Raw genomic sequence first — 191,127 nt, 5'->3', positions numbered from 1 at the left:
CAGTGGGTATGCAGTGAATGCGGTGCTGTTCATGATCGCGATGTGAACGCTGCGCTAAATATCCTTGCCCGATCGGGACATCGATCGCCTGTAGAGGGAATCTCCTCCCTTTAGGGAGGGGAGGATGTCAACTGCAGTCTCCGTTTTCGTTGTTGTTGTGATCGCAGCCAGGCGGCCGGCGCTCAGCCTGCGGCGCTGTCCAGAGGCCACTTGGGCCGTTGGATCTTGCGATAGGGCAGGGTCGTGAGGTCAAGCGTGACGGCACCCGGGGCGCCTGCGTAGATCACGTGCCTTGCCACTTTCGAGAAGGCGGCGTAGAAGTGCTGCGAGGACTTGACCACGATGATCTGCTTGCGCGCCAGGTCACAGCCCAGCTGGGTGAACATGTCCGTGCCCATGGCCTGGTTGCGCAGCGTGATCAGCACGATGTCGATGCCGTTGGCTTCCACCAGCGCGCAGTCGCCCATCGGCACCGGCGCGTCGGACAGCCCGGTCATCACCATGTCGGGCAGCAGAGCCTTGACCGTGCAGTCCAGGTCCAGCGGGTCGCCGGATAGCGGACTGATCTTGCCGCCGATGCGCATCGACAGGCGTGCGCCCACGCCGGCATCGAAGGCGATGCGCACCGCGATCGGGTCCCACACCGGGCCGACCGCCGCATTGCCGATGCCGCGCTCGATCATGCGGCGCAGGAGAAAGGTGGAGTCGCTCGCTGCGCCGCCGCCGGGATTGTCGGCGCCGTCGGCCAGCACCACTGGCCCGCCGTCGAAGGCCAGCGCCTCGTCGAGCGAGGTGTCGATGTCCGGGTAGCGCACCGTGAGCCCATCGCGCATGGCGATCAGTTCGTCGGCCAGTTGCCGTGCCAGCGCATCGGCCCTGGCCTGGTCGCCATCGGCGTAGACCAGCACCTTGGTGCCCATCCCCGGCACATCGCCCCATGAAAATCCATGCGCCACCGAGATCGACAGCACGCCGTCGCGCCCTTCCAGCGACTGGATGCGCTCGATGAAGCCGCGCGCCGGCTCGCGCGAGGTGTGGACCGTGACGATCATCCTGCAATCGACCACTGCCGCCACCGGGCGAACCTTGCCTTCCACCGTGGCCGCGCACAGGTCGACCAGTTCCAGCGCGCGTTCCAGCACGTCGGTATGCGGGTATTCCTTGAAGGCGACCAGCACGTCGGCGTAGGCCGTCATCTCGGGCGTCAGGTGGCAGTGCGGGTCCAGCTCCGCGCCGATCACCACCTCGGGGCCGACGATGGCGCGCACACGCTGCAGCAGGTCGCCCTCGCAGTCGTCATAGCCATCGGCCACCATCGCGCCGTGCAGGCCGAGCAGCACCATGTCCACCGGCAGCGCCGCGCGCAGGTCGGCCAACAGTTCCTCGCGCAGGGTTTCGTAGGCATGGCGGGTGGTGGTGCCGCTGGGCTGCGCGCCGGCCACCATGCCTTCGCACAGCTGCCAGCCGCGCTCCTTGCCGCGTATCCGTGCTGCCCACAGCGGGCCCGAGAAAAACGTCATCTGGTCAGGATGCTGGCCGGCCGCGAAGTAGCCGCGATCCCTGAAGGACGACAGGCCGGTGGGCATCGGCGCAAAGGTGTTGGTTTCGGTAGCGAGGGAGGCACTGAAGACACGCACGATGGTTGGCTCCTGGTCAGTTGGGGACTAGCGGTTTGGGGGAAGGCGCGATTCAGGCCGAAGCGGCCAGGCGGCGCAGGCGCGCCGGCCCAAGCATCTCGGCGCTCAGGCCGAACGACGCGGGAGGCGCCGGCACCGGCAGGCCGCGCGCCAGCGCGGCACAGGTCTCGCCCATGGCCGCCGAGGTCTGGATGCCGTAGCCGCCCTGGCCCGCCACCCAGAAGAAGCCCGGCACGGCGTCGTCGAACCCGCCCACCAGGTCGCCGTCGGCGACGAAGGAGCGCAGCCCGGCCCAGGTGCGCGCAGGACGGCGGATCCTGAGCGAGGTCGCGGTCTCGATGCGGTCGATGGCGAGCGCGATATCGATTTCCTCGGGCTGGACGTCCTGTGGCTCGACCGGGTCGGCATTGGCCGGAGAGCCCAGCAACATGCCGGCATCGGGCTTGATGTACCAGTCCTCGTCGGCGCCGAAGACCATGGGCCAGCCGCTGGTGTCCATCTCCACGGGCGGCGCGAAGACGAAGGCAGAGCGGCGGCGCGGTTCAATCCCCAGCGGCTGCACGCCGGCCAGCCGCGCGATGACGTCGGCCCAGGCGCCGGCGGCGTTGAGTACCACCGGTGCCGCATATACCGCCCCGCCAGCCTCCACGTGCCAGTGGTCCCGCACGCGTGCCATGGCCGTGACTTCGGCATCGCACACCAGCTTGCCGCCGGCCTGGCGCATGCCGCGCAGGTAGCCCTGGTGGATCGCGTCCACATCCATGTCTGCGGCGCCGGGCTCATAAACGCCGCCGGCCAGTTGCTCCGCGCGCAGCGCCGGTACGCGCTCGCACGCTTGCGCGGCACTCAGCAGGCGGGCGTCGGGATCGACGGCGCGCACCACTTCCCAGTGCGCGTCAAGCAAATGCTGTTGCCCGGGGCCGGCGACCATCAGCGCGCCGCGCGGCGTGAGCAGCGGGTGCGAGGCAAAACCCGGCGGCGGATCCTGCAGGAAAGCGCGGCTTGCCATCGTCAGCGCGCGGACCTGCGTGGTGCCGTAGCTTTCCATGAACAACGCCGCCGAGCGGCCGGTCGAGTGGTAGCCAGGCTGGGCTTCGCGTTCGAGCAGGATGACGCGGCCATGGGGCGCGAGCCAGTACGCGACGGAAGCACCGGCAATGCCGCCTCCGATGATGAGATAGTCGGCTGGAATCGGTGAGGCAGCGTGAGTCGGGCGCATGGATCAGGTGGCAGGAGAGCGCCTGCGGGGCGCTCGTGCATTCGGAATGGGAGTGAGTGTAGGCAAGAATTTGCGTATATGCAAATTGCGGATACGCAAATCTTGCGCTAAGGTGGGCGCCAGGGATGAGCCTTGGCGCGGTCTGCTCTGTTAGCATTCCGTCCAACGGAAAAAAGGACGCAGGCTTGAAACCACACACCGCCCAGGGGCGCGGCAGCGGCATCGGGACCGATGACGACGAGTCGCGCACGCTCGACCGCGAAACCTTTGGCAAGCGCCTGCGCTCGGCGCGCAAGGCCTTCGGCTGGACGCTGGCGCACCTCGCCGAACTGTCGGGCGTCTCGATCACCACCATCTCGCGTGCGGAGCGCGGGCAACTGGCGCTGGGCTACGAGAATTTTGCTGCGCTGGGCCAGGCGCTGCAGATGGACATGGGCTCGATGTTCGCGGGTGCCGGCACGAAGACGTCACCGTTCCAGGGGCCGGTCGTGACCCGGGCCGGCGCGGGCGTGATCTACCGGGGATCGTCGCTGACCTATGAATTTCTTGGCGCAGAGGCCGTCGGCAAGCAGATGAGCCCGGTGGTCGGCACCGTGCATGCGCGCCGCATCGAGGGCCCCGCTGACTTCTCGCGCCATCCCGGCGAGGAGTTTGTCTATGTGCTCAGCGGCGAGATCGAAATACACTTCGACAACGGCGAGAAGCTGCACCTGGCGCGGGGCGACGCGCTGTATTTCGATGCCCGCATGGGCCACGCCTACATCAGCGTAAGCCGGCAGCTCGCCCGGATCGTGGGCGTGACCACCAGCGAAAGCAACTTCATGAAGTCGGCCCAGGCGGCGAAGCCGGAAGCGGTGCCAAAACGGACCGCAGGGCGCTCGCAGGGGAAAGCCGCCGCGACCAGGGGCAAGGGCAAAGGCTGAAGGGGCCGGAACCCGCGCTTTTCCGCTTGGACCAGCAGCTTCACCGTGGACGCCAATGTCAACGGGCAGTGGCAGGTGGTCGCCAGCGGCACCGACATCGGGCAAAACCGCTTCCTGTCGCTGCCCGGCCCGGTAGTGGCCTCGGCGCTGCGCATCAATGTCGTGTCGCGCGACCAGCGGCCGCCGAGCCTGTATTCGTTCGTGGCTTACGCGAAGGGAGGTTGAGGCTGGCACCGAGGCAGCGCAGGCTACGCCCGCGCTGCCTCGGTTGCCGCCGCCGCGCGTGTCCGGCTGACCATCAGCGCCAGCAACGCCGCGACCATACAGGCCGCACCGGCCGCATACAGCGCCGGCGTATAGGTCAGCAGCAGCGTACGGCTCATCCCCGCGCCGAACGCCGCCACGGCCGCGCCGATCTGGTGGGCCGCGAAAATCCAGCCGAACACCATCGGTGCGCGCTCGCGCCCGAAAGCGGTTGCCGCCAGCTTGACCGTGGGCGGCACCGTGGCGATCCAGTCCAGGCCATAGAACATCGCAAAGATCGACAGGCCGTACAGCGTGAAGGTCGAATGCGGCAGCCAGAACAACGACAGGCCACGCAGCGCGTAGTACCAGAACAGCAGCTTGCGGCTGTCGTAGCGGTCCGACAGCCAGCCCGACAGGATGGTGCCGACGAAATCGAACGCACCCATCATCGCCAGCGCCGAGGCGGCCGGCACCGGGCCCATGCCGAAGTCGCCGCACAGCGCGATGAAATGGGTCTGGATCAGCCCGTTGGTGCTCAGGCCGCAGATGAAGAAGGTGCCGGCCAGTACCCAGAAGGTCTGGGTACGGGCGGCATCGCGCAGCACCAGGAACGGCCCGCGCAGCGTGAACGGCGTGACGGGTTGTGCGGCGGGCGGCGTGGCTGGATGGGCCGGGACTTCGCCGAACGCCGCCAGGCCGACATCGGCGGGGCGGTTGCGCATCAGCCCGAATACCAGCAGCGCCAGCGCCGCGCAGGCAGCCAGTACCGGCAGCACGGCCACGCGCCAGCCCATATGCTCGATCAGCCAGGCGGCCACCGGCAGGAAGGCCAGTTGCCCCGTCGCCGCGCTGGCCGTCAGGATGCCGATCACCAGCCCGCGCCGCGCGCTGAACCAGCGGTTGGCGACCACGGCCGCCAGTACCAGCGCAGTCAGCCCGGAGCCAACGCCCAGCATCACGCCCCAGGCGACAAAGAGCTGCCACAACTCGGTCGACACGGTGGCCAGCGCCATGCCGCCGGCAATTAGCGCCAGCGCGGCGCAGACCACGTTGCGCACCCCGAAGCGATCCATCAGCAGCGCCGAGAACGGCGCCATCAGTCCGAACAGCGCAAAGCGGAAGGCCAGGATCGATGAGATCTGGTCGGTGTTCCAGCCCATCTCCGTGGTCAGCGGCTTTAGGAAGGCACCGGGCAGGCCAAGCGCGGCCGAGGTGGTGAGCATCACCAGGAAGGTCAGGGCGGCGACCAGCCACGCGTAGTGGATGCCGCGCCGGTCGAGCCGGCTGGAAAGGGCTTGCGCGAACATGGGGGTCTCGTTGTCAGGGTCTGGGAGGCGTTGGCAAAGGGCACGGCGAAGCCATCCCCGCCGCGTCTGGCGGCGGGGTGTTTCAGGCTGGGGGAAAACGGGGTTTAGGCGGTGCTGCTCAGCAATTGGCTCCGCACGGCGTTCAGCATCTCGTCGGAGAGCGGATCGCCGTCGGTGGCACGCGCCAGCGTGAGGGAGCCGACCAGCAGCGCCATGCGCACCAGCGCTTCGTCGTGGCGCACCTGCGGGTCATCGGATTCAACGGTCTGCGCCATGTTGTCCACCATCCCGCGCAAGCCTTCCACGTAGGCGTGGCGCACGGGCTTGCCGGCGGGCTCACGGGCCACGTCCACGGCCAGCGCCGACGCGGCACAGCCCATGCCCGGGTTGGCGCAATGCGCGGCGGTCAGGTACGGCTCCACCAGGTTGGCCAGCATGGCCTTGCGGTCGCCGTCGGCGCGGGCCAGGCGGCGTTCCCAGCGGGCGTTCGATTCTTCAAACGCGCGCTTGCAGGCCTGCGCGGCCAGCGCGTCCTTGGAGGCGAAGTGGCCATAGAAGCCACCATGGGTCAGGCCCGCGTCGGCCATCAACTCGGCCACGCTGACGCCATTCAGGCCGCGTTCGCGGAACAGGCGCGACGACGCCTGTTCGATCGCCTCGCGGTTCTTGTCGGTTTGTTCGCGTGATGCGCGTGCCATCTGAAGACCTCTTCGAGATTTCTACCTTGACCGGAGTTTAGATGATGGCCATACTTTATTCAATAGATGACAAGCATCATCTATGTGCAGTCTCCCTTTCGCCGCATTTGTGCCGATGTGCTGTCCAGGCGCCGGCTCCCAATCCTCACAGGAGTGATCAGTCATGCAGAATCTATTCGACCTTGGCGGCCGCGTTGCCGTCATTACCGGCTCCACGCGCGGCATGGGCCTGGAAATGGCGCGCGCGCTTGGCGCGGCCGGCGCCGCCGTGGTGGTGTCCGGGCGCGATGCAGGCGCGGCGCGCAATGCCGCCAGTCAGCTGGAGGCCGAGGGCATCCGCGCCACCGGCATCGCCTGCGATATCGCCGACGTTGACAGCGTGCGCGCCTTCGCGGAGCAGGCGCTGGCCGCGTACGGGCGCGTCGATGCACTGGTGCTCAATGCCGCCGCGAGCGGCCAGCCCGGGTCGATGCTGAGCCAGGGACCCGAGGTGTTCGATGCTGCCATGGCGGGCAATGTGCGCGGCAACCTGGTGCTGGTGAACGCCCTGGCGCCGCAGATGATCGATCGCCGTGACGGATCCATCATCTTCATGTCGAGCATTGCCGCCAAGCGTGGCTCTGCCTTCCTGGGGATGTACAGCGTGACAAAGGCCGCCATCGACCAGGCGGTACGCAGCCTGGCGCTGGAGCTGGGGCCGTCCGGCATCAACGTCAACGCGATCAATCCCGGCCCGGTGCGCACGGAGTTCTCGCGCGAGGCGCTGTGGGGCGATCCGGAGCGCGAGGCGCGGCTGGCTGCCGGCGTGCCGATGCGGCGCATCGGCGAGGCCAGTGATGTCGCGGGGCTTGCCGTCCTGCTGGCGGCACCGTCCGGGCGCTTTATCAACGGGCAGAGCATCGGCGTGGATGGCGGGCTGTCGGTGCAGTAACCCCGGGGAGCGTGGCACCGGCCAGTGCTCAGTGTCATTGGCCGGGCAGGGGGGCGACAATGTACATACATATGAACGCGTCTTCAGCACGTTGAAGGGTTTTCCCGTATCGTCTTGCCTGATGATCGCCATGCCAGCGTGCAGCCCCTGCACCCACTGATCCCGGCATGGCGGCAACCGGTAAAGACAGTGTCCAGCACAGCCCCCCTCCAGCCCGCCTCCACCGCGGACGCCGCCATGACTTCGCGCGAGCGCCGCGGCATGGCAGCCATCCTCATCGCCGTTGCCCTTGCCACCCTGGATACCGCGATCGCCAATACGGCGCTGCCGTCGATCGCGGCAGACCTGCGCGCCACGCCCGCGGCCTCGGTGTGGGTAATCAATGCCTACCAGCTGGCGATGGTGTCGACGCTGTTGCCGTTCGCGGCGCTGGGCGGCGTGGTGGGCCACCGGCGCATCTACCTTGGCGGCGTGGTGCTGTTCACCGCCGCCTCCGTGGTGTGCGCGCTGGCATGGTCGCTGCCGACACTGGCGGCGGCGCGGGTGCTGCAGGGCATCGGCGCGGCGGCCATCATGAGCGTCAACACGGCGCTGATCAGCGCGATCTTCCCCACGCACCGGCTCGGGCGCGGGCTGGGGCTCAATGCGCTGGTGGTGGGCGTGTCGTTCGCGGTGGGCCCCACCGTGGCCTCGGTGATCCTCTCGTTCGGCACGTGGCCGTGGCTGTTCGCCGTCAACCTGCCGATCGGCCTGCTGGCGCTGGCGATCGGACGCGGCTCGCTGCCGCAGACGCCGCGCAGCACGCACGGCTTCGACCGCGTCGCGGCGGGGCTCAGCGTGGTTGCCTTTGCCGCGCTGGTCCTCGCGCTGGGCGAGGGCGCACAGCGCGCGCCGCTGCATCTGTCGCTGGCCGCGGCGGGCATCTTCGTGGTGACGTTCGGCCTGCTGCTGTGGCGCGAGCGCGGCCATCCGGCACCGATGCTGCCGGTGGACCTGTTCCGGCGGCCCATGTTCGCGCTGTCGACGCTGACCGCGGTGTGCTCGTTCGCCGCGCAGGGCCTGGCCTTCGTCTCGCTGCCGTTTTACTTCCAGCACGTGCTCGGGCGCGGGCAGGTCGAGACCGGCTTCCTGCTGACCCCGTGGTCCGTCGTGGTGGCGCTGATCGGTCCGCTTGCCGGGCGCCTGTCTGACCGCTATCCGCCGGCCGTGCTCGGCGGCGTAGGGCTGGCGGTGCTCAGCGTCGGCATGCTGTCGCTGGCCATGCTGCCGGCCGACCCCAGCGCGCTCGATATCGGCATCCGCATGTGCATCTGCGGCGCGGGTTTCGGCTTCTTCCAGTCCCCCAACCTCAAGGCGTTGATGACGAGCGCCCCGCGCGAGCGCAGCGGCGGCGCCAGCGGCGTGGTGGCCACGGCGCGGCTGCTGGGGCAGGCCACCGGTGCGGCGCTGGTGGCGCTGTGCTTTGGCATCGCCGGCGACCACGGGCCGGGGTTGGCCCTGGCGCTGGGCGCGGGCTTCGCCGGGCTGGCCGCGATCGCAAGCTGGCTGCGGCTGGCAGCGCGCGATCCGTTGGCGGCGGCGTAGCGGCGTGGCCGGGCCGGCAGCAATTCCGGCGCCGGCCTAGAATCGATACTTCCTGTCCGATCCCAGCAAGGAGCAGCACGCATGAGCCTTCTGTTCGAACCGCTCGCCATCGGCGATCTCACCCTCGCCAACCGCATCATCATTGCCCCGATGTGCCAGTATTCCGCGCAGGACGGCAATGCGGGCGACTGGCACATGATCCACCTCGGTTCGCTCGCGCTGTCCGGCGCCGGCATGCTGATCGTGGAGGCCACGGCAGTCTCGCCCGAAGGGCGCATCACACCGCAGGACCTGGGCCTGTACTCGGACGAAAACGAGGCGGCGCTTGGCCGCGTGATCAAGGCGATGCGCGCGCATTCGCCGATCGCCATCGCGATCCAGCTGGGGCACGCCGGCCGCAAGGCGTCGAGCCAGGCGCCGTGGGATGGCGGGCAGCAGATCGCGCCGGATGCGCCCGGTGGGTGGCATGCCGTGGCGCCCTCTGCGGTACCGCATGGCGCGGAAGAAGTCCCGCCTGTCGCGCTGGACCGTGCCGGCATGGACAAGGTGCGCGATGACTTTGTCGCGGCGGCAAGGCGTGCGGCACGGCTGGGGCTGGATGGGATCGAGATCCATGCCGCGCACGGCTACCTGCTGCATCAGTTCCTGTCGCCGCTGGCCAACCATCGTGACGACGAATACGGCGGCAGCCTGGAGAACCGCATGCGGTTCCCGATCGAGGTGTTCGACGCGGTGCGTGAGGTGTTCCCGGCGGAGCGTCCGGTGTGGATGCGTATTTCCGCAACCGACTGGGTGCCGGGCGGATGGGATATCGAAGGAACGGTGGCTTTGTCGAAGGCCCTCAAGGCACGCGGTTGCGCGGCAATCCACGTGACCACCGGCGGGGTGTCGCCGCAGCAGGCAATCAAGCTCGGGCCCGGCTACCAGGTGCCCTACGCACAGCGCGTGAAGGCCGAGGTTGGCCTGCCGACCATTGCGGTGGGTCTGATCACGGAGCCGGAGCAGGCCGAGGCCATCATCGCCAACCATGAAGCCGACGCCGTGTCGCTGGCCCGTGCCATGCTGTATGACCCGCGCTGGCCCTGGCATGCGGCCGCGCGGCTGGGCGCAAGCGTGCAGGCGCCGAAGCAATACTGGCGGTCGCAGCCGCGCGAACTGAAGGACTTGTTCGCCGATGCGGCTTTCGGGCAGCGCTAGGCTGCCGGTCGACACAGGAGATATCCGCCATGAAACCCCGGATTACGCTGATCACGCTGGGTGTCGATGACCTGCAGCGTGCGGTGCGCTTTTATCGCGACTGCCTGGGCCTGCCCACCGCCGGCATCGTCGGCGAGCAGTTCGAGCACGGCGCGGTGGCCTTCTTCGACTTGCAGGCCGGGTTGAAGCTGGCAGTCTGGCCGCGCACCAGCCTTGCGCATGACACCGGACTGCCGGTGACGCCGCGCGCGCAGACGGATTTCTCGCTGGCGCACAACGTCGGCGACAAGGCGGAAGTGGATGCGGTGATGGCCCAGGCGCTGGCCGCAGGCGCCAGCGTGGTCAAGCCGGCGCAGGACACGTTCTGGGGCGGGTACGCTGGCTATTTCCAGGATCCCGACGGGCATCTGTGGGAAATCGCCTGGAACCCGGAGATGCTGCCCGCGGATTAAGACCGGCCGGTGCGCGCCGTTGCGTGCGCACGGATTCCTTGTATCAAGACATTGCTTTGCGGCGCTGCATCATGACTGGTGCGGTGCCGCAAAGGGATTTCCATGATTGCCACGCTCCGTCGAAGTGGTGACTATCATTTCAACAGACAGCCATAGCATGCTGGCGACGGAGCGCCCCCCACGCATTCCCGCAAGACCCCCGCATCACGCCCCGTCGGCAGCCCACCGAAGTAAAGCAATAAGAACAATGGCAAGGGAGACATCCATGCAAGTCTATGACAGCCTGCTGTATGTGACTGCGATGGTGCTGGTGTGTTTGTATGTGTATCTGGGCGTGCTGACCCGCAGCACCGCGATCCGGCTGGGTTCCCCGGCGATCGTTGCGGGGCTGGTGCTCGCCTATTCGCTGTCCCCGCTGCACTCGGGCGGCTGACGCCGCCGGCCCCCGGCTGAGCGGGGGTGCTGCTTACTTTGCCACGGCCGCCGCCTGACGGTCGTGCTCGCCTTCGCCCTGCGTGGGCGAGTCGCGCAGCAGCGTATCGATCGCTGCCTGCAATTCCTGCGGTACCACCGGCTTGTGCAGCAGCGCGGTGCCGGACGCGTGCGCGGTGCGCAGCCGGTCTGCCGCCGTATCCCCTGTGATGATGATTGCCGGCACGTGTCGGCCCAGCCGCTGGCGGATCGCGTCCAGTGCTTCCTGGCCGGTGCGGTGGCCGCGCAGGCGGTAGTCCGCCAGGATCAGCGCCGGGGTGAAGGATGACAGCAGCGCGAGCGCTTCTTCCTCGGATTCGGCCGTGCGGCACTCACATTGCCACGCCGCCAGCAGTTCGGACATGGCGGTGCGGATGGCGTCGTCGTCGTCGATCACCAGCACGCGCAGCCCGTCCAGGCCGTGCGGCGCCGGCGGGCGTGGCGCTTCTTCCGGCGTGCCCCATGCCAGCGGCATGCCGAAGCGGAACACCGAGCCGCACCCGGGCCGTGAGCCCAGCGTCACGCGCGTGCGCATGGTGCGTGCCAGGCCGTCGACAATGGCCAGGCCCAGGCCCAGCCCCTTGCGCTGGTCGCGCTCCGGATTGCCCAGCTGGTGGAATTCCCGAAAGATGTCCCGGTGCTGCGCGGCGGGTATGCCGATGCCGGTGTCCCAGACCTCGACCACGGCGTGCAGCCGGCGCATGCGGCAGGCCACCAGCACGCCGCCTTGCCGGGTATAGCGGATGGCATTGGCGATCAGGTTGCGCAGCACCAGCTCGACCAGCGTGGGGTCGCCGTAGAGCATGGCGGTGGTATCGCGCGTGCGGTACACCAGCCCGCGCGCGTCGGCCTGTGGCGCGAACTCGTTTTCCAGCTTGTGCAGCAGCGGCTGCAGGCGGAAGGCGCGCGCCCGGGGCGTGATCACGCCTGCCTCCAGCTTGGAGAAATCCAGCAGCGAGTTCAGCATCTCGCGCGCCGCGCCGGACGAGGCTTCAATATGCGCCACCAGCTGGCGCTGGCGTTCATCCAGCCCGGTGCGCCCGAGCGATACCAGGAACAGTCCCATTGCATGCAGCGGCTGGCGCAGGTCATGGCTGGCGGAGGCCAGGAACACCGACTTGGCCCGGCTGGCTTCTTCGGCCGCATGCTGTGCGGCCTCGGCGCGCGCGGTCTGCTCGCGCAGCTGCGAGATCAGCTCCACGTTCTCGAAGCGCAGCGCAATCGCATGCCGCGCCACGCGCGCGTAGTTGCGCGCAAAGACCAGCAGCATGCACAGGTACAGCGGCGTGCCGAGGAACATCGGCAGGTATTCGATATCGCCGGTGGCAAGGAATGCGATCCAGACCGGCACGATCGCCGGGAGGAAGAAACCGATCGCCACCGGCAGGCAGGCCGAGAACACGGCCAGCGCCGCCGCGCTCATGCCGGCGATCAGCGACAACACGCAGATCACCACCGCTGGCTGGCGCACGTCCAGGTACAGCCATGCCACCAGGCCCCACAGCGCGCCGATCAGCGTCAGCATCGCGGTCATGCCGCGCGCATAGCGCCCCGCGCCGGCTTCGGACAGCCGTCCCGGCAGCCGCAGCCGGCCGAAATACGCAATCGCGCAGGCCAGGGCCATCGCGCACGCCCAGGGCAGGGCGCCGGGCCGGTTGCCGGTCAGGGTCAGGCCCGTCGCCAGGATAAAGGCCGCCAGCGAGCAGCCCAGCATGGCACTGCTGAAGCTCTGGTCGATCAGGGTCATCTGCGCGGCCAGTAGCCGCGGCTCGTCGTAGCGGGGCAGCCACGGAAGCCGGATGCGTGACGATGCAGCAAGGTCCGCCATCACCGCGCCGCCTGCACCAGGCCGCGGCGCTGGGCTTCAAGGATGGCTTCCACGCGGCTGACCACCCCAAGATGATTGAGGATGGCCGCGACATGGACGCGCACGGTGTTTTCGGACAGGCCCATATGGTAGGCAATGACCTTGTTCGAGCGGCCGAGCGTGAGCTGGTGCAGCACCTCCAGCTGGCGCGGCGTCAGCGCGCTGGCGGCGTAGGGCGCCGGGGGCGGTTGGATGCCGGCATCGGCATCGCCGGAAAAATGGGTGCCGCCTGCCAGGCAACAGGCGATCGCTTCCTCGATCTCGCGGGCATCGGCGGACTTGGGCAGGAAGCCCGCGATTTCGCGCCGCACCTCGGCCGGGATGATCTCCAGGCTCGATGTGCCTGACACGATCAGGATGCGCGCGGCGGGGAAATGCCGGCGCAGCACCTTGACGCCTTCGATGCCGTTCAGTCCCGGCATCTGGATATCGAGCAGCAGGATATCGACTGCCGCGCCGCCATGGTCCTGCACCGCCTGCATGACCGAGCCGGCCTCGATGATATGCGCCACGCTGGGGCTGTCGGCCAGCACCAGGCGCAGGCCGGTGCGGAACAAGGTATGGTCGTCGATCAGCAGCAGTCGGGCGCGGGACATTGGCGAGGGGCGGGCAGCGGGCGAAAGCCATTGGACAAGAATCCCGGGCGCTTGTCCATGCACAAGATGCGTGAGTGCGACTAGTCCGGAAAGATTATTTGCCGCGCGGCGTGGCGATGCGAAGATTCTAGCCGTGGGCAGTTCCGCGACGTGCCTACACCACTTTTCGTTACCCACTACCACCCGGCTGTGGGTATTTTTTTGCTTGCGGTCGGAGCGGGAAAGAAAAAAGCCGGCGCCGCAGGACGGCACCGGCTTGAATCGTTGTCCGGACGTAGCTGTCCGGATTACGACTTGCAGCGGAGTTACGGACGGTTGACCGAGATGCTGAAGAAGCGGCGAGCCGTATTCACGCCGATCGCCACATTCAGGCCCGTGCTGCCAATCGACATGCCAATGGTTTCGCTACCACCGCTGTTGTTGGGGGTCGGGGCGCGGTAGCGCAGGCCGTCGAGCGGGGTGTTCACCTTCCAGGTGTCCACCCGTCCGTCGTCGCGCTCGCGCGTGTACGTGTTTGCCTGGGCATCCACCGCGGTGAACTTGACTGTGGAGGCCGTCGTCGTGCTGATGCCATCGGCCGTAGCGGAGTTGCTGTCCACCGGGAGAATGTTCGTGTCCCAGAACGAATTGGTCGCGCCCACGGTAGGCAGCGCACGGGCGATCCGCTTGGTGGCCATCGTGAATCCGTCACCGTGGGTGAAGACGATGACCAGTTGCCCGTCGGTGCCCTTGAACGCATAGGCCCGCTCCGTACCACCGCCCTGGTCGGTGACGTTCAGGCCGCCATCGGGATTGAGCGTGATGGTGGGAAACTCATCCGGCAGCCATGCCGCGCACGAATCCAGGCCCGAGCAGTCTGCGCCGGCGGTCACCTTGCCCGCGGCATCCAGGCTGAACTTCACGCGCGTCGCTGCGAACGGCATCGAGCCGTCGCGCTCATAGCCAAAACCATTCCAGTCGCCGGCCAGGTCGGCCAGGGTCAGTGCCTGGGCCGGAATCAGCAGGGCAGGCAGACGGTTGACCGTGCCAGCCGGAGGCAGCACCACGCTCAGGCCCGACTTGGATACCAGCACGGTGTCGGTGCCTGCGCCACTGGGCACCGTGAAGCGGCAGGCCTCCGATGCGTCGGCGGTGAGGGCGGTTACGTCAGTGCCCAGCTTGAACTGCAGCGTGGCGGCGTCCATTTCGCCGGTTTCGCCACTCGGCGTGCCCAGTTCGACGACATGGTACTTTCCGGTCTTCAACCCGGCGCAGCTGGCCGCTGCCGGTTGCAGTGCGGTCTGGACCGCCGCCGCGCCGGCATTGGAAGCGACTGCCGAAGAAAGCTCGGCCAGCGTTGTCTTGGACGCCTCCAGGCGATCGCCCAGCTGGTCCAGCAACTGGTCCTGTGCATTGCCGGCGTTGGCGCCGTTGGCGGCCACTAGCGGGTCCTTGACCGGGTCGACGCTGGAAAGGTCGACCACACCCGTCAGCACCAGGCGCACCGCGCCGACGGCGCTGCTTACGTTGTCGGAGGTGAGCCTGGCTTGCGCGTTTGCATCAAACTGCTCGAAGAAGGCGTCGGTATTGCCCTGTGCCAGCGAAGCGGTGACCAGTTCGGTCAGCGGCGTGATGTTGGCCGTCGCGGTGGTGCCGGTGCCGGCTTCGACCACGGAATGCAGCGTGGTGCCGTCAGGCGCCTTGACGCTGAGCACGCAGGGGCGCGTCGCGCCTTCGATGCTGATGGTGAAGCTGCCGTCCGCCGCGGTGGTGGCGGTGCCGCTGCCCGATGCGCACTTGGCTTGCACGGGGGCATTGCCCAGTGCGGCGCCAACTGCGGCCGTGCCGCTGATCTTGGTCGCGGCAGGCGCCGCCGTGGTGGTGGTCGGCGCGGTCGAACCGCCATCGCCGCCTCCGCATGCAGACAGGACCGCCGTCGCCAGACCCGTCAAGAACAGTTGTTTTGTTTTCATCCCGTTTCGCCCTGTATGGTTTTTGTTCTGGTGGAGTCCTGCGGTGGTCGATATCCGGCTCATGCAGGCCCCGCCCACAGGGTGGTTGACCCGCCCCGCGAGGCGAGTCTGCGGGATAGGGGGGATGCGGCCAACCCGTGTTCAGGCGATTGACAAATTGTCGGGAGTGTGTGACGCGGAGGCCGCTGCGTCAGGCAGCTGTCGGCACAAGGCCGGGCCAGGTGGGGGCAGGCACTGTGGTGCGGCTGCCTGCCCGGCAATCTTCCACCAGGCGCGCCGCATCGATGCCGAACCAGTTCTGCCAGCTGCGCGCCAGCGCGCTGCCGGAGCGCAGGCCGGCATGCGCCGCCAGTGCGTCCAGCGAAGACACCGGGCCGGCGGCGGCCAGCGCGTGCAGGGCATGGGCGGCGCGTTGCTCGCGCAGCAGCGGGTGCAGCGCCTCGCCTTCGGCGAAGAGCCGGGCGCGCACCTGGCGTGCCGGCACCTGCCATTGCGCGGCCAGGCGCTCGACATTCCAGTCGGTATCGGGGCGGGAAAAGACCAGGCCGGCAAAGCGGCGCGACCAGGGCCTGTCGCCGGGCTTGCCGGCCAGGCGGGGACATTCACTGTCCGGGACGGCGGTCAGGACGATGGCGCAGGGGTGCTGCCACGTGCCGGGCAAGTCGCAGTCGAAGTGGGCAAAGGCGTGGACCACGAACGGGTCGCCGGGCCGCACCTCGCGCCGCGCATTGGCGTCGCGCAGGCTGGCCGTGCCGTGCAGGGCTTGTACGTGCACGGCAAAGGGGAAGCGCAGGCGGGCAAAGCGGACGTGGTGACGGCTGACAAGCGGCATGCGGAAGACAACCCGGAAGCTGAGCGGAGGGGGGCGGCCGGTAACTGTCGCAGGATTCCACGGGCCGCGCAAGGCCGCGGACATCGTCGGTTTGATCGTTCACGGCGCCCGGTGGCGGCGGCGTTACAGCTCGGACAACCCGAAGTGGCGCAGCCGGGGCAGGTCGGTCACGCGGATGCTCTGGTAGGACAGGTGGACCATGCCGGCATCGGCCAGCCGGCGCAGCGCCTGGTTGACCCGCTGGCGCGACAGCCCGGTCAGCAGGCCGATCTCTTCCTGCGACAGCTCCAGCACGGGGCTGGTGCGCGGATACAGGTCCGGGTGGAACAGTTGCGCGATGGCCTGCGCCACGCGCGCATCGGCGCCCAGCAGGCGGTCGTTCTGCACGGTGGCGATGAACTGGCCCATGCGCTCGTTGAGTTGGCGCACGACAAAGCTGGCGAACGGCAGGCTCTGCGCCAGCAGCATGTTGAACACCGGCTCTGGCACCAGCAGCACCTGCGAGTCGCGGATCGCGATCACGTCATAGCGGCGGTCTTCGCGCTTGATCACGCTGCCTTCGCCGCACCAGCCACCTGCGGGCACGCCGGAGAAGGTGCAGCCGCGTCCGTCGGGGGTGTACACCGCCAGCTTGATCAGGCCGCTGTCCACGCCGATCCAGTGGCGCGACGGCTCGCCGCGCCGGGCGATTAAGGTGCCCGCGGCAAAGGACTGCAGCAGCGTTTCGCGCGCGGCCAGCGCCTGGTGTTCCGGCGCCAGTGCGCCGAACCATGCATGGCCGGCAAGGACTACGGCAGGGGCGGAAATCGGGTCTGCGGGTTCGCTCATGGCATGGACACGCGGGTCGGGCCGGGTCCCTGTAAGAATCGTGTAAGCCTTGCCTGGCGCGGGTTTGCGGCAGGTTTGTCGTCTGGGCGACAGTGCGCCAGCGTGTGCGATGATAGCCTTGTGCCAGAAAAAGTGACAGCGCCGGATGGCGCGGACAATGGTCACCTCGCCCCGGACATCGCTGCACCCCTGCAGCGCATTGACAGCATCACGCGGCCTGTTGCGCGGCCACGCCGCCAACGCCGCCAGATACGCGGAGACACAAGTAATGCCCACCGATTTCGACAGCGGCCTGGCCCGCAACACGGCCAACTTCGTGCCGCTTACGCCCATCGACTTCCTGGTCCGCGCCGCCGAGGTGTACGGCGAGCGCCTGGCCATCGTGCACGGCCCGCTGCGCCAGAACTGGCGCGACACCTACGCGCGCGCACGCCGCCTGGCCAGCGCGCTGGCGCGGGCCGGCATCGGCAAGGGCGATACCGTGGCCGCGCTGCTGCCCAATACGCCGGCCATGGTGGAGGCGCATTTCGGTGTGCCGATGGCGGGTGCCGTGCTCAATGCGCTGAATATCCGCCTCGACGCCGCCAACCTGGTCTTCATGCTGCGCCATGGCGAGGCGCGTGTGCTGCTGGCCGATACCGAGTTTGCCGACCTGGCGCGCCAGATGGCGCTGGAGATCCCCGGCCTGAAGGTCATTGCCGTGCATGACGTGCTGGGCCCGCAACAGGCGCCATTCGGCGACACCGATTACGAAGCGTTCCTCGCCTCGGGCGACCCGGACTACGCGTGGCACATGCCGGCCGACGAGTGGGAAGCCATCGCGCTGAACTACACCTCGGGCACCACCGGCGACCCCAAGGGCGTGGTCTACCACCACCGCGGCGCGGCCATCAATGCCGTGTCCAATATCCTTGAGTGGGATTTGCCCAAGCACCCGGTCTACCTGTGGACGCTGCCGATGTTCCACTGCAATGGCTGGTGCTTCCCGTGGACCGTGGCGGCGCGCGCGGGCGTCAACGTGTGCCTGCGCAAGTTCGAGCCCAGGCTGGTGTTCGACCTGATGCGCGAAGAGGGCGTGACGCACTACTGCGCTGCGCCGATCGTGCATACCGCGCTGGTCAATGCGCCCGCCGCGTGGCGCGAGGGCGTGCGCGGTCCGGTGCGCGGCATGGTGGCCGGCGCACCGCCGCCGGCCGCGGTGCTGGCGCAGATGGAGGCGATGGGGTTCGAGCTGACCCATGTCTATGGCCTGACCGAGGTCTACGGCCCGGCCGCCGTCTGCGCCGAGCAGGATGACTGGAGCACGCTGTCCGAGCAGGACCGCGCGGTCAGGAAGGCGCGCCAGGGCGTGCGCTATCACCTGCAGTCGCAGGTGGCGGTGCTCGATCCCGATTCAATGCAGCCCGTGCCGGCCGATGGCGAGACCATTGGCGAGATCATGTTCCGCGGCAATATCTGCATGAAGGGCTACCTCAAGAACGAGAAGGCCACGCGCGAGGCCTTTGCCGGCGGCTGGTTCCATACCGGCGACCTGGGCGTGTGCATGCCCGACGGCTATATCAAGATCAAGGACCGCAGCAAGGACATCATTATTTCCGGCGGCGAGAATATCTCCAGCGTGGAGGTGGAGGACGCGCTCTACCGGCATCCCGCGGTGCTGGCTGCCGCGGTGGTGGCGCAGCCCGATGCCAAGTGGGGCGAGACCCCATGCGCGTTTGTCGAACTGAAGGACGGCGCCAGCGTCAGCGCGGAAGAACTGATCGCGCATTGCCGCACGCTGCTGGCGGGCTTCAAGGTGCCCAAAGCGGTCTACTTCGGGCCGCTGCCCAAGACCTCGACCGGCAAGATCCAGAAGTTCGAGCTGCGCCGCAAGGTGAAGTCGGATTCGGCGATCGACGTTTGATGGGCTAAAGCGGCGCTATTGCAGCGCCGCGTCCTCGGCATCGTGCTGGCCGGCGATGTGCGTGTCGATGGCCTCGCGCCCCCAGGCAATGCCGGCGCGCGTGGCGTCGGTGGCGCAGCCAAAGCGCGTCTGCGCGGCCGGGCAGGGCAGCGCCAGCTTGTTGCCGTGATGCCAGATCTCCGCGCGCAGCGTCCACCACCCGTCATGCTGGCCGCCATAGCGCAGCGCCGCGACATGGATGCGGTGGCCGCGGTACGTCACGTTCTGGTCATGCCATCCGCTGGGCATAGGCGTCGGGCACGCCGGGGCAACTCAGCGCGCCCGCATCTCGGCGGGGGTGCCGGGTTTGGGCGGGCGGTGCCAGTCCTGATCGATGTCGGGGAACACTTCACATTCACCCCGCACGATGTTTTCAATGGTGGCGCATACGCATTCGGTGCCGCGCGGCCCCACGCAGACCAGGCTGCGCGGATGGTCGGTGTGCTGCGGGATGGCATAGACGCGCATGCCCTCGCGGAAGAGGGGATGCTTGGTGAGGCGCTCGTTCATCAGCTCAACGAAGCGCTGCGGCGTGACGACCGGCTTATCCATTGCATGCTCCTGCGGCCTTGCCCACCGTGCCCGTTTCTAGGGGCGGCATGGCGACCAGGTCAGTTAAGGCCAGGAATATGACAGGCAGGTGGCAGGAAGCGCCCCGGGCAGCATACGTCGCCCGGGCGTGGCCGGAACGGAAAACCGCGGGTAATGCATACCCCGCGTTGCCACTGCCACGCTTTCAGACTAGGACACGTGGCACGTAGTGCAAGTGTTGCGCGATGCCGCGGACACTTCAGGTGGCGCGCAGTTCGCCTGCGGCGCGCGGACCGTTCAGTATGCCGTTGCCGGCGGCCCAGCAGGCCGCCTCGGCCTCTGCACGGGAGCCATAGGTGGATGGCGCTGCGACGGTGCAATCCTCGTCGGCGGCGCCGCAGCGTTCTTGCATGACGATGCGCCAGGTGAACTGGCCGGGTGCATCTTCCAGGACGTGAAGCACCAATGTGCGGTGATCGTCAGTCAGCGTGAGGGGCAAAGTCGACATGGGTGTCTCCCATTCGCGGGTGGGCGCCATTGATGCTAGCAACTGGGAGCCGCAAATGCCATGACTGTCTTTCGGCTGCGGCATGGCAAGATACGGCCTTTGCGGCCTCCGCCGCGCCTGTACTTCCTCGCCAGATCATGCCCATATCGCCTGAGCTCAGCCAACGGGTCGCCGCCCTGACGGCACACTACGATGCCACCGTGCTGCCGCTGTGGACCGCCAGCGGCTGGAATACCGACCTGCTGTTACCCTACGAGGCACTCGACGGCGCCAGTGCCGCGCCGTTGCCGCCGGCCCGCTATCGCGCCATGGCGTGCGCCCGCCAGCTCTATGTGTTCTCGCTGGCCGGCAACCATGCGCATGCCGATACGCTCTTCGGCTCGCTGCAGGCCTACTTCGGCAATGGCGAGGGCGCGTGGATCTACAGCGTCGACCCGGCCGGCACGCCGCTCGATGCCACGCGCGACCTCTACACCCATGCCTTCGTGATCTTTGCCTGCGCCACTTACCACGCGCGGCGCGGCAACCCTGACGCGCTCGACGTGCTCGATGAAACCGTCGACATCGTCGAGGACCGCTTCGCCGACGGCGCGGGCCTGTACCAGGCCGCGCTCACCGAGCATTTCCGGCCCAAGGGCGCCGGCGTGCTGCAGAACCCCATCATGCACCTGACCGAGGCCTACCTGGCCGCGCTGGATGCGACCGGGGACGAGTGGTATGCGGAGCGCCTGCGCGAGATCGCGATGGCCGTGCATGAGCGCTTTGTCGATCCGGCCAGCGGCTGCATTGCTGAACTGCCGCAAGGCAGCGCCGGCAACCGCATCGAGCCGGGCCATCAGTTCGAGTGGTTCTCGCTGGTGGCCGGCAGGCCGGCGCTGTTCGGGGACCTGCCGCTGGCCGATACGCTGCACCAGGCCTTTGCCTTTGCCCGGCGTCACGGCGTGGTGCCGTCGACGCAGGGCGTCAGCGCGGCACTGAACGCCGATGGCTCCATGCTTGACGATACCCAGCGCATCTGGGCGCAGACCGAGTACGCGCGCGCGCTTGCCGTGCATGGCGCGCCGGAGTCGATGGCGGCGCTGGAAGCCTGGACGCAGCAGTTCCGCAACCGCTTCCTGCAGGAAAAAGGCTGGCATGAATGCGTGGCGCGCTCGGGGGAGGTGGTGCGCGCGGAGATGCCGTCGACTTCGCCCTATCACCTGGCCACGTCATACAGTGCGCTGGCCGCGCTGACCGGCGCGGTGTGGCCGGCCCCGCCAGCGGTCTAGGTCGTCCTGCGCGGGTCTCCTGCGCTCACTTTCCTCATGCGCTGCCTGCTGCGCAGGCAGCGCATGCCAACACGTCTTCCAACCGGGCCATGCCATGCCTGCAGTGGAAGGCGACAAGCCTCCCTTTGCCTGCATCTATCGGCAGACATGAACGTCTTAATGCGCAGGTTTTCCGATTTTCGATCCTGATTTCGCGAATGTGGTGGGCTGCGGTGATAATCAGCGGGGATTCAGTAGAATTGTTTTGGGTTTTCGGACTTATTTGAAGCGGCCGTTTTCCGGCAGGAAGAAATGCCAACCGTGAGTGCGCTAAAAAGGTGCATTAATTCTCTGGGCGGGGCATGTTGATTACCGTTTAATACATTCGAGGGGAGATCCTGGAAATGTAAATTTTCATAAAGATAACGGCTCATTAATATGCGGTCGGGTATTGTGTTGTCGTTTTCAACGTAATACTTTTAAGCGACTGCCGTGGAAATCGAGGGCTTAAAGAGGGTTGCATTGGTCGACCACAATGCCGAGCGCCGGCACACGCTGGCCACGCGCATCCGGGCCTGGATCGCAGTCGCCGCCGAGGGTCACGGCGACCTCGAACACTGTGTCCGCATCATGCGCGACGCGCCGTACCAGCTGCTGGTGATCTGTGTGAATGGCTTTGCCCGGCCGTCGCTGGAGGCATCGCTGGCGCACCTGCACCGCTTCCATCCCCTGACCGCGGTGCTGTTTGCGCTCGATACCGACATGGAGACCTTTATTGCCGCGCATGCCCGTCTGGGCCAGGACGACTTTATCGTGGGCTGCCACCGGCAGGTGGACCTGATTTACCGGATTGCAGCCATGCTGGCGTGCGCGCCCACGCGTGACCGGTGGCGCGTGCGGGTCGGGGAATACCAGATCGACTGCGCCGGCAATCGCGCCACGGTAAACGGGGCGGAGATCCGGCTCACCGCCATGGAGGCGGAAATTGCCCACCTGTTATTTTCCCGGACCGGCGAGATCGTGCCGCGTGCCTATATCGCGCAGGCGATCTGGGGCCATCCGGAGCGCCAGTACTCGCGCGCGCTCGACGTGCACATGAGCCAGTTGCGCAAGAAGCTCGGGCTGAACGACGCTGCCTGCACCTTGCAGCTGACCGGCATCTACAGCAAAGGCTACCGCCTGGAAAGCAAGCGTGAAAGCCCAGCCGACGAATCTTCCCCGCAATCGGCCGCAGGCTTGCTCCCCGGCCCCTTCCTGACCGGACTCGCCTGATCCGTCTCTCCATTCCCGGCGCCGTGCAGGCGCGGGAATGCAAAACAATGTCTGCATGCTGCCTGCCACGCCTTGCGTCGTGGAAGACTGGCGCCATTACGCTGGTGTCCAGCGCGGCACGTCGTGCCACGGCATGCCAGCGTCCGGCACCTGGAGAATGCACGGGTAGGTCTGCGGCATTGTGTTGGGCCGGCCCTGGCAACGCTGGAGGCTGCAGTGGGCACCACCGAACCAAAATCTGTCGCGCTGCTGGATGCGGATGCGCAGCGGCAACGCGAGCTGGCCTCATGGCTGCGTCATGCCGGCCATGAGGTCAGTTGCTTTTCCAAATGCGGCGCCCTGGCCGGCGCGCTGCAGCGGCGCGTATATGACGCTGTCATGCTGGACTGGGATCTTGCCTGCGCCGCGGGCCATGGCGCCGCACCGCCGCTACGGCAATGCCGCCATGCGGCAGTCCTGGTCCTCGCCGGCGATGCCAGTGGAGACGCCGCCGCCGCGGCCTTGCTTGCCGGTGCCGATGCCTTCCTGCGACGCCCGCTGTGCCGCGAAGAGACCCTGGCGCGCTTGCGCGCCGTGCTGCGCCGTTGCACGCGCCAGTTGGCAGGGCCGATCTGCGTGGGTGTCATCCGCCTGGATCGCACGCATGGCCGTGCCTGGTCTGGCGGCGCTGAAGTGCGGTTGAGCGCGACCCAGTTTGCGCTGGCCGCGCGTCTGCTCGAGAACGCCGGTCATGTGGTTTCCGCGCGGTGGCTATGCACATGGGTGTGGGGAGAGCCGGACGCGGTGGCGGCGGCGACCATCGCCAGGCATGTGCGCGCGCTGCGGCGCAAGCTGGGCATTCATCCCGCCAACGGCCTGCGCCTGGCGCGGGTCAACCGCCATGGCTATCGCCTGGATGTTGTCGGCGACAGCCGGTGACACCACATGCTGCACCGCAAGGGCCGGCGTGTGGGCGCCGGCGAGCCGGCCTGCAACTGTAAAGTTTCTATAAGAATTCAAAGGAAATCGTCGTGCATGTCGCAATACTCCTGCCGACAAGGGGGCGCGCTATTGGCCCCGGGTCACCGCTCGAACAACTCTGGGTAGAGGCATGAGGATTGCCGTGTTGGAGGACGACGAGGTGCAACTGACGCTCCTCGTCTCATGGCTGACGGCTGCCGGACACGAGGTATGCAGCGCACGCAACGGCATGGAGTTCATCCGCCTGTTGCAGAAAGAGCCATTCGACCTGCTGGTTCTCGACTGGGAGGTGCCGGCCTACAGCGGCCTGGAAGTGCTGATCTGGGTGCGCCTGCGGCATTGCCGGAATACGCCAGCCATCGTGCTGACGCAGAGAACCGCCGAAGACGACGTGGTCACGGCGCTCAATGCCGGGGCGGACGACTATATCCGCAAGCCGCCGCTGCGTACCGAGGTACTGGCCCGCATTGAATCGCTGACGCGGCGCACGCGCGGCGCCGCGCAGCGCGTGGTGACGCTGGGCGCGTTCCGCCTGGACCGCTTCGCCGGGCAGGTGTGGCGCGGGGACGAGGAGGTGCGCCTCACTGCGACCCAGTTCGCGCTGGCGCTGCAGTTCTTCGACCACCCCGGCGAGATCCTGTCGCGCGAACGCCTGTATCTCGCGATATGGGGCAGGGCATTACTGGTCGAATCGCGCACGCTCGATGCACACGTCAGCAACCTGCGCGCCAAGCTGGGCATGCGGGTAGAAAACGGTGTCAGGCTCTCCACGATCTATGGCTATGGATACAGGCTTGAGGCAGTTCATGGCCCGGATGCGCCAGCGCGCTAAGGACTTGTCGCGCTTGCGGCGCGCCTACTGGATCGTCGGCGCCGCGCTGCTGGTGCTGGTGTTCGTGCCGGTGTGCCGCTCGGTAGAGCTTGAGTTCATGGCCTACCGGAATGCCGGGGCGGCCATGCAGATGCTGGGGCTGCTGCGTGCGACCCTGCAGGCCTTTGAGGCGGTTTCGGCCGAACGTGGGCCGGCCAATGCGCTGCTGCAGGATGACGAACGGAAGTCCGTGGTGCGTATCCAGGCGTTGCGCGCCGCGCGCAGGGTTTCCGACCAGTTGTTGGCGAGGCTCGCGGCCGAAGCCGCGGCGCTGCCATGCAAGCGTTGCCCGCTGATCGCCCGTGCCACTGCCGATGTGCGCACGCAACTGGAGCGGGGGCGCCAGGCCATGGATGGCATCATCGCTGACGAGCGCGCCACCCGCGAGCCGGGCGCCATCGATGCCGCCGTGGCCGAGATGATCGCCGCCGCCACGCGTTTCACGCCGGCGCTGAGCAGCGCCACCGCAGAGCTGGTCGAGCATGCCCCCGCGGTCACGGACCCGGTCGTGCTGGCGCGCAACGCGGGCGAACTCAGGGAATATGCAGGCCGGGAGGGATCACTGATCACCGAGCTGCTGGTGACCGGGCGCCCGATGTCGAGGGGCGATGTCAAGCGCCTGGCCATGACGCAAGGACGCGTGATCCAGTTGCTCGACGCGATCGAGGCACGCCTGGTCGGGCTGCGCGCGAGTCCGGCCCTGGCGCAGGCGCTCGATGACCTGCATCGCAACTACCTGGCGGACGCCTCGATGCTGGTGAGCGCCCTGATTCTCGAGATCGAACGCAAAGGCAGATCGCATCTTGGCGCCGCGGAGTTTGCCGACCGTTACACGCCAGGGCTGAAATCGATCATCCAGGTGCGGGACCAATGCCTGGTTGAAGTGGAAAGCCGCCTGCGCGCGGCCCGCAACCAGAGGCTGCTGCGAGTGCTGCTGGTGCTCGCCGCCGGCGTGCTGATCATGGCGGCCACTGGCTACGGTGTGTTCTACCTGGCGCGGCGCTATGCCTCGCCGCTGGACGGCTTTGTCGATGCGTTGTCAGCCGGCCGGCAACGCCAGGATGCGCTGCTCTCTGAACTGTCCCACGACATCCGTTCGCCGCAGGCGGGGATCATCGCGCTGCTTGAGATGGCGCGGTCCACGGACGCCTACCAGGCCGAGCCGGAACTGTTCTACCGGATCGAGCGCTATGCCCGGCGCACGCTGGGCATGGTCGACGATTTTGTCAGGCTGATCCAGCTGCAGTCGGTGGAGCGCAAGGCTGAAGTGGCGGACTTGCGCGGCATCGTGATGGATGCTTGCGACAGCGTTGCCGCGGCGGCCATGGCAAAAGGCATCCGAGTGGACGTGGACATGCCAGAAGCGCCGATGATGGTGCGCACGAGCCGTGAGCTGCTGACGCGGGCGCTGGTCAACCTGCTGGACAACGCGATCAAGTTCAGCCCGGACGGGAAGACCGTCCATTGCCGGGTGCACGCGCGCGGCAGGCGCATTGTCAGCGTGATCCGCGACCAGGGCTATGGTATCGACAAGAATGACCTGCCGTTCCTGTTCCAGCGCTTCCGCAGGTTTTCGGTGCCGGGCCAGCCGTCGGCGGAGGGCACGGGCCTTGGGCTGGCATTCGTCAAGAGCGTGATCGCGCAGATGCGCGGGCGCATCGTGTGCGAATCGAATGTCGGTATGGGCACTACCTTCACGCTGGAATTTCCGGGAGTCCGCTGATGGCAGCCGCCGCCGGGGAAGCCGGTCATGGGAGTCCTGCCGCCGCGGTCGTGGACGATGATGACGTGGCGGCCATGCATGCCGTATTCCTGCTGCGACACCTGGGCATCGGCAGCGTCTGCGTGCATCACAGCGTTGCCGCGGCGATTGCGGCGATCCGTGCCAGCGTGCCGCCACTGGTGATCTGCGATATCGAGATGCCCGGCGGCGGCGGGGTGTCGGTGCTGCGCGTGCTTGCCGAGCGTGCCTGCCCATGCCGCGTCCTGCTTTGCAGCGGGCATGACGACCGCTGGCAGGCGCGGGTGATCCGCGCCGCGCGGCTGACGAGGTTGCCGGACATCAGCTTTGCGCAGAAGCCGCTGCAGGCCCGCGTGCTGCGTGACTGGCTGGCAGGGGCGGGGCCGCTGGGGCCGCGTGATCTGGGATGTTGACGAGGATATCCCTCTATGCCCGCATGGGCAGCCGCCTCGCGAGGCTTCCTTTTCTTGCGCACGCGAACGTGGCAAGCGCCCCTTCGTAAAGCTTGGTTAAGAAAACATGATGGCCGGTGCCGTGGCTCCTATGCTTCGCGTCGCCATCGGACTCGATCGCCTGGTTGCCACTTGCTGGCCGGTGCGGCGATGAAGGTGGCAGGCACCCGATTCCGGCGCGACACCTCGCCTGCGGAAAGGGCAGTTGCTTAGCTACTTTCTGGATTTACCGTGAACAGAATTTATTGTGTTGTCTGGAGCCGCGTTCGCGGATGTTTGGTGGTGGCATCGGAACACGCCACGCTTCAAGGCAAGACGCCAGGCACCGGCCGGGTTGGCCGCGCTGGCCGCAGCCTGGGTCTTTCCGCCTCGCTGGCGGTGATTGGCCTGTCCTTCAGCCAAACTGCACTGGCGGGCTATATCGCCAATTGCCTCGGCAACGGCACGCAGACGGTCTACGGCTCGCGAGCCTCAGGCGGCGGAACTTGGAGCACTTTTACCGGCAGCGGTGGCGAAGCAGCCTGTGCATCGTCCGTGACCAATGGCGATGGCGGTGTGGTGATCTCCGAGGATGCCAATGGGGCCGGCGGCCTGACCGGTCCCAATGCCTACATGCTGATTGGCGCCACGGCCAATAATGGCACGGGCCAGACGACGATCTACTCGCCCAGTGGATTGTTCCTGAAAGGCAATACGACCAACACGGGGACGTTCCTGTCTCAGGGTGCCGCTACGTTCCAGTCCGGCTTGAACATGAGCGGGACCAAGATCACTAACCTGGCGCCGGGTACGGCGGGAACCGACGCGGTCAATGTGAGCCAGCTGTCGACCGTTGCGCAGGCTGCCAGCTCCAGTGTGGCGAGCCTCGATACCCGTGTCAGCGGCGTGGATAGTACCGCGCAGGCTGCGAGCTCCGGCGTCGGCAGCCTCAATACGCGCGTCAGCAGCGTGGAGAGCACGACCACGGCGTTGAGCTCGGGCGTTGCCAGCCTCAATACGCGGGTGAGCTCGGTCGACAGCACGGCACAGGCTGCGATGTCGACCGCGCGGGTCGCAAGCTCGGGCGTTGGCAGCCTGGATACGCGTGTCAGCAGCGTGCAAAGCACCGCGGTGGCGGCGAGTTCGGGTGTCGTCAGCCTCGATGCACGCGTCAGCAACGTGCAGAGCACGGCGGTGGCAGCAAGTTCGGGCGTTGCCAGCCTCAATACGCGGGTGAGCTCGGTGGACAGCACGGCGCAGGCGGCCAGTTCTGCCGCGCAGGTGGCGAACTCCACGGCCCAGGTGGCCAACTCTACCGCCCAGGTTGCAAGCTCTACGGCGCAGGTGGCGAACTCCACCGCGCAGGCTGCGAGCTCGGGGGTGGTCAGCCTGGATACCCGTGTGAGCAGTGTGCAAAGCACGGCGGTTGCGGCAAGCTCGGGCGTGGCCAGCCTCGACACGCGCGTCAGCTCGGTGGACAGCACCGCGCAGGCGGCGAATTCGACTGCTCAGGTCGCGAACTCCACGGCACAGGTTGCTAACTCTACCGCTCAGGTTGCAAGCTCTACTGCGCAGGTGGCGAACTCCACTGCGCAAGCCGCGAGTTCTGGCGTGGTCAGTCTCGATAGCCGTGTGAGCTCGGTCGATAGCACGGCTCAGGCGGCGAACTCGACTGCTCAGGTGGCGAACTCGACTGCGCAGGTAGCCAACTCTACGGCGCAGGCCGCGAGTTCGGGCGTGGTGAGCCTCGATACGCGGGTCAGCTCTGTCGACAGCACGGCGCAGGCGGCGAACTCGACTGCGCAGGTAGCCAACTCGACGGCGCAGGCCGCGAGTTCGGGCGTGGTGAGCCTCGATACGCGGGTCAGCTCTGTCGACAGCACGGCGCAAGCAGCCAACTCGACGGCGCAGGCCGCGAGCTCTGGCGTGACCAGCCTCGATACCCGCGTCAGCTCGGTGGATAGCACGGCGACGGCAGCCAACTCGACGGCCCAGGCCGCGAGTTCCGGCGTGACCAGCCTCGATACCCGCGTCAGCTCGGTGGACAGCACCGCGACGGCAGCCAACTCGACGGCCCAGGCCGCGAGTTCCGGCGTGAACAGCCTTGATACGCGCGTCAGCTCGGTGGATAGCACCGCGCAGGCAGCCAACTCGACGGCCCAGGCCGCGAGTTCCGGCGTGACCAGCCTCGATACGCGCGTCAGCTCGGTGGATAGCACCGCGCAGGCAGCGAACTCGACTGCTCAGGTAGCTAACTCGACGGCGCAGGCCGCCAGCTCCGGCGTGACCAGCGTTGACACCCGTGTCAGCTCGGTGGACAGCACGGCACAGGCAGCAAACTCGACTGCTCAGGTAGCCAACTCGACGGCGCAAGCCGCCAGCTCCGGCGTGACCAGCCTCGACACCCGCGTCAGCTCGGTGGACAGCACCGCGCAGGCGGCCAACTCGACGGCGCAGGCCGCCAGTTCCGGCGTGACCAGCCTCGATACCCGTGTCAGCTCGGTCGACAGTACGGCGCAGGCGGCGAGTTCGACCGCTCAGGTAGCTAACTCGACGGCGCAGGCCGCGAGCTCCGGCGTGAACAGCCTTGATACGCGCGTCAGCTCGGTGGATAGCACCGCGCAGGCGGCGAGCTCGACGGCGCAGGCCGCGAGCTCCGGCGTGACCAGCCTCGATACCCGCGTCAGCTCGGTGGATAGCACCGCGCAGGCGGCGAACTCGACGGCACAGGCTGCGAGCTCTGGCGTGACCAGCCTTGACACCCGCGTCAGCTCGGTGGATAGCACGGCGACGGCGGCCAACTCGACGGCACAGGCCGCGAGCTCTGGCGTGACCAGCCTCGATACCCGCGTCAGCTCGGTGGACAGCACCGCGCAAGCGGCGAGCTCGACCGCTCAGGTAGCGAACTCGACGGCGCAGGCCGCGAGCTCCGGCGTGACCAGCCTCGATACCCGCGTCAGTTCGGTCGACAGTACGGCTCAGGCGGCGAGCTCGACCGCTCAGGTAGCGAACTCGACGGCGCAGGCCGCCAGTTCGGGCGTGACCAGCCTCGATACCCGTGTGAGCTCGGTCGACAGCACGGCTCAGGCGGCGAGCTCGGCCGCTCAGGTAGCCAACTCGATGGCGCAGGCCGCCAGCTCGGGCGTGACCAGCCTCGACACCCGCGTCAGCTCGGTGGACAGCACGGCGACGGCAGCCAACTCGACCGCGCAGGCCGCCAGTTCCAGCGTGACCAGCCTCGATACGCGGGTCAGCTCCGTGCAAAGCACCGCAGTGGCAGCAAGCTCTGGCGTGATGAGCCTGGACACCCGCGTGAGCTCGGTCGACAGCACGGCCCAGGCCGCTAATTCGACGGCAAAGGCGGCGAGCTCCGGCGTAACCAGCCTGGATACGCGCGTGAGCACCGTCGACAGCACCGCGCAGGCGGCCAATTCGACCGCGCAGGCGGCAAGCTCGGGCGTGACCAGCCTCGATACACGCGTCAGCACCGTGCAGAGCACCGTCACCGCGGTCAGCACGGTAACGACCGACCTGACCGAGCGGCTGCAGACCATTGAGGCAGTTGGCGGCCTGCGGCCGAGCAGCGACGGCAGCATCGCCATCGGCTCGCAGGCAACGGCCAGCGGCGACGGCGCGACCGCAATGGGTGCGGGCGCCAGCGCGCAGGGCAGCGGTGCCACGGCGATCGGCAAGGACGCTTCGGCCGGGTCCGACGGCACGGCGATCGGTGCCGGCGCAGTGGCCCGGGAGAGCGGCTCCGTGGCGATTGGCGCGGGATCGGTCGCGGACCGGCCCAACTCGGTCTCGTTCGGTTCCGCGGGCAATGAGCGCGTGCTGACCAATGTTGCCGATGGCACCGCGCCGACCGACGCCGTGAACCGGCGCCAGCTCGACCAGGTGAACACCCGCGTGGATCGCGTCAACCGCGATGCCTCCCGTGGCATCGCCGCGGCATCGGCGCTGGCGATGCTGCCTGACGTCGATCTCGGCAAGAAGGGGCTCCTGGGCGCGGGCATTGCCAACTACAACGGCGAGACCGCACTGGCGATCGGCGCAAAGATGCGCATCACCGAGAACATCAAGGCGTCGGTGGCGATTGGCATCGCAGGGTCGAAGGCGACGGTCGGCGTAGGGGCTGGTTACCAGTGGTAAGGCATGGCGCCGCGGGAGGCGATATGCGCATCGGCATCACCGTCGGTCTGGCGTCGGAGGACGAGGGACTGTGGGTCAACGGCATCAAGCTGAATGCGCTGTACCTGGCTGAACTGCTAAGCAGCAGCCGGGGCCTGCGGGTCTCGCTGGTCAATACCACGGGCGTGGCGACGGGCAGGTTTGCCCGTCATGCCCCGCCCGGGGTGGAGGTGCGTCAGTTGGATGCGCTCTTCGACTCCGCCGCGCATGTGGATGCTGATCGTGCTCGGCGGCGCCATCTCGCAGTGGCAGCAGGACCGGTTGCAGCAACGTGGCACCCGGGTGGTCTGGTACCGCTGCGGCTCGGAATATATCGCTTCGATCGAAGCCGCGATCTTCGGGCGGCCGATCGGGGGCAGGGCGGCGTATCCGGAGGGCGCCGATGCGCTGTGGATGATCCCGCAGGTGGCAGACGGCAACCGGGCGTTCTATGAAACGCTGTTCCGGCGCCCGGCCGCGGTGGTCCCGTTCGTGTGGAGCCCGACCTGGCTGGAACGCCAGTGCGCCGGCCTGCTCAACGATGGCCGCCATGTGCCCGGGCGGCGTGCGCAGCGGCTGTCGATCTTCGAGCCCAATGTCGATGTCATCAAGTTCTGCTATTTCCCGCTGTTTGCCGCGGAACAGCTGTTCCGGCGCCGGCCGGAGGCGATCGAGGTGGTGTCGGTGACCAATAGCGGCGGCATCCGCCGCAACGAAGAATTCATCAGCGTGGTCTCGCACCTGGACCTGGTGCGCCAGCGCAAATGCTTCTTCGAAGACCGCTTCGAGTTGCCGTGGTTCCTCGCGCACCACACCGACGTGGTGGTATGCCACCAGATGCTGAACCCGCTGAACTACCTGTACCTGGATGCCGCGTGGCTCGGTTATCCGGTGGTCCACAACGCCGAGTTGTGCCAGTCGGTCGGCTTCTATTTCCGCGGCAATTCACTCGTCGAGGCGGTGCAGGCGCTTGAGGCCGCCGTCTGCTTGCCGGAGCCGGACTACGCCAGCTTTTATGCGCGGCAGCGGGAAGCCGTGCAGGCATTCAGCGCGCGCAATCCGGCATTGCTGCAGACCTACGAAGCGATGTTGCACGACGTCATGGAGGCACGCTGAATGCTGTCGAGACCTTTGCGCGTGGGCATTTCCTACTTTGGCCGGCGCGAGCCGCAGTCGATCTGGGCCAATGGCGCGGTGCAGAACTGCTTCTTCCTCTACTGGCTGTTCCAGCGCTGCCCCGGTGTGGGCGAGGTGTGGATGGTCAACGCCGGCGACGGTGAGGCCGGCCCGGGCGGCGTGGACATGGCAGCCGCGGGCGTCAGCGTGATCGGCCTGGAGGCGGCGATGGGCAAGCTCGACCTGCTGATTGAGATGGGTGCGCAGCTTGGGCCGGAGACAGTCGAGCGGGCACGCGCCCAGGGCGCGCGCGTGATCGCTTATCGGGTCGGCAACGACTATGTGATGGAGATCGAGCGGGTGGTCGCCGGCAAGAACGGCACCGGCATCTTCAACGGCGTGCGCTTTGATGAAATCTGGACCAACCCACAGCATGCGCGGACTTGCCGCAGCTTTTTCGAGACCGTCTACCGCTGCCCGGTCCGCATCGTGCCGCATATCTGGGATTCATTCTTTATCGACAAGCTGATCGGAGAACTGCCGTCCGGGCTGCGCTTCGGCTATGCGCCGGGCGCGCAGGACAAGCGCATTGCGATCTTCGAGCCCAATATCAATGTCGTGAAGACCGCCCACTATCCGATGCTGGTATGCGAAGCGGCCTATCGGCAGAATCCGTCCGGCATTGGCGACATCTTTGTCACCAATGCCATCGACCTGAAGCGGCATGAAGCCTTTGAACGGTTTGCGCTGGGGCTGGACATCGTGCAGGCCGGCAAGGCCTCGTTCGAGGCGCGCTTCAGCACGCCGTATTTTCTTGCGCGCTTCACCGACGTCGTCGTCACGCACCAATGGGAAAACGGGCTCAACTACCTCTACTACGATGCCGCCTATGGCCGCTATCCGCTGGTCCACAACTCGGATCTGCTGGCCGGCTTTGGCTACCAGTACGCGTCCTTCGACGCCCGGGACGGGGCCAGGGCCCTGCGCGAGGCGGTGCGGCAGCACGATGCGCGGCTGGAGGAATACGAGCAGGCGTGCCAGGCGTTGCTGGATGGGGTGAGCATCCGCAATGCCGGCAATGTGACGGCCTATGATGCGCTGCTGCGCGGCGTTTGTGGCGGTGCAGGCCTTGCGCCGGCAGTGGCGTAGCTGCTACGGCGCTCTTATCAATTCTTTGCAGTCATCGGCGGGCACCGCGCCTACACTCAAGCCCGCGCTCCGGCCCGTGCTGTTGTTCTTCTTAACCACTGGTCGTCGTTCTGAAGTTACGGGCCGGGGCGCACCTGGCAACGGCAGGCGCGCCGGTCCTGGTACGCGTTCTGGTGGGCGCCGGATTCAGTGCTGCGTGGCCGCGGCATGCGACAGTTGCTGCCGCGATGGCGTTGTCCGGGACATGGCACTTGCCGGAAGCACGGATGGGTCCGCCGGCCTCACGCGGGTCGCCATCTGTTCGACGCGCCGCACGGCCTGGACCTCGGCGTGGTCGTTCAGGATCAGGCACAGCAGCGTCAGCAAGGCTGCCGCGATCATGCTCAGTGCGATCCAGCCCAGGCAGTGCTTGCGTTCCATGATTGGCGGGTAGGGGCGTTATCAGAGCGCGAAGTTTACGCGCCCGCGCGCAATGCAACTGTCAATCTTTGCAAACGCCGCCGCCGCCCGGCCCGCTATTCCGTCACGCCGTTTTCATGCAGCAGCCGTTCGCATTCTTCCAGCATGTCGTACGCAAACGCAGACTGGTAGTTGGGATCGAGGGCTTCCATCATCTCGTGCGCGGCATACAGGCCGGCCTCGCGTGACAGCGATTCAGCCAGTTGGCGCGCGAACTGGTCGCTCAGTTCGGACAACAGGCGCCGCTCGGACAGCGGCAGCTGCAGCTTCGAGCGCGACAGCCATTCGCCGGCCAGCGTCGCACCCTGGGCGTCGGTCATCCATTGGCGGTGTTCGTAGTAGGCCGACAGCCGTTCGGCGGCCAGCGCGAACAGCAGCGCCTTGCGGGTATTGAAATCGATCCTGGGCGGTGGGGCGAGGGTCATGCTTGCGGGGTGGTGCGATGCGCGGCGCAGCGGCCGGCAATCATCTTGTCAGGGAGCGGATCAGGACTGCGCGGTGGCTGCCTGCGCAAAGCACGATGTCAGCCATGCGCCGATGGCGGCGATCTCTTCCAGGCAGACCGAATGGCCCATCGGATAGGTGTGCCATGTCACCGGGTGCTGCCGCGCCTGCACGAAATCGCGGGCGGCGACGCCCAGCCGCAGCGGCACCACGTCGTCCTGCGTGCCATGGGCGGCAAACACGGGCGTGGTGGCGTTGGCGGCGTTGGCCTCGGCCGCCAGCGCTGCCGGCGCAGGGATGTACGTGGACAGCGCGACGATGCCGGCCAGCGTCTCGGCATGGCTCAGCCCGGCGGTGTAGGCAATCGCGCCACCTTGCGAGAAGCCTGCCAGCACGATGCGGTGCGTGGGGATGCCACGGGCGTTTTCGCGCGCAATCAGCGCACGAATGGCTTCGCATGAGGCACGGATGCCGGCTTCATCGGCGCGTCGGCCGGCTTCATCGAGGGAATAAATGTCATACCAGGCCGGCATGACATAACCACCGTTGCAGGTCACGGGGAGAGCCGGCGCGTGCGGGAAGATAAAGCGCACGCCGGGCGATGCGGGCAGGCGCAGCTCAGGCACGACCGGGGCGAAATCGCTGCCGTCGGCGCCCAGCCCATGCATCCAGATGACGGCGCAGGCGGGATTGGGCGCGGTTTCGATTTCGATCGCGGGCAGCAGTTCGCTCATGGGGCTGGTTCCTGTGGACAGTGCGCCTGCGCGCCGCACGGGCGGCAGGCAGCGCGAGTATCGCACAGGTCGGGGCCAGCCCCGGCTGCGTCAGGCCGCGGACGGAACGATCGGGACCGTGGTGAGGCCGGGCGTGCGTGCCGGCAGCTCCGGCATGGCATGCGGCGTGGCGCGGCGCTTGTCGACCACGTCTTCCACGCCCTTGGCCGCGACGTCTTCCAGGAAGGCCACCATGTCGCGGTAGTAGGCCACCTGCATCTGCGCTTCGAGCAAGCGCCGTTCAGCCTGGAATAGCGTCAGCCTCATGTCTTGCAGTTCCCTTTCGGCAATCTTTTCCGGGGTCGGCGGACTGAACAAGTTTGCAAGCCAACGCATGGCAGTACCTCCAGTGCTGTCACAGCGAAAATGCGATGCTTTTGCCATGAGGTCCAATATAGACAAGAATTCGGCGAAAAGTCTCTCGGGCACCTCGCCGTGGCGCCTCGCCCACAAGGATGATTGCCGGTAGCGGAAGTCTGCGGTAGATTGTCCGGCCAGGGCCCGGCCGTCCCGCGACCCTACTGCCTGCGCTTGCCGCTTGCTGTCGCCAACGTGCCTGTGCGACCGCTCAGTGTGCCTGCCTGATCCGTGCTTCCAGGCGGATCGCCTTCATATTTCGCGTCGTTTCCTGCCAACAGTGCCTGCATGGCATCGCCGTCCTGCGCGCGCACGAAGCGCAGGATCGGCGGCCAGAATGCTTCGATATGTTCCGGCAGGATGGCTGCGTCATGCGGCATGGCTTCCAGCATCACCAGCGCATGCAGATGCCTGGCCGCACGGGCCACGCGTTCCGCGTGGGGTGGGACGATCACCGCGTCGTCACGGCTGTGCACCACCAGCAGCGGCCGCTCCAGCCGGCTGGCACGCGCAGCGTTGTTCCACGGATCCGGCAGCAGCCACGCGGCCCATGCGGGTATGCGCCCGGTCTGCACCGCAGCCAGGCGCGCCGAACTGAAGCCCGCCGCAATGACATAGCCATCGGGCTGCGGATCGAAACGCTGCGCCACCTCCAGCAGGATGCCCGATCCCAGCGAATGCCCCAGCACCACGCGCCGTTTTGCCTGCGGCGTGGCTGCCAGGAATTGCCGGTAGGCCGCCAGCGCATCCTCGCGCAGGCGGCGCACGCTTGGCCGCCCGCTGCTGCGGCCGTAGCCGCTGTAGTCGAAGACGTAGGAGGCGATGCCCGCGCCGGCCAGCATGGCCTGGACCGGCGCCCAGTCGGGCAGGCTCTCATTGTCGCCGTGGCACACCATCAGCGCCGGCGCTTCGGGGTCCGCGGCCGGCATGAAGGCGGCGTGCAGGATGCGGTTGCCACTGGCGAACGTGGCATGGCGCACCGTCAGGGCTGAAATGTCGGGTGCTGCCGCATCCCTTGTTTCATCCGTCGGCGTGACAAAGGCTTTGCGTTCCACCGCACGAAACAGTAGATGCCGCGCAACACCGGCGGCCACGGCGAGTGCCGCGGCGGTGGCGAGCCAGCGATGGCGGGATGCCGGCTGAGCGGGGCGGGGGCCTTCAGGCATGGCGAAGTTTCAGGAGGGCGTTCCCTTCAGGCTAGCAGGCGATCGGTGTCCGGGTGAAGAAAAGTTCATTCGCACGCGTGCCTCAAGTGGATTTCCGTCCATACCATGCAGCGTCGGCAGGCGGCTATCGGTCCGATAGAAAACTTTTGCCTTGACTATCTACCTAGTAGTAGATAGCATTCAGTCCATGGCACCGCTGCACCGCCGGAAGCAAGCAAGAACGGGCGGAAAAGTGGCGATCCCATCGCAAGACCGGCACGGTCATTTTTTTAGCACCTGGCATCTATCTACCGGTAGATGCGGCATAAAAGAGCGACCTGCCACAGCCACTGATACCGAATTGACGCGATCCCGAAACATCGCACCCAGGAGCCCATCATGAATGCCAAGTTCGCCAAGACCCTGATCACCGCCGCCACCCTTGCTGCCGCACTGGCTGGTGGCGTGGCGCAAGCCGCCGGCGTGCAAGACAACACCTCGGCTGGCGACAAGTACGGCTACACCTTCCGCACCGGCAAGTTCGACACCTTCACGGAAGGCGCCCGCACCGGCAAGTTCGACCCGTTCACCGAAGGCGCCCGCGCCGGCAAGTTTGACCCGTTCACCGACGGCGCACGCGTCGGCAAGACCGATCCCTACACGGACGGCTACCGCACCGTGGCTGGCCTGGACCGTAGTGGCGTGTCGGCCGAGCCGGCCCGCAGCCTCGACCCGTACACGGACGGTGCGCGCGTCGGCAAGTTTGACCCGTACACCGACGGCGCCCGCGCCTGATTGCTGCCGGCTGTGAGGCCGGCGGCCAACAACTTTACGGCGGCGGTCCCGCTGACTGCCGTCCGATGGAGTCCATCATGAGTTTGCGTGACAGTATCCTGCTGCTTGGCGGATGGCTGGTGCTTTGCGTGACGAGTGGCTCGATGATCACCTTCGCCGCGCAGGTCCTGCCTGGCTAAAGCATCCTGAGAACATGCCCCGAGGCTAGGGAATTACCCCAGCCCCGGGGCATTTCAACTTGAGCGCCTATCTTCGCGTAGATACACTGCTTTCATGAAAACGCATTCGGTACGCGAGCAACTGCTCGAGCACACCCTCGTCCTGATCCGCCGCCGCGGCTTCAACGGCTTCAGCTACCGCGACCTGGCGGAACTGGTGGGGGTCAAGACCTCCAGCATCCACTATTACTTCCCGGCCAAAGAGGACCTGGTCCAGGAGGCGGTGAAGGAATACAGCGCCCGCCTGGCCGAGCGCATCCGCTCCATCGACACCAGCCTGCCGGTCACCGAGCAAGCGGCCATCTACCTGGCGCCGTTCCGCGCCAGCTGCGGCTCGGACCAGATCTGCCTGTGCGGCATGTTGTCGACCGAGACGCTGTGCCTGCCGGAGTCCGTGCACAAGATGTTGCAGGGCTTCTTCCTGATGAACGAACAATGGCTGGCCGGCCTGCTGGAGCGCGCACAGCCGCAGCGCAGCACGCCGTTCCCGGTGCCGCCGGCGCGGCTGGCGCAGGTGGTGTTCGGCTCGCTGCAGAGCGGGCTGATTGCGGCGCGCCTGTTCGGGACCTCCGACCGGGTGGAAGCCGCCGCCGATACGCTGATGGCCGCCGTCGCCGGCTAAGGTTTTCGCGCAATATCAGTGGCGCGCCTAAAGCCGCCATGTGGCGTAAGCTGCATGGCGGTTTTTTTATTTGCAGCCAGCCGGTTCGCCGCAGGCGCTTGGGCTCGGTGATAAGCGCTTTTAAAACAATGACATAGAGCCAGGAAGACGTAGGCTATCGGGCCGATAGAAATGTTTTTCCTTGACTCTCTACCTAGTAGTAGATAGTATCTGACTCATGGAAGCGCTGCACCGCCGGCAACAAGCAAGACAAGGCGAAAACGTGGCGGTCCCATTGCATGACCGGAGGCGGTCATTTTTTCGAGACTGCGAATCTATCTACTAGTAGATTCGGATCGAAAGAACAACTTGCCACAGCCACTGATACCGAACTGACGCGATCCCGAAACTTCGCACCCTGGAGCTCATCATGACCAAGATCACCAAGACCCTGATTACCGCCGCCACCCTTGCCGCCGCGCTTGCGGGCGGTGTCGCGCAAGCGGCCAGCGTGCAGGACAGCACCTTCGCCGGCGACAAGTACGGCTACACCTTCCGCACCGGCAAGTTCGATACCTTCACCGAAGGCGCCCGCACCGGCAAGTTTGATCCGTTCACCGAAGGCGCCCGCGTTGGCAAGGCCGATCCGTACACCGACGGTGCCCGCGTTGGCAAGGCTGATCCCTACACCGACGGTGCCCGCACGGTAGCCGGCCTGGATCGTAGTGGCGTCTCGGCCGAGCCGGCCCGCAGCTTCGACCCGTACACCGACGGCGCGCGCGTTGGCAAGGCTGATCCCTACACCGACGGTGCCCGCACGGTAGCCGGCCTGGATCGTAGTGGCGTGTCGGCCGAGCCGGCCCGCAGCTTCGACCCGTACACCGACGGTGCGCGCGTTGGCAAGGCTGATCCCTACACGGACGGTGCCCGCACCGTAGCCGGCCTGGACCGCAGCGGCGTGTCGGCCCAACCGTCGCGCAGCTTCGACCCGTACACCGACGGTGCCCGTGTTGGCAAGGCTGACCCCTATACCGACGGCGCCATCGCCTGAGAGCCGGCCGGCGTGATGCCGGCCATTGAAACCCGCCGGGCCGCCTGGGTGCGGCCCGTCTTCAGGAGTTGATCATGCGTTGGCGTGACACTGCGCTGATCCTTGGCGGATGGGTAGGGCTTTGCTTTGCAAGCGGGTCCCTCATCACGCTGATCGCACAAACGCTGCCGGCCTGAACGGCGCGGCAGCAAAACGAGGAGTTGATGCCATGAACACCCGATCCGTACGCGAGCAACTGGTCGAACATGCGCTGGTGCTGATCCGCCGCAGGGGGTTCAACGGCTTCAGCTACCGCGACCTGGCCGACCTGGTCGGGGTCAAGACCTCGAGCATCCACTATTACTTCCCGTCCAAGGACGACCTGGTGCTGGAAGCGGTGCGCGAATACGGCGTCCGCAGGCGGGCGCGCCTGCATGCGATCGACGCCAGTCTGCCGCCTGCCGAGCAGGCGCGGCAATACCTTGCGCCTTTGCTCGCGGGTGCCGGCACTGACCAGGCCTGTCTGGTGGGCATGTTGTCGGCCGACGTGCTGATGCTGCCAGACGCGGTGCGCGCCGCGATGCAGGACTTTATCCGCCTTAATGAGCAATGGCTGGCCCGCTTGTTCGAGCGCGCCGCCGCGCAGCGCAAGGCACCCTATCCGGTGCCGCCGCAGCAGCTGGCGCAGGTGGTGTTCGGGGCGTTGCAGAACGGCTTGATCAGTGCGCGGCTGTTTGGCACGCCGGACCGGCTGGATGCCGCGGCGGCGCTGCTGACCAGTGCCATGCCGGCGGAGCAGGCCTTAGAACCCGTTTCACCATGAAAAAGGGGCGCGAAGGCTGCTGCCGGGCCGCAGGGCTAGGCGTGGCCGACGCCGCGTGGTCATTCCACGCAAGGAGGCCACAACAACGCCATGCGGCCCGGCAGCAGCCTTCCCTGCGGGTTCAAGCCAGGCGCGGCGCATGCGTTGTTGCGGGCCTTGACCTTGGAATAACCAAGGCCGGCGGCCCGCGCCTAGCCTGCGCCGCGCCTGGCTTGAACGCGTCCCCTTTTTCATGGTGAAACGGGTTCTTAGCCGCGGCCTAGCACCACCGAGCCGGCGACGGCATTGCACAGCCACTGCGGGTCATCGTGGGGCAGGTCATGCCCGGCCCAGTGGTGCGTCAGCAACTGCGCGTCCCAGGCTTGCGCGATGCGCGCCGAGCACACCGGGTTGACCAGGCGGTCTGCCGCCGAGGCAAGCAGCAGCGCCGGGCAGCGCGGCGCACTGGCAGGGGCACGATAGCGGGCCGCAGCCAGCAACTGTGCCAGCGCGGATTGGCGGCTCACCGGCGCGTCGGCGGCAATGGCCTGCCAGGTCTCGATGTCGCGCGCCAGCGTATCGGTGCGCGCACACGTGATGGCATGGATGGTCCGCTCGCAGTACGCGCGGTCCTGCCAGCGCTGCGCCACGCGCAGCAGCTTGCCCCAGTTGCGCGGCCGCAGGCGCTGCACCGGCGTGCAGAACGGCCGCATGCTGGTATTGACCAGCACCAGACCGCCGACTTCCTCCGGATATGCGCTGGCCCACTCGGTCGCGGCCATTGCGCCCAGCGACATCGCCAGCACGCGGTATGGTCCGTGCGCGCCGGCGGCCGACAACTGGCGGCGCACCGCGGTGACCATCTCAGGCACGCTCCACGGCGCCGGCTGCGCGGACAGCGCGCCGTTGCCGGGCAGGTCGGGCAGCAGCGGCCGCCCCAGCCCGGCCGCTTCCCAGCGCGCCGGCAAGCTTCCCCAGTGGCGCGATTCCCGCGTCAGTCCCCGCAAGAATACCCATCGGCTCATGGCGGCGGCTCCGTCTGCCAGTGTGCGCGTGCCTGCAGCAGCAGGTCGTCGCGCTGCGCGCCGCGCGGCAGCCAGCGATCCGGCGCAAAGGCCACGCGGCCCAGGAAGTCGAACAGGCTCACGTGCCGGCGCAGCACGCGCGCGGTGCGGTGCGCCTTGATCGGGTTGAAGATGCCCTCGCGCGAGAACAGCTGGCGCGGGTTTTTCTTGATCCACAGCCACGAGCCCAGTTCCAGCGTCATCGGCAGGAACAGGTTGCCGTGCGGCGTCAGGTCATAGGCATGGTCCCACAAGTCGCCGTGCAGCAGGTACTGGTGGCTTTGCGGCTCGAAGGTGTAGCCGTGGTGCGGGTGGGCCTGCTCGAACAGCGTCTTGAGCAGGTACATCTCCGGCAGGTGCGCCATCGGCCGGCGCGTGCCCGCGTACGGAAACCAGATGCTGTCGCGCCAGCCGTAGCCCGAATGGCAGTCCACCGCAAAGCTGAGCGGGCGTGGCAGCAGTTCTTCCTGCACCACGCGCAGCAGCGCGCGGCTTTCCGCTTCCATCGGCGCGCCCGCCGGGCCGCGGTACCAGGGCAGCCAGGCGCCGATGCGCTGGCCGCCGGCCAGGAAGGGTACGCGCGCATCGGCATCCTGCGGGCCGTTGCGCATCAGGTCGACGCCGTTGGGGTTGGCGCGGGTGCCGGCCCACATGCCGCCGGGGTTGATGATCGGCATGAACACCAGCCGCACCGACTGCAGCTCGCGGTGCAGCAGCTCGTCCCATGCCAGCCGGCTCAGCACCGAGCGCAGGTAGTCCAGCACCAGTTGCGTGCCGATGCGTTCCAGCCCGTGGATGCCGCCGAAGATGCCGATCGCCGGCGCGCCCGGATCGCGGCTGCCGAGCGTGGCGACATGGACGCCGAAGCGATGGCCCTGCACCATGGTTTCGCAGACCACCCGCGTATCCAGCACGTGGCTGCCCGTATCCAGCAAGGCCAGCAGCTGGTCGTACTCGGGGAAGCCGGCGCGCGGGTGCATGGACTCAGGCGGTCGGCACGCCGGCCGTGCCGAACAGGTGCAAGACCGGCCACCCGCGTGCCTCGGCCGTGTCCCGCAGCGTTGAATCCGGATTGACGGCGACCGGGTGGCCAACGCTTTCGAGCAGCGGCAGGTCGTTGCGGGAGTCGCTGTAGAAGGTGGCCTGCGCCAGCGCCGTGCGCGCAATGCCCAGCGTCTCGAGCCACGCCAGCACCCGCAGCACCTTGCCGGGGCCGAAGGCCGGCACGCCGGCCAGCGCCCCGGTGAATTCGCCATGCGCGTCGTGTTCGGCCTCTACCGCCAGCAGGTGCGGCACGCCCAGCTGGCGCGCGATCGGTTCGGTGACAAAGCGGCAGGTGGCGGTGACGATGCAGCACAGGTCGCCGGCGGTGAGGTGGCGGGACAGCAGGTCCAGCGCGGCCGGCTGGATGGCGGGCACGATCACCTCGCGCATGAAGTCCGCGCGCCATTGCGTGAGGCGTTGGCGCGGGTGGCGTGCCAGCAGGCCCAGGGCAAAGCGGGCATGGGCGGCAAATTCCAGGCGCCCGGCCTGGTAGGCGGCCAGCCAGCGCGCATTGTGCGCATCGATCTCGGCGGCCTCGGCGCCGCCCACGGCGACGAGGTAGCGGGCCCATTCATACTCGCTGTCCAGCGGCAGCAGGGTGTGGTCGAGGTCAAACAGGGCAAGGCGGGGGGCAGCGGGCATGCGGGATAGCTCAGTTGGCGAAACCGGCAAGCTTGGCGCGGCGTGGTGACCGCGCGGTGATGAAGGACCCAAGTTTTCCGATACCGGCATTGGCGCTTTATCTGGCGCTGCAAGCATGCGGGTTTCAGGCGGCGTGGGTGGCGGCGGTCGGCTCGTCCAGCGCCACGCAGTCCAGGAAGGCGCCGACCAGCCGCGTCTCGCGCCGGCTCTGCAGGCAGTATAGGTATTCATGCAGCACCGGCGCGCCTTGTGCGAACGGCACCACGCGCAGCAGCGGGTCGCGCGGCACCTCGCCCAGCGGCACCACGCTGGCGCCCAGGCCCTGGCGGATGGCCTCGTAGATGGCCTCGCGGCTGCCGATCACGGTGTGCGGCGGCAGCTCCAGCCCGCACGCGGCCAGCGCCGTCTCGGTGGCCTTGCGCGTCATCGAGCCGTGCTCGCGCACCAGCAGGTGGCAGCCGCGCAGTTGCGGCAGCTCTACCTGCGGCAGCCGCGCCAGCGCATGGTCCGGATGGACCACCAGCACCATCGCGTCCGACGCCAGCCGGATGCAGGCAAGCCGGTCATCGTCCACCGGGTGCGACGACACCGCCGCGTCGATGCGGTACTCGAACAGCGCCTCCAGCATCTGCTGCGAATTGCCGATGTCCAGGCTGACGTCGATCGCCGGGTAGCGCTGCCGGAACGCCGCCACCGCGCGCAGGATGTAGTAGGGGCCGGTGGCGCCGATGCGCAGGTTGCCGAAGCGCAGGTTGCCGGCGTTGCGCAGCAGGTAGTCGGCATTGCCTTCCTGCTGCATCAGCTGCTCGACCACCGGCATCAGCGCCACGCCCACGTCGCTCAGGTCGACACGGCTGGCGCGGCGGTGGAACAGCTCCACGCCGTAGGTCTCTTCCAGCTGGCGGATGCGGCCGGTGACGGTGGGCTGGCTGATGCGCAACTGGCGGGCCGCCATGGTGATGCTGCCCTGGCGTGCCACTTCGAAAAAGGTCATCAGCAGGTCGCCGAGCATGGTCATCCGCAGGTAAGTTGGGGGGGCGGCCCGGACAGGTCCGGACGACCGCGCAGTCTAGCGGGCCAATATGACAAAACGGCTACGCCCGCCCGCGGCCGGATCGGCCGGGGGCGGGCGTAGCGCTGCCCGTCAGGCGACTTGGGCGTCAGCCGTTGAGGCCCATCGCCGGATCGGACACGCTGTCCTTGCCGGTTTCGATGCGCCCGGCGAAGCGGCGCGTGAAGCCGCCTTGCGCGGTGGTGACGGTGAAGTCGTACCAGTTGCCCTGGCGGGCCACGGGCCAGTGCTGCTGCAGCTGCATGCCGGCCGGCACCTCGTAGGTCCAGGGACCGTCGGTGCGGTAGGCGTTGGGCTGCACGGTGAAGGTGCAGGGGGCGCTGCCGGTGTTGATCATGTCCACGTACACCGCGGCATTGGCGATGTCATAGCAGACGCGGATCTCCGGCGCGCTGGCACCCGCCGCGGTGACGGCCCCCACGTTGCCGCGGAAGGCGCGGTGGAAGCCGTTGGGGCCAAGCACCCACAGGTCGTACTTGCCGTCGTCGCTGGCAAAGACGTCCCAGCTGCCATGCAGTTCCTTGCCCGGCTCGACCATGTAGCGGCGCGGCACGCGGTCCAGGTGCAGGCGGTCGTAGACGTGGAACACTGCCGACGCCGTGCCGGTGTTGCTGAACAGCAGCCACACCGCGCGCTGGTCGCGGGCGTCTTCGCGGGCGCTCACGTGCAGCTCATAGGGCAGGGCGCGCGACGGGCGCGTGCCGGTGTCCTGCTGCGGCATCTGCTGGCTGCTGGCCGATGGCAGCGGTACTTGCGGCAGCACGCCTTGCGCGGTGCGGATGGCATCGGCGCTGGCCTTGTCGCGGTTGGGCAGCGTGGGCAGCGGGTTGGTGTTCGGGCTGACGAAGTTGAAAGCCGAGGTCAGGTCGCCCGCCACCGCGCGGCGGAAGCTGCTGATATTGGTCTCGGCCACGCCAAAGCGGGCTTCCAGGAAGCGCAGCACCGAGGTGTGGTCGGACACCTGCGAGTTGACCCAGCCGCCGCGGCTCCATGGCGAGACCACGTACATCGGCACGCGCGGGCCGGGGCCGTAGGGGTGCTTGTCGACGTGGTATTCCGGCCTGACCTGTAGTGGGTCGAGCGTGGTGCCGCCGGCCAGCGTGTCGCCGTCGTAGGCGGGCGCGCACGGCGGCGGCACGTGGTCGAAGTAGCCGTCGTTCTCGTCGAAGTTGATCAGCAGCACGGTCTTGCTCCACACCGCCGGGTTGGCGGTCAGGGCATTCAGCACCTCTTGCGTATACCAGGCGCCCTGCACCGGGCTGGAAGGCCCGGGGTGCTCCGAGTACGTCGCCGGCGCCACGATCCACGACACCTGCGGCAGCTTGCCCGCGGCAACGTCGTCGCGCAGCGCCTGCAGGAAGCCGCCGTCAGGCATGGTGTTGGCCACGCCCTTGAGCAGCGGGCTGATGGCGTCATCGGCGCTGGTGTATGCCGGGTAGGGGCTGCCGTTGGCCTGGTTGCCGCGCGCGGCGTTGGCGTCGCGGTATTGTTTGAATCCCGCAAGCGGGTTGTCGGTGAAGTTGTCCGGCATGTTCTGGTAGACCTTCCAGCTCACGCCCGCGGCTTCCAGGCGCTCCGGGTAGGTCTTCCAGGTGTAGGGTGGGGCCGATCCCGTGAACGAGTCGCCGCTGTTGTCGATCACCGGCCCGCCGTTGTCGCCGCCGGGGTCGTTGGTGCCGGTCCAGTGGAACAGGCGGTTGGAGTTGGTGCCGCCATGGAAGCTGCAATGGTAGGCGTCGCAGAGGGTGAACGCATTGGCCAGGGCCACCTGGAAGTCCAGCTCGGCCTCGGTGTAGTAGCCCATCGACTGGGTCTGCTTGTAGGTGGGCCACTTGTTCATGCGGCCCAGGTCCCAGGCGTTCTGCGCATCCGGGTACGAGTGCGGCGTGCCGCTGACGCGCTGTGCATTGCCGGCGCTGCTGTCGAGGTGGTAGGGCAGCACGGTGCGGGTGGTGCTGCCGTTGGTATAGGTCTGCTGCCAGACGTTCAGGCCGCCTGCCAGCGGGATCGGGAAGCGGTCGCCAAAACCGCGCACGCCGCGCAGCGTGCCGAAGTAGTTGTCGAACGAGCGGTTTTCCTGCATCAGGATGACCACGTGCTCAACGTCGCGGATGGTGCCGGTGGCGTTGTTGGCCGGGATCGCCAGCGCGCGGCGGATGGACGGCGGGAAGGCCGCCAGCGCGGCGGTCGCGGCGGCGCTGCCGCCGGCGAGCTTGAGGAAGTTGCGTCTGCTTTGTGGGTTCATGGATTCTGTGCCGGGTGATTTCGGGAGGGGAGACGGGCCAGGCCCGGCTTCAGGGCGCGCAGCGCAGCTGCGGCTTCACGGCGGGCGTCTCGCCAGGCCGGTCGCTGCCATTCCCCTGGCCGGGGTTGCCGCCGGTGCCCGGGGCACCCGGCGTGGTTGGTGCTGCGTTGGGCGAGCCGGTGGGGCTTTCGCCGGAGTCGCCGCCGCAGGCGGCGAGCGCTGCACACATCAGCAGGGCGGCGAGCCAGTGCGGCCGCGCCAGGGTGGAAGGTCGGAAAGTCATGGTGTCAATCTCCTGCAGGGGATCGGGCGGGGGAAGGTAAGGGTCGGTGAGGAACCCGTTCCATGACGAAACGGGTTCCGGCCGGATTTATGGATTCAGCGTGGACAGCGGCTGGCGTGCGCCGGTGATGGCCTTCAGCTCGTCCAGCGACAGCACGCGCGTCCACATCGCCAGGTCGTTGAAGCCCATCACGCCCTTGAGCGCGCCAGGGTTGTTGCCCACGTAGTTGTGCGTGGCATCGTCGTTCACGCCCCAGCCGGTGCCGAGCCCGGCCAGCTTGGTAACGTCGGTGTTGGCGATCGCCTTGTTCTCGGTCTTCTGCACGCCCAGCACCGGATCGATGACATAGGCGCTGAAGCGCTTGGCTGCCGCATCGACAGACAGCGCCAGGTAGGCCCACTGGTTGGCCGACACCTTCATGCCGTTGATGTCGTCGCGCTTGCCGCCGCTGCCCAGGTTGAAGCGGATCTCGCAGCTGCCGAACAGCGCGACGGCAATGCCGGGGTTGGCGCCCGAAATGTAGTTCTTGTTGGACAGGATGGGCTCGCCGGTGCCGTTGCCCTGGGTGCAGTCGGTGCGGAACCAGAAGCCGATGGTGAACTGCGGGCTTTGCGTGATATCGGCAGCGTTGTACGCCAGCTTGTAGCTGTCGACACGCGAGTCCAGCTGCAGCGACTGGCCGCTGAAGTTGTCGGCAGCCAGCGTGCCGCCGTCAAGGCTTGCCACCCACGGGCCGAGCGTGGCGGCGTTCTTCGCGTCGGCGAACGGCTTGCTGTCGAGGCTGAAGTACGTGGCCAGGCCATTGAGCAGCGTCGGCACCAGCGTGACCGGCTTGACGTAGTGGATCTGCGCCAGGTACGACACCGGCACGTCATTGCGCACCAGCGTGTAGTTGAACTGGTACAGGCCCGTGGCCATGTTGAAGGCCTTGTCGGTGAACTGCCCCACCTCCGGTCCCAGCGAGGCGATCTGCACGCCGTCGCGCAGCACGCGGGTGACGCCGAAGGCTTCGGTCGGGTTCTGCCAGCTCAGCGTGATGGCATCGTTGTACTGGCTGATGCTGGCGCCGATGGCTCGCACGCCTGCGGTGGCGGTGATCAGCGCGGAACCGTCCAGCCGCGTGGTGGCTGGGTCAAGCGCCACGCCGGCATGGGCCAGCACGGTGGGGACGATATCGGCTTCGGTCGGCAGCGCGGACAGGTCCGCCGGGGTGTCCGGCGCCGCTGCGCCAGGTTTGGCCAGCGCGCCGTTGAGCGACTTGTTGGTGGCGAGGAAGGCGGTGCGGTTCTCCACCGTCGGCACCGTGGTGGTGGCACCGGTGGCATCCAGGCCGTGGCTGGTGGTGACCATCACCAGCCAGTCTTCGCCCGGCTGCCCCTGGCGGCGCGCGGCGACGGCGCCGAGCAGCTCGCCCAGGGCCTTGTCGATGCCGGCGAGGGCCGTGGCATAGGCGCCGTTGCCGAAGCCGCCGGCTTCTGCCGCCTGTGCCGGCGCGCTGTATTGCGCAAACACCACGCCATAGCCGGACTGCACCTGCCGCACGGCGTTCTGCGTGACGCAGCTGTCGACCCCGGCGCAGTCAACCAGCGTATCGAGCATGCCCGCTTCCTGCTCGGCCTTGAGCAGGCCCGGCAGCGCCCCCGAACTGGTGGATGCGCCTTGCTGCAGGCCGGGTTTGCCGGCCGCGCGCAGGTAGCGGAATACGGTAGGGGCCTGCAGTGCGGTGCTGCCGGTGTCGTCTTCGATGCCGTGGCGGTTGGCCCAGGCGCCGGTCAGCACCGTGGCCCAGCTGGGCGCGTCCAGCGGCGGCTGCGCGGTGATGGTGCCGGGCATGCCGCCGGTGGCGGTGGGCACCAGGTTCAGCTGGGCCAGGTTGGGCAGCTCACGCCGCAAGAGCGCGCCTTGCACCTGGGCATAGGTGGCGCCGTCCACGCCGACCAGCAGCACGCGCGGGCCGCCCGCACCGGCAGTCGGCGGGGTCTTGATGGTGGTGTCGTTCGGTGCGGTTGTCGGCGCGGCGTCATCGCCGCCGCCGCAGCCGGCCAGTGTTGCTGCCAGTGCGGCGATCACGGTGCCGGCCAGCACACGGCCGCGCGTCATCCCCGCCAGCCTGCCCGGTGCAAGGTTCCCTGCCATCTTTCATTCCCCTGTTCATCTGCGTTGTTTTGTGCCGGCGGCAGATGCCGCGTGGCCGATTGCGTTTGCCGCAATGCGCTCGCAGAGTAAGAACCGGGGTTGTCACCGTGGTGACAGCGGGGCAAAGAATGCTGATGGGGCTATTCGGATTCTTGGGGTAAGGGTGGCGCCAGCGTGCTAAGAACCCGTTTCAGAATGAAAAAGGGGACGCGTTCAAGCCAGGCGCGGCGCAGGCTAGGCGCGGGCCGCCGGCCTTGGTCATTCCAAGGTCAAGGCCCGTAACGACGCATGCGCCGCGCCTGGCTTGAACCCGAAGGGAAGGCTGCTGCCGGGCCGCATGGCGTTGTTGCGGCCTCCTTGCGTGGAATAACCACGCCGCGTCGGCCACGCCTAGCCCTGCGGCCCGGCAGCAGCCTTCGCGCCCCTTTTTCATTCTGAAACGGGTTCTAAGCCTGCGGCGTGCCGCCGGCATCGCCTGCCTGGATCAGCAGCACCGCATCGCGCTTGTCCAGCAGGTGCTGGCGCAGGATTGCGGCAAGCCGCTTGCCATCGCGCGCTTCAAGTGCCTGCAGCATCTCTTCGTGGTCGTGGATGGCGCTGTCCCACTTCGGCTTCTGATAGTTGGAGCGGAAGCGCAGCGCCTGCAGCCGCCGGTTCACCGACAGATAGGTCTGGCGCAGCGCCGTATTGCGGGCCGCCAGGTTGATGCGGTCATGGATCTCGTGGTTGATCCGGTAATAGCCGGGCAGGTCGTCATTTGCCCGGCAGGCCAGCATCGCATAGTGCAGGGCCTTGATCTCGGCCAGTTCGACGGCCGTGATGCGTTCGCAGGCCAGCTCGCCGGAAAAGGCTTCCAGGCCGCTCATCAGCTCAAACGTGTCCTGGATCTCCGCTCCGGACAGGCGCGATACGGTCGCCCCGCGGTTGGGCGAGATATCGATCAGCCCCTCTGCCGCCAGCACCTTCAGGGCCTCGCGCAGCGGCGTGCGGGAGATGCCCAGGGTCTCGCACAGTTCGCGCTCATTGAGCTTCCTGCCCGGTTCCAGGGTGCCCTCGACAATGAACGTGCGCAGGTGGGCCACCACGGTGTCGTGCAAGCGTTGCCGTTCGAGCCTGGGCAGTACCGGAGCCGGCGAATCCGTGCCGGAAGTGGCGACAATTTGCATTCAAAATTCCTATCACGTGATTGTGTTCAATTTTAGCAGACTCTTAACTGGAACTCAAAAACGCAGGTAAACCCTTATTTTGTGGGGTAAACGCTAAAGAATTTCCGCACAATCTCCCCTGTTTTTCCGTCACTCCTCTGATAAAGTATTTTGCATTCAAAACTCAACAGGAGGAGTCAAATGCTGAATCTCAACTTCCATCCCGCCGGCCGCCACTTCCTGCAGATCCCCGGACCGAGCCCGGTTCCCGATCGCATCCTGCGCGCCATCAGCTATCCGACTATCGACCATCGCGGCCCGGAATTCGGCGCGCTGGGCCTCAAGGTGCTGGACGGCATCAAGAAGATCTTCAAGACCGAGCAGCCGGTGGTGATCTATCCGGCTTCGGGCACGGGGGCCTGGGAAGCGGCGCTGTCGAACACGCTGAGCCCTGGCGACACGGTGCTGATGTTCGAGACCGGCCACTTCGCCACGCTGTGGAAGAAGATGGCCGAGAACCTGGGCATCCGGCCCGAGTTCCTCGGCCTGCCGGGCGTGGAGGGCTGGCGCCACGGGGTGCAGGCCGGCATGATCGAGGCCCGCCTGCGTGCGGACACCGCGCATGCGATCAAGGCAGTGTGCGTGGTGCACAACGAGACCTCGACCGGAGTGACCTCGGATATCGCCGCCGTGCGCCGTGCCATCGATGCGGCCGGACACCCGGCGCTGCTGCTGGTCGACACCATCTCCGGGCTGGCGTCCGCCGATTACCGGCATGACGAGTGGGGCGTGGATGTGACCGTGTCCGGCTCGCAGAAGGGCCTGATGCTGCCGCCTGGCATCAGCTTCAATGCGGTGTCGCCCAAGGCCATCGAAGCCTCCCGCACGGCCCGGCTGCCGCGCAGCTTCTGGGGCTGGGATGAAATCATCGAGATGAACCGGACCGGCTACTGGCCCTATACCCCCAGCACGAACCTGCTCTATGGCCTGTCCGAAGCCCTCGACATGATCCTTGAGGAAGGGCTGGACAACGTCTTCGCCCGCCACCAGCGCCTGGCCGAAGCCTGCCGCCGCGCGGTCAAGGCCTGGGGCCTGGAGATCCAGTGCGCGGACCCCGCCGTCTACAGCCCGGTGCTGACCGGCGTGATGATGCCCGAGGGGATCGACGCGGACGTGGTGCGCAGGAACATCTATGACCGCTTCAACATGTCGCTCGGCGCCGGCCTGGGCAAGGTCAAGGGCCGCATGTTCCGCATCGGCCATCTGGGCGACTGCAACGACCTCACGCTGATGGCCACGCTGGCCGGCTGCGAGATGGGCCTGAAGATCTCGGGCGTTCCGCTCGCGGGCAGCGGCACCGTTGCCGCCATGGACTATCTCGCCGCGCACGCCACGCCGCTGTCGCTCAAGGCTGCCGCCTGACGCAGTCACTGCCATCCGAGACGGGGGCGGGCGCCGCGCGTGCGCAACGCCCCCGCCGGACTGATCGCAACGGATCAGCGCAGCACTGCCGTACCTGACAAAAAACAGAGGAGACGCTGTGGAAACAACCCTGCAGGCGGGAACAAAGATCAGGACGTTCGAGGATGCGACCTATCGCAAGGTGAGCTGGAGGCTGGTGCCATTCCTGATGGTCTGCTTCCTGATCGCTTATCTCGATCGTGTCAACGTAGGTTTTGCCAAGCTCCAGATGTCGCAGCAACTGGGCTTCAGCGAGACGGTCTACGGGCTGGGCGCCGGGATTTTCTTTATCGGCTACTTCCTGTTCGAGGTGCCGAGCAACCTGGCACTGCACAAGTTCGGCGCCAAGGTGTGGATCGGCCGGATCATGATCACGTGGGGGATACTCTCCGCGTGCTTTGCGTACGTGGAGACGCCAACCCAGTTCTACACGCTGCGCTTCCTGCTGGGCCTTGCGGAAGCCGGCTTCACGCCAGGCATTGTGTACTACCTGTCGTGCTGGTACCCGTCGCACCGGCGCGCCAAGATCATGGCGATCTACTGCATGGGCTCGCCGCTGTCCGGCATCATCGGCAACCCGCTGTCCGGCTTCCTGATGGGCAGCATGGCCGGCGTGTCTGGCTGGGGCGGCTGGCAATGGATGTTCATTATCGAGGCGGTGCCGGCGGTGCTGCTGGGTTGCTTCTGCTTCTACTACCTGGACAACTCCATTGCCAAGGCCAAGTGGCTGACCAGCGCGGAGAAGCAGGTCCTTGAACTGGCCAAGTCGGAAGACGTCAAGGCGGTGGACCCGCAGGCACGCGTCGGCAAGGTGTTTACCGATCCGCGCGTCTGGCTGATCAGCCTGATCTGCTTCTGCTATGTCACGGGCCAGTACGGCATCACGCTCTGGCTGCCCACGTTCATCAAGTCGACCGGTGTCAGCGACCCGCTCCATATCGGCTTGCTGAGCGCGATACCGTATATGGCGGCCATTGTCGCGATGTACTTCTTCGGCCGCAGTGCCGACAAGCATCGCGAGCGGCGCTGGCACCTGATCATCCCGTGCATGATGGGCGCGATCGGCTTCCTGGCGTTGCCCTGGGTCATGCACAGCACCGCGCTGTCCCTGGTGTTCCTGTCGATCGCCGCAGCCGGCATCCTGACCTGCACGCCGCTGTTCTGGTCCCTGCCGACGGCTTTCCTCAGCGGCGCGGCGTTGGCCACGGCCATCGCCATGAGCAACTCGATTGGCAACCTTGCCGGCTTTACCAGCGGCTACATGATCGGCTACCTGCGCGACGTGACCCAGAGCGGCAACAGTGCTTACTACATGATTGCCGGGATGCTGATGCTGGGTGCGTTCTGCATCTGGACAATACCTGCCCGCCTGGTCAACCGATAGCGAGACAAAGCGGGGTGCGGCACCGTGCCGCTGCCCCGCCTGCCCATCACCTCGCAAACACTTCGCGCCCTTGCCGGCGCATGGAAGGCTCTCATGACAAACTCGTACCAACCGGTGCCGGACGGCCCGGGCCATCACGCGCCGTTCAGCGTGGTGGAAGCTACCGTTGCCGGCGCGCATGCCGCGATGCGCGGCGGCGGGCTGACGGCGCGCCAGTTGGCCAGCGCATGCCTGGACCGCATCTCGGCCTATGACCAGGGCGGTCCCGCCCTGCGTAGCATCCTGCAGCTCAACCCGCAGGTGCTGGAAGAGGCCGCCCGCATCGATGACATGGCTGAGCGCAACCCGGCGCAGGCGCTGGCGCCGCTGCATGGCATCCCGGTGCTGGTCAAGGACAACATCGAATGCGGCGGCATGGAAACCACCGCCGGCGCCGCCTGCCTGCGCGGCAACCTGTCCGCCGACGATGCCTTCGTCATCCGCCGGCTGCGCGAGGCGGGCGCCATCGTCCTGGCCAAGACCAACCTGCACGAGCTTGCCTCCGGCGGCGAGACGGTCAGCACCTTGTCTGGCCAGACCCTCAATCCTTATGACCTGACCCGCACGCCCGGCGGTTCCAGCGGCGGGACCGGCGCCGGTATCGCAGCCAGCTTCGGCCTGCTTGGCATCGGCACCGATGGGGTCAATTCCATCCGCTCGCCGGCCTCGGCCAACAACCTGGTCGGCCTGCGCCCGACCATGGGCCTGATCAGCCGGGCCGGGCTGGTCCCTTGCGGGCTGACGCAGGACACCATCGGCCCGATCACCCGTACTGTTGCCGATACGGCGCTGCTGCTCGATGTCATCGCCGGCTATGACCCGGCCGACCCGGTCACCAGCCAGGGCGCGCCCCACATCCCGGCGAGCTATGCCGCCAGCCTTGACCGCGACGGACTCAGGGGCGCGCGCATCGGCGTGCTGCGCCATTTCTTCGGCGACCAGGATGTGCACCGTCCCGTCAACACCGTGATGCAGGCAGCGCTGGCCGTCATCGCTACACAAGGCGCCGAGCTGGTCGCCCTTGACGACGCCATCAGCCCGGATGAGCTGCTGGCCTCCACGCTTGTACACCACTACGAGATGGAGCGCGATCTCGATGCCTACCTGGCGGGGCTGCCCCCCGGCGTCCCGGTGCGATCGATGCAGGACATCATCGCTGCCGGTTCTGTCCATCCAAGCGTGGCGGGAACCCTCGCCACCGCAGCAGCGCTGAGCGAGCGGGAAGGGGAGTACCGCGAACGCCTGCAGCGCCAGCAGGCATTGCGCCAGCGGCTGCAGGACCTGATGGCGCGGCATCGGTTTGACGCCCTGGCATTTCCGCACCAGCGGCGCCTGGTGGTGCCGGTCGGCGAGACCCAGGCAGAGCGCAACGGCGTGCTTGCGTCGGCCACCGGCTTTCCGGCCATCGTGATTCCGGCCGGATTCTCAGCGCCGGACGGCAACGCACCCCAGGGTGTGCCGGTCGGGCTGGAGTTCTTTGGCCTGCCTTTCACCGAACCCGTGCTGATACGGCTGGCCTATGCGGCCGAGCAGGCCTTGCGCGCCCGCCGGCCGCCGCACTCGACGCCCGCGCTGGAATAGGCCCGCGCCGGAACGAAGTTTTATCGCTGCTCTACAAACGCCAGCCGGACACGGCGGCGACAAGGTCGCGGACATAGCGCGACAACCTCGAAACGAGGAGGAGACAAAGATGGGCGCAGAAACTGTAGTTCAATCGCCGAATTCCCCACAGCAGCATGAGCTCGACCGGGCCATGGATGGCATCGGGGTGACGGCATCGCACAAGAAGATCATCTTCATGATCATGCTCGGGGTGATGTTCGATGTCTTCGAACAGAACGCCGTCGGCCTGATCGGCCCCATGCTGCGCGAGCAGTGGGGCATCTCGGTGGCGGAGATCGGCTTTCTCAATACGCTGACCTTCAGCGCCGCCGCGCTGGGACGCATCGGCTCCGGCTATATCGCGGACCGCTACGGCAGGCGCACGATGCTGAGCGCCAACCTGCTGCTGTTCACGCTGGGCGCCATCATCTGCGCGCTGGCGCCGAACTATGGCGCGCTGGCGGCGGGCCGCTTTATCGTCGGCATCGGCCTGGGCGGGGAGATCTCGATTGCCGTGACCATGCTGGCCGAACTGTGCTCGACGCGCTTCCGCGGTACCGCGGTAGGCCTGGTCAGCGTGGGCAGCGGCGGCCTGGGCAATATGCTGGCGCCGGCCTTCGGCCTGGCGGTCTTCGCCATGTTCCCGGGTCCGGACAGCTGGCGCTGGCTGTTTGCCTGCCTGGTGCTGCCGGCATTCTTCGTCGTGTTCTACCGGCGCTTTATTCCGGAGACGCCGCGCTTCCTGCTGTCCAAGGGGCGCGTGGACGAGGCCAACCGGGTGCTGTCGGTGCTCGCATCCGGCCGCCTGGGCAAGCTCGACGGCGAGCCGACGCCCTATATCAAGGCCGCGATCCAGGACGACGCGCCGCGCACCAAGGTGCGCCTGAGCGATATCTTCAAGGGCCGCCTGGGACGGCGCACGATCGCGCTGGGGATTGCGGTGTCCATGACGTATGGCGCGCAGATCTCGGTGCTGACGCTGATGCCGACCATCCTGATGTCGCAGGGCTACACCATCTCCAAGAGCTTTCTCTTCACCATGGTGATGCAGAGCGGCAGCCTGTTCGGCGCGCTCGCGGCCTCGTACTGCGGCTATCACTTTCCGCGCAAGCGGGTGCTGACGGTAGGCGCGGGCCTGGCCTGCGCGGCCGGGTTGTGCTTCGGCTTCCTGACGTATAACGTGGGCCTGGTGCTGCTGTTTGGCGCGGCCTTCACCTTCTGCGTGGTGTTGCTGAACACGTCGATCTGGATCTTCGCGCCGGAGCAGTATCCCACCCACGTCCGCGCGTTCGGCACCTCGCTGATCCTGGCGCTCGGCACCCTGGCCGGGGCGCTGACGCCGCTGATCAGCGGGCGCGTGTTCGAAACCTACGGCGTTGGCGGCATGTTCAGCATGCTGGCGGCGATGTACGCAGTGTTTGCGCTGGCCGTGCAGTTCGCGCCGGAAACCTTCGGCCGCGCCATGGGCGACACCGCCGCCGACGACGAAGCCGAGTCTGCCGTCAGTGGCACCGCGGCCAGCGCCAGCGGTTCCTGAGACCGGCCCGCTGCCGGCAGCGTGCTGCGCGCGCTTGCCGGGAGCGGGATACCGGGCGATATTCATCCCTCCTTCAAGGAAATACCCAAGGCATGACATCTTCCAATATCGATCGGGTCGCGCAGGCCCTGCTCAGCGCGCGTAGCGAACAGGGTTGCGCCGATGCAGAGCAATTTGCCACCGTGCTTGAGAATGCGGAACAGGCCTACGCCGTCCAGTCGGCCGTGGCCCGCTCGCTAGGCTGGCAAGCGACAGGCGCCGGCTACTGGAAATCCGGCGGAGCCTCGCGCGAGGCGGTGCTGACGCATGCCCAACTGCCGCCGGCCGGGGTCTGGACCAGCCCCGCGCATGCCGGCGACTGGCCTTTCACATGGCGCGGCATTGAGGCGGAGATTGCGTTGCGACTGGGGCAGGGCGTTGACACCGCGCAGGCTGCCGCCCTCGACTACGCCGGCGCGGCCGGGCTGATCGATGCGATGGCGGTGTCGATTGAAGTCGTCGATTCGCGCTGGCGGCAGTATCTCGCCGCGCCCGCGCTGCTGAAGCTGGCCGACCTGCAGTCCCACGGCGCCCTGGTGCTCGGCGAGTGGTGTGACTATGCCGCGCGGGACTGGGCGGCACAGCATTGCCGGGTGCAGATCGGCACGCAAACGACCGAGCGCCGCGGCACCCACGCGCTGGGCGATCCGGCCTATGGACTGGTCGCCTGGCTGCGCCACGCCACGCGCGACGGGCGACGCGTAGAGGCCGGCACGGTCGTTACCACCGGCACCTGGGTCGGCATCCTGGACGCATCGGCAGGCGACCTGGTGACTGCGGAATTCGACGGCATCGGCCAGGCCTCGGTCCAGCTCTGAGGACGGCGTTGCCCTTGGCGGGGCGTCAGCTGCGCAAGCCGACGCCCTGCATGATGATCCGCAGCACCCACGCGGCCACGCCCAGTGCTGCCACGCTGGCGGCCCAGATCAGCACCAGCCAGCCGACGCGGCGCAGCCAGGTGCCGCTGCCCGTCCCTGTCCTCGAGCGCTGTGTATCCATATCCATCAGTGGTAGCCCTCGCCGTGGCGCACCTTGCCGCGGAACACGTAGTAGGCCCACACCGTGTACATCAGGATGAAGGGGATGATGAACAGCGCCCCCACCAGCGCAAAGCCCTGGCTTTGCGGCGGTGCGGCGGCATCCCAGATCGAGATTCCAGGCGGGATGATATTGGGCCAGACACTGATCGCCAGCCCGCTGTAGCCCAGGAACACCAGCCCCAGCGCGTACATGAACGGCGAGATATCCGGCTCGTGCCGCAGCGCGCGCATCAGCATGAACATGCACAGCGCCACCAGGATCGGCACCGGCGAGAACCAGAACAGGTTGGGCAGGCTGAACCAGCGCTCGGCAATCTCGGGATGCGTCAGCGGCGTCCACAGGCTGATCACGGCGATCACCGCCAGCAGCAGCCACGCCAGCGTGCCGGTCAGCTTGATCATGCGCTGCTGCAGCTCGCCCTCGGTCTTCATGATCAGCCAGGTGCTGCCCAGCACCGTGTAGGCCACCATCAGCCCCACGCCGCAGAACAGCGGGAAGGGCGTGAGCCAGTCCAGCGGGCCGCCGACAAAGCGGTGGCCTTCCAGCTTGATGCCGTCGATATAGGCGCCCAGCGCCACGCCCTGGAAGAAACTGGCCGTGGCCGAGCCCAGGATGAAGGAGGCGTCCCACACCGGGCGCTCGCGGTCGTTGGCCTTGAAGCGGAACTCGAACGCCACGCCGCGGAAAATCAGGCCCAGCAACATCAGCATCAGCGGCAGGTAGAGCGCGCTCAGCACCACCGAATACGCCAGCGGGAATGCCGCCAGCAGCCCGGCGCCGCCCAGCACCAGCCAGGTCTCGTTGCCGTCCCAGACCGGCGCCACCGTGTTCATCATGACATCGCGGTCATGCCGGTCCGGCACGAACGGGTAAAGCATGCCGATGCCCAGGTCGAAGCCGTCCATCACCACGTACATCATCACGCCGAAGAAGATGATGACGATCCAGAGAAGCGAAAGGTCGATGCCCATGGTGTCAGCTCCGGGTGCGTGCAGTGGTGGCGGGGGCGAGCGCTTCGTCGTCATCCACCGCTGACAATGGCCGTGCCGGCGTATGCTCGCGTCCGGGGCCGCCTTCCGGCTTGGTTTCTTCCTGCGCCGGACCCTTGCGCACCAGCCGCATCATGTAGGCGATGCCCACGCCGAACACGAAGAAGTACGCCACCACGAAGATCGCCAGCGTCACCGCCAGCTCGGGCACGCCGTGCGGCGACACCGCGTCGGCAGTGCGCTGCAGCCCGTAGACCACCCACGGCTGGCGCCCGACCTCGGTGGTGAACCAGCCGGCCAGGATGGCGATCAGGCCGGTGGGCCCCATCCACAGCGCCATATGCAGGAAGCCGCGCGAGCGGTACATGCGCTCGCCCCTGCGCAGCAGCAGGCTCCACACGCCCAGCAGGATCATCAGCAGCCCCAGCCCCACCATCACGCGGAACGACCAGAACAGGATGGTGGAATTGGGCCGGTCCTGCGGCGCGAACTCCTTCAGGCCCTTGATCTGCCCGTCCCAGGTATGGGTCAGGATCAGGCTGCCCAGGCGCGGCACCTCGATCGCGAAACGCGTCTCTTCGCGCGCCATGTCGGGCCAGCCGAACAGCAGCAGCGGCAGGCCTTCATTGCCCTTGTTCTCCCAGTGGCCTTCCAGTGCGGCGATCTTGGCGGGCTGGTGCTTGAGCGTGTTCAGGCCGTGCATGTCGCCGATCACGGCCTGGATCGGCGCGACGATCAGCAGCATCCACATCGCCATCGACAGCATCTTGCGGATGGCGGGGTTGTCGCGCCCGCGCAGCAGGTGCCAGGCGGCGGAGGCGCCGACGAACAGCGCCGTGGCCAGGAACGCCGCCACGCTCATATGCACCAGGCGGTAGGGGAACGACGGGTTGAAGATGACTTCGAACCAGTTGGTCGGCACCACGCGGCCGTTGATGATCTCGAAGCCCGCCGGCGTCTGCATCCAGCTGTTGGAGGCCAGGATCCAGGTGGCGGAGATCAGCGTGCCGAGCGCCACCATCACCGTGGCAAAGAAATGCAGCCCCGGCCCGACGCGGTTCCAGCCGAACAGCATCACGCCCAGGAAGCCCGCTTCCAGGAAGAAGGCGGTCAGCACCTCATAGGTCAGCAATGGCCCGGTGATGCTGCCCGCGAACTCGGAGAAGAAGCTCCAGTTGGTGCCGAACTGGTAGGCCATCACCAGCCCGGACACCACCCCCATGCCGAAGTTGACGGCAAAGATCTTGGACCAGAAGTGGTAGAGGTCGCGGTAATGCGTGCGCTGCGTGCGCAGCCAGCAGCCTTCCAGCACCGCCAGGTAGGCGGCCAGGCCGATGGTGATCGCCGGAAAAATAATGTGGAAAGAAATCGTGAAGGCAAACTGGGTGCGGGCGAGGTCGAGCGCGGTCAAACCAAACATGTTGTTCTCCGTGGCGCTGGCCTGGCGCACGCCTGGGACGGGCGCGGCACTGCCGTCTGGCAGGCCGGGGCCGGTCGGCAGGGCGCGCCGGGGCGCGGGCCGTAGGCGCGTGCGGTAAAGCGTAGTGTACGCCGCGCGCGCAGCAAAGGGCACTGTTGCTGCCGGTGGCGTACGGGTGACATATCGCCGCACCCGGTGCCGTCGGCGCCGCTTCACGCGGCCCGGTGCCCTTGTTGATGGCGACCATGCTAACGGAGCCGGGATGAACAGAACAGCATCACCTCATTGAAAAAATACCGTATCAGTTTTGCGCGGCGCAGCAGAGGCAGCGGCTGACAAGCAGGGCAAAGAAGTGCATAGTCATGCGCTTCCGAGAAGCCTTGAACATCGCGTCCGCCACTGCCTGACGCGGCCCCGCCCGCCATGGATTCCACCTTGCTGATCGTGATCGCCGGCGCCGCCGTGGCCGGTTTTGTCCAGGGGCTGTCGGGCTTTGCCTTCGGCATGGTGGCGATGTCGTTCTGGGCCTGGGCGATCGAGCCGCGGCTGGCCTCGGCCATGACCGTGTTCGGCGCGCTTACCGGCCAGCTGCTGGCGGCGGCGTCGGTGCGGCGCGGGCTGTCGTGGCGGCGACTGTGGCCGTTCGTGGCCGGCGGCGTGGCCGGCATCCCCCTGGGCGTTGCGATCCTGCCGATGCTTGACGCGCTGTGGTTCAAGGTCGTGCTGGGTGGCTTCCTGACCCTGTGGTGCCCGGTGATGCTGATGGTGCGCAAGCTGCCGCATATCGGCGTGGGCGGGCGCGTCGCCGATGGCGTGGCCGGTGCGGCCGGCGGCGTGATGGGCGGTATCGGCGGCTTTACCGGCGTGATCCCCACGCTGTGGTGCACGCTGCGCGGCTTCGACAAGGACGAGCAGCGCGCGGTGATCCAGAACTTCAACCTCGCCACGCTGGCCATGACCATGGCCGCGTATGTGGGCAAGGGCATCGTCACGCGCGAGATGCTGCCGATGTTCCTGGTGGTGGCGCCCGCGATGCTGGTGCCCACGCTGCTGGGCACGCGGCTCTATCTGGGGATCAGCGAGGCCACCTTCCGCAAGGTCGTGCTGACGCTGCTGACTGTATCCGGCGTGGCGCTGCTGGCCACGTCGGTGCCGGTGTTGATGGCGCGTGCGGGGTAGACGGCCCTGATGCGGGCTAGACCGCCCTGATCTGCGCCGCAGCCTCGCGCAGGCATTCCACCAGCTGGTCGGTGCTGAGCGACGGCGCCCGCTCGCGCAGCGTGATGATGCCGACCGGGGGCAGGTCGACCGGCACGGCCATCTTCAGCACGTGCAACTGGCCTTCCTCCTGCAACGACAGCGCCACCGACTCAGCCATGAAGCCGGCCGCACCGCGCTGGCCGACAAAGGTGGCCTGCGCCAGGTAGGACGAGGTCTCGATGACATCCTGCGGCGGGTGCAGCCCGTGGCGATAGAAGGCCTGCTCGATCTTCACGCGCAGCGACGCCCACGGCGGCGGCAGCACGCAGGGCATCGCCGCCAGGTCGGCCCAACTGGGGCGGGCCTTGCGCGCCAGCTTGTGGCCGCGCCGGACCACGACCACCATCGGTTCTTCATAGAGGGCTTCGGTCAACAGGTCCGGCGCCGCATAGCCCGGCTCCAGCCGGCCCACGATCAGGTCCAGCTCGCGCAGCCGCAGCTTGGGCAGCAGGTGGGTCAGGTCGCCTTCCTCCACCAGCACGGTGGCGCGCGCGTGGCGGTCCTTGAGCGTGCCCACTGCCTGCGCCAGCAGCACCGGCAGCGCCGCCCCCATCGAGCCCACGCGGATGCGGCCGGAGGCGCCGCTCTGCACCGCGGCGATCTCGTCGCGGGTCTGCTCGTACTGGGCCAGCACCGAGCGCGCAAAGCGCACCAGCGATTCGCCGGCGGGGGTGGGCTCGGTGCCGCGGGTGGAGCGCGTAAACAGCGACAGACCCAGCATCTTTTCGACCTCGGTCAGCACCTTCGACACCGCCGGCTGGCTCACGGACAGGAACTCCGCGGTGCGGCCGAGGTGGCGGAACTCATCCAGCGCCACCAGCAGTTGCAGGTGACGCAGCTTGATATTGGAGCGCAGCGCGCGATCGATCTGTACCATGCCCGGCAGTCTACCTAACCTAAAGGTTATGAAGCAATGCCGTTCTTTGATTGGATTGTTATGTTGAGGCGCGACAGAATGCGGGCATGACGAGGCTGGCTGCGCCGGTCCCGCCGATAATGAAAACATCGGAGACTCCCGCAAATGACCCAAGGTTTCCCCATCGATTCCAAGCGCCGCCGCCTGCTCATCGGAGCCGCAGCGGGTGCTGCCGCGGGCGCCGCCGGCGTGCTGCTGCCTGCTGCACGGGCGCTGGCCGCCGAGTATCCCGAGCGTCCCATCACCTTTATCTGCCCATGGCCGGTCGGCGGCACCGCTGACCAGTCGATGCGCGCGCTGTGCCAGGTGGCCAGCGGCATCCTCAAGCAGTCGATCGTGGTCGAGAACCGCGCCGGCGCCTCCGGCATGATCGGCACCAAGGCCCTGGCGCGCGCCAATCCGGACGGATACACCATCGGCCAGATCCCGATCTCGGTGACGCGCTTCGCGCAGCTCGGCATGCTGCAGCTGGACCCGCGCACCGAGCTGACCTACCTGGCGCGCACCTCGGGCCAGACCTTCGGCATCGCCGTGCCGGCCAGCTCGCGCTACAAGACGCTGCAGGACGTGGTGGCCGCCGCCAAGGCCAGCCCCGGCAAGATCACCTATGCGCACGCCGGCATCGGCGGCGCCACCCACGTCGGCATGGAGCAGTTCGCGCTGGCCGCGGGCATCCAGTTCAATGCCATCGCCTACAAGGGCGGCGCCGCCGCGCTGCAGGACGTGCTGGCCGGGCAGGTGGACCTGCTGGCCGACTCCAGCTCGTGGGCGCCGCACGTGGAAGCCGGCAAGCTGCGCCTGCTGGCCACCTGGGGCGAACAGCGCGCGACCCGCTTCAAGGACACGCCGACGCTGAAGGAACTGGGCTACAACGTGGTGGTGGAAGCGCCCAACGGCATCGGCGCCCCGAAGGGCCTGCCGCCCGCCGTGGAAAAGAAGCTGCGCGACGCCTTCCGCGCCGCGGTGGCCAGCAACGAGTTCAAGCAGGTGGCGGCGCGCCTGGATGCGCCCGTGATGTACCTGGACGGCCCCGACTACAAGAAGTACGTGGCCAGCGTCTATGACCAGGAAACCCAGCTGATCCAGCGCCTCAAGCTGAAAGAACTGCTGCAGCAAAGCTGATTGCCGTCAAAGGCCAAGTCCAAGTGAATCCCAATCCCGTCATCCGCCTGCACGCCAACGACAACGTGCTGGTCGCCCGCAGCGACCTCAGCCTTGGCCAGCAGCTGGCCGACCCCGCCGTGCGCGTGCGCGCACAGGTGCCGGCTGGCCACAAGATCGCGGCCTGCGCCATCGCGGCCGGCACGCCGGTGCGCAAGTTCGACACCGTCATCGGCGTGGCCGCGCGCGATATCGCCCAGGGCGACCACGTGCATTCGCACAACCTGACCCTGGTCGATTTCTACCGCGACCCGGCGTTCTGCCAGGACGTGCGGCCGGTCGACTACGTGCCCGAGGCCCGGCGCGCCACCTTCAACGGCTTTGTGCGACCGGACGGGCGCGTGGGCACGCGCAATTTCATCGGCATCCTGTCGTCGGTCAATTGCTCGTCGACCGTGATCCGCCAGATTGCCGCGCATTTCACAGCGGAGCGGCTGGCGGCCTTTCCGAACGTCGATGGCGTGGTGGCCTTCGCGCAGACCAGCGGCTGCGGCATGTCATCGCCGAGCGAGCACTTCGACGTGTTGCGCCGCACGCTGGCGGGCTACGCGCGCCATCCCAACCTGGCCGGCGTGCTGATCGTCGGCCTGGGCTGCGAGCGCAACCAGGTGGCCTCACTTGTCGAATCGCAGGGCCTGGAGCCGGGCCCCGCGGTGCATACGCTGGTGATGCAGGATAGCGGCGGCACGCGTGCCACCATTGCCGCAGGCATTCGCGCGATCGAATCGATGCTGCCCGCGGCCAATGCCGCGGTGCGCCAGCCGGTATCGGCCAGCCACCTGAAGATCGGGCTGGAATGCGGCGGCTCGGACGGCTTTTCCGGTATCAGCGCCAACCCGGCGCTGGGCGCGGCGATGGATATCCTGGTGCGCCACGGCGGCACCGCCATCCTCTCTGAAACGCCGGAAATCCACGGTGTGGAATTCATGCTCACGCGCCGCGCGGTGACGCCCGAGGTCGGCCAGAAGCTGCTGGACCGCCTCGCCTGGTGGGAGCGCTACACCGCCGGCCACAACGCCCAGTTCAACGGCGTGGTCGGCCACGGCAACCAGCAGGGCGGCCTGGCCAATATCTTCGAGAAATCGCTGGGCTCGGCCATGAAGGGCGGCACCACGCCGCTGCAGGCGGTCTACGAATACGCCGAGCCGATCGACCAGGCCGGCTTTGTGTTCATGGACTCGCCCGGCTATGACCCGGTGGCCGTCACCGGCCAGATCGCCAGCGGCGCCAACCTGATCTGCTTTACCACGGGCCGCGGTTCGATGTTCGGCTCCAAGCCCGCGCCGACGATCAAGCTCGCATCCAACTCGGCGATGTACCACCGTCTGGAAGAAGACATGGACATCAACTGCGGGCTGGTGCTCGACGGCGAGCTGACCGTGCCGCAGATGGGCCAGCGGATCTTCGAACATATCCTGCGCGCGGCCTCCGGCGAGCCGACCAAGAGCGAAGTGCTGGGCCTGGGCGACAACGAGTTCGTGCCCTGGCACCTCGGCATCGTCAGCTAAGCCGCCTCCCGCCAATCTCTCTTCCTCCACACTTATGCTGACGCTTTCCGAGCAAGCGCTGCTGCGCAGCCAGAACCTGATTGACGACCGGTGGTGCGATGCCGGCCTTGGCGCCCGCCTGCCGGTCGCAGACCCGGCCACCGGCGAGACCTTTGCCAACGTGCCAGACAGCGATGCCGGCGATGCCCGCCTTGCCGTCGATGCCGCCGCCGCCGCTTTCCCGGCCTGGAGCCGCCGGCCCGCGCGCGAACGCGCCCAGTTGCTCAAGCGCTGGCATGCGCTGATCCTCGCGCACCAGGAAGACCTGGCGCGCATCATCTCGACGGAGCAGGGCAAGCCCCTGAAAGAGGCACGCGGCGAGGTGCAGTACGGCGCGTCGTATGTCGAGTGGTTTGCCGAAGAGGCCACGCGCATCTGCGGCGATATCGTCGCCGAAGCCGTGCCGGGCCGCAAACTGCTGGTGCTGAAGGAGCCGGTGGGCGTGGTCGCGGCGATCACGCCGTGGAACTTCCCGCTGGCGATGATTGCCCGCAAGATCGCCCCCGCGTTGGCCGCCGGCTGCACGGTGGTGGCCAAGCCCGCCGAGGACACGCCGCTGACCGCGCTGGCGCTGGTGTGGCTGGCGCAGCAGGCCGGCATGCCCGCGGGCGTGCTCAACATCGTCACCGCATCGCGCGAGCACACGCCGGGTGTGGTCGACGCCTGGCTGGCCGACAGCCGCGTGCGCAAGATCACCTTTACCGGCTCCACGCCCGTGGGCAAGCACCTCGCGCGCGAATCGGCGGCCACGCTGAAGAAGCTGTCGCTGGAGCTGGGCGGCAACGCGCCCTTTATCGTCTTTGAGGACGCCGATCTCGATGCCGCGGTCGATGGCCTGATGGCGTCCAAGTTCCGCAACGGTGGCCAGACCTGCGTGTGCCCGAACCGGGTCTATGTGCACGACACAGTGCACGACGCCTTTGTCGAGCGCCTGGCGCAGCGCGTTGGCGCGCTCCATGTCGGTCCGGCCACGGAAGAGGCCGCGCAGATCGGTCCCATGATCAATGCCCGCGCCGTCGACAAGATCGCACGCCATGTGGAAGACGCCGTCGCCCGGGGCGCGCGCGTGGTCACCGGCGGCAAGCGCGTGCGCACCGCCGATGGCCCGCACTACTATGCACCGACGGTGCTGGCCGATGCGACCCCCGCGATGGAGCTGTCGTGCGAGGAGACCTTCGGCCCGGTCGCGCCGATCTTCCGCTTCCGCGATGAAGCCGAGGTGATCCGCGACGCCAACGACACCCCGTTCGGCCTCGCTGCTTACTTCTACTCCAACGACATCCGCCGCATCTGGCGCGTGGCGCAGGCGCTGGAAACCGGCATGGTCGGCATCAACGAGGGCGCGATCGCGGCCGAGGCGGCGCCGTTCGGCGGCGTCAAGGAATCCGGCTACGGGCGCGAGGGCTCGCGCCACGGGCTGGACGACTATATGCATACCAAGTACCTTTGCCAGGGCCAGCTCGGTTGAAGCGCCGGGCCCATCGATCATCGATCCGGAACACACCATGCCCGCAAACAATCCCTTCAAGACCGCGCTGGCCGCCCGCCAGGCGCAGATCGGCCTGTGGCTGTCGATGGCAACGCCGTACCTGGCCGAAGTGTCGGCCACCGCAGGCTTTGACTGGCTGCTGATCGACGGCGAACACGCCCCCAACGACCTGCGCTCGACGCTGCACGCGCTGCAGGCCGTGGCGCCATACCCGGTCCAGCCCGTGGTGCGTGCCGTGGCCGGCGAAGTGCCGCTGATCAAGCAACTGCTCGACATCGGCGCGCGCAGCCTGCTGGTGCCGATGGTGGATACCGCGGAACAGGCCCGCGCGCTGGTCAGCGCCACGCGCTACCCGCCGCAAGGCATCCGCGGCGTGGGCAGCGCCATTGCGCGAGCCTCGCAGTGGAGCGCCCGCACCGACTACCTCGATGTGGCCGGCGATGAGATCTGCCTGCTGGTGCAGGCCGAAACCGTCACCGCATTGCAGAACCTGGAAGCGATCTGCGCGGTGGACGGCGTCGACGGCGTCTTTATCGGCCCGGCCGACCTCGCTGCGTCGATGGGCCACCGCGGCCGCCCCGGACACCCGGAGGTGCAGGCCGCCATCGAAGGCGCGATGCGTACCATCATCGCCAGCGGCAAGGCTGCCGGCACGCTGACGTCGGACCCGGCACTGGCACGCCGCTACCTCGACCTGGGCTGCACCTTCGTGGCCACGGGCGTGGACGTGATGCTGTACGCCAACGCCGCGCGAAAGCTTGCCGCATCGTTCCGTGCGCAGCCCGCGGATGCTCCCGCCGCACACAAGCCCTCCGCCGCGTACTGATCCGTATCTCCTTCGCCTTACACACATGCCAGCCGAAACCCCGACCCCAGACACCACCTTGCGCGCGATGCAGGCCATCGTCGGCGCCAACGCCTGCCGCAGCGGCGATGCCGATACGCAGGCATACGTCACCGACTACCGCGGCATCTACCGCGGCCAGGCCCAGGTAGTGGTGCTGCCGTCATCGACGGAAGAGGTCAGCCAGGTGCTGCAGTGGTGCCATGCCCAGCGCGTGCCGGTAGTGCCGCAGGGCGGCAATACCTCGCTGATGGGCGGCGCCGTGCCGGACGACAGCGGCACCGCCGTGGTCGTCAACCTGAGCCGCATGAACCGCGTGCTGGGCATCGACACCATCAACGACACCATGACCGTGCAGGCCGGCGTCACGCTGAGCGCGGCACGCGGCGCCGCCGAGGCCGAGCAACGCCTGTTCCCGCTGCGCATCGGCTCCGAAGGTTCGTGCCAGATCGGCGGCAACCTGTCGACCAATGCCGGCGGCACTGCGGTGCTGCGCTACGGCAATATGCGCGACCTGGTGCTCGGCATCGAAGTAGTGCTGCCCGATGGCCGCATCTACTCGTCGCTGCGTGGCCTGCGCAAGGACAACACCGGCTACGACCTCAAGCACCTGTTCGTCGGCGCGGAAGGCACGCTTGGCATCATCACCGGCGCCGTGCTCAAGCTGATGCCGCAACCGCGCAGCAGCGCCGTGGCCTTTGTCGCCGTGCAGAACCCCGCCGCGGCGGTTGCCTTACTGGGCGAAGCCAAGCGCCTGTCCGGCCAGGCCGTGACCGCGTTCGAGCTGATCTCGCGGCCCGCGCTGGAACTGGTGCTTGAATATCTTGGCAACGTCGCTTCCCCGCTGCAGGACAAGCACGACTGGATGGTGCTGATCGAGCTGACCTCCGGCACCGATGCGGAAAGCCTGAACGCCACGCTGATGGAAATCCTCGAATCCGGCTTCAGCCAGGGTCTGGTGCAGGACGCCGCCGTGGCCGCCAGCCTGTCCGATGCCCAGACCTTCTGGCGCATCCGCGAAGAGATCTCCGACGCCCAGACCCGCACCGGCGGCAGCATCAAGTGCGATGTCTCGGTGCCGCTGTCGCGCATCGCCGCGTTTGTCGAGGAAGCCTCGGCCAAGGTGCTGGAACTGGTGCCGGACGTGCGCATGGTGATCTACGGCCATATGGGCGACGGCAATGTGCACTTCAACCCGCTGCGCCCCAGGGATCAGCCAGGTAAAGAGTTCCTGGCGCAATGGTATGAGCGGGTCTCGGTACTGGTCGATGGCATGGCCCATGCGGAAAACGGCTCGATCTCGGCCGAGCACGGCATCGGCGTGGCCAAGCGCGATGACCTGACGCGCTACAAGTCCCAGGTGGAACTGGAGCTGATGTGGCAGGTGAAGCAGGCGCTTGATCCGTTGAACCTGCTTAATCCGGGCAAGGTGCTGCCGGCGCCGGCCCGATAGCTCACTGCCATTCCACACCACGGAACGCGGGCAGGGCGCGCGTAGCACGAATCGCCCATCTGGGCTAAGGTGTCAGCTATCCAGAACGCGCGGAGCCGGGGCATTGCCGCACCGGCCACTGCGCACAGCACGGCCGGCCCACCGGCCCAGATACCGATGAGCGCCCAATCCCCCGACATCGCCCTCGCAGCTGCCCCCATCTCCCTCGAAAAGCCCGAGCTCGACTACCCCTGTGGCGACGCCCCCGAACCCGGCCGCGCCCGTGAGGTAGCCCCCGGTGTACTGTGGCTGCGCATGCCGATGCCGCTGGGCCTGAACCACATCAACCTGTGGGCCATCCACGATGGCAATGGCTGGGCCGCCGTAGACGCCGGCCTGCAGACGCCGGAAACCGCCCAGGCTTGGCGTGCGCTGTTCGCCGAAAGCGGCCCGCTCGCCGGCGGCCTGACGCGCCTGTTCGTGACCCATATGCACCCCGACCACATCGGCATGGCCGGGTGGCTGACCGGCAAGTTCGACTGCCAGCTGTGGATGACGCGGCTGGAATACCTGATGTGCCGCGTGCTGGCGGCGGATACGGGGCGCGCGGCGCCGGATGACGCGATCGAGTTCTATCGCCGCGCAGGCTGGGATGACGAAGCGATCGAGGTGTACCGCACCCGCTTCGGCGGCTTCGGCAAATATGTGCACGCTTTGCCCGAGAGCTTCCACCGCCTGTCCGATGGCGACACCGTCCGCATCGGCGCGCACGACTGGCAGATCATCGTCGGCACCGGCCATTCGCCCGAACATGCCTGCCTGTACTGCCCGGCGCTGAAGCTGCTGGTGTCCGGCGACCAGGTGCTGCCGCGCATTTCTTCTAATGTGTCTGTGTTTCCGACCGAGCCGGATGCCGATCCGATGCAGGACTGGCTGGCTTCACTGGACAAGGTGCGCGCTGCCGTGCCCGACGATGTGCTGGTGCTGCCGGCGCACAACGAACCGTTCCGTGGGCTGCATGCGCGCATCGACTATCTGCGGGCGAGCCAGATGCAGGCGCTGGATCGGTTGCGTGGGGCGTTGGGGACGCCGAAGCGGGCGGTGGATGTGTTTGGGGAGTTGTTCTCGCGGCCCATCACCGGAAGCGGCGGGCTGTTGGGGATGGCTACCGGCGAAAGCATTGCGCACCTGAACTACCTGCTGGAGCGGGAAGAGGCGGCGCGCGAGACCGGTCCCGATGGCTGCCACTGGTACCGCATGAGGTAATCCCGGGCGGCGGGACTTGCCGCGTCGCCTTGACTTCCGCTCTTACGATATATATCGTAAGATATGTTTTACGACATATCGGAGTAGTCATGCGCCATCATTCCCACCCATTTGGCTTCTCAGGCCACGGCCGCCACCTGTTGATGCGCCTTGCGCCGCACTTTGAGCATCACTTCGCCCACCACGCCATGGGTCGCCACGGCGGCGGTTTCTGGGGCGGCGGCCATGACGACGGCTTCGGCCCTGGCGGCCCCGATGGTCCCGGCAGCTTCGACGGCGAAGGCTGGCGCCGGGGCCGCAAGTTCAGCGCCGATGACCTGCAGTTGCTGCTTCTGGCCATGCTCGAAGAGAAGCCGAGCCACGGCTACGAACTGATCAAGGCGATCGAGACCCGTACCAACGGCTTCTACAAGCCGAGTCCCGGCGTGGTCTATCCGGCCCTGACTTACCTGGAGGAAGTCGGGTACGCCACCGTCGATACGGAAGGCAACAAGAAGCGCTACCAGCTGTCCGAGACCGGCAAGGCCCACCTGGCGACCAACCGCGAGCGGGTCGAGGTGATGATCGCCAAGCTGCGCCACGTGGCGCGCAAGGTGGAATGGATGCGGCGCGCCATGAGCGGCGAGCCGCAGCCTGAGCCCGAGCAGGGCGGCTGGCTGCCCGAGCTGATGCAGGCCCGTGCCGCGATCAAGCGTGCCATTGCGCTGCGCAGTGATGCGGGCGCCGACGAGCAGCGCCGCATCGCTGAGATCCTGCTGCGCGCCGCGGCTGAGATTGAAGCGGTCCGCAAGGCCTGACGCGTGGCACTGACGCTGGCTGCGGCCATCGGCAACCTGACCCGGCAAGCGCCGGGTTTGATCCAAAGGAATTTGAATATGAGTGAAAACAACCAAGCCTCCGCACGCGACCTGAATGTGCAGCGCGTGCGCCATCCGCTCAAGATGCGCCTGCTGCAAGTGGTGCGCACCACGCAAGTGTCACCGCAGCTGCTGCGCGTCACGCTGGGCGGCGCTGACCTGCAGGACTTTGTCTCGGCGTCGTTCGACGACCACGTCAAGGTCTTCTTCCCGGTGGATGGCGCAGACAAGCCGGTGCTGCCGCAGGTCTCCGCTGACGGCATCACCTTCCCCGAAGGCCAGCCGCGGCCGGCCGCGCGCGACTACACGCCGCGCCGCTACGACGCAGCGAAGCAGGAGCTGGATATCGAGTTCGTGCTGCATGGCGATGGTCCCGCGTCGACCTGGGCCGCGCAGGCGCAGCCGGGCCAGTACCTGGGCGTGGGCGGGCCGCGCGGCTCGTTCGTGGTGCCCACGGCGTTCGACTGGCACTTGCTGATCGGCGACGATACCGCGCTGCCGGCAGTCGCCCGGCGCCTGGAAGAGCTCGGGGCCGATACGCGCGCCATCGTGGTGGTGGAAGTGGGCGATGCCGCGGGGCAGATTTCGCTGTCGACGCAGGCGCAATGCGATGTGCATTGGCTGCATCGTGGCGATGCGCTGGAGGGCAGCCTGCTGGAAGGGGCGCTGCGCAAGCTCACGCTGCCGCGCGGCGAGGGCTACGTGTGGGCCGCTGGTGAAGCGGCGGCGATGAAAGCGGTGCGCCAGTACCTGGTCAGCGAGCGCGGCATTGACAAGCGCCGCATCCGTGCGTCGGCCTACTGGAAGCGCGGCGATTCTGCCGTGCATGAGACGCTGGACGACTGAAGCGGGCAGGGTGCCGGTAAGATAGCGCCATCGCCATCCGCCAGGGAGACCCTGCCGTGCAGCCTTCGTCCATCTTTCGCCGCTTCACGATCAGCCGGCGCTTCGCGCTGGCCTCCGCCTGCGTAGCGTTGCTGGTGGCTTGTGCTCCGGACTCCGTGCGCAATATCCAGGCCAAGGGCTTTAATGCCTATCTTGATTCGCTGCAGACCGCTTGCCCCAACATGATCGTTGGCTCCAGCAATATCAGCGACTGGCTGCGCACCAGTGGCAGCAGGGGCGACGACAACTACGTCTACTGGCTGGACCAGACCTCGCGGCTCTACTACCAGCGCATCTCGCCGGCACAGTATCGCGATTCGGTCAGCGCGGCGCTTGGCGGCAAGTCCGATTCGCGCGCGCTGGACTGCATCGTGCGCAACCTGCCGGCGGAGCGGCCGACGCGACCGCCGGGCGGCAAGCTGCTTTGATCTGTTGCATGCGGGTTTACATGGTCGTTGTGCATTCGCCGCATCCCCGCTAACATGAGTCCCGGCAGCTGAGACAACGGCTGCCGACGTCGCTCGGACGGTTCCGGGCGCTTACGTAAAGGACTCCCTACATGACTGCCGCCTCTGGCAAGCGCCGCTTTGCGCGCATCGATCGCCTTCCCCCGTACGTTTTCAATATCACCGCCGAGCTGAAGATGGCCGCCCGCCGCCGTGGCGAGGACATCATCGACATGAGCATGGGCAACCCCGATGGCGCCACGCCGGCGCATATCGTGGCCAAGCTCACGGAAGCGGCGCAGCGGCCTGATACGCACGGCTACTCGGCCTCCAAGGGCATCCCGCGGCTGCGCCGCGCGATCGCGCACTGGTACCGCGAACGCTATGACGTCGAGATCGATCCGGATACCGAGGCCATCGTCACCATCGGTTCCAAGGAAGGCCTGGCGCACCTGATGCTGGCCACGCTGGACCGCGGCGACACGGTGCTGGTGCCCGATCCCAGCTACCCCATCCATATCTACGGCGCGGTCATTGCCGGCGCGGATATCCGCTCAGTGCCGCTGGTGCCGGGCATCGATTTCTTTGCCGAGCTGGAGCGCGCCATCCGCGGCAGCTATCCCAAGCCGAAGATGATCGTGCTGGGCTTTCCGTCCAACCCCACCGCGCAATGCGTGGAGCTGGACTTCTTCGAGCGCGTCATTGCGCTGGCACGCAAGCACGATATCTTCGTGGTGCACGACCTGGCCTATGCCGATATCGTCTTCGATGGCTGGAAGGCGCCGTCGATCATGCAGGTGCCGGGCGCCAAGGACATCGCGGTGGAGTTCTTCACGTTGTCCAAGAGCTACAACATGGCGGGCTGGCGCGTGGGCTTCATGGTGGGCAACCCGGACCTGGTGGCGGCGCTGACGCGCATCAAGAGCTATCACGACTACGGCACCTTCACGCCGCTGCAGATCGCGGCCATTGCCGCGCTGGAGGGCGACCAGCAATGCGTCAGCGAGATCGCCGCGCAGTACCAGTCGCGCCGCGACGTGCTGGCGCGCGGGCTGATCGAAGCGGGCTGGCCGGTGGAGATCCCGAAGGCGTCGATGTATATCTGGGCGCGGATTCCCGAGCCGTACCGCGCGCTGGGCTCGCTGGAATTCTCCAAGCAGCTGTTGGCCAAGGCCAAGGTATCGGTCTCGCCGGGCATCGGCTTTGGCGACTATGGCGACGACTATGTGCGCTTTGCCCTGATCGAGAACGAATCGCGCATCCGGCAGGCGGTGCGGGGCATCAAGGCGATGTTCCGGGCGGACGGGCTGGTCAAGCCGCAGTCGGCCGCGCAGGCATGAACGTGCGCTGCGCTCAGTAGCGGCGCAGCGCCTCCAGGTCGAGCACATGTACCACGCCGTGCTCGACCGCCAGCAAGCCTTCACCCTCCAGCACCCCTAGTGCAGCATTGGCGCGCTGGCGCGAGATGCCGGCCAGCAGGCCGACTTCTTCCTGCGTCAGGTGCAGGCTCACGTTCTCGCTGTCCAGCGGACACAGCACTGGATGGAACAGCGTAGCCAGCGCCCGCGCCACGCGTCCTTCGATGCCGTGCAGCCGCTCATGCTCCACGGTAGCGATAAACAAGCCCAGCCGTTCATTGAGCTGGTCGAGCAGATAGCGGTTGAAGGGCAGGCTGGTCTCCTGCAGCCAGCGGAAGGTCGCCGCCGGCATGCAGGCGATGCGTGAATCGCGCAGGGCCACCACGTCATAGCGCAGCGCTTCGCGCTTGAGCAGGGAGCCTTCGCCAAGCCAGCCCCCTGCCGGTACACCGGTCAGGGTGGCGCGCTTGCCCGAGGGCGAGGCGGAATGCACCTTGACCAGGCCTTGTGCGATGCCAAGCCAGCTGTCGGCCAGATCGCCCTTGCGGCTGACATAAGCGCCTTGTGGCACCGCACGTTCACGCAGTTCGGCGCGCACGCGCTGGCGTTGCTCCGGGGTCAGTGCTGCCGCCCAGGGGCTGCGCGCCAGCAGCGCGTCGAGGCTCACAATGGCGCATCCGCTCAGGCGGGCAGGACGAGGGGCAGCGGCTGTTCGCCCGGTGCCCACCACGGCCGGAACAGCGCCTGCACGGCGGTGTCATCGACGGCGTCATAGCTGGTGATGCGCCAGTTCGGCGTGTTGTCCTTGTCGACGATCAGCGCGCGCACGCCTTCGATGAAATCCCCCTGCGAGAATGTGTTGACCACCACCGCCAGTTCCATGCGGAAGCAGTCGGCCAGGTCCATGCGGCGGCCGCGCAGCAGCAGTTCGCGCGTGGCGCAGGTGGACAGCGGCGAACGGGTGCGCAGCACGTCGATGGTGCGGGTGGCCCAGGCGGTGTAGGCCGGGCCGTCCTGGCAAGCCAGTCCGGCCAGGATCTCGGGCAGCGTTGCATGCGCGGGGAAATGCCGCAGCAAGGCTGGCAGCACTTGCAGCAGCGGCGCGTCGGCGGCGCTGGCGACGTGCTCGCGCACCAGCGCATGGCGCAGGTCTGACAGCGCGTCATCGCCCCAGGCGATGCCGGCGAGGGTCTGCTCCAGGCCGGCCAGCGTGGCGCTGTCGACCGCGGCATCGGCCAGCCCGCACAGCAGGGCATCGGCCGCGCCGATGGTGACCCCGGTCAGCCCCAGATACAGGGCCAGCTGCACCGGCAGCTTCGACAGGAAATGGCTGGCGCCTACGTCCGGCACCAGGCCAATGCCGGTCTCCGGCATGGCCACGCGCGAGCGCTCGGTGACGATGCGCAGGTGCGCGGCTTGCGCCAGGCCCATGCCGCCGCCCATGACAATGCCGTCCATCAGCGCCACCAGCGGCTTGGGATAGCGGTGCAGGCGGTAGTCCAGCGTGTATTCGTCGATAAAGAAGCGCTGGTGCAGCGGGGTGCCGTCGCGGTAGCTGTCGGTCAGCGCGCGGATATCGCCGCCGGCGCAGAAGGCCTTGGGGCCGGCGCCGCGCAGCACCACTGCACGGATGGAGTCATCCTGCGCCCAGGCTTCCATCTGCGCACCGAGCGCGACGATCATCGGGTACGACAGGGCATTGAGCTGGCGCGGCCGGTTCAGCGTGGCAATGCCGACACCGTTGACGACCTGGAACAGCACCTCCGGTTCGGCGGCATCCAGGTTGGCGGCCTTGGTCTCTTCAGTCAGGCGCATGGCGGGCTCCTAGGCGTTGCGCCATTGCGGCGTTCGTTTCTCGAGGAAGGCGTTGACACCTTCGCGCTGGTCGGCATCGTCGAAGAGGTCGACAAAGCGCTCACGCTCCAGCGCCAGCGCAGCCTGGCGCGGCACGCCCTGGCGCGCCAGGTGCACCAGCCGCTTGCTGTGGGCGGCGGCGCGCGGGCTGACATTGCCGGCGCGCTGCGCCATCGCCAGCGCCGTGGCTAGCGCCTGGCCGCGCGGCACGACTTCTTCCACCAGCCCGATGCGCAGCGCCGTGGCGGCATCCACGCGCTCGTTGGTCAGGATCATGCGCTTGGCCCAGCCTTCGCCTACCAGCCACGGCAGCGTCTGCGTGCCGCAACCGCACGGCAGCAGGCCGACGGCGGCTTCGGGCAGGGCCATCTGCGCCTGTTCCTCGGCGATGCGGATATCGCACGCCAGGGCGCATTCCAGCCCGCCGCCCATGGCATAGCCGTTGATCGCGGCGATCACCACGGGCCGCGCGTTCTGCAGGGCTTCAAAGGCGCTGCCGAACTGCTGCGCCATCACGCGGGCATGGGCGCGGTCGCCCTCGGCAAAGCCGTTCAGGTCGGCGCCGGCGCTGAAGAACTTCTCGCCGGCACCGGTGACCACCACGGCGCGCACTTCGGGGTTCGCGTCGATCCTTGCCACCAGCTCGCGCAGCTGCTGCAAGCCTTCTGCAGTGAAGGCGTTGGCGGGCGGGCGGCTCAGCGTCAGCGTGGCGACGTGGCCTTGCAGGGCGAACTCGATCATTGCTTGCCCTCCTTGTCGGCGGCGGCCAGGTACTGGCGGATCACGCCGGAGAAGTCGAGCTGGCCGTCGCCGGCATGGCTCACGGCCTGGTAGACCTGTTGCGCCAGCGCGCCCAGGAACAGCGGCTGCTTCACGCTGCGCGCGGCGTCGTTGGCCAGGCCCAGGTCCTTGAGCATCAGGTCGGCGCCAAAGCCGCCGGTGTAGCCGCGCCCGGCCGGCGCGGTCTCGATCACGCCGGGCCAGGGGTTGCAGGTGTCCGAGGCCCAGCAGCGGCCGGTGGAGGTATTGACGATGCCGGCCAGCACGTTGGCGTCGATGCCGAGCTTGACGCCCAGCGCCATCGCCTCGGATACGCCGATCATGGAGATGCCGAGGATCAGGTTGTTGCAGATCTTGGCAACCTGGCCGGTGCCGGTGCCGCCGCAGTGGACCAGGTTGCGCCCCATGCCGGCCAGCACCGGGCGCACCTGGCCGAACAGCGCTTCGGTGGCGCCGACCATGAAAGTCAGCGTGCCGGCCTGCGCGCCGACAGTGCCGCCGGAGACCGGTGCATCGGCCAGCGCATTGCCGTGCGCCTCGGCGGCAGCGGCCAGTTCGCGCACGGTGGCGGGGTCGATGGTGCTGGAGTCCACCAGCGGCACGCCCGGGCGCACGCCGGCCAGCACGCCTTCCGGGCCCAGGTAGGCGCTGCGCACATGGGCGGCGGCGGGCAGCATGGTGATGACAAAGTCCGCTTCGGCCACCGCCTTGCGGGCGGAATCCGCGGTGGCCGCGCCCTCGGCGCACAGTGACGCCACCGCCGCGGCGTTGAGGTCGAATACGGTCAGCGTATGGCCGGCCTTGAGCAGGTTGCGCGCCATGGGCGCGCCCATGTTGCCGAGGCCGATGAAGGCGATATGCATGGGGTCTCCTTCCGTGTCGTTCTTGAATGCCGCCCGATTACTTCAGGCTGATGGTGGTGTTCACCCCATCGTTGACCGTCGCGTCGTCAAACCACCGCGCCGTCACCGTCTTGGTCTGCGTATAGAACTGCACCACCTGCTTGCCATACGGACCCAGGTCGCCCAGCTTGGAGCCACGCGATCCGGTGAAGCTGAAGTAGGGCACGGGCACCGGGATGGGGATGTTGATGCCGACCTGGCCCACGTCGATCTCGCTCTGGAACTTGCGCGCCGCGGCGCCGCTCTGCGTGAACACGCCGGTGCCGTTGCCGAACGGGTTGCGGTTGACGAGGGCGATGGCCTCGTCCAGCGTATCGACGCCGATCACCACCAGCACCGGCCCGAAGATCTCCTCGGTGTAGATCGACATGTCGGTCCGGACATCGGTAAAGATGGTCGGGCCGATGAAGTTGCCCTGCGGGTAGCCCGGCACTTCCACGCCGCGGCCATCCAGCACCAGCGTCGCGCCTTCGCGCTCGCCGGCGGCGATGAGGCCGAGGACCCGTTCCTTTGCCGCCACCGATACCACGGGGCCGACATCGGTGCCAGCCTCGGCGCCGGCGCCGACTTTCAGGGTCTTGGCGCGTTCGACCAGGTCGGGCCCCCAGTCGCGTGCCGCCCCCACCAGCACGACCACCGAGGTGGCCATGCAACGCTGGCCGGCCGCGCCGAAGCCTGCACCGGCCAGCGCGTTCAGCGTCTGGTCCTTGTGCGCATCAGGCAGTACGACAGCATGGTTCTTGGCGCCCATCATCGACTGCACGCGCTTGCCGTGCGCGCCGGCGAGGTTATAGACGTGGGTGCCCACGGCGGTCGAGCCCACGAACGACACGGCCTTGATGTCCGGGTGCGTGCACAGCGCGTCGACCACGTCCTTGGCGCCGTGCACCACGTTCAGCACGCCTGGCGGCACGCCGGCTTCCAGCGCCAGCTTGACCAGCTCCACGGTGGACAGCGGGTCCTGCTCCGACGGCTTGAGCACGAAGGTATTGCCGCACACGATCGCCATCGGGAACATCCACAGCGGGATCATCGCCGGGAAGTTGAACGGCGTGATACCCGCGCAGACGCCGATCGGCTGCTGCAGCGTGTAGGTGTCGACGGTGGCGGCCACGTTCTCGGCAAAACCGCCTTGCTGCAGGGTGCCGATCGAACAGGCGTGTTCCACCACCTCCAGGCCGCGGAAGATGTCGCCCTCGGCATCGGCCAGGGTCTTGCCCTGCTCGGCGGTCAGGATGGCGGCGATACGCTTGCTGTGCTCGCGGATCAGTGCCTGGAAGCGCAGCATGACGCGCAGCCGTGCGCCGATGGGCGTGTGGCGCCACGTGGCAAAGGCGCGGTGCGCGGCGCCCACGGCAGCGGCGACCTCGCTTGCGGTGGCCAGCGGCACGCGTGCCAGCACCTCCTGCGTGGCGGGATTGACCACGTTGCGGAATTCGGTGGCGGATGAATCCACCCATTCGCCGTTGATCAGCAGCGGCACGGTCGGCACGGCAATGTCGGTCTTGGGCACGGCACTCATGGTTGTCTCCGGAAGGTCTGGTTCTGTTGGCAAGGGATGGTGGGACTACAGGCTGCGCGCGATCAGCATGCGCTGGATCTCGCTGGTGCCTTCGTAGATCTGGGTGATGCGGGCGTCGCGGTAGTGGCGCTCGACCGGGTAGTCTTCGAGATAGCCGTAGCCGCCGTGGATCTGCAGCGCCTTGGAGCACACGCGCTCGGCCAGTTCCGACGCATACAGCTTGGCCTGCGAGGCTTCGGACAGGCACGGCACGCCTTCGCTGCGCATGCGCGCGGCGCGGTGCACCAGCAGGCGCGCGGCGTTCAGCTCGGTGGCCATGTCGGCCAGCATGTTGGCGATGGGCGGGTGTTCGCGCAGGGCGCGGCCGAACTGTATGCGTTCCGATGCATAGCGACGTGCGGCCTCGAAGGCCGAGCGCGCAATGCCGATTGCCTGCGCGGCGATGCCGATGCGTCCGCCTTCCAGGTTGGACAGCGCGATGCGCAGGCCCTCGCCTGGCTCGCCGAGCAGTGCATCGTGCGGTACCGTGCAGTCTTCCAGCGTGATCGCGCAGGTGTCCGAGGCGCGGATGCCGAGCTTCTTCTCCGGAGCGTGGACGATAAAGCCAGGCGTGTCAGTCGGCACCAGGAAGGCCGAGATACCTTTCTTGCCACGCTCGGGCTCGGTCGAGGCGAACACCACCGCCACACCGGCGCGCTGGCCGTTGGTGACGAACTGCTTGCTGCCGTTGAGCACCCAGCCGTTATCGGTGAAGCGCGCGCGCGTGCGCAGGTTGTGCGCCTCGGAGCCGGCCTGCGGCTCGGTCAGGCAGAACGCGCCGATCAGCTCGCCGCTGGCCAGCCGCGCCAGGTAGCGTTCTTTCTGCGCATCGGTGCCATAGTGCAGGACCGGCCCGCAGCCGACCGAGTTGTGCACGCTCATCATGGTGGCGCAGGCGGCGCAGCCGGCGGCGATTTCTTCGATGGCCAGCGCATAGGCAACGTAGTCGGTATAGGTGCCGCCCCATTCCTCGGGCACGATCATGCCCAATAGCCCCAGCGCGCCCATTTCGGCGACGACCTCGTCGGGCAGGCGGCCGTCGCGGTCCCATTGCGCGGCGCCCACGGCCAGCCGTTCGCTGGCAAAGGCGCGCGCGCTGTCGCGGATCATGGTTTGCTCTTCGGTGTAGTCGCTGTGCATGGCAGGTAGGGGTGGGCGTTTGGAGCCGCGCTGCAAGTCAGGCAGAATGCGCGTCGGCGTTTGACCTGCGAGCAGTGTAGGAACGCCGGGGGCGGGCTCCTATGCCAAAATCCGCCAATCTTCGTGAACTCGTTTGCCACCCGCCAGCGCCATGGAAAAAGGCAGTGTCGCCATCTGTTTCGTCCACCACGCCATTGGGGGGCTGCGCGCGCGCGGCGTCGACCCCGATCCGGTGCTGCGCGGCGCCGGCATTGCGCCGGCGCTGCTGGCGGTGCCGCAGTCACGCGTCTCGGCCGCCAGCTACAGCGAGCTGTGGATGGCCGTGGCGGCGGCGCTGGACGATGAATTCTTCGGGCAGGATTCGCGCAGCATGAAATGCGGCAGCTTTGCCATGCTGTGCCACGCGGTGGCCGGCAGCCGCACCCTGGGGCAGGGGCTGGAGCGCATCACGCGGTACTTCCGGCTGCTGCTGGACGACATCGGCGTGCGGCTGGAGCGCCACGGCGATGAGGCCGCGCTGGTGCTGACCGCGCCCTGCGCGCACCTGGGGCGGCAGCCCGGCGTGTTTGCCAAGGAAACCATGCTGATCATGCTGCATGGCCTGATGAGCTGGCTGCTGCGGCGGCGCGTGCCGGTGCGGCTGGCGGCCTTCGACTACGACGAGCCGCCGTACAGTGCGGAATACCGCGTCATGTATTCGCGCCAGCTGGCGTTCGGGCAGCCGGCCACGGCGCTGGTCTTCGACGCGGCACTGCTGGAGCAGCCGGTGCGCCAGGACGAGCGCAGCCTGAAGGCCTTCCTGCGCGATGCGCCGCACAACGTGGTGGTGAAGTACTCCGACCGCGCCAGCGTGGGCGCGCGCGTGCGCAGGCTGCTGCGCAACCAGCGTCCGGATCAATGGCCCACCTTTGAAGACCTGGCGATCAGCCTGAACCTGTCCGCATCATCGCTGCGGCGCCGGCTGATGGAGGAGGGTGTCAGCTACCAGGACCTGAAGGATGCGCTGCGGCGCGATCTTGCCATCGAGGCGCTCAGCCATTCCGGCCGCCCGGTGGCGGATATCGCGGCTGAGCTCGGCTTTGCCGAGCCGGGCGCATTCCACCGGGCGTTCCGGCGCTGGACCGGATCGCGCCCGGGGGCTTACCGCCGGGTGGCGGAAGGTTGATGGGGCGCGTCTACAGCTGCGCCGCGTGGTGGCGGATGTGATCGGCGATAAAGCTGGTGATGAAGTAGTAGCCGTGGTCGTAGCCGCTATGCCGGCGCAGCGTCAGCGGCTGGCCGACGGCCTGGCAGGCTGCCACGAATGCTTCCGGATGCAGCTGGCTTTGCAGGAACTGGTCGTCCAGACCCTGGTCGACCAGGATGCCAGCCGGGAAGGGCGCGCCCTGCTGGCGTGCCATCAGCTCGCTGGCGTCATATTCGGCCCACACGGCGCGGTCGCTGCCCAGGTAGCCGGTAAAAGCCTTCTCACCCCACGGGCAGCGCGACGGCGCGGCGATCGGCGCAAACGCCGACACCGAGCGGAAGCGCTGCGGATGGCGCTGTGCCAGCACCAGCGCGCCGTGCCCGCCCATGGAATGCCCGAAGATGCCGACGCGGCTGGCATCGCCCGGCAACGCGGTGGTGACCAGCCCGAACAGCTCGTCGGCCACGTAGCTTTCCATGCGCCAGTACTCCTGCCACGGCGCCTCGGTGGCATCGACATAGAACCCGGCACCCACGCCGAAGTCCCAGGCATCGGCCTCGCCCGGCAGGCCCGCGCCGCGCGGGCTGGTATCGGGCGCCACCAGCATCAGGCCGTGCTCGGCGGCAAAGCGCTGCGCACCGGCCTTGACCATGAAGGTTTCCTCGGTGCAGGTCAGGCCGGCCAGGTAGAACAGCACCGGCACCCTGCCGCCTGCCTGCGCCTGCGGCGGCAGGTAGACCGAGAAACGCATCGGCAGCCCGATGGCCGCCGAGTCATGGCGATAGAAGCGCTGCACGCCGCCGTGGCAGCCGTGGTGCGAGATCAGTTCCATGTCGGCGCCGTCCTCAGTACAGCACCACGGAGCGGATCGACTCGCCGCGCTTCATCAGGTCGAAGCCCTCGTTGATGCGCTCCAGCGGCAGCGTGTGCGTGATCAGGTCGTCGATATTGAGCTTGCCTTCCATGTACCAGTCGACGATCCTGGGCACATCGGTGCGCCCGCGCGCGCCGCCGAAGGCCGAGCCCTTCCACTCACGCCCGGTCACCAGCTGGAACGGGCGCGTGGAGATCTCCGCGCCGGCCTCGGCCACGCCGATGATGATCGACTTGCCCCAGCCCTTGTGGCAGCACTCCAGCGCCTGGCGCATGACCTGCGTGTTGCCGATGCATTCGAACGAGTAGTCGGCACCGCCGTCGGTCAGCTGGATGATGTGGTCGACCACGTTCTCCACGTCCTTCGGGTTGATGAAGTGGGTCATGCCGAACTTGCGCGCCATGGCTTCGCGGCCAGGGTTCAGGTCCACGCCGATGATCTTGTCGGCGCCCACCATCTTGGCCGCCTGGATCACGTTCAGGCCGATGCCGCCCAGGCCAAACACCACCACATTGGCGCCGGCTTCCACCTTGGCGGTGAACAGCACCGCGCCCACGCCGGTGGTGACGCCGCAGCCGATGTAGCAGACCTTGTCGAACGGCGCATCCGGGCGGATCTTGGCCAGCGCGATCTCCGGCACCACGATGTGGTTGGCAAAGGTCGAGGTGCCCATGTAGTGGAAGATCGGCTTGCCATCGATCGAGAAGCGCGAGGTGCCGTCCGGCATCAGGCCCTTGCCCTGGGTGGCGCGGATCGCCTGGCACAGGTTGGTCTTGCGCGACAGGCAGAACTTGCACTGGCGGCATTCCGGCGTGTACAGGGGGATCACGTGGTCGCCAGGCTTGAGCGAGGTCACGCCCGGGCCGACGTCGGTGACGATGCCCGCGCCCTCATGGCCCAGGATTGCCGGGAAGATGCCTTCCGGGTCGGCGCCCGACAGGGTGTAGTAGTCGGTATGGCAGATGCCGGTGGCCTTGACTTCCACCAGCACTTCCCCGGCGCGCGGGCCGTCCAGGTCCACGTCTTCAATGGTCAGCGGGGCGCCGGCTTTCCAGGCGATGGCGGCTTTGGTTTTCATGGGGGAGTCCTCCGGGATCAGGAATGTGGGGGGGGCTTGCGGGCTGCGCGGCGAAGGCCGGCGCGGCGCGGGGGCAAGCCAGGTCCGAGGACGTGACTATACGATTTTCCTGTGGCAGAAGGCCAGCTTTGGCCGATCAGCGGTCAGCGTCTGAGGGGAGAAGGTTCAGCCGCATGGTTGGCGGCACGGCCGAGTCCGGCATCCGGCGGGCCAAGCTGCCCCTCATGCCGCCGCCCCAGCCACCACCCCAGTCCCGCCCATGCCAGCGCCAGCACAGCGCCTGCCAGTGCCACCGTAGCGGGATGGCCCGACAGCGCATCGATCCCCGTCTTGACCCACGCACTGACCGCATCGCCCGCACGGTAGACGGCGGTGTCGATCACGTTCTTGGCCTTGTACTTGGTCTCCGGATCGACCACGGTGAACAGCATCTCGCGCCCGGGGCGCAGCAGCGCGTATTCGCCCACGCGCCGCAGGATCATCACGCCGGCCAGCACGCCGAAGGTCGGCAGCATTGCCAGTACGAGGAAGCCGCAGGTCACCGCCAGCGGCACCGCGGTCAACAGCACCGTGACGCCATAGCGGCGCGCCATGCGGCCGGTGAAGAAGAGCTGGACCAGGATGGTCAGCGCCTGCACGGTAGCGTCCAGCGCGCTGAAGACCTGGGTCTGGCGGGTGCGTTCCGGGAAGGCCTCGGCCACCAGCCGTGCCTGCTCGAAATACAGGAAGGTGCTGGCCGTCGCCAGCAGGATCACGAACAGGCCGATGCCAAGTAGGTAGCGCGAACGCAGCAGCAGCGACAGCCCGGCCAGCAGCCCGCCGCCGATGGGGTTGGCCGGATCCTGTGCCGCGCCGGCCGGGGCTTCGCCCGGCTGCACCACGCCCGCGCCGGCGCGGCGGCGCCAGCCGAACAGCCAGCCCACGCCGGGCAGCGTTGCGGCCAGCAGCGCGGCCGACAGCAGCATCAGCCCGGTCAGGCCGATCTGCGGCACCAGCCAGCCGCCCAGCACGGGGCCGGTCAGCCCGCCCGCGCTGGCGCCGGCGGCCAGCAGTGCGAACAGACGGCGCGCCTGCTCGGGGCGGAACACATCTGCCATCAGGCTCCATGCCACCGATACCACAAACAGGTTGAACACCGACAGCCAGACATAGAACACGCGCGCCAGCCAGACGTTGTCAGGCAGGACACGCGTGGCCAGCGCAAAGCCCAGCAGGTTGGCGATAAAGAAGGCGTACACCCAGGGCACGAAGCGGCGCCGCGGCAGCCACGCGCAGACCGCACCGTACAGCGGAATCGCGGCCAGCATCACGACAAAGGTGGCGGTGAACAGCCACTGCAGGTTCTTCACGCCGCCGGCAATGCCCATGGTCTCGCGCACGGGCCGCAGCATGAAATAGCTGGCGAACAGGCAGAAGAAGAACAGGAAGCCGGCCACCACGGCGCCGCCCTCGCCAGGGCGGATGCCGAACCCGCGCCGCAGCCGGGCCAGGCTGCCGCTGGCTGGTGGGTCGCGGGCGGGATCGTCCACGATCGATACGGCTCAGCGCAGCAGCGCGGCGATGCGCTCGCGCTGGCCGGGATCGGGCATGCGGCCCAGTCCGGCGCCGAGGTTGTCGGCCATGTTGCGCGGCTTGGAGGTGGCCGGGATCGCCGCGGTCACGGCGGGATGGCTGACGATGAACTTCAGGAACAGCTGGGCCCACGAGCCGCAGTCGATATCGCCAGCCCACGGCGGCAGCGGGCGGTCCTTGACGACGCGGAACAGGCGCCCGTCCTGGAATGGCCGGTTGACCAGCACCGCCACCCCACGCGCTTCGCACAGCGGCAGCAGCGTACGCTCGGCATTGCGCTCGGCCACTGAGTAGTTGATCTGGACAAAGTCCACGCGCTCGCTGCGCACGATCTTCTCCAGTGCCTCGTGCGCGTCCTCGCGGTAGTGGGTGATGCCCAGGTAGCGGATGCGGCCTTGTTCCTTCAGCTCGCGCAGCCAGCGCAGGTTGGCCTGCCAGTCGATCAGGTTGTGTATCTGCAGCAGGTCGATCTTGTCCACGTGCAGGTCGGCCAGCGAACGCGCCCATTGCGCCTGCGCGGGCGCGCCGGACTGGGCCGAGATCTTGGTGGCCAGGAACACCCGGCTGCGCGCATTGGCCGCGCGCAGCAGGTCGCCGGTCACGGCTTCGGCGCTGCCGTAGCTGGGCGCGGTGTCGACGACCGAGCCTTCGCTCTGCAGCAGCAGGCCCATCACCTCCGCCAGCGGCTTGCGTTCGTCAGCACCGGTGCCGACGTTGAAGGTGTCGGCGGTGCCCATACCGACCACGGGCAGGGCTTCGGTCGTGCCCGGGATATTGCGGCGCAATGGGGCGGCGACGGTGGCGGCATGGGCCGGCAGCACAGGGCCGAGGCCGGTAGCGGCCAGCCCGGCGGCCAGGCTGAGGAAGGAGCGGCGGTCGATCGACATGGGGTGGTTCCCGGCAAGTCACTGACTGGTTGACCTTAGGAGGTGGGCGGACCCTTGTAAACCGTTGCGTTGATCAGTTGCGCGGCCGGTGGTGCATACATCGGACAGCGCTGAGTTGCTGGCAGACAAGGCGCGGCTGGATGCGCTGGTGAGTGTGGGCGGGGTGTGACGTGGCCAAAAACCGTCGCGAACCTGGCGCAGATTAACCTGCCGGTCGCTTTCAGCGGCCAGTGCCTCGTTGCTGAATAGAGTCGCGGCGCTTCACGTGACCTAGTGAAGCCTGGGGCGATGCGCCACACGAAAACGCACTGACAAGTCGTTGAGACGCTGGTCCAGTGTCCATAGCCGTGCGCCTGGCGTGATCAAAGTGGAAGCCAGCAATGAGACATCCACCAGGCCGCAACCCAGTCCATGCAATTTCTCGTGCTCGATGAACGCCATTACCTCTGCCAGGCTCGCCTGCCTTGCGGGCTGCAACAGCCCGATGTCACCGAGTGTCCGCGCACGCGGTGCCGGGGGCGTCCCGCAGGCTAGTTCAACCAGGACCATGGGGTGGGTCAGTGCTTGATCCGACACGATCAAACTGACCAGTGCGTCATTGCGGTTCTTGAAATGATCCACCCACACAGAGGTGTCGACGAGCACGCTCATTTCGATTCGGGTTCCATGCGGCTACGTGGCACATCTTCCATGTCGGGAGCGGTGCCACCCAGCGCCGCGAGGCGCTTGGCTGCTTGCACCCGCACGAAAGTCTTGATTGCCTCACGAAAAAGATCAGATTTGTCCATGCCAGGGTCGGCTATCTCTAGTGCTTGTTCATAAAGGGCGTCGTCGATAGTGACGGTCGTGCGCACAGCATGCTCCTTGCCTCAGATTTGATGTCATAGTGCATCAAAAAAAGCATCTAGGCAAGGTTGCCCGCAGGATAGTGTGACGGTGACTGCCCCGTCACATCAACGAGCCGCTACAGCATCCGCTCCCGTTCGGACAGCAGTCCATCAAGCTGCGCCTTCACCATGCCAAGCAGGCAAAGCGCGCTGAAGCAGCCTTCCGAGCGTTCGCTTTCGTGATCCAGAAGTACGAGAACTCCGTCAATACCAGCGCGAACCTGCTGCAGGCATTCGTTAGTCATTTCATCGATCGTCGTCATTGATTCCTCACAAGTGAGTGCGCGCCACTCCTTTCCACGTGAGGGCGGCGGGCCAGTCAACGAGGGTGGAAAGACCGGTCTGACGAGGGGAACCGGCCAGCCTTGCGGCTGCCTCGCTTGGCCCGCCATGGAACCATGCGAGCGCACAGGCGTTGCATGCTGCAAGCGCAACGCCTGTCCTCGTCAGACATCCGGGCTTTCCACACCCGATCATCGGTGATCCGATGACGCGACCAGTATTTGCTGTCGGTGCCGGGGAATCGATGAGAGATGTCGCATTTCCAGGGGCGGGCGAAGTTTGAATCCATGCAGTGGATCCAGAAATCGCTGACTCTTGAAAATGCGCGTGCAGCTTTCGTAGACCGCGCCCATGCCGTCGAAGGCAGCCACGGCCATGAAGCTGGGACGGCCGGCGCAGGCAAGCCAATCCCGGTTGATACCGGGGCCTGCCGGGGCCGCCCGGCGCGCCCCCGGGGCGGGGGCGCGGGGGGTAACGCTCAGATCAGCGTGGCCAGGCCCAGCGTCAGCAGCAGTGCCACGACGGAGATGATGGTTTCGCAGACCGACCAGGTCTGGAAGGTCTGGGTCACGGTCATGTTGAAGTACTCCTTGACCAGCCAGAAGCCGCCGTCGTTCACGTGCGACAGGATCAGCGAGCCGGCGCCGGTGGTCAGCACCAGCAGCTCCGGGCGGGTGCCCGGCACGCTGGCGGCGATCGGCGCGACGATGCCCGCGGCGGTGGTCATGGCCACCGTGGCCGAGCCCGTGGCGATGCGGATCATCACCGCCACCAGCCAGCCCAGCACCAGCACCGACACGTTGGCGCCGGTGGCAACATCGACGATGGCGTTGGAGATGCCCGAGTCGCGCAGGATGCGGCCAAAGCCGCCGCCGGCACCGACCACTAGCGTGATGATGGCGGTGGGCGCCACGCACTCGTTGGTGAACTTGAGGATGGACTCGCGGTTGAAGCCGCGCGCCTTGCCGAAGGTGTAGAAGCTCACCAGCGCGGCAATCAGCAGCGCCATCACCGAGTTGCCGATCAGCTTCAGGAAGTCGTTGGCAAAGGTCTTGGGCGTGGTGAACACGTCGGCCCAGCTGCCGATCAGCATCAGGATCACGGGCAGCAGGATGGTGAACACCGTGATGCCGAAGCCCGGCAACTCATGCGATGCCTTGACGCGCTCATCCTCTTCGGTGAACTGGTCCGCCAGCGGGTTGACCTCGGGCAGCTTGACGTAGCGGTCCATCAGCTTGGCGAACAGCGGGCCAGCGAGGGCTGCCGTGGGAATGCCAACGATCAGCGCGTACATGATGGTCTTGCCGATGTCGGCGCCATAGGCGGTCACCGCCAGCAGCGCGGCCGGGTGCGGCGGGATCAGGCCGTGCACCACGGACAGGCCGGCCACCATCGGGATGCCAACCAGCACCATCGACGTGCCGGTGCGCTTGGCCACGTTGAAGGCGATCGGCACCAGCAGCACGAAGCCCACCTCAAAGAACACCGGCAGGCCGACGATAAAGGCGATGGTGGCCATCGCCCAATGCACGTTCTTCGCGCCGAAGAAATCGATCAGTGTGTTCGCGATGCGCTCGGCGCCGCCGGATTCGGCCATCATCTTGCCGAGCATGGTGCCGAGACCGACCACCAGCGCGATATGGCCCAGCGTGCCGCCGACACCGGCTTCAAAGGACTTGACGATGTCGCCCATCGGCATGCCCACGGCAAAACCGAGCAGCACCGAAACGACCACCAGGGTAATGAAGGGGTTGAGCTTGAAGCGCGCGATCAGCACCACCAGTGCGATCACTGCGATCAGCGCATACACCAAGAGCGTGGTTCCGGTGACGGCACCCATATTGTCTCCTTGTGTGAAAAAAAGGCCGCTTGTGGCGGCAGGGGTTAGTTTTTTGGTTTTCTCCCCTCTCCCGCTTGCGGGAGAGGGGTTGGGGGAGAGGGCGGGCGGTTCGTCTGGCGCTGTCGCACCCGGATGCTCCGGCCCTCTCCCCCGGCCCCTCTCCCATTTCATGGGAGAGGGGAGAACACAGTCAGCAGGCGATCGGCTCAGGCCGCCGGCTTCTTGTAGGCGATGCAGTCCACTTCGACCTTGCAGTCCACCACCATGCTCGACTGCACGCAGGCGCGTGCGGGCGGGTTGGCGCCGAAGTATTCCTTGAAGATCTTGTTGAACGAGGCGAAGTCGCGGGTGTCGTCCAGCCATACGCCGCAGCGCACGACGTGCTCGGGGCCGTAGCCGGCCTCGGCCAGGATGGCCAGCACGTTCTTGATGGCCTGGTGGGTCTGGGGCACGATGCCGCCGTCGATGACCTCGCCGTTGACCATCGGCACCTGGCCGGAGACGTAGAGCCAGCCGTCGGCCGCGACCGCGCGGGCAAAGGGCATGTGTTGGCCGCCGGTACCGGTGCCGCCTTCGACGCCGAATCGTTTGATGTCCATGGGTACTCCTGGGATGTGTTGGATATGGGAAGGAAGAGGGCAGCGCGCCGGTCAGGCGGCGCCGAACTCAGGCCGCGAGCCTCGCGGCAGGAACCGGCCGGCGCGCACGCCGGTGGTCTGGCGCTGCTGCCATGACAGCTCGCCGTTGACCCAGACCGAGGCAATGCCCTCGGCCGGTTGCATGGGATCGGTAAAGCTGGCCGCATCGCGGATGGTGGCGGCGTCGAACAGCACCAGGTCGGCCCAGTAGCCTTCGCGCACGAAGCCGCGCTCCTGCAGCCCGAATCGCTCGGCGGACATGCCGGTCATCTTGTTGACGGCCACCGTCAGCGGGAACAGCTCGCGGTCGCGGGCGTAGTGGCCCAGCACGCGCGGGAAGGCGCCCCACAGGCGTGGATGCGGCAGCGGGTCGTTGGGCAGCCCGTCCGAGCCGACCACCGTGGCCGGATGGCTCAGGATGCGGTCGACGTCGGCGTCTTCCATGCAGTGGTAGACCGCGCCCGCGGGCATCAGCCGGCGCGCGGCTTCGTGCAGGTCGACCTGCCATTCGGCGGCGATATCGGCCAGCAGGCGGCCGCTCATTTCGGGCGCGCCTTCGGACCAGGTCACCATGATGTCGAAGTCGCTGGTGACCTGCTTCAGGTCCAGCGTGGACGAGCTGGCGGTGTAGGGGTAGCAGTCGCAGCACACCGGCTGCCAGCGCTGCGCGCCGTCGAGCGCGTCCAGCACCTCGGTGCTGCGGCCCCAGTTGGCCACGCCCGCGCATTTCAGGTGCGAGATCACCACCGGCACGCGCGCATGGCGGCCGATGCGGAAGGCCTCGTCCATGGCGTCGAGGATCTCGGCGAACTCGCTGCGCAGGTGGGTGGCGTAGAGCGCGCCGGCCTTGGCCAGCGGCTCGGCCAGCGCCAGCACCTCATCGGTCGGCGCGCTGAAGGCGTTGGCGTAGGCCAGGCCCGTGGACAGGCCCAGCGCGCCGTGCTGCAGCGCTTCTTCCAGCTGTGCGCGCATTGCCGCGATTTCTTCCGGTGTGGCAGCGCGGTCGAAGCGGTCCATATGGTTGCTGCGCAGCGCGGTATGGCCGACCAGCGCGGCAACGTTGACCGCGGGCTGCGCGGCTTCCACCGCATCGACGTAGGACTTGAAATCCGGGTAGCGGAAGGCGTCGGCATGGCCGAGCAGGTTCATCGGGTCGGGCGGCTCGCCCGCCAGCGTCACCGGCGCGGCGCTGATGCCGCAGTTGCCGACCACCACCGTGGTCACGCCCTGCGACAGCTTGGGCGTCATCTCGGGCTGGCGCACCACGTTGGTATCGTCGTGCGTATGCACGTCGATAAAGCCCGGTGCAAGGACCAGGCCGTCGCCTTCGACCACATGCGAGGCGGCGTCGGGATCGATCGCGCCGGCTTCATCGATGCGCGCGATGCGGCCGTCGCGCAGGGCCACGTCGGCCAGGCGCGCGGCGGCGCCGGAGCCGTCGATCAGGGTGACGCAGCGGATCAGGGTATCGAACAGGTGTGGCATGGTCAGTCTCCCAGCGGCTGGCGGCTGTCGGGGCCCTTGGTGGGGCCGCTTTCACCGCGGTGGGTGTCCAGCACGTACTTGAGCCGGCGCAGTCGCTCCTTGCTCTGGTCCGGCTGCAACAGCGCACATTGCGTGGCGAGCACGTCCAGCACCATCAGCATGGCGTAGCGTGATGCCGACGGCTTGAAAATGAAATCCGTCTCCAGCGTGCGCACCGGCAGCAGCACGTCGGCGCGTGCGGCCAGCGGCGAGCCCAGCGCGGTCACGGCCACCAGGCGGGCACCGTACTCGCGCGCGATATCGCAGCTGGCCAGCATCTCCGGCACGCGGCCGCTGGCCGAGAAGGCCAGCACCACGTCGTCGCGGCCCAGCGTGGCCGCCACCATCTTCTGCAGCAGGGCGTCCTGGTAGCTCGCCACCGGCTGGCCCAGGCGTGCCAGCCGGTGGCGCGCCTCGTCGGCCATGAACGACGAGCCGCCGCCCATGCCAAAAGCGTAGACCATGCGTGCGCCGAGCAACAGGCGCGCGGCCTGCTCGATGCGCTGCGCATCAATCAGGCCACGGTTGGCTTCGAGCGCGTTGATGATCTCGGCATGAATGCTGTCGGCCAGCGTGGCCGGGGCTTGTTCACCGCCGGGCACGCCGCCCGGCTGCAGGAAACGCGCGCCCACCGCGGTGGCCTGCGCCAGCCGCAGCTTCAGGTCGCGCACGTCGCGGCAGCCGATCGCCTTGGCAAAGCGCGTCACGCTGGCCTCGCTGACGCCGGCCTTGCGCGCCAGCTCATTGATGCTGGCGGCCGCCGCGCCGGCCAGGTCTTCCAGCACCACCTGCGCCACCTTCTGCTCGGCCAGGCGCAGCGCGGGGCCGCGCTCGGCGATGCGGGTCAGGATGTCGAAGGGCGCGGTCATGGGTGGCAGGTCTGGTCGGAAGACGGGTCGGATTGAAATGTGACGGAAGCTGCAGTGCCCGCGGGCAGGGGCTATAACTGTGATTGGCGCACGTGGCGGGTGCCAATCGCGTTGTCCCGGCTAGCCCTTCCGGGCATCTGCGTGTTACTTTATAACAAGGATGAAATATCTTATTTTCAGGGCTATCATTACGTCAATCAGATTTTTTCAGGGTGATGACAAGCATGCGTGAAATAAAGTATCAGGCCGGCGTGATCGATCCGCTCAACAAGGCGCTGGGCCGGATGGAAGCCCCCATCGCCCCGGATGCGGCCGGACAGACCGGCTGGAACCTGTTGCAGGAAGAGCTGAGCCTGCCGGCCGCGGTGCTCTATGAAGACCGGCTTGCGCACAACCTGGAATGGATGCGCCGCTTCATGAACGAATACGGCGTGCAGCTTGCGCCGCATGGCAAGACCACCATGGCGCCCAAGCTGTTTGCGCGCCAGCTCGGCGCTGGCGCGTGGGGCATCACGCTGGCCACCGCGCACCAGACCGCGGCCGCGCATGCGCACGGCGTCAAGCGCGTGCTGATGGCCAACCAGCTGGTGGGCCGGCGCAATATGGAAATCATCGCGGACCTGCTGCGCGATCCGGATTTCGAATTCTTCGCACTGGTGGACTCGGCTGCGCTGGTCGACCAGCTCGGCAAGTTCTTCCAGGAGCGCGGCCAGAAGCTGCAAGTGCTGCTGGAGCTGGGCGTGGAAGGCGGGCGCACCGGCGTGCGCGACGACGCGCAGCAGCAGGCCGTGCTGGACGCGCTGGCGCGCTGGCCGCAGGCGCTGTCGCTGGCCGGCGTCGAGATTTATGAAGGTGTGCTCAAGGAAGAAGCCGATATCCGCAAGTTCCTGCAGCGCACCGTGGCGGTGACGCGGCAACTGGCACAGGAAGGCCGTTTCGGCCGCAGCCCGGTGGTGATGTCGGGCGCGGGCTCGGCCTGGTACGACGTGGTGGCCGAGGAATTCGCGCGCACCGAGATCGGCGCGCCGATCGACATCGTGCTGCGTCCGGGCTGCTACCTGACGCACGACGTGGGCATCTACCGCGCCGCGCAGCAGCGCATCCTGGCCAGCAACCCGGTCGCGCAGAAGATGCGCGAGGGCCTGCTGCCGGCGCTGCAGTTGTGGGCCTATGTGCAGTCGATCCCTGAGCCGGACCGCGTCATCATCGGCATGGGCAAACGCGATGCGGCCTTCGACGCCGGCATGCCGATCCCGGCGCGGCTGTACCGCCCCGGCACCGAGGCGCCGGTGGACGTGCCCGCGCACTGGGAAGTCACCGGCATGATGGACCAGCACGCCTACCTGCAGGTCAAGCCGGGCGACGACGTGCAGGTTGGCGACATGATCGCCTTCGATATCTCGCACCCGTGCCTGACCTTCGACAAGTGGCGCCATATCCCGGTGCTGGACCGCGACATGCGCGTGATCGACATCGTGCAAACCTTCTTCTGAGGCAGGCGGCACCATGAGCATCGACATCCTGGCCTACGGCGAACCGCTGGTGGAGTTCAACCAGCAGCCCGACGATCCGTCGCGCTACCTGCAAGGCTTTGGCGGCGACACTTCCAACTTCTGCATTGCCGCTGCGCGCCAGGGCGCCAGCACCGGCTATATCTGCGCGGTCGGCGCCGACACCTTCGGCGAGCGCCTGCGCGCGCTGTGGACGCAGGAGCGGGTCGATACCCGCCACGTGCGCGTCGACCCGAGCGCGCCTACCGGGGTCTACTTTGTCTCGCACGACAACCACGGCCACCGCTTCGACTACCTGCGCGAAGGCTCTGCCGCCAGCCGCTACCAGCATGAGCATCTGCCGCTGGGCGCGATTGCGGCGGCGCGCTACCTGCACCTGTCGGGCATCAGCCTGGCCATCAGCACCAGCGCCTGCGATGCCGGGCTGGACGCGATGGAGCATGCACGCAAGGCCGGCACCAAGGTCACGCTGGACACCAACCTGCGGCTGCGGCTGTGGTCGCTGGCGCGCGCGCGCGGCATCATGCGCGAGGCCCTCACGATGACCGACGTGTGCCTGCCCAGCTGGGATGACATCACCGTGCTGACCGGGCTGGACGACCGCGACGCCATCGTCGACTACCTGCTGGGCTGCGGCATCGGCCTGGTCGCGCTGAAGCTGGGCGAAGAGGGCTCCTATGTGGCCACGCCCGAGTCGCGCGCGCTGGTGCCGCCTTATCCGGTCAAGCCGATCGATGCCACCGGCGCCGGCGACTGCTTCGGCGGCAGCTTTGTCGCGCGCCTGGCCGCGGGTGCCGATCCGTTCGAGGCGGCGCGCTATGCCAACGTCGCGGCCGCGCTGTCGACCACCGGTTATGGCGCGGTGGCGCCGATCCCCGACGCCCAGACCGTGCTGGGCCGGCTGGCGCAGTCGGTGTCGGTGATCGCGTGACCCGGTTGGCCTGAACTCCTGCTTCCCTGAAACCCCGCTTCTGCACTCCTTATTCCGAGACAGCCATGCAAAACCAGACTTCCCCGCTGCTTCAACGCCTTGCCGACGTGCCGGTGATCCCGGTGCTGGAATTCCACTCGGTCGACGAAGCCCTGCACGTCAGCGAGGCACTGGTCACCGGCGGCTTGCCGCTGCTTGAAATCACGCTGCGTACGCCGGTGGCACTGGAAGCGATCAAGGCGGTGGCGGCAGCCTTGCCGCAGGCCTGCGTCGGTGCCGGCACGGTGCTGAACGTCGAGCAACTGCACGCCGTGCGCGATGCGGGCGCGCAGTTTGCCGTCTCGCCCGGCCTGACCCCGGCGCTGGCCGAGGGCGCGCAGGGCGCGGGCATCTCGCTGCTGCCGGGCGTGGCCACTGCCAGTGAGGCGATGGCGGCGCTGGAAGCCGGCTTCACCTTCCTCAAGTTCTTCCCGGCGCAGGCCGCGGGCGGGGTGCCGATGCTGAAGTCGCTGGGCGGGCCGCTGCCGCAACTGCGCTTCTGCCCGACCGGCGGCATCGACGCCGCGCTGGCGCCGACCTACCTGGCGCTGCCCAACGTGGTGTGCGTGGGCGGTTCATGGGTGGTGCCCAAGGACGCCGTCGCCAGTGGCGACTGGGGCCGCATCCGCACGCTGGCCGAGCAGGCCAAGGCACTGCGCAACAAGGGCTGAGCACCGGCAGCGCAAAAAGGAAACGGCACGCCATGCGGCGTGCCGTTTTCATATCGACGCGGTCCGGGCCGCATCAGACTTGGGGGGCTGGCGGCTTACTTGTGACGGTCCGCCGAGCTTTCGAGCTTCTGGCCACCGCGCTGAATGTCCTGGCCGAGCCCCGCCATCGTGTTGCAGCCAGCCAACAGGGTGGCAAACAAAACGCACCAGATCCAACCTTTCTTCACGCCGGGCTCCTTTTGAGGACTTTAAGAATCGAGAGATTCAGGGATTGAGGGATTGAGGGATTTGCGCCGATTTTACCGCTGCTGTGAGCGGGTTTGCCATCTGGTATGTGCCAATTTGTAAATCGTGCAACGGCCGCAACGCCAGCCGGTTCTCAGGCGTGGGGCGCCAGCAGCTCCCGGGCGCGCTGCTGGATTGCCGCATGGGTCTGGAGCAGCCAGGTCGCGGGGAATGGCTGCGCCAGCAGGTAGCCCTGCACGCTGTGGCAGCCCCAGGCACGTACCGCCTCGAGCTGCTGGCGGGTCTCGATCCCCTTGGCACAGACCGACACGCCGGCGCCCCGGGCCAGCCGGCAGGCGGCGCGCAGGCTGTCGGCACGGTTGGCGGAATCGCCGGGCCGGGGTGCATGGCCCAGCCGGCGCGCGTCCAGCGTGACGCGGTCCGGGTGCAGCGCCGCCAGCAACTGGCGGCAGCCCGGGCTGTCGTCGAAATCGGCCAGCGTCAGTTGCAGCCCGCGCCGGCGCAGGGCGGCAAAGCGGGCAATGATGTCGGCGTCGGCCGGCACCGCGCTGGCCGACACTTCGATGCACAGGCGGTCCGGTGCGATGCCGCCCGCGTCGATGGCGTGGGCCAGTGCCTCCACCATCTGCGGGCGGTGCAGCTGCGCGCTGGAGGCCAGCAGGGTGAATTGCAGCGGGGCCACGTTTTCGGCGGCGCGTACCAACGGCAGCACGCTTTCCAGCAGCCAGCTGCCAATCCGGCCGACCAGCCCCAGCGACTCCACCGCCGGCAGGAAATCCTGCGGCGCCACGCGCCCGAGCGCCGGATGGTGCCAGCGCAGCCGCACGGTGTAGCCGCTGACAACGGCGCTGGCGAAGTCGGCGCGCGGCTGCAGCTGCAGGCTCAGCTCGCCGCGCTCCAGTGCGTCGGGCAGGGCTGCCAGCAGGGGCGCGGTCGGCGGCGCGGCGGGCTTGTCGGCGCGCGCCAGGCCGTCGCCCCCCCGTCGATCGACCCGCAGCATGGCGTCCAGGGCCTGCTGCAGGCTGCGTTCAGCCGGGATATCCGGATGGTCGGTGGCCACGCCGATGCTGCACGAAATAAACAGCTCGAAGCCCTCCAGCGCGAACGGCCTGGACAGGTCGTCGGCCAGCCGGCTGGCCACCGGGCCGGGGTCGGGCACGCCGTCCGGCAGCGCGGTAATGACCACCAGGTCTGCCGGCGCCATCCAGTGCATGATGGCGCCGGGCGGCAGCAGGCAGGCGATGCGTGCCTGCACGATGGCCTGCAGCCTGGCCGCGCGCCGGGGGCCCAGGGTTTCGCAGGCGCTGGCAAACCGGTCCAGGCGGATCGAGAGGATGGTCGCCGGCTGCCCGGTGCCGGAGCGGCGTGCAGCAAGCGCGGACACCAGGGCGGAAGGCTGTATCGCGCCAAGCGCGCCCGCGGCCGCTGGCGCGGCGATGTCATCGGCATCAGGATGCATGGATGGTCTTGCGGACAGCCGGTTGATGGCCTTGCGATGCCCGCGTCTCCCCGGTAGCAGATTTGGTCGACCGGCTGGCCGCTGGGGCGGCTGCCGGCGCTTGTCGTCAGGCCTGGGTGATTCATGCCTGCCACGGCCGCATGCGGGCCGCACAGGCCGATCATAAGCGAAGGGGAGGGGCGGAACATTGCAAATTGCGCCAAGGTGACTTGGTCGCAACTTGCAACTTGATATGGATCAAGATGGCCTTAATCGGCTGTGATCCTGGATTGACGCCGCCGCCGGAATCCGGCAGCGGCGGATTGGCTGGCCTGATCAGCCGGTGGTCTCGTCCTCAGGTCCTTCCTGCGGGGGCAGGCGCGCGGCCAGCACCTTGTCGATGCGTTTGCCGTCCATGTCGACGATCTCGAAGCGCCAGTCGCCCCATTGCACGCTGTCGGTGATCTGCGGCAGGCGGCCCAGCAGCAGGAGCAGCATGCCGGACAGGGTGTGGTAGCGCTCTTTTTCTTCCTCCGGCACCTGGCGCAGGCCGATGCGGTCCTTCAGTTCCGGGATCGGGATCAGGCCGTCGAGCAGCCACGAGCCGTCGTCGCGCTGCACCGCCCATTCCTCGCCGGCGGCGTCGGCCTTGAATTCGCCGGTGATGGCCTCGATCAGGTCCTGCAGCGTGACCAGGCCCAGCACTTCGCCGTATTCGTCGATGACAAAGGCCATCTGGCCGCCGGAGCCGCGGAAATTCTCCAGCAGTTCCATGCCGGTCACGCTCTCGGGCACGAACACCGCCGGCTGCGCCGCGGCCTTCAGGTCGGCTTCCTCGCCGCGCAGCCGGCGCGCCAGCAGCTGGCGCGCGCTGACCACGCCGATGATGTCGTGCATGCCGCCGCGCACGACCGGAAAGCGCGAGTGGTCGGATTCTTCGATGCGGAGCAGGTTTTCATCCAGCGTCTCTTCCACGTCCAGGTACACGACATCGCCGCGCGGCACCATCAGCGATGCCAGCTGGCGGTCGTCCAGCCGGAACACGTTGCGCACCATGGTGTGCTCGTGCTGCTCGATCACGCCGGCCTCGGAGCCCTCGACCAGCAGTGCGTGGATTTCTTCCTCGGTCACGCCCGGGCCGCGGTCGACCTTGGTGCCGAGCAGCCGCAGCACCAGCCGCGTGGAGCTGGACAGCAGCTTGACGAACGGGGTGGAGGCCACGGCCAGCCAGCCGATCGGGCGCGCCACCATGCGGGCGATGGCTTCCGGGGCCATCTGGCCCAGGCGCTTGGGCACCAGTTCACCCAGCACGATGGAAAAATAGGTCAGACCGGCCACCACGATGGCGGTCGCCACATAGCCGGACGTCGTTTCTGAGATGCCGAAGCCCTGGAGCCAGATGCCCAGCGGTTGGGCCAGCGTGGACTCGCCGACCACGCCGTTGAGCACGCCGATCGACGTGATGCCGATCTGCACCGTGGACAGGAAGCGGGTGGGGTCCTCACCCAGCTTGACCGCCGCAATGGCGCCGCGGTCGCCGTTCTCGATCTGGCGCTGCAGACGTGCCTTGCGGGCCGTGACCAGTGCGATTTCGGACATCGCGAACAGGCCGTTGAGCAGAATCAGCGCCAGTAGTATGGCAATTTCCATCAGGGTACGCGCCCTTCGCGTGTAAGTTGAAAGCACCAAGCATACCATCCGCGCATGACGACTCGGCGCCGGGCAGCCTGGCGATGGTGGCGGTTGCTCCGGTCGCGGAGCGATAACCAGCGGAGATAGCTCGATGCCAAATATTCAATAGATAGTTATCGTTGGCCGCGCCAAACTTCTGTCCGTGGCAGTACCTGTGCCCCCTGACGAAAAGCCTGGAGCCCACAGGCGTGCGAATCACAAGGAGACAGAATGGACAACCGATGGACGGCCGTGCTGGTGGAGAAATTCGGCCATAGCTTCAGCGCCTACGAACTGGCTAGCGGTGAGCGCCGCTTCAGCGTGCAGTTGCCGGACTATCCCCATGAATTCGTGGTGGACCGCGAGCGCCTGTGCGGCTACGTCGGCCACTATGGTGTGCAGACCTTCGCACATGCCGGCGACGGTGGCGCCGCGGTGATCGCTGTCGACCTCATGCGCGGCGCGGTCGGGGCACGGCTGGATTGCTCGCCCTATCACCGCATCCATGGCCTGCAGATCGACCGGCAAGGGCGCGTCTATGCGCTGAGCGAGCGCGACAATATGCTGCTGGTGTTCGAGGCGCCCCTGGAGCGCCCGGTGCCGGACCGCGCCGTGCCGGCGGGCGGGGTGAAAAGCCATCTGTTCGTGTTGTCGGCCGATGGCGAGCGTGCCTACGTGACCAACCTGCTGTCGCATACCGTGACACTGGTGCACCCCTACGATGCCACCCGCGCACCGCGCGCGGCCAACGCCGGCAGGCGCCCCGAAGGCTGCTACCTGAGTCGCGACGAAGCTGCGCTCTACGTCGCCAGCCGCGACGATCACAGTCTCACCCGGCTGGACGCGCGCACGATGGAAGCGGTGCGCACGGTGCCGACCGGCGAGGACCCCACCCGCATCTACTGGTCGCCGGACGACCGCCTGTTCGTGCTCAACTATGGCGAGCGCAGCATCCGCATTTTCGACCCCGACACGCTCGCCGAGACCGGCCGGGTCGACACCGGCGCCAAGCCGATCGCGCTCGCCTTTCATCCGGCCGACCCGAGCCGCGCCTATGTCGCGCTCAACGACCACACCGTCGGCCAGCTTGACTTGCCTGGCCTGACCCTGCGCCATGCCTTCACTACCGGCAAGGAACCGGACGGCCTTGCCATCCTGGCTTTGCCGCCGCGGTAGCAACCGGGCGCTTCAACCGACAAGGCCGCGAAGGCAGCGCAGACGCCGGCGGCCGATACCCAGAAATCACGGAGACAGAGTATGAAAGGCTTGGATCAAGCCGGCGCCGGCACGTCCGTCGCTATCGACGCGGCACCCGTCACCGGTGCCGCCAGCATTCCCGCCCAGCGCTGGTGGCGCATCATCCCGCCGATCCTGATGGTCTGCATCGTCTCGTACATGGATCGCGTCAATATTGCCTTCGCGATGCCGGGCGGGATGGGCGACGCGCTTGGTATCGGCGCCAGCATGGCCGGCCTGGCCGGCGGCATTTTCTTTGTCGGCTATCTGTTCCTGCAGATTCCCGGCGGCAAGCTGGCCGTGCGCGGCAGCGGGCGCAAGTTCATCGCCTGGTCGATGCTGGCCTGGGCCGTCATTTCCGTGCTGACCGGACTGGTGCGCAACGAGACCGAACTGCTGATTCTGCGCTTTGCACTGGGGGTGGCCGAGGGCGGCATGCTGCCGGTGGTGCTGACCATGGTCGGCAACTGGTTTCCCGACCACGAACGCGGACGCGCCAATGCCCTGGTGATCCTGTTCGTGCCGATCGCCGGCATCATCACCGCGCCGTTGTCGGGCCTGGTGATCGCGGCGCTCGACTGGCGCTGGCTGTTTATCGTGGAAGGCCTGATTTCGCTGGCCTGCCTCGGGGTGTGGTGGATGCTGGCCTGTGACCGGCCGGAGCAGGCGCGCTGGATTTCGGCCGAAGAGAAGGCTTATCTGCTGGCGCGATTGCGCGAGGAAGAGCAACAGGCAGCCGCCGCTGGCGTGGGCGCGGGGCAGGGCGCGGGCGGCACGCGGGCGGTGTTGGCGCACATCCTGTCGCAGGACGTGATCTGGCGCCTGATCGCCGTCAACTTTCTCTACCAGATGGGGATCTACGGCTACACGCTGTGGCTGCCCACCATCCTGAAGGGCCTGACCGGAGGCGGCATGGGGCAGGTAGGCATGCTGGCCGTGCTGCCGTATCTGGGCACCATGGCCGGCATCCTCGCGATCTCCTCGCTGTCCGACCGCACCGGCCGGCGCAAGGTCTTCGTGGTCTGGCCGCTGCTGGGTTTCGCGGCCTGCCTGGCCGGTTCCGTGTGGTGGCACGACAATACCTGGCTGTCCTATGGCCTGCTGGTCGGCAGCGGCTTCTTCCTGCAATCCGCCGCGGGGGTATTCTGGACCCTGCCGCCGCGGCTGCTGGCCGCCGAGCACGCGGGTGTGGCGCGTGGCGTGATCAACGCGCTCGGCAACCTGGGCGGATTCTGCGGCCCCTATGCGGCGGGCGTGCTGATCGAGCGTGTCGGCGCGGGCGCCGGTGTCTACCTGCTGGTCGCCGCGCTGGTGCTGGCCGGCGCCCTGGCCGCCACGCTGCCGAGGCGGTGCCGATGAACCGGGTAACAGCTGGCGCGCTGCCCACAGGCCTGGCCATCGTCGACGCCCACCACCACCTGTGGCAACTCGGGCACGGCCGCTATCCCTGGCTGCAAGACGAATACCGGCCGCAGAGCTTCTTTCTCGGCGATTACCAGGCCCTGCGCCGCGATTACCTGGAGGCGCAGTACGCGCATGACACCAGCGCCGTCACCGTGCTGGCCACCGTGCATGTGGAGGCCGAACGCGACCGCCGCGAAGCCGTCGACGAGACCGCGTGGCTGCACCGCCAGGCCTGGCGCCCCGGCATGGCTGCGGCGGTGGTGGCCTACGCGCCGTTCGGCACCCCCGGATGCGCCGAACTGCTGGCTCGCCAGGCTGGGTTCGCGCGGGTCAGGGGAATCCGGTGCAAACCGCTGACGGCGTCGGCGCCGGGCGAGTCGGTGGCAGGGCGGCCCGGGTCGATGCAGGACCAGGCCTGGCTGGATGACCTGGCGCGGCTGGAACGCCATGGCCTGTCGTGGGACCTGCGGGTACCGTTCTGGCACTTGCGCGAGGCGGCCCAGGTGGCGGCCGCCTTGCCGGGCGTGCACATCGCGCTGAATCACGCGGGCCTGCCGCTGGACCGCTCGGAGGAGGGCCTGGCTTGCTGGCGCGCCGGCATGGAGGCGTTGGCTGCCTGCGCCAATGTGTCGGTCAAGCTGTCGGAGTTCGGGCTGGCCGGCGGGCACTGGGATGCGCAGGGCAACCGCCGCATCGTGCGCGAGGTGCTGGCGATCTTCGGGCATGAGCGGGCGATGTTCGGCAGCAACCTGCCGGTCTCGGGCCTGAGCGCGGACTTCGGCACGATCCTGGGCACGGTGTGTGAGGGGCTGCCGGATCCCGTGGCCAGGCAGCGCGTGCTGGCTGGAAATGCGGCCAGGTTCTATCGGATCAGTGTTCCAAAGCCGCCCGAGCTGGCTTAAGACCAGCGGCAATCACAAGCATGCTATAAGTCCCAATCTTCGCCGAAGCCGCGGCCACCATGCCAGACCTCCCAGCCACCCTCTCCAGCGCCGCCACCCTGCGCAAACGCCTGCATATGCGGCATCTGCGCCTGGCCCTGGCCCTGGCCGAGCACCGCTCGCTGCGGCGCGCCGCCGCACAGATGGCGCTGTCCCAGCCAGCCGTTACCAAGGCATTGCACGAGCTCGAGAGCGTGGTCGGCACGCTGCTGTTCACGCGGCATGCGCGCGGCATCGAGCCGACGGTATTCGGCGAGGCGCTGATCCGCTACGCGCGCGTGGTGCTGGCCGACCTGGATGCCCTGCATGATGAATTTGCCGCCATCGCGGCGGGAGAGGTGGGCAAGGTGCGGCTCGGCTCGATCCTGGCCCCGGTGCCTTCGGTGCTGTCCGGCGTCATCAACGCGCTCAAGGCGCGCTATCCGCATTTGCATATCGTGATGCAGGTCGATACCAGCGACGTGCTGGTACAGGCGCTGCGGCAGGATGCGCTGGACGTGGTGATCGGACGCATCCCCGAGGGTACGGTGGCCGACGATCTCGATTTCGAACCACTGTTCGAAGAGTCGCTGTCCATCGTGGCGCGCGCCGGCCATCCGCAGGCAGGCAAGCGTAGCGTCAAACTGGCTTCCCTGGCTGGCTATCCCTGGATCATCCCGCCGGCGGCCGTGCCGATGTGGCAGATCATCGACCAGACCTTCCGCGACAACCGCGTGTCGCTGCCGGAAGACATCATCGAGACCTCGTCGATCATGGGCACGCTGCCGCTGCTGGCGGACAGCGACCGCATTGCTGTCGTGCCGGGTGCCATCGCGGACTACTTCGGCTCGCTGGGCGCGCTGGCGGTGCTGCCGGTACCGATGCGCGGGCGGATGGTGCCCTATGGGATCGTGGTGCGCCGGCGCCGTGCCGCCACGCCGGCCATGCGCCTGCTGATCGACGCGGTGCGTGCGGCGCGGCCAGGCGCTCCGCAGGCGGTGACTGAATTGGAGCCATTACCTCCAAGGTAATGGTCATACGCCGCGGTGCATGCTGTAATGCATGCCATGGACACGCTGACCCCAGCCTCCGAGGCCACCCTCGACTTCCCCGGCCTGCTGCGCTACTGGCGCGGCAAGCGCGGCTACAGCCAGCTGGCGTTGTCGCTGGCGGCCGGGGTGTCGCAGCGCCACATCTCCTTCCTGGAATCCGGCCGCGCCCGCCCCAGCCGTGAAATGGTGCTGGCGCTGGCCGAGCGCCTGGGCGTGCCGCTGCGCCAGCGCAACCGGCTGCTGCTGGCCGGCGGCTTTGCCCCGGCCTACAGCGAACACGCGCTGGCTTCGCCGCCGCTGCAGATGGTGCAGCAGGCGATCGCGCTGATCTTGGCCAAGCAGGAGCCGTACCCGGCCGTGGTGCTGGACCGCTTCTGGAACCTGGTGGATGCGAACCCGGCCTACCGGCGCATGCTCGAGACCCTGCTGGGCGGGCGCGCGCCTGCATCGCTCACGGTAGGCAGCCACAGGATCAACCTGATGCTGACCGTGTTTGATCCGGAGGGCCTGTGGCCGGTGATCGAGAACGCGCGCCAGGTCGGGCGCTACCTGTTGCGGCGCGTGTGGCAGGAGCTGCAGGTGCAGGCCCACGACCAGACCGCGCGTGAGATCTTCGGGCGCATCGCCGCCTGGCATCCTGACATGGTCGGGCCGGGCGGCATGCTGCTGCGCGAGGACGACGGCACCGATGGCCCGCCGGCGCCATTGCTGCCGGTGGTGCTGCATGCGGGCGCGTTCCGCGCGTCGCTGTTCTCGACGCTGACCACGCTCGGCATTCCACAGGACATCACGCTGCAGGAGCTGCGCATCGAATGCTTCTTCCCGGCCGACGATGCCACCCGCACCCTGTTTGAAACGCAGGGCGCGCTGCAGCGGCCGGCGCTCAGAAGTGGTAGCGCAGGTAAATGACGTGGAAGGTGGTGCCGGGATTGGGCTGCTTGATGCCAGCATTGGACAGGTGCTGGAAGCGGTAGCCCGCGGTAAAGCGCCGGTCCTTGCCCACCGTCACGCCGATCCCGGCGTACTCCGAGAACTGGAAGGCAGTGGAGATGTCGTGGTCGCCCGAGGTGTGCGTGCTGGTCAGCAAGCGCGGCCCGACCGACAGCTCAAGGAAGGGCACCCAGGTGTGGCGCCACCATGCGATCCGCACCACCGGCGAGGCACCAAACTCCCATAGGTCGTTGGGTTGGTTGTCGCTGCTGCTGTGCCAGCGCGCAACGTTGACCTCCCATTGCAGGTCGACCTGCCAGCCTTGCGGATTGCCCCACGCAAAGCCCGAATCCCACAACATGGCGACCTCCGCCTTCTGCACGTCGTGGGTATCGTCGAAGCCGTAGCCAAGCTGCACGGCAGGCGCGGCGCGCGCCGTCGCTCCCAGGCACAAGGGCAGGGCAAGCAGGCCCGCGGCGACGGTGCGGCGTGCCCGCTGTTGCCACGCACGCCGGCAGGGCGGGGGCGGATGGAAGGAGGAACAACTCACACGGTGGTCTTGTCTGGCTTCTTGTTCGTGTCGGCGCATGGGAAGCACGGATGAAGAGGTGCTGCGTTGTTGTCCGGCAAGGCATGAGGCGGCCGCCACTGCGGGCACCGCTTGCACATGCGCTGCCTCCCTCCCTTATTTGTAGTACACGGGAAGGCACCTTGCGATGGTGGGACATGGCCAAACGTGGGCGAGCGCCCGCGCAAAGAAAAAAATAACAATCGTGCTAACATTCGCGGGCCGGCGCCGGCTACATGGCCGCACCGGTTCGTTACGTCTTCAGGGCGGGGTGAAAGTCCCCACCGGCGGTATGCCGCGGCGCGCAGTGCGTGTCCGGCGAGCCCGCGAGCGCTCGCATTCCCGTGCGAGGTCAGCAGACCTGGTGAGAGGCCAGGGCCGACGGTCATAGTCCGGATGAAAGAAGATGGACGGAGCTTGCCCGCGCGGCCTGGCGCCTTGCCCGGCCTTGCGGTTTGCTGTTGCCTTGCGCCGCGCGCAGGGCGCGGCTGTTCGTGCGTGCGCTTCAGGCGCGGCGTGCGGCGCTGCAACTCCGTTGATCCTTCCCCTGGAACGCCCATTGATGCTGAACAAGGAGCGTTTCATGTCTAGCCTTTCCACCGAAGCTGTTGCACCCGAGGTGTCTGCGGATCTTGCCGCCGATGCCGACCCCCGTTCCCTGGCCGCGCGCATCGCGCAGGCGCTGGACGCCATGCGCGAAGGCCGTCCGGTCGTGCTGCTCGACGATGACGACCGCGAGAACGAGGCCGACCTGATCCTGGCCGCGGAACGCCTGACCAACGCCAACATGGCGATGATGATCCGCGAATGCAGCGGCATCGTCTGCCTGTGCCTGACCGAGGACAAGGTGCGCAGCCTCGGCCTGCGGCCGATGGTCGAGCACAACCGCAGCCAGTACGGCACCGCCTTCACGGTATCGATCGAAGCCCGCGAAGGCGTCAGCACGGGTGTCAGCGCCGCCGATCGCATCACCACCATCCGCGCTGCCATTGCCGGGGATGCGGGCACCGATGCGGTGGTCAGCCCGGGCCATGTGTTTCCGCTGGTGGCGCGCGACGGCGGCGTGCTGGTGCGCCGCGGCCATACCGAGGGCTCGGTCGACCTGGCCCGCATGGCAGGCCTGTCGCCGGCCGCGGTGCTGTGCGAGCTGATGAACCCGGATGGCACCATGGCACGCCGGCCGGAGGCGCTGGTCTTTGCCGAGATGTACCAGTTGCCAGTGCTGACCATCGAGGACCTGGTGGCCTGGCGGCGCCTGCACGACTAAAAAGTCGCCGCCTGCACGCATTTTCGGCATGCAGACGCGCCGGGATGCGTGCTTCCTGTGCGACAATGCGGATCGTTTTTTCCCGTCTATATGAGGGCAATTCCATGATGTTCCGCATTTTTAGGCACGCAGCCGCGTTTGCTGGCTGCCTGCTCGGACTGGCCGCACCGCTGGCGCATGCCGAAGGCAGCGCCACGCCGGCCCAGTCCCCCGTTCCTCCCAGCACGAGCCGCCCGGCTGCAGCCGCTGGCCTGTACGAGTGCCAGATCGCCGGCACCGGCACTGTGTTCCGGTCCACGCCCAGGGAAGGCTGCCGGCTGGTCGCGGCACCCGATCCGGCCGCCCCCGATCCGCAACGATGGCTTCCCCTGATGGGCGCCAATGGCGTGATTTCCTATTTCGACCAGTCCGCGGTGCGTCGCCAGGGCACCGAAGTCGGCGTGGTGGTGATGCGCAATTCGCCGTCGGGCGTGATCCGCACTGCCAGCGGCGAGCCGATCCGCTCGTCGCTCAAGCGCATGGTGCTGAACTGCGCCACGTCGATGTTCGCCGTGGTCGAGCAGACGCTCTACAGCAAGCGCTTTGCGCGCGGCGACTCGCTCTATACGATCCGCGCGCCGCAGTACGGCACCTTCCAGGTCGCCGGCCCTGGCACGATTGCCGGAGAGTTGCTGCGCAAGCTGTGCAGGTAAGCCTGGCAGCGACCCGCGATCCACAGCTCCCTATCAGGGTTTGTCCCGGTCAACGGCGCGCAAGCCTTCCTCGTTGATGCTGGTGACAGGGCGCGAGCCAAAAGCGCCAGTCATGGCAGGCATCCCTGCCATACCTATCCGCAGGGCAAACGAGGAGACGGAAATGAAGAAATGGATCGTCATGCTGTCGATGGCAATGTTTGGTGCGGGCGCGATGGCGCAGACGCCGGCTACTCCGGCCACGCCGGCGGCAGCGTCGACTGACAAGGCCGCGCCGGCCAAGGCGGACAGCAGCAAGGCCAAGGCCAAGAAGACCAGCACCAAGAAGAAGAGCCACGCGCCTGCGGCCAAGGATCCGATGAAGAACAAAGGCGCCTGAGCGCGCTGACGATGGCGGCGGGCGCACGGCTCCCCGGCAAGCGGGGATGCAGGCTGTGTCCGTGACTGCTATGCCGCCACGCAAATAATGGCCGGCCGCGCCTGCATGGCGCGGACCCGCCGCGCACAGGACAGCCCTGCGGCACGCGTTGCGTGCTTCCGGGGGGATAAAGCAAGGCATGTCCGGGCGGATCGCAACAGGAGGCTTCGGCCTCCTTTTTTTCGTCCACTGCCGCAGGCGGCCGCCGCCTCGCCGGCTTTGCGCCTGCGCCGCCGCACGCTATGCTTGCGGGCATCGTGCCGGGCAGGGCGTGGAGCCCTCGCGCCGGCGCAGGCGAACTCGGACGGGAGCGGTCTTATGGCAGCGCTAGCAGTGTGGCGGCGGTGGCGGCGATTGGCGGCATTCTGGACGGCGGGACTGGGCTGGGTGATAGGCGCGCTGTGGATGCAAGCCAGCCTGGCCGCGCCGGCGTCCGCGGCCGTGCAGGCTCCGATTGCCGTGCGCAGCGGGGCTGCGGTCGAGCTGCGCCTGATGGACCGGCCCATCGCCACCATGCGCGCCGAGATCGCGGGTGCCACCCCGGCCATGCGCGTCGCGCGCGCGCAGCTGGTGTTCGACGACCTGACGGAAGGCGAACTGGCACTGCCGCTCGGACAGGTCAGCGGCACGTTCGGCGACGCGCCGATGATCGCCTTCCGGCTGGGCGACCGGTTCTTGTTCGCGCTGACCTCGCAAGACCTTTCCCCGGAGGACCACCTTACGCTTGAGGCTGCCGCAACGCGCACCGCGGCGGGCCTGCGCCAGGCCATTGCCGCGCGGCGCGCGCACCTGCACTGGCCCAACCTGCTGCGCGGTGCCGCGCTGAGCCTGCTTGGCCTGGCCGTGCTGGCCGCGCTGACATGGGGCGTGGCGCGAGCCGGCGTGGCCCTGCGCGCCCGCCTGCAGGTGGCACTGGAGCGGCACCTGGCGCAGCGCGTCGGCGGCCAGTTCGACTGGACCGGCGCGCTCTACCAGCTGGTTGCCCGCATCGTGCAGATCCTGGCGATCGGGCTGATGCTGGTGCTGGCCTTTGCCTGGCTGGAGTTTGCGCTCGAGCAGTTTCCGCTGACCCAGCCCATGGGCGACCGCATGGGCGCCTTTATCGTCGGCTTGCTGTCGCAGATCGCGCTGTCGATGGTGTCGTCGGTGCCGGGCCTGGTCACCGTGGCGGTGATCCTGCTGATTACCCGCGCGGTGCAGCGGCTGGTGTCGAATATCTTCAAGGCTGTGCAGAAGGGCCAGATCACGGTGCCCGGCATGCATCCGGAGACGGCAGGCGCCACGCGGCGGCTGGCGGCGGTGGTGATCTGGGCGCTGGGCTTTACCTTTGCCTACCCCTATATCCCGGGCTCGGAGAGCGATGTCTTCAAGGGGCTGTCGGTGCTGCTCGGCTTCATGGTGACGCTGGGATCGGCCAATGTGGTCAACCAGCTGATGAGCGGCATGGTGGTGGTGTATTCGCGTGCGCTGCGGCGCGGCGACATGGTGTGCATCGGCGATACGGTGGGCACCGTGGCTTCGCTGGATGCGCTGTCGGTGAAGGTGATCAACCTGCGCAATGAAGAGGTGACGCTGCCCAATGCGGTGGTGGTCGGCAGTGCCATCCATAACTACACCCGCCATGGCAGCGTGCGTGATCCCCATGCGCGGGAAGGCTGGCAGGCTGCACTGATCTCGACTTCAGTCACGATCGGCTACGACACGCCCTGGCGGCAGGTCCATGCGATGCTGCTGGCAGCCGCCGCCGAGGCGGCGCATATTGCGCCGTCGCCGACGTCATTCGTGCTGCAGCGGGGGCTGTCCGACTTCTACGTCGAGTACGAACTGTTCTGCGCGCTGGACCATCCGCGCAATCGCTTCTACGCGCTGTCGGCCCTGCACGCGGCGATCCAGGACCAGTTCAACACCCACGGCGTGCAGATCATGTCGCCGCATTTCATGGCGCAGCCGGACAAGACCGTCTACGTGCCCGGGACCAGGTGGTACGAGGCGCCCGGATCGCCGCAGGTCGATCCGGCAGCGCGGCCGCATCGCGCGCCGTCGCGCGCGGCATGAGCACCGGCGGCGCGAGCGCTCAGCGCTGCTTACTCAGCCACGTGGCGCGACTTCCATTGTCCGTTGGACTGCTTGCAGAACCAGCCGCTCCAGTGCTCTTCAGCGCTGCCGCGCTTGAGGTCGGATTTCAGGCGCCGGCAGGGCTGGCCCTTGTCGGTCTTGCTTTCGATCGGCGTGATGGTGCCGTCGATCTGCTGGCGCCGCCCCGCTGCGGGGAACGTCCATTCAACGGTCTTGCCGTCGGCCGTATCGTTCAGTGCCGTGCGCACTGACTTGGCCAGCGACGCGCCTTCCTTGTCGTTGAGCGTGCCGATGATGGTGCCGCTCAGGTAATTGTCGAAGTACGCCTGCGCCGGTGCCGCAGCGGCAAACAGCAGGGCGGCACCAAGCGCGCCAGTGACGGCGGCGCGCAGGGCAGGGCGGACAGGGCTGACGGTAGGGTCGGATGGCCGAGGCAGCATGACGATTCCTTGTGGCTTCGTGGTGGCGTTTGGGTGGCATTGTAAGCGCAATGCAGCGCCGCAGCAGCGCGCGGTGCGGTTGACACCTGCCAGTCGCTGACCTAGCGTTGATTGTTGCCCCCGCGCTTCGCGTCGGCCGGCAGCGGCGCCTGCTGTGCGCTTTGCAAGGCAAGCGCCTTTCCCCCTGCGAGAGGAGATCCCATGAAGCTGAGCTATCTGACCATCGGCCTGGCCTTTGCCTGCGCATTCGGCACGCTGCACGCCCAGACCACGGGCAAGGCCGACAAATTCAATCCCTACACCGACGGCGCCAAGCAAGACCAGTTCAGTCCCTACTCCGATGGTGCCAAGCAGGACAAATTCAGCCCGTACTCGGATGGCGCAAAAAGCGACAACGTGACTTCGCTGAACCCGGGTGCCCGCCCTGACCAGATGGAGCCGATCCAGGGCGGCGCGCAGAAGTCCTTCGACTCATATAGCCAAGGTGGCATGAAGAGCGGGAAGTTCGATCCGTATTCCGAAGGCGCCAAGAGCGGCAAGTTCGATCCGTACAGCGAAGGCGCTAAAAAGTAACACCGTATTAAAAGGGCCGGCTGCCGGCTGGCCCCGATCTGCACCAAATTCTCGCAGCCGGCAGGCGTTGGCCTCGCCGGGGCTTGCGGCCGTGTGACCCCGGCGCCCGCAAAGCCTTGTCCGGAGCGGCTTTCGGGCAACCTGGCCAACATTTTGTTTCAAACCTTGCGTGATCGAAACGTGACTTTTGCGTCTCGAATTGTTATGGTTTATTGCGCATCGCAACAAACCGGACACAGTGCCCCGCGGGCCGTCTGCCTCGTGTCCGGGCCTCGCCACTCGGCGCCGGGCCCGTCTCTTGCTGTGTCGTCCTTCGTTCCGACCGCCGATGCCGGTCACCCCGATTCAACCGCTCACCCTGGCATACATGTCACAGATCGCCACGCCACGCCTGTCCGTTACCCATACCTTGCCCGCCGCCGGGCCGGTGGCCCGCCGCCGCGCGGCGCGGGCGGGTGTGCGGATCGCAGCCTGGCTTGGTGGCAGTGCGCTGGCGCTGTGTGCCATGGCAGCCCATGCGTTCGATTTCGACACCGTGGCGGCGCGCGCGCGCCAGCTGGCGGCCTCGCCCTACAAGGCGCCGCCGCAGGACCTGCCGCGCGAGCTGCGCGAGCTCTCGTACGAGCGCTACCGCGAGATCGAATACAAGCCCGAGCGCTTTGCCTGGCGCGGCACGCGCTCGCCGTTCGAGCTGTCGTTCTTCCACGAGGGCATGGTGTTCGACCAGCCCGTGCGCATCCATGAAGTGGTGGGCAACAGCGTGCGTGAATTCCGCTTCGACCCGTCCGCGTTCAACTACGGCCCGCACAAGGTCGATGCCGGCAAGCTCAAGGGCCTGGGCTATGCAGGCTTCCGCATCCTGTATCCGTTGAACCAGGGCAAGCGCAAGGATGAGCTGGCGTCGTTCCTGGGCGCGAGCTATTTCCGCGCGCTGGGCAAGGACCAGTGGTACGGGTTGTCGGCACGCGGACTGGCGGTCGACACCGCGCTCAATTCGGGCGAGGAGTTCCCGCGCTTTGTCGAATACTGGATCGAGCGTCCCGGCCCCAATGCCAAGGAGATCACGATCTACGCGCTGATGGATTCGCGCCGCATGAGCGGCGCGTACCGTTTCACCATCAAGCCCGGCGCCGAGACCGCGATGGAGGTCAAGTCGCGCCTCTACCTACGCGAGAACGTGACCAAGCTGGGCCTGGCGCCGCTGACCAGCATGTTCCTGTTCGGCGAGAACCAGCCGTCGGCCGCGCAGGATTTCCGGCCCGAGGTGCATGACTCTGACGGCCTGTCGATCCACCTGGGCACCGGCGAATGGGTCTGGCGCCCGCTGGTCAATCCCAAGCGCTTGCTGGTCACTTCGTTCGCGGCGACCAATCCGCAGGGCTTCGGGCTGATGCAGCGCGACCGCACCTTCAACAGCTACCAGGAGATCGGCTCATGGTATGAGCGCCGGCCCAGTGGCTGGGTGCAGCCGCGCGGCAACTGGGGCTCGGGCCGGGTAGAGCTGGTGCTGATCCCGACGCCGGACGAGACCAACGACAACATCGTCGCGTACTGGGTGCCGGACAACCCGCCCAAGCCGAAGCAACCCTTCGACTATGAGTACCGGCTGCTGTGGCAGAAGGACGGCGAACAACAGCCGCCGCTGTCGTGGGTGACCCAGACCCGGTTGGGGCAGGGCCAGACCCGCAACAAGGAAGACACGAGCTTTTCGCTGGTGGTGGACTTCGAAGGCCCGGCCTTCGGCAAGCTGCCGGCGAACGTGCGCATCGACCCGGTGGTTTCGGCCGATGCCAACGGTGAGCTGCTGAAAACGTCGGTGCAGCGCAATGAGGCGACCGGCGGCTGGCGCATGACCATGGTGATGCGCCGCAAGGACGAAACCAAGCCGGTTGAGTTGCGCGGCTATCTTCGCAACGGCAATACAACCCTATCCGAGACATGGAGCTACATCTTACCCCCAGGCTAAAGCAGCGACCGGCCCAGGCGGCGGCATGCGAGCGCTATGTCGACCGCCTGCCGGTATCGCCTGAAGTGCGCAGCGAACTGCTGGCGGACGGCGCGGCCGCGACGCCGGTCGCACCGGTCACGCCCGTGGCATCCGTTGCCCCCGTGATCTCCGTTACCGCCGACGGCCGCGATGCGCAGGACGCGATCACGCGCCTGCAGTCGCGCCTGGCTGCCAAGGACACGCCGCCCGCGCAAGGCGGCAGTGCCTACGGCTCTGTCGGCCGGCGTTTCACGATGGCATACGGCAATCCCCAGGTGGATGGTGCGCCGCTGCTGCAGCGGCGCGAAGACGGCACCGTGAAGGTCGACACCGGCCCCGAGCCCGAGCGCAGCTCGATGGTGCCGCGCCAGTGGCCGCCGCATATCGTCACCGGCTGGCTGCGCAATACCTGGCGCCGCATGCTGGGCCGTCCGCCCGTGCCCGAGACCTGGGACACGCTGCACGACGGTCCCGATGCCGAAGGCAAATGGCACCCGGCCGGCTCGCACCGCCGCTGGTTCCTGCTGGGCCTGGTCGTGATCCAGACCGTGCTGGCCACGTACTTCATGACCAACGTGCTGCCGTACCACGGCGCCGATCCGCTCGAGATTGCCATCCTGGTGCTGTTCGCCGTCCTGTTCTCATGGGTGTCGGCCGGCTTCTGGACGGCAATGATGGGCTTCCTGGTGCTGGCCAAGGGCGGCGACCGCCACCTGATCTCGCGCTCGGCTGCGCCAGATGGCCCGATAGCGCCCGAGGCGCGCACCGCGATCATCATGCCGATCTGCAATGAGGACGTGACGCGCGTGTTCGCGGGGTTGCGCGCCACCTATGAATCGCTGGCGCGCACCAGTCACCTGTCCAACTTCGATTTCATCGTGCTGTCGGACAGCGGCAACCCGGACCTGCGCACCGCCGAGCATGACGCGTGGATGGAGCTGTGCCGCGCCGTCGGCGGCTTCGGCCGCATCTTCTACCGCTGGCGCCGCCACCGCGTGAAGCGCAAGACCGGCAACGTGGCCGACTTCTGCCGCCGCTGGGGCAGCAAGTACCGCTACATGGTGGTGCTCGATGCCGACAGCGTGATGAGCGGCGACTGCCTGGCCACGCTGGTGCGGCTGATGGAAGCCAACCCCGGCGCGGGCATCATCCAGTCCGCACCCCTGGCAGTGGGCCGCGAGACCCTCTACGCGCGCGTGCAGCAGTTCGCCACGCGCGTGTACGGGCCGCTGTTCACGGCCGGCCTGCATTACTGGCAGCTGGGTGAATCGCACTACTGGGGCCATAACGCCATTATCCGCGTGCATCCGTTCATCGAGCACTGCGCGCTGGCGCCGCTGCCTGGCCGCGGCCCGCTGTCGGGCGAAATCCTGTCGCACGACTTTGTCGAAGCCGCGCTGATGCGCCGTGCCGGCTGGGGCGTGTGGATTGCCTACGACCTGGAAGGCTCGTACGAGGAACTGCCGCCCAACCTGCTGGACGAGGTCAAGCGCGACCGCCGCTGGTGCCAGGGCAACCTGATGAATTTCCGGCTGTGGCTCAAGCAGGGCTTCCACGTGGTGCACCGCGCGGTGTTCCTGACCGGCATCATGGCCTACCTGTCGGCGCCGCTGTGGCTGCTGTTCCTGCTGCTGTCCACGGCCATGCTGGCCAAGCATGCGCTGGTGCCGCCGGAGTACTTCACGCAGCAATACCAGCTGTTCCCGACCTGGCCCGAATGGCATCCGGAAAAAGCGCTGGCCTTGTTCTCCGCCACGGCCACGCTGCTGTTCCTGCCCAAGCTGGCCAGCGTGGTGCTGCTGATGAAGCAGGCGCGGCGTTATGGTGGGGCGGTGCAGCTGATTGCCAGCATGCTGATCGAGGTGCTGCTGTCCGCGCTGCTGGCGCCCACGCGCATGCTGTTCCACACCAAGTTCGTGATCGCCGCTTACAGCGGGTGGGGCATCTCGTGGAAGTCGCCCCCGCGCGAAGACACCGAGACCACCTGGGGCGAAGCGTTCCGCCGCCACGGCTGGCACACCGCGCTGGGCCTGGCATGGGGTGGTTTGGTGTACTGGCTGAACCCGTCCTACGTGCTGTGGCTGTTGCCGATCGTGGGCTCGCTGGCGCTGTCGATCCCGTTGTCGGTGATGCTGTCGCGCGTGTCGTTCGGGCGTGCCTCGCGCAATGCGGGCCTCTTCATGATCCCCGAGGAGACGCGGGTACCGCGGGAGATCGTCGAGACGCAGCAGCATGTCGAAGCCGCGGCCGAAACGCCTGACTTTGTCGACGCCGTGGTGGACCCGGTTACCAATGCGCTGATGTGCGCGACCGCCACGCCGCGCGTGGTGCAGCCGGAATCGGCACGCAGGCGCCATGAGGCCCTGGTCGAGCATGCGCTCACGCATGGCCCGCGCGCGCTGACCCCCGCGCAGAAGCATGTGCTGCTGGGCAATCCGTTTGCACTGGCACGCCTGCATGAACTGGTGTGGGGCTCGCCGCTGGCCGATGCTGGCTGGAAGGACACGCGCATCCTGGTGCGGCGCGCGGCCAACGTGCTGCCGCTGCGCCCGCGCGCTGCCTGAGCGGGACTGTCCCAAACGAGAACGGCCCGCATCTGCGGGCCGTCTTTCTTTTGCGCGGGCGGCATGCCGTCCCGCGTCAATTGCAATCGATTCTTGTTTGTGTTGGCTAGCGCAGCGCCGCCGTGCAGATGGGCGCGTTGATGTAGACATCGCCGATGCGGCGCTCGCCACGGTCCTTGCGCGTCATGTAGCGGAACATCAGGCTGATGCCAAGCTTGGTCAGGATCTCGACGTCGCGGTTGGCGCAGATGTTGCGCTGCAGGGGCGCGGCGTAGTTGACCTCGAAGCTGGCCAGGTCCAGCATCGGCCCGCGGTAGTTGGTGAGCTCCAGCTGGAACAGCACATGCTTGCCGGGGATCGACTGGCAGCGGCGCAGCCGCGTTTCGCCGTCGATTTCGATCGGCAGGGCGTCGTTGAGCTGGCGGCAGGCGCGTGCCAGCACGTTGTCGGGCCGCGTGGTGTTGCGCAGCAATTCAGGCACGCCGGCGGCGCCGGTGTTCTGGCCAGTGGCAGCGCCCTTGAGCATGCGTGACAGCGGGTCGGCCTCATCGATAGCAGGGGCCGGCGCCGAGGCGGCGACATTGCGCGCCTGCACCGGCGCGGCGTTGCCGGGCAGGGGCAGCGGCAACAGCAGCGCAGCCGCGAGTGCGGCCGGGCCAAGCGAAGCGGGAAGCGGCGTGTGTCGTATTCTCATGCAGGCTAACGTTGCCGGGACCGATACTGTCGTCCGTCTCTGCGTGGCCGACGGTGTGGCTTGCGCCGACAGGCTGGCATTGTACCCTCCACCTTGCCGCAGGTGAAAGCCGCGCCACCCGGCAAGGGCATCTGCAGCGCCGGATTCGCACTGCCGTGATTGCAAATGACCTGACACCACTATTCACCAATAGCGCCAACTTCGCCAGCACCATCGAACCCGTGGCAGGGCAGTTTTTCTGAACGACTGTTTCAAAACCCTATACGCCAGTGCCGTACTGCCTTCGTTATGCTGTGCAACAATTGCGCCTTTTCACGGGTTGCAGGCGCGGGCCGCGGCGCAAGCAGGCTGGCCGTGCGTGACAACGCCGTTCCCCGGATACTTTCCATGCCCCGTTCCACCAGCGCGGCTTCGCCCGCGCGCTTTCCTGCCTGGCTGCTGATCTGCGGTTCGCTGATGGCGATCGCGCCGTTGTCGATCGACATGTACCTGCCGAGTTTTCCGTCGCTGGCTGGCGATCTCGGCGTGGACATCGGCCAGGTGCAGCTGACCCTCGGCACATTCCTGGTGGGGCTGGCGCTGGGGCAGGCTTTCTATGGCCCGTTCAGCGACCGCTTCGGGCGCAAGCCGCCGCTCTATGTCGGCCTGTGCCTCTACGTGGCCGCCGCGGTGGGATGCGCGCTGGCACGCAGCGTGGAGTCGCTGATGCTGTGGCGCTTCCTGCAGGCGCTGGGCGGCTGCGCCGGCATGGTGATGGCACGCGCGGTGATCCGCGACCGGCTTGAGGCGCATGAGTCGGCGCGTGCCTTCTCGTCGCTGATGCTGGTGATGGGGGTTGCGCCGATCCTGGCACCGATCGTCGGCGGCGCCATTCTCTCGGTGTCGGGCTGGCGCGCGATCTTCTGGGTGCTGGCGGTGGCAGGGATGCTGATCCTGCTGCTGGTCCACCTGCGCATGGAAGAATCGCTGGACCGGCGCCATGCGGCGCCGCTGCGGCTCGGCACGGTGGCGAAAAGCTACGCCGAGCTGCTGCGGGATCGCGAATTCCTCGGCTACTCGCTGTCTGCGGGTTTCGGCTCGGCGGGCATGTTCGCGTATATCTCCGGCTCGCCGTTCGTGCTGATCGAGCTGCACGGCATTGCGCCGTCGCACTACGGTTTTGTGTTCGGCGCCAATGCGCTGGGCCTGATCACGATGTCGCAGCTCAACGCCAGGCTGGTGCGCGGCCGCTCGCTCGATCAGGTGCTCGGGGGCGCGCTGCTGGCGGCCTGTGCAGCGGGCCTGGCGCTGGCTGTTGCCGCGCTTGCCGGCGTGGCGGTGCTGCCGGTGCTGCTGGCGGGCTTCTTCGTCTTTATCGGCGCGCTCGGTTGCGTATCGCCGAATGCGTCGGCACTGTCGCTCGCCCATCAGGGCCATCGCGCCGGCACGGCCTCGGCGCTGATGGGCACGCTGCAGTTTTCACTCGGGACGCTGGGCGGCGCGGCCGTCAGCCTGTGGCGCGACGGCACCGCGCTGCCGCTGGGCGTGGTGATGGCGGCCTGCGGCGCGGGCGCAGTGCTGATGCGCTACTACGGGCGCTCAGGCCCCCGCTGATACCGGCTGCGAGCCGTCGTCAGGCAGCCTGTTGCGCGGCGGCTTGCTGCGCGGCAGCCTGTTGCACCACCACCATCTGCGCCGGCATCGGTGCGGCATAGCCGGCCTGGCCGAAGCTCTCGCGGATGATGCGGTTGGTATCGAAATAGACTTGCCAGTAGTGGTCGTTGTGGCAGTGCGGACGCACCGCCAGCACCGGGCCGACCAGCGTGAACTCCAGGATCTCGACATCGACCGGGGGCTCGGCCAGCACGTTGGGGATCTCAGCGATGCTGGCCTTCAGCAGCGCTGCCGCATGGGCGGTGTCGGTGCTGCCGGCAAGCTGCGCTTTCAGTTCCACGCGCCGGTACGGGTTGGCCGTGAAGTTCTGGATGGTATCGCTGAAGATCTTGTTGTTGCCGACCACGGTCTGGACATTGTCTGGTGTGTCGAGCGAGGTCGCGAACAGGCCGATCTCGCGCACCGTGCCGGTCACGCCGCCGATCGTCACGAAGTCTCCCACCTTGAACGGGCGCAGCACCACCAGGAACGCACCAGCGGCGAAGTTCGCCATCAAGCCCGACCAGGCCATGCCGATGGCCACGCCAGCGGCGGCGATCAGTGCGGCAAAGGTCGTGGTCTGGATGCCGAAATAGCCAAGGATGCCGATCACCAGCACCACGTTCAGCGTCACGGTGACGATCGAGCCGACATAGCGCAGCAGCGTGGGATCGACCTTCTGCTTGCCAAGCGCGTTCTGCACCATGCGCACGACAAAGTGGATCAGCCAGCGGCCGATGACCCAGAAGGCAAGGGCCGCCAGGATCTTGACCCCGAATTCCGTCGCGTAGGTGACAACCAGGGCCTTGAGGTTATCGAAGGTAGTGGCATCCATCGGCGTATTCCTTTCATGTTGGTGTCCGGCCGGCCGCCGGCACAACATTCCCCGATTCAGCCGGCAGCTGCGTGCAAGCCCTGCGCGCTGTTGCGGCGCAATACATGGGCACGGCAATTATTGAGACGCCGTACCGGAAGTGCAAGCAAATTATTGTTAAGACAAGCCGCTTTGCGCAGCTTGTCTATTTAAATCAGGACGGCCCGAACGCCATTACCAGTTGGTTTCCCGTTCCGGCGTTGCCGAAATCCGGTGCAAGGTCAGGTCCGCACCGTTGAATTCGCCTTCGGCATCCAGCCGGATGCCAACCAGCTTCTTCAGCGCGCCATATACCAGGGTGCCGCCGGCCAGCGCCACCACGATGCCAAGCACGGTGCCGATCGCCTGCGCGCCCAGCGACACGCCGCCCAGCCCGCCCAGCGCCCTGGCCCCGAAGATGCCTGCGGCAATGCCGCCCCAGGCGCCGCACAGCCCGTGCAGCGGCCACACGCCGAGCACGTCATCGATATGCCATTTGTTCTGCGCCAGCGTGAACATATAGACAAAGAGCGCGCCGGCCACCGCGCCGGTGATCAGCGCGCCGAGCGGGTGCATCAGGTCCGAGCCTGCGCATACCGCCACCAGCCCGGCCAGCGGGCCGTTGTAGGCAAAGCCCGGGTCGTTGCGTCCGGCCGCCCAGGCCGCCAGCGTGCCGCCGGCCATTGCCATCAGCGAGTTGATCGCCACCAGGCCGCTGACCTTGTCGACGGTCTGCGCGCTCATGACGTTGAAGCCAAACCAGCCCACCGCCAGCACCCAGGCGCCCAGCGCCAGGAACGGGATGTTTGAGGGCGGATGGGCGCTGATGCGGCCGTCCTTCTGGTAGCGCCCGCGCCGCGCGCCCAGCAGCAGCACCGCGGGCAGCGCGATCCAGCCGCCCAGCGCATGCACCACCACCGAGCCGGCGAAGTCATGGAACGGTGCGCCGGCCACGCGCGTGATCCAGTCCTGCACGCCATAGCGCTGGTTCCAGGCGATGCCTTCGAAGAACGGATAGACAAAACCCACCAGCACGAAGGTGGCGACCAACTGCGGATTGAAGCGTGAACGCTCGGCAATACCGCCCGAGATAATCGCCGGAATAGCCGCGGCAAATGTCGCCAGAAAAAAGAACTTGACCAGTTCGTAACCGTTTTTCTGCGCCAGCGTTTCGGCCCCGGACATGAATTGCACGCCGTACGCAATGGTGTAGCCGATAAAGAAATAGGCGATCGTCGAAACCGCAAAATCCACCAGGATCTTTACCAGTGCGTTGACCTGGTTCTTCTTGCGCACCGTGCCCAGTTCCAGGAAGGCAAAGCCGGCGTGCATGGCCAGCACCATGATGGCGCCTAGCAGGATAAACAGGGCGTCGGTGCCGGTCTTCCAGTTGTCCATAGTGACCTCATGCTCAAAATGGGAGCGTGGGTATGCAAAAAGCATTCCAGCAATGGCCGCATCCTGGTGCCAATTGCACCTTGTCGGGTAAAACCGCACCGGAATGCCGCGCGCAGGCAGTGGCGGCGCTGTTGGCAGCCTTGCCACTGGCATCCCCGAGGTGGTGCGAATGCGCCGAAATGGCGCGCGACGGCGGCACAAGCTGAACCGTTATGGTGCGTCGCCCCATTTGTGGGAATTTGTCCTATGCTGTTTGTTTGCCCCAGCCGCGGGCCGGCCCGGCGTTGCCGCGCGGCAGGGCGGCCTGGCAAAGCCGGCTTCTGGCAAGTGGGAAAAGCGAGGGAAATTGCCCGCTAACCGGCCTCAAGCAAGGATTTGCGGTTTTTTTGTCGCATTGGTGCCACTGGGGATTGCTCTACGCGCAACGGGCAGATTAGACTGCGCCGATCGATGGCTTTGCCGCGAGGCACGCACATCGGTGACGACGACCAACAAGGGAAATCAGCCATGAATAAAGGTGAACTGGTATCGGCCATCGCCGCGGAAGCAGAACTGAGCAATGCCGCCGCCGAGCGTGCGCTCAACGCAGCGCTGGACAGTATCAAGAAGGCAGTGGCAAAGGGCGATTCGGTGACGCTGGTGGGCTTTGGCAGCTTCAGCGCCGGCAAACGCGCCGCCCGCACCGGCCGCAATCCGCGCACCGGTGAAACCATCAAGATCCCGGCCGCCAAGACGGTCAAGTTCTCTGCCGGGCAGGGTTTCAAGGACGCGGTGAACAAGAAGAAGTAAGCAGTTTGCGTCCACAGCGTGAAAAGCGGCCTTGCAGGCCGCTTTTTTGTTGCCTGGCACGGCCACGCCTGTCGGCACCGGGCTGCCGCCGGCAACGGCGGGCGCGATCCGGGTTAAACTGCCGGCGCCAGCGTTCCGGCAATTGCATTCAGGCAATGCCCTCGCAGGTTCGCCCCCGAAATCCCGCCCCGCAATCCGTACCCCCATCATGAACGACCAGTCCCACCAGCTTTCCATGACCGTGCTGATGACGCCGGACATGGCCAACTTCTCCGGCAACGTCCACGGCGGCACCATCCTCAAGTACCTGGACATGGTTGCCTATGCCTGCGCCAGCCGCTACGCCGGCCGCTACGTGGTGACGCTGTCGGTCGACCAGGTGGTGTTCCGCCAGCCGATCCACGTGGGCGAGCTGGTGACCTTCCTGGCTTCGGTCAACTTCACCGGCCGCAGCTCGATGGAAATCGGCATCAAGGTGGTGACCGAGAACATCCGCAGCAAGCTGGTGCGGCATACCAACAGCTGCTACTTCACCATGGTGGCCGTGGACGACAATGGCGCGCCGGCCGAGGTGCCGCCGCTGGAGCCGCGCGACGAGGTGGAGCGCCAGCGCTTTGCCGCCGCCCAGCAGCGCCGCGCGCTGCGCCAGGAAATGGAAAAGCGCCACGACGACATCAAGTCGTCGGTGACCTGAATACCGACCCCGCCATGAAGCGCAACTGCAATCGCATCCGCACGGTCCTGGCCGTCGCCTGTCTGGCGGCTGCCTCGGGCGCCCACGCCGAGGAGATCGGCAGCGTCAGCACCAATTTCCGCATGACCGGCTCTGACAAGGTCGTGATCGAAGCCTATGACGACCCCCAGGTGGACGGCGTGACCTGCTATGTGTCGCGCGCCCGCACGGGCGGCATCAAGGGCCAGCTGGGCATGGCCGAAGACCCGCCGGAGGCATCGATCGCCTGCCGGCAGGTGGGCACGATCGCCTTCAAGGGGCCGATCCGGCAACAGGACAACGTCTTCTCCGAACGCATGTCGATCCTGTTCAAGGCCCTGCATGTCGTGCGCGCGGTCGACCGCAAGCGCAATACGCTGGTGTACCTGACGTACTCCGACCGCATTGTCAGCGGCAGCCCGCAGAACAGCGTCACCGCCGTGCCGGTGCCGGCCGGCACGGTCATCCCGGTGAAGTAACCCGTGCAGTAGCCGGCCCCGGCAACCGGTGGATCAGGGGGCCAGCGCTGCGCTCTCCGCCTGGCAGTCGCGCGACGGACGCGCGCCGCTGGCGCGTGCCGCCGCCACTTCGCGGCGGGCCTTGTCCAGGTCGGCGCGGAAGGTCGGATCGGCATGCAGCCGCGCCACCGTTGCCGCGGCCATCATGCGGCCCTCGTTGACATCGCTTTGCCAGTGCACGTTGCAGACCACGCGGCTCTGGCCGAACGCGCGCCCGCGCGCCAGGATGTCATTGGCGCGTTCCGGCTCGACCTCCGCCAGGATCAGCGCCCAGGCCCAGCCGATGGCGCTGTGGCCGGACGGGTAGGAGCCGTCTTTTTCCAGCTTGGCGGCCTCGGCCGGCGTGCACATCGGCGTCTTGTTGGCCACAAAGGGGCGGGTGCGCTTGTAGCGGTCCTTGGCGCCGTAGGTGGACAGGCCGGCATCGACCAGGCTGCGCCGCAGCAGGATGTTCAGGTAGGGCGTGTCTTTCTCGCTGACCGGCACGCCCAGCGCGCATGAGAACGCGCTGGCGGCCTGCGGGAACGTCAGCACGGCATCTTCGGTGGCCAGCTGCCAGCGCGGCGAGCCGCGCAGCGTGCCGGCCTGGCGCGCGGCGTCTTCATCCAGCGCCAGGGCGGGCGAGCCCTGCGCCGGCGGCGCGGGCAGCAGCTTCAGGCTGTCCGGGCGCGCATCGGCCGCCAGGTACCCTGCCGCCACGCCGGGGCGCAGCTCAGGCACCGCGGACAGGTTGGTGCCGCCGGCGGCGCAGCCCGCCACCAGGGCGGCGAGTGCCACCGCGATAGTTGCCCGCACCGGGGCGGACAGGGAGTGGTCACGCTTTGCTTGTTCCGTCAATTTGTCGTTCCTTGTTGTTTTTGCCGAGTCAGCTGCCCTGCCGCAACTCAGGCGGCCGCGTCGAACAGCTTGCGCAGGTTCGACTTCAGGATCTTGCCATTGGCATTGCGCGGCAGCATCTCCTGGTAAATCAGGATACGCACCGGCACCTTGAACGCCGCCAGCCGCGTGCGCACGAAATCCTGCAGCTCGGCCTCGCTCGCCTGCATGCCGGGCTTCAGGCTGACCACCGCGGCCGGCTCTTCGCCCAGCGTCCTGTGCGCGAGCCCGACCACCGCGGCATCCATCACCGCCGGATGCTCGTACAGGGTGCTTTCCACCTCGATGCAGTAGATGTTCTCGCCGCCGCGGATCAGCATGTCCTTCATCCGGTCGACGATATAGACGTAGCCTTCCTCATCCAGCCGCGCAATGTCGCCGGTGCGCAGCCAGCCGTCGGCAAAGGTCTGCGCCGTGGCCTCGGGCTTGTTCCAGTAGCCGCGCACGACATTGGCGCCACGCGCCATCAGCTCGCCGGCTTCGCCGGGCGGCAAGGCGCGGCCGCGCCCGTCCACCACCTTCATCTCGCCGATCGGCAGCGCCGGGCCGCTGCTGTCCGGGCGCATCACGTATTCCTCGGCGCTGTGGCTGGTGAAGGTGGACGACGTTTCCGTCATGCCCCAGCCGATGCCGGGTGCGGCCAGCGGGAATATCTCGCCGATGCGCCGCACCAGTTCGGGCGATGCCGGCGCGCCGCCGTAGTTGACGTTCTCCAGCGAGGACAGGTCGAAGCGGCCGCGCTCCGGATGCTCCAGGATCTGCCACGCGATGGTGGGCACGCCGCCGGCCGCGGTGCAGCGCTCACGCTCGATCAGTTCCATGCCGCGCAGCGCGTCCCAGCGGTGCATCAGCACGATCTTGCCGCCGGTGGCGATGGCGCCGTTGAGCACCGCCATGCAGCCGGTGACGTGGAAGAACGGCACCGCCAGCAGCATGGCCTTTTGCGGTGCGGCGGGGTCCGGCGCGGGAATCGGCTCGCCCCGGCGCAACAGGTTGCGGATCGGGCTGAAGCTGCCGGCGACTGCCACATTGGTGGAGTTGCGGTGCGTGCCGAGCGCGCCCTTGGGTTTGCCGGTGGTGCCCGAGGTGTAGAAGATGGTGGCGTCGTCGTCCGGATCGATATCGACCTGTGGCGGCGCCTGGTCTGGCAGCGCGGCCCAGTCAGCCGGGCTGCCGATCACGCTCTCCAGCGGAGCCACGCGCGGCTCGGCCGCGGTGCCGCCGGCACGTGAGGCATAGACGCGTTCCAGCGCCGGGCAGCCCGGCAGGTGTTCCAGGATGCGGTCGAGCCGTTCGGCATCGACGATCGCCACGCGGCTGCCCGAATCGGCCAGGCCGTACTCCAGCTCGGCCCCGGTCCACCAGGCATTGAGCGGTGTCACGATGGCGCCGGCCAGCAGCGCACCGTAGAACGCCACCGGCCATTCAGGCAGGTTGCGCATGGCCACGGCCACGCGGTCGCCCTTGCGCACGCCGTCGCGCACCAGTGCATGTGCCAGGGCGACGGCGGCGCGCCGGAAGGCATCGTAGGAAACGCGCTCGTCCTCGTAGACCACGAAGGTGCGGTCGGCAAACGCGCGCGTGGCCAGCAACAGCTCACGCAGCGTGGGCGGTGCGTTCTTCCAGACGGTGGTGGGGATGCCGCGGATCACGCGCGTTTCGGTTTCGAACGGCGCGCCGGGCGCGGTAAGCCGGGCGTGGGCCTCGGCCAGGGACATGACCGGCCAGGTGCCGGCCAACTGCGGATTGCTCGACATGACTGCCTCCCGGAACTGCACTGCAGGTTGAGGGAAATGCAGGAAAGCGGCGGGCGCCGGCGTTCAGGCCGGCGCCCGCCACGCTGGGGTCNAGGTCTCAGCCTTCCGGCCGGCCCCCCGCAACGCTGGGGTCAGACGCTCAGATGGTCACGCCGCCGTCCACGACCAGCGCCTGGCCGGTCATGAAGGTGCTGGCTGCCGACGCCAGGTAGACCGCCGCCCCGGCGATCTCGACGGGTTCGCCGATGCGGCGCAGCGGGGCGCCCTGGGTGGACTGCTTGTAGCGCTCGGGATCTTCCCATAGCGCGCGCGCAAAGTCGGTCTTGATCAGCCCCGGCGCGATGCAGTTCACGCGCACGTTGTGCGGCCCGAACTCGACGGCGAGGTTGCGCGCCAGCTGGAAGTCGGCGGCCTTGGAGATGTTGTACACGCCGATGGTGGGCGAGCCGCGCAGGCCGCCGATCGACGACACGATGATGATCGAGCCGTCCTTGCGGTCGATCATTTGCGGGGCCACCATCTGGATCAGCCAGTGGTTGGAGATGACGTTGTTGTCCAGCACCTTGCGGAACTGGTCGTCCGACACGCCGCTCATGGGCCCGTAGTACGGGTTGGATGCGGCATTGCAGACCAGCACGTCGATCTTGCCGAAGGCGCGGTTGGTCTCGTCGACCAGGCGCTGCAGGTCGTCCTTCGAAGAAATATTGGCAGGGACCGCGATCGCGGTGCCGGCGCCGTGGCGGGCGTTGATGGCATCCACCACTTCCTGGCAGGCCTCGATCTTGCGCGAAGAAATGACCACCTTGGCGCCCTGGACGGCCATCTGCTCGGCGATGGCGCGGCCAATCCCGCGCGAGGAGCCGGTGACGATGGCAACCTTGCCCGTCAGATCAAACAATGACATGGAGTCTCCTGTATGGCTGCGCCGGCGTCAGGGGCCGGCTTTGTCCTGGCGACGTGCCCGCAGGCAGCATCGCCGGGACATTATGGTGGTGCCGCTGGCCCCAGTCCACAGGCCCGGGTGCCGTGCGCCGGCCATATCAGGATTCTTTCTGCGGGCAATGCGCGCCGTGCATGGCAGGCATGCTGCATAGCAGAATCATGGCGCCTCAGGTGCCGGAGGATGCCGTTGCGGGCGCCAGCAGCGCTGGCAGGGCGTCGGCCAGGCCACGCCGCAGGTCATCGTCCAGCAGCACGCCAAAGCGATCCGACAAGGCCTGCACCACCGCCTCGGGCGAGGCCAGCCGCGTTCGGTGCACGGTGCCGTCCGGTGCGCGCTCGGCCAGGTCGCCGTCGGCCAGCGTCACGCGGGTGCCGCCGTCGGTGCGCGCGGCCATCAGCCGCTGCACGAACACACTGTCAGGGTGCGTCGATACATACCAGTTGCGCGGCACGAAATCGATCCACGGCTGCGGCGTCAGGTCGAAGCGGTAGACCTTGATCCAGCCGGCGTCGCCGCGCGCCTCCAGCTCGTAGCTGTGGAACGCGGTGGCGGCGGCCTCCGGCGGCGCAGGGGCCAGCCGGTATGGAAAGCTGTCATCGCAGGGCTCGGACAGCGGCATCGCCCGGTATGGCGTGGGGCCGCCGAAGCCGACATCGGCCAGGTAGCTGCGATGCGCCACTTCCACGCGCAGCAGCATGTGCGAGGTCGCGGTCGGCACATCGACGGGAACGCCCCAGCGCACGCGCGCGGCCAGCGGCGTCACGGCGTAGCCGAGCGCGCCCAGCCCGGCCGCCAGCAGTGTATTGAGCTCAAAGCAGTAGCCGCCGCGCCGGCGCGTGACGAGCTTGTCGAAGACTGCATCCAGCTCGATCCGTACTGGCCGGCGCAGCAGCGGATCGATGTTCTCGAACGGAATGCTGGCCAGGTGCGCGGCCAATACGATATCCAGCGCTTCCAGCGTGGGCGAGGGCGGGGCGGCAATGCCGAGGCGCGCCAGCCAGGCGTCCAGTTGGGGGGTGTCCAGGGTCATCATGGTGTGCGGGGCTCCGGTGCGATGCGTTCAGTTGAGCGCTTCCAGCGCCGGCAGGTCAAGCAGTTCGATGCCGCCATACTCCAGCCGCAGCAGCCCACGCGCTTCTAGTTCGCGCAGCGCATGGTTCACGGTCTGGCGCGACAGGCCCAGCATCTGCGCCAGCTGCTCCTGCGGGATGCGCACGCGCTGCGTGGCCTGGGCCTGCGGCAGGTTGCCGTAGCCATGGGCGATCGCGGCCAGGCGGCGGGCGATGCGGGCTGCCGGCGGCAGCAACTGCGCTTCCTCGACATAATTGAAGGCCTGGCGCGTCTTGGCTGCCAGCAATTGCCCGAAGGCCTGCCACCAAGCCGGCTGCTGCGCCAGGCGCCGTTCCAGGCTGGCGCGCGGCACATGCCACAGCGTGGTGGCGCTAACCGCGCGCGCATCGTGGGTGCGCGGCAGGCCGTCGAACAGGCAGATCTCGCCGAACCAGGTGCCGGGTTCCAGCAGGCCGAGCAACGCCGCCTTGCCCGATTCGCCGCTGGCGTGGATCTGCATGGTGCCGCTGGCGACACAATACAGGCCATCGAAACGGTCGCCGCGGGCAAAGAGCGTCTCGCCGGCCACCAGCCGGCGCAGGCTGCCGTCATCGAGCAGTGCCTGGCGCAGCGCCGGCGGCAACTGGCTGAACCAGGCGCCGGCACATACGGCAGCACGCGCATCGTCGCGCGGCGGCACCGTGCCGGGCAGTGCGCCGGCGAGTTGCGATTGGGGGCGTTGCGGCGGGCTCGCCAGTCCCATGCCGGTCTCCTTTCATATGTGGCGGTGCCGGGTGTCAGCAGGGACACACAAGGGCACGCGGCGACCCGCCGGACTGTCAAAAACCTGACAGACCGCACGGTGCGCGCCCACTACTATAAATCCACATCGCGCCCGCCGCGCAGCAGCAGGCGGCACGCCCGGCAGCCCTTGCGGCGCCGCGCGCGCACGCCTGCGCATACAAGGAGACGCCCCCGTGAAAACCCTGATCGAACACCTGGCCAACTACGCCGCCTACCATCGCGACCCGCGCAACGTCTTTACGCACTTCATCGGTATCCCGATGATCGTGCTGGCAGTGACGACGCTGCTGGCGCGCCCGGCGCTGCCGCTGGGCGACGGCTCTGCCTACCTGACGCCGGCGATGCTGCTGTACATCCTGTCGTGCCTGTTCTACCTGCGCCTGTCGCTGGTGTTCGGGGTGGCGATGGCGGCCATCCTGGCGTTCTTTCTCTATGCCGGCGCGCGCATTGCGGCGATGCCCACCGCCTGGTGGCTTGCCATCGGCGTTGGCCTGTTCGTGGTGGGATGGGTGATCCAGTTCATCGGCCACTATTACGAGGGGCGCAAGCCGGCGTTCGTCGACGACCTGGTCGGCCTGCTGATCGGCCCGCTGTTCCTGGTGGCGGAAACCGCCTTTGCGCTGGGGCTGGCACGCGACACGCGCGAGGCCATAGCCGCGCGCGCGGACTGATCAAGGCAGCCCCGCCGGCAGCCGCAGCCGCGCCGCCAGCCCGCCCAGCGGGCTCGATGCCAGCGCCAGGCTGCCTTCGTACATCGCGGCGATTTCCGTCACGATTGCCAGGCCCAGCCCGCTGCCGGCAGCGGCCTCGTCGAGCCGGCCAAAGCGGGCGGTGGCCAGTGCCTGCGCCTCCGGCGGCATGCCCGGGCCGTCGTCTTCGACCAGTATTTCGAGCTCGCCATCCGCTTCCTGCAGCGTGACGCGCACGCGCGTGCGCGCCCACTGGCAGGCATTGTCGAGCAGGTTGCCGAGTATTTCGACCAGGTCTTGCCGGTCGCCGGCAAAGTGCCCGGCACCTTCAACCGTCAGCGCCAGCGCGCGCTCAGCGTGCAGCCGCGCCAGTGCGCGCGTCAGCTCCCGTACCGGCGGGCCGGCATCGATGCGCTGGCCGCGCGCCGCCGCGGCGCCCGCGGCGCGGGCGCGCGCCAGGTGGCGGTCGACCTGCCGGCGCATCGCTTCGACCTGCGCTGCCACGGCTTGCGCCGGTGCCCCCGGCAGCGCCGCGGCCTCGTTGGCGAGCACTGCCAGCGGCGTCTTGACCGCGTGTGCCAGGTCAGCCGCCTGCCGGCGCGAGCGTTCCAGCGCCTGGGCGTTGCGTGCCAGCAGGGCATTGATCTCGGCCACCAGGGGTTCGACTTCGGTGGGCCAGTCGCCGCCCAGGCGTGCCTCGCGCCGCGCCTGCATCGTGCCCAGCGCGCGCCGCAGCCGCGCCAGCGGCGCCAGGCCAAACTTCACCTGCGCCGCGACCGCCAGCATCAGCCCCAGCCCCAGCGCCGTCAGCGACCACGCCAGCGTCCGGTTGAAGCTGCGGCGCGCGGCGCGCAGCTCGGTCCGGTCCAGCGCCACCGAGATCTCCACCGGGGTATCCGCGGACGGCAGCACCAGTTGCCGGGACACCACCAGCAACGACTGGTTGCTGGGGCCCGGGCGCACGTCGGCCTGGGCGCCGGCAAGGCGGCGCTCCACCGTCACCGGCATTTCCGTATCCCAGAGCGAGCGCGAGCGCAGCAGCGCGCCCGGCGCGCGCGCCTGCCAGTAGGTGCCGGAGTAGGGCAGCTCGTAGCGGGGATCGGCAGGGGTACGGGTGAGGACCAGCTTGCCGTCGGCGCTCCAGTCCAGCGCCGCGGCCAGGCCCGCCAACTGGTGGTCGAGCTGGCGCACATAGGTGTTGTTGACGTGGCGCTCGAACAGTGTCGACAGCAGCCAGCCGCTGACGCCCAGCGCCGCGGCCAGCCAGATCGCCGCCACTGCCAGCAGGCGCAGCGCAAGGGATCGGCTCAGGCGGGCGGGCATCTAGGGCTGCAGCTGCGACGGCGGCCGCAGCCGGTAGCCCTGGCCGCGCACGGTCTCGATGACATCCACGCCAAGCTTGCGGCGAAGCCGCCCGACAAAGACCTCGATGGTGTTGCTGTCGCGGTCGAAGTCCTGGGCATAGATATGCTCGGTCAGCGCGGTCTTGCTGACGATGGCGCCGGGATGGTGCATCAGGTAGTCCAGCACGCGGAATTCATGCGAGGTCAGCGCCACCGGCGTGCCGTCGACGGTGACCGTGCCTGCGCGCGGATTCATCTGCACCGGGCCGCATTGCAGCTCCGGCGCCGGCATGCCGTGCGCACGCCGGATCAGCGCGCGGATGCGCGCGAGCAGCTCTTCCATGCGGAATGGCTTGGCCAGGTAGTCGTCGGCGCCGGCGTCGATGCCTTCGACCTTCTCGGTCCAGCTGTCGCGCGCGGTCAGGATCAGCACTGGCACGCGGACCTGCGCGGCGCGCCAGCGGCGCAGCACCGAAAGGCCGTCCAGCCGCGGCAGGCCCAGGTCCAGGATGACGGCGTCGTAGGGCTCCTGCTCGCCCAGGTGGCAGGCGTCCAGGCCGTCCGCGGCCACGTCGACGGCATAGCCGGCGCCGGCCAGGCTGGCACGGACCTGGGCGGCGAGGGCGGCTTCGTCTTCGACCAGCAAGATGCGCATCGGGGTCTCCCGTCGGTCAGGGTTTGCGGCGGGCGTCTTCCAGCCCACGTCCCTTGGCTTTGAGCAGGGCGGCCGTGCGTGCATCGTACTCGAGCTTGGCTACCGAACCGCCCGGCAACAGCAGCTTGACCTCGTACTGCCAGATGCCGTCGTCGCGGTCCAGCTCCACGCCGATCACGTCGCCCGCGTACTGGCGCGATACCGTTTCCAGGATGCGCGACAGCGGCAGGATTTCGCCCGACTGCACGGCCGCGCGGGCGCGGTCGGCGTCCTTGTCGGCGTGCGCGGCCGGCATCGCCGCCAGCGCCAGCAGCGCCGCAGCGACCAGCATGCGGGGGCGCAGGAGGGCCGGGAAATTGAACTTCATGGCCCGGAGTTTGCATCAAATTGCCTGAATGCAGGCTGAACGGAACCCTCGTGACCAGGCAGCAAACGGTAGCGCTGCGGCACGCGCATCGCTGCGCGCGCAGGCACCTGAAGAGGCTGCCGCGAACGCCAAAACGGGGGTACGTAGGCCGTATTCACGTTTCCACTGAGGCAAAGCCGCGACAAAACCCGGGGTTTTCACGGGGTTTTACGTTTCGCATGCACGAAAACCCCTTGACTTACGGTACTTTCCGCTATGATTCAGTGGGCGTCGAGAAGACGATTGCGCAACGCTGAGAAGCAATGCGAAACACCTGCCGACACCCATCTGTTCAACTTACGAATATCGATATGGCGACCAAAGCGAAACCGACCGCGAAGACTGCAACCAAGCCCGCTGCCAAGAAGGCCGCGGCAACCAAGGCACCCGTGAAGGCTGCCGCCAAGAAGGCCACGCCGGCCAAGAAGGCTGCTCCCGCCGCTGCGCCCGTTGCGCGCCCGCTGAAGGACACCTTCAACAAGTCGAGCCTGGTCGCTCACCTGGTAGCCCAGACCCAACTGGAAGCCAAGGCCGTGAAGACGGTGCTGGCCCACCTGGAAAACACCATCGTCAGCGCGCTGAACAAGAAGGGCGCCGGCGAATTCACGCTGCCCGGCCTGCTGAAGGTCACTGCGCAGCAAGTGCCGGCCAAGAAGAAGCGCTTCGGCAAGGACCCGTTCACCGGTGAAGAGCGTTGGTTCCCGGCCAAGCCGGCCAGCGTCAAGGTCAAGGTCCGTCCGCTGAAGAAGCTGAAGGACGCCGCAGCCTGATCTGCGCCACGTTGTCCTGACAAAAAAGGAGCCGCTTGCCGGCTCTTTTTTTATTGCGCGAGCGCAATACGTGCCGCGCGTTCCTGCATTTTCAGCCGCCGGCGACAGACCGGCGCGGGAGGAGACACGATGCCAAGTCTGCAATGCCAGCTGTGGCGGCTTGCCTTGCGCCTGGTCCGCCGCAAGCAGCGGTTTGCCAGCGCCCAGGCGCTCCATGATGAAATCCGGCGGCGCCGTATCGTCGGACGCGCCTATCCGTCCCGACGCCTGCGCGCGCGGCACGCGGTCAGCGAGGAGCGGATCGCCGGGATGGAGGTCTACACCGTGCAGCCCACGAGCGGGCCTGCGCACGGTAAAGCCCGTCATATCCTTTACCTGCACGGCGGCGGCTATGTTTTCGACATCGTCAGCCAGCACTGGGATTTCATCGGCAAGCTGGTGGACGCGCTTGGCTGCGCGGTGACGGTACCGGTCTATCCGCTGGCGCCGGAGCATACCCACCGCGACGTGTTCGCGGCCATGGTGCCGCTGTGGCAGGCGCTGCAGCAGCGCTATCCGGGCGCAGACCTGACCGTCATGGGCGATTCCGCTGGCGGCGGCATGGCGCTGGCGCTGGCACAGGTGCTGCGCGACAGCGGCCAACCGCTGCCGCGGCGCCTGGTGTTGCTGTCGCCGTTCCTGGATGCCACCGGCGACAATCCCGGCATCGATGCCCTGGAGCCGTTCGACCCGATGCTGTCACGCCCTGGGGGCATTGAATGCGGGCGCGTCTATGCCGGCGCCGATCCGGTCACCCTGCCGCAGGTCAGTCCCATGCACGGCGTGTTGCGCGGGCTGCCGCCCACCACGTTGTTCATCGGCACCCATGACATCCTGCTGCCCGACTGCAGGAAGTTCCGCCAGATGGCCGACGAGCAAGGCCTGGCGCTTCGGTATCACGAGGGCGAGGGAATGTTCCACGTCTGGATGCTGCTGCCGATGCCGGAAGCGGACGCGGCGTTTGCCGAGATTGTGCGGTCAGTGCTTGCCGACGACGCACATGGCACGGAGGGCAGGGACGCGCTGGCGCCTGTGCGCGCTGCTGTTTCCCCGCAGGAGGTGACCGACCCGGGTTGATGCCGGCCGCCGGGTGATTCATGCCAGGCTGGCCGCAACCGGATCCGACTGGAACAAGTTTAACCTGCGTCAAACTGGCAGCACGGGCGCCCCCCTAGAATCGGTCAGGTCATGGGTGCGGGGGCGCTCCCCATGACAGAGCTTCCGGAGTCTTCCTGAAGCTTCCGCCCGCGGCCGCAATGGCCGCGGGTTTTTTATTAGGCGGCCACCATCGGGTCTGCTACCTCAGGCCACCACCTGCTTGGCATAGGTTGCCCGCGCCATCTCGCAGACCTCTACTGACACCTGCACGTCCTGGCCGGTGCCGGAGCCGGTGCGCACCGCTTCGGCGATCACGTCGCAGACGGCCTGCGCCAGCGCCTGGCGCACGGCGGTATCGCGGCCGTCCAGGATCGACAGGCGCGCGTGGACAAAGGCCCGCTCGACCGCATCCACGCCCTGGCGGTAAGTCGACAGCGTGATGCAGCGCGACTTGATATCCGCCTCCTGGAACTGTCCGGAAGCCAACAGGGCGGCATTGGCTTCATCCAGCAACTCTTCCTGCGAGCAGTTCAGGCGGGTGTTTTCGGTGAGTTCGATGACGAGGTGAGGCATGACGGCGTCCTGACTGTGTGTTCCGGTGAAACCAAGCATGATATGGGATCGCCGGCGCGTGGCGGGCGCACCAATGCAAACGGGGCGCCTTGTGACGCCCCGTCGGATGTGCTGCTGGTGCGGATCAGGCGTGGACGGGCGTGCGCTCGCGTGCCGGTGCCAGCGCGCCGTCGAAGCGGGCCGGATTTTCCCGGGCGAGCTGCTGCAGCTGGGCCAGCTTGGCCTTCAGGCCGGCATCCAGTTTCGGTGCGGGCATCACCGTGGACGGGCAGGCCACGCCCAGGATGCCGAGCGCCTGCTGGAAGTTCTCCAGGGTCAGCCCGGCAGCCGGGTCAACGGTAACGAGGTGCTCGCGCAAGGCCTCGGGCATCGACTCCGGGGCGGCGCAGGAAATGATCACGTAGTGGACTGGCTTGGCGCCCTGGGCGAAATAGGCTTCGATTTCCGCACCATGGCCGCCTGCGGCCGGCGGGGTCATGGCTTCGACCTGCAGGTCCAGCTGCTGCAGGATTGCCGCGGGCGTGCCGCGGCGCCAGGCGTCGGACACCACCACGCGGGCGCCGGCCACGCCGAACAACCTGCGTACGAACCCCAGCGCGACAGGATCAAAGAACCGGACGTCGCGCAGCGTGCCCGAATCCGGAATGCCGCCGAGGCGGGTGCGGGAGCGGTCGGAATACAGGACGCCGGGTACGTCCAGCATGATGAGTCGTTCAGCCATGGTTTCCTGTGCGGGTGCCAGTTCAGTTGGTGTGAACCAAGATTACTCGCCACGGGCAGGCTGACACGTAACCGGCGCGGGTTCAGTTGAAACAGATCTGTAACTTTGTCGGGGAAGACGTAAATGCCGGTTACGCCGCCATGACAAATGTTTCGCCCAGACACATCTGGCCGATACAAAGATGACACGCACTAGAAGCGGAAGCGGGCCACATCGTCGGCCAGTGCCGCTGCCTGCTGGTCCAGCCGGGCTGCCTGGCTGGCCAGGTCATCGACCAGCGCCGCGTTCTGCTGGGCGGTCTGGCGCAGCTGCGATACGGATTGCCCGGCGGCCTGCACGCTGCCGGCCTGTTCGTCGGCAATCGTGCGCAACGCCTCGGCCAGCGCATGGCTTTGCCCGACGGTAGCCGCGATGCGGTCCATCGCCGCCACCACGCTGGCGCTCAGGCGCGCGCCTTGCTCGATCTCGTGCGTAGCCGTGCCGACGATGCCGCCGATCTCGCGCGCCGCATCGGCGCTGCGCTGGGCCAGCGCGCGCACTTCTTGCGCGACCACCGCAAAGCCGCGGCCGGCGGGGCCGGCGCGAGCCGCTTCCACGGCGGCATTCAGCGCCAGGATATTGGTCTGGAAGGCGATGCCCTGGATCACGCCGACGATCTCGGCGATATGGCGCGAGTGGCCGTGCAGCGTAGCCATCGCGCCGCGCATCTGCTGCACCACGGCAGCGCCGGCATCGGTGGCGGCGCGCGCCTGGCTGGCCATCTGGCTCGATTCGGTGGCCTGGGCGTGCGCGTCGGCTACGCGTGCGGCCAGTGCCTGCATGTTGCCGGTGGTGGCATCGAGCGCGCTGGCCTGCTGCTGGGTGCGCGCCGACAAGGCCTGGTTGTCTTCGGCGATCTGCTGGCCGGCCGCGGTGATCTCCTGTGCGCTGGCCTGGATACGGGCCAGCACGCCGGCAAGCTGGTCGCGCATGCCGGCCACGTGGTGCAGCATGCTGCTGTGGTCCGACGGGCGCAGGGCAATGGTGGCGGTCAGGTCGCCGGCGGCTATGCGGCGCGCGATCTCGGCGGCGTCGCGCGGCTCGCCGCCAAGTTCGGCACGCAGGCTGCGCGCCGCGATCCACGCCAGCGCGGCGGCTGCCAGCAGGCTGGCGCCGAGCAGGGCGGCCATCCACGCCTGCGCGCGCAGTTGGCTGGCCGCCACGCTGGCCACCGTGGCGGCGGCCTTTTGTTCCTGCTGCTGGCGCACGGCTTCCACCTGCCGGCTGAGGGATTGCAGCTGTTCAGTGACGAAGTGGCCGTCGACCGAGACCGCGCTGTCGAATTGCAGCGAGTCCAGCGGCTGCTTGCGCAGCAGCGCCACGTAGGCCTGCACCAGCTCGCCGGCGCGCTGGCGTTCGCGCAGCAGCGGCGCGGCCTGTGCCGCGGCGGCCTGGCGTACGCCGGCCAGCGCGGCATCGAGCTGCGACAGGCCGCGCGCGATGTCGGCGGCGGCATCGTCGCGCTCGGTGCTGCTGGTGGCCATGGTCAGCGCCAGCTGGGCACGGCCAAGGGTGGCCAGTGCTGACTGCGCACGCTCGGCCGAGATGGCACCGTGCATGTCGTGCTGGTACAGGGTGTCGGTGCGCGCCTTGATCGAGACCAGGTTGGCGATGCCGGTCAACCCGACGGCGGCGCCGAACAGGTACACCAGGGCAAAGGCGGCGCACAGGCGCGCCACCAGCGGCAGGCGGCCCAGTCGTGCGGAAAGCCGCGCGAGGGCAGCTGCCCGGCTGCAGCCGGGCAGACGTGTCTTGATGACTTGCAACACGGAGAAGACTCCAGACGGGCGCGCTGGCTCCAGAAGGATGCACGGCCCGGGGTTGACCCGAATTGCCGCGCGCGCTGTCCTCTGTCCGGGGCGGTCGCAGGCGGCGCACGGATGGTCGCTCATCAACGTGACGCCGGCGTGACATGGAATGAGGATCGTTGTCATCACGCTGTCATATCCATGTCATGCAATGTCGCTCGCCCATCTTGCTCTACCGCGGATTTCCCTCCATGACAGGCCAGCCTGCCGCCACGCCTTCGCACGACCGCGCACCTGTCGCATCTTCTGGCACCCCAGTCGCGGCGGCGCTAGCGCGTGCGCGGCTGCCGCCGCTGCACGCGGTATTCCAGCCGATCGTGCAGGCCGACAACGCCGAGATCCTCGGCTACGAGGCGCTGATCCGGGGCCCGGCGGGCTCGCCCTGGGCGAACCCCGACGCGTTGTTCCGGCTGGCGCAGGGCGTTGCCGCGACCATGGCGCTGGAGATCCACGCGGCGCGCACCGCGCTGTCCGCCTGGCGCAGCCTGGACCTGCCCGGCAAGCTCTTCCTCAATTTCAGCCCCATGACGCTGCGGCACCTGCTGGCCGAGCGCGGGCGGCTGATGGCGGCGCTGCTGGAGGCCGGCATTGCGCCGTCGCGCCTGGTGATCGAAGTCACCGAACAGACCCCGATCGGCGATGCGGCCAGCTTTGCCCAGGCGATGGCGGTGCTGCGCGAGCTTGGCATGCAGTACGCGCTGGATGATTTCAGCACCGGGCATGCCAACCTCGACCTGCTTGCGCACCTGTCGCCGCAGTTCGTCAAGATCGACAAATCTCTGGTGCGGGGCATTGCGTCCTGTTCGCGCCGGCTGGAGATCCTGCGCGCGCTGCTGCGCATGATGAGCGCCTTTGGCGGGCGCGTGATCGCCGAAGGCATCGAAGACGAAGACGAGCTCGCCGTGATCCGCGACCTGGGCGTGGCCGGCGCCCAGGGCTACTACGTGGGCCGGCCCGTGGCGCGGCCGGCCGCGCAGGCGCCGCCGCACGTGCACCAGGCGCTGGCGTCGCGGCATATCGCGGTGTTTCCGCAAATGGTGCGCTCAGGCTGGTCGGGCATCACCGCCGGGCGCCTGCTGCGGCCCGCGCCGACCGTGTCGCCTGCCACCAGCAACGATGCGGTGCTGCGCGTCTTCCAGGACCAGCCCGACCTGCAGGCCGTGGCCGTCGTCAATGACGAAGGCCGGCCGCTGGCGATCATCAGCCGCCAGGCTTTTATCGACCGCTACGCGGCGCCGTTCCATCGCGAGCTGTATGGCAAGAAGGCCTGCATCGCCATGGCCAACCGCGAGCCGGCCTGCTTTGACCATCGCGCCAGCCTGGAGGAGATGGCGCAGATCCTGTCCGGCGAGAACACGCGCTCGCTTGCCGATGGTTTCGTGATCACCGAACAGGGCCGCTATATCGGCCTGGGCACCGGCGCTGACCTGATCCGGGCCATCACCGAAGTGCGCATGGAGGCGGCGCGCTACGCCAATCCGCTGACCTTCCTGCCCGGCAATATTCCGCTGAACCAGCATATCGAGCGCCTGATCGAAGCCGCCAGCGAGTTCCGCGCCTGCTATGTCGACCTGAACCACTTCAAGCCCTTCAACGACAAGTATGGCTACTGGAAGGGCGATGAGATGCTCAAGGGCGCGGCCGCCATCCTGGCCGAGGCCTGTGATCCCGCACGCGATTTTCTCGGCCATGTGGGCGGCGACGATTTCCTGGTGCTGTACCAGAGCAGCGACTGGGCCGTGCGCTTGCAAGCTGCGATCCGGCGCTTCAACGACGCGGCGCGCGCCATGTATTCGCCCGCCGATCGCAGCGCCGGCGGCATGCATGGCGAAGACCGGCACGGGCGGCCAGTGTTCTTTGCGCCAGTGTCGATGGCGGTTGGCGTGGTGTGTGTGAGCGGCGAGGGCGTGGCGGGCCTGCAGCGGCTGGGCAGCCAGCATATCGGCGCAGCGGCGGCGGCGGCCAAGCGCGAGGCCAAGCGCTCGGCAACCGGCATGGCCGTGCTGGATTTCCTGTCGCTGGCCGCGACGCTGTCGGTCTAGCGGTCCGGCTGCCTGCGTCTGGTGACCCGGCGGCCCGCTGCGGGCAGTCTGGGCGCGTCGCCCCCTTCCAGTACGTCGAGCCGGTAGCCGTGCGCGTAGACGACGGTGATGACGATGCCGTTGGCGATGCCGATGCGCAGGGTCTTGCGCAGGCGCGAGATCAGTCCCGCCAGTGCCCGCGACAGCGGCGGCAGTTCATGCCGCCACACCGCCTGCTGGATGCGGTCGCTGGACAGGACCCGGCCGACATTGGAAAACAACAGCATGGCCAGGTCGAATTCCTTCGGCGTCATTTCGATGCGCTCGCCGTGCAGCGTGGCAAAGCGGCCCACGCTGTTGAGCTGGTAGGGGCCGACGCGCACTACCAGGCCCTGGCGCAGGCGCTCGCCGGTCACCCGGCGGCGCAGCGCCGTGATGCGTGCCATCAGCACGCGCGCACTGAGCGGGCGACACACGTAGTCATCAGCGCCGGCATCGAGTGCATCGACGAGGCCGTCTTCACTGTTGTCAGCCGCAAGCATGATGATGGGCACATCGCGTGAGCGCGCACAGCGCACGGCACGGATAACGTCGATGGCTGGCAGGTCCGGCAACTCGTCGTCGATCAGCAGCATGTCGAACGGTACCTGGCTGACACCGTGGATCAGGTCGCGGCCCGTTTCAAACACGTTGCAACGATAACCGGAACGTGCCAGCAGTTCTGGCACCGGCCGGAGTTGGGGCGACTTGCCCATGAGCAGCGCAATATTCATCGATGGCGAAATACGAGAGCCGTGGCAGGGACGGCCGGACCGCGGTAGGGCAGGAGCCGGACCACGATGGAACGAAGGCAGGCACCAGGCGCTCACGCACGCAGCGCTACCGTTCGCAAGCAGCAAGCGTACAAAAAGTGCGGTCAACAGGACAATCAGACGTTTCTGAAATTTCTGCTGTTTTTTTGATGGCGATCGCGTTGTTGGCGTGACGGAGCGCATGTCGGCGGGGCCGATGACGATATGGAAAGTTGTCCACAGTTCCTGTGGACAAGCCAGGGGGCAGTGGCCGGACTACGGCCTGGCACCGTGATGCTGTCGGCGTGCCAAAAAAGAAGGCAGCCGCGTTGAAGTTATGGGCGCCGTGCTGTCAGCATCCGGGCGGGGTGTGCCAAAATAGCGCGCATCGCGTTCCGGTCCGCGGACTCAAGCCCACCGATGCTGCAGAGCCCGAGTGTCATCGCCATCATCGTCCTGTGCTTTCACGCCGTCGGCGTGGTGGCCGCCCTGCATGCCGTCATGACGGTGCGCACCGCGCCCGGCGCGATCGCGTGGGCGGGGTCGCTGCTGATGATGCCGTACTTCACGCTGGTGCCTTACCTGATCTTCGGGCGCAGCACCTTCGCCGGCTACGTCGATGCACGGCGCTTCAATGACGACCACCTGCGCGAACTGCGCCACGGCATGACCCCGCGCGAGCGCGAGGCGCGCAGCGCCTGCGTGGTCCATGCGCCGGCGCAGGCCTGCATGCGTGCGCTGCCCCGGCTGACCGGCATGCCGTGCCTGGCCAACAATGACGTGCGCTTGCTGGTCAACGGCGAGCAGACCTTTGAGGCGATCTTTGCCGCGATCGCGCGGGCCAGCCAGGTGCTGATCGTGCAGTTCTTCATCGTGCATGACGACGCGCTGGGCCAGCGCCTGCAGGCGCTGCTGTGTGAGCGCGCGCGGGCCGGCGTCAAGGTGTACTTCCTGTTCGATCGCATCGGCTGCCACGCGCTGCCGCGCCGCTACGTGCGCACGCTGATCGAGGCCGGCGTCGATGCGCGGGCGTTCTCCACGCACCGTGGCTTTGTCAACCGGTTCCAGCTCAATTTCCGCAACCATCGCAAGCTGGTGGTCGTCGATGGCAGCGAGGCCTTTGTCGGTGGCCACAACGTCGGCGTCGAATACCTGGGCGAACGCCCGCCGCTGGCGCCGTGGCGCGACACCCATATTGCGCTGCGCGGCAGCGCCGTGCTGGACCTGCAGATGGCCTTTGCCGAAGACTGGTTCTGGGCCGCGCGCGAGGTGCCGCACCTGCTGATGCCGCCGCCAGAGGTGGGCGGGCGCATGACCTGCCAGGTGGTGCCGTCAGGCCCTGCCGACGCGCAGGAGACCTGTTCGCTGTTTTTTGTCGAGGCCATCCAGTCGGCGCGCCACCGGCTGTGGATCACATCGCCGTATTTCGTGCCGGACGAGGCGGTGTTTGCGGTGCTGCGGCTGGCCGTGCTGCGCGGCGTGGATGTGCGCATCCTGATTCCGGCGCGGCCCGATCACATGGTGGTCTATGCCGCCTCCACCATCTATGCGTACCAGGCCGTGTCCGCCGGCATCAAGCTGTATCGCTACCAGCCGGGCTTCCTGCACCAGAAGGTCATCCTGATCGACGACGAAGCCGCGGCCGTCGGCACGGCCAACCTGGACAACCGCTCGTTCCGGCTCAACTTTGAGCTGATGGTGATGACCGCCGACAAGGGCTTTGCCGCGAGCGTGGCCACCATGCTCGAAGCCGACTTCGCCCAGGCCCGGCGCGTCGGGCTGAACGAGTTCCTCGACGCGCCGGCGCCGCTGCGCGTGGCGATGCACGTCGCCAAGCTGTTTGCGCCAATCCTCTGAAGCCCGCGTTCCGGCCCGCTGGTTCCTGCAATCCTCTATGCAACAGACTTGTTGCGGCTTGATTGTGTACACTGTTCACTATAAGCGTATGCACATCATGAACCGTTATCCATATTCAAGGGGGGCCGCATGACCCGGGCTGTCCCCGCGCCCCCGGCGCGCGCCACCTACCGCCACGGGGACCTGCGCCGCGCGCTGCTGGACGCCGGCATCGACCTGGCGCGCGAGGGTGGCCCCGACGCCATCGTGCTGCGCGAGGCCACGCGCCGTGCCGGCGTGGTGCCCAATGCCGCGTACCGGCACTTTGCCAGCCGGCAGGACCTGCTGCAGGCGGTGCGGGCCTCGGCCTTGTCGTCGCTTGCCATTGCCATGGAGGGTGAAATCGGCGGGCTGCGCCCCGGCCGCGGTGCCGCCGCGCATGCGCGTGCCTGCCTGCGTGCGGTCGGCACCGGCTACCTGCGCTTTGCGCTGGCCGAGACCGGACTGTTCCGCACCGCGTTTTCGGTGCCGGATGAAGTGGAAGATGATGCCGACCCGGCCAAGGCGGGCAACAGCGGCCTCAATCCGTTCCAGCTGCTGGGCGCGGCGCTCGACAAGCTGGTGGAAGCCGGCGTGCTGCCGCCCGAGCGCCGGCCGGGTGCGGAGTACCTGGCGTGGTCGGCCGTGCATGGCCTGGCCATCCTGCTGATCGACGGCCCGCTGCGCAGCCGCGCCAAGGAGCAGGCAGAGATCCTCGGGCAGCGCTTGCTCGACATGGTCGAGAAGGGCCTGTAGCTCCTGCAGCAGGATCGCGGCGAAAAAAATGCCACGATGGCGGGGACCATCGTGGCAGTGTAAGGAACCAGGAAGGGGGTCAACCTGGCTCAGTCGGGGCACCCGCGGGCCGGGTGCAAGAGGACTGTATTCTGTTGTTTCTCATCTGAATATCGGACATTTCTTAAATATGGCCTTGAATTGTCCCGATATGCGCACGTCGATTGCTGCGCGTCATCAGGGCGCGGCCGCATTTCGAGGAATTGCGAGGCTTGCAGTGCGGTCTAACTTGCTGTCAGGCAGCCGAACGCCGGCGTCACGGTGAGGAGCGGATCATGCGATATGGATTGGGAGCGGCCCTCTGCGTGGCAGTGCTGGCTGGCTGCGTCGCGTATCCCTATGCAGGCGACCCTTACTACCCCGCTTATCCGGCCTATCCGGTTTCCTCTGCCTACTACGATAGCTACCCGGTTGCGCCGGCGTACTACCCGTACTACCGTCCTTGGCCCGGCTACGGTGGTTTCTACGGCAGCTTTACCTATATCCATGGCGGCGGTTACGGCAGACACGGTGGGCATCACTGGCATGGCGGTGGTGGCCACGGGAATGGCGGCTGGCATGGGGGTGGACGCGGTGGCGGCCGCGGTGGCAGGGGCCGATGACCATACGTCGCCGTGATGGCAATGCGGCCTGCACGGGATTACCATGCGCTCATGGACGCCAACGGAGCCCCATCTCCATGACCAAGCCCGCAACGCAGAAGCACCAGACGCCAGCCTCCAGTGAACAACAGCGGAAGGATGAACTGATCGAGCGCGAACTGGACGAGGCGCTGAAAGAGACGTTCCCGGCGAGCGACCCCGTGGCTGTCGATACCCATGCACCGCGCAAACCCGGGCCGGTACCGAAACCGGCGAAGTAGGCGGGCAGGCTATGCCGAGGGGCGCGCAACGCGCCCGCGCAATCCGGCGTGCTATGGCAACTGGCGCAGCTGCCCGATCACCGACATCAGCCGTCCGTGCGCCACGATGACGCCGGACTCGTCCTGCAGGGCTTCCTGGTAACGCTTGCGGAAGGCCGGGTCAGAACCGTCGCTGAACAGTTTTTCCGCGGCGCGTCCGACTGCACGGCAGGTTTCGTCGTGGTGTTCCTTGGCCTCCAGCTCTTCGTCGATCTCGATGATCAGGCGCGACAGCGGGTCGAGCCAGCGGAAGTAGTTGTCTTCAGTCACCAGTTGCACAAACAGGCCCGCCGGAATCGGGCCGTTCAGGCGCTCATACTGGGTCCTGTCATAGCCGATGACTTCCTTGTGAACCTGCAGCAAGGCAGCCCGCAGGGCTTTCAGCCCCGAGCGCCGGGTTTCCTGAGTGGCGAGGAATTGTTCGTTGGGCATCCCCATCTCCGCGTTTCTACTTGTTCCGGTCCAGGCAGGTGGTGCGCAATTGCATCCCATGGGCCGCCGCTGCACATCGTGCCAGTGGCGATTGCCTGCCGGATTCTCCGGGCGCGGCCGGCCATGCCTGGCACTGTGCGGCGCGCTGCCAGTATAGGCACCCCCCGCAGCCCGAGCCAGCGCTGCCAGCTAGCGAAATACCCGTATTTGCGCCGCCTGCGCGGCATGATTGGCGCCAGTTGCAAGCCACCCTCAGTCGCCTTCGGCAGATTACGGCGCTTGCGCCAGCAGGTCGGCTGCACGCGAGCGCCGCGCGTCCGCGGCGCGGAAATAACGCACTACCGTCGACACGCTTGCGTGGCCGGTCATGGCCATGGTCTCGGCCAGCGGCACCTGTTGCGTAGCAGCCTCCGTGACAAAGCCCGAGCGCAGTGAGTGCGCTGAGTAGTCACCCTCCAGTCCCGCCAGTGCGCAGCGCGTCTTGACGATGCGGCTGACCGCCGCATCGGACAAACCTTCTCCCACATGCCCGCCGCGGCGGATGCGGCGAAACAGCGGCCCGCTGCTGATGCCGGCGGCCGCAAGCCATGCCTCCAGTGCCTGGCCGGCGGCACCGGTGACGGGCTTGACGGTATCGGCGCGCTCGTTGCCTGACTGGTTGGTCTTGGACCAGCCCAGTGCATAGACGAAGTCACCGGGGCCAAGCCGGGTGAGGTGGTCGAGGGTCGCGCGCGCGACTTCAGAGCGGCGGCGTCCGCCACTGGCCCAGGCAAACAGCAGCAGCGCGCGGTCGCGCAGGCCGCGCAGCGAGTCATCGCAGGTATCGAGCAGGCGCAGCAGCGGATCGCGGGTCAGCGCTGCCTTGCGCGCCTGCCGCTGTCCGCGGCGCGCATAGGCGCGCCGGATGCCGGCCATCAGTTCGCGCACCGCAGCTTCGGCGCAGGGATTGGGCAGGGCCTGCAGTCGGTGGGCCTTGGCCAGTACCGCCAGCCGGTGCGTCAGCGTGGACAGCGCGGGCGGGCCGGGTCGTGCCTTGTATCTGTCAGCGACCAGCGCCTGGTCGATGGCCGCGGGCATCTCGCAGACAGGACCTTGCGGCGTCTGGCGCGTGGCGTGGTCGACGATGAACTGGATGACGACGGCAGGCGCGAGCGGGAGCCGCACAGGTTGCCGGTAGCGCAGGGCATACCAGGCAGACCAGTAGCGCAATGCGGACCGGTAGCTCGCCACCGTGTTTTGGGATTCGCCTTCGCGGCGCAAGGCATTGGCCGCTTGCTCGGCAAGAGGATCCAGTTCGGACGGGCGAAGCGGCGCCGGTAGTTCGACATCGGATGCAATCGGTGGAAAGGAAGCCTCGCGGGCTTCTCGGATTTTTATCATATTAAATATGATGTATGCTGTAATATATCATATGGAAAAGACAAATAACAGCCGATAAGCCTCCATTATCGAACCTTATTTGTCCTCCTCACAGACTTTTTGCCGGATCCCATCATGGAAACCCTCCGCAGCCGTGGCATTACCCGAGACGACGTCTGGCAGGCCGCCGACAGCCTGCTCAAGGCCGGCCAGCGGCCCACCATCGAACGCATTCGCCTGCACCTGGGGCGGGGCTCGCCCAATACGGTCAGCCCGCACCTGGATGCCTGGTTTGCGGCACTGGGTGGACGTATCCAGGATCCACAGGGCTTTGCGCCCGCACCCGGATGCCCGGAGCCAGTCACGGAGGCAGCGCGCTACCTGTGGGAAGCGGCGCTGCAGGTAGCCAAGGCTTCGGCCGAGGCCGCGCTGGTGCAGCGTGAGGCGGCGCTGGCCGAGGCCCGGGCGGCACTGGCGCAGGAGCGCGAAGCGCTGGCGCAGGAACGCCAGGTCATGCAGGCCCGCCTGGAGGGTGCCGAGACGGCCATGGCGGAGCTGACACGGGCCCGCGACGACGCCACGGAGCGTGCTGCGCGCGCTGAAGCCGCAGCCACCGCCCTGCAGCAACAGGCGGAGACGATGCGCGCAGAGTCGGCCGCGGCGCGGTTGGCACACAACGCGATGCAGCAGGATTTCGCTGCGCAGCGGGCGGCGTGGGACCAGGAGCGGGAAACCGTGACCCAGCGCGCCGCCGCCAATGAGCGCCGGATGGCGCTGGAGCTGGATGCCGCGCGCGTGGCGGCCAAGGAAGCTCAAAAGCTGCTGGAAGCCGAGCGCAAGGCGGCCGTTGAGCGGCTGACGCGTGCCGCCGAGGCTGCGTCGCGCCAGGGCAGCGAGATGACCCGCCTTGGCCAGGCGCTCGCCGTGCTGGAAGAACGGGTGCGGCAGCGGGAAAGCCTGCTGGCCGAGTATCGCGACCAGGCGGGTGCCGCAACCACGGCCACCACCGGCCCCGTTAGCCCGGCAGTCCGCCGCACACGGCCGGCCCGCGCTGCGTTGGCCGCCGGCAAGGGCAGTCGGCGGCGCACGCGGGGCTTATAGTGCACCTGGCACAGCGACAACCCAGGGATGCATGGCGGGTGCCCAGGTGGTTTTTGTCAATTGAGCTATACTGAATGCTCATTTGATGAGGTCTGCCATGCCGCTCACGCTCACTCCCGAAGGCCGCTATCCGCTGGCTCATGAACGCCCGGCACCGCCCGAGCTAAGCGTCAACAACTATGCCGCCGTCTATGAGGCCAGCCTGTCGACGCAAGGCGCCATGTCGGTCATCCGCGCGATTCGTGAAGGCGTGCCGGCTTCAGACCTGACCCGCCTGGCCGAGTCCATGGGCACCACCAAGGAGCAGCTGATCAAGACACTGGACTTGCCGCGCGCCACCGTGGACCGCAAGGCGCGGGCGCACCAGAACCTGTCGAGCGAGCAGAGCGAGCGTGTGCTGGGCATGGCGCGGCTGGTCGGGCAGGTCCAGGCGCTGGTGGAAAGCTCGGGCGATCCGCGCGGTTTCAGCGCGGCACAGTGGGTAGCGCAGTGGCTGGAGCAACCGTCGCCGGCGCTGGGCGGGCGCCGGCCCGCTGAGCTGATGGATACGCTCGCCGGCCAGCGCATTGTTTCCGACCTGGTGGCCAGGATGCAGAGCGGGGCGTACGCGTGAGGCCAGCCTGGCGGATCGCGACCGACACCCCAGACTACACCGCGGACGATGCCAGCGGCGCCGGCGCCAAGGCCACCGGCGGGCGCTGGAACCGGCAGGGCACGCCCTTGATCTATGCGGCTTCCAGCATCGCGCTGGCTTGCCTGGAAACGCTGGTCCACCTGGGCGCGGGCGGGCTGCCGCTGAACCGCTACCTGGTCCGGATCGACATCCCCGACGAGCTATGGGCGGCGGCGCAGCAACTGAGCGCCGATACAGCCCCCGTTGGCTGGGATGCCATTCCCGCCGGCAAGACCAGCCTCGACACCGGCGAAGCCTGGACCGCGGCGGGCACCAGCGCCTTGCTGGTGGTGCCTTCCATCGTCATCCCTGAAGAGCACAACGTGCTGGTCAACCCGGCACACCCTGACGCCGCGCGGCTGGCCTACGTCAAGGTCCGCCGCTGGCAGTACGACGCGCGCCTGGTCTGAGGCTCAGGCCGTGGCGCCGGCGCGCAGCATGTGCTTCTGGATCTTGCCGCTGGTGGTCTTGGGCAATGCGTCCAGGAAGTGATAGCGGCGCGGGCGCTTGTAGGCTGCCAGCCGGTCGCCCTGCAGCAGGAAGGCGTCGAGCTGCGCCGCGCTGACCGGTGCGTCTCCACGCGTCACTACATAGGCGCCGACCACCTGGCCCCAGGTCGGATCGGGTTCGCCCAGCACGGCTACCTCCAGCACGGCCGGGTGTTCGATCAGCGCGTCTTCCACCTCGCGCGGATAGACGTTCTCCGCGCCGGAATTGATCATGTAGTCGATGCGGTCGCGGATCCACAGGTAGCCTTCCGCATCCAGGCTGCCGAGATCCCCGGTGTGGTACCAGCCGTGCGCGAGCGCGCGCGCATTGGCATCCGGGCGGTTCAGGTAGCCCTGCATCATGCAGGGGCCACGCACCAGCACTTCGCCGACTTCGCCCGGCACGCACGGCTGCAAGGGGTCGGTCGGTTCGCCGTCGTCGCGCAGCCTGGCCACCACCAGTTCATGGCCGAGCGCGGGCAGGCCTGCCGAGCCGGCGTGGCTCAACTGCTCATGCGGGTAAAGCACCGACATGCACGGGCCCATTTCCGTGGTGCCGTACACCTGCACCAGCCCGGCGCCGACCTTGCGGTCCCATTCGCGGATCAGGTGCGGCGCCATCGACGCGCCGCCGTATTCCACCAGCCGCAGTGACGACACGTCGCGTGTTTCGGCATCCGCATGGTTCAGCAGCATGCCCACCATGGTCGGGGCGGCAAAGAAATGCGTGACGCGTTCGCTTTCCACCAGTTGCCAGGCTTCGCCCGCGTCGAAGCGGCGCTGCAGCACCTGCGTCGCGCCGACCTGCAGGCGGGGCAGGAAGCTGGTATGCAGCTCGGCAGTATGGTTCAGCGGCGCGACCGACAGGCCCACGTCCTCGCGCGACAGCGTCATGGCCTGGTGCATCATTGCGTTGTGCTGCAGCTTGCTGCGATGAGTGTGCACCACGCCTTTGGGGCGGCCAGTGGTGCCGCTCGTGTACATCAGGATGCAGGGATCGTCCTCATGGACCGTCACCACCGGCGGCGTGGCCGGCTGGCCCGCGGCCAGCGTGTCGAGCCGGTGCGTGGCCAAGGCGGGCGCGGCATCGGGGTCGGCATAGATGCGCAGCGCGGTACCGGGCGCCAGTTCGGCTGCCTTTTCCACCACGCCCGCGCCTTCCTGCTCGAACAGCACTGCCTTGGCGCCGCCATCGTTCAGGATGTAGGCCAGTTCCTGCGCAGCCAGGCGGTAGTTGACCGGGTTGTAGACCGCGCCGATGCGCGCCGTGGCCAGCAGCGTGAAGACGAAGGCCGGGGTGTTGTAGAGGAAGGCCGCGACCACGTCGCCCTTGCCGATCCCCAGCGACTGCAGCGCGTGCGCGTGGCGGTTGACCTCGGCATCGAGCTCCGCATAGGTCCACGCGCGTCGCCCGGCACCGATGCCGCTGACCAGCGCGGTCTTGCGCGGCAGGTAGCGCGCGGGCCAGGAGAGGGTGTCGCCAAGGGTGGTGCCGCGGGTCAAGGTTGTGCTCCGGTCGTGGTCCGCTGCCGGCGGGTCGGCAGGCGGTTGTTGTCTTGTAAGCCGGACAATATAGAGCGGCGGGTGGGGCACATGGAAATAACGTTTTGCTCTTTCCTTATGCCGGAGCGATGGTCACGGGATAACAGTCTTGCGTGATACTGTATATTCATACAGTTATCGCCGCGTGCCCCTTCCTGTGCCTGCCGTCCCGCCGTCCCTTCCAGCCCCGCCTGTCACGCTAGCCGCTCCGGCCTACGTGGTGGCCGTGCGCGCGCTGTGCGAGTTCACCGCCAAGGCGGGCGACCTGGACCTGCGCTTCGTGCCGACGCCATCGGCGCAGGAGGGCGTGGCCGGGCATGCCGTAGTGACCAGCCGGCGCGGGGAGGGCTACCAGGCCGAGGTGGCGCTTGCCGCCGATTTCGGCCCCTTGCATGTGCGCGGCCGCGCCGACGGCTATGATCCCACCGCCAACCGCCTGGAAGAAATCAAGACCGTGCGCGGCGATGCCGCCGTGCCGGACAACCACCGCCAGCTGCACTGGGCGCAGGCCAAGGTCTATGGTTGCCTGCTATGCCGCAAGCTGGGGCTGCCGGGGCTGGAGATCGCGGTGGTCTATTTCGACATCATCAGCCAGCGCGAGTATCCGGTCGCGGAGCACTTCACTGCGCAGGCGCTTGAAGCCTTCTTCGTGCAGACCTGCGAGCAGTTCCTGCACTGGGCGCAGGCGGAACTGGCCCACCGGCAGGCGCGCGATGGCGCGCTGGCGCAACTGGCCTTTCCGCACCAGGGCTTCCGCCCGGGCCAGCGCGAACTGGCGCAGGCGGTCTACAACGCCAACCGCGCGGGCCGCCACCTGCTGGCGCAGGCACCCACCGGCATCGGCAAGTCAGTCGGCACATTGTTCCCGGTGCTCAAGGCCATGCCGGGGCAGGGCATCGACAAGGTGTACTTCCTGTCGGCCCGATCCACCGGGCGCGGGGTGGCGCTGCACGCCGCCAATGCGCTGCGCAGCCACGGCGCGCAGCCGCTGCATGTGCTGGAGCTGGTGGCCCGCGACAAGGCCTGCGAGCATCCGGAGCTGGCCTGCCATGGCGAGTCCTGCCCGCTGGCGCGCGGCTTCTATGACCGCCTGCCAGCAGCACGCGAAGCGGCGCGCGGCGTGCCGGTGCGCGACCGCGCCGCGGTGCGCGCGCTGGCGCTGGCACACGGGATCTGCCCTTACTACCTGTCGCAGGAGCTGGTGCGCTGGAGCGACGTGGTGGTGGCTGACTACAACTACTACTTCGACCGCAGCGCGTTGCTGTATGCGCTGACCGCGGCCAATGGCTGGAGCACCAGCGTGCTGGTGGACGAGGCCCATAACCTGGTCGAGCGCGGCCGCGCCATGTACACCGCCGAACTCGACCCCCAATCGCTGCGCGAGGTGCGCCGCAGCGCGCCGGCCGTCGTGCGCAAGCCATTGACGCGGCTGGCCCGGCAATGGAGCACGCTGGCGCGCCAGAGTGACGACGCCTATGAAGCCCTGCCCGAAGTGCCCGCCGCCTTCCGCCGTGCGCTGGACGAATGCTGCGCGGCGGCACTGACGCATATGACCGAGCATCCTGGCGCGCAGGATCCTGCGCTGCAGCGCTTCTATTTCGATGCGCTGCATTTTGGCCGCCTCGCCGAGCAGCTCGACGCGCATTCGCTGTTCGATATCCAGCGCGTGCCGCGCACCGGCCGCGGCCACCATGCGCGGCTGTGCCTGCGCAATGTCATCCCGGCCCCGTTCCTGCGCCCACGCTTTGCCGCCGCGCATTCGTGCACGCTGTTCTCCGCGACACTCGATCCCGCCGCCTATTACCTCGATACGCTGGGTTTGCCTGCCGATTGCGCGCGGGTGCAAGTGCCATCGCCGTTCCGCGCCGAGCAATTGTCAGTGCGGATCGCCTCGCGCATCTCCACCCGCTATGCCAGGCGCGAACAGTCGCTGCCTGCCATCGTCGCGCTGATGGCCAGCCAGTTCCGGACACGGCGCGGCAACTACCTGGCGTTCTTCAGCAGCCACGAGTACCTGCAGCAAGCCGTGGCCCGCTTCGCTCAGTCTCACCCCGATATTCCGCATTGGGTGCAGTCGCGGGGCATGGACGAAGCCGCGCAGGCGGCGTTTCTGGACACGTTTGCGGCAGGCGGCGAGGGCATTGGCTTTGCGGTGCTTGGCGGCGCCTTTGCCGAAGGCGTGGACCTGCCCGGCGAGCGCCTGATCGGCGCCTTCGTTGCCACCCTGGGGCTGCCACAGTTCAACGCGGTCAACGAGCAGTTCCGCGCGCGCATGCAACAGGCGTTCGGGCAGGGCTATGCCTATGCCTACCTGTATCCCGGGCTGCGCAAGGTGGTGCAGGCGGCGGGCCGTGTCATCCGCACGCAGCAGGACCAGGGCGTGGTCTACCTGATCGACGACCGCTTTGCCGCGGCCGAGGTGCGCGAACTGCTGCCAGCATGGTGGGAAATCGCCACGGCGGCGTAGAAATTGCACAGCCGGGCGGGTCTGGGGCATCCTCTGTGCGCGGTGCCTGCCCGGAGTTGCCGCTGGAACGAATCTGGCAGGCATGCGGATGCCATCAGCCAGCTGTCGCGAAAGGACCAGATCCATGCCCATGACCCAACAATACGCGGCCACCGAGCCGACCCGCACGGAAGTGGATGCGCTGCCGGGCGCCACCGTGCTGGAATTCGGCGCGCCGTGGTGCGGCTACTGCCAGCGCGCCCAGCCGGCACTGGCCGAGGCCTTCGCCGTGCATCCGGCGTTGCGCCATCTCAAGATCGAGGACGGCAGCGGGCGCCGGCTCGGCCGGTCGTTTCACATCAAGCTGTGGCCAACGCTGGTGTTCCTGCGCGACGGGCAGGAGGTGGCGCGGCTGGTGCGCCCGACCGAGTCCGACCCGATCCGCGAGGCCATGCGCCGTATTGCGTAGCCCGGCCGCGCGCTGCCTTACTTGGCGAACACCTGGCTCATGTCGCCAAAGGCCTTGAACTCCAGCGCGTTGCCCGACGGGTCCAGGAAGAACATGGTGGCCTGCTCGCCAACCTGGCCCTTGAAGCGCACATGCGGCTCGATCACGAACTGTGTGCCCGCCGCGCGCAGCCGCTCGGCCAGGGCCTCCCATTCGCCCATCGGCAGGATCGCACCGAAGTGCCGCACCGGCACGTCATCGCCATCGACTGCACTGGTGGCGCGGTGTCCGCATTCCTCGGGCGACAGGTGTGCCACCACCTGGTGGCCATAGAAATTGAAGTCCACCCATGCCTCGGAACTGCGCCCTTCGGGACAGCCAAGCAAGTCGCCATAGAAGCGCCTTGCCTCGGCCAGGTCGCGCACGGGGAAAGCCAGGTGGAACAGGGGGATAGAGGAAGTCGCGCTCATGCGGGGGGCCTTTGTCGGGTGTCGGTATGCGGGCAGGCGTTGGCCTGCGCGTTGATTGTAGACAGCACAACCCGTAATATGAAGCGAATCATTTTTGCTCTGAGCATCAGACTTTTCGATAGATGATCCGCTACTTCCAGACCTTCCTGGTGGCCGCCGAAACCGGCTCGTTCTCCGCCGCCGCGGCGCGGCTGGCGCTGACGCAGTCGGCCGTCAGCACACAGATCCGGCGGCTGGAAGAGGACCTGGACTGCGTACTCTTCGATCGCACCGGGAAGTCGGTCGCGCTCAGCGAAGCCGGGCGCCGGCTGGTGCCGGAGGCGCGGCGCTTTGTCGAGCTTTATGCCGCGATGAAAGACCGCGCCGGCCCGCACGCCGACGCCGCGCCGGTGGAGCTGGGCGCGGTGTCAACCGTCCAGGCCACCTTGCTGGCCGATGCGATGCGGCATTTCCGGGGGCGGTTTCCGGACTCGCACGTCAACGTGGTGCCGGGCATGTCCACCCAGCTGCTGACACAGGTGGATGCGCGCGAACTGGATATCGCCGTGCTGATCCGGCCGCGGCTGGGTTTTCCGCCGGACCTCAAGTGGGTGCCGCTGGTGCGCGAGGGCTTTGTCGGCATTGGTCCCGCCGGTGCGCCTGCAGACCTGCGCGCGCTGCTGGAGACGCTTCCGTTCATCCGCTACAACCGCCACAGCACCGGCGGGCAGCTGGTGGACGGCTACCTGAAGCGGCAGCGGCTATGGGTCAGGGAAGGGATGGAGCTGGATGAGCCGGCCGTGATCCTGCAGATGGTGGCAGCTGGCCTGGGTTGCGCCATTATCCCGTCCGAACTGGTGCCATTGCGGCAGTCCGCGGGCGTGGTGCAGGCGCCATTGCCGGGCGGGCCGCTCTATCGCGACGTAGGCGTGCTGGTGCGCGAATCGGCACTGCGCCGCGAGCCTGTGGCGGCGCTGATCGATGCCTTTGTGGCCGCCAGCGCGCGCTGGCAGCCTGTCGTTGCGTAAGGCGGGACTACTCAGCGGCTGCCGGGCAGGACCAACGTGACCAGCACTGAGGCATCGGAGAGGGCAGTCACGTCGTAGCGCACGCTCGGCCCCAGGTAGAGCAGGTCGCCCTGGTGCAGCTGGCGCTCGGCGCCGTCCACCCGCACGCGCACCTCGCCCTCCAGGCATTGCACGGTCATCGGGCCATCCACCGCATGGGGCGGCACATGCTTGCCTGCCTTCAGCACCAGCCGCATCACTTCCAGCGGGCCTTCCTTGAACAGGGCCTGGGTGGCGGTCTGGTCCAGCCGTGTGCCCAGAGGCAACACGCTGGCAATCTGTCCGGATTCAAGATGGGGAAGGGACATGCGCGGCTCCTCGCTCTTCTGGTGGGGTGGCTTGTCAGGCACGGCCGGCGCCTGGCGGCGGCACGCCTTCTCAATCTAGCACCGGAGCGCGCACCTCAGTAGCACTCAGCGTGATGTAACCGGCGAAGGCGCCGAAGTGGCAGCGCCCGATTGTGCGCAAGGGGTGGCCTGGCGGGCAAAGTATCAGTCGTTTTCTTCATCGGTCGATGCATTGGCGGACGCTACCTTCCGGCCGGCCTGCCAACCGCCGCCAAGTGCCAGGAACAGGTCGACCTGGCGGGCGGCGACATGGCCTTCGGAGGCCGCCAGCGCGGCCTGTGCATCGGCCAGCGTGCGCTCGGCGTCCAGGTGCGCCAGGTACGGGATGCGCCCCGCCTGCTGCAGGCGGTGCTGCAGCCGCGCGGCTTCCGCGGCCTGTTCGCGCGCCGCGTGCAGGGCTTCGTGCCGTTCCAGTTCACGCGTGTAGGCCGACAACGCCGTTTCCGTTTCCTGCAGCGCACGCAGCACCGCGCCGTCAAAGCGCGCCAGGGCGGCGTCGGCCGCGGCGTCATGCCCGTGGATGCGATGGCGCACGCCGTTGGTCGGCAGCGACCAGCTCAGCAGCGGCCCCACGCTCCAGCGCGCCGTCGGGCCGCTGCCAAGGTGGCTCAGCACGCCGGTCAGCCCGGCGCTGGCGCCGATGCGGATCGATGGATACAGGTCCGCCGTGGCCACGCCGATGCGAGCGGTGGCCGCGGCCAGTTCGCGTTCCGCCTGGCGGATATCGGGCCGGCGCCTGAGCAGCGCGGCGCCGTCGCCGACTGGCAGCGGCGCACGCAGCGTGGGTTCCGCATGGCAGTCCACCTCGGCCTCTGGCAGTGCCGCAGGCGGCTTGCCCAGCAGCAGCGCCATCCGGTGGCGTGCGGCGCTACGCGCGGCTTCCAGCGTTGGCAAGGCAGCGCGCAGCGCTTCGGTGCGGGCGCGCTCGCGCGCTACCTCGGCGGGTTCGCCGCGGCCGGCGGCGACCAGGCGGCCGGTGGCGTCCAGCGTGCGTTGCTGTACCGCGAGCTGCTGCGTGGCGGCGGCCAGTTCATGCGTGGCGGCGCAGCCCTGCACGTAGGCGCGTACGGTCTGCGCCGCCACGGTGACGCGCACCATGTCGAGCGTGGCCTCGCTGGCTTCGGCGCCGGCCAGCGCGGCCTCGTCGGCGCGGGCCAGCTTGCCGAAGAAGTCGATCAGGTAGGACACCCCGAAACCGAAGTCCCCCAGGTTGAATACCGGTGGCTTGGTGGTCTGCAGGAAGCTCTCGCCCGACAGCTGCGCGCGCGATACGCTGGCGCTGGCGCCGCCCTGGGGCAGGTTCTCAGACTCCACCTCATGCAGCAGTGCCATCGCGCGGCGCAGGTTGGCGCTGGCGGCGCGGATGTCGGTGTTGGCGGCCAGCGCCTGTTCGACCAGCCGGTCGAGCCGCTCGTCGTCATAGAGCCGCCACCAGTCGTCGGGCACGGGCGCGATGGCCACGCCGTGCGCTTCGGCGCCCTGCAGCGGCCCGTTGGCCGCGGGCGCGCGCACCGCCGCATGATCGGGCACGCGATAGTCCGGGCCCACGGTCGTGCAGGCGCACAGGCAGGCCGCGGCGCACGCCAGCCAGGGATGGCGCCGCCTCACGACCGGGGCCCCGTGCGGCGGCCGGCGTCATCGTCGCGCCTGGCTTCGCGAACGGCAACAGTCGCGGTGCGGCCGGAGACCAGGCGCACATCCGCGGGCACGTCCTCCAGCACGATGCGCACCGGCACGCGCTGTGCCAGCCGCACCCAGTTGAAAGTCGGGTTGACGTTGGGCAGCAGGTTCGAGCCCGCGCTGCGGTCGCGGTCCTCGATGCCGGCGGCGATGCTCTGCACGTGCCCGCGCAGTTGCCGGGGCTCGCCCATGATATGCACGTCGACCGGGCTGCCGATGCGGATCCGGTGCAGCTTGGTTTCCTCGAAATAGCCTTCCACGTGGAAGGAACCGGCATCGACCATCGACAGCACCGGACGGCCGGTCGAGACATAGTCGCCCAGGCGCGGCAGCCGGTCGTTGAGATAGCCCGCCACCGGGCTGCGCACGCTGGTGCGCTCCAGGTTGAGCCGGGCCAGCCGCACCGCGGCTTCGGCGTGCGCCAGCGCGGCTTCGCCTTGCTCTACGCGGGCACGCCCCTGTTCCGCGACTTCGGCGGCAACCAGGCCGTCCAGGTCATGGTTGCGCGCAGCTTCGCGCCGCGCCTGCGCCAGCGCGGCGCGCCGGGTTGCCAGCGTGGCCAGCGCCTGCTGCAGGGCCAGCGCGTAGCGGTCGCGGTCGATCTCGAACAGGACTTCGCCTGGCTGCACATGCTGGTTGTCGCGCGCCAGCACGCGCGTGACCAGCCCTGACACATCGGGCGCCACCTGGATGATGTCGGCACGCACGTGTCCGTCGCGGGTCCATGGCGCGGCCGTGTAGTAGTCCCACAGGTGGCGCAGCACCAGCAGGGCGGCGATGGCGGCCAGCAGCGTTGGCAGCAAGGGAAGCAGGGGGCGGAGTCGGAAGGTCATGACGGCAGTCCCGGCACCGCGACAAAGACTGCGGCCACGGCGCCAAGGACGATCACATAAAGGGAAAGATTGAACAGCGAGCGGTGCCAGATATGCCGGTAGCAGCCCAGCGCGGCCAGCACCATGCGGATCGCGGTAGTGACGGCGAAGGCCAGCACCATCAGCACCAGCACGCCTGGCACGAAGACGCCATAGAGGTCGATTTCACTGAGCATTCGGCGGCAGCGGAGAGTTGGGGAGATCAGCGGGGCAGGGCAGCCGCCGGGCCAGGCAGCAGCGTGACCTGCAGCACCACCAGCGCGCCGAGCGTGCCGCGGTGGTCAGAGCGGCCACTTGCGGGCAGCGCGGCCACGCCGGCGATGGCATCGGCCACCCAGCCGGCCAGCCCCGCCGGCGCCGGCACGGCATGGCCCGCGCGCAGCCGTGCGCGGAAATGCCGCGCCACCGCGGCCAGTACACGGCGCACCGGCTTGCGCGCCGCGGGCGGCAAGGCCGGCAGCGCCTTCTGCAGCGCCAGCGCGCAGTAGCCGACTTGCAGCGCGTGGAAGCCGTCGGACGACAAGGGATCGCCGGCAGCCCCCAGCCGCGGCACCAGCTGGCCGAGCCGGTCAAGCATGCGCGCGCCCAGCCGCGCATCACCATCGGCCGCGCGCAGCGTGGCGGCCTGGGCCAGGTCCTGCCAGCTGGCGCGCACCAGCCGGTGCGCCGCCGCGCGCGCGCCGAACGGGCGTACCGCCATCGACCACAGCGGCGCGAACAGCATTGCCGCGGCGCTGGCCAGGCAGGTATTGAAGGTGCCGAGGAAATCCGCATCGAACACCGCCTGCACGTTGGCGAACGAGGCCGTGTTCACCGACAGCAGCATCGCAATCAACTGGAAGCCCGGGCGCGCGATCAGCAGGCCGATACCGAGGTAGGGCAGCGCCAGCATCGCGGCTAGCGCTTCAAAGGTGTGCGCGTGCGGCACCACCAGGAACAGGTAGCCGGACGACACCAGCAGGCAGATCGTGCTCCAGCGCAGGAAGGCACCGGCCATGCGGCGCGGCTCGTCGATGGCCGCAAAGAAGCAGCAGGCGATCGATGCCACCGCGACCGCGCCGGCGCCGTCCTCCCAGCCCGAGAAGATCCACAGCAGCCCCGCGCAGAAAACGGCCAGGCCGCTGGACACGGCGCCGAACAGCAGCATGCCGTGGTCGTGGTGATGGCCGGCAGTCTCCGGGGCCGGGTCGCCGCGTAGCAGCGGCGCGCCGGCGCTGCGGTCGCCGATGCCTTGCTGCAGGGCCCGGCATTCAGCGTACAAGGTGCCCAGGCGCTGCAGCTGGTCCGCCGCCGTGGCGGCGAGGCCGGCTTGCCAGTCGACCTCGCCCGCGCGGCCATCGGCAGGCCAGCCGCCCGTGGCGACGGGAGGCGGCGTGGCAGCATCGGTCGCCAGCCAGGCGGTCGTCGCAGCCAGGGCCTCGCGCAGTGGCAGCGGCATGCCGTCCGCATGGCTGCGCAGCGCCTGCAGCACGCTTTCCAGCGACGACAGCAGCGGCATCAGCATGGTCATGCGCTGGCGCAGCGCGCGGGCATGGCGCAGCGTGTGGCTGCCCTCGGTGTCATAGGCCAGCTGGCTGGCCAGCTGGTCCAGCGCCAGGATGTCGGCGGCGAGCCGGTGGCGGCTGTCGTCGGCGCGCGGGCTGCCGGTGACGATGTCCGATGCCCAGGCCGCCGCGTCGGCCAGCCAGGTGGCTGCGCGGGACCGCAGCGCGGGCGCCACCTTGGCCGGGAAGACGACCGAGCCCACCAGCCCGGCGCAGACGATGCCGATCACGATTTCCTCGATCCGGGCCACGGCAATATCGAAGATCTGCGCCGGCGCGCTGACGGCCGGCAGCGCGACGATCGGCAGGGTGTAGGCCGCCAGCAGGTACACATAGCTGCGCGGCGTGCGCTGCAGCAGCGACAGGTACACCAGCACGGTGATCCACAGCGCGATCGCGCCCATCAGCACGATCGGCATGTTGACCAGCTGCGGCACCGTGGCCACCGCGGCAGTGGCGCCCAGCATCGTGCCGGCCACGCGGTAGGCCGCCTTGGAACGGGTGGCGCCGGTCAGGGGATGGGAAACAAAGTACACCGTCGCCATGGCCCAGTACGGCCGCGGCAGGCCCAGCGCCAGCGCGATGTAGAGCGCCAGCATCGCGGCGGCGAATGCCTTCAGCGAGAACAGCCACTGTCGTGCATTCGGCCAGCTAGCCATGGAGCGGGGTCTTGAGGAGGAGTTGAGGGCACACCGCGGCCTGCCGCTCCACGCTTCATTGGCGGCGCAGTTGGGCGGGGGCGATGTGTGGAAGCGAAGTGTAGCCAAACCTCTCGCATTCCATTCATGATTTAATATTGGTCTTTCCATTCCCTTTGTTCATGGATCGCGAAAGCGGCCTGCCGGCAGCCCGCTCGCCGTCCCTCAGCACCATGCCCATCGATATTCGCGCGCTGCGCTATTTCGTCGAGACTGCCCGGCTGCGCAGCTTTACCCAGGCCGCGACCTCGCTGTTCGTCACCCAGTCGACCATCAGCAAGATGGTCAAGCAGCTGGAGGACGAGGTCGGCCAGCCGCTGCTGATCCGTGAAGGCAAGAGCGTGCGGTTGACCGACGTGGGCCGCGTGGTCTACGAGCGCGGGCAGGAGGCGCTGGGCGTGGTGCACCGGCTGACGCTGGAGGTGTCCGACCTGTCCTCGCTGGGCCGGGGGCAGTTGACGGTGGGGATCCCGCCGATGGTCAACCTGTTCTTTTCACCGGCGGTCAGCGCCTTCCGGCGGCGCTATCCCAACCTGTCGCTGACGCTGGACGAGCACGGCGGCCAGGTGGTGGAGCAACTGGTGGCAAGCGGCGAGCTGGAAGTCGGCGCCACGGTGCTGCCGGGCGACAGCGGCCTGGCGCTGGAAACGCGCCAGTTCGGCCGCTACCCGATCTGGGCCGTGGGGCCGCGCAAGGCTGCCTGGGCGCGCGGGCGCACCGTCACGCTGGCGGCGCTGCGCAATGAGCCGCTGGTGATGCTGACGGATGATTTCTCGCTGACGCGCAAGCTGCGGCAGGCATTTCTGGAAGCACGCATCGAGCCGCGCGTGGTGGCGCGCAGCGGGCACTGGGATTTCCTGGCGTCGATGGCGGCGGCGGGGCTGGGCACTACCTTCCTGCCGCAGCCGCTGGCTGAGCGCCTGCAGGGCCAGGGCACGCTGGCCATGGCGCGGCTGACCGAGCCGGCAATGGACTGGACCATGGCCCATATCTGGTCGCCGGGACGCTACCTGTCGCATGCGGCGCGGGCATGGCTGGCGGTTTGCGATGAGGTGCTGGGGGGCGGAAAAGGGTCTTGAAACGGCGCGCGTGCGGCGGCCTCACTTCCTCAGGCACTGGTCCGGCGGGATATCCAGCAAGACCAGCGATTTCTGCCCGGCCAGGTAGTGGTAGCGCAGCCTGACCCCCAGCTTGCCGAGCACCGGCACATCCGGGTTGCGGCAGATGCCGCGCTCCAGGATCGGCTTGGCCGTCGCCATGAACTCGCGGGTATCGTCACGCGCCGCATCCACCCCTGAAACCTTCAGCCGGAACTCGACAATCTTGCCCGGCCGCGTCACGCAGCCGTCGAAGCGGGTGGTGTCGTCCAGGTCGACCGGGCCGGCGCGCATCAACTCCTGGCAGGCCATGCGCAGCTCACGGTCGACATCGCCCGCGGTCAGGCGGGTCACGCCGTTCATGCCGGTGGGCTTGCCGCGCACCGTGCCCAGCAGCAGCGTGGCCAGCCCGGACAGTTGCGGGGACGGCGCAGGCGGGGCAGCCACGGTGGCGGAAAGGGCAAGTGGCCCGGCCAGCAGGGACAGGCCCAGGCACACAGCGGCATGGCGCAAAGGATGGCGATCAGGGACGGCGGGGGCAGCAGGGGCAGGGCGCATGACGCAACGGGAACAGGATTGCCTTGGGGTTCGCGCTGCTACTTTAGCCTTGGCGCCTTGCCGCTGTTGTCAGGCGTTGTCCTACGGCGCAACAGTGGCTTGCCCTGGCGGCCGCGGCATGCCAGCGAACGGGGAGCGTAGAATCCGAGTCCCCAAGACCTGATCGAAGTCCCGAGTCCCGGCATGTCCGTGCAGATCCGCTCAGAATCGCCGTCCGACGCCGACGCCATCGCCCGGCTGACCACCGCCGCCTTCCTGACGGCGCCGCACACCAGCCGCACCGAGGCTTTCGTCGTCAATGCGCTGCGCCGCGCCGGCCAGTTGACGGTGTCGCTGGTGGCACAGGCCGGCGACAGGCTGGTGGGCCACGTGGCGATTTCGCCGGTAACGGTGTCGTCTGGTGAGGCAGGCTGGTACGGACTGGGCCCGATCTCGGTGGCGCCGGACCTGCAGGGGCAGGGCATCGGCTCGCAACTGATGCGCGCGTCGCTGGACCAACTGCGCAGCCTTGGCGCCGCCGGCTGTGTGGTGCTGGGCGATCCCGGCTACTACGGCCGCTTCGGCTTCGCCGTGCGGCCGGGGCTGGTCCTGCAGGGCGTGCCGCCCGAGTACTTCCAGGCACTGGCGTTCGACGGCGGCTATCCGACCGGCAGCGTGCAATACCACGACGCCTTCAACGCCACCGCCTGACGGGCGGGCGCTCAGAGCTCCAGCACCAGCCGGCCGCCGCCACAGGCGCGCGAACAGCACGCCATCATGCGCTGGTTGGCCTCGCGCTCGCTGCGCGTGAGCACCACGTCGCGATGGTCGACCTGGCCGGCCAGCACGCGCACCTCGCAGGACCCGCACAGGCCTTCCTCGCAATCGCTCTGCACGTCGATATTGGCGCCGCGCAGCGCGCTCAGCAGGGTCTGGCCAGCCGGGACTTCCATGACCAGGCCGGAGTCCTTCAGCTCGACGGTAAAGGGCTGTTCGTTCGACGCATCCAGCGTGCCCAGCTTCGATACGAAGTGCTCCACGCGCAGCGCATCTTGCGGCCACGCCGCGCAGCGCTCGGCCAGCGCATCCAGCATGCGCTGCGGGCCGCAGGCGTAGACCTGGGTGCGCGGATCCGGCTGCGCCAGCAGCTTGCCGAAGTCGGCGCGCTGGCCTTCATCGCTGGCATGGACTTGCAGCCGTGCACCGTGCAGGGCCTGCAGTTCATCCAGCATCGCCATCGCATTGCGTGAACGGCCGCAGTAGTGGAATTCGTAGTCGATGCCAAGCGCACGGGCGCGCCGCGCCATCGCGCTGACCGGCGTGATGCCGATGCCGCCGGCGATAAAGATGGCGCGCTTGCAGCTTTCATCGAAGCGGAAGTGGTTGCGCGGCCCGCGGATGCGCAGGCGGTCGCCGGCCTGGACGCTGCCATGCACCCAGGCCGAGCCGCCGCGGCTGTCGGGGTCGCGCAGCACGGCAATCTCCAGCGCACCCGCATCGTCCGGATCGCCGCACAGCGAATACTGGCGCGACAGCCCCGTATCGCCGCATTCCACGTCGATATGCGAGCCCGGGGCCCAGCGCGGCAGTGGCTTGCCGTCAGGCGCCGCCAGCCGCAGCCGGACCACGCCGTCGGCGGCGGGCGTGACGCGCTCGACCACCACCGTGCGGGCGATGGTGTGTGCGGACGGCTCGCCGATGCGTACCGGCTGGTGCACGTCGAGCAAGGCCGGGTCGCGGCGCTCGGGATTTTGCGCGGGGTCCCATTCCACCAGCAGGTGCTCCGGGCCGCGGAACGAGGTGTTGGGCACGTAGGTGAAGGTCTGCTCGGCCAGGCGCATATGCGGCAGCCGGCGTGCCAGTTCCTCCAGGAAGACCTGCATCTCCATGCGCGCCAGGTTCTTGCCCATGCACTGGTGCGAGCCGTAGCCGAAGGTGAGCTGCTCGCTGGCGTTGTCGCGGCGGATGTCGAACAGGTCGGCATCGGCAAAATGGCGCTCGTCATGGTTGGCAGACGACGTGACGATCAGCAGCTTGCTGCCCGCGGGCAGGTGGATGCCGCCGACCTCGGCGTCGCGCGTCACCAGCCGCCGCCATGCGGCGACGGAGCCGTTGTGGCGCAGGCATTCTTCCACCGCATTGGGGATCAGCGATGGATCGTCGCAGATCTCGCGCCACGCATCCGGATGCTGCAGCAGCAGCTTGATGGCATTGGCCGAGGCATTGGCGGTGGTCTCATGCGCGGCGACGATGCCGGCCATCATCATCGAATGCAGGTAGGAGTCGGTGACCACCTCGGGCAGGTCTTTCTGCTTGCGCAGGCCGTATTGCATCCAGCCCGGGCCGGACGGGTCCTCGCGCATCTTGTCGAGGATGCGGCCCGCCAGCTGCCAGAAGTTGCCCACGGCATGCGCCACGGCCACCTGTTCCTCCGGCTTCGGCCGGCCCCAGGTGTTGACGGTATGGGCGATGGAGTACTGGCGCAGCAGGTCCATGTCCTCTTCGGGCACGCCCAGGAAATGCAGCGCTACGGTCAGCGGCACCTCCCACAGCATCTGGTCGACCAGGTCGGCGCCGCCATCGTCGATAAAGCGGTCGACATACTCGCGCGCCAGGCGGCGCACCAGCGGCTCATGGTGCGCCAGTTCCGCGGGCGTGAAGGGCGCCATCAGCGCGCGCCGGCGCGGCATGTGGGCGGGCTCGTCCTCGTTGACCAGCGTGCGGTTCATGGCGTAGCCATAGGAGGCCAGCACGGCATTGGCCTCGTCGCCGGTGGGCGTGATCTTCTCCAGCGCGATCGACGGGCTGAAGGTCAGGTTGTCGCGGAAGATCGCCTTGATGTCCTGGTAGCGCGTGACCACCCAGTAGCCCAGCCTGGGGCTGTAGAACACCGGCTCCTGCTCGCGCGACCAGCGCACGTATTCGGGCGGGTCCTGCTGGTAGCCGTCGCCGAAGGGATCGAATTGCGCCGCGTTGTGGCTGACCGGGCAGCCGTTGGGAGCGGTCAAGGCGCTGTGGTCGATCGGGCAGCCGCTGCGCGCGGCGCTGGGGGAGGGGTTGGCCATACTGCGTACTCCTGGCGAAAAACAGGGCCGTCCGATCAGGGTCGGACGGCCATTCGGTGTTGCGGCCGGACTCAGTTGTCCAGCGTGATCTTCAGGTCGCGGATCAGCGTGGTCCAGCGGGTGGACTCGCTGCGCAGCAGCTCGCTGAACTGCGCCGGCGAGTTGCCGACCGGCTCCACGCCGAAGTCCACCAGCCGCTTGTTGACAGCGGGCTCACGGATTGCCGCGACCACGTCCTTGTTCAGCGTGTTGACCACCTCCGGCGGCGTGCCGGCCGGCACCACCATGCCCACCAGCGCGGCAGCTTCCACGCGCGGGTAGCCCAGTTCGGCAAAGGTCGGCACGTCAGGCAACTGCGGCAGTCGGGTGGCATTGGCCACCGCCAGCGGCCGGACCTTGCCGCCCTTGATAAAGCCGGCGCCGGCGGCATAGTCCACCATCATCGCCACCACCTGCCCGGCGGCAACGTCCGACAGCGCAGGCGCAGCGCCGCGGTACGGGGCATGCGTCATCGACAGGCCGGCTTCCACCTTCAGCAACTCCATTGCCAGGTGGTGCGGGCTGCCCGCGCCTGCCGAGCCGTAGTTGATGCCGCCCTGGGTGGCCTTGGTCTGCGCGATGAATTCCCTGGCGCTCTTGACCGGGCTGGTCGCGCCCACCACCAGGATCATCGGGAAGCGGCCCAGCAGCGTCACCGGAGCCAGATCCTTGCCGGGGTTGTAGGAGAGCGATTTGTACAGCACGGGGTTGAACACCAGCGTGCCGTTGTCGGCCGACAGCACGGTATAGCCGTCGGCGGCCGAGCGCGCCGTCTCGGCCGCGCCGATGGCGGTATTGCCGCCCGGCTTGTTGTCCACCACCACCGGCTGGCCGACCTTGGCCGACAGCCCCTGGCTGATGGTGCGCGCCAGGAAGTCCGAACCGCCGCCGGCGGCGTAGGGGACGATCCAGCGGATAGGCTTGGCAGGGTAGGCGTCGGCGGCGTGCGCGGGGACTGCGGCCAGCATCGGCAGGGCCAGGGCGCCAATGGCCAGGCGCTTGAAGTGGGGGCGGGGCATGGGGGGCTTGTCTCCTTGTTGGTCAGCCCGGTGTACGGCACCGGTGTTTCTGTTTTGCGTAAATCATATACGCATTGCGTAATGATTGAATGCGGGTTAACCTTGAACTGACCTGCAGCGGCCGCATGGCTTGATCCGCCTTCCATGTGATGACCGCTCACCGTTTGCCGGATCTTCCCGCCATGCCCCGACCGAAAGCTTCCGAACCTCCCATCGAACCCGCCGACGCGCCCCGCACGCGCGAGCGCCGCCAGCGCGTGCAATCGGCGGTCACTGGCATGGCGGTGCTCAAGGGACTGGCCCGGCTGGGCGGGCGCGCCAGCCTGACCGCGCTGGCCGCCCACATCGACGAAAGCCCGGCCAAGGTGCACCGCTACCTGGTCAGCCTGGTGGAAGAGGGGCTGGTGGCGCAGGAGGTGGGTACGCAGCAATACCACCTGGGCTTCGAGGCGCTGCAGATCGGCATGGCGGCGATGCGGCAGGCCGACCCGATCCGGCTGGCCGAAGCCTCGCTGGTGCGCCTGCGCGAAACACTGGAAGTGACCTGCTTTGTCGCGGTGATGGGCAACAAGGGGCCGACCATCATGCGCTTTGAAGAACCGGGTTTGCCGGTGACGGTGAACGTGCGCGCGGGTTCGGTGATGCCGCTGCTGTGGTCGGCCACCGGGCGCGTGTTCCTGGGCCTGCTCGATGAAAAGCGCGTGCATGCACAGGCCGAAGAAGAACTGGCCACGGCCAGCCCGGCGCGGCTGGCGTTGCTCGATGCCAAAGACCCCATCGGCGCACTGCGCCGCGCGGTGCAGGCCGACGACTGCGCCTGGGTGCGCGACACCAACCTGACCGGCATCAGCGCCGTGGCGGCGCCGGTACGCGACTACACCGGGCGCGTTTGCGCGGTGCTGACGGCACTGGGCGCCACCGGCGGCTTTGATCCCGCCATCGACGGGCCCATCGGCAGCGCCGTGCGGCGCGAGGCGCGCGCGGTCAGCACGGCGCTGGGGTTCAACCCCGGAGCCTGATCCGGTCCCTCGGCCGGTGAAGCCGCCATCGGCCGGCAGCGAACGGCCGTAGCCAGCGCTACAGTGTTGCCGGCCTGACCGGCACTGGCTCGTCCGAGCGCTGACCGAGGTTGCGCTCGATTTCCCTCACGGTGTCCAGCAGCTTCGGCCGGATTTCCTCGTGCAGTCGTGCGACGGGGAAATAGCCTGCTGCACCGGCTACGCTCACCGCCATCAAAGGCAGCCCGCGCCCCGGCCACAGCGGCGTGGCGATGCCATGGACCTCCTTGACCCAGGTGCCAGCCGAAGTCGCGCAGCCGGTCGCCTGGTATTCATCGACCGCTTGCAGGATGCCCCGCTCGACCTTCGGCCAATTGCCTTCGTCCAAGGCGCGGATTCGCTCCATTAAATCCGCCCGCTCGCTGGCTGGCAGGGCTGCCAGCAAGACGAACCCCGCCGCACTGGTTCCAAGCGGGATACGAGAGCCGACATCAAGGCTGAGCGTGACGATCGAGGTGCTGCGGCAGCATTCGAGATACAGCATTGAAAGCCGGTCCCGTGTTGTCAGCGCGACAACCGCCCCGGTTTCGGCGGCCAAGCGCTGCAAGAACGGCCGTGCCACCTGGCGCACGTCGAGGTTCACCAGCATGGAGCTGCCGAGCGCCGCCGTTGCCGTGCCGAGCCGGTACTTGCCGCTGTCCGGAACAAGATGCAGGTAGCCCAGCTTCGTCAGCGTGTAAGTCAGCCGGGTAACGGTCGACTTCGGCAGTCCACAGCGCATGGCAATCTCGTGGTTGGCAAGGAAGTTGTCACCACTGCGAAAACAACTCAGTACCTCCAGCCCCCGCGCCAGCGCGGTGACGAAATGGCGGTCCTGGCTTTCGTCGCCCCGGGGCTCCTCGTCAGCCTCGTTGCCTTCCGTGGCCAACGTGTTATGCAGCTCTTCTTGCTTCGATCCTGTTGCCATCTTGATTTTCCTTGCGCGATTGCAGCGCATGCCCCTCGCGCCGGCAGATCTGGGGCCCAGTCCATGCCTTGTGCCGCTGTCTGGCAATGCCTTGTAGAGCCGCACAAGTTAGCACAATTCCTGGCCTCGTCACCGCATGCCTTCGCGCGCGGGATGGCGGCTACAGCACGGTCTGGCGCGCGTCGGCCTCGCTTGCCGCCAGCTTCTTTATCTCGCTCTTGAGCAGTTTCCCCGTCGGCGCTGCCGGCAGCTGCACCATCGACCGGATCTCCGTCGGCACCTTATAGGGTGAGAGGCGTTCGCGCAGGTAGGCCTCCAGTTCGTCGCGCGCCACGGGCACCCCCTCGGCAAGCTCAACGAAGGCGACCACCTCCTCGTTCCCCTCGGCCTGGCGCCCGACCACAGCCGACTGCACGATGGCAGGATGGCTGTTCAACACCTGCTCAACCTCGACCGGGTAGACGTTGAACCCGGAACGAATGATCAACTCCCTGGTTCGCCCGACGATGAAAAGCACCCCATCTTCGCCTTGCCTGGCCATGTCGCCGGTATTGAGCCAGCCGTCGGCATTGACCGCGACACGGGTCTGCACCGCGTCCTTGTAGTAGCCCTTCATCAGGTTGGGGCCACGCACCCACAGCTCGCCCGCACCACCTGGCGCCACGTCGTCACCTGATGCGTCGATGATCCGGACTTCCACGCCGGGCACGGGCGGCCCCACGGAGCAATCCTGGCGCGGATACTCGAGCAGCGTCTGCGCAATCGTAGGAGACATCTCAGTGAGACCGTATCCATTTTGCAGCGGCATGCCGAATGCCAGCTCCACTGCCGACTTCAGCTCACGCGTCAGCGGTGCGCCGGCGGTTCCGATAATGCGCAAGCCGTGGCCGTCCAGCGCCGTACCGGTTCGCCCACACCATTCAAGCAACCTTGCATACATCGCCGGAACGCCAATCAGAACGGTGATGCCAGCCGCGCGCAACGCGTTCACCAGGGCTTCCGGCGAGAAGCGCTCCTCCAGATGCAGGACGCAGCCACACGAGAGAGATCCGACCAGCTGTGACGACAGGCCGACCACATGCGCCATCGGCAGTACACCGTAAATACTATCGGCGGGACTCAACTGCCGCAGTTGCCGCGACAGCGTGGCCACATAAAGCAGGTTTGCATGCGTAAGCATCACCCCCTTGGGCTCGCCAGAGGTGCCCGAGGTGTAGAGCATCACGGCAACCTGGTCCCCTGGCTCAACCTTGACGGGTTCCGAGCTCGCAGTTTCATTCAGTGGGCCAACGGCCAACTCACCCACCAACGGCCAAGCGCAGGGGACTGCGCCCGCACGGTCGGCATGGCTGGCGGCCTCCTTGGAAACATCTGATGCATAGAGGACGCGACGCGCGCCTGAATGCTCGATGAAACTGTCAATCTCTCGCGGCGAGAGGCGCGCATTGACCACCACCGCCCATGCGTCGCACCGGCTGGCGGCCAGCACAAGCACCGCCAGGGCGGCGCAGTTCTCGGCCACCAGCATGACGCGGTCGCCGGGTTGCACGCCGAGTTCCCCCAACTGCAGCGCAGCCCCACGGACCGCCGTGGCGAGCTCCGCATAGCTAAGGCGGAAACGCTTGTCCACCAGCGCCGTTCCCTGCGGCTGACTGTGGACCCAGGGGTCGATCACCTCATGGATGCGACGAAACCCGATCGCCGGGACAGAATGCGGCTCACTCATCTTTGTCTCCAAATCACCCTTGTTGAACTGCAATGCAGTCTATAGACCTGCTGTGCGGCATGCAAGAAGGCGATTTCAGCAGAAAAATAAGCCAAATCGCATTGACGCTCGCTGGGGCAACACCCATACTAAACCGCAATGCAGTTCATCGTTCCGCAAAGAGAAATACAAAGGAGACACAATGAGTGACAAGAAAGCCATACTCGTCATGGGCGCCGGCGACGCGACCGGTGGTGCCATTGCCCGCCGCTTTGCACGCGAGGGGTATATCGCATGCGTCACACGGCGTAACGCGGACAAGCTCGCACCCCTGGTTGCCCAGATCGAAGCAGAAGGCGGCGTCGCCCATGCTTTCGGTTCGGACGCCCGCAAGGAGGAGGACGTCACAGCACTGATCCAGGACATCGAGTCGAACATCGCGCCAATTGAGGTCGCAGTCTTCAACATTGGCGCAAACGTCCGCTATGACCTGCTGGATACGACCGCGCGCGTCTACTACAAGGTATGGGAGATGGCTTGCTTTGCCGGCTTCCTGATGGGACGGGAGACCGCCAGAGTGATGGTTCCCCGCGCTCGCGGCTCGATATTCTTCACTGGCGCAACCGCCAGTCTGCGGGGCAGGGCCGGCTTTTCCGCCTTTGCAGGGGCCAAGCATGGCCTGCGCGCGCTGGCGCAATCCATGGCAAAGGAACTTGGCCCGAAGGGCATTCATGTGGCGCACCCTATCGTCGATGGCGCCATCGACACAGAGTTCATTCGCGAAAACTTCCCCGAGCGCTACGCCCTGAAGGATCGCGACGGCATTCTCAATCCTGAGCACATTGCCGACACGTACTGGATGCTGCATCAGCAACCGCGCGACGCGTGGACGCACGAACTCGACCTGCGCCCCTGGATCGAGGCCTGGTAATGCATTGCGGCTGATTGCAGCCGCCTGCGCCCCTCCGGCAACTGACTGCGATCGAACAGACGCCTGGCAACAGCGCCACGCATTGACGGCACCTTGCCTTTGGCGTGTCGGCGTCTGCGCGCTGCTGATCGCCGCCCCCGCGCAAGCAACCCAGGTGACATCTCAAATGTTCAGGAGACAGCGATGAATAGGCGACAGTTCTTCAATCTCACGGCACTGGGGATAGCGGGAAGCAGTTTGCCGCTAGCGACCAGACTTGCCTTTGCGCAGGCGGATGCCAGCAAATTCCCCGATCGCCCGATCCGGATCTTGCTGGGTTTTCCGCCTGGGGGGTCCACCGACATTCCAATGCGAACCCTGGCAGCCAATGCCTCGAAGATACTTGGGCAATCGATCGTCATCGAGAACAAGCCAGGGGCGGCAGGCGTGCTGCCGGCACAGATGCTGCAGTCGGCCAGGCCTGACGGCTATACGCTGGCTGTGATTCCCCAGGGCGTCTTCCGCCTGCCATACACGACCGACATCAACTGGAATCCGGCAGACCTTGCCTACATCCTGGGCCTGACCGGCTATGTGTTCGGCATTGTCGTGCCTGCATCATCGCCGATCCATTCCCTTGCAGACTACGTCGCCTACGCCAGAAAGCACCCGGGTGAGCTGACCTACAGCACGCCCGGCGCCCTGACGACCAACCATCTGACGATGGAGCAAATCTCCCGCATGGCGGACATTGAGCTCAATCACGTTCCTTACAAGGGCACCAGTGAATCCTTGCAGGCCTTGCTTGCCGGTCACGTCCAGTCCGCGGCCGAAACCTCGGGCTGGGTACCTTACGTCGAGAGCGGCAAGATGCGGCTGTTGGCAGTCTGGGGAGAGAAGCGTATGCCGCGCTTTCCCAATGTGCCGACCCTCAGGGAATCGGGTATCAACCTGGCGCAGTCTTCGCCTTGGGGCCTCGCGGCACCGGCCGGAACACCGGCGGCCATCGTGGCCAAACTGCATGCGGCCTTCAAGCAAGCGATGGAGCAAGGCAGTTTCCGGGAGGCACTGGCCCACTATGACATGGAACCCATGTACATGAGCCCGGATCAGTACCGACGCTTCGCAAACACCACGATGGCCCGAGAGAAGGCGGTACTCGAACTGATTCACTACAAGAAGAACGGTTGAACGTTTCCCGCTGCCGACACGTACCTTGATCCACAACCAGCCGCCTACGCTGACCTACCTTGGAGAGACGCCCAATGAACACGCCTGTCGTGCAATTCCACTTCGATTTTGGTAGCCCTAATTCATACCTCACGCACAAGGTCATCCCGTCCATCGAGCACCGCACCGAGGTGAGATTCGAGTATGTGCCGGTCCTTCTGGGAGGACTATTCCGTTTCACGGGGAACCGCTCACCGGCTGAAGCCTTCGCCGGCATCAAGAACAAGCAGGAGTACGGCCGGCTGGAGATCAGGCGCTTTGTCGAAAAACACGGGCTGACCGCTTACCGGTACAACCCGCATTTTCCGGTCAACACTTTGCAGATCATGCGCGGCGCGGTTGCAGCAAGTTTCGAAGGCTGCTTCCAGCGTTACGTTGATGTGGTGTTCGCCGCGATGTGGGAACAGGAAAAGAAGATGGACGATACGGCAACGATCGGGCTTGTGCTGCATGAGGCGGGGCTGGACGCCGAGCGCCTCCTTTCACGAATGAATGACCCCGTGGTCAAGGAAACGCTGTTGAAGAACACCCAGGAATCATTTGAGCGTGGCGCCTTCGGCTCGCCGACCTTCTTCGTCAATGGCGAAATCTACTTTGGGAAAGACCGCCTGCGCGAGGTCGAGGAAGAGATTGAGCGCGTCAAGGCCTCCTGACCGGCTACCGCAATACAATCGATCGACTTCCTGTTCAAAGCAGCCGCTTGGCGGAGGCGCGGCGGATTCTTACGAATCCAGGCCAATCCTCCTTATGCCACCTCGCGCAGCGCGGTTTCGCGCGGCATGGCGGCATCGCCAACGTGCCGCACCGACGGATACCCCGCCGCAAACACCAGCCGCCCGCCAGACCAGGTATGCGTGACCATCGGCTGGCCCGCCACGCCGGACACGGCGATCAGGTCCGCGCGCAGCCCCGGCGCCAGCCGCCCGCGGTCGTCCAGCAGGCAGGCGTCGGCGGGATTGGCGGTGACCAGCGCCAGCGCCTGGTTCAGCGGCAGGTCGGCCAGGCGCGCGGCGGCATACGCGGCGGCGATCAGCGTGGACGGCTGGTAGTCCGAGCACAGGATGGTGCCGACCCCGGCGTGGATGGCGTCGATGGCGCGCATCGAGCCGCTCTGGCTCTTGCCGCGCAGCACGTTGGGCGCGCCCAGGATGGTCGGCAGCGCCTGGGCGCACGCGGCTTGCGCGGTTTCCAGGTTGATCGGGAACTCGCTCATGCGCACGCCCAGCGCGTGCATGGCGGCGATGCGCTGCGGCGAATCGTCGTCATGGCTGGCGGTAGGGATGCCCAGCGCATGCGCCCTGGCCACCAGCCGGTTGACGCGCTCATGCGCGCCTTCCAGCGCGGCGGCCTTCTTGTGGGCCGCATCCGCGGCTTCCTCGCGGCTCATGCCGTGGTTGCCCATCATGTAGGCCAGGTAGGCATCCATGGTCTTGAACTGGCCTTGGCCCGGCGAGTGGTCCATCACGGACAGCAGGTCGACCACGCCCTCGGCCATCAGCGCTTCCAGCACCGGCACGGCGCTGGAATCGGTGACTTCGTAGCGGCAATGGATGCGGTTGTCGACCAGGCTGTGGCGGCGATACGCGGCCAGGGTGCGCACCAGCGTGGCGGCGGTGTCGACATTGCGCACGCCGAACTGGTTGCCGGCGAACGACAGCGCGTGGTACGGCGTGGTGATGCCGGCCGCGGCATTGCGGCGGTCCACCTGGGCCACGGCAAAGTCCAGCGGGAACAGCACGCTGGCGCGCGGTTCGACTTCCTTCTCGATGGCGTCGCAATGCACGTCGACCAGGCCCGGCATCACGGTGTGGCCATGCAGGTCGATCACGGCGGCGTGGGCGGGCACCGCGGCGGGTGCCGGTTCGATGGCGGCGATGCGGCCATCTTCGATCAGCAGCGCGCTGTCGTGCAGCACGCGGTCCGGCAGCACCAGGGTGGCGTGGGTCAGGTAGGTAGCAGACATGTCCGGCTCCGTTCTGGGATTCCGTTCTGGGATCAAATCAGGCAAGGGCGGTAGCGGGTTGCAGCGGCAGCAGGCGCGTGGCCACGGCATCGCGTACCGCTTCGTCGTGGAAGATGCCGATCAGCGCGCGGCCTTCGGCCAGGGCCTCGCGGATCAGGTCGACCACCACGGCGCGGTTGTCGGCGTCCAGCGAGGCGGTGGGCTCGTCCAGCAGCAGGATCGGGTGGCCACCGATCAGGCCGCGCGCGATGTTCACGCGCTGCTGCTCGCCGCCGGAGAAAGTGGCCGGCGGCAGGTCCCACAGCCGGCGCGGCAGGTTCAGCCGTGCCAGCAGTTCTGCCGCGCGGGCGCGGGCTTCCTCATGGCTGGCGCCGCGCTGCTGCAGCGGATCGGCCACCACGTCGAGTGCGCCGACGCGGGGAATCGCGCGCAGGAACTGGCTGACATAACCGATCACGTCGCGGCGCAGCTTCAGCACGCGCTGTTCGGGGGCGCGGGTCAGCTCGACCCACGGCTCGCCCTCGGCGCTGGTATCGCGCAGGCGGATGCTGCCTTCGGTGGCCAGGTAGTTGCCGTACAGGCAGCGCAGCAGCGTGCTCTTGCCGGTGCCGGACGGCCCGGACAGCACCAGGCATTCGCCGCGGGCGGCATCGAAATCCATCGCGCGCAGCACCGGCAGGCGGATGCCGCCCTGGTTGTGCAGCGTAAACATCTTGCCGAGGGCGCGGACCTCGACCAGTTTCTGTGGGTGTTCTGCGTGCATCGTCGTCAGCCCTGCAGGATGGAAGAGACCAGCAACTGCGTGTACGGGTGCTGCGGGTCGTCGAGGATCTGGTCGGTCAGGCCTTGCTCCACCACGCGGCCGCCTTGCATGACCAGCGTGCGGTGCGCGAGCAGGCGCGCCACGGCCAGGTCGTGCGTGACCAGCACGGCGGCGAGGCCCAGGTCCGCCACCAGGCGGCGCAGCAGGTCGAGCAGGCGGGCCTGCACCGACACGTCCAGCGACGCCGTGGGCTCGTCCATGAACACCAGGCGCGGATGCGTGACCAGGTTGCGTGCGATCTGCAAACGCTGCTGCATGCCGCCGGAGAAGGTGCCGGGCACGTCGTCCAGCCGGGCCAGGTCGATTTCCATCTTCTCCAGCCAGTTGCCGGCGACCTCGCGCAGGTTGCCGTAGTGGCGCTCGCCCACGGCCATCAGGCGCTCGGCGATATTGGCGCCGGCGCTGACCTGCATGCGCAGGCCGTCGCGCGCGTGCTGGCGCACGAAGCCCCAGTCGGTACGGGCCAGCAGCCGCAAGCGCGCGCTGGACAGCGTGGCCAGGTCGGTCAGGCCGGACTCGCGCATGTCGTAGCTGACGCTGCCGCGCTGCGCCGGCGCCTGCATCGACAAGGCCTGCAGCAGCGTGCTCTTGCCGGAGCCCGATTCGCCCACCACGCACAGCACCTCGCCCGGGTACAGGTCGAAACTGACGTCATGGCAGCCATGCACGCCGTCCCAGGTGCGCGTCAGGTTGCGCACCGACAGCAGTGGGGTCGCGCTCATCGGGCGCCTCCCGCGGCAGTCTTCACCGCTTGTGCCGCTTGGCGGTCGGCGCAGTACTCGGTGTCCGAGCACACGAACAGGCGCGTGCCGGCGTCGTCGGTGATGATCTCGTCCAGGTAGCTGTCGGTGGCGCCGCACTGGGCGCAGCAACTGGACCACTTTTCCACCGTGAAGGGATGGTCGGCGAAGTCCAGGCTCTTGACCGCGGTGTACGGCGGCACGGCATAGACGCGCTTCTCGCGCCCGGCGCCGAACAGCATCAGCGCGGGGCTGCGGTCGAGCTTGGGATTGTCGAACTTGGGGATCGGCGACGGCCGCATCATGTAGCGCTGGTTGACGATCACGGGGTAGTCGTAGGTGGTGGCGATCTGGCCGTGATGGGCGATGTCCTCATACAGCTTGACGTGCATCGCGCCGTACTCGGCCAGTGCGTGCATGGTGCGGGTCTCGCCCTCGCTCGGTTCCAGCCAGCGCAGCGGCTCAGGGATGGGCACCTGGAACACCATGGTCTGGCCCGCGTGCAACGGCGTTTCCGGAATCCGGTGACGGGTCTGGATGATGCTGGCCTCGGCGGTGCGCTCGGTGGTCTGCACGCCGGTGACGCGGCCGAAGAAGCGGCGGATATTGATGGCGTTGGTGGTGTCGTCCGACCCCTGGTCGATCACCTTGAGCACGTCATCCTTGCCGATGATGGCGGCCGTCACCTGGATGCCGCCCGTGCCCCAGCCGTAGGGCAGCGGCATCTCGCGGCTGCCGAAGGGCACCTGGTAGCCGGGAATCGCCACGGCCTTGAGCAGCGCGCGGCGCAGCATGCGCTTGGTCGACTCGTCCAGGTAGCCGAAGTTGTAGTGCTCGTCGCGGGCAATGCCCGTGGCCATGGTGGTGTCGGCGGTGGTCATGCCAGGGTCTCCTCTTGCGGTTGCGGTTGTGCCTGGACGGTAGCGGCCACGGCACCGTCCTGTTCCGCGCGCAGCCGGCGCAGCAGTTCCAGGTTGGCCTGGAAGTCCACGTAGTGGGGCAGCTTCAGGTGCTGCACGAAGCCGGAGGCCTCGACGTTGTCGCTGTGATACAGCATGAATTCGATATCGTTGGCCGGGGCGTCGGCGGCTTCGCCGAGCTCTTCGGCGCGCATGGCGCGGTCGGCCAGCGCCATCGACATGGCCTTGCGCTCGTTGTAGCCGAACACCAGTCCGTAGCCGCGCGTGAAGCGCGGGGCTTCGTCGGCATTGCCGGCAAACTGGCTCACCATCTGGCATTCGGTCAGCTCGACCTCGCCGATGGTGACCGCGAAGCCCAGTTCTTCCACGAACAGCTCGACCTCGGCCGTGCCGTAGCGGATCTCGGCTGCGAACGGGTGTGAGTTGCCGTAGCCGCGCTGGGTGGAATAGCCCATCGACAGCAGGAAACCTTCATCGGCGCGCGCCAGGTTCTGCAGGCGCGCGGCGCGGCTGGCGGGAAAGGCCAGCGGCTCGCGCGTCAGGTCGGGCGGCGTGGGGTCGCCCGCGGGGATCTGGTCGGCTTCGACCAGTTCATCCGCTTCCAGCAGGCCGGTCACGCGCGGCATGCTGGCGGCGAGGGGTTCGGGCGAGGGCGGCAGCGGCTCGGGGTTGCGGCCCGCTTCGAGCGTGAAATCCAGCAGGCGCTGGGTGTAGTCGTAGGTTGGCCCCAGCACCTGGCCGCCCGGCACGTCCTTGAACGTGGACGAGATCCGGCGCTGCAGGCGCATCGCGCCCGTATCCACCGGCTGGGTATAGCCAAAGCGCGCCAGCGTGGTGCGATAGGCACGCAGCAGGAAGATCGCCTCGATCTGGTCGCCGGCGGCCTGTTTCAGGGCCAGCGCGGCCAGGTGCGGGTCGTAAAGCGAGCCCTCGGCCATCACGCGCGACACCGCCAGCGGCATCTGTTCGCGGATCTGCGCCAGCGTGAGTTCCGGCACCGCGGTATCGCCGCGGCGGTAGGCATCGAGCATTCGGTAGGAATTGAGGATGGCGCGTTCGCCACCTTTGACGGCTACGTACATGTCAGTCCTCCACGAGCGTGGTGCGCGTCAGGGCGCAGAATCGGTCGCCGCAGGCCAGCAGCAGGTCCACGCCGAGCGGGAAGCCGGCGTTGTTGGCGCGCCAGCCGGCGCGGAAGTCCGCGGGCAGGCCGGCCACGCGCAGCACCTGCGTGGTTTCGATGCCGGGGCCGCGCAGCGTGAGGGTGTCGCCATCGGCAAGCGAGGCCACCTCCATCAGCAGCGTGGCCGAGCGGTCGGGGAAGGCCGGGTCGCCTTGCGCGCAGTCCGCCAGTGCCGGCATGGCATAGCCGGCGGGCACGCAGACGAAGGCCGCGGCGCCGGCATCGTCGGTCAGCGGGCAGCCGCAATGGAAGCGCAGGAACGCGCGCGCCGCGGCCGGCACGCCGGCGGGCAGCCAGACCGGGGTATCGGGATCGGCCAGCGTCAGCAGCAGCGCGGCCAGCGCGGGCGACAGGCCGTCGGGCAGGCCGCTGGTCACGGGCAGCGTTTGCAGCCGGCCCGGATGGGCAAACGCCTGCAGCGCGGCGCGGAAGACCTGCTGGGCGTCGTCGACCGGGTTATTGAAACCCGGCAGCAGCGAGGCGGCGGGGGTGGACAGGATCGGTTGGGTGGCAGTCATCTCAGTCCTCTCCCCGGACCATGGTGAAGAACTCGACGCGGGTCTGGGCGGCAGTGGCCGCAGCGTGTGCGGCGCGCTCCGCCTGCGTGCTTGCCAACGGCGCCAGCACGAGGTCCTGCACGCGCTGGTGCCAGGCCGGGCGCTGCAGCAGTGCGTCCAGCACCGCGGCCTGTTCGGCGTGGCGGGCGCTGCGGCCCTGGATATAGGCCACGCCTGCCGCGGCCCCGGCAGCGCCGTCTTCCAGCACGACCGCGCAGCGCGTGACCGTGATTTCCCCCAGGTTGAACTGGGCACCGGTGCCGCCTGCGCGGGCCCGGACCATGGCCATGCCGGACTCCGGCTTGCGCAGCAGCCTGTAGGCCGGCAGGGCTTGCGCCTGGCCAAGCCGCTGGTAAGCGCCGTCGAGCGCGTCGGTGGGCGCCGTCGCCAGGATCCGGAGCCAGGCGGCGCGGGCGGCATGGGCCTGCGCGGTTTCGCTTTGCATCATCACCCCTATACGTCTATACGTTTAGATGTCACTGCTTGAACACGCAGCTACTAGACCACGGGCAGATGAACGTTTCATGACGGGGCGGGGCATTGCTCGGGCACCCAGCCATCGCGGCGCGGTTGAGGCACAATCGCATGGCAATGGTGAACACTTGATGACAAGAGGACAGCGCAAGATGTCTGATCGAGAAGTGGAACGGGGTTCCGGCGTGGCGGTATGGCGCCAGATTGGCGAGGCGCTGGCGGACGACATCCGCAAGAAGTTGTACCTGCCCGGCGAGCAACTGCCCCCTGAGCCTGAACTGGCCACGCGCTTCGCGGTCAACCGCCACACCATCCGCCGCGCCATGGGCGAGCTGGAGCTGAGCGGGCTGGTGCGGATCGAGCAGGGCCGCGGCACCTTCGTGCAGGAGCATGCGATCGACTACGCGATCGGGCGCCGCACGCGGTTCTCGCAAAACCTGGCCGCGCAGGGCATGCGCGGGCATACCGAGATCATCGACAGCCAGGTGGTGCGCGCGCCGGAAGTGGCAAAGCAACTGGGCCTGGCGCGCACGGCGGAGATCCTGCACGTGCAGATGATCGGCAAGGCCGAAGAGCGCACCATCGACGTTGCCGAGCATTACTTCGACCTCAAGCGCTTCCCGGGTATCGACGAGGTGCTGCGCGCCAGGCAATCGGTGTCGCGCGCGCTGGCGCATTTCGGCATTGCCGACTACACGCGCAAGTGGTCGCGCATCACGGCGGCCATGCCCAGCGCCCCGGTGGCGCGCCTGCTGAACCAGCCGAAGACGCGCCCGGTGCTGCAGGTGGAGGCGCTGAACGTTGATATCGATGGGGCGCCGGTGCAGTACAGCGTGGTGCGGTTTGCGGGGGACTGGGTGCAGCTGACGGTTTCCGACAGTGATTGAGGCGGGGCGCCTTGGCATTGGTCTAGACATCCGGCTGTCATCTGGCTGCGCTAAGGTGTCTGCGGTCCAGACCACCAAACCAGGGCAGCCGCCGCCGGGCGTTGGGCGCCGCTGGTAACCTTGCCGCATGACCTTGCCAGCGCACCGTTACGCCATCTACCTGGCGCCCGCCGATCCCTTCCGCACGTTTGGCAGCCAGTGGCTGGGCCGCGACGCCGATACCGGCGCCGCGCTGCCCGCCCCGGCGGGCATGGCGCCGCCGCCCGCCGAATGGGTCCAGGCCCCGGCGCACTACGGCCTGCATGCCACGCTGAAGCCGCCATTCCGGCTTGCACAGGGCGCCAACGGGCCGATCCTCGACGCCGCTGCACGGGACTTCGTGCGTGGCTGCGAGGCATTCGACGCGCCGCTGGCGCTGCGTGCGCTGCGGGGTTTTGTGGCGTGGTGCCTGGCCGATGGCGGATCGCCGCCGATGCAGGCCCTGGCCGATGCGTGCGTACTGGCATTCGAGCGCTTCCGCGCTCCGCCCACGGCCGAAGAACTCGGCCGGCGCAAACCGGACCAGTTGACCGACGAAGAACGCCGCATGCTCGACGCATGGGGCTACCCGTATGTGTTCGGTACCTTCGTCTTCCATATCACGCTGACCGGCATGCTTGACACTGACGGCCAGCGCGCCGCCATCGAGCGCCTGGGGGCCGCGAGCGCCAAGCTGCTGCAGGCGCCGCTTCATGTGGACGGAATCAGCGTATTCGTGCAGCCGGCGCCGGGTGACGACTTTATCGTTGCACGCCACTACGGTTTCAACGGCAGCACCACCGACGGCGCCGGCGCGGCGTACCTGGACGCATGAACGCACATAGCGCGGCCGACGGACACGGCCTGTTCTACCTGATGGGGCCGTCCGGCAGCGGCAAGGACTCGCTGCTGCGCGCGCTGCGCGCGCGCCTCGGGCCGGACGACCGCATCGTCATCGCGCATCGCTACATCACCCGCGAGGCCGATGCCAACGAGGCCTCCGTTGCGCTGACCCCCGATGAATTCCGGCGCCGCCAGGCGCTCGGCTGCCTGGCGCTGGACTGGCACAGCCACGGGCTGCATTACGGCATCGGCATCGAGATCGAGCAGTGGCTGGCCAGGGGCCTGACCGTGATCGTCAATGGCTCGCGCGAGTACCTGCCGCAAGCCGTGGCGCGCTACCCGAAGCTGTGCGCCGTGCATGTGCGCGTGCGGCCGGAGGTGCTGGCCACGCGGCTGCGCCAGCGTGGCCGCGAGTCGGAAGAAGCGATTGCCCGGCGCCTGGCGCGCGCGGCGCAGGCATTCACCGTACCGGCAGGGTGCCGCCTGGTCGAGTTCGACAATAGCGGCGCCCTGGAAACCGCGGCGGAGGCGTTCGCGCAGTTGGTTGGGGCTACCTCCGATAGCGCAACATTAAGCTGATAATCCCGTGCCGAAGCGAAGCCTCCGGCACGGCCTTGCCATCAGAGTTCGATGCTGAAACTGATGCCGTGCTCGGTGAAACCGAGCTGGCGATAGAACTGGTGGGCCTGCAGGCGCCGTGCGTTGGACGACAGCGCCAGCTTGGCCGCACCGGCCTCACGGGCCAGGCGCATGGCTTCACGCATCATCGCCTTGCCGATGCCCATGCCGCGCGCGGACGGCGCCACCACCACTGCCTCGACAATCGCCTCGGGACGCCCGTCGTGGACCATCACGGGGAATACCAGCAGGCTGAAGGTGCCCAGCGGCACGTCGTCCTCATCCACCATCATGTAGCAGCGGTAGTCCGGATAGCGGCGCATGGTTGCGTAGCGCTCGCGCATGGTGGCCAGCGGCAGCGGCGATTCGTCGTCCATCGCGGCCAGCAGCGCGGACAGGTGCCGCAGTTCCGCGTCGGAACCGCGCACTTCACGCAGGGTAAGCACGCCTTCAGCCATCGTGTTCATGCGCCAGTCCGCGCGCAACGCGCGGCCATGTCCAGATAGTGGGCCAGTGGCGGCGTGGCCAGGTCGACCACCTTGGCCAGGTCGTCGTAGCGGCGCAGGCGTACCGCGGCAGCGGCATGGGGGCTCGCGGCGAACGCATCGGCCTGTGCGGCGCTGTACGGGCCGCCTTGCAGCGCAAGGCTTTGCACTGAAGCGGGAGACAGCGTGCCGAAATACGCAGGATCGAAGGCGCACAGGTAGCGCTTGGCCGCCACGTGCAGGCGCACGGGCTCGGTTACTTCGTCGCCAAACAGCCCGGCCAGCGCATCGGCGGCGGCCTCCTGGTGGCGCATGTCGGTGGTGGTGCTTTCGGCCAGCAGCAGGTGGCCAACGTCGTGGAGCAGGGCCGCGAAAATCAGCGGCTCGGGCTCGCCGGCCTGCTCGGCCAGTTGCGCGCATTGCAGCGCGTGCGCGGTCTGGCTGATGGCTTCGCCGCCGTACCAGGCATTGCCGTGGTCGGCAAACAGCGTTTCGATGCGGGACAGGTTCAGCATGATGTCAGACCAGTACCTTGCGGATTTGTGCGGAGATGATGTCGATGGCCGAGACGAACAGGATGATGATGATCATCACGGCACAGGTCTGCCCATACTGGAAGCTGCGGATGATCTCCCACAGCACGGTGCCGATGCCGCCGGCGCCGACGATGCCCACCACCGAGGCCGAGCGCACGTTGGACTCAAAGCGGTACAGCGCGAACGACAGCCACAGCGGCAGCACCTGCGGAATCACGCCATAGACGATCTCCTCGATCGGGCCGGCGCCGGTGGCGCGCACGCCTTCCACCGGGCGCGGGTCGATGGCCTCGACGGCTTCGGCGAACAGCTTGGCCAGCACCCCGGTGGTGTGGATCCAGATCGCCAGCACGCCGGCAAACGGACCCAGGCCTACGGCCACGATGAACAGCATGGCGAACACCATCTCATTGATGGCGCGGCAAGCGTCCATGATGCGGCGTGCGGGCTGGTAGGCCCACGCCGGGACGATGTTGGCCGAGCACAGCAGGCCCAGCGGCACCGCCATCACCACGGCCAGGGCCGTGCCCCACAGCGCGATCTGCACGGTGACGAGCATCTCGTCCAGGTAGTGCCGCCAGTCGCGGAAGTCGGGCGGGAAGAAATCGGCGGCAAATTTTGCCATGTTGTCCGAGTCGCGCAGCAGGTCCAGCGGGCGCATGTCGGCGCCTTGCCAGGACAGGGCGAGCATGGCCAGCAGGACTGCCCAGGTCAGCATCACGGCAAGGGAAGTGCGCGGCGGGCGCACGTTGCTTTTGGGCGTGGAAGGCAGGCCGGGCCTGGCGGTGACAGTCATGGGGGCAATCCGGAATCAAGCGGGGGAACGAAAGCGATGCGGGGCCGGCGGCGGGGTGCCACCGGCCTCGTCGGGGTGGGGCTTATTGCGTGCTGGTGGCGTTGCCGGCGGCCTTGTCCAGCTCAGCCAGGCGGCGACTCACCTCGGCCAGCCGCTTTTCCTTGTCGGCAGCGGCCAGGGTGGTGTCCGTTTCGATCTTCGCCTTCTCGCGGGCCAGCTCGATCTGGCGGATCGGCACCAGCTGGGCGTCGCTCGAGGCGCGGAAGCCCTGATACGTCAGCGCGGCCAGCACTTGCTTTTCACGTGCCGCGTCGGTGCCCTTGCCGTAGTTGACGAAGAAAGTCTGGATCTTCTTCTTCACCTCCGGCGACAGGTCCTTGCGATAGACCATCGGATCGGCCGGGATCAGCGGCGACTTCCACAGCACCCGCACCTGGTCATAGGCGTTTTTGCCGGTGTTGATGCGATAGCGCTCCATGTTCTCGGTGTTGTTCACCGCCACATCCACCTGCTTGTTCAGCACCGACAGCAGGTTGGTCTCGTGGTTGCCGATGCGCACGGCCTTGAACAACGTCTTCGGCTCGACCTTGTTGGCAGTCCACAGGTAGAAGCCAGGCACGGCCGTGCCCGAGGTGGAATTGGGGTCGCCGGCGCCGTAGCTGAGGTCCTTGCCGCGCTTGATCACGTCTTCGACGCTCTTCAGGTCGCTGTCCTTGTTGACGATCAGCACCGACCAGTAGCCCGGGTTGCCGTCCTTGTCGATCACCGAGGCAAAGACCTCGCCGTTGGCACGGTCCACGGCCTCCATGGCCGACTTGTTGCCGAACCAGGCGATCTGCACCTTGTTGAAGCGCATGCCTTCGATGATGCCGGCATAGTCGGACGCAAAGAACGGCTTGACGGGTACACCCAGCGTCTTGCTGAGATCGTCGATCAGCGGCTGCCAGGCGGACTTCAGGTTCGATGACGATTCGGTCGAGATAAAGCCGATGTTCAGGCTCTTGGCATCCTGCGCAAAGGCGGGCAGGGCGACCACGCCCGAGGCCACGACGGCGAGAAAGGTTCTGCGAAGCATGGACAACTCCGGTGGGAATCGGTTTGGGGGGAAAGCGGTTTGGACAGGCGGCCGTTCAGGCGGCCGCCAGGTTCATCGTGACCATTGCCGGTGCCGGCATGGCCGCAGTGGATTCGTCTTCGTCGGGTACGGAATCGAGCAGCAGCTCGTCGGCTTCGGTGCCGTAGAGATCGCGCAGCATGCCGGGCGTGAGCGCGGCAGAGGGGCCGTCATAGACCACCTTGCCGTGGCGCAGCGCCACCACGCGGGGGCAGTAGCGCATCGCCACATCCACCTGGTGCAGCGACACCAGCACCGCGACCTTGCGCGTGCGGTTGATCTGCCTGAGCAGCGACATCACCCGGCGCGACGATTCCGGGTCGAGCGAGGCGATCGGCTCGTCGGCCAGGATCACGCTGGCGTTCTGCACCAGCGTGCGGGCGATGGCGGCGCGCTGCTGCTGGCCGCCCGACAGCGTCGAGGCCCGTTGAAACGCATAGTCGTCTATACCAACTTGTGCAAGCGCATCGAGCCCGCCCTGGACTTCATCGGCCTTGAAGATGCGCAGCAGGCTGCGCCATTTGGGCAGGCGGGCCAGCATGCCGACCAGCACGTTGGTGATGACCGGAAGACGGCCCACCAGGTTGAACTGCTGGAACACAAACCCGATCTCGCCACGCACCTTGCGCACGTTGCGGGCCAGGCGGCCGTTGCGCTGCACCTGGCGGCCGTTGACGAGAATTTCGCCAGTGCCGGCATCGCCCGTGATAAATCCGGCCACGTGGCGCAACAGCGTGGACTTGCCCGATCCCGATGCACCCAGCAGGGCGACCATCTCGCCTGGCGCGATGTGCAGCGTGACATCGTCAAGCGCCTTGCGGTCCGCGCGGAACGATTTGGAAAGCCCGCGGACTTCAATTGCGTGCGTCATGTCGACTCCCTGACGTGAATGACCTGCGCATTCTGGCCGGGGCGGATGACAGAACGATGACTTGAGCGGAAGGGGGTGCAACCAGTTGGCAGCGCCGGCAGCCGTGCTGGCCGCCGGCGCCGGTGGGTCAGGTGCGCGTGATCGAGACGCCGCCATCCACCAGCGACGCCGTGCCGGTGACGAAGGCCGAATCGTCCGATGCCAGGTACAGCACCGAGCGCGCCAGTTCTTCCGGCGTGGCCACGCGCTTGAGCGCATGCAGGTTGGTGATGAACGTCTTCGATTCCGCGGTGTCGTTCATGGTGCGATACATGTCCGTGTCCACGGCGCCCGGCAGGATCGCATTGACGCGGATGCCCTGCGGCCCATACTCGGCCGCCAGCGCCTGCGTCAGGCCGATCAGGCCGGACTTGCTTGCCGCATACGCGGCCACGCCGGGAAAGGCGACGGTGTAGCCAACGAAGGTCGATGTGAAGATCACCGAACCGCCGCCGTCCTTCAGCATCTGTGCAAGCTGGTGCTTGGCGCCGAGGAATGCGCCGGTGAGATTGATGGCAAGGGTGTCGTTCCAGCCGTCTGCTGAAACCCCGGTGCTGGGCCCGCCCTCGCCGAGCGTGCCGGCGTTGTTGAAGGCGATATCCAGGCGGCCATAGCGCTCGACCGCCAGCGCCACCAGCGCACTGGCGTATTCCTCTCGCCGCACATCGCCGGCGAGCGCCACCGCGTCGCCGCCGGCGTCACGGATCTGCGCCACCAGGCTGTCCAGTTCGGCCTGGCGGCGGGCACCGACTACCACCCTGGCGCCCTCGGCGGCAAACAGCAATGCAGTGGCGCGGCCAATGCCGGCACTGGCGCCAGTAATGATGGCAACTTTTCCAGACAAACGTCCCATGATCGATCTCCGGTCTGGCGCGCGGGGCAACTTGCTGGTCCACGGCGCCGGTTTTGCGGGTAGGGCAGCAGGAACCTTCCCGCTGCCTCGTGAAACCAGTATGGGCAACGCACACGGTTCGCACTAGACTGAAGATCGCGGAACAACTTTCCGGATATACCGAACAATGTTCAAGCTAGAAGGTGTCGCCAGCTTTGTCGCCGTGGTGGAGGCAGGCTCCATCAGCGAGGCCGCGAGGCGGCTCAACTTGTCCAAGTCCGTTGTCAGCGAACGCCTGGCCGAGCTTGAAAAGGCGATGGGTGCCAACCTGCTGCGCCGGACCACGCGGCGGCTGTCGCTGAGCGAGGACGGTGCCGCCTTCCTGGAGCGGGCCACGCGCATCCTGCATGAAGTGGAGGCGGCGGCAACCGATGTTGCCGAGCGGCGCGGCACCCTGGCCGGGTCGTTGCGGATTTCCGCGCCGGTCACATTTGGCCGGATGCACCTGGGGCCTGCCATCTATCCGTTCCTGGCCCGGCATCCGGAACTGGAGCTGAGCCTGGACCTGGACGACCGCCGCGTGGACGCGGCCACCGACAGCTATGACGCCGTGGTGCGGCACGGCCCGCTGGAGGACTCGCGCCTGGTGGCATGGCAGCTTGCCCCCAGCCACCGCCTCCTGGTCGCATCCCCGGATTACCTCGCGCAGAGGGGCGCGCCGGCAACGCTGGCGCACTTGCAGCAGCACCGAGGCATCTTTTACGCCAACCGCGGCGCGGCTGACTGGCGCCTGCAAGGCCCGGACGGCACCGAAATCGCCCGTGCCGCCGTTGCGCTGCGCGTCAACAACGGCGACATGATGCGCGATGCCGCCATCGCGGGAGTCGGCATCGCGTTGTTGCCGAGCTTTATTGCCGGCGATGCCATCCGGCAGGGTGCGCTGGCAGTGATCGAGGTCGGCCTGCGCGCCGAGCCGGAATCCATCTATATCGCCCACCCGGAAGGCCGGCGGGTGTCGGCGCGGCTGCGCGCGTTTGCGGAGTGCGTGCGCACGGCCATCGGGAGTCCGCCGTACTGGGACGCATGGGTGCAGGCACGCGGGGAGGGCGCGGGAACCTGATGCCGGCTGCTGGCGGGGTTCCATGAACGCCATGTGGCGACCCCACAAGGCTGGAACATTGCCGCGCGCGTCGCGCGGCCTGTATTCTAGTGCTCTGCCCGGCGCCCCGTTTCCGCAAGGAGGCAGGGCGCCATGCGCTTCACATCGAGCCGGCCATACAGGAACCCCATGCAGGAACCCGAACTGGATGAAATCAATATCCGGATCCTCGAGGCGTTGCAGCGCGACGCCAGCCTGACCAACGTCGAGCTGGCCGCGCGCGTCAACCTCTCGCCGTCGCCATGCCTGGCGCGCGTGCGCGCGCTGGAGCAGCGCGGGATCATCCGGCAGCGCGTGACGCTGCTCGATCCGCAGAAGCTTGGCCTCAACGTCAACGTCTTTATCCACGTGTCGCTGGAGCGGCAGGCGCGCGAGGGGCTGGATGCCTTTGAACGCGCCGTGCGCGCGCTGCCGAACGTGATGGAGTGCTACCTGATGACGGGCGACGCCGACTACCTGATCCGCGCCGTGGTAGCCGACGTCCAGGCCGTGGAGCGGCTGATCGTCGACGAAATCACGCGCATCCCCGGCGTCGCCAATATCCGCAGCAGCTTCGCGCTCAAGCAAGTGATGTACGACACAGCGTTGCCGCTGCGCAATCCGCGCTAGCCGGGCAAGGCGCCGCCCGGCGCCCGGCGTGGGATATGCCGCAGGCTCAGCATTCTTGCGTAGTTTTGGCGGTGAATGGCAGTGGATTATGCTGCTATCTGCCGGATGGGCAGTCGACTTCAGCACCTCATGCGGGAGGGCTCTCCATAGAATGGGGCAAAACCCATTGGAGACTTCCCCATGACCGACCTTGCCTCCCCACACGCCCGCCTGCTCGCCCAGGCCATGCCCGAGGGCGACGACGATCCGCAGGAGACGCGCGAATGGCTGGACGCGCTGGAGGCGGTGGTGGCGCAATGCGGGCAGGAGCGCGCGCGCTTCCTGCTCGGCCGGCTGCTCGATGCCGCCCCCGCGCTCGGGGTGTCGACCACGGCGCAGAGCAATACGCCTTACGTGAACACCATCCCGATCGAGCGCCAGCCGCCTTATCCGGGCGATCTGGCGATGGAAGCGCGCATTACCGGCATCGTGCGCTGGAATGCCCTTGCCATGGTGGTGCGCGCCAACCAGGCCTACGGTGAGCTGGGCGGGCATATCTCCAGCTATGCCTCGGCGGCGGACCTGTTCGAGGTCGGCTTCAACCACTTCTTCCAGGGCGCCGCTGCCGGCAACGGCGGCGACCTGGTCTACTTCCAGCCGCACTCGGCCCCGGGCGTGTACGCGCGCGCCTTCCTGGAAGGGCGCCTGTCCGAAGCCCAGCTCGACAACTTCCGCCGCGAGGCGGGCGGGCAGGGCCTGTGCTCGTATCCGCACCCATGGCTGATGCCGGACTTCTGGCAGTTCCCGACCGGTTCGATGGGGCTGGGCCCGATCCAGTCGGTCTACCAGGCGCGCTTCATGCGCTACCTGGAGCACCGGGGCCTGCAGGCCACCTCGGGCCGGCACGTGTGGGGCGTGTTCGGCGACGGCGAGATGGACGAGCCCGAATCGATCGCCGCGCTGCCGCTGGCGGCGCGCGAGAAGCTCGACAACCTGACCTTTGTCATCAACTGCAACCTGCAGCGCCTGGACGGGCCGGTGCGCGGCAATGGCCAGATCGTGCAGGAGCTGGAGGCGCTGTTCCGCGGCGCGGGCTGGAACGTGATCAAGGTGCTGTGGGGCAGCGCCTGGGACCCGATCTTCGCGCGCGATCACTCCGGCGCGTTGCTGCGCGCCTTCGCCTCGACCATGGACGGCCAGTTCCAGACCTACAAGGCCAAGGACGGCCACTACGGGCGCGAGCATTTCTTCGGCCAGAACGAAGCACTGAGGGCGCTGGTCGCCCATATGACGCCGGATGAGGTGGCGGCGCTGAACCGCGGCGGGCATGACCTGCGCAAGCTCCACGCGGCCTTTGCCGCGGCACGCGCGCACAAGGGCCAGCCCACGGTGATCCTGGCCAAGACCATCAAGGGCTATGGCATGGGCAATGCCGGCCAGGCGCAGAACACCACGCACCAGCAGAAGAAGCTGGATCTCGAGGCGCTGAAGGCGTTCCGCAGCCGCTTCGGCCTGGACCTGTCCGACGAGGACCTGGAATCGATGCGTTTCTACCGCCCTGCGGAGGACAGCGCTGAGCTGCGCTACCTGCGCGAGCGCCGCCAGGCCCTGGGCGGTTACCTGCCGGCGCGCCGGCGCCAGGCCGACGCCGTGCCGGTGCCGCCGCTGGCGCAATACGGCCAGTTCGCCGTGGACGCCGGCCAGAAGGAAATGTCGACCACCATGGCGATGGTGCGCATGCTGACCGGCCTGCTCAAGGACAAGACGCTCGGCCCGCGCGTGGTGCCCATTGTTGCCGACGAGGCGCGCACCTTCGGCATGGCCAGCCTGTTCCGCCAGGTCGGCATCTATTCATCGCAGGGCCAGTTGTACGAGCCCGAGGACGCCGGCTCGATGCTGTACTACCGCGAGGACATCCGCGGCCAGATCCTGGAGGAGGGCATCACCGAGGCCGGTGCGATGTCGTCGTGGATTGCCGCGGGCACTGCCTACAGCACCCATGGCACGGCCATGCTGCCGCTCTATATCTACTACTCGATGTTCGGCTTCCAGCGCATCGGCGACCTGATCTGGGCCGCCGGCGACCAGCGTGCGCGTGGCTTCCTGGTTGGCGCCACGGCCGGCCGCACCACGCTGTCGGGCGAAGGGCTACAGCACCAGGACGGCACCAGCCACATCATTGCCGCCACCATCCCGAACTGCCGCGCCTACGACCCGGCCTATGCGTATGAGCTGGCGGTGATCGTCGACGAGGGCATGCGCGCGATGATGGAGCGCCAGGAGGACGTGTTCTATTACCTGACCGTGATGAACGAGAACTACGCCCAGCCGTCGATGCCGGCCGGCTTGGAGCGCGACATCGTGCGCGGCATGTACCGGCTCGCGCAGGTGGAAGGGGGCGGGCGCGCCAGGGTGCGGCTGCTCGGCAGCGGCACCATCCTGCGCGAGGTGGAGGCCGCGGCGCGGATGCTGGCCGAGGACTGGCAGGTCGACAGCGAGGTGTTCAGCGTCACCAGCTTCTCCGAGCTGGAGCGCGAGGCGCGCGAGACCGCGCGCCAGCGCCTGCACCACCCGCAGGACAGCATCGCTCCCAGCCATGTGGAAGCGCTGCTGGCCGGCGACACCCCGGTGGTGGCGGCCACCGACTACGTGCGCGCCTATCCGCAGCTGATTGCGCCCTATGTGCCGGCTCCCTTTACGGTGCTGGGCACCGACGGCTATGGCCGCAGCGACAACCGGCCGTCGCTGCGCCGCTTCTTCGAGGTCGATCGCGCCTATGTCTGCGTGGCGGCGCTGCGCGCGCTTGCGGCGCAGGGCACGGTGCCGGCATCGGTGGTGGCCGAGGCGATCGCGCGCTACGGCATCGACACGGACAAGCCTGCGCCGTCCTCGCTCTGATAACACCCGGTTCGCCCTGCAGGCCCGGCGGGGCGAACCGGTGCGGGACTCCACATGCTCCGGCTGCGGCTGTTAAGCTTTATCCCTTTGCAGCCGCTCCAGTTGCGCGCCCGTGCCGCCATGGACCGGCACCGCCCCCAGCATGATCGCAAAGTCGGATATGAAACGGATTCCTGTTGCCCGCATCGCCACCATCGCCATGGCTTGCAGCCTCTTCGCGGCCAGTGCCAGTGCCACCAACAGTGTCGGCCAGCGCCAGATCGAACGCGCTGTGAATGATGCCATCCGCCCCCTGATGGCGGCGCACGGCGTCCCTGGCATGGCCGTTGCCGTCACGGCCGGCGGCAAGCGCTATGTCTTCAACTACGGCGTCGCGGCGAAGGAGGGCGGGCGCAAGGTCGACGGCGACACGCTCTTCGAGATCGGCTCGGTCAGCAAGACCTTCACCGCGACGCTGGCGTCCTATGGACAGGCCCGCGGCGCCCTGTCTCTGGCCGACCCCGCCGGGAAATACCTGCCGGCGCTTGCGGGAAGCAGCCTGGGCGCGACCAGCCTGCTCGATCTTGGCACCTATGCAGCCGGCGGCCTGCCGCTGCAGTTTCCGGATGCGGTCACCGATACCAGGACGATGGTCGACTATTTCCGCGGCTGGCGCCCCAGATATGCCGCCGGCACCCATCGCCAGTATTCGAATCCCAGCATCGGCTTGTTCGGCTACCTGGCTGCCAGCAGCATGGGCCAGCCCTTCGATGACCTGATGGAGAAAACGCTGTTCCCGGCGCTTGGCCTGGCCCACACCTACATCAGGGTGCCGAAAGCGCGCATGGGCGACTACGCCTATGGCTATTCGAAAGACGGCAAGCCGGTCCGCGTGGCGCCCGGCGTGCTGGATGCCGAAGCCTACGGCGTGAAAACCACGGCGGCCGACATGATCCGCTTTGTCGAAGCCAACATCGACAGCGCCGGCCTGGACGACAAGCTGCAGCGTGCCATTGCCGGGACGCACACCGGGTACTTCAAGGTCGGCGACATGATGCAGGGGCTGGGCTGGGAAATGTACGCCTGGCCCACCCGGGTCGACAGCGTGCTGGCCGGCAGTTCACCGCAGGTCGTGCTCGAGGCGAACCCGGTGAGCCGGCTGGAGCCGCCGCTGGCATCGCCCGCCGATGTGCTGGTCAACAAGACCGGCTCGACCAGTGGCTTTGGCGCCTACGTGGTCTTTGTGCCGGCGAAGCGAATTGGCATCGTGATGCTGGCGAACAAGAATTTCCCGGTACCGGAGCGGGTAAAGGCAGCGTTTCGGATACTGTCGGAACTGGACGGTGTGCCGGTAGGGGCCAGCAGCCGGTAAGGGGAGGGCACGCCTTTCATCAAGGCGACACGATGCCCAGGCAAGCTGCCTGGTCCGCGCTTGCCGGTTGATCCGGCAAGGCATTGTCGCCCTGATCCTTATCCGATGAAGTCCACTCATGCTTGAACGCCGCCGTTTCCTTGCATCAACCTCCGCGGCCATTGCGGCCCCGATCGCCACCACCATCCTGAGCGCCTGCGGGGACGGCAATGCCGCCGACGCACCTGCCGCGATCTCCGATACGGAACTGCAGCGCCAGATGAACGCGCGCCTGGCCGTTCAGCTTAAAGACACCGCAGCTGCGGAGCAGATCTCGCCCCAGGTGCTGGACTTTGCGCTCACCTGGCAGCCTCCGACCATCGCGGTATCCAGGCTGAACCGCATCGTGGCGTACGGGTTCGGCAACCGGCCGAACGCACAAAGCGGCAACACGCCGACCAATGGCGGCAACCAGGCCGCACTGCCGGACCCCGGCCCCGTCAATGAAAAGCTCGCCGATACCGTCTATGGCATCTATCAGCAGCACCCGGTAAAGGTCTACGCGCAGTGGGAGATTGCGCGCTTCCTGAAGTCCAAGTACGGCCTGACCGATATGGTATCGATCGAGCCGGTGACCAATCCGGATGGCAGCATCACCTACCTGAGCACCGATGGCGTTGCTGCAAAGGTGGTGGAACTCGAACAGAACAATGCCGCCGGCATGGGGGTAGTGGGGGTCATTGGCTTCCGTGACCACGTCAAGCGCTGCGTGCTGACCTCGCGCGACCGCGGCATGAATGCCTTTGCCCCGGAAGGTGTGGCAATGCCTGGCGAATACGACGCGCAATCGGGCCAGGCCTGGACGCGTCGGCGCGACCTCTACCTGCTGCACGACATGTCCGCCCAGGTGCAGAGGCTGCGCGCCATGGCTATCGCGGCCGCGTACCCCAACGGCTAGCCCGCAAAAATTTCCGGCTTTCCATGGAATAGTTCACGCGCCCCGCGTGTATACGCAGGTAATCCCCCGGCCGCCGGCGAACGTCAGGCCCGGAAAACAGGAGACCCTGCAATGCAATGGAGAACCGCACGCAACAGCGTCGGCACTGCGGCACGCATCGTGCCGGCGCTGTTCCTATGGGCAGCAAGCTTTGCCGCGCCAGCCCAGGATGCCCACCGGCATCACGAAACCACGCCGGGGCAGGCACCGCCGCCCTTTGTCGCCAGCACCGCAAAACCGTTCTCCGGCCTGATGGAAGACGCCATGGCCGTGATGGATCACGGCATGACGCAGGCGGCCATGAACGGCATCCCAGACCACGACTTTGTCACCATGATGATTCCGCACCACCAGGGTGCGATCGACATGGCCAAGGCGCTGCTGCTGTATGGCAAGGATCCGGAGCTGCGCAATCTTGCCCAGGCCATCATCACCGAGCAGCAAAACGAGATCCGCCTCATGCAAGCCTGGCTCCAGCGCAGCCGGGCCAGGGCACCTGGCGCCGCCAATCCTCGCTAACCGGCGGACAGACACCGCCCGCATCAGGACCGAAATCATGAAAAGACATGCCCTTATCCTTGCCGTGGCCGCGCCTCTCGCAATCGCCGCGCCGCAGCCACAGGATCGCGTTTATACCGCTGACCAGAACAGCAACACCGTTTCAGTGATCAATCCGGTGAGCAACACCTTGCTTGGGCAGATCCGCCTTGGCAACGCGCGGCCGGACGTGCTGTCGCCGCTATACAAGGGCGAGCTCAATGTCCACGGCCTTGGCTTCTCGCCTGACCATCGGACCCTGATCGCGATCTCGAACGGCTCGAATTCCGTCGCGTTCATCGATACCGCAACCAACAAAGTCAAGGGCATTGCCTATATCGGCCGCTCACCGCATGAGGGCTTCTTTACCGCGGATGGAAAAGAGGTGTGGGTAGTCGTGCGCGGCGAAGACTATATCTCCGTCATCAACCCGGTGACGTTCCGGGAAACCCGCCGCATCCAGACCACGGCAGGGCCGGGCATGGTGCTGTTCCATCCTGCCGGCAAGCTCGCCTTCGTGGTATCCAGCTTCAACCCCGTGGTGGATGTCATCGATGTCAAGGCACACAAGGTGGTCAAGCGGCTCAATGTCACCAGCCCGTTTTCACCGTTCCTGCAATTCACGCCGGACTTCCGCGAGGTGTGGATGACGCACAAGGACGTGGGCAAGGTCACCCGCATCGACACCGAAAAACTGGAAGTGAAGGGCGTCTTCGACGCCGGCTTCATCACCAATCACCTTGCCTTTGCCAGGACTGCGCGTGGCACGTTCGCCTATGTGACAGTGGGCGGGGAAAACGTGGTCAAGGTATTCACCACCGACGCCGAACCGCGGCAGATCGCGACCATTCCGGTCGGCGCGCTGCCGCACGGCATCTGGGCTGCCGATGACAGTTCACGCATCTATGTCGGCCTGGAAAACGGCGACGCCGTCGACGTGATCGACACCGCAACGAACCAGGTCATGACCCGCGTGCCGGTGGGCCAGGCGCCGCAGGCACTGGTATATGTCTCCAACGCCGTGCCAGGCGGCGACGGGACCGCGAGCCTTGTGCAGAGAGCGAACAGCGATCCGGTCAACATCGCCCTTAAACCGGTCCGTGGCGATGCCAAGGGCTTTGTGGTTGCGCGCAATCTCGGTGTTGTCGACGCGTTGGAAGTATCCCTGTTCAAGCTGAAGCCGCAAACCACCTACAGCGTCTATGTCGCAGGACAGGCCACGCCCGTGGCAAGCTTCCGCACCAATGCGGCCGGCATGGCCAACGGCACCGCCATTGGCCCGCTGCGCGAAGTCGTGACGACGCTTTCGCCAAAGACCGCCACCCCAGCGAAGCTGATCGTCATGGAGGGCGATGCGGCGGCGGATCCGGCTACGGCGGTGTTGGTGAGTGTGCCGTGAGCTGAGCCTGGCGACCCGGGTTGGCGGATGCCTGGCTAGAGCGCCAGGATCCATCCGCCCAGCGCCGCGCCGGCCACGACCAGCACGGGGGACACGCGGCCGTAGACGAGCAGGCCGAAGGCCGCCAGCGCCAGGCCGAAATCCGCCTTCGAGTGAATCGCGCTGGTCCATACGGGGTCGTACAGCGCGGCGGCCAATACGCCAACGACGGACGCATTGATGCCACCCATCGCGCTCTGCACCCCATCGCGCTGGCGCAGGCTTTCCCAGAACGGCAATGCGCCGGCCACCAGCAGAAACGCCGGCGCAAAGATCGCGAGAAGCAGCACCAGCGCGCCCACCCATCCACCCAATGGCGCGGGCGACAGCGCCCCGAGGTACGCGGCAAAGGTGAACAGGGGGCCCGGAACGGCTTGTGCTGCGCCGTAGCCCGCCAGGAATGCATCATTGCCGACCCAGCCGGGGGGCACCACGCCAGCCTGCAGCAGCGGCAGTACGACATGCCCACCCCCGAAAACCAGCGCTCCGGCCTGGTAGAAGACAGACACAGCCGACACCGCCATGGAACCGGTCATTGCGGCAAGGGCCGGGAGCAGCACCAGCAGCACGCCGAACAGCGCGAGAAGCAATGCGCCCACCCGACGACTCACACCGTAGTTGAGATGCTGGGCAGGAGGCAGATGGTTCAACTGCAAGGTCCAGCGCGCAACCAGGCCACCCAGCACAATGGCAGCAACCTGGCCCACCGCACCTGGCACCGCGAGGACCAGAAGCGCGGCCAGGACCGCGATGCCGGCGCGCAGCCGGTCCGGACACAGCGACCTGGCCATGCCCCATACCGCCTGTGCGACAACCGCCACGGCCGCCACCTTCAGGCCGTGGACTGCCCCTGAATCCGCAACGCCGGACCACCGCGCAACGCCAAAGGCAAACAGGACAAGTGCAATCGCAGAGGGCAGGGTAAAGCCCACCCAGGCGGCCAGCGCGCCAAGCCAGCCCGCCCGCTGTAGCCCCAGCGCAATGCCAACCTGGCTGCTGGCAGGCCCCGGCAGGAATTGACATAGCGCGACCAGGTCCGAGTAGCTCTTGTCGTCCAGCCAGCGGCGGCGCTCCACGAATTCGGCGCGGAAGTAACCCAGGTGCGCGACCGGGCCGCCGAACGAAGTCAGGCCAAGCTTCAGGAACGCCCGAAGAACCTCTGGAACCGTGCCACGTGTTGTTGCGTCAGCGGCGCGGTTTGCGTCCTGGGCGGGGTTGGGGGACATCGGCGGTTTCCTCCGTTAAGGCTTCACCGACCAGTTCCGCGAGCCGTGGGCGCAAAGCCCCCAGTGCCTGCCGGCCCTTGTCCGTGGCGACGTAATACTTCCGCACCTTTCCTGCCACGACCTCGGACTCGCTCTCCAGAAGACCATCTTCCTTGAGGCGGCGAAGCAGCGGGTAAAGGGTGCCGGGGCTGAGCTGGTAGCCATGGCGGCCGAGTTCCTCCGCCATGCCAGCCCCAAAGACACGTTCAGTGGCCGCATGGTGAAGGATGTGCACGCGCACGAATGCCAGGAGGATATCTCTTACTGTATCGGTCATCGTTATCGAACTTCGATATTGTATCCCGGCAAGCTGCTGGAGACTACCTCAGGGTGGCGTGCTGGCGATCGCACATCTAGCCTGCTCATATGACCGCCTTCTACGTCACTCGCGCCCCTGAAATCCCGCGCCTCCCGACATGGAGCTGCGACCGCCGAACTTCCCAGTGCTATACTTGTACTGGTAATTGAACAAGTCATATGGGGGGGAGGGGCCATGCGCACCGTTCATTTCTCGGATGCCCGCAATAACCTGAAGGCGGTCATCGACCAAGCCATCGACGATCACGACGCGATCCTGATTACTCGCCGCGACGCGCCCAACGCCGTCATCATGTCGCAAGACCAGTACGACAGCTGGATGGAAACGATGCACCTGCTCAGCTCGCCGGCCAACGCCGCGCGCCTGATGCGCTCGATTTCGCAGCACCGCGCCGGCAAGGCCGAGAAGCACGACCTGATTGACCCGGACGCTGAATGACGCGCCAGCTGACTTTCATGCCCGACGCCTGGGAGGACTACCTCTACTGGCAGGGCCAGGACAAGAAAACGCTCAAACGCATCAACGCGCTGATCCAGGACACGCAGCGCGAGCCCTTCGAAGGCATCGGCAAGCCCGAGCCCCTGAAAGGCAACCTGTCGGGCTACTGGTCGCGGCGCATCGACGATGCCAACCGCGTGGTGTATTTCGCCAACGACGACGAATTGACCATCATCGCCTGTCGGCTGCACTACGGCGACAAGTAGCTCAGATCGGTTCCTGGCACGACTGCTCGACCACGCGCGGGTCAGCCCCAGGAGCCACGATGGACACGCGGGGCGCGCCCTTGTTGGTCCACACGAAGCGGGTGAAGCCATCGAAGCCGCCCATGCGGTTCTTGGCATTCATGCCCCGGCTGGCTTGCAAAGCCGCCAGCATGCCAGCCTTGGCAAGGGGGTACGACATTTCTATTTGGCTCAAGGACGACATTACTAATTAGCCCTGACATATCATGTCAAAGCTAAATTGAAATGTCCGGTCTCTGGCTAAGTTGAAATGTCCGGTTAACTCTCGACTTGCTTGATCAGCTCTGGGGTGAACGTAGGGCGGTGGTGCTGGCCTGATACGACTGAGTCCAGCTCAGAGTGAAGCCGTCCTGCCAGCAGAGCCGCGTTGAACTACCAGTAGAAAGTTGGGATCAGTTCTCCGTTCCGTTAAGCGGCCACGGCTGCTCCTGCAACCGTTGCAGAGCTTCCAACATATCGTTCTGGCCCAGCGACCGC

The 191,127-nt window shown here is 67.4% G+C and carries 187 protein-coding genes, 1 pseudogene and 1 riboswitch; of the genes and pseudogenes, 92 read left to right on the top strand and 96 right to left on the bottom strand.

What is annotated here, in order from left to right; translation table 11 throughout:
* The coding region (locus tag ACW4E8_RS22840; protein WP_456806636.1) for a zinc ribbon domain-containing protein at window positions 1-114 on the top strand (114 nt) is incomplete at its 5' end.
* Between the two features lie 68 nt (window positions 115-182).
* Here ACW4E8_RS22840 and ACW4E8_RS22835 read toward each other — a convergent pair.
* On the bottom strand, window positions 183-1,637 hold the full coding sequence (locus ACW4E8_RS22835; RefSeq protein ID WP_456806631.1) for a M81 family metallopeptidase: 1,455 nt from the start codon (window positions 1,635-1,637) through the stop codon (window positions 183-185).
* 52 nt (window positions 1,638-1,689) lie between these two features.
* The gene (locus ACW4E8_RS22830) at window positions 1,690-2,856 is read right to left on the bottom strand and encodes an NAD(P)/FAD-dependent oxidoreductase (RefSeq protein WP_456806630.1); all 1,167 of its coding nucleotides are present in this window, start codon (window positions 2,854-2,856) and stop codon (window positions 1,690-1,692) included.
* Window positions 2,857-3,041: 185 nt separating this feature from the next.
* On the opposite strand from ACW4E8_RS22830, the gene ACW4E8_RS22825 reads away from it, so the two are divergent.
* A complete protein-coding gene (locus tag ACW4E8_RS22825) occupies window positions 3,042-3,779 on the top strand; it encodes a helix-turn-helix domain-containing protein (protein ID WP_456806629.1) in 738 nt (245 codons plus the stop codon).
* Between the two features lie 45 nt (window positions 3,780-3,824).
* Complete coding sequence (locus tag ACW4E8_RS22820) at window positions 3,825-4,004, top strand: hypothetical protein (RefSeq protein ID WP_456806628.1); 180 nt, start codon at window positions 3,825-3,827, stop codon at window positions 4,002-4,004.
* 23 nt (window positions 4,005-4,027) lie between these two features.
* Here the strand turns inward: ACW4E8_RS22820 and ACW4E8_RS22815 are convergent, their stop codons facing one another.
* Together ACW4E8_RS22815 and ACW4E8_RS22810 are read right to left on the bottom strand one after the other, a co-directional pair.
* On the bottom strand, window positions 4,028-5,332 hold the full coding sequence (locus tag ACW4E8_RS22815) for an MFS transporter (RefSeq protein ID WP_456806627.1): 1,305 nt from the start codon (window positions 5,330-5,332) through the stop codon (window positions 4,028-4,030).
* Window positions 5,333-5,436: 104 nt separating this feature from the next.
* Entirely contained in the window at window positions 5,437-6,030 is a 594-nt protein-coding gene (locus ACW4E8_RS22810; RefSeq protein ID WP_456806626.1) for a TetR/AcrR family transcriptional regulator, read from the bottom strand.
* A 163-nt stretch (window positions 6,031-6,193) separates the two neighbouring features.
* On the opposite strand from ACW4E8_RS22810, the gene ACW4E8_RS22805 reads away from it, so the two are divergent.
* From ACW4E8_RS22805 to ACW4E8_RS22785, 5 genes are all read left to right on the top strand, one after another.
* The gene (locus ACW4E8_RS22805; protein WP_456806625.1) at window positions 6,194-6,961 is read left to right on the top strand and encodes an SDR family NAD(P)-dependent oxidoreductase; all 768 of its coding nucleotides are present in this window, start codon (window positions 6,194-6,196) and stop codon (window positions 6,959-6,961) included.
* Window positions 6,962-7,198: 237 nt separating this feature from the next.
* Complete coding sequence (locus ACW4E8_RS22800) at window positions 7,199-8,545, top strand: MFS transporter (RefSeq protein ID WP_456806624.1); 1,347 nt, start codon at window positions 7,199-7,201, stop codon at window positions 8,543-8,545.
* An 81-nt stretch (window positions 8,546-8,626) separates the two neighbouring features.
* Window positions 8,627-9,742 (top strand): NADH:flavin oxidoreductase/NADH oxidase, encoded by a 1,116-nt coding sequence (locus ACW4E8_RS22795; protein ID WP_456806623.1) that lies wholly within the window; start codon window positions 8,627-8,629, stop codon window positions 9,740-9,742.
* 29 nt (window positions 9,743-9,771) lie between these two features.
* Entirely contained in the window at window positions 9,772-10,194 is a 423-nt protein-coding gene (locus ACW4E8_RS22790) for a VOC family protein (RefSeq protein ID WP_456806622.1), read from the top strand.
* 265 nt (window positions 10,195-10,459) lie between these two features.
* Entirely contained in the window at window positions 10,460-10,627 is a 168-nt protein-coding gene (locus tag ACW4E8_RS22785) for a hypothetical protein (protein WP_456806621.1), read from the top strand.
* Window positions 10,628-10,660: 33 nt separating this feature from the next.
* Here ACW4E8_RS22785 and ACW4E8_RS22780 read toward each other — a convergent pair whose 3' ends face one another.
* The 5 genes from ACW4E8_RS22780 to ACW4E8_RS22760 form a co-directional block, all read right to left on the bottom strand.
* Complete coding sequence (locus ACW4E8_RS22780) at window positions 10,661-12,493, bottom strand: ATP-binding response regulator (RefSeq protein ID WP_456806620.1); 1,833 nt, start codon at window positions 12,491-12,493, stop codon at window positions 10,661-10,663.
* Window positions 12,493-13,128, bottom strand: coding sequence for a response regulator (locus ACW4E8_RS22775; RefSeq protein WP_456806619.1), 636 nt, complete (start codon window positions 13,126-13,128; stop codon window positions 12,493-12,495). Before ACW4E8_RS22775 ends, ACW4E8_RS22780 begins: the two co-directional genes overlap by 1 nt.
* 305 nt (window positions 13,129-13,433) lie before the next feature.
* Window positions 13,434-15,080 carry a hypothetical protein gene (locus ACW4E8_RS22770; RefSeq protein WP_456806618.1) on the bottom strand — a complete coding sequence of 549 codons (1,647 nt, stop codon included), beginning with the start codon at window positions 15,078-15,080 and terminating at the stop codon, window positions 13,434-13,436.
* Between the two features lie 190 nt (window positions 15,081-15,270).
* Window positions 15,271-15,912 carry an AraC family transcriptional regulator gene (locus tag ACW4E8_RS22765; protein WP_456806617.1) on the bottom strand — a complete coding sequence of 214 codons (642 nt, stop codon included), beginning with the start codon at window positions 15,910-15,912 and terminating at the stop codon, window positions 15,271-15,273.
* Between the two features lie 123 nt (window positions 15,913-16,035).
* Window positions 16,036-16,740 (bottom strand): Crp/Fnr family transcriptional regulator, encoded by a 705-nt coding sequence (locus ACW4E8_RS22760; protein ID WP_456806616.1) that lies wholly within the window; start codon window positions 16,738-16,740, stop codon window positions 16,036-16,038.
* A gap of 268 nt (window positions 16,741-17,008) precedes the next feature.
* On the opposite strand from ACW4E8_RS22760, the gene ACW4E8_RS22755 reads away from it, so the two are divergent.
* On the top strand, window positions 17,009-18,643 hold the full coding sequence (locus tag ACW4E8_RS22755) for an acyl-CoA synthetase (protein WP_456806615.1): 1,635 nt from the start codon (window positions 17,009-17,011) through the stop codon (window positions 18,641-18,643).
* 15 nt (window positions 18,644-18,658) lie between these two features.
* Here ACW4E8_RS22755 and ACW4E8_RS22750 read toward each other — a convergent pair whose 3' ends face one another.
* From ACW4E8_RS22750 to ACW4E8_RS22740, 3 genes are all read right to left on the bottom strand, one after another.
* Window positions 18,659-18,931, bottom strand: a complete 273-nt coding sequence (locus ACW4E8_RS22750; protein ID WP_456806614.1) for a hypothetical protein — start codon at window positions 18,929-18,931, stop codon at window positions 18,659-18,661.
* A 24-nt stretch (window positions 18,932-18,955) separates the two neighbouring features.
* The gene (locus ACW4E8_RS22745) at window positions 18,956-19,234 is read right to left on the bottom strand and encodes a hypothetical protein (protein ID WP_456806613.1); all 279 of its coding nucleotides are present in this window, start codon (window positions 19,232-19,234) and stop codon (window positions 18,956-18,958) included.
* 238 nt (window positions 19,235-19,472) lie between these two features.
* Window positions 19,473-19,721, bottom strand: coding sequence for a hypothetical protein (locus tag ACW4E8_RS22740; protein WP_456806612.1), 249 nt, complete (start codon window positions 19,719-19,721; stop codon window positions 19,473-19,475).
* Window positions 19,722-19,858: 137 nt separating this feature from the next.
* Between ACW4E8_RS22740 and ACW4E8_RS22735 the strand changes: the two genes are divergently transcribed.
* The 10 genes and pseudogenes from ACW4E8_RS22735 (at window position 19,859) to ACW4E8_RS22690 (ending at window position 32,678) form a co-directional block, all read left to right on the top strand.
* Entirely contained in the window at window positions 19,859-20,989 is a 1,131-nt protein-coding gene (locus ACW4E8_RS22735) for an AGE family epimerase/isomerase (protein WP_456806611.1), read from the top strand.
* A gap of 501 nt (window positions 20,990-21,490) precedes the next feature.
* On the top strand, window positions 21,491-22,240 hold the full coding sequence (locus tag ACW4E8_RS22730; protein ID WP_456806610.1) for a winged helix-turn-helix transcriptional regulator: 750 nt from the start codon (window positions 21,491-21,493) through the stop codon (window positions 22,238-22,240).
* A gap of 216 nt (window positions 22,241-22,456) precedes the next feature.
* Window positions 22,457-23,158, top strand: coding sequence for a winged helix-turn-helix transcriptional regulator (locus ACW4E8_RS22725; RefSeq protein WP_456806609.1), 702 nt, complete (start codon window positions 22,457-22,459; stop codon window positions 23,156-23,158).
* A 172-nt stretch (window positions 23,159-23,330) separates the two neighbouring features.
* Window positions 23,331-24,032, top strand: a complete 702-nt coding sequence (locus ACW4E8_RS22720; protein WP_456806608.1) for a response regulator transcription factor — start codon at window positions 23,331-23,333, stop codon at window positions 24,030-24,032.
* The gene (locus ACW4E8_RS22715) at window positions 23,995-25,794 is read left to right on the top strand and encodes a sensor histidine kinase (protein ID WP_456806607.1); all 1,800 of its coding nucleotides are present in this window, start codon (window positions 23,995-23,997) and stop codon (window positions 25,792-25,794) included. Before ACW4E8_RS22720 ends, ACW4E8_RS22715 begins: the two co-directional genes overlap by 38 nt.
* Entirely contained in the window at window positions 25,794-26,225 is a 432-nt protein-coding gene (locus tag ACW4E8_RS22710; protein ID WP_456806606.1) for a response regulator, read from the top strand. Before ACW4E8_RS22715 ends, ACW4E8_RS22710 begins: the two co-directional genes overlap by 1 nt.
* Before the next feature lie 270 nt (window positions 26,226-26,495).
* Entirely contained in the window at window positions 26,496-30,395 is a 3,900-nt protein-coding gene (locus ACW4E8_RS22705; protein ID WP_456806605.1) for a YadA-like family protein, read from the top strand.
* Between the two features lie 23 nt (window positions 30,396-30,418).
* Window positions 30,419-30,547 (top strand): annotated as a pseudogene (locus ACW4E8_RS22700) (DUF2827 family protein); the annotation flags it as partial.
* A gap of 70 nt (window positions 30,548-30,617) precedes the next feature.
* A complete protein-coding gene (locus ACW4E8_RS22695; RefSeq protein ID WP_456806604.1) occupies window positions 30,618-31,529 on the top strand; it encodes a DUF2827 family protein in 912 nt (303 codons plus the stop codon).
* Window positions 31,530-32,678, top strand: a complete 1,149-nt coding sequence (locus ACW4E8_RS22690) for a DUF2827 domain-containing protein (protein ID WP_456806603.1) — start codon at window positions 31,530-31,532, stop codon at window positions 32,676-32,678.
* Between the two features lie 186 nt (window positions 32,679-32,864).
* On the opposite strand, the gene ACW4E8_RS22685 is transcribed toward ACW4E8_RS22690, so the two are convergent.
* The 5 genes from ACW4E8_RS22685 to ACW4E8_RS22665 all read right to left on the bottom strand — a co-directional run bounded on the left by ACW4E8_RS22685 (window position 32,865) and on the right by ACW4E8_RS22665 (window position 35,877).
* Entirely contained in the window at window positions 32,865-33,098 is a 234-nt protein-coding gene (locus ACW4E8_RS22685) for a hypothetical protein (RefSeq protein WP_018314753.1), read from the bottom strand.
* Between the two features lie 95 nt (window positions 33,099-33,193).
* Window positions 33,194-33,562, bottom strand: a complete 369-nt coding sequence (locus tag ACW4E8_RS22680; RefSeq protein ID WP_456806602.1) for a hypothetical protein — start codon at window positions 33,560-33,562, stop codon at window positions 33,194-33,196.
* Window positions 33,563-33,622: 60 nt separating this feature from the next.
* Complete coding sequence (locus ACW4E8_RS22675) at window positions 33,623-34,315, bottom strand: alpha/beta hydrolase (protein WP_456806601.1); 693 nt, start codon at window positions 34,313-34,315, stop codon at window positions 33,623-33,625.
* Window positions 34,316-34,405: 90 nt separating this feature from the next.
* On the bottom strand, window positions 34,406-34,690 hold the full coding sequence (locus ACW4E8_RS22670; protein ID WP_456806600.1) for a hypothetical protein: 285 nt from the start codon (window positions 34,688-34,690) through the stop codon (window positions 34,406-34,408).
* Window positions 34,691-34,872: 182 nt separating this feature from the next.
* The gene (locus ACW4E8_RS22665) at window positions 34,873-35,877 is read right to left on the bottom strand and encodes an alpha/beta hydrolase (RefSeq protein ID WP_456806599.1); all 1,005 of its coding nucleotides are present in this window, start codon (window positions 35,875-35,877) and stop codon (window positions 34,873-34,875) included.
* A gap of 378 nt (window positions 35,878-36,255) precedes the next feature.
* Here ACW4E8_RS22665 and ACW4E8_RS22660 point away from each other — a divergent pair, with 378 nt between their 5' ends.
* The 4 genes from ACW4E8_RS22660 to ACW4E8_RS22645 all read left to right on the top strand — a co-directional run bounded on the left by ACW4E8_RS22660 (window position 36,256) and on the right by ACW4E8_RS22645 (window position 39,323).
* Complete coding sequence (locus ACW4E8_RS22660) at window positions 36,256-36,651, top strand: hypothetical protein (RefSeq protein WP_456806598.1); 396 nt, start codon at window positions 36,256-36,258, stop codon at window positions 36,649-36,651.
* Window positions 36,652-36,924: 273 nt separating this feature from the next.
* A complete protein-coding gene (locus ACW4E8_RS22655; protein ID WP_456806597.1) occupies window positions 36,925-37,491 on the top strand; it encodes a TetR/AcrR family transcriptional regulator in 567 nt (188 codons plus the stop codon).
* Between the two features lie 409 nt (window positions 37,492-37,900).
* Window positions 37,901-38,521: a copper resistance protein CopQ gene (locus tag ACW4E8_RS22650; protein ID WP_456806596.1), complete on the top strand. Its 621-nt coding sequence runs from the start codon at window positions 37,901-37,903 to the stop codon at window positions 38,519-38,521.
* A 208-nt stretch (window positions 38,522-38,729) separates the two neighbouring features.
* Complete coding sequence (locus ACW4E8_RS22645; RefSeq protein WP_456806595.1) at window positions 38,730-39,323, top strand: TetR/AcrR family transcriptional regulator; 594 nt, start codon at window positions 38,730-38,732, stop codon at window positions 39,321-39,323.
* A 248-nt stretch (window positions 39,324-39,571) separates the two neighbouring features.
* Here ACW4E8_RS22645 and ACW4E8_RS22640 read toward each other — a convergent pair whose 3' ends face one another.
* From ACW4E8_RS22640 to ACW4E8_RS22605, 8 genes are all read right to left on the bottom strand, one after another.
* Entirely contained in the window at window positions 39,572-40,327 is a 756-nt protein-coding gene (locus ACW4E8_RS22640; RefSeq protein ID WP_456806594.1) for an alpha/beta fold hydrolase, read from the bottom strand.
* Complete coding sequence (locus tag ACW4E8_RS22635) at window positions 40,324-41,346, bottom strand: M14 family zinc carboxypeptidase (protein WP_456806593.1); 1,023 nt, start codon at window positions 41,344-41,346, stop codon at window positions 40,324-40,326. Before ACW4E8_RS22635 ends, ACW4E8_RS22640 begins: the two co-directional genes overlap by 4 nt.
* Before the next feature lie 4 nt (window positions 41,347-41,350).
* Window positions 41,351-42,052, bottom strand: a complete 702-nt coding sequence (locus ACW4E8_RS22630; RefSeq protein ID WP_456806592.1) for an HAD family hydrolase — start codon at window positions 42,050-42,052, stop codon at window positions 41,351-41,353.
* 124 nt (window positions 42,053-42,176) lie between these two features.
* Entirely contained in the window at window positions 42,177-43,064 is an 888-nt protein-coding gene (locus ACW4E8_RS22625; RefSeq protein WP_456806591.1) for a LysR substrate-binding domain-containing protein, read from the bottom strand.
* Between the two features lie 148 nt (window positions 43,065-43,212).
* Entirely contained in the window at window positions 43,213-45,369 is a 2,157-nt protein-coding gene (locus ACW4E8_RS22620; RefSeq protein WP_456806590.1) for a phosphocholine-specific phospholipase C, read from the bottom strand.
* A 49-nt stretch (window positions 45,370-45,418) separates the two neighbouring features.
* Window positions 45,419-45,652 carry a hypothetical protein gene (locus ACW4E8_RS22615; RefSeq protein WP_211981243.1) on the bottom strand — a complete coding sequence of 78 codons (234 nt, stop codon included), beginning with the start codon at window positions 45,650-45,652 and terminating at the stop codon, window positions 45,419-45,421.
* An 87-nt stretch (window positions 45,653-45,739) separates the two neighbouring features.
* Window positions 45,740-47,788 (bottom strand): hypothetical protein, encoded by a 2,049-nt coding sequence (locus tag ACW4E8_RS22610; protein ID WP_456806589.1) that lies wholly within the window; start codon window positions 47,786-47,788, stop codon window positions 45,740-45,742.
* A 446-nt stretch (window positions 47,789-48,234) separates the two neighbouring features.
* Window positions 48,235-48,954: a GntR family transcriptional regulator gene (locus ACW4E8_RS22605; protein ID WP_456806588.1), complete on the bottom strand. Its 720-nt coding sequence runs from the start codon at window positions 48,952-48,954 to the stop codon at window positions 48,235-48,237.
* Window positions 48,955-49,134: 180 nt separating this feature from the next.
* Here ACW4E8_RS22605 and ACW4E8_RS22600 point away from each other — a divergent pair, with 180 nt between their 5' ends.
* The 5 genes from ACW4E8_RS22600 (at window position 49,135) to ACW4E8_RS22580 (ending at window position 55,813) form a co-directional block, all read left to right on the top strand.
* The gene (locus tag ACW4E8_RS22600; RefSeq protein WP_456806587.1) at window positions 49,135-50,355 is read left to right on the top strand and encodes a pyridoxal-phosphate-dependent aminotransferase family protein; all 1,221 of its coding nucleotides are present in this window, start codon (window positions 49,135-49,137) and stop codon (window positions 50,353-50,355) included.
* Window positions 50,356-50,473: 118 nt separating this feature from the next.
* The gene (locus tag ACW4E8_RS22595) at window positions 50,474-51,778 is read left to right on the top strand and encodes an MFS transporter (protein ID WP_456806586.1); all 1,305 of its coding nucleotides are present in this window, start codon (window positions 50,474-50,476) and stop codon (window positions 51,776-51,778) included.
* 93 nt (window positions 51,779-51,871) lie between these two features.
* The gene (locus ACW4E8_RS22590; protein ID WP_456806585.1) at window positions 51,872-53,398 is read left to right on the top strand and encodes an amidase family protein; all 1,527 of its coding nucleotides are present in this window, start codon (window positions 51,872-51,874) and stop codon (window positions 53,396-53,398) included.
* Window positions 53,399-53,507: 109 nt separating this feature from the next.
* Window positions 53,508-54,956: an MFS transporter gene (locus tag ACW4E8_RS22585; protein ID WP_456806584.1), complete on the top strand. Its 1,449-nt coding sequence runs from the start codon at window positions 53,508-53,510 to the stop codon at window positions 54,954-54,956.
* Window positions 54,957-55,048: 92 nt separating this feature from the next.
* Window positions 55,049-55,813 carry a fumarylacetoacetate hydrolase family protein gene (locus ACW4E8_RS22580; RefSeq protein ID WP_456806583.1) on the top strand — a complete coding sequence of 255 codons (765 nt, stop codon included), beginning with the start codon at window positions 55,049-55,051 and terminating at the stop codon, window positions 55,811-55,813.
* A 25-nt stretch (window positions 55,814-55,838) separates the two neighbouring features.
* Here ACW4E8_RS22580 and ACW4E8_RS22575 read toward each other — a convergent pair whose 3' ends face one another.
* The 3 genes from ACW4E8_RS22575 to ACW4E8_RS22565 are packed head-to-tail and all read right to left on the bottom strand — an operon-like array spanning window position 55,839 to window position 58,445.
* Window positions 55,839-56,000 carry a DUF2474 domain-containing protein gene (locus ACW4E8_RS22575; protein ID WP_456806582.1) on the bottom strand — a complete coding sequence of 54 codons (162 nt, stop codon included), beginning with the start codon at window positions 55,998-56,000 and terminating at the stop codon, window positions 55,839-55,841.
* Complete coding sequence (gene cydB, locus ACW4E8_RS22570) at window positions 56,000-57,007, bottom strand: cytochrome d ubiquinol oxidase subunit II (protein WP_456806581.1); 1,008 nt, start codon at window positions 57,005-57,007, stop codon at window positions 56,000-56,002. The genes ACW4E8_RS22575 and cydB overlap by 1 nt, the downstream gene beginning before the upstream one ends.
* Window positions 57,008-57,011: 4 nt before the next feature.
* Entirely contained in the window at window positions 57,012-58,445 is a 1,434-nt protein-coding gene (locus tag ACW4E8_RS22565) for a cytochrome ubiquinol oxidase subunit I (RefSeq protein WP_456806580.1), read from the bottom strand.
* A 423-nt stretch (window positions 58,446-58,868) separates the two neighbouring features.
* Here ACW4E8_RS22565 and ACW4E8_RS22560 point away from each other — a divergent pair, with 423 nt between their 5' ends.
* Window positions 58,869-59,624, top strand: coding sequence for a sulfite exporter TauE/SafE family protein (locus ACW4E8_RS22560; RefSeq protein ID WP_153953907.1), 756 nt, complete (start codon window positions 58,869-58,871; stop codon window positions 59,622-59,624).
* A 16-nt stretch (window positions 59,625-59,640) separates the two neighbouring features.
* Here ACW4E8_RS22560 and ACW4E8_RS22555 read toward each other — a convergent pair whose 3' ends face one another.
* Window positions 59,641-60,582, bottom strand: coding sequence for a LysR substrate-binding domain-containing protein (locus tag ACW4E8_RS22555; RefSeq protein WP_456806579.1), 942 nt, complete (start codon window positions 60,580-60,582; stop codon window positions 59,641-59,643).
* Between the two features lie 144 nt (window positions 60,583-60,726).
* Here ACW4E8_RS22555 and ACW4E8_RS22550 point away from each other — a divergent pair, with 144 nt between their 5' ends.
* The 10 genes from ACW4E8_RS22550 (at window position 60,727) to alaC (ending at window position 71,888) form a co-directional block, all read left to right on the top strand.
* Complete coding sequence (locus ACW4E8_RS22550) at window positions 60,727-61,743, top strand: tripartite tricarboxylate transporter substrate binding protein (protein WP_456806578.1); 1,017 nt, start codon at window positions 60,727-60,729, stop codon at window positions 61,741-61,743.
* Between the two features lie 23 nt (window positions 61,744-61,766).
* Entirely contained in the window at window positions 61,767-63,290 is a 1,524-nt protein-coding gene (locus ACW4E8_RS22545) for a UxaA family hydrolase (RefSeq protein ID WP_456806577.1), read from the top strand.
* A 34-nt stretch (window positions 63,291-63,324) separates the two neighbouring features.
* Window positions 63,325-64,797 (top strand): NAD-dependent succinate-semialdehyde dehydrogenase, encoded by a 1,473-nt coding sequence (locus ACW4E8_RS22540; protein WP_456806576.1) that lies wholly within the window; start codon window positions 63,325-63,327, stop codon window positions 64,795-64,797.
* Between the two features lie 37 nt (window positions 64,798-64,834).
* On the top strand, window positions 64,835-65,644 hold the full coding sequence (gene hpaI, locus ACW4E8_RS22535; RefSeq protein WP_456806575.1) for a 4-hydroxy-2-oxoheptanedioate aldolase: 810 nt from the start codon (window positions 64,835-64,837) through the stop codon (window positions 65,642-65,644).
* A 25-nt stretch (window positions 65,645-65,669) separates the two neighbouring features.
* Window positions 65,670-67,115 carry an FAD-binding oxidoreductase gene (locus tag ACW4E8_RS22530; protein ID WP_456806574.1) on the top strand — a complete coding sequence of 482 codons (1,446 nt, stop codon included), beginning with the start codon at window positions 65,670-65,672 and terminating at the stop codon, window positions 67,113-67,115.
* Between the two features lie 156 nt (window positions 67,116-67,271).
* Window positions 67,272-68,360 carry an MBL fold metallo-hydrolase gene (locus tag ACW4E8_RS22525; RefSeq protein WP_456806573.1) on the top strand — a complete coding sequence of 363 codons (1,089 nt, stop codon included), beginning with the start codon at window positions 67,272-67,274 and terminating at the stop codon, window positions 68,358-68,360.
* A gap of 89 nt (window positions 68,361-68,449) precedes the next feature.
* The gene (locus ACW4E8_RS22520; RefSeq protein WP_456806572.1) at window positions 68,450-69,157 is read left to right on the top strand and encodes a PadR family transcriptional regulator; all 708 of its coding nucleotides are present in this window, start codon (window positions 68,450-68,452) and stop codon (window positions 69,155-69,157) included.
* 78 nt (window positions 69,158-69,235) lie between these two features.
* Entirely contained in the window at window positions 69,236-70,063 is an 828-nt protein-coding gene (locus ACW4E8_RS22515) for a siderophore-interacting protein (RefSeq protein WP_456806571.1), read from the top strand.
* A 56-nt stretch (window positions 70,064-70,119) separates the two neighbouring features.
* Window positions 70,120-70,530, top strand: coding sequence for a hypothetical protein (locus ACW4E8_RS22510; RefSeq protein ID WP_456806570.1), 411 nt, complete (start codon window positions 70,120-70,122; stop codon window positions 70,528-70,530).
* Between the two features lie 131 nt (window positions 70,531-70,661).
* On the top strand, window positions 70,662-71,888 hold the full coding sequence (gene alaC, locus ACW4E8_RS22505) for an alanine transaminase (RefSeq protein WP_456806569.1): 1,227 nt from the start codon (window positions 70,662-70,664) through the stop codon (window positions 71,886-71,888).
* 13 nt (window positions 71,889-71,901) lie between these two features.
* On the opposite strand, the gene ACW4E8_RS22500 is transcribed toward alaC, so the two are convergent.
* The 6 genes from ACW4E8_RS22500 to ACW4E8_RS22475 are packed head-to-tail and all read right to left on the bottom strand — an operon-like array spanning window position 71,902 to window position 78,143.
* Complete coding sequence (locus tag ACW4E8_RS22500; RefSeq protein WP_456806568.1) at window positions 71,902-72,573, bottom strand: Crp/Fnr family transcriptional regulator; 672 nt, start codon at window positions 72,571-72,573, stop codon at window positions 71,902-71,904.
* Window positions 72,574-72,587: 14 nt separating this feature from the next.
* Window positions 72,588-73,721: an enoyl-CoA hydratase/isomerase family protein gene (locus ACW4E8_RS22495; RefSeq protein ID WP_456806567.1), complete on the bottom strand. Its 1,134-nt coding sequence runs from the start codon at window positions 73,719-73,721 to the stop codon at window positions 72,588-72,590.
* Window positions 73,722-73,730: 9 nt separating this feature from the next.
* Window positions 73,731-74,501, bottom strand: coding sequence for an enoyl-CoA hydratase (locus ACW4E8_RS22490; RefSeq protein ID WP_456806566.1), 771 nt, complete (start codon window positions 74,499-74,501; stop codon window positions 73,731-73,733).
* Entirely contained in the window at window positions 74,498-75,403 is a 906-nt protein-coding gene (gene mmsB / locus ACW4E8_RS22485; RefSeq protein ID WP_456806565.1) for a 3-hydroxyisobutyrate dehydrogenase, read from the bottom strand. Before mmsB ends, ACW4E8_RS22490 begins: the two co-directional genes overlap by 4 nt.
* A gap of 37 nt (window positions 75,404-75,440) precedes the next feature.
* Window positions 75,441-76,964: a CoA-acylating methylmalonate-semialdehyde dehydrogenase gene (locus tag ACW4E8_RS22480; protein ID WP_456806564.1), complete on the bottom strand. Its 1,524-nt coding sequence runs from the start codon at window positions 76,962-76,964 to the stop codon at window positions 75,441-75,443.
* Between the two features lie 45 nt (window positions 76,965-77,009).
* Entirely contained in the window at window positions 77,010-78,143 is a 1,134-nt protein-coding gene (locus ACW4E8_RS22475; RefSeq protein WP_456806563.1) for an acyl-CoA dehydrogenase family protein, read from the bottom strand.
* 151 nt (window positions 78,144-78,294) lie between these two features.
* Here ACW4E8_RS22475 and ACW4E8_RS22470 point away from each other — a divergent pair, with 151 nt between their 5' ends.
* The gene (locus ACW4E8_RS22470) at window positions 78,295-79,308 is read left to right on the top strand and encodes an AraC family transcriptional regulator (protein WP_456806562.1); all 1,014 of its coding nucleotides are present in this window, start codon (window positions 78,295-78,297) and stop codon (window positions 79,306-79,308) included.
* A gap of 10 nt (window positions 79,309-79,318) precedes the next feature.
* Here the strand turns inward: ACW4E8_RS22470 and fghA are convergent, their stop codons facing one another.
* From fghA to ACW4E8_RS22415, 11 genes are all read right to left on the bottom strand, one after another.
* Window positions 79,319-80,161 (bottom strand): S-formylglutathione hydrolase, encoded by an 843-nt coding sequence (gene fghA / locus ACW4E8_RS22465; protein WP_456806561.1) that lies wholly within the window; start codon window positions 80,159-80,161, stop codon window positions 79,319-79,321.
* 13 nt (window positions 80,162-80,174) lie between these two features.
* On the bottom strand, window positions 80,175-81,281 hold the full coding sequence (locus tag ACW4E8_RS22460; RefSeq protein ID WP_010814124.1) for an S-(hydroxymethyl)glutathione dehydrogenase/class III alcohol dehydrogenase: 1,107 nt from the start codon (window positions 81,279-81,281) through the stop codon (window positions 80,175-80,177).
* A gap of 143 nt (window positions 81,282-81,424) precedes the next feature.
* Window positions 81,425-82,810, bottom strand: a complete 1,386-nt coding sequence (locus ACW4E8_RS22455) for an NTP/NDP exchange transporter (RefSeq protein WP_456806560.1) — start codon at window positions 82,808-82,810, stop codon at window positions 81,425-81,427.
* A gap of 12 nt (window positions 82,811-82,822) precedes the next feature.
* On the bottom strand, window positions 82,823-83,740 hold the full coding sequence (locus tag ACW4E8_RS22450) for an aldo/keto reductase (protein WP_456806559.1): 918 nt from the start codon (window positions 83,738-83,740) through the stop codon (window positions 82,823-82,825).
* A 270-nt stretch (window positions 83,741-84,010) separates the two neighbouring features.
* Entirely contained in the window at window positions 84,011-84,391 is a 381-nt protein-coding gene (locus ACW4E8_RS22445) for a type II toxin-antitoxin system VapC family toxin (RefSeq protein WP_456806558.1), read from the bottom strand.
* Window positions 84,388-84,594, bottom strand: a complete 207-nt coding sequence (locus tag ACW4E8_RS22440) for a type II toxin-antitoxin system VapB family antitoxin (RefSeq protein WP_010814136.1) — start codon at window positions 84,592-84,594, stop codon at window positions 84,388-84,390. Before ACW4E8_RS22440 ends, ACW4E8_RS22445 begins: the two co-directional genes overlap by 4 nt.
* Before the next feature lie 110 nt (window positions 84,595-84,704).
* Window positions 84,705-84,890 (bottom strand): hypothetical protein, encoded by a 186-nt coding sequence (locus tag ACW4E8_RS22435; protein ID WP_456806557.1) that lies wholly within the window; start codon window positions 84,888-84,890, stop codon window positions 84,705-84,707.
* A 497-nt stretch (window positions 84,891-85,387) separates the two neighbouring features.
* Window positions 85,388-86,749, bottom strand: a complete 1,362-nt coding sequence (locus ACW4E8_RS22430) for a GntP family permease (RefSeq protein ID WP_456806556.1) — start codon at window positions 86,747-86,749, stop codon at window positions 85,388-85,390.
* A gap of 206 nt (window positions 86,750-86,955) precedes the next feature.
* Window positions 86,956-87,348 carry a RidA family protein gene (locus ACW4E8_RS22425; RefSeq protein ID WP_012355941.1) on the bottom strand — a complete coding sequence of 131 codons (393 nt, stop codon included), beginning with the start codon at window positions 87,346-87,348 and terminating at the stop codon, window positions 86,956-86,958.
* Between the two features lie 51 nt (window positions 87,349-87,399).
* Entirely contained in the window at window positions 87,400-88,872 is a 1,473-nt protein-coding gene (locus ACW4E8_RS22420; protein WP_456806555.1) for an N-acyl-D-amino-acid deacylase family protein, read from the bottom strand.
* A gap of 2 nt (window positions 88,873-88,874) precedes the next feature.
* Window positions 88,875-89,780, bottom strand: coding sequence for a MurR/RpiR family transcriptional regulator (locus tag ACW4E8_RS22415; protein WP_456806554.1), 906 nt, complete (start codon window positions 89,778-89,780; stop codon window positions 88,875-88,877).
* 224 nt (window positions 89,781-90,004) lie between these two features.
* On the opposite strand from ACW4E8_RS22415, the gene ACW4E8_RS22410 reads away from it, so the two are divergent.
* From ACW4E8_RS22410 to ACW4E8_RS22400, 3 genes are all read left to right on the top strand, one after another.
* Entirely contained in the window at window positions 90,005-91,273 is a 1,269-nt protein-coding gene (locus ACW4E8_RS22410) for an amino acid deaminase (protein ID WP_456806553.1), read from the top strand.
* Window positions 91,274-91,286: 13 nt separating this feature from the next.
* Complete coding sequence (locus ACW4E8_RS22405; RefSeq protein ID WP_456806552.1) at window positions 91,287-92,222, top strand: sugar kinase; 936 nt, start codon at window positions 91,287-91,289, stop codon at window positions 92,220-92,222.
* A gap of 65 nt (window positions 92,223-92,287) precedes the next feature.
* On the top strand, window positions 92,288-92,932 hold the full coding sequence (locus tag ACW4E8_RS22400; protein ID WP_456806551.1) for a bifunctional 4-hydroxy-2-oxoglutarate aldolase/2-dehydro-3-deoxy-phosphogluconate aldolase: 645 nt from the start codon (window positions 92,288-92,290) through the stop codon (window positions 92,930-92,932).
* Window positions 92,933-93,027: 95 nt separating this feature from the next.
* Here ACW4E8_RS22400 and ACW4E8_RS22395 read toward each other — a convergent pair whose 3' ends face one another.
* The 3 genes from ACW4E8_RS22395 to ACW4E8_RS22385 form a co-directional block, all read right to left on the bottom strand.
* Window positions 93,028-93,159 carry an entericidin A/B family lipoprotein gene (locus ACW4E8_RS22395; protein WP_010814145.1) on the bottom strand — a complete coding sequence of 44 codons (132 nt, stop codon included), beginning with the start codon at window positions 93,157-93,159 and terminating at the stop codon, window positions 93,028-93,030.
* Window positions 93,160-93,311: 152 nt separating this feature from the next.
* Window positions 93,312-94,637, bottom strand: a complete 1,326-nt coding sequence (locus ACW4E8_RS22390; RefSeq protein ID WP_456806550.1) for an EAL domain-containing protein — start codon at window positions 94,635-94,637, stop codon at window positions 93,312-93,314.
* 315 nt (window positions 94,638-94,952) lie between these two features.
* Complete coding sequence (locus tag ACW4E8_RS22385; protein ID WP_456806549.1) at window positions 94,953-96,266, bottom strand: hemolysin family protein; 1,314 nt, start codon at window positions 96,264-96,266, stop codon at window positions 94,953-94,955.
* Window positions 96,267-96,518: 252 nt separating this feature from the next.
* Here ACW4E8_RS22385 and ACW4E8_RS22380 point away from each other — a divergent pair, with 252 nt between their 5' ends.
* The 5 genes from ACW4E8_RS22380 to ACW4E8_RS22360 all read left to right on the top strand — a co-directional run bounded on the left by ACW4E8_RS22380 (window position 96,519) and on the right by ACW4E8_RS22360 (window position 101,808).
* Complete coding sequence (locus ACW4E8_RS22380; protein ID WP_456806548.1) at window positions 96,519-97,463, top strand: YncE family protein; 945 nt, start codon at window positions 96,519-96,521, stop codon at window positions 97,461-97,463.
* A gap of 81 nt (window positions 97,464-97,544) precedes the next feature.
* Window positions 97,545-98,882, top strand: a complete 1,338-nt coding sequence (locus tag ACW4E8_RS22375; RefSeq protein WP_456806547.1) for an MFS transporter — start codon at window positions 97,545-97,547, stop codon at window positions 98,880-98,882.
* Entirely contained in the window at window positions 98,879-99,829 is a 951-nt protein-coding gene (locus tag ACW4E8_RS22370; protein WP_456806546.1) for an amidohydrolase family protein, read from the top strand. Before ACW4E8_RS22375 ends, ACW4E8_RS22370 begins: the two co-directional genes overlap by 4 nt.
* Window positions 99,830-99,888: 59 nt before the next feature.
* On the top strand, window positions 99,889-100,878 hold the full coding sequence (locus ACW4E8_RS22365; protein ID WP_456806545.1) for a LysR family transcriptional regulator: 990 nt from the start codon (window positions 99,889-99,891) through the stop codon (window positions 100,876-100,878).
* Between the two features lie 36 nt (window positions 100,879-100,914).
* On the top strand, window positions 100,915-101,808 hold the full coding sequence (locus tag ACW4E8_RS22360; RefSeq protein WP_456806544.1) for a helix-turn-helix domain-containing protein: 894 nt from the start codon (window positions 100,915-100,917) through the stop codon (window positions 101,806-101,808).
* Here the strand turns inward: ACW4E8_RS22360 and ACW4E8_RS22355 are convergent.
* Window positions 101,783-102,379 (bottom strand): acyloxyacyl hydrolase, encoded by a 597-nt coding sequence (locus ACW4E8_RS22355; RefSeq protein ID WP_456806543.1) that lies wholly within the window; start codon window positions 102,377-102,379, stop codon window positions 101,783-101,785. The genes ACW4E8_RS22360 and ACW4E8_RS22355 overlap by 26 nt on opposite strands.
* A 271-nt stretch (window positions 102,380-102,650) precedes the next feature.
* Window positions 102,651-102,809: riboswitch (FMN riboswitch) on the top strand.
* 171 nt (window positions 102,810-102,980) lie between these two features.
* Here ACW4E8_RS22355 and ribB point away from each other — a divergent pair.
* The 4 genes from ribB to ACW4E8_RS22335 all read left to right on the top strand — a co-directional run bounded on the left by ribB (window position 102,981) and on the right by ACW4E8_RS22335 (window position 106,829).
* A complete protein-coding gene (ribB, locus tag ACW4E8_RS22350) occupies window positions 102,981-103,664 on the top strand; it encodes a 3,4-dihydroxy-2-butanone-4-phosphate synthase (RefSeq protein ID WP_456806542.1) in 684 nt (227 codons plus the stop codon).
* Window positions 103,665-103,768: 104 nt separating this feature from the next.
* Window positions 103,769-104,356, top strand: a complete 588-nt coding sequence (locus tag ACW4E8_RS22345) for a surface-adhesin E family protein (RefSeq protein WP_456806541.1) — start codon at window positions 103,769-103,771, stop codon at window positions 104,354-104,356.
* Window positions 104,357-104,519: 163 nt separating this feature from the next.
* Window positions 104,520-104,735 (top strand): hypothetical protein, encoded by a 216-nt coding sequence (locus tag ACW4E8_RS22340; RefSeq protein ID WP_456806540.1) that lies wholly within the window; start codon window positions 104,520-104,522, stop codon window positions 104,733-104,735.
* 444 nt (window positions 104,736-105,179) lie between these two features.
* Window positions 105,180-106,829: a mechanosensitive ion channel family protein gene (locus ACW4E8_RS22335; RefSeq protein ID WP_456806539.1), complete on the top strand. Its 1,650-nt coding sequence runs from the start codon at window positions 105,180-105,182 to the stop codon at window positions 106,827-106,829.
* 29 nt (window positions 106,830-106,858) lie between these two features.
* On the opposite strand, the gene ACW4E8_RS22330 is transcribed toward ACW4E8_RS22335, so the two are convergent.
* On the bottom strand, window positions 106,859-107,290 hold the full coding sequence (locus ACW4E8_RS22330) for an RT0821/Lpp0805 family surface protein (RefSeq protein WP_456806538.1): 432 nt from the start codon (window positions 107,288-107,290) through the stop codon (window positions 106,859-106,861).
* 201 nt (window positions 107,291-107,491) lie between these two features.
* Here ACW4E8_RS22330 and ACW4E8_RS22325 point away from each other — a divergent pair, with 201 nt between their 5' ends.
* The 3 genes from ACW4E8_RS22325 (at window position 107,492) to mdoH (ending at window position 112,414) form a co-directional block, all read left to right on the top strand.
* The gene (locus tag ACW4E8_RS22325; RefSeq protein WP_456806537.1) at window positions 107,492-107,863 is read left to right on the top strand and encodes a hypothetical protein; all 372 of its coding nucleotides are present in this window, start codon (window positions 107,492-107,494) and stop codon (window positions 107,861-107,863) included.
* Between the two features lie 367 nt (window positions 107,864-108,230).
* Window positions 108,231-109,829, top strand: a complete 1,599-nt coding sequence (locus tag ACW4E8_RS22320; RefSeq protein ID WP_456806536.1) for a glucan biosynthesis protein G — start codon at window positions 108,231-108,233, stop codon at window positions 109,827-109,829.
* Window positions 109,802-112,414, top strand: coding sequence for a glucans biosynthesis glucosyltransferase MdoH (gene mdoH, locus ACW4E8_RS22315; RefSeq protein ID WP_456806535.1), 2,613 nt, complete (start codon window positions 109,802-109,804; stop codon window positions 112,412-112,414). Before ACW4E8_RS22320 ends, mdoH begins: the two co-directional genes overlap by 28 nt.
* A gap of 106 nt (window positions 112,415-112,520) precedes the next feature.
* On the opposite strand, the gene ACW4E8_RS22310 is transcribed toward mdoH, so the two are convergent.
* Window positions 112,521-113,108 carry a hypothetical protein gene (locus tag ACW4E8_RS22310; RefSeq protein WP_114134757.1) on the bottom strand — a complete coding sequence of 196 codons (588 nt, stop codon included), beginning with the start codon at window positions 113,106-113,108 and terminating at the stop codon, window positions 112,521-112,523.
* Between the two features lie 387 nt (window positions 113,109-113,495).
* Here ACW4E8_RS22310 and ACW4E8_RS22305 point away from each other — a divergent pair, with 387 nt between their 5' ends.
* Entirely contained in the window at window positions 113,496-114,701 is a 1,206-nt protein-coding gene (locus tag ACW4E8_RS22305; RefSeq protein WP_456806534.1) for a Bcr/CflA family multidrug efflux MFS transporter, read from the top strand.
* 19 nt (window positions 114,702-114,720) lie between these two features.
* Here the strand turns inward: ACW4E8_RS22305 and ACW4E8_RS22300 are convergent, their stop codons facing one another.
* Together ACW4E8_RS22300 and ACW4E8_RS22295 are read right to left on the bottom strand one after the other, a co-directional pair.
* Window positions 114,721-115,575, bottom strand: a complete 855-nt coding sequence (locus tag ACW4E8_RS22300) for a mechanosensitive ion channel family protein (protein WP_456806533.1) — start codon at window positions 115,573-115,575, stop codon at window positions 114,721-114,723.
* A gap of 213 nt (window positions 115,576-115,788) precedes the next feature.
* Window positions 115,789-116,991 carry an ammonium transporter gene (locus ACW4E8_RS22295; RefSeq protein ID WP_456806532.1) on the bottom strand — a complete coding sequence of 401 codons (1,203 nt, stop codon included), beginning with the start codon at window positions 116,989-116,991 and terminating at the stop codon, window positions 115,789-115,791.
* Between the two features lie 32 nt (window positions 116,992-117,023).
* Between ACW4E8_RS22295 and ACW4E8_RS22290 the strand changes: the two genes are divergently transcribed.
* The 4 genes from ACW4E8_RS22290 to ACW4E8_RS22275 all read left to right on the top strand — a co-directional run bounded on the left by ACW4E8_RS22290 (window position 117,024) and on the right by ACW4E8_RS22275 (window position 118,971).
* Window positions 117,024-117,197, top strand: a complete 174-nt coding sequence (locus tag ACW4E8_RS22290; RefSeq protein ID WP_456806531.1) for a hypothetical protein — start codon at window positions 117,024-117,026, stop codon at window positions 117,195-117,197.
* A gap of 301 nt (window positions 117,198-117,498) precedes the next feature.
* Entirely contained in the window at window positions 117,499-117,780 is a 282-nt protein-coding gene (locus ACW4E8_RS22285; protein WP_010814166.1) for an HU family DNA-binding protein, read from the top strand.
* Window positions 117,781-117,988: 208 nt separating this feature from the next.
* On the top strand, window positions 117,989-118,474 hold the full coding sequence (locus ACW4E8_RS22280; RefSeq protein ID WP_018313367.1) for an acyl-CoA thioesterase: 486 nt from the start codon (window positions 117,989-117,991) through the stop codon (window positions 118,472-118,474).
* 14 nt (window positions 118,475-118,488) lie between these two features.
* Window positions 118,489-118,971: a CreA family protein gene (locus ACW4E8_RS22275; protein WP_456806530.1), complete on the top strand. Its 483-nt coding sequence runs from the start codon at window positions 118,489-118,491 to the stop codon at window positions 118,969-118,971.
* 33 nt (window positions 118,972-119,004) lie between these two features.
* Here ACW4E8_RS22275 and ACW4E8_RS22270 read toward each other — a convergent pair whose 3' ends face one another.
* From ACW4E8_RS22270 to ACW4E8_RS22250, 5 genes are all read right to left on the bottom strand, one after another.
* Window positions 119,005-119,847, bottom strand: a complete 843-nt coding sequence (locus tag ACW4E8_RS22270; RefSeq protein ID WP_456806529.1) for an acid phosphatase — start codon at window positions 119,845-119,847, stop codon at window positions 119,005-119,007.
* Between the two features lie 47 nt (window positions 119,848-119,894).
* Window positions 119,895-121,643, bottom strand: a complete 1,749-nt coding sequence (locus ACW4E8_RS22265; RefSeq protein WP_456806528.1) for a class I adenylate-forming enzyme family protein — start codon at window positions 121,641-121,643, stop codon at window positions 119,895-119,897.
* A gap of 139 nt (window positions 121,644-121,782) precedes the next feature.
* Window positions 121,783-122,547, bottom strand: coding sequence for an SDR family oxidoreductase (locus ACW4E8_RS22260; protein WP_011617096.1), 765 nt, complete (start codon window positions 122,545-122,547; stop codon window positions 121,783-121,785).
* 205 nt (window positions 122,548-122,752) lie between these two features.
* The gene (locus tag ACW4E8_RS22255; protein WP_456806527.1) at window positions 122,753-123,619 is read right to left on the bottom strand and encodes an arylamine N-acetyltransferase family protein; all 867 of its coding nucleotides are present in this window, start codon (window positions 123,617-123,619) and stop codon (window positions 122,753-122,755) included.
* A gap of 27 nt (window positions 123,620-123,646) precedes the next feature.
* Window positions 123,647-124,399: a Crp/Fnr family transcriptional regulator gene (locus ACW4E8_RS22250; RefSeq protein WP_456806526.1), complete on the bottom strand. Its 753-nt coding sequence runs from the start codon at window positions 124,397-124,399 to the stop codon at window positions 123,647-123,649.
* A gap of 214 nt (window positions 124,400-124,613) precedes the next feature.
* Between ACW4E8_RS22250 and ACW4E8_RS22245 the strand changes: the two genes are divergently transcribed.
* Window positions 124,614-125,111 carry an Mpo1 family 2-hydroxy fatty acid dioxygenase gene (locus tag ACW4E8_RS22245; RefSeq protein ID WP_456806525.1) on the top strand — a complete coding sequence of 166 codons (498 nt, stop codon included), beginning with the start codon at window positions 124,614-124,616 and terminating at the stop codon, window positions 125,109-125,111.
* Here the strand turns inward: ACW4E8_RS22245 and ACW4E8_RS22240 are convergent, their stop codons facing one another.
* From ACW4E8_RS22240 to ACW4E8_RS22230, 3 genes are read right to left on the bottom strand one after another with little or no spacing between them, the layout of a single operon-like run.
* Window positions 125,112-126,452 carry a sensor histidine kinase gene (locus ACW4E8_RS22240; RefSeq protein WP_456806524.1) on the bottom strand — a complete coding sequence of 447 codons (1,341 nt, stop codon included), beginning with the start codon at window positions 126,450-126,452 and terminating at the stop codon, window positions 125,112-125,114.
* A complete protein-coding gene (locus ACW4E8_RS22235) occupies window positions 126,453-127,127 on the bottom strand; it encodes a response regulator transcription factor (protein ID WP_456806523.1) in 675 nt (224 codons plus the stop codon).
* Window positions 127,128-127,143: 16 nt separating this feature from the next.
* Entirely contained in the window at window positions 127,144-127,494 is a 351-nt protein-coding gene (locus ACW4E8_RS22230; RefSeq protein WP_013952879.1) for a PepSY domain-containing protein, read from the bottom strand.
* A gap of 350 nt (window positions 127,495-127,844) precedes the next feature.
* On the opposite strand from ACW4E8_RS22230, the gene ACW4E8_RS22225 reads away from it, so the two are divergent.
* Both ACW4E8_RS22225 and ACW4E8_RS22220 read left to right on the top strand, forming a co-directional pair.
* Window positions 127,845-128,303, top strand: a complete 459-nt coding sequence (locus ACW4E8_RS22225; RefSeq protein WP_114134745.1) for an HU family DNA-binding protein — start codon at window positions 127,845-127,847, stop codon at window positions 128,301-128,303.
* A 129-nt stretch (window positions 128,304-128,432) separates the two neighbouring features.
* The gene (locus ACW4E8_RS22220) at window positions 128,433-129,419 is read left to right on the top strand and encodes an alpha/beta hydrolase fold domain-containing protein (protein WP_456806522.1); all 987 of its coding nucleotides are present in this window, start codon (window positions 128,433-128,435) and stop codon (window positions 129,417-129,419) included.
* Between the two features lie 225 nt (window positions 129,420-129,644).
* Here the strand turns inward: ACW4E8_RS22220 and ACW4E8_RS22215 are convergent, their stop codons facing one another.
* The 3 genes from ACW4E8_RS22215 to ACW4E8_RS22205 form a co-directional block, all read right to left on the bottom strand.
* Entirely contained in the window at window positions 129,645-130,013 is a 369-nt protein-coding gene (locus ACW4E8_RS22215) for a 5-carboxymethyl-2-hydroxymuconate Delta-isomerase (RefSeq protein WP_456806521.1), read from the bottom strand.
* A 124-nt stretch (window positions 130,014-130,137) separates the two neighbouring features.
* Complete coding sequence (locus ACW4E8_RS22210; protein WP_114134743.1) at window positions 130,138-130,734, bottom strand: HAD domain-containing protein; 597 nt, start codon at window positions 130,732-130,734, stop codon at window positions 130,138-130,140.
* A gap of 191 nt (window positions 130,735-130,925) precedes the next feature.
* Window positions 130,926-132,542, bottom strand: coding sequence for a methyl-accepting chemotaxis protein (locus tag ACW4E8_RS22205; RefSeq protein ID WP_456806520.1), 1,617 nt, complete (start codon window positions 132,540-132,542; stop codon window positions 130,926-130,928).
* A 230-nt stretch (window positions 132,543-132,772) separates the two neighbouring features.
* Here ACW4E8_RS22205 and ACW4E8_RS22200 point away from each other — a divergent pair, with 230 nt between their 5' ends.
* Window positions 132,773-134,623 (top strand): phosphodiesterase, encoded by a 1,851-nt coding sequence (locus ACW4E8_RS22200; RefSeq protein ID WP_456806519.1) that lies wholly within the window; start codon window positions 132,773-132,775, stop codon window positions 134,621-134,623.
* Here the strand turns inward: ACW4E8_RS22200 and ACW4E8_RS22195 are convergent.
* Complete coding sequence (locus tag ACW4E8_RS22195) at window positions 134,620-135,375, bottom strand: response regulator transcription factor (protein WP_456806518.1); 756 nt, start codon at window positions 135,373-135,375, stop codon at window positions 134,620-134,622. The genes ACW4E8_RS22200 and ACW4E8_RS22195 overlap by 4 nt on opposite strands.
* Window positions 135,376-135,813: 438 nt before the next feature.
* On the opposite strand from ACW4E8_RS22195, the gene cls reads away from it, so the two are divergent.
* The 4 genes from cls (at window position 135,814) to ACW4E8_RS22175 (ending at window position 138,925) form a co-directional block, all read left to right on the top strand.
* Window positions 135,814-137,250, top strand: a complete 1,437-nt coding sequence (gene cls / locus ACW4E8_RS22190) for a cardiolipin synthase (RefSeq protein ID WP_456806517.1) — start codon at window positions 135,814-135,816, stop codon at window positions 137,248-137,250.
* A gap of 129 nt (window positions 137,251-137,379) precedes the next feature.
* Complete coding sequence (locus tag ACW4E8_RS22185; RefSeq protein ID WP_456806516.1) at window positions 137,380-138,024, top strand: TetR/AcrR family transcriptional regulator; 645 nt, start codon at window positions 137,380-137,382, stop codon at window positions 138,022-138,024.
* Between the two features lie 525 nt (window positions 138,025-138,549).
* Window positions 138,550-138,681, top strand: coding sequence for a hypothetical protein (locus ACW4E8_RS22180; RefSeq protein ID WP_456806515.1), 132 nt, complete (start codon window positions 138,550-138,552; stop codon window positions 138,679-138,681).
* 61 nt (window positions 138,682-138,742) lie between these two features.
* Window positions 138,743-138,925, top strand: a complete 183-nt coding sequence (locus tag ACW4E8_RS22175) for a hypothetical protein (protein WP_456806514.1) — start codon at window positions 138,743-138,745, stop codon at window positions 138,923-138,925.
* A 51-nt stretch (window positions 138,926-138,976) separates the two neighbouring features.
* Here the strand turns inward: ACW4E8_RS22175 and ACW4E8_RS22170 are convergent, their stop codons facing one another.
* Both ACW4E8_RS22170 and ACW4E8_RS22165 read right to left on the bottom strand, forming a co-directional pair.
* Complete coding sequence (locus ACW4E8_RS22170) at window positions 138,977-139,402, bottom strand: hypothetical protein (RefSeq protein WP_114134738.1); 426 nt, start codon at window positions 139,400-139,402, stop codon at window positions 138,977-138,979.
* Between the two features lie 264 nt (window positions 139,403-139,666).
* The gene (locus tag ACW4E8_RS22165; RefSeq protein ID WP_456806513.1) at window positions 139,667-140,776 is read right to left on the bottom strand and encodes a site-specific integrase; all 1,110 of its coding nucleotides are present in this window, start codon (window positions 140,774-140,776) and stop codon (window positions 139,667-139,669) included.
* Window positions 140,777-140,890: 114 nt separating this feature from the next.
* Here ACW4E8_RS22165 and ACW4E8_RS22160 point away from each other — a divergent pair, with 114 nt between their 5' ends.
* The 3 genes from ACW4E8_RS22160 to ACW4E8_RS22150 all read left to right on the top strand — a co-directional run bounded on the left by ACW4E8_RS22160 (window position 140,891) and on the right by ACW4E8_RS22150 (window position 142,939).
* Window positions 140,891-141,856, top strand: coding sequence for a DNA-binding protein (locus ACW4E8_RS22160; RefSeq protein WP_456806512.1), 966 nt, complete (start codon window positions 140,891-140,893; stop codon window positions 141,854-141,856).
* A 97-nt stretch (window positions 141,857-141,953) separates the two neighbouring features.
* Complete coding sequence (gene parS, locus ACW4E8_RS22155; RefSeq protein WP_456806511.1) at window positions 141,954-142,469, top strand: type II RES/Xre toxin-antitoxin system antitoxin; 516 nt, start codon at window positions 141,954-141,956, stop codon at window positions 142,467-142,469.
* Entirely contained in the window at window positions 142,466-142,939 is a 474-nt protein-coding gene (locus ACW4E8_RS22150) for an RES family NAD+ phosphorylase (RefSeq protein WP_456806510.1), read from the top strand. Before parS ends, ACW4E8_RS22150 begins: the two co-directional genes overlap by 4 nt.
* 3 nt (window positions 142,940-142,942) lie before the next feature.
* Here the strand turns inward: ACW4E8_RS22150 and ACW4E8_RS22145 are convergent, their stop codons facing one another.
* Complete coding sequence (locus ACW4E8_RS22145) at window positions 142,943-144,520, bottom strand: fatty acid--CoA ligase (protein ID WP_456806509.1); 1,578 nt, start codon at window positions 144,518-144,520, stop codon at window positions 142,943-142,945.
* Between the two features lie 256 nt (window positions 144,521-144,776).
* Here ACW4E8_RS22145 and ACW4E8_RS22140 point away from each other — a divergent pair, with 256 nt between their 5' ends.
* Window positions 144,777-147,026 carry an ATP-dependent DNA helicase gene (locus ACW4E8_RS22140; protein ID WP_456806635.1) on the top strand — a complete coding sequence of 750 codons (2,250 nt, stop codon included), beginning with the start codon at window positions 144,777-144,779 and terminating at the stop codon, window positions 147,024-147,026.
* Window positions 147,027-147,150: 124 nt separating this feature from the next.
* Window positions 147,151-147,474 carry a thioredoxin family protein gene (locus ACW4E8_RS22135; protein ID WP_013952898.1) on the top strand — a complete coding sequence of 108 codons (324 nt, stop codon included), beginning with the start codon at window positions 147,151-147,153 and terminating at the stop codon, window positions 147,472-147,474.
* Window positions 147,475-147,491: 17 nt separating this feature from the next.
* Here ACW4E8_RS22135 and ACW4E8_RS22130 read toward each other — a convergent pair whose 3' ends face one another.
* Window positions 147,492-147,923: a VOC family protein gene (locus tag ACW4E8_RS22130; protein ID WP_456806508.1), complete on the bottom strand. Its 432-nt coding sequence runs from the start codon at window positions 147,921-147,923 to the stop codon at window positions 147,492-147,494.
* A 122-nt stretch (window positions 147,924-148,045) separates the two neighbouring features.
* On the opposite strand from ACW4E8_RS22130, the gene ACW4E8_RS22125 reads away from it, so the two are divergent.
* Window positions 148,046-148,930, top strand: coding sequence for a LysR family transcriptional regulator (locus ACW4E8_RS22125; RefSeq protein ID WP_456806507.1), 885 nt, complete (start codon window positions 148,046-148,048; stop codon window positions 148,928-148,930).
* Between the two features lie 11 nt (window positions 148,931-148,941).
* On the opposite strand, the gene ACW4E8_RS22120 is transcribed toward ACW4E8_RS22125, so the two are convergent.
* The 5 genes from ACW4E8_RS22120 to ACW4E8_RS22100 all read right to left on the bottom strand — a co-directional run bounded on the left by ACW4E8_RS22120 (window position 148,942) and on the right by ACW4E8_RS22100 (window position 154,071).
* Window positions 148,942-149,277: a cupin domain-containing protein gene (locus tag ACW4E8_RS22120; RefSeq protein ID WP_456806506.1), complete on the bottom strand. Its 336-nt coding sequence runs from the start codon at window positions 149,275-149,277 to the stop codon at window positions 148,942-148,944.
* Between the two features lie 183 nt (window positions 149,278-149,460).
* Window positions 149,461-150,924, bottom strand: coding sequence for an efflux transporter outer membrane subunit (locus ACW4E8_RS22115; protein WP_456806505.1), 1,464 nt, complete (start codon window positions 150,922-150,924; stop codon window positions 149,461-149,463).
* Window positions 150,921-151,829: an efflux RND transporter periplasmic adaptor subunit gene (locus ACW4E8_RS22110; RefSeq protein ID WP_456806504.1), complete on the bottom strand. Its 909-nt coding sequence runs from the start codon at window positions 151,827-151,829 to the stop codon at window positions 150,921-150,923. Before ACW4E8_RS22110 ends, ACW4E8_RS22115 begins: the two co-directional genes overlap by 4 nt.
* Entirely contained in the window at window positions 151,826-152,044 is a 219-nt protein-coding gene (locus tag ACW4E8_RS22105; RefSeq protein ID WP_013952905.1) for a DUF1656 domain-containing protein, read from the bottom strand. Before ACW4E8_RS22105 ends, ACW4E8_RS22110 begins: the two co-directional genes overlap by 4 nt.
* Window positions 152,045-152,070: 26 nt before the next feature.
* Window positions 152,071-154,071 (bottom strand): FUSC family protein, encoded by a 2,001-nt coding sequence (locus ACW4E8_RS22100; RefSeq protein WP_456806503.1) that lies wholly within the window; start codon window positions 154,069-154,071, stop codon window positions 152,071-152,073.
* 212 nt (window positions 154,072-154,283) lie between these two features.
* Here ACW4E8_RS22100 and ACW4E8_RS22095 point away from each other — a divergent pair, with 212 nt between their 5' ends.
* A complete protein-coding gene (locus tag ACW4E8_RS22095) occupies window positions 154,284-155,189 on the top strand; it encodes a LysR substrate-binding domain-containing protein (protein ID WP_456806634.1) in 906 nt (301 codons plus the stop codon).
* A 21-nt stretch (window positions 155,190-155,210) separates the two neighbouring features.
* Here ACW4E8_RS22095 and ACW4E8_RS22090 read toward each other — a convergent pair whose 3' ends face one another.
* Window positions 155,211-155,765 (bottom strand): hypothetical protein, encoded by a 555-nt coding sequence (locus tag ACW4E8_RS22090; protein WP_456806502.1) that lies wholly within the window; start codon window positions 155,763-155,765, stop codon window positions 155,211-155,213.
* A gap of 183 nt (window positions 155,766-155,948) precedes the next feature.
* Here ACW4E8_RS22090 and ACW4E8_RS22085 point away from each other — a divergent pair, with 183 nt between their 5' ends.
* Window positions 155,949-156,455, top strand: a complete 507-nt coding sequence (locus ACW4E8_RS22085; RefSeq protein WP_456806501.1) for a GNAT family N-acetyltransferase — start codon at window positions 155,949-155,951, stop codon at window positions 156,453-156,455.
* 11 nt (window positions 156,456-156,466) lie between these two features.
* On the opposite strand, the gene ACW4E8_RS22080 is transcribed toward ACW4E8_RS22085, so the two are convergent.
* Window positions 156,467-158,809 carry a cytochrome P450 gene (locus ACW4E8_RS22080; RefSeq protein ID WP_456806500.1) on the bottom strand — a complete coding sequence of 781 codons (2,343 nt, stop codon included), beginning with the start codon at window positions 158,807-158,809 and terminating at the stop codon, window positions 156,467-156,469.
* A 71-nt stretch (window positions 158,810-158,880) separates the two neighbouring features.
* The gene (locus ACW4E8_RS22075) at window positions 158,881-159,867 is read right to left on the bottom strand and encodes a Bug family tripartite tricarboxylate transporter substrate binding protein (RefSeq protein WP_456806499.1); all 987 of its coding nucleotides are present in this window, start codon (window positions 159,865-159,867) and stop codon (window positions 158,881-158,883) included.
* Between the two features lie 182 nt (window positions 159,868-160,049).
* Between ACW4E8_RS22075 and ACW4E8_RS22070 the strand changes: the two genes are divergently transcribed.
* On the top strand, window positions 160,050-160,886 hold the full coding sequence (locus ACW4E8_RS22070; protein WP_456806498.1) for an IclR family transcriptional regulator: 837 nt from the start codon (window positions 160,050-160,052) through the stop codon (window positions 160,884-160,886).
* A 58-nt stretch (window positions 160,887-160,944) separates the two neighbouring features.
* On the opposite strand, the gene ACW4E8_RS22065 is transcribed toward ACW4E8_RS22070, so the two are convergent.
* Together ACW4E8_RS22065 and ACW4E8_RS22060 are read right to left on the bottom strand one after the other, a co-directional pair.
* Window positions 160,945-161,832 (bottom strand): IclR family transcriptional regulator, encoded by an 888-nt coding sequence (locus ACW4E8_RS22065; RefSeq protein ID WP_456806497.1) that lies wholly within the window; start codon window positions 161,830-161,832, stop codon window positions 160,945-160,947.
* Window positions 161,833-161,992: 160 nt separating this feature from the next.
* On the bottom strand, window positions 161,993-163,558 hold the full coding sequence (locus tag ACW4E8_RS22060; RefSeq protein ID WP_456806496.1) for a class I adenylate-forming enzyme family protein: 1,566 nt from the start codon (window positions 163,556-163,558) through the stop codon (window positions 161,993-161,995).
* Window positions 163,559-163,739: 181 nt separating this feature from the next.
* Here ACW4E8_RS22060 and ACW4E8_RS22055 point away from each other — a divergent pair, with 181 nt between their 5' ends.
* The 3 genes from ACW4E8_RS22055 to ACW4E8_RS22045 all read left to right on the top strand — a co-directional run bounded on the left by ACW4E8_RS22055 (window position 163,740) and on the right by ACW4E8_RS22045 (window position 166,330).
* Window positions 163,740-164,468 carry an SDR family oxidoreductase gene (locus ACW4E8_RS22055; RefSeq protein ID WP_456806495.1) on the top strand — a complete coding sequence of 243 codons (729 nt, stop codon included), beginning with the start codon at window positions 163,740-163,742 and terminating at the stop codon, window positions 164,466-164,468.
* A 183-nt stretch (window positions 164,469-164,651) separates the two neighbouring features.
* Window positions 164,652-165,638 carry a tripartite tricarboxylate transporter substrate binding protein gene (locus ACW4E8_RS22050; protein WP_456806494.1) on the top strand — a complete coding sequence of 329 codons (987 nt, stop codon included), beginning with the start codon at window positions 164,652-164,654 and terminating at the stop codon, window positions 165,636-165,638.
* Between the two features lie 74 nt (window positions 165,639-165,712).
* Window positions 165,713-166,330: a DsbA family protein gene (locus ACW4E8_RS22045; protein ID WP_456806493.1), complete on the top strand. Its 618-nt coding sequence runs from the start codon at window positions 165,713-165,715 to the stop codon at window positions 166,328-166,330.
* Between the two features lie 92 nt (window positions 166,331-166,422).
* Here the strand turns inward: ACW4E8_RS22045 and ACW4E8_RS22040 are convergent, their stop codons facing one another.
* From ACW4E8_RS22040 to phnG, 7 genes are read right to left on the bottom strand one after another with little or no spacing between them, the layout of a single operon-like run.
* Window positions 166,423-167,640: an alpha-D-ribose 1-methylphosphonate 5-triphosphate diphosphatase gene (locus ACW4E8_RS22040; RefSeq protein WP_456806492.1), complete on the bottom strand. Its 1,218-nt coding sequence runs from the start codon at window positions 167,638-167,640 to the stop codon at window positions 166,423-166,425.
* Between the two features lie 37 nt (window positions 167,641-167,677).
* The gene (gene phnL / locus ACW4E8_RS22035) at window positions 167,678-168,403 is read right to left on the bottom strand and encodes a phosphonate C-P lyase system protein PhnL (RefSeq protein ID WP_456806491.1); all 726 of its coding nucleotides are present in this window, start codon (window positions 168,401-168,403) and stop codon (window positions 167,678-167,680) included.
* 5 nt (window positions 168,404-168,408) lie between these two features.
* Entirely contained in the window at window positions 168,409-169,185 is a 777-nt protein-coding gene (gene phnK / locus ACW4E8_RS22030; protein ID WP_456806490.1) for a phosphonate C-P lyase system protein PhnK, read from the bottom strand.
* On the bottom strand, window positions 169,182-170,084 hold the full coding sequence (locus tag ACW4E8_RS22025; protein ID WP_456806489.1) for an alpha-D-ribose 1-methylphosphonate 5-phosphate C-P-lyase PhnJ: 903 nt from the start codon (window positions 170,082-170,084) through the stop codon (window positions 169,182-169,184). The genes phnK and ACW4E8_RS22025 overlap by 4 nt, the downstream gene beginning before the upstream one ends.
* Window positions 170,081-171,205, bottom strand: coding sequence for a carbon-phosphorus lyase complex subunit PhnI (locus ACW4E8_RS22020; RefSeq protein ID WP_456806488.1), 1,125 nt, complete (start codon window positions 171,203-171,205; stop codon window positions 170,081-170,083). The genes ACW4E8_RS22025 and ACW4E8_RS22020 overlap by 4 nt, the downstream gene beginning before the upstream one ends.
* A gap of 1 nt (window position 171,206) precedes the next feature.
* Window positions 171,207-171,824, bottom strand: coding sequence for a phosphonate C-P lyase system protein PhnH (gene phnH / locus ACW4E8_RS22015; protein WP_456806487.1), 618 nt, complete (start codon window positions 171,822-171,824; stop codon window positions 171,207-171,209).
* Between the two features lies 1 nt (window position 171,825).
* Window positions 171,826-172,311 carry a phosphonate C-P lyase system protein PhnG gene (phnG, locus tag ACW4E8_RS22010; RefSeq protein WP_153956203.1) on the bottom strand — a complete coding sequence of 162 codons (486 nt, stop codon included), beginning with the start codon at window positions 172,309-172,311 and terminating at the stop codon, window positions 171,826-171,828.
* Between the two features lie 178 nt (window positions 172,312-172,489).
* Between phnG and phnF the strand changes: the two genes are divergently transcribed.
* The 3 genes from phnF (at window position 172,490) to phnN (ending at window position 174,664) form a co-directional block, all read left to right on the top strand.
* On the top strand, window positions 172,490-173,224 hold the full coding sequence (gene phnF / locus ACW4E8_RS22005; RefSeq protein WP_114136090.1) for a phosphonate metabolism transcriptional regulator PhnF: 735 nt from the start codon (window positions 172,490-172,492) through the stop codon (window positions 173,222-173,224).
* 127 nt (window positions 173,225-173,351) lie between these two features.
* Window positions 173,352-174,077, top strand: a complete 726-nt coding sequence (locus tag ACW4E8_RS22000; protein WP_456806486.1) for a DUF1045 domain-containing protein — start codon at window positions 173,352-173,354, stop codon at window positions 174,075-174,077.
* Window positions 174,074-174,664: a phosphonate metabolism protein/1,5-bisphosphokinase (PRPP-forming) PhnN gene (phnN, locus tag ACW4E8_RS21995; RefSeq protein WP_456806485.1), complete on the top strand. Its 591-nt coding sequence runs from the start codon at window positions 174,074-174,076 to the stop codon at window positions 174,662-174,664. Before ACW4E8_RS22000 ends, phnN begins: the two co-directional genes overlap by 4 nt.
* A gap of 41 nt (window positions 174,665-174,705) precedes the next feature.
* Here the strand turns inward: phnN and ACW4E8_RS21990 are convergent, their stop codons facing one another.
* The 6 genes from ACW4E8_RS21990 to ACW4E8_RS21965 all read right to left on the bottom strand — a co-directional run bounded on the left by ACW4E8_RS21990 (window position 174,706) and on the right by ACW4E8_RS21965 (window position 179,397).
* Window positions 174,706-175,170, bottom strand: a complete 465-nt coding sequence (locus ACW4E8_RS21990; RefSeq protein WP_456806484.1) for an N-acetyltransferase family protein — start codon at window positions 175,168-175,170, stop codon at window positions 174,706-174,708.
* Window positions 175,167-175,703, bottom strand: coding sequence for a phosphonate degradation HD-domain oxygenase (locus tag ACW4E8_RS21985; protein ID WP_456806483.1), 537 nt, complete (start codon window positions 175,701-175,703; stop codon window positions 175,167-175,169). The genes ACW4E8_RS21990 and ACW4E8_RS21985 overlap by 4 nt, the downstream gene beginning before the upstream one ends.
* Window positions 175,704-175,707: 4 nt before the next feature.
* Entirely contained in the window at window positions 175,708-176,520 is an 813-nt protein-coding gene (gene phnE / locus ACW4E8_RS21980) for a phosphonate ABC transporter, permease protein PhnE (protein WP_456806482.1), read from the bottom strand.
* Between the two features lie 82 nt (window positions 176,521-176,602).
* Window positions 176,603-177,595 carry a phosphonate ABC transporter substrate-binding protein gene (gene phnD, locus ACW4E8_RS21975; protein WP_456806481.1) on the bottom strand — a complete coding sequence of 331 codons (993 nt, stop codon included), beginning with the start codon at window positions 177,593-177,595 and terminating at the stop codon, window positions 176,603-176,605.
* A gap of 55 nt (window positions 177,596-177,650) precedes the next feature.
* Window positions 177,651-178,505, bottom strand: a complete 855-nt coding sequence (gene phnC, locus ACW4E8_RS21970) for a phosphonate ABC transporter ATP-binding protein (protein WP_456806480.1) — start codon at window positions 178,503-178,505, stop codon at window positions 177,651-177,653.
* Between the two features lie 127 nt (window positions 178,506-178,632).
* Window positions 178,633-179,397 (bottom strand): SDR family oxidoreductase, encoded by a 765-nt coding sequence (locus tag ACW4E8_RS21965; RefSeq protein WP_456806479.1) that lies wholly within the window; start codon window positions 179,395-179,397, stop codon window positions 178,633-178,635.
* Window positions 179,398-179,563: 166 nt separating this feature from the next.
* On the opposite strand from ACW4E8_RS21965, the gene ACW4E8_RS21960 reads away from it, so the two are divergent.
* The 7 genes from ACW4E8_RS21960 to ACW4E8_RS21930 all read left to right on the top strand — a co-directional run bounded on the left by ACW4E8_RS21960 (window position 179,564) and on the right by ACW4E8_RS21930 (window position 188,284).
* Window positions 179,564-180,496, top strand: a complete 933-nt coding sequence (locus tag ACW4E8_RS21960) for a LysR substrate-binding domain-containing protein (RefSeq protein ID WP_456806478.1) — start codon at window positions 179,564-179,566, stop codon at window positions 180,494-180,496.
* 168 nt (window positions 180,497-180,664) lie between these two features.
* Window positions 180,665-181,144 (top strand): Lrp/AsnC family transcriptional regulator, encoded by a 480-nt coding sequence (locus ACW4E8_RS21955; RefSeq protein WP_010809356.1) that lies wholly within the window; start codon window positions 180,665-180,667, stop codon window positions 181,142-181,144.
* Between the two features lie 180 nt (window positions 181,145-181,324).
* Window positions 181,325-184,021, top strand: coding sequence for an alpha-ketoglutarate dehydrogenase (gene mdeB, locus ACW4E8_RS21950; RefSeq protein ID WP_456806477.1), 2,697 nt, complete (start codon window positions 181,325-181,327; stop codon window positions 184,019-184,021).
* Between the two features lie 199 nt (window positions 184,022-184,220).
* A complete protein-coding gene (gene ampC / locus ACW4E8_RS21945; RefSeq protein WP_456806633.1) occupies window positions 184,221-185,372 on the top strand; it encodes a class C beta-lactamase in 1,152 nt (383 codons plus the stop codon).
* Between the two features lie 118 nt (window positions 185,373-185,490).
* Entirely contained in the window at window positions 185,491-186,309 is an 819-nt protein-coding gene (locus ACW4E8_RS21940) for a hypothetical protein (RefSeq protein WP_456806476.1), read from the top strand.
* A 111-nt stretch (window positions 186,310-186,420) separates the two neighbouring features.
* Entirely contained in the window at window positions 186,421-186,867 is a 447-nt protein-coding gene (copM, locus tag ACW4E8_RS21935) for a CopM family metallochaperone (protein WP_456806475.1), read from the top strand.
* Between the two features lie 37 nt (window positions 186,868-186,904).
* Window positions 186,905-188,284, top strand: a complete 1,380-nt coding sequence (locus tag ACW4E8_RS21930; protein WP_456806632.1) for a YncE family protein — start codon at window positions 186,905-186,907, stop codon at window positions 188,282-188,284.
* 35 nt (window positions 188,285-188,319) lie between these two features.
* Here the strand turns inward: ACW4E8_RS21930 and chrA are convergent, their stop codons facing one another.
* On the bottom strand, window positions 188,320-189,549 hold the full coding sequence (gene chrA, locus ACW4E8_RS21925) for a chromate efflux transporter (RefSeq protein WP_456806474.1): 1,230 nt from the start codon (window positions 189,547-189,549) through the stop codon (window positions 188,320-188,322).
* Window positions 189,509-189,865: a PadR family transcriptional regulator gene (locus ACW4E8_RS21920; protein ID WP_456806473.1), complete on the bottom strand. Its 357-nt coding sequence runs from the start codon at window positions 189,863-189,865 to the stop codon at window positions 189,509-189,511. The genes chrA and ACW4E8_RS21920 overlap by 41 nt, the downstream gene beginning before the upstream one ends.
* A gap of 216 nt (window positions 189,866-190,081) precedes the next feature.
* On the opposite strand from ACW4E8_RS21920, the gene ACW4E8_RS21915 reads away from it, so the two are divergent.
* Window positions 190,082-190,345 (top strand): type II toxin-antitoxin system Phd/YefM family antitoxin, encoded by a 264-nt coding sequence (locus ACW4E8_RS21915; protein ID WP_456806472.1) that lies wholly within the window; start codon window positions 190,082-190,084, stop codon window positions 190,343-190,345.
* Complete coding sequence (locus tag ACW4E8_RS21910) at window positions 190,342-190,611, top strand: Txe/YoeB family addiction module toxin (protein WP_456806471.1); 270 nt, start codon at window positions 190,342-190,344, stop codon at window positions 190,609-190,611. Before ACW4E8_RS21915 ends, ACW4E8_RS21910 begins: the two co-directional genes overlap by 4 nt.
* 1 nt (window position 190,612) lies before the next feature.
* Here the strand turns inward: ACW4E8_RS21910 and ACW4E8_RS21905 are convergent, their stop codons facing one another.
* Window positions 190,613-190,810, bottom strand: coding sequence for a hypothetical protein (locus ACW4E8_RS21905; protein WP_456806470.1), 198 nt, complete (start codon window positions 190,808-190,810; stop codon window positions 190,613-190,615).
* Between the last annotated feature and the right edge of the window lie 317 nt (window positions 190,811-191,127).

The sequence above is a fragment of the Cupriavidus sp. CP313 genome (genome assembly GCF_054072015.1).
The sequence above is the reverse complement of the archived record's forward strand: the minus strand, read 5'-3'. Positions and strand labels throughout refer to the sequence as shown.

Bases quoted from the DNA above. Each gene is read 5' to 3' on its own strand.
- ACW4E8_RS22475 (WP_456806563.1), bottom strand. From the start codon at position 78,143: ATGCACAGCGACTACACCGAAGAGCAAACCATGATCCGCGACAGCGCG.
- ACW4E8_RS22640 (WP_456806594.1), bottom strand. From the start codon at position 40,327: ATGAGCCGATGGGTATTCTTGCGGGGACTGACGCGGGAATCGCGCCAC.
- ACW4E8_RS22615 (WP_211981243.1), bottom strand. From the start codon at position 45,652: ATGACTTTCCGACCTTCCACCCTGGCGCGGCCGCACTGGCTCGCCGCC.
- ACW4E8_RS22795 (WP_456806623.1), top strand. From the start codon at position 8,627: ATGAGCCTTCTGTTCGAACCGCTCGCCATCGGCGATCTCACCCTCGCC.
- ACW4E8_RS21915 (WP_456806472.1), top strand. From the start codon at position 190,082: ATGCGCACCGTTCATTTCTCGGATGCCCGCAATAACCTGAAGGCGGTC.
- ACW4E8_RS22095 (WP_456806634.1), top strand. From the start codon at position 154,284: ATGCCCATCGATATTCGCGCGCTGCGCTATTTCGTCGAGACTGCCCGG.
- ACW4E8_RS22165 (WP_456806513.1), bottom strand. From the start codon at position 140,776: ATGATAAAAATCCGAGAAGCCCGCGAGGCTTCCTTTCCACCGATTGCA.
- copM (WP_456806475.1), top strand. From the start codon at position 186,421: ATGCAATGGAGAACCGCACGCAACAGCGTCGGCACTGCGGCACGCATC.
- ACW4E8_RS22490 (WP_456806566.1), bottom strand. From the start codon at position 74,501: ATGATCGAGTTCGCCCTGCAAGGCCACGTCGCCACGCTGACGCTGAGC.
- ACW4E8_RS22480 (WP_456806564.1), bottom strand. From the start codon at position 76,964: ATGAGTGCCGTGCCCAAGACCGACATTGCCGTGCCGACCGTGCCGCTG.
- ACW4E8_RS22650 (WP_456806596.1), top strand. From the start codon at position 37,901: ATGACCAAGATCACCAAGACCCTGATTACCGCCGCCACCCTTGCCGCC.
- ACW4E8_RS22380 (WP_456806548.1), top strand. From the start codon at position 96,519: ATGGACAACCGATGGACGGCCGTGCTGGTGGAGAAATTCGGCCATAGC.
- phnH (WP_456806487.1), bottom strand. From the start codon at position 171,824: ATGACTGCCACCCAACCGATCCTGTCCACCCCCGCCGCCTCGCTGCTG.
- ACW4E8_RS22460 (WP_010814124.1), bottom strand. From the start codon at position 81,281: ATGAAAACCAAAGCCGCCATCGCCTGGAAAGCCGGCGCCCCGCTGACC.
- ACW4E8_RS22680 (WP_456806602.1), bottom strand. From the start codon at position 33,562: ATGACCCTCGCCCCACCGCCCAGGATCGATTTCAATACCCGCAAGGCG.
- ACW4E8_RS22770 (WP_456806618.1), bottom strand. From the start codon at position 15,080: ATGAAAACAAAACAACTGTTCTTGACGGGTCTGGCGACGGCGGTCCTG.
- mmsB (WP_456806565.1), bottom strand. From the start codon at position 75,403: ATGCATATCGCCTTCATCGGCCTCGGCAACATGGGCGCGCCCATGGCG.
- ACW4E8_RS22265 (WP_456806528.1), bottom strand. From the start codon at position 121,643: ATGTCGAGCAATCCGCAGTTGGCCGGCACCTGGCCGGTCATGTCCCTG.
- ACW4E8_RS22215 (WP_456806521.1), bottom strand. From the start codon at position 130,013: ATGCCTCACCTCGTCATCGAACTCACCGAAAACACCCGCCTGAACTGC.
- ACW4E8_RS22585 (WP_456806584.1), top strand. From the start codon at position 53,508: ATGGGCGCAGAAACTGTAGTTCAATCGCCGAATTCCCCACAGCAGCAT.
- cls (WP_456806517.1), top strand. From the start codon at position 135,814: ATGCTGCAGAGCCCGAGTGTCATCGCCATCATCGTCCTGTGCTTTCAC.
- ACW4E8_RS22590 (WP_456806585.1), top strand. From the start codon at position 51,872: ATGACAAACTCGTACCAACCGGTGCCGGACGGCCCGGGCCATCACGCG.
- ACW4E8_RS21920 (WP_456806473.1), bottom strand. From the start codon at position 189,865: ATGACCGATACAGTAAGAGATATCCTCCTGGCATTCGTGCGCGTGCAC.
- ACW4E8_RS22690 (WP_456806603.1), top strand. From the start codon at position 31,530: ATGCTGTCGAGACCTTTGCGCGTGGGCATTTCCTACTTTGGCCGGCGC.
- ACW4E8_RS22285 (WP_010814166.1), top strand. From the start codon at position 117,499: ATGAATAAAGGTGAACTGGTATCGGCCATCGCCGCGGAAGCAGAACTG.
- ACW4E8_RS22390 (WP_456806550.1), bottom strand. From the start codon at position 94,637: ATGCATCCTGATGCCGATGACATCGCCGCGCCAGCGGCCGCGGGCGCG.
- ACW4E8_RS22085 (WP_456806501.1), top strand. From the start codon at position 155,949: ATGTCCGTGCAGATCCGCTCAGAATCGCCGTCCGACGCCGACGCCATC.
- ACW4E8_RS22635 (WP_456806593.1), bottom strand. From the start codon at position 41,346: ATGCACCCGCGCGCCGGCTTCCCCGAGTACGACCAGCTGCTGGCCTTG.
- ACW4E8_RS22170 (WP_114134738.1), bottom strand. From the start codon at position 139,402: ATGGGGATGCCCAACGAACAATTCCTCGCCACTCAGGAAACCCGGCGC.
- ACW4E8_RS22655 (WP_456806597.1), top strand. From the start codon at position 36,925: ATGAAAACGCATTCGGTACGCGAGCAACTGCTCGAGCACACCCTCGTC.
- ACW4E8_RS22200 (WP_456806519.1), top strand. From the start codon at position 132,773: ATGACAGGCCAGCCTGCCGCCACGCCTTCGCACGACCGCGCACCTGTC.
- ACW4E8_RS22075 (WP_456806499.1), bottom strand. From the start codon at position 159,867: ATGCCCCGCCCCCACTTCAAGCGCCTGGCCATTGGCGCCCTGGCCCTG.
- ACW4E8_RS21985 (WP_456806483.1), bottom strand. From the start codon at position 175,703: ATGCTGAACCTGTCCCGCATCGAAACGCTGTTTGCCGACCACGGCAAT.
- ACW4E8_RS22385 (WP_456806549.1), bottom strand. From the start codon at position 96,266: ATGGAAATTGCCATACTACTGGCGCTGATTCTGCTCAACGGCCTGTTC.
- ACW4E8_RS22540 (WP_456806576.1), top strand. From the start codon at position 63,325: ATGCTGACGCTTTCCGAGCAAGCGCTGCTGCGCAGCCAGAACCTGATT.
- phnN (WP_456806485.1), top strand. From the start codon at position 174,074: ATGAACGCACATAGCGCGGCCGACGGACACGGCCTGTTCTACCTGATG.
- ACW4E8_RS22365 (WP_456806545.1), top strand. From the start codon at position 99,889: ATGCCAGACCTCCCAGCCACCCTCTCCAGCGCCGCCACCCTGCGCAAA.
- ACW4E8_RS22625 (WP_456806591.1), bottom strand. From the start codon at position 43,064: ATGCTCGGCGACCTGCTGATGACCTTTTTCGAAGTGGCACGCCAGGGC.
- ACW4E8_RS22065 (WP_456806497.1), bottom strand. From the start codon at position 161,832: ATGGCAACAGGATCGAAGCAAGAAGAGCTGCATAACACGTTGGCCACG.
- ACW4E8_RS22160 (WP_456806512.1), top strand. From the start codon at position 140,891: ATGGAAACCCTCCGCAGCCGTGGCATTACCCGAGACGACGTCTGGCAG.
- ACW4E8_RS22305 (WP_456806534.1), top strand. From the start codon at position 113,496: ATGCCCCGTTCCACCAGCGCGGCTTCGCCCGCGCGCTTTCCTGCCTGG.
- ACW4E8_RS22400 (WP_456806551.1), top strand. From the start codon at position 92,288: ATGCAAAACCAGACTTCCCCGCTGCTTCAACGCCTTGCCGACGTGCCG.
- ACW4E8_RS22125 (WP_456806507.1), top strand. From the start codon at position 148,046: ATGATCCGCTACTTCCAGACCTTCCTGGTGGCCGCCGAAACCGGCTCG.
- ACW4E8_RS22575 (WP_456806582.1), bottom strand. From the start codon at position 56,000: ATGGATATGGATACACAGCGCTCGAGGACAGGGACGGGCAGCGGCACC.
- ACW4E8_RS22430 (WP_456806556.1), bottom strand. From the start codon at position 86,749: ATGGGTGCCGTCACCGGAACCACGCTCTTGGTGTATGCGCTGATCGCA.
- ACW4E8_RS22670 (WP_456806600.1), bottom strand. From the start codon at position 34,690: ATGCGTTGGCTTGCAAACTTGTTCAGTCCGCCGACCCCGGAAAAGATT.
- ACW4E8_RS22530 (WP_456806574.1), top strand. From the start codon at position 65,670: ATGCCAGCCGAAACCCCGACCCCAGACACCACCTTGCGCGCGATGCAG.
- ACW4E8_RS21965 (WP_456806479.1), bottom strand. From the start codon at position 179,397: ATGGGACGTTTGTCTGGAAAAGTTGCCATCATTACTGGCGCCAGTGCC.
- ACW4E8_RS22185 (WP_456806516.1), top strand. From the start codon at position 137,380: ATGACCCGGGCTGTCCCCGCGCCCCCGGCGCGCGCCACCTACCGCCAC.
- ACW4E8_RS22330 (WP_456806538.1), bottom strand. From the start codon at position 107,290: ATGCTGCCTCGGCCATCCGACCCTACCGTCAGCCCTGTCCGCCCTGCC.
- ACW4E8_RS22230 (WP_013952879.1), bottom strand. From the start codon at position 127,494: ATGAAGTTCAATTTCCCGGCCCTCCTGCGCCCCCGCATGCTGGTCGCT.
- ribB (WP_456806542.1), top strand. From the start codon at position 102,981: ATGTCTAGCCTTTCCACCGAAGCTGTTGCACCCGAGGTGTCTGCGGAT.
- ACW4E8_RS22610 (WP_456806589.1), bottom strand. From the start codon at position 47,788: ATGGCAGGGAACCTTGCACCGGGCAGGCTGGCGGGGATGACGCGCGGC.
- ACW4E8_RS22135 (WP_013952898.1), top strand. From the start codon at position 147,151: ATGCCCATGACCCAACAATACGCGGCCACCGAGCCGACCCGCACGGAA.
- ACW4E8_RS22470 (WP_456806562.1), top strand. From the start codon at position 78,295: ATGGAAAAAGGCAGTGTCGCCATCTGTTTCGTCCACCACGCCATTGGG.
- ACW4E8_RS22760 (WP_456806616.1), bottom strand. From the start codon at position 16,740: ATGAGCGAACCCGCAGACCCGATTTCCGCCCCTGCCGTAGTCCTTGCC.
- ACW4E8_RS22275 (WP_456806530.1), top strand. From the start codon at position 118,489: ATGAAGCGCAACTGCAATCGCATCCGCACGGTCCTGGCCGTCGCCTGT.
- parS (WP_456806511.1), top strand. From the start codon at position 141,954: ATGCCGCTCACGCTCACTCCCGAAGGCCGCTATCCGCTGGCTCATGAA.
- ACW4E8_RS22225 (WP_114134745.1), top strand. From the start codon at position 127,845: ATGGCGACCAAAGCGAAACCGACCGCGAAGACTGCAACCAAGCCCGCT.
- phnG (WP_153956203.1), bottom strand. From the start codon at position 172,311: ATGATGCAAAGCGAAACCGCGCAGGCCCATGCCGCCCGCGCCGCCTGG.
- ACW4E8_RS22675 (WP_456806601.1), bottom strand. From the start codon at position 34,315: ATGAGCGAACTGCTGCCCGCGATCGAAATCGAAACCGCGCCCAATCCC.
- ACW4E8_RS22120 (WP_456806506.1), bottom strand. From the start codon at position 149,277: ATGTCCCTTCCCCATCTTGAATCCGGACAGATTGCCAGCGTGTTGCCT.
- hpaI (WP_456806575.1), top strand. From the start codon at position 64,835: ATGCCCGCAAACAATCCCTTCAAGACCGCGCTGGCCGCCCGCCAGGCG.
- ACW4E8_RS22445 (WP_456806558.1), bottom strand. From the start codon at position 84,391: ATGAGCGTGCTCGTCGACACCTCTGTGTGGGTGGATCATTTCAAGAAC.
- ACW4E8_RS22765 (WP_456806617.1), bottom strand. From the start codon at position 15,912: ATGCCGCTTGTCAGCCGTCACCACGTCCGCTTTGCCCGCCTGCGCTTC.
- chrA (WP_456806474.1), bottom strand. From the start codon at position 189,549: ATGTCCCCCAACCCCGCCCAGGACGCAAACCGCGCCGCTGACGCAACA.
- ACW4E8_RS22310 (WP_114134757.1), bottom strand. From the start codon at position 113,108: ATGAGAATACGACACACGCCGCTTCCCGCTTCGCTTGGCCCGGCCGCA.
- phnE (WP_456806482.1), bottom strand. From the start codon at position 176,520: ATGACTGTCACCGCCAGGCCCGGCCTGCCTTCCACGCCCAAAAGCAAC.
- ACW4E8_RS22000 (WP_456806486.1), top strand. From the start codon at position 173,352: ATGACCTTGCCAGCGCACCGTTACGCCATCTACCTGGCGCCCGCCGAT.
- ACW4E8_RS22290 (WP_456806531.1), top strand. From the start codon at position 117,024: ATGCAAAAAGCATTCCAGCAATGGCCGCATCCTGGTGCCAATTGCACC.
- ACW4E8_RS22710 (WP_456806606.1), top strand. From the start codon at position 25,794: ATGGCAGCCGCCGCCGGGGAAGCCGGTCATGGGAGTCCTGCCGCCGCG.
- ACW4E8_RS21990 (WP_456806484.1), bottom strand. From the start codon at position 175,170: ATGAACACGATGGCTGAAGGCGTGCTTACCCTGCGTGAAGTGCGCGGT.
- ACW4E8_RS22830 (WP_456806630.1), bottom strand. From the start codon at position 2,856: ATGCGCCCGACTCACGCTGCCTCACCGATTCCAGCCGACTATCTCATC.
- ACW4E8_RS22300 (WP_456806533.1), bottom strand. From the start codon at position 115,575: ATGGATGCCACTACCTTCGATAACCTCAAGGCCCTGGTTGTCACCTAC.
- ACW4E8_RS22720 (WP_456806608.1), top strand. From the start codon at position 23,331: ATGAGGATTGCCGTGTTGGAGGACGACGAGGTGCAACTGACGCTCCTC.
- ACW4E8_RS22550 (WP_456806578.1), top strand. From the start codon at position 60,727: ATGACCCAAGGTTTCCCCATCGATTCCAAGCGCCGCCGCCTGCTCATC.
- ACW4E8_RS22785 (WP_456806621.1), top strand. From the start codon at position 10,460: ATGCAAGTCTATGACAGCCTGCTGTATGTGACTGCGATGGTGCTGGTG.
- ACW4E8_RS22790 (WP_456806622.1), top strand. From the start codon at position 9,772: ATGAAACCCCGGATTACGCTGATCACGCTGGGTGTCGATGACCTGCAG.
- cydB (WP_456806581.1), bottom strand. From the start codon at position 57,007: ATGGGCATCGACCTTTCGCTTCTCTGGATCGTCATCATCTTCTTCGGC.
- ACW4E8_RS22260 (WP_011617096.1), bottom strand. From the start codon at position 122,547: ATGTCATTGTTTGATCTGACGGGCAAGGTTGCCATCGTCACCGGCTCC.
- ACW4E8_RS22515 (WP_456806571.1), top strand. From the start codon at position 69,236: ATGAGTGAAAACAACCAAGCCTCCGCACGCGACCTGAATGTGCAGCGC.
- ACW4E8_RS22295 (WP_456806532.1), bottom strand. From the start codon at position 116,991: ATGGACAACTGGAAGACCGGCACCGACGCCCTGTTTATCCTGCTAGGC.
- ACW4E8_RS22685 (WP_018314753.1), bottom strand. From the start codon at position 33,098: ATGGAACGCAAGCACTGCCTGGGCTGGATCGCACTGAGCATGATCGCG.
- phnL (WP_456806491.1), bottom strand. From the start codon at position 168,403: ATGCACGCAGAACACCCACAGAAACTGGTCGAGGTCCGCGCCCTCGGC.
- mdoH (WP_456806535.1), top strand. From the start codon at position 109,802: ATGGAGCTACATCTTACCCCCAGGCTAAAGCAGCGACCGGCCCAGGCG.
- ACW4E8_RS22745 (WP_456806613.1), bottom strand. From the start codon at position 19,234: ATGGATAAGCCGGTCGTCACGCCGCAGCGCTTCGTTGAGCTGATGAAC.
- ACW4E8_RS22405 (WP_456806552.1), top strand. From the start codon at position 91,287: ATGAGCATCGACATCCTGGCCTACGGCGAACCGCTGGTGGAGTTCAAC.
- ACW4E8_RS22090 (WP_456806502.1), bottom strand. From the start codon at position 155,765: ATGCGCCCTGCCCCTGCTGCCCCCGCCGTCCCTGATCGCCATCCTTTG.
- ACW4E8_RS22240 (WP_456806524.1), bottom strand. From the start codon at position 126,452: ATGCCCGCCCGCCTGAGCCGATCCCTTGCGCTGCGCCTGCTGGCAGTG.
- fghA (WP_456806561.1), bottom strand. From the start codon at position 80,161: ATGGAACTGATCTCGCACCACGGCTGCCACGGCGGCGTGCAGCGCTTC.
- ACW4E8_RS22425 (WP_012355941.1), bottom strand. From the start codon at position 87,348: ATGGACATCAAACGATTCGGCGTCGAAGGCGGCACCGGTACCGGCGGC.
- ACW4E8_RS22600 (WP_456806587.1), top strand. From the start codon at position 49,135: ATGCTGAATCTCAACTTCCATCCCGCCGGCCGCCACTTCCTGCAGATC.
- alaC (WP_456806569.1), top strand. From the start codon at position 70,662: ATGACTGCCGCCTCTGGCAAGCGCCGCTTTGCGCGCATCGATCGCCTT.
- ACW4E8_RS22055 (WP_456806495.1), top strand. From the start codon at position 163,740: ATGAGTGACAAGAAAGCCATACTCGTCATGGGCGCCGGCGACGCGACC.
- ACW4E8_RS22695 (WP_456806604.1), top strand. From the start codon at position 30,618: ATGCGCTCTTCGACTCCGCCGCGCATGTGGATGCTGATCGTGCTCGGC.
- ACW4E8_RS22370 (WP_456806546.1), top strand. From the start codon at position 98,879: ATGAACCGGGTAACAGCTGGCGCGCTGCCCACAGGCCTGGCCATCGTC.
- ACW4E8_RS22555 (WP_456806579.1), bottom strand. From the start codon at position 60,582: ATGGTACAGATCGATCGCGCGCTGCGCTCCAATATCAAGCTGCGTCAC.
- ACW4E8_RS22775 (WP_456806619.1), bottom strand. From the start codon at position 13,128: ATGTCCCGCGCCCGACTGCTGCTGATCGACGACCATACCTTGTTCCGC.
- ACW4E8_RS22435 (WP_456806557.1), bottom strand. From the start codon at position 84,890: ATGACGACGATCGATGAAATGACTAACGAATGCCTGCAGCAGGTTCGC.
- phnC (WP_456806480.1), bottom strand. From the start codon at position 178,505: ATGACGCACGCAATTGAAGTCCGCGGGCTTTCCAAATCGTTCCGCGCG.
- ACW4E8_RS22050 (WP_456806494.1), top strand. From the start codon at position 164,652: ATGAATAGGCGACAGTTCTTCAATCTCACGGCACTGGGGATAGCGGGA.
- ACW4E8_RS22420 (WP_456806555.1), bottom strand. From the start codon at position 88,872: ATGCCACACCTGTTCGATACCCTGATCCGCTGCGTCACCCTGATCGAC.
- ACW4E8_RS21940 (WP_456806476.1), top strand. From the start codon at position 185,491: ATGCTTGAACGCCGCCGTTTCCTTGCATCAACCTCCGCGGCCATTGCG.
- ACW4E8_RS22180 (WP_456806515.1), top strand. From the start codon at position 138,550: ATGGCGGCGGTTACGGCAGACACGGTGGGCATCACTGGCATGGCGGTG.
- ACW4E8_RS22620 (WP_456806590.1), bottom strand. From the start codon at position 45,369: ATGAACCCACAAAGCAGACGCAACTTCCTCAAGCTCGCCGGCGGCAGC.
- ACW4E8_RS22810 (WP_456806626.1), bottom strand. From the start codon at position 6,030: ATGGCACGCGCATCACGCGAACAAACCGACAAGAACCGCGAGGCGATC.
- ACW4E8_RS22340 (WP_456806540.1), top strand. From the start codon at position 104,520: ATGAAGAAATGGATCGTCATGCTGTCGATGGCAATGTTTGGTGCGGGC.
- ACW4E8_RS21910 (WP_456806471.1), top strand. From the start codon at position 190,342: ATGACGCGCCAGCTGACTTTCATGCCCGACGCCTGGGAGGACTACCTC.
- ACW4E8_RS22740 (WP_456806612.1), bottom strand. From the start codon at position 19,721: ATGTCGACTTTGCCCCTCACGCTGACTGACGATCACCGCACATTGGTG.
- ACW4E8_RS22280 (WP_018313367.1), top strand. From the start codon at position 117,989: ATGAACGACCAGTCCCACCAGCTTTCCATGACCGTGCTGATGACGCCG.
- ACW4E8_RS22375 (WP_456806547.1), top strand. From the start codon at position 97,545: ATGAAAGGCTTGGATCAAGCCGGCGCCGGCACGTCCGTCGCTATCGAC.
- ACW4E8_RS22665 (WP_456806599.1), bottom strand. From the start codon at position 35,877: ATGCCTGAAGGCCCCCGCCCCGCTCAGCCGGCATCCCGCCATCGCTGG.
- ACW4E8_RS22630 (WP_456806592.1), bottom strand. From the start codon at position 42,052: ATGCCCGCTGCCCCCCGCCTTGCCCTGTTTGACCTCGACCACACCCTG.
- ACW4E8_RS22045 (WP_456806493.1), top strand. From the start codon at position 165,713: ATGAACACGCCTGTCGTGCAATTCCACTTCGATTTTGGTAGCCCTAAT.
- ACW4E8_RS22520 (WP_456806572.1), top strand. From the start codon at position 68,450: ATGCGCCATCATTCCCACCCATTTGGCTTCTCAGGCCACGGCCGCCAC.
- ACW4E8_RS22020 (WP_456806488.1), bottom strand. From the start codon at position 171,205: ATGTACGTAGCCGTCAAAGGTGGCGAACGCGCCATCCTCAATTCCTAC.
- ACW4E8_RS22100 (WP_456806503.1), bottom strand. From the start codon at position 154,071: ATGGCTAGCTGGCCGAATGCACGACAGTGGCTGTTCTCGCTGAAGGCA.
- ACW4E8_RS22645 (WP_456806595.1), top strand. From the start codon at position 38,730: ATGAACACCCGATCCGTACGCGAGCAACTGGTCGAACATGCGCTGGTG.
- ACW4E8_RS21905 (WP_456806470.1), bottom strand. From the start codon at position 190,810: ATGTCGTACCCCCTTGCCAAGGCTGGCATGCTGGCGGCTTTGCAAGCC.
- ACW4E8_RS22220 (WP_456806522.1), top strand. From the start codon at position 128,433: ATGCCAAGTCTGCAATGCCAGCTGTGGCGGCTTGCCTTGCGCCTGGTC.
- ACW4E8_RS22025 (WP_456806489.1), bottom strand. From the start codon at position 170,084: ATGACCACCGCCGACACCACCATGGCCACGGGCATTGCCCGCGACGAG.
- ACW4E8_RS22070 (WP_456806498.1), top strand. From the start codon at position 160,050: ATGCCCCGACCGAAAGCTTCCGAACCTCCCATCGAACCCGCCGACGCG.
- ACW4E8_RS22250 (WP_456806526.1), bottom strand. From the start codon at position 124,399: ATGGGACTGGCGAGCCCGCCGCAACGCCCCCAATCGCAACTCGCCGGC.
- ACW4E8_RS22800 (WP_456806624.1), top strand. From the start codon at position 7,199: ATGACTTCGCGCGAGCGCCGCGGCATGGCAGCCATCCTCATCGCCGTT.
- ACW4E8_RS22805 (WP_456806625.1), top strand. From the start codon at position 6,194: ATGCAGAATCTATTCGACCTTGGCGGCCGCGTTGCCGTCATTACCGGC.
- phnF (WP_114136090.1), top strand. From the start codon at position 172,490: ATGTCTGATCGAGAAGTGGAACGGGGTTCCGGCGTGGCGGTATGGCGC.
- ACW4E8_RS21930 (WP_456806632.1), top strand. From the start codon at position 186,905: ATGAAAAGACATGCCCTTATCCTTGCCGTGGCCGCGCCTCTCGCAATC.
- ACW4E8_RS22040 (WP_456806492.1), bottom strand. From the start codon at position 167,640: ATGTCTGCTACCTACCTGACCCACGCCACCCTGGTGCTGCCGGACCGC.
- ampC (WP_456806633.1), top strand. From the start codon at position 184,221: ATGGCTTGCAGCCTCTTCGCGGCCAGTGCCAGTGCCACCAACAGTGTC.
- ACW4E8_RS22060 (WP_456806496.1), bottom strand. From the start codon at position 163,558: ATGAGTGAGCCGCATTCTGTCCCGGCGATCGGGTTTCGTCGCATCCAT.
- ACW4E8_RS22560 (WP_153953907.1), top strand. From the start codon at position 58,869: ATGGATTCCACCTTGCTGATCGTGATCGCCGGCGCCGCCGTGGCCGGT.
- ACW4E8_RS22110 (WP_456806504.1), bottom strand. From the start codon at position 151,829: ATGACCTTCCGACTCCGCCCCCTGCTTCCCTTGCTGCCAACGCTGCTG.
- ACW4E8_RS22755 (WP_456806615.1), top strand. From the start codon at position 17,009: ATGCCCACCGATTTCGACAGCGGCCTGGCCCGCAACACGGCCAACTTC.
- phnK (WP_456806490.1), bottom strand. From the start codon at position 169,185: ATGAGCGCGACCCCACTGCTGTCGGTGCGCAACCTGACGCGCACCTGG.
- ACW4E8_RS21955 (WP_010809356.1), top strand. From the start codon at position 180,665: ATGCAGGAACCCGAACTGGATGAAATCAATATCCGGATCCTCGAGGCG.
- ACW4E8_RS22450 (WP_456806559.1), bottom strand. From the start codon at position 83,740: ATGTCGATCGACCGCCGCTCCTTCCTCAGCCTGGCCGCCGGGCTGGCC.
- ACW4E8_RS22195 (WP_456806518.1), bottom strand. From the start codon at position 135,375: ATGAATATTGCGCTGCTCATGGGCAAGTCGCCCCAACTCCGGCCGGTG.
- ACW4E8_RS22080 (WP_456806500.1), bottom strand. From the start codon at position 158,809: ATGGCCAACCCCTCCCCCAGCGCCGCGCGCAGCGGCTGCCCGATCGAC.
- ACW4E8_RS22525 (WP_456806573.1), top strand. From the start codon at position 67,272: ATGAGCGCCCAATCCCCCGACATCGCCCTCGCAGCTGCCCCCATCTCC.
- ACW4E8_RS22735 (WP_456806611.1), top strand. From the start codon at position 19,859: ATGCCCATATCGCCTGAGCTCAGCCAACGGGTCGCCGCCCTGACGGCA.
- ACW4E8_RS22410 (WP_456806553.1), top strand. From the start codon at position 90,005: ATGCGTGAAATAAAGTATCAGGCCGGCGTGATCGATCCGCTCAACAAG.
- ACW4E8_RS22175 (WP_456806514.1), top strand. From the start codon at position 138,743: ATGACCAAGCCCGCAACGCAGAAGCACCAGACGCCAGCCTCCAGTGAA.
- ACW4E8_RS22780 (WP_456806620.1), bottom strand. From the start codon at position 12,493: ATGGCGGACCTTGCTGCATCGTCACGCATCCGGCTTCCGTGGCTGCCC.
- ACW4E8_RS22320 (WP_456806536.1), top strand. From the start codon at position 108,231: ATGTCACAGATCGCCACGCCACGCCTGTCCGTTACCCATACCTTGCCC.
- ACW4E8_RS22255 (WP_456806527.1), bottom strand. From the start codon at position 123,619: ATGATGACCCTGGACACCCCCCAACTGGACGCCTGGCTGGCGCGCCTC.
- ACW4E8_RS22580 (WP_456806583.1), top strand. From the start codon at position 55,049: ATGACATCTTCCAATATCGATCGGGTCGCGCAGGCCCTGCTCAGCGCG.
- mdeB (WP_456806477.1), top strand. From the start codon at position 181,325: ATGACCGACCTTGCCTCCCCACACGCCCGCCTGCTCGCCCAGGCCATG.
- ACW4E8_RS22815 (WP_456806627.1), bottom strand. From the start codon at position 5,332: ATGTTCGCGCAAGCCCTTTCCAGCCGGCTCGACCGGCGCGGCATCCAC.
- ACW4E8_RS22495 (WP_456806567.1), bottom strand. From the start codon at position 73,721: ATGCGCCTGACTGAAGAGACCAAGGCCGCCAACCTGGATGCCGCCGAA.
- ACW4E8_RS22360 (WP_456806544.1), top strand. From the start codon at position 100,915: ATGGACACGCTGACCCCAGCCTCCGAGGCCACCCTCGACTTCCCCGGC.
- ACW4E8_RS22750 (WP_456806614.1), bottom strand. From the start codon at position 18,931: ATGCCCAGCGGATGGCATGACCAGAACGTGACGTACCGCGGCCACCGC.
- ACW4E8_RS22130 (WP_456806508.1), bottom strand. From the start codon at position 147,923: ATGAGCGCGACTTCCTCTATCCCCCTGTTCCACCTGGCTTTCCCCGTG.
- ACW4E8_RS22235 (WP_456806523.1), bottom strand. From the start codon at position 127,127: ATGCGCATCTTGCTGGTCGAAGACGAAGCCGCCCTCGCCGCCCAGGTC.
- ACW4E8_RS21960 (WP_456806478.1), top strand. From the start codon at position 179,564: ATGTTCAAGCTAGAAGGTGTCGCCAGCTTTGTCGCCGTGGTGGAGGCA.
- ACW4E8_RS22415 (WP_456806554.1), bottom strand. From the start codon at position 89,780: ATGACCGCGCCCTTCGACATCCTGACCCGCATCGCCGAGCGCGGCCCC.
- ACW4E8_RS22105 (WP_013952905.1), bottom strand. From the start codon at position 152,044: ATGCTCAGTGAAATCGACCTCTATGGCGTCTTCGTGCCAGGCGTGCTG.
- phnD (WP_456806481.1), bottom strand. From the start codon at position 177,595: ATGCTTCGCAGAACCTTTCTCGCCGTCGTGGCCTCGGGCGTGGTCGCC.
- ACW4E8_RS22565 (WP_456806580.1), bottom strand. From the start codon at position 58,445: ATGTTTGGTTTGACCGCGCTCGACCTCGCCCGCACCCAGTTTGCCTTC.
- ACW4E8_RS22325 (WP_456806537.1), top strand. From the start codon at position 107,492: ATGAAGCTGAGCTATCTGACCATCGGCCTGGCCTTTGCCTGCGCATTC.
- ACW4E8_RS22605 (WP_456806588.1), bottom strand. From the start codon at position 48,954: ATGCAAATTGTCGCCACTTCCGGCACGGATTCGCCGGCTCCGGTACTG.
- ACW4E8_RS22345 (WP_456806541.1), top strand. From the start codon at position 103,769: ATGATGTTCCGCATTTTTAGGCACGCAGCCGCGTTTGCTGGCTGCCTG.
- ACW4E8_RS22335 (WP_456806539.1), top strand. From the start codon at position 105,180: ATGCAAGCCAGCCTGGCCGCGCCGGCGTCCGCGGCCGTGCAGGCTCCG.
- ACW4E8_RS22210 (WP_114134743.1), bottom strand. From the start codon at position 130,734: ATGGCTGAACGACTCATCATGCTGGACGTACCCGGCGTCCTGTATTCC.
- ACW4E8_RS22660 (WP_456806598.1), top strand. From the start codon at position 36,256: ATGAATGCCAAGTTCGCCAAGACCCTGATCACCGCCGCCACCCTTGCT.